Annotated in this window: 164 protein-coding genes and 2 riboswitches (2 of these 166 only partly in view); of the genes, 34 read left to right on the plus strand and 130 right to left on the minus strand. The window is 46.7% G+C overall.

The genetic code is table 11. The features are described 5' to 3' along the window. From MKY95_RS28330 to MKY95_RS28340, 3 genes are all read right to left on the minus strand, one after another. Nucleotides 1–729 carry the 5' portion of a cytochrome d ubiquinol oxidase subunit II gene (locus MKY95_RS28330; protein WP_036606967.1) on the minus strand. The gene continues 306 nt to the left of window position 1, outside the view, so 729 of the gene's 1,035 nt are visible here — the first part of the coding sequence; its start codon is at nt 727–729; its stop codon lies beyond the left edge, outside the window. Further along, entirely contained in the window at nt 726–2,072 is a 1,347-nt protein-coding gene (locus tag MKY95_RS28335; RefSeq protein ID WP_036606964.1) for a cytochrome ubiquinol oxidase subunit I, read from the minus strand. Before MKY95_RS28335 ends, MKY95_RS28330 begins: the two co-directional genes overlap by 4 nt. A gap of 385 nt (nt 2,073–2,457) precedes the next feature. Next, on the minus strand, nt 2,458–5,304 hold the full coding sequence (locus MKY95_RS28340; protein WP_051447018.1) for an ATP-binding protein: 2,847 nt from the start codon (nt 5,302–5,304) through the stop codon (nt 2,458–2,460). A gap of 344 nt (nt 5,305–5,648) precedes the next feature. Between MKY95_RS28340 and MKY95_RS28345 the strand changes: the two genes are divergently transcribed. Then, nucleotides 5,649–6,347 carry a response regulator transcription factor gene (locus MKY95_RS28345; RefSeq protein ID WP_017692253.1) on the plus strand — a complete coding sequence of 233 codons (699 nt, stop codon included), beginning with the start codon at nt 5,649–5,651 and terminating at the stop codon, nt 6,345–6,347. Nucleotides 6,348–6,396: 49 nt separating this feature from the next. Here MKY95_RS28345 and MKY95_RS28350 read toward each other — a convergent pair whose 3' ends face one another. Beyond that, nucleotides 6,397–6,816, minus strand: a complete 420-nt coding sequence (locus MKY95_RS28350) for a hypothetical protein (RefSeq protein WP_036606962.1) — start codon at nt 6,814–6,816, stop codon at nt 6,397–6,399. Nucleotides 6,817–7,057: 241 nt separating this feature from the next. Between MKY95_RS28350 and MKY95_RS28355 the strand changes: the two genes are divergently transcribed. The 3 genes from MKY95_RS28355 to MKY95_RS28365 all read left to right on the plus strand — a co-directional run bounded on the left by MKY95_RS28355 (nt 7,058) and on the right by MKY95_RS28365 (nt 11,197). Then, nucleotides 7,058–8,200: a virulence factor gene (locus MKY95_RS28355; protein ID WP_036606960.1), complete on the plus strand. Its 1,143-nt coding sequence runs from the start codon at nt 7,058–7,060 to the stop codon at nt 8,198–8,200. A 147-nt stretch (nt 8,201–8,347) separates the two neighbouring features. After that, nucleotides 8,348–8,563: riboswitch (Lysine riboswitch) on the plus strand. Between the two features lie 119 nt (nt 8,564–8,682). Beyond that, nucleotides 8,683–10,164: an amino acid permease gene (locus MKY95_RS28360; RefSeq protein WP_339185714.1), complete on the plus strand. Its 1,482-nt coding sequence runs from the start codon at nt 8,683–8,685 to the stop codon at nt 10,162–10,164. A gap of 391 nt (nt 10,165–10,555) precedes the next feature. Next, nucleotides 10,556–11,197: a class D sortase gene (locus MKY95_RS28365; protein ID WP_339195529.1), complete on the plus strand. Its 642-nt coding sequence runs from the start codon at nt 10,556–10,558 to the stop codon at nt 11,195–11,197. Nucleotides 11,198–11,323: 126 nt separating this feature from the next. Here the strand turns inward: MKY95_RS28365 and MKY95_RS28370 are convergent, their stop codons facing one another. From MKY95_RS28370 to xylA, 9 genes are all read right to left on the minus strand, one after another. Then, complete coding sequence (locus tag MKY95_RS28370; RefSeq protein WP_339195532.1) at nt 11,324–15,835, minus strand: collagen binding domain-containing protein; 4,512 nt, start codon at nt 15,833–15,835, stop codon at nt 11,324–11,326. Between the two features lie 162 nt (nt 15,836–15,997). Further along, nucleotides 15,998–17,125, minus strand: coding sequence for a transglutaminase domain-containing protein (locus tag MKY95_RS28375; RefSeq protein ID WP_339195535.1), 1,128 nt, complete (start codon nt 17,123–17,125; stop codon nt 15,998–16,000). Between the two features lie 265 nt (nt 17,126–17,390). Beyond that, nucleotides 17,391–19,784 carry an S-layer homology domain-containing protein gene (locus MKY95_RS28380; protein ID WP_339195539.1) on the minus strand — a complete coding sequence of 798 codons (2,394 nt, stop codon included), beginning with the start codon at nt 19,782–19,784 and terminating at the stop codon, nt 17,391–17,393. Nucleotides 19,785–20,010: 226 nt separating this feature from the next. Beyond that, on the minus strand, nt 20,011–20,937 hold the full coding sequence (locus MKY95_RS28385; RefSeq protein WP_339195541.1) for an alpha/beta fold hydrolase: 927 nt from the start codon (nt 20,935–20,937) through the stop codon (nt 20,011–20,013). A gap of 168 nt (nt 20,938–21,105) precedes the next feature. After that, complete coding sequence (locus MKY95_RS28390) at nt 21,106–21,732, minus strand: bifunctional 4-hydroxy-2-oxoglutarate aldolase/2-dehydro-3-deoxy-phosphogluconate aldolase (RefSeq protein ID WP_339195544.1); 627 nt, start codon at nt 21,730–21,732, stop codon at nt 21,106–21,108. Between the two features lie 247 nt (nt 21,733–21,979). Continuing rightward, on the minus strand, nt 21,980–24,121 hold the full coding sequence (locus tag MKY95_RS28395) for a glycosyltransferase (RefSeq protein WP_339195547.1): 2,142 nt from the start codon (nt 24,119–24,121) through the stop codon (nt 21,980–21,982). Between the two features lie 11 nt (nt 24,122–24,132). Continuing rightward, nucleotides 24,133–24,981 (minus strand): glycosyltransferase family 2 protein, encoded by an 849-nt coding sequence (locus MKY95_RS28400; RefSeq protein WP_339195549.1) that lies wholly within the window; start codon nt 24,979–24,981, stop codon nt 24,133–24,135. Between the two features lie 90 nt (nt 24,982–25,071). Further along, nucleotides 25,072–26,565 carry a xylulokinase gene (gene xylB / locus MKY95_RS28405; protein WP_339195551.1) on the minus strand — a complete coding sequence of 498 codons (1,494 nt, stop codon included), beginning with the start codon at nt 26,563–26,565 and terminating at the stop codon, nt 25,072–25,074. 678 nt (nt 26,566–27,243) lie between these two features. Then, complete coding sequence (gene xylA, locus MKY95_RS28410) at nt 27,244–28,560, minus strand: xylose isomerase (RefSeq protein ID WP_036606941.1); 1,317 nt, start codon at nt 28,558–28,560, stop codon at nt 27,244–27,246. A 199-nt stretch (nt 28,561–28,759) separates the two neighbouring features. On the opposite strand from xylA, the gene MKY95_RS28415 reads away from it, so the two are divergent. Both MKY95_RS28415 and MKY95_RS28420 read left to right on the plus strand, forming a co-directional pair. Then, on the plus strand, nt 28,760–29,926 hold the full coding sequence (locus tag MKY95_RS28415) for an ROK family protein (RefSeq protein ID WP_339195553.1): 1,167 nt from the start codon (nt 28,760–28,762) through the stop codon (nt 29,924–29,926). A 147-nt stretch (nt 29,927–30,073) separates the two neighbouring features. Next, on the plus strand, nt 30,074–30,271 hold the full coding sequence (locus tag MKY95_RS28420; RefSeq protein WP_017692236.1) for a hypothetical protein: 198 nt from the start codon (nt 30,074–30,076) through the stop codon (nt 30,269–30,271). A gap of 1,023 nt (nt 30,272–31,294) precedes the next feature. Here the strand turns inward: MKY95_RS28420 and MKY95_RS28425 are convergent. Both MKY95_RS28425 and trxB read right to left on the minus strand, forming a co-directional pair. Further along, nucleotides 31,295–31,525, minus strand: a complete 231-nt coding sequence (locus MKY95_RS28425) for a glutaredoxin family protein (RefSeq protein WP_339195556.1) — start codon at nt 31,523–31,525, stop codon at nt 31,295–31,297. A gap of 62 nt (nt 31,526–31,587) precedes the next feature. Further along, a complete protein-coding gene (gene trxB / locus MKY95_RS28430) occupies nt 31,588–32,529 on the minus strand; it encodes a thioredoxin-disulfide reductase (RefSeq protein WP_036606934.1) in 942 nt (313 codons plus the stop codon). A 256-nt stretch (nt 32,530–32,785) separates the two neighbouring features. Here trxB and MKY95_RS28435 point away from each other — a divergent pair, with 256 nt between their 5' ends. After that, nucleotides 32,786–33,517, plus strand: coding sequence for a ZIP family metal transporter (locus MKY95_RS28435; RefSeq protein WP_036606933.1), 732 nt, complete (start codon nt 32,786–32,788; stop codon nt 33,515–33,517). A gap of 122 nt (nt 33,518–33,639) precedes the next feature. On the opposite strand, the gene MKY95_RS28440 is transcribed toward MKY95_RS28435, so the two are convergent. From MKY95_RS28440 to kduI, 7 genes are all read right to left on the minus strand, one after another. After that, a complete protein-coding gene (locus MKY95_RS28440) occupies nt 33,640–34,449 on the minus strand; it encodes an alpha/beta hydrolase (RefSeq protein ID WP_339195559.1) in 810 nt (269 codons plus the stop codon). A 131-nt stretch (nt 34,450–34,580) separates the two neighbouring features. Continuing rightward, nucleotides 34,581–36,596, minus strand: a complete 2,016-nt coding sequence (locus tag MKY95_RS28445) for a heavy metal translocating P-type ATPase (protein ID WP_339195562.1) — start codon at nt 36,594–36,596, stop codon at nt 34,581–34,583. Between the two features lie 422 nt (nt 36,597–37,018). After that, a complete protein-coding gene (locus MKY95_RS28450) occupies nt 37,019–38,326 on the minus strand; it encodes a homocysteine synthase (protein WP_036606925.1) in 1,308 nt (435 codons plus the stop codon). 239 nt (nt 38,327–38,565) lie between these two features. Beyond that, the gene (locus tag MKY95_RS28455; protein ID WP_074096473.1) at nt 38,566–39,411 is read right to left on the minus strand and encodes a sugar phosphate isomerase/epimerase; all 846 of its coding nucleotides are present in this window, start codon (nt 39,409–39,411) and stop codon (nt 38,566–38,568) included. A 37-nt stretch (nt 39,412–39,448) separates the two neighbouring features. Beyond that, nucleotides 39,449–40,201 carry a 2-dehydro-3-deoxy-D-gluconate 5-dehydrogenase KduD gene (kduD, locus tag MKY95_RS28460; protein WP_036606921.1) on the minus strand — a complete coding sequence of 251 codons (753 nt, stop codon included), beginning with the start codon at nt 40,199–40,201 and terminating at the stop codon, nt 39,449–39,451. A 77-nt stretch (nt 40,202–40,278) separates the two neighbouring features. Then, nucleotides 40,279–41,037: a DeoR/GlpR family DNA-binding transcription regulator gene (locus MKY95_RS28465; RefSeq protein ID WP_339200067.1), complete on the minus strand. Its 759-nt coding sequence runs from the start codon at nt 41,035–41,037 to the stop codon at nt 40,279–40,281. 87 nt (nt 41,038–41,124) lie between these two features. Further along, nucleotides 41,125–41,964, minus strand: coding sequence for a 5-dehydro-4-deoxy-D-glucuronate isomerase (gene kduI, locus MKY95_RS28470; protein ID WP_036668043.1), 840 nt, complete (start codon nt 41,962–41,964; stop codon nt 41,125–41,127). A 196-nt stretch (nt 41,965–42,160) separates the two neighbouring features. On the opposite strand from kduI, the gene MKY95_RS28475 reads away from it, so the two are divergent. Then, complete coding sequence (locus tag MKY95_RS28475; RefSeq protein ID WP_339195568.1) at nt 42,161–43,054, plus strand: MaoC/PaaZ C-terminal domain-containing protein; 894 nt, start codon at nt 42,161–42,163, stop codon at nt 43,052–43,054. Here MKY95_RS28475 and MKY95_RS28480 read toward each other — a convergent pair. The 33 genes from MKY95_RS28480 to MKY95_RS28640 all read right to left on the minus strand — a co-directional run bounded on the left by MKY95_RS28480 (nt 43,051) and on the right by MKY95_RS28640 (nt 85,038). Then, entirely contained in the window at nt 43,051–44,220 is a 1,170-nt protein-coding gene (locus tag MKY95_RS28480) for an acyl-CoA dehydrogenase family protein (RefSeq protein WP_339195570.1), read from the minus strand. The genes MKY95_RS28475 and MKY95_RS28480 overlap by 4 nt on opposite strands. 54 nt (nt 44,221–44,274) lie before the next feature. After that, complete coding sequence (locus tag MKY95_RS28485; RefSeq protein WP_339195573.1) at nt 44,275–45,411, minus strand: glycosyltransferase; 1,137 nt, start codon at nt 45,409–45,411, stop codon at nt 44,275–44,277. Next, nucleotides 45,401–46,633, minus strand: a complete 1,233-nt coding sequence (locus MKY95_RS28490) for a sugar efflux transporter (RefSeq protein WP_339195574.1) — start codon at nt 46,631–46,633, stop codon at nt 45,401–45,403. The genes MKY95_RS28485 and MKY95_RS28490 overlap by 11 nt, the downstream gene beginning before the upstream one ends. Before the next feature lie 18 nt (nt 46,634–46,651). Beyond that, nucleotides 46,652–47,860, minus strand: a complete 1,209-nt coding sequence (locus tag MKY95_RS28495) for a nucleotide disphospho-sugar-binding domain-containing protein (protein WP_339195578.1) — start codon at nt 47,858–47,860, stop codon at nt 46,652–46,654. Nucleotides 47,861–47,900: 40 nt separating this feature from the next. Then, nucleotides 47,901–48,758, minus strand: a complete 858-nt coding sequence (locus MKY95_RS28500; protein WP_339195581.1) for an SDR family NAD(P)-dependent oxidoreductase — start codon at nt 48,756–48,758, stop codon at nt 47,901–47,903. 13 nt (nt 48,759–48,771) lie between these two features. Next, nucleotides 48,772–49,950, minus strand: a complete 1,179-nt coding sequence (locus MKY95_RS28505) for a thiolase family protein (RefSeq protein ID WP_339195583.1) — start codon at nt 49,948–49,950, stop codon at nt 48,772–48,774. Further along, entirely contained in the window at nt 49,947–51,452 is a 1,506-nt protein-coding gene (locus MKY95_RS28510) for an AMP-binding protein (protein WP_339195585.1), read from the minus strand. The genes MKY95_RS28505 and MKY95_RS28510 overlap by 4 nt, the downstream gene beginning before the upstream one ends. Continuing rightward, a complete protein-coding gene (locus MKY95_RS28515) occupies nt 51,449–53,113 on the minus strand; it encodes an adenine deaminase C-terminal domain-containing protein (RefSeq protein WP_339195587.1) in 1,665 nt (554 codons plus the stop codon). The genes MKY95_RS28510 and MKY95_RS28515 overlap by 4 nt, the downstream gene beginning before the upstream one ends. An 83-nt stretch (nt 53,114–53,196) precedes the next feature. Beyond that, complete coding sequence (locus MKY95_RS28520; RefSeq protein ID WP_339195590.1) at nt 53,197–54,000, minus strand: energy-coupling factor transporter transmembrane component T; 804 nt, start codon at nt 53,998–54,000, stop codon at nt 53,197–53,199. 2 nt (nt 54,001–54,002) lie between these two features. Then, a complete protein-coding gene (locus MKY95_RS28525; RefSeq protein WP_076319664.1) occupies nt 54,003–54,866 on the minus strand; it encodes an energy-coupling factor transporter ATPase in 864 nt (287 codons plus the stop codon). Beyond that, the gene (locus MKY95_RS28530; protein WP_339195594.1) at nt 54,851–55,660 is read right to left on the minus strand and encodes an energy-coupling factor transporter ATPase; all 810 of its coding nucleotides are present in this window, start codon (nt 55,658–55,660) and stop codon (nt 54,851–54,853) included. The genes MKY95_RS28525 and MKY95_RS28530 overlap by 16 nt, the downstream gene beginning before the upstream one ends. 78 nt (nt 55,661–55,738) lie before the next feature. Next, nucleotides 55,739–56,311 (minus strand): biotin transporter BioY, encoded by a 573-nt coding sequence (locus MKY95_RS28535; RefSeq protein WP_036668056.1) that lies wholly within the window; start codon nt 56,309–56,311, stop codon nt 55,739–55,741. A 71-nt stretch (nt 56,312–56,382) separates the two neighbouring features. After that, entirely contained in the window at nt 56,383–57,366 is a 984-nt protein-coding gene (locus tag MKY95_RS28540; RefSeq protein ID WP_076319666.1) for a zinc-dependent alcohol dehydrogenase family protein, read from the minus strand. Nucleotides 57,367–57,591: 225 nt separating this feature from the next. Then, nucleotides 57,592–57,921 (minus strand): cytochrome o ubiquinol oxidase subunit IV, encoded by a 330-nt coding sequence (gene cyoD, locus MKY95_RS28545; protein WP_036606914.1) that lies wholly within the window; start codon nt 57,919–57,921, stop codon nt 57,592–57,594. Beyond that, the gene (gene cyoC / locus MKY95_RS28550) at nt 57,922–58,542 is read right to left on the minus strand and encodes a cytochrome o ubiquinol oxidase subunit III (protein WP_036606911.1); all 621 of its coding nucleotides are present in this window, start codon (nt 58,540–58,542) and stop codon (nt 57,922–57,924) included. Next, nucleotides 58,543–60,513, minus strand: coding sequence for a cbb3-type cytochrome c oxidase subunit I (locus tag MKY95_RS28555; protein WP_036606909.1), 1,971 nt, complete (start codon nt 60,511–60,513; stop codon nt 58,543–58,545). 21 nt (nt 60,514–60,534) lie between these two features. Continuing rightward, nucleotides 60,535–61,509, minus strand: coding sequence for a ubiquinol oxidase subunit II (gene cyoA / locus MKY95_RS28560; RefSeq protein WP_076253565.1), 975 nt, complete (start codon nt 61,507–61,509; stop codon nt 60,535–60,537). Between the two features lie 318 nt (nt 61,510–61,827). Continuing rightward, on the minus strand, nt 61,828–62,091 hold the full coding sequence (locus tag MKY95_RS28565; protein ID WP_036606904.1) for a hypothetical protein: 264 nt from the start codon (nt 62,089–62,091) through the stop codon (nt 61,828–61,830). A gap of 361 nt (nt 62,092–62,452) precedes the next feature. Further along, the gene (locus MKY95_RS28570; RefSeq protein WP_036606902.1) at nt 62,453–63,814 is read right to left on the minus strand and encodes a GH1 family beta-glucosidase; all 1,362 of its coding nucleotides are present in this window, start codon (nt 63,812–63,814) and stop codon (nt 62,453–62,455) included. Nucleotides 63,815–63,830: 16 nt separating this feature from the next. Next, a complete protein-coding gene (locus MKY95_RS28575) occupies nt 63,831–66,212 on the minus strand; it encodes a glycoside hydrolase N-terminal domain-containing protein (protein WP_339195598.1) in 2,382 nt (793 codons plus the stop codon). A gap of 189 nt (nt 66,213–66,401) precedes the next feature. Then, entirely contained in the window at nt 66,402–68,087 is a 1,686-nt protein-coding gene (locus tag MKY95_RS28580) for an ABC transporter substrate-binding protein (RefSeq protein ID WP_036607083.1), read from the minus strand. A 332-nt stretch (nt 68,088–68,419) separates the two neighbouring features. Beyond that, the gene (locus MKY95_RS28585) at nt 68,420–70,123 is read right to left on the minus strand and encodes an ABC transporter substrate-binding protein (RefSeq protein ID WP_036606898.1); all 1,704 of its coding nucleotides are present in this window, start codon (nt 70,121–70,123) and stop codon (nt 68,420–68,422) included. A gap of 375 nt (nt 70,124–70,498) precedes the next feature. Continuing rightward, nucleotides 70,499–72,187 carry an ABC transporter substrate-binding protein gene (locus tag MKY95_RS28590; protein WP_036606896.1) on the minus strand — a complete coding sequence of 563 codons (1,689 nt, stop codon included), beginning with the start codon at nt 72,185–72,187 and terminating at the stop codon, nt 70,499–70,501. A 187-nt stretch (nt 72,188–72,374) separates the two neighbouring features. Next, a complete protein-coding gene (locus MKY95_RS28595) occupies nt 72,375–73,277 on the minus strand; it encodes a carbohydrate ABC transporter permease (protein ID WP_036606894.1) in 903 nt (300 codons plus the stop codon). A gap of 15 nt (nt 73,278–73,292) precedes the next feature. Beyond that, the gene (locus MKY95_RS28600; RefSeq protein WP_036606891.1) at nt 73,293–74,276 is read right to left on the minus strand and encodes a sugar ABC transporter permease; all 984 of its coding nucleotides are present in this window, start codon (nt 74,274–74,276) and stop codon (nt 73,293–73,295) included. A gap of 278 nt (nt 74,277–74,554) precedes the next feature. Next, nucleotides 74,555–77,464 carry a glycoside hydrolase family 2 gene (locus MKY95_RS28605; protein ID WP_036606889.1) on the minus strand — a complete coding sequence of 970 codons (2,910 nt, stop codon included), beginning with the start codon at nt 77,462–77,464 and terminating at the stop codon, nt 74,555–74,557. Between the two features lie 175 nt (nt 77,465–77,639). Beyond that, a complete protein-coding gene (locus tag MKY95_RS28610; RefSeq protein WP_036606887.1) occupies nt 77,640–79,238 on the minus strand; it encodes a response regulator transcription factor in 1,599 nt (532 codons plus the stop codon). Further along, the gene (locus tag MKY95_RS28615) at nt 79,231–81,021 is read right to left on the minus strand and encodes a histidine kinase (protein ID WP_076328874.1); all 1,791 of its coding nucleotides are present in this window, start codon (nt 81,019–81,021) and stop codon (nt 79,231–79,233) included. The genes MKY95_RS28610 and MKY95_RS28615 overlap by 8 nt, the downstream gene beginning before the upstream one ends. A gap of 325 nt (nt 81,022–81,346) precedes the next feature. After that, complete coding sequence (locus MKY95_RS28620; protein ID WP_036606882.1) at nt 81,347–81,769, minus strand: OsmC family protein; 423 nt, start codon at nt 81,767–81,769, stop codon at nt 81,347–81,349. A 230-nt stretch (nt 81,770–81,999) separates the two neighbouring features. After that, nucleotides 82,000–82,746 carry an amino acid ABC transporter ATP-binding protein gene (locus MKY95_RS28625; RefSeq protein WP_036606880.1) on the minus strand — a complete coding sequence of 249 codons (747 nt, stop codon included), beginning with the start codon at nt 82,744–82,746 and terminating at the stop codon, nt 82,000–82,002. 16 nt (nt 82,747–82,762) lie between these two features. Beyond that, a complete protein-coding gene (locus MKY95_RS28630; RefSeq protein ID WP_017692207.1) occupies nt 82,763–83,407 on the minus strand; it encodes an amino acid ABC transporter permease in 645 nt (214 codons plus the stop codon). 32 nt (nt 83,408–83,439) lie between these two features. Then, nucleotides 83,440–84,291, minus strand: a complete 852-nt coding sequence (locus tag MKY95_RS28635) for a transporter substrate-binding domain-containing protein (RefSeq protein ID WP_036606877.1) — start codon at nt 84,289–84,291, stop codon at nt 83,440–83,442. Between the two features lie 114 nt (nt 84,292–84,405). Continuing rightward, entirely contained in the window at nt 84,406–85,038 is a 633-nt protein-coding gene (locus MKY95_RS28640; protein WP_036606875.1) for a TetR/AcrR family transcriptional regulator, read from the minus strand. A gap of 238 nt (nt 85,039–85,276) precedes the next feature. On the opposite strand from MKY95_RS28640, the gene MKY95_RS28645 reads away from it, so the two are divergent. Next, on the plus strand, nt 85,277–86,062 hold the full coding sequence (locus tag MKY95_RS28645) for an undecaprenyl-diphosphate phosphatase (RefSeq protein ID WP_047841678.1): 786 nt from the start codon (nt 85,277–85,279) through the stop codon (nt 86,060–86,062). A 281-nt stretch (nt 86,063–86,343) separates the two neighbouring features. On the opposite strand, the gene MKY95_RS28650 is transcribed toward MKY95_RS28645, so the two are convergent. The 6 genes from MKY95_RS28650 to MKY95_RS28675 all read right to left on the minus strand — a co-directional run bounded on the left by MKY95_RS28650 (nt 86,344) and on the right by MKY95_RS28675 (nt 90,025). Continuing rightward, nucleotides 86,344–86,526: a hypothetical protein gene (locus MKY95_RS28650; protein WP_036606873.1), complete on the minus strand. Its 183-nt coding sequence runs from the start codon at nt 86,524–86,526 to the stop codon at nt 86,344–86,346. A gap of 222 nt (nt 86,527–86,748) precedes the next feature. Beyond that, entirely contained in the window at nt 86,749–87,075 is a 327-nt protein-coding gene (locus MKY95_RS28655; protein ID WP_017692202.1) for a thioredoxin family protein, read from the minus strand. Between the two features lie 85 nt (nt 87,076–87,160). After that, nucleotides 87,161–88,069, minus strand: coding sequence for an aldo/keto reductase (locus tag MKY95_RS28660; protein WP_036668075.1), 909 nt, complete (start codon nt 88,067–88,069; stop codon nt 87,161–87,163). A 180-nt stretch (nt 88,070–88,249) separates the two neighbouring features. Further along, nucleotides 88,250–88,420: a hypothetical protein gene (locus MKY95_RS28665; RefSeq protein ID WP_338707038.1), complete on the minus strand. Its 171-nt coding sequence runs from the start codon at nt 88,418–88,420 to the stop codon at nt 88,250–88,252. A 215-nt stretch (nt 88,421–88,635) separates the two neighbouring features. Beyond that, a complete protein-coding gene (gene gpmA, locus MKY95_RS28670) occupies nt 88,636–89,379 on the minus strand; it encodes a 2,3-diphosphoglycerate-dependent phosphoglycerate mutase (RefSeq protein WP_339195605.1) in 744 nt (247 codons plus the stop codon). 73 nt (nt 89,380–89,452) lie between these two features. Further along, nucleotides 89,453–90,025, minus strand: a complete 573-nt coding sequence (locus MKY95_RS28675; RefSeq protein ID WP_017692198.1) for a DUF420 domain-containing protein — start codon at nt 90,023–90,025, stop codon at nt 89,453–89,455. Between the two features lie 375 nt (nt 90,026–90,400). Here MKY95_RS28675 and MKY95_RS28680 point away from each other — a divergent pair, with 375 nt between their 5' ends. Together MKY95_RS28680 and MKY95_RS28685 are read left to right on the plus strand one after the other, a co-directional pair. Next, nucleotides 90,401–91,591, plus strand: coding sequence for a cation:proton antiporter (locus MKY95_RS28680; RefSeq protein ID WP_339195608.1), 1,191 nt, complete (start codon nt 90,401–90,403; stop codon nt 91,589–91,591). A gap of 914 nt (nt 91,592–92,505) precedes the next feature. Next, nucleotides 92,506–93,159 (plus strand): transcriptional regulator, encoded by a 654-nt coding sequence (locus MKY95_RS28685; RefSeq protein ID WP_339195611.1) that lies wholly within the window; start codon nt 92,506–92,508, stop codon nt 93,157–93,159. A gap of 495 nt (nt 93,160–93,654) precedes the next feature. Here the strand turns inward: MKY95_RS28685 and MKY95_RS28690 are convergent, their stop codons facing one another. The 10 genes from MKY95_RS28690 to MKY95_RS28735 form a co-directional block, all read right to left on the minus strand. Beyond that, nucleotides 93,655–94,140 (minus strand): DedA family protein, encoded by a 486-nt coding sequence (locus MKY95_RS28690; protein WP_036606861.1) that lies wholly within the window; start codon nt 94,138–94,140, stop codon nt 93,655–93,657. Nucleotides 94,141–94,153: 13 nt separating this feature from the next. After that, nucleotides 94,154–94,699, minus strand: coding sequence for a CDP-diacylglycerol--serine O-phosphatidyltransferase (gene pssA / locus MKY95_RS28695; protein WP_036606859.1), 546 nt, complete (start codon nt 94,697–94,699; stop codon nt 94,154–94,156). Nucleotides 94,700–94,720: 21 nt separating this feature from the next. Next, complete coding sequence (locus MKY95_RS28700) at nt 94,721–96,469, minus strand: HAMP domain-containing sensor histidine kinase (RefSeq protein ID WP_339195613.1); 1,749 nt, start codon at nt 96,467–96,469, stop codon at nt 94,721–94,723. Further along, complete coding sequence (locus MKY95_RS28705; protein WP_036606855.1) at nt 96,466–97,146, minus strand: response regulator transcription factor; 681 nt, start codon at nt 97,144–97,146, stop codon at nt 96,466–96,468. Before MKY95_RS28705 ends, MKY95_RS28700 begins: the two co-directional genes overlap by 4 nt. A gap of 249 nt (nt 97,147–97,395) precedes the next feature. Continuing rightward, nucleotides 97,396–98,208, minus strand: coding sequence for a bifunctional hydroxymethylpyrimidine kinase/phosphomethylpyrimidine kinase (gene thiD, locus MKY95_RS28710; RefSeq protein WP_017692191.1), 813 nt, complete (start codon nt 98,206–98,208; stop codon nt 97,396–97,398). A gap of 105 nt (nt 98,209–98,313) precedes the next feature. Further along, nucleotides 98,314–99,012: an ABC transporter permease gene (locus MKY95_RS28715; RefSeq protein WP_076319681.1), complete on the minus strand. Its 699-nt coding sequence runs from the start codon at nt 99,010–99,012 to the stop codon at nt 98,314–98,316. Next, the gene (locus MKY95_RS28720) at nt 99,005–99,928 is read right to left on the minus strand and encodes an ABC transporter ATP-binding protein (protein ID WP_076319682.1); all 924 of its coding nucleotides are present in this window, start codon (nt 99,926–99,928) and stop codon (nt 99,005–99,007) included. The genes MKY95_RS28715 and MKY95_RS28720 overlap by 8 nt, the downstream gene beginning before the upstream one ends. Nucleotides 99,929–100,055: 127 nt before the next feature. After that, nucleotides 100,056–100,988 (minus strand): sensor histidine kinase, encoded by a 933-nt coding sequence (locus MKY95_RS28725; RefSeq protein ID WP_076319683.1) that lies wholly within the window; start codon nt 100,986–100,988, stop codon nt 100,056–100,058. Beyond that, nucleotides 100,985–101,701, minus strand: a complete 717-nt coding sequence (locus MKY95_RS28730; RefSeq protein ID WP_076319684.1) for a response regulator transcription factor — start codon at nt 101,699–101,701, stop codon at nt 100,985–100,987. Before MKY95_RS28730 ends, MKY95_RS28725 begins: the two co-directional genes overlap by 4 nt. A 152-nt stretch (nt 101,702–101,853) precedes the next feature. Beyond that, nucleotides 101,854–102,705, minus strand: coding sequence for a DegV family protein (locus tag MKY95_RS28735; RefSeq protein WP_076319685.1), 852 nt, complete (start codon nt 102,703–102,705; stop codon nt 101,854–101,856). Between the two features lie 305 nt (nt 102,706–103,010). Between MKY95_RS28735 and MKY95_RS28740 the strand changes: the two genes are divergently transcribed. From MKY95_RS28740 to MKY95_RS28755, 4 genes are all read left to right on the plus strand, one after another. After that, on the plus strand, nt 103,011–103,787 hold the full coding sequence (locus MKY95_RS28740) for an ABC-2 family transporter protein (RefSeq protein WP_036606839.1): 777 nt from the start codon (nt 103,011–103,013) through the stop codon (nt 103,785–103,787). Beyond that, nucleotides 103,784–104,584: an ABC-2 family transporter protein gene (locus MKY95_RS28745; protein WP_047841615.1), complete on the plus strand. Its 801-nt coding sequence runs from the start codon at nt 103,784–103,786 to the stop codon at nt 104,582–104,584. Before MKY95_RS28740 ends, MKY95_RS28745 begins: the two co-directional genes overlap by 4 nt. Before the next feature lie 22 nt (nt 104,585–104,606). Next, nucleotides 104,607–105,575 (plus strand): ATP-binding cassette domain-containing protein, encoded by a 969-nt coding sequence (locus MKY95_RS28750; protein ID WP_076319723.1) that lies wholly within the window; start codon nt 104,607–104,609, stop codon nt 105,573–105,575. 96 nt (nt 105,576–105,671) lie between these two features. Continuing rightward, nucleotides 105,672–106,349 carry a succinylglutamate desuccinylase/aspartoacylase family protein gene (locus MKY95_RS28755; protein WP_076319686.1) on the plus strand — a complete coding sequence of 226 codons (678 nt, stop codon included), beginning with the start codon at nt 105,672–105,674 and terminating at the stop codon, nt 106,347–106,349. An 88-nt stretch (nt 106,350–106,437) separates the two neighbouring features. On the opposite strand, the gene MKY95_RS28760 is transcribed toward MKY95_RS28755, so the two are convergent. The 11 genes from MKY95_RS28760 to MKY95_RS28810 all read right to left on the minus strand — a co-directional run bounded on the left by MKY95_RS28760 (nt 106,438) and on the right by MKY95_RS28810 (nt 118,411). After that, a complete protein-coding gene (locus MKY95_RS28760) occupies nt 106,438–107,493 on the minus strand; it encodes a serine hydrolase domain-containing protein (RefSeq protein ID WP_076319687.1) in 1,056 nt (351 codons plus the stop codon). Nucleotides 107,494–107,659: 166 nt separating this feature from the next. After that, nucleotides 107,660–108,061 carry a MerR family transcriptional regulator gene (locus MKY95_RS28765; protein ID WP_339195620.1) on the minus strand — a complete coding sequence of 134 codons (402 nt, stop codon included), beginning with the start codon at nt 108,059–108,061 and terminating at the stop codon, nt 107,660–107,662. 25 nt (nt 108,062–108,086) lie between these two features. Next, the gene (locus MKY95_RS28770) at nt 108,087–109,574 is read right to left on the minus strand and encodes a prolyl oligopeptidase family serine peptidase (protein ID WP_076319688.1); all 1,488 of its coding nucleotides are present in this window, start codon (nt 109,572–109,574) and stop codon (nt 108,087–108,089) included. Between the two features lie 84 nt (nt 109,575–109,658). Continuing rightward, nucleotides 109,659–111,221, minus strand: a complete 1,563-nt coding sequence (locus MKY95_RS28775; RefSeq protein WP_083669905.1) for a glycoside hydrolase family 32 protein — start codon at nt 111,219–111,221, stop codon at nt 109,659–109,661. A gap of 42 nt (nt 111,222–111,263) precedes the next feature. Beyond that, nucleotides 111,264–112,091, minus strand: coding sequence for a carbohydrate ABC transporter permease (locus tag MKY95_RS28780; protein ID WP_036607075.1), 828 nt, complete (start codon nt 112,089–112,091; stop codon nt 111,264–111,266). Next, nucleotides 112,091–112,975 carry a sugar ABC transporter permease gene (locus MKY95_RS28785; RefSeq protein WP_076319689.1) on the minus strand — a complete coding sequence of 295 codons (885 nt, stop codon included), beginning with the start codon at nt 112,973–112,975 and terminating at the stop codon, nt 112,091–112,093. Before MKY95_RS28785 ends, MKY95_RS28780 begins: the two co-directional genes overlap by 1 nt. Before the next feature lie 146 nt (nt 112,976–113,121). Further along, nucleotides 113,122–114,447 (minus strand): ABC transporter substrate-binding protein, encoded by a 1,326-nt coding sequence (locus MKY95_RS28790; RefSeq protein WP_083669906.1) that lies wholly within the window; start codon nt 114,445–114,447, stop codon nt 113,122–113,124. Nucleotides 114,448–114,608: 161 nt separating this feature from the next. Next, nucleotides 114,609–115,589 (minus strand): LacI family DNA-binding transcriptional regulator, encoded by a 981-nt coding sequence (locus tag MKY95_RS28795; RefSeq protein WP_076319690.1) that lies wholly within the window; start codon nt 115,587–115,589, stop codon nt 114,609–114,611. A gap of 92 nt (nt 115,590–115,681) precedes the next feature. Beyond that, entirely contained in the window at nt 115,682–116,125 is a 444-nt protein-coding gene (locus tag MKY95_RS28800) for a FixH family protein (RefSeq protein WP_036668090.1), read from the minus strand. Nucleotides 116,126–116,144: 19 nt separating this feature from the next. After that, nucleotides 116,145–116,594: a disulfide oxidoreductase gene (locus MKY95_RS28805; RefSeq protein ID WP_047841622.1), complete on the minus strand. Its 450-nt coding sequence runs from the start codon at nt 116,592–116,594 to the stop codon at nt 116,145–116,147. A gap of 188 nt (nt 116,595–116,782) precedes the next feature. Then, nucleotides 116,783–118,411, minus strand: a complete 1,629-nt coding sequence (locus MKY95_RS28810; protein ID WP_305955694.1) for a copper amine oxidase N-terminal domain-containing protein — start codon at nt 118,409–118,411, stop codon at nt 116,783–116,785. A 330-nt stretch (nt 118,412–118,741) separates the two neighbouring features. On the opposite strand from MKY95_RS28810, the gene MKY95_RS28815 reads away from it, so the two are divergent. Beyond that, entirely contained in the window at nt 118,742–118,948 is a 207-nt protein-coding gene (locus tag MKY95_RS28815) for a hypothetical protein (protein WP_017692174.1), read from the plus strand. Nucleotides 118,949–119,149: 201 nt separating this feature from the next. Next, nucleotides 119,150–120,256, plus strand: coding sequence for a stalk domain-containing protein (locus MKY95_RS28820; protein WP_036668091.1), 1,107 nt, complete (start codon nt 119,150–119,152; stop codon nt 120,254–120,256). Nucleotides 120,257–120,329: 73 nt separating this feature from the next. Here the strand turns inward: MKY95_RS28820 and MKY95_RS28825 are convergent, their stop codons facing one another. The 3 genes from MKY95_RS28825 to MKY95_RS28835 all read right to left on the minus strand — a co-directional run bounded on the left by MKY95_RS28825 (nt 120,330) and on the right by MKY95_RS28835 (nt 125,370). After that, nucleotides 120,330–122,231, minus strand: a complete 1,902-nt coding sequence (locus tag MKY95_RS28825) for a hypothetical protein (RefSeq protein WP_339195629.1) — start codon at nt 122,229–122,231, stop codon at nt 120,330–120,332. A 278-nt stretch (nt 122,232–122,509) separates the two neighbouring features. After that, entirely contained in the window at nt 122,510–123,562 is a 1,053-nt protein-coding gene (locus MKY95_RS28830; RefSeq protein WP_076319692.1) for a hypothetical protein, read from the minus strand. An 89-nt stretch (nt 123,563–123,651) separates the two neighbouring features. Next, entirely contained in the window at nt 123,652–125,370 is a 1,719-nt protein-coding gene (locus MKY95_RS28835; RefSeq protein ID WP_076319727.1) for a DUF6138 family protein, read from the minus strand. A gap of 298 nt (nt 125,371–125,668) precedes the next feature. On the opposite strand from MKY95_RS28835, the gene MKY95_RS28840 reads away from it, so the two are divergent. Beyond that, complete coding sequence (locus MKY95_RS28840) at nt 125,669–125,911, plus strand: hypothetical protein (protein ID WP_036606815.1); 243 nt, start codon at nt 125,669–125,671, stop codon at nt 125,909–125,911. A 123-nt stretch (nt 125,912–126,034) separates the two neighbouring features. Here the strand turns inward: MKY95_RS28840 and MKY95_RS28845 are convergent, their stop codons facing one another. The 3 genes from MKY95_RS28845 to MKY95_RS28855 all read right to left on the minus strand — a co-directional run bounded on the left by MKY95_RS28845 (nt 126,035) and on the right by MKY95_RS28855 (nt 131,254). Continuing rightward, nucleotides 126,035–127,687 (minus strand): extracellular solute-binding protein, encoded by a 1,653-nt coding sequence (locus MKY95_RS28845; protein ID WP_076319693.1) that lies wholly within the window; start codon nt 127,685–127,687, stop codon nt 126,035–126,037. 239 nt (nt 127,688–127,926) lie between these two features. Then, nucleotides 127,927–129,519 (minus strand): response regulator, encoded by a 1,593-nt coding sequence (locus tag MKY95_RS28850; RefSeq protein WP_076319694.1) that lies wholly within the window; start codon nt 129,517–129,519, stop codon nt 127,927–127,929. Then, entirely contained in the window at nt 129,494–131,254 is a 1,761-nt protein-coding gene (locus tag MKY95_RS28855; RefSeq protein WP_076319695.1) for a histidine kinase, read from the minus strand. The genes MKY95_RS28850 and MKY95_RS28855 overlap by 26 nt, the downstream gene beginning before the upstream one ends. Nucleotides 131,255–131,569: 315 nt before the next feature. On the opposite strand from MKY95_RS28855, the gene MKY95_RS28860 reads away from it, so the two are divergent. Together MKY95_RS28860 and MKY95_RS28865 are read left to right on the plus strand one after the other, a co-directional pair. Then, nucleotides 131,570–132,490, plus strand: coding sequence for an ABC transporter permease subunit (locus MKY95_RS28860; RefSeq protein ID WP_036668173.1), 921 nt, complete (start codon nt 131,570–131,572; stop codon nt 132,488–132,490). A gap of 132 nt (nt 132,491–132,622) precedes the next feature. Next, on the plus strand, nt 132,623–133,501 hold the full coding sequence (locus MKY95_RS28865; RefSeq protein WP_017692164.1) for a carbohydrate ABC transporter permease: 879 nt from the start codon (nt 132,623–132,625) through the stop codon (nt 133,499–133,501). Nucleotides 133,502–133,546: 45 nt separating this feature from the next. On the opposite strand, the gene MKY95_RS28870 is transcribed toward MKY95_RS28865, so the two are convergent. The 6 genes from MKY95_RS28870 to MKY95_RS28895 form a co-directional block, all read right to left on the minus strand. After that, nucleotides 133,547–133,738: an aspartyl-phosphate phosphatase Spo0E family protein gene (locus tag MKY95_RS28870; RefSeq protein ID WP_036606805.1), complete on the minus strand. Its 192-nt coding sequence runs from the start codon at nt 133,736–133,738 to the stop codon at nt 133,547–133,549. A gap of 247 nt (nt 133,739–133,985) precedes the next feature. Beyond that, entirely contained in the window at nt 133,986–135,008 is a 1,023-nt protein-coding gene (locus tag MKY95_RS28875; protein ID WP_179088696.1) for a hypothetical protein, read from the minus strand. Between the two features lie 24 nt (nt 135,009–135,032). Beyond that, nucleotides 135,033–136,031 (minus strand): C39 family peptidase, encoded by a 999-nt coding sequence (locus MKY95_RS28880; protein WP_256721333.1) that lies wholly within the window; start codon nt 136,029–136,031, stop codon nt 135,033–135,035. Nucleotides 136,032–136,059: 28 nt separating this feature from the next. Next, nucleotides 136,060–136,980 carry a WYL domain-containing protein gene (locus tag MKY95_RS28885; protein WP_076319697.1) on the minus strand — a complete coding sequence of 307 codons (921 nt, stop codon included), beginning with the start codon at nt 136,978–136,980 and terminating at the stop codon, nt 136,060–136,062. A gap of 83 nt (nt 136,981–137,063) precedes the next feature. Then, nucleotides 137,064–137,252 (minus strand): hypothetical protein, encoded by a 189-nt coding sequence (locus tag MKY95_RS28890; RefSeq protein ID WP_076253532.1) that lies wholly within the window; start codon nt 137,250–137,252, stop codon nt 137,064–137,066. 142 nt (nt 137,253–137,394) lie between these two features. Then, nucleotides 137,395–137,718 (minus strand): helix-turn-helix transcriptional regulator, encoded by a 324-nt coding sequence (locus MKY95_RS28895; protein ID WP_036606795.1) that lies wholly within the window; start codon nt 137,716–137,718, stop codon nt 137,395–137,397. Nucleotides 137,719–137,924: 206 nt separating this feature from the next. On the opposite strand from MKY95_RS28895, the gene MKY95_RS28900 reads away from it, so the two are divergent. Further along, a complete protein-coding gene (locus tag MKY95_RS28900; RefSeq protein WP_076319698.1) occupies nt 137,925–139,292 on the plus strand; it encodes an MFS transporter in 1,368 nt (455 codons plus the stop codon). An 85-nt stretch (nt 139,293–139,377) separates the two neighbouring features. On the opposite strand, the gene MKY95_RS28905 is transcribed toward MKY95_RS28900, so the two are convergent. The 23 genes from MKY95_RS28905 to MKY95_RS29015 all read right to left on the minus strand — a co-directional run bounded on the left by MKY95_RS28905 (nt 139,378) and on the right by MKY95_RS29015 (nt 184,210). Further along, nucleotides 139,378–140,400, minus strand: coding sequence for a BtrH N-terminal domain-containing protein (locus MKY95_RS28905; protein ID WP_076319699.1), 1,023 nt, complete (start codon nt 140,398–140,400; stop codon nt 139,378–139,380). Continuing rightward, nucleotides 140,397–140,960: a hypothetical protein gene (locus MKY95_RS28910; RefSeq protein ID WP_036668110.1), complete on the minus strand. Its 564-nt coding sequence runs from the start codon at nt 140,958–140,960 to the stop codon at nt 140,397–140,399. Before MKY95_RS28910 ends, MKY95_RS28905 begins: the two co-directional genes overlap by 4 nt. 32 nt (nt 140,961–140,992) lie before the next feature. Beyond that, nucleotides 140,993–142,759 carry an ABC transporter ATP-binding protein gene (locus tag MKY95_RS28915; protein WP_076319700.1) on the minus strand — a complete coding sequence of 589 codons (1,767 nt, stop codon included), beginning with the start codon at nt 142,757–142,759 and terminating at the stop codon, nt 140,993–140,995. Beyond that, entirely contained in the window at nt 142,756–144,501 is a 1,746-nt protein-coding gene (locus MKY95_RS28920; protein WP_076319701.1) for an ABC transporter ATP-binding protein, read from the minus strand. Before MKY95_RS28920 ends, MKY95_RS28915 begins: the two co-directional genes overlap by 4 nt. A gap of 11 nt (nt 144,502–144,512) precedes the next feature. Beyond that, entirely contained in the window at nt 144,513–144,986 is a 474-nt protein-coding gene (locus MKY95_RS28925; protein WP_036668112.1) for a hypothetical protein, read from the minus strand. Beyond that, nucleotides 144,973–145,242: a phosphopantetheine-binding protein gene (locus MKY95_RS28930; protein ID WP_051449549.1), complete on the minus strand. Its 270-nt coding sequence runs from the start codon at nt 145,240–145,242 to the stop codon at nt 144,973–144,975. The genes MKY95_RS28925 and MKY95_RS28930 overlap by 14 nt, the downstream gene beginning before the upstream one ends. Next, the gene (locus MKY95_RS28935) at nt 145,243–148,878 is read right to left on the minus strand and encodes an amino acid adenylation domain-containing protein (protein ID WP_338707061.1); all 3,636 of its coding nucleotides are present in this window, start codon (nt 148,876–148,878) and stop codon (nt 145,243–145,245) included. It lies immediately after the preceding gene. 108 nt (nt 148,879–148,986) lie between these two features. Then, nucleotides 148,987–150,246 (minus strand): ACP S-malonyltransferase, encoded by a 1,260-nt coding sequence (fabD, locus tag MKY95_RS28940; RefSeq protein ID WP_339195640.1) that lies wholly within the window; start codon nt 150,244–150,246, stop codon nt 148,987–148,989. A gap of 30 nt (nt 150,247–150,276) precedes the next feature. Beyond that, nucleotides 150,277–151,302 carry an HAD-IIIC family phosphatase gene (locus tag MKY95_RS28945; protein ID WP_339195642.1) on the minus strand — a complete coding sequence of 342 codons (1,026 nt, stop codon included), beginning with the start codon at nt 151,300–151,302 and terminating at the stop codon, nt 150,277–150,279. Then, nucleotides 151,299–152,456: an acyl-CoA dehydrogenase family protein gene (locus MKY95_RS28950; RefSeq protein ID WP_256721335.1), complete on the minus strand. Its 1,158-nt coding sequence runs from the start codon at nt 152,454–152,456 to the stop codon at nt 151,299–151,301. Before MKY95_RS28950 ends, MKY95_RS28945 begins: the two co-directional genes overlap by 4 nt. Nucleotides 152,457–152,533: 77 nt before the next feature. Continuing rightward, nucleotides 152,534–152,776 (minus strand): acyl carrier protein, encoded by a 243-nt coding sequence (locus MKY95_RS28955; protein ID WP_036668118.1) that lies wholly within the window; start codon nt 152,774–152,776, stop codon nt 152,534–152,536. A gap of 84 nt (nt 152,777–152,860) precedes the next feature. Next, on the minus strand, nt 152,861–153,706 hold the full coding sequence (locus MKY95_RS28960; protein ID WP_076319706.1) for a 3-hydroxyacyl-CoA dehydrogenase NAD-binding domain-containing protein: 846 nt from the start codon (nt 153,704–153,706) through the stop codon (nt 152,861–152,863). 47 nt (nt 153,707–153,753) lie between these two features. After that, on the minus strand, nt 153,754–162,852 hold the full coding sequence (locus MKY95_RS28965; protein ID WP_339195646.1) for an SDR family NAD(P)-dependent oxidoreductase: 9,099 nt from the start codon (nt 162,850–162,852) through the stop codon (nt 153,754–153,756). A gap of 32 nt (nt 162,853–162,884) precedes the next feature. Then, nucleotides 162,885–166,916 carry an SDR family NAD(P)-dependent oxidoreductase gene (locus MKY95_RS28970; protein ID WP_339195649.1) on the minus strand — a complete coding sequence of 1,344 codons (4,032 nt, stop codon included), beginning with the start codon at nt 166,914–166,916 and terminating at the stop codon, nt 162,885–162,887. A gap of 13 nt (nt 166,917–166,929) precedes the next feature. Further along, complete coding sequence (locus MKY95_RS28975) at nt 166,930–174,636, minus strand: SDR family NAD(P)-dependent oxidoreductase (RefSeq protein ID WP_076319709.1); 7,707 nt, start codon at nt 174,634–174,636, stop codon at nt 166,930–166,932. A 19-nt stretch (nt 174,637–174,655) separates the two neighbouring features. Further along, nucleotides 174,656–178,444, minus strand: a complete 3,789-nt coding sequence (locus MKY95_RS28980; protein ID WP_076319710.1) for an SDR family NAD(P)-dependent oxidoreductase — start codon at nt 178,442–178,444, stop codon at nt 174,656–174,658. Nucleotides 178,445–178,447: 3 nt separating this feature from the next. After that, nucleotides 178,448–179,317, minus strand: a complete 870-nt coding sequence (locus tag MKY95_RS28985; RefSeq protein ID WP_036668121.1) for an acyl carrier protein — start codon at nt 179,315–179,317, stop codon at nt 178,448–178,450. 25 nt (nt 179,318–179,342) lie between these two features. Then, a complete protein-coding gene (locus MKY95_RS28990; protein WP_051449553.1) occupies nt 179,343–180,059 on the minus strand; it encodes a thioesterase domain-containing protein in 717 nt (238 codons plus the stop codon). A 16-nt stretch (nt 180,060–180,075) separates the two neighbouring features. Next, on the minus strand, nt 180,076–181,071 hold the full coding sequence (locus MKY95_RS28995; protein WP_036668122.1) for a ketoacyl-ACP synthase III: 996 nt from the start codon (nt 181,069–181,071) through the stop codon (nt 180,076–180,078). A gap of 301 nt (nt 181,072–181,372) precedes the next feature. Beyond that, on the minus strand, nt 181,373–181,891 hold the full coding sequence (gene loaP / locus MKY95_RS29000) for an antiterminator LoaP (RefSeq protein WP_036668123.1): 519 nt from the start codon (nt 181,889–181,891) through the stop codon (nt 181,373–181,375). A gap of 302 nt (nt 181,892–182,193) precedes the next feature. Continuing rightward, entirely contained in the window at nt 182,194–182,643 is a 450-nt protein-coding gene (locus MKY95_RS29005) for a nuclear transport factor 2 family protein (protein ID WP_074096526.1), read from the minus strand. A 213-nt stretch (nt 182,644–182,856) separates the two neighbouring features. Then, nucleotides 182,857–183,264, minus strand: coding sequence for an Rrf2 family transcriptional regulator (locus MKY95_RS29010; RefSeq protein ID WP_017692155.1), 408 nt, complete (start codon nt 183,262–183,264; stop codon nt 182,857–182,859). 106 nt (nt 183,265–183,370) lie between these two features. Further along, nucleotides 183,371–184,210, minus strand: a complete 840-nt coding sequence (locus tag MKY95_RS29015; protein ID WP_339195655.1) for a helix-turn-helix domain-containing protein — start codon at nt 184,208–184,210, stop codon at nt 183,371–183,373. A 118-nt stretch (nt 184,211–184,328) separates the two neighbouring features. On the opposite strand from MKY95_RS29015, the gene MKY95_RS29020 reads away from it, so the two are divergent. Next, a complete protein-coding gene (locus MKY95_RS29020; RefSeq protein WP_339195658.1) occupies nt 184,329–185,333 on the plus strand; it encodes a Gfo/Idh/MocA family oxidoreductase in 1,005 nt (334 codons plus the stop codon). A 20-nt stretch (nt 185,334–185,353) separates the two neighbouring features. Next, nucleotides 185,354–186,301 carry an aldo/keto reductase gene (locus MKY95_RS29025; protein WP_127546671.1) on the plus strand — a complete coding sequence of 316 codons (948 nt, stop codon included), beginning with the start codon at nt 185,354–185,356 and terminating at the stop codon, nt 186,299–186,301. 127 nt (nt 186,302–186,428) lie between these two features. Here MKY95_RS29025 and MKY95_RS29030 read toward each other — a convergent pair whose 3' ends face one another. Further along, nucleotides 186,429–187,448, minus strand: coding sequence for a Gfo/Idh/MocA family oxidoreductase (locus MKY95_RS29030; protein WP_036668128.1), 1,020 nt, complete (start codon nt 187,446–187,448; stop codon nt 186,429–186,431). Nucleotides 187,449–187,503: 55 nt separating this feature from the next. Next, nucleotides 187,504–188,280, minus strand: a complete 777-nt coding sequence (locus MKY95_RS29035) for a sugar phosphate isomerase/epimerase (RefSeq protein WP_047841639.1) — start codon at nt 188,278–188,280, stop codon at nt 187,504–187,506. A 375-nt stretch (nt 188,281–188,655) separates the two neighbouring features. Here MKY95_RS29035 and MKY95_RS29040 point away from each other — a divergent pair, with 375 nt between their 5' ends. The 7 genes from MKY95_RS29040 to MKY95_RS29070 all read left to right on the plus strand — a co-directional run bounded on the left by MKY95_RS29040 (nt 188,656) and on the right by MKY95_RS29070 (nt 199,255). Then, on the plus strand, nt 188,656–189,483 hold the full coding sequence (locus MKY95_RS29040; RefSeq protein ID WP_036606779.1) for an AraC family transcriptional regulator: 828 nt from the start codon (nt 188,656–188,658) through the stop codon (nt 189,481–189,483). Nucleotides 189,484–189,679: 196 nt separating this feature from the next. Next, nucleotides 189,680–190,276, plus strand: coding sequence for a hypothetical protein (locus MKY95_RS29045; RefSeq protein WP_339195663.1), 597 nt, complete (start codon nt 189,680–189,682; stop codon nt 190,274–190,276). Beyond that, on the plus strand, nt 190,246–193,590 hold the full coding sequence (locus MKY95_RS29050) for a reverse transcriptase domain-containing protein (RefSeq protein ID WP_339195666.1): 3,345 nt from the start codon (nt 190,246–190,248) through the stop codon (nt 193,588–193,590). The genes MKY95_RS29045 and MKY95_RS29050 overlap by 31 nt, the downstream gene beginning before the upstream one ends. Before the next feature lie 233 nt (nt 193,591–193,823). Further along, on the plus strand, nt 193,824–194,525 hold the full coding sequence (locus tag MKY95_RS29055) for a response regulator transcription factor (RefSeq protein ID WP_339195669.1): 702 nt from the start codon (nt 193,824–193,826) through the stop codon (nt 194,523–194,525). 20 nt (nt 194,526–194,545) lie between these two features. Beyond that, nucleotides 194,546–195,988 (plus strand): ATP-binding protein, encoded by a 1,443-nt coding sequence (locus MKY95_RS29060; RefSeq protein WP_338707073.1) that lies wholly within the window; start codon nt 194,546–194,548, stop codon nt 195,986–195,988. A gap of 103 nt (nt 195,989–196,091) precedes the next feature. Then, nucleotides 196,092–196,850, plus strand: a complete 759-nt coding sequence (locus MKY95_RS29065; RefSeq protein ID WP_101314572.1) for an ABC transporter ATP-binding protein — start codon at nt 196,092–196,094, stop codon at nt 196,848–196,850. Nucleotides 196,851–196,852: 2 nt separating this feature from the next. Next, a complete protein-coding gene (locus MKY95_RS29070) occupies nt 196,853–199,255 on the plus strand; it encodes an ABC transporter permease (RefSeq protein ID WP_339195672.1) in 2,403 nt (800 codons plus the stop codon). Between the two features lie 83 nt (nt 199,256–199,338). On the opposite strand, the gene mmuM is transcribed toward MKY95_RS29070, so the two are convergent. The 8 genes from mmuM to MKY95_RS29110 all read right to left on the minus strand — a co-directional run bounded on the left by mmuM (nt 199,339) and on the right by MKY95_RS29110 (nt 208,849). Further along, nucleotides 199,339–200,406: a homocysteine S-methyltransferase gene (mmuM, locus tag MKY95_RS29075; protein ID WP_339195675.1), complete on the minus strand. Its 1,068-nt coding sequence runs from the start codon at nt 200,404–200,406 to the stop codon at nt 199,339–199,341. Then, a complete protein-coding gene (gene mmuP / locus MKY95_RS29080; RefSeq protein ID WP_076253521.1) occupies nt 200,384–201,796 on the minus strand; it encodes an S-methylmethionine permease in 1,413 nt (470 codons plus the stop codon). Before mmuP ends, mmuM begins: the two co-directional genes overlap by 23 nt. A gap of 92 nt (nt 201,797–201,888) precedes the next feature. Continuing rightward, nucleotides 201,889–201,990: riboswitch (SAM riboswitch) on the minus strand. A gap of 70 nt (nt 201,991–202,060) precedes the next feature. Next, nucleotides 202,061–203,263 (minus strand): Ger(x)C family spore germination protein, encoded by a 1,203-nt coding sequence (locus MKY95_RS29085; RefSeq protein WP_076253520.1) that lies wholly within the window; start codon nt 203,261–203,263, stop codon nt 202,061–202,063. Beyond that, the gene (locus tag MKY95_RS29090) at nt 203,260–204,360 is read right to left on the minus strand and encodes a spore germination protein (RefSeq protein WP_076253519.1); all 1,101 of its coding nucleotides are present in this window, start codon (nt 204,358–204,360) and stop codon (nt 203,260–203,262) included. The genes MKY95_RS29085 and MKY95_RS29090 overlap by 4 nt, the downstream gene beginning before the upstream one ends. A 38-nt stretch (nt 204,361–204,398) precedes the next feature. Continuing rightward, nucleotides 204,399–206,111: a spore germination protein gene (locus MKY95_RS29095; RefSeq protein ID WP_036668138.1), complete on the minus strand. Its 1,713-nt coding sequence runs from the start codon at nt 206,109–206,111 to the stop codon at nt 204,399–204,401. 148 nt (nt 206,112–206,259) lie between these two features. After that, nucleotides 206,260–207,165, minus strand: a complete 906-nt coding sequence (locus tag MKY95_RS29100; RefSeq protein ID WP_036607056.1) for a PAS domain-containing methyl-accepting chemotaxis protein — start codon at nt 207,163–207,165, stop codon at nt 206,260–206,262. Nucleotides 207,166–207,652: 487 nt separating this feature from the next. Further along, nucleotides 207,653–208,177 (minus strand): VOC family protein, encoded by a 525-nt coding sequence (locus MKY95_RS29105; protein WP_339195680.1) that lies wholly within the window; start codon nt 208,175–208,177, stop codon nt 207,653–207,655. Nucleotides 208,178–208,405: 228 nt separating this feature from the next. Then, nucleotides 208,406–208,849, minus strand: coding sequence for a VOC family protein (locus MKY95_RS29110; protein WP_036606754.1), 444 nt, complete (start codon nt 208,847–208,849; stop codon nt 208,406–208,408). An 87-nt stretch (nt 208,850–208,936) separates the two neighbouring features. Between MKY95_RS29110 and MKY95_RS29115 the strand changes: the two genes are divergently transcribed. Further along, the gene (locus MKY95_RS29115; protein WP_339195683.1) at nt 208,937–209,905 is read left to right on the plus strand and encodes a YafY family protein; all 969 of its coding nucleotides are present in this window, start codon (nt 208,937–208,939) and stop codon (nt 209,903–209,905) included. Between the two features lie 38 nt (nt 209,906–209,943). Here the strand turns inward: MKY95_RS29115 and MKY95_RS29120 are convergent, their stop codons facing one another. Further along, nucleotides 209,944–211,125 carry an MFS transporter gene (locus tag MKY95_RS29120; RefSeq protein WP_339195686.1) on the minus strand — a complete coding sequence of 394 codons (1,182 nt, stop codon included), beginning with the start codon at nt 211,123–211,125 and terminating at the stop codon, nt 209,944–209,946. Between the two features lie 169 nt (nt 211,126–211,294). Between MKY95_RS29120 and MKY95_RS29125 the strand changes: the two genes are divergently transcribed. Both MKY95_RS29125 and MKY95_RS29130 read left to right on the plus strand, forming a co-directional pair. Further along, entirely contained in the window at nt 211,295–212,176 is an 882-nt protein-coding gene (locus MKY95_RS29125; protein WP_339195689.1) for a LysR family transcriptional regulator, read from the plus strand. A gap of 21 nt (nt 212,177–212,197) precedes the next feature. Next, nucleotides 212,198–212,872: a hypothetical protein gene (locus MKY95_RS29130; RefSeq protein WP_339195692.1), complete on the plus strand. Its 675-nt coding sequence runs from the start codon at nt 212,198–212,200 to the stop codon at nt 212,870–212,872. A 43-nt stretch (nt 212,873–212,915) separates the two neighbouring features. Here MKY95_RS29130 and MKY95_RS29135 read toward each other — a convergent pair whose 3' ends face one another. Beyond that, nucleotides 212,916–213,281 carry a MerR family transcriptional regulator gene (locus MKY95_RS29135; RefSeq protein ID WP_339195694.1) on the minus strand — a complete coding sequence of 122 codons (366 nt, stop codon included), beginning with the start codon at nt 213,279–213,281 and terminating at the stop codon, nt 212,916–212,918. A gap of 129 nt (nt 213,282–213,410) precedes the next feature. Here MKY95_RS29135 and MKY95_RS29140 point away from each other — a divergent pair, with 129 nt between their 5' ends. Continuing rightward, nucleotides 213,411–214,061, plus strand: a complete 651-nt coding sequence (locus MKY95_RS29140) for a nitroreductase family protein (protein WP_339195696.1) — start codon at nt 213,411–213,413, stop codon at nt 214,059–214,061. Between the two features lie 242 nt (nt 214,062–214,303). On the opposite strand, the gene MKY95_RS29145 is transcribed toward MKY95_RS29140, so the two are convergent. Continuing rightward, nucleotides 214,304–230,686 carry the 3' portion of a non-ribosomal peptide synthase/polyketide synthase gene (locus MKY95_RS29145; RefSeq protein ID WP_339195699.1) on the minus strand. 2,511 nt of this gene lie beyond the right edge of the window, so only the last 16,383 of its 18,894 coding nucleotides appear in the window; its start codon lies off the right edge, out of view; its stop codon occupies nt 214,304–214,306.

Raw genomic sequence — 230,686 nt, forward strand, 5'->3', positions numbered from 1 at the left:
CGAAGCGATGAACATCCACGAAATATTTACCATCTGCTCAAAGTGTTCGGGATTCTGTTTGTTAATCTGCAGAAAAGCCAGAAAGCTTGCAAAAATGGTAGGCAAACTCCAGAGCAGCGCGTACTCTCGAAGCACCTCATATGCCGGCTCATCCCCCGCCCGTTTTGCATAATAGGAAAGAAACATCGCCGAGATGTACAGCACACTAACCAGTGCAAGCAAAACAACCGACCAGGTATAGGGATTCGTCAAAAATTCACGCCAGCGAAAAAACACCTGATCGCCCACCTCTTCAATGATCCCGCCTTCGGATATCGCCAAAATGGTGGAAAATACCGCCGGAATCAGCAATCCCGTCGCCCCGTACAATGCCATATAGATCCGGCTGTTCTGCCCATGATTGCCATAGGTATTGTAGGCGTAATACACGCCCCGGATCGCAAGCAGTACAATGGCCAAGGAACCTGGAACCAGCAAAGCCGTCCCGTAATAAAAGGCGCTGTCCGGATAAAACCCGACCAGTCCGACCACAAAAAAGATCAAAAATACATTCGTCACTTCCCACACAGGAGACAGGTAGCGCTGAATGATGTTATGAATTTTGTTCTCATGCCCGGTCAAAATGCTATAAAAGCTGAAGAACCCGGCGCCAAAATCAATCGACGCAACGATCAAGTAACCGAACAAAAACGTCCACAATATTGCGATGCCTGCAATTTCGAAACTCAATGCACGATCCCTCCTTCAAGCCCCAGAGACTCTAGTTCCTTCTCTGCTTCCTTGTTACGGAACAGCTTGCTGAGTACCCGAATGCACGAGAAACACAGGATCAGATACAGCAATATGAACAACACTAACATCCATCCTACCGAAGTTGACGTCGTGGCCGCTTCCGCCACCTTCATATATCCGCGTAAGATCCAAGGCTGCCTGCCAACTTCAGCGAACATCCACCCCAACTCGATCGCAATCATGGCCAGAGGCCCCAGCAAGACGATGCCAAGCAACAGCCATTTGGGGTATGGCTTACGCCCTGGCAACCAGCGCCGCAATACATATAACACAGGAATCATCAGGATGATTACTCCCGTTGTGACCTTCAGGTCGAACATATAATGAATGGACAGTGGTGGCCTCAGATCCGCCGGAAATTCTTCGAGACCTTTCACTTCCGTATCGGGACGATTCCCCGCCAAAATGCTAAGTGCATAAGGAATCTCAATCGCGTATTTCACTTCATTGTTCTCATCCAAAATCCCCCCATAAACGAGCGGTGCCTCTTTCATCGTCTTGAAATGCCATTCTGCGGCAGCCAGCTTCTCCGGCTGATATTTCGCAAGAAATTTACCGGAGGAATCGCCGATCATGACGGTACTGATGGCAAATACGAGCGCAGATACCGTCGTGAGTTTCAGTGCTTTTTTGTAATACACATGATCCCGTCCCCGAAGCAAACTGAAGGCGGCTATCCCCGCCAGGATACCTGCACTCAAGGTGTAGGATGAAGCGAGTACATGGGACACTTTGGTTGGCGTTGCCGGATTCAACATGGCAGCAATCGGATGAATGTCCTTCATGATGCCATTAATCAGGGTAAATCCCTGAGGCTGGTTCATGAAGGAGTTCACCGTTGTAATAAAAATCGCAGATGCAGATGAGCCGAGAGCTACCGGAATCAACAGCAGCATATGCGTATATTTCTTTTTGAAACGATCCCACGTATAGAGGTAAATTCCAAGAAAGATCGCCTCTATAAAAAAGGCAAACGTCTCCATGAACAGCGGCAGGGCGATTGCCTGCCCCGCTACCCGCATAAACATCGGCCACAGCAGACTGAGCTGTAATCCGATCGAGGTGCCTGTAACAACGCCCACGGCAACGGTGATGACAAAACCTCGTGCCCACCGGCGTGCCAGCAAGGTGTAATGCATATCATTGGTTCGGAGTCCTCGCCACTCGGCCAAGGCAATCATAAGTGGAACACCTACACCGATAGAGGCAAAAATAATGTGTACAAACAGGGTAAGGCCGGTTAGTATCCGGCTGAGCAAAACAGGGTCCAGGGATGACATGGTTACACTCCTCTTTCACATAATCGTTATGTACGACAGCAGTTCCTCTGCTTGAACATGTATCTCAATAACTCATGATTCGGATGATGCTCTTCACAACGGCATACAGCACAACCACAGCTGCAACCAGACAGACGATAATGAGTGTTTTCTCTTGTTTACGGAACATATACCTGCCGTCCTCCTTTTGCATGGGATGCAAATTATGGCTCTATAGACAGTTTGCAAAAGAAGTTGTTTTTTTATCCGGGGAAATTGAAAAACAAAAAAAGCCTTTCCCCTTATCACGCTCACGCGCTGAAGGGCAAAGGCTCTATCCGTAGGTCTCGTACATAAACATTATTCATAAAAAAAGTGGAATACATTTCTTCATTCTTCATTAAATTCAGACCAATACGTCCTGCTTGGGCAGTCGAACCTTGAAGGTACTTCCTTTGTGCGGTGCAGATATAAAAGTCAGCGTACCCTTGTGATCCTCTACAATTTTACGGGAAATGTACAAGCCAATTCCTGTTCCACCAATCTGCCGATGATCCGAATTATCGACCCGATAGAATTTATTAAACAGCATGTCCTTCTCTTGCTCCGCAATACCTATTCCGTAATCACGCACATCAAGACATAACCATTCCTCTTCTTCCCATAACGTAATATCAATACGATCGGCTCCCGGAGAATACTTGACTGCATTGCCCACCAGATTATGTAGAACCTGAACCATCCTGTTCTGGTCAGCATAAGCAAAAAAGTCTCCATTAAACGTATGCACGTAGATACGTTGGGCAGACTTCATATTCCACTGTTCGGCAACCCCTTCTACCAACTCAACCAGCGGTACATACGTCATGTGGTAAGTCATACCTTCGTTGTCGAGACGTTGAATATCCAGTACATCATCGAGCAAACTGCTCAGCCGCTTGCCCTCCGAAGAGATGGTCTGCATGAATTCCCGCTGTTGAGCTGCCGGAAGGTCATACATCATCATAAGTTCCACATATCCCATAATGGTGGCTACAGGCGTTCGAAGCTCATGAGATACCACACTGATCAGCTCATTTTTCATCCGATCCAGCCGTTCTTCTCCTGTTCGGTCACGGAACACCAGCAGAAACCCATGGTTTTTACCGGGGACATCCATCTGCTTCATGTACAAGGAAAATACACTTTTATCCACATTATTGAATATAAATTCGGTCTCGATAAACGCCGTTTCTCCATTCAGGAATGCTCTCGTCTGTTCCATCAGATTGAAGTTGTCCGTTAATACCATCGTATCAATCGCCTGCGCCAAATCCTCAATGGATCTGCCCATAAAATCACCCAAACCAAACATCTCTTCTATCCTTCGATTGACGATGGTTATGGTACCTGATCGATCAGACATCACGAGCCCTTCTCGTACGGATTCAATAAATTGCTCACTGATATCTCGCTGTTCCTGGATGGCAATCTTCTCATTGAACAACTCCGAGTTCAGCTTCTCCAGCGCAAGGGCATGACGTACACGATCTTCTTCTGCTCTGGTCCGCTCCGTAATATCCTTAATAAACAGGTTATATAATGTCTCATTTTTGCCCAACTGGATCTCAACAATTTTGTACTCAATCGGAAATACGGAACCATCCCGTCGGATACCTGAAATTTCTTCAACGATGGTGTATCTTTTACCTTCAACATATTCAAATCGCTCAAGCAAATTCTTGATCTCCTTGCAGCTGGCCCCTTGAAAAAGAGATGGCGCTTCCTTGTGCAGGATCACTTCTTCCCGACGCAATCCAAACATTCTTTCAGCCTCCGGATTAAACTCAACGATCAGCCCATTGGAGTCCACAGCGATAATCGCATCAATAGAGGATTCAATAATGGCACGTTTGACCTCTTCACTATTCTTGAGTTCCTTGGTACGCTCGATAACCCTGTCCTCCAGCGTTAACTTGTCGTGACGAATCTGTTCGAATTGTTCCAGCAGCACATCGGCCATTTTGCGTAAATTGCCAATCAGGATCTGTACTTCGGTTACATGGCTGGTTGGCCACTCCATCTTCCCATTTCGAAACAGCAGTCTCGGAAGAGAGCCTGTCATTCGGGTCAGTCTTAACAGCGGGCTAACAACCTTACTGCTGAGAGGAGCCGCTACGATCATGGAAGCCACGATGATGATGAACAGGGATTGCAGCGTGGTCAGATAAATGGATTCGATTCGGGGGTAATACTCGGACGAGTCAGTCACAATGAATACCCGATAAGGTGTTAACCTTGTCATTTCTGCTTCATAGATAAAAGAGGCTTGTTTCCAATGATTCAATACATCGCTGTAATGGATATTTGCGGAACTTAACAGAATGAGGTTATCCCTCGACTTCAGAAGACGGAATCTGTCCATGTCCAGATACTCGCCCACCTGTAGTGTATTCAAACCAGAAGCGACGACTGTATCATTGCGATTCAGCAGAATCACATTCACACCCAGTAGATGATGATAACGCGCCATATTCTGATCCATATTCTCAGAGGTAACGTACTCTTCATCAAGATCCTGAACAACCGCAGTTGCTGCATATTTCATATCACGTAATATGGCATCATTCATTTGACCCAATTGTCTGCGGCTATCTGCGGATAACAGTACGAGAGAAACAAATACCACAAAGGCGACTACGTATTTAAACGCAATTCTTGTTAATGGAATGGTTCCCATGCGTTTTGACTTGTGTTCACCCGTGGTGATCCAAAAATCAACTACAATTCCCGCAATCAGCGCATTCACCATACCAATCACAGCAATATACATATACTCATACTTCAAATCGTCTATATTTAAACCCAACATAAAATGCCCGGCATAGATAACAGGAAGTAACATGACTACCCAAAAGACAGCATTAGCCTTGATTAAGCTGCCATTCTTCCAGCGGATCTGCCAAACGAGCATCCAGATTAATTCCATGAAGTGGGCAAGCATGACAGTTAAATTGTGCGGCACAAAGCCGACAAAGACGGTATTCAGGAGATGGATAACTGTAAGGGTGACAAATCCATAGATGGCCCCATGCAAACGAAGAGCAATGAGTGCTGCGGCGCTACCAATCATAAACTGTACACCATAGAATAAAGTAAACGGAAAAATAGTGCTTAGTGTGCCCAGAATGATCAGAATGCTGGTCCCAATCCAGGGTATTCTCAGTTTCAACACGACCCAATCCAGCATTTGTCTTGCCTTTATACGATCCATAGGCAATTGCCCTCATGGATCATTTTTTCTTCTGTTTTCAACAACAACGTTGGTTCCCCCTATAAACTTAAGCGGATACAATATTACTTTTTTCCCCTTAACTCGTTCTGATCCATTATACTGTAATTAATACTTGGTGTAGCTTTGGGAAATTCTGATTGATCGGCAACCAAACTGCATTCATGCTAGAATATTGAAGTTCATTCAAAAAGCGTATTCTTTCTCTACATATACATCCTATATTTTGGGATAGAAACATTAAAAAATTTGCGGCATTTATTCGCAATTCACCTTGTTTTTTTAGCATTTTCTTAACATATTATTTTCACCAGGAGTGTGACCCTATGACTATCAAAGTACTTCTTATAGAAGATGAGAAAAATCTAGCCGACATGATTGCTTTCTTTCTTGAGGAGGAAGGATACATCACTGAACGGGTTCATCATGCCCGCGAGGCACTTCAACTGTTTCCACAATTCCAGCCGGATATTGTTGTAACGGATCTCATGCTTCCTGAAATGGATGGAAATGATCTCGTAGAAGCCTTTCGCCAGCACTCCACTGTGCCCATTCTGATGATCTCGGCAAGCACCATGCTGAATGATCGACTTCGTGCATTGCATAATGGTGCGGATGACTTTCTGTGCAAACCATTTAGTTTGAAAGAGTTGGATGCCCGGATTAAAGCACTGCTGCGAAGATCAATCATTTCCTATCAGGATAAACCGGTAAAAGAAGACAAGCAGGCAGAGGTTACTGGACATGTGAATGTGAATGAGTACAGAAGAACCCTGTTTGTGGATGGCGTTGAAATCGAGGTCACTCATATTGAGTTTGAGATTATGAAGGAATTGTACCGCAATCCGGGTAAAGTGTTCACCCGCAATGAACTGATGGATCGGATCAAAGGCTCCGAACGCGCCTATCTGGATCGTACCATTGATGTTCATATCTCAAGTCTACGTAAAAAAATTGAGCCTGACCCCAAGAACCCACGTTATATTAAAACGGTTTGGGGAACAGGCTATAAATATGTGATCTAATACGATCGTAACGATTAAAAAGTTAAACATCTTTGGCCATATCTCTCTTTTATCTCATGGATAAGATGGGTGGTATGGCTATTTTTGAGTTATGGATAGACGAAGAATGAAACCAATTTTCCATATCCTTGATTAGTTGATTCGGGTCTTGCTCGTTCCAGAGAATCATCTTCATCTCACCCGTACCTGTAATTTCTTGCAGGTGACGCTTCCGAATAAGGGATTGGAAATCCGTAATGACTAGTAACGGAAGTTGTGGCATAAAAGCCCGAATGGCATTTGCTGCTGACACCGCTTCTTCGGCAACCTGATAATCAACAATACAATAACGGGCATTTTCCCAACTTCCCCGATGTGTTTCTATCGCAGAACCAGATGTTGAGTCCTCAATCCAGTTCGTGAACAATTGAATAATATTCTCATATGCAATACGACGTTTTCCATCCGAGAGCACGGTAATGGGTTCCATAGGTATACCTCCAGTTGATTCTTATCTTTATTGTGCCAATTTTCGTTTAAAAATGTTTGTGCGTGAACATGAAAGAAGTGTTAACAAATTTCGCACTTCTTCACATTAAGTGTTAGACACGTCCACTTCACTTCTGGATGATTTCGCAGATTCCACACATTGATGTAAAATAGAGAAATACCCGTGTGATTTAATTTACGGGAAGTTAAAGATGAATCTGGTACTATAGGAGGTTACATTGATGAATATTGTTTCCATTGAACCAACACCGAGTCCAAATACGATGATGTTACATCTCGATGAACGTCTGGAGGACGGAATTCGCAAAACATATACACTGGACAACGAACGATCTGCTCCGGCGTTCATTCGCCAGATGCTTCATATTCCCGGTGTAAAGAGTGTGTTCCACACAACAGACTTTGTCGCACTTGATCGTAAAGGGAATGCCGACTGGTCCGTTATCTTGGGCGAAGTCCAAAATCGCCTTGGACAGCACGGCATCGATCTGGACTGGATTGAATCCGAAGATGGTTCAGGCGAGCACTTCGGAGAAGCACAGGTATTTGTACAATTCTTCCGAGGTGTACCGATGCAAATTAGGGTCAAGGCCGGGGTCAAGGAAGAACGAATCTCGTTGTCAGACCGTTTTGTCAAAGCCGTGACAGAAGTCGCCAGTGCAACAATGATCAAAGAACGTAAACTGAGTGATTACGGTGTTCGATATGGTGAGTTACCGGACATCGCACGTGAAGTCGAGCAGGAACTGGAAGCCGCTTACCCGCCGGAACGATTGGAGCAGGTCATCCAACAGGCCATTGAACATGGTACCAAATCCGAAGAGTTCGTCGAGCGCCGCCGTGAATTGGATGGAGCCGAACTTGAAGAGGCTCTGCGAAACGAAGACTGGAATGTTCGCTATGCGGCATTTGACAGCATGGAGCCTACGGCAGAAAGACTGCCTCTCGTAGCCCATGCCTTGCATGACAACAAAATGCAGATACGTCGCTTGGCTGTCGTATACCTGGGTGACATTCGTACATCGGAAGCGATGGAACTGCTGTATGAAGCACTTCAGGACAGTTCTCCTGCGGTACGCCGGACTGCCGGGGATACCTTGTCGGATATCGGTGATCCTGCCGCCACTCCAGCCATGACAGCTACGTTATCCGATAAAAGTAAACTTGTACGCTGGCGTGCAGCACGTTTTCTCTATGAGGTCGGAACTGAAGAAGCAGAGCAAGCGTTGCGCGTTGCAGCTGAAGATCCTGAATTTGAAGTCAGCCTGCAGGCCAAGATGGCTCTGGAGCGGATCGAATCAGGCGAACAGGCTGCTGGAACGGTATGGCAGCAGATGGCTGGCCGTAATAAAAAAGAGGAATAGTCGTCTCTCAGACCTCACATCCAACAATTGTTATTGCACTGGAAAACCATGCGCGTTATACTGATTGTCTGTTTACTAAACAGGACACACGGTGTTAAGTTGTGTTGTTCATAATTTCATAGACAATAGATACACCTCATCCATTGATGGTGAGGTAGAGGTCGCGGGTGCGATCAGTACGCTGATGGAGGCGCTAAGGAGCCGCTTATGAGATCAGCCGAAAGGTGTACCCGCCGAAGCTCGCTGGACGTTCCTTATACGGTCCGGTGAGCTGGGGCTGCTGTCGAAAGGCGCAGAACTGTCACGGAAGTACATTTCCTTTATATAAAGGTATGAATTCTTCTGTGTTGAGCTATCTTAATCATCTGGGACATGGTGCGGACATTGAAATATTAAAGACCGCAGGCTGATGCCTGTGGTCTTTTTGTTTTTATGAATTCAAGTATCGCAAACATCAGTATATCGAATGAAGGAGTGTTTCCATGCAAGACCGCAGTAACCCAACAACAACTGGACCTTCCCTGAAAAAAGGATTACGCGCACGCCATATGACGATGATCGCCCTCGGTGGCTCAATTGGTACCGGGCTGTTTCTCGCAAGTGGTACCGCCATCTCAACCGCAGGCCCTGGTGGAGCATTAATTGCCTATGTGGCCGTTGGCATCATGGTTTATTTCCTAATGACCAGCCTTGGTGAGCTTGCTACCTTTATGCCGGACTCCGGTTCATTTAATACGTATGCCGCACGTTTTGTCGATCCTGCTCTCGGGTTCGCCATGGGCTGGAACTTTTGGTACAACTGGGCGGTAACCATTGCAGCAGAGCTTGCTGCCGCTACTGTACTCATTAAATACTGGTTCCCCGACAGTTCATCCATGTTATGGAGCTTATTGTTCCTCGTGCTGATCTTTTCCTTGAACGTGTTGTCTGTTAAAGGTTATGGAGAGTCCGAGTACTGGTTCGCCATTATCAAAGTCGCTACTGTGATCATCTTCCTGGCCGTTGGTGTGCTCATGATCTTTGGTATTATGGGCGGAGAAGCCGTTGGTTTCAGCAACTTCACCATCGGTGATGCTCCCATCCATGGCGGATTCTTCGCTGTGCTTGGTGTGTTCATGGCTGCTGGATTCTCATTTCAAGGTACCGAGCTTATCGGGGTAGCCGCCGGTGAAAGTGAAAACCCGCGCGAGAATGTCCCTCGTGCAATTCGTCAGGTATTCTGGCGCATTCTGATTTTTTACATTTTGGCGATTACCGTGATCAGTCTGATCATCCCGTATACGCATCCGAATCTGCTCAAAGGTGACCTGGAAAATATCGGTGTCAGCCCGTTCACACTGGTGTTTGAGAAAGCTGGCCTCGCCATTGCGGCTTCCGTCATGAATGCCGTTATTCTGACTTCTGTACTCTCTGCCGGTAACTCAGGCATGTATGCTTCAAGCCGGGTTCTCTATGCCCTTGCCCGTGACGGTAAAGCCCCTCGTTTCTTGGGCAAGTTGAACAAAAAGGGTATTCCAATGAATGCACTTTTGCTTACAACAGCCGTTGGTATGTTGGCATTCCTTGCCTCGCTTTTCGGTGATGGGATTGTGTACACGTGGTTGCTGAATGCATCCGGTATGTGTGGTTTTATCACTTGGCTGGGTATCGCTATCAGTCATTATCGCTTCCGTCGTGCATACGTTGCACAAGGCAGGGATCTGAGCGATCTGCCTTACCGTGCACGCTGGTTCCCGTTTGGGCCGATCTTTGCTTTTGTCCTGTGTATCATCGTGATCATCGGACAGAACTATCAGGCATTCACGGGTGATCAGATCGACTGGAGTGGAGCCGTCGTTGCCTACTTGAGCGTACCCCTGTTCCTGGTGTTGTGGCTCGGTTACAAATGGATCAAAAAGACCAAAGTGGTGCCGCTGCAGGAATGTGATTTCACACCTACCGATTCACCAACTGGTAAGCACTAACGAAGCAATATTTACACTTGCCACTTCGATGACAGAATAACCTTCCGATCGCTGTTATCCCCAGATTTTTTGATTCACTTTTACAAAGGTGAAAAGTTGGTGATAAAGGCGAACGCTTCGCTTCTTCACGTTATTTCTGTCCTCTACGTTCTCATGTAAATGGTTAGTTCAGCTTATACAACTGATACGATTTAACTTCATATTAAAAAAAACTCCCCTTGGCGTTGCAGTCTTCCTACTGTAGCGAAACGGGGAGGTTTTGTTTTGGTTCGATTCTCCCCCTTCGAACATTTCTGTACATCCTTTCGTCCCTGTCCATATTTTGTATAGGTCGGTAAGTAAAATAGAGAAAGGTATACTATTTTTCTTGGACAACGGGAGTTGATGTATAATGAAAAAATTCTCTATTCTGCTCGTTCTACTGGGCATCCTGATCATCAGCTTTCCTTTCCTGCGGGAAAAGTATTATGACTGGCAGCAAACCCGTGTCATGAACGATCTGGAGCAATTGCAAAACGGCTTGTCTAAGCTTAATCACTCCTTCGAACAAGGCATTCAGGACGCAGCTTCCGCCGAGCCGACTACTGACAATACAGCTACAGTGCAAGAGCTCTCTTCGGATACGTTAGGGATACTATCAATTGACAAGATTGATGTCCGCTTACCGATTCTGGAGGGTGCAACGGAGGCTAACATGAAGGTAGCTGCAACCCATCTTGTTGAAACCACTAGTATCGGGAACAAAGGTAATGCTGCCATAGCCGCTCATCGCGCCCACAAAAAAGGACGACTATTCAATCGTCTGGGAGAACTCCAGATTGGTGATTCAATGGAAGTCACCCTGGCAGATCGAACGATTATCCAATACAAGGTAGATCAGATATCCGTTGTGGAGCCAACTGACTTATCTGTGCTGGAGGATCCCGGGCTTGGACAGGTCCTTACCTTGATTACCTGTGATCCACTCGTCAATCCAACACATCGCCTAATTGTAAGAGCTATTGCAGTGAAACCAAATGTTACGGGGACCTGATCCTCCCTAAATATCACCAAAAAATACCCTCTAGCATATTCACACGTCGACGCTAAGTCTTCGTAGTGATTGCTAGAGGGTATTTCTATCTACACACGATGAATTTTAGATACTGCGTGTTTCGATCTAGCGATGAAGCTGTTGTCTGCGGCGGAAGTATATGAATCCCGCGCTACCTAGCGCCATCAGCATCATGCCCACAGCAGTGTAAGCCATTGTGCTCTCTTCACCTGTTTGTGGCAGCATTCCCTGAGATCCAGAATTTCCGTTTGGCTGTGATGCAGAATTTCCATTGCCCTTTGATCCATCTGTATCCGTTCCAGCAGGAGGTGCAAGTGCACCATCCCCATCCGGTGCATCTGTATCCCCAACTGGAGGTGCAGTGTCGTCACCGTTGGAATCGCCTGGTGTCGGTGTCACTCCCCCGGAATCTTCATCTGTCGGACTTTCGGTTCCTCCCCCAGACTCTGTAGGTTCAGTTACAACCGTGCCTGGAACCGACGGATTTGGTTTTCCTGGTTCCGGAGTTACTGGTTTCTCTGGATCTGGTGTTACACCCGTAGTAGGTGTTCCCGGATTATAAGGTCCACTAGACCCACCACCCGATACCGGGATAGCCTGATTCGTTTTTTCCACAACTACAGCTTCGGTTTGTATGTTCGTAATTTCAAATGGTACTGGTGTTGTTTCCAACATGTATCCGTTAGGCGCTTTTATTTCAACCAACTGATATTTATTGATATCCAAACCTTCAAGTACAATTTCACCTTGTTGATTAGTTGTCAATGTAGCTTCATCTAGACCTGTTACCTTGTGGAACTCCCAATTCCCATTTGCATCCATCAATGCAGTTTGAGCCCGTAATTCAAATACAGCTCCTTGAAGGTGCTGAGTTCGACCCGCATTGGTTTTAATCAATTTCACAGAACGATCATTTTTTTTATTTTCAATGGTTATTTGAGTTTCCGGTTTGATAATAGATACAAGGGTCTCCGGCTCTTCAATAACAAAGCCTTCTGCCTTGGTCTCTACCAATGTATATGAACCATAATCCAAACCATCGAATTCAATGACCCCATTTAGGTCGGTTACTTTTGTATCGATGACAATGTTGGAACGATCACGCAATTCGAATTCAATTCCGCTTAATACGGACTTATCCTTGGCATTTACTTTGGTAACGACAAGTTTACCACCTGCACCCATTGCATTAGACTTCGTCAAGGTAATACTCTCCGTCTGATTCTCTACAATCGTAAACGGAATTGGTGTAGCATCCAATTGATAAAACTCAGGTGCCACGACTTCTACCAGCTCATAATCCCCTGGCAACAGTCCACCTTTGGCGATCTTTCCATCTTCCCCTGTCGTTAACTCATCGATTTTCTCTCGCGTTGCGCTGTCCTTGGAGTACAATTCGAAAGTTGCACCCTTAAGTGTCTTCGAGGAGTCCACCGCATCTACCTTGGTTAATTCGAAGCCTTGACGAATCTTTTTATTTTCAATTTCAAAAGCGATATCCGCATCCTTAAATTCAATCGTTTTACCTGATGCAGAGCCATATTCAGGATCAACCAAGTATCCTGCCGGTGCAGATAATTCTTTTAACTTATAAGGTACACCGTTGGTTAGATTGTTTAATCGATAGTTTCTGGAGCTTTCAACCACACCATTCTCGTCCGTTGGTTTCAATGTTTCCAGAAGCGTATTTCCAGACGCATTATAGATTGCAAATATTGCACCCTCCAGCGGAACTCCTGTATCACTGACTTTGTGAATTCTGATTTTGCCCAGACCTGTAGAGGCTCCTCCACCTGCTCCAGCCAAGGAAACTTTGATTCCCGACTGATTACCTTCTCCGATTACCGAGGAAGATTGGCCTGCAAATTCAACCTTATTCTCAATTCGGGCGCCATGATCGGCATTAATATAAGACTGATATTCCAAAATGAATGCGGTATGGATATCTTTCTTGAAGGTGAAGGTAAATGTATTGCCCTCCACGTCCAATTCATAATCAGCTGGATCAACAAGTCCAGCTTTGGTGGATACATTGCCTGAATTGTTGGCAGGTAAATTGGTTGCATATAATTTCAATGAATCAGCCAATAAAATCTGGTTCTCTGACAAGGTATCTGTTAATTGGTTACCCGCAGGAATGAAAGATTGACTTGGATTGATATTTACCGTCCATGATGCTTTATCCGTTGTACCTTCTTGCTTGCCTGCTTTGCGCACGTATACACCACCGTTGGCAGGTGTAACACTGGCTGATCTATTAAATCGTATTGCACCACCCTCACCATCCGTCAGAACAGCCTGGTTGGCATATGCGCCTACGACAGAATATGGTCCATCCAGACTTGTTTGGTACTGAATGCGATAAGCCATTTTGCCCATGTTACCCAGATCCAACACAAAACCTTTACCGTCCGGGTTCAGCTGGAATTGACCAGGTGTGAGCGGAACCTCGCTACCTACAGCAGTAACATTATTGGCTCCCTGCAACTCTAACTCATGAACCTTCAATGAGCCGTCTACAAAAGATTGGTCTCCAGTGTAAGCATCCTTAAGGATTGCATCCTTAATATCAAACAAATTGTAGTTTACATCGATTGTCCAGGTGATCTTTTTATCTTTGGCGCTATATTCACCCTTTTTGTTACCATTTTGAATCGTGTAGTCCTGCGGTTTGACCGCAGCAGATTTTGTAATCGAAGTCTGTTTTACATCAGACTCTTCCCAATCGATCTTGGCTGAGTTGCGATATTCATCATTCGTTGGCATACCCGCTGTGGGATCAAAGCTTGTCTTATAAGTAATAACATGCTCCGTACTGAGCGTTACGCCGTCTTTCAAGCGAAGTGAGAATCCTTTTTCATACGTTGGATCAGCCGGGTCTGGAGTCAGTTCAAAGTCCTCTTTGTTAACACCACTCACTTGAAGACTACCCGGAATCAGTTTCATATGTCTGCCTTCGTAATTGTCGGTGATGACGATATCCGTCATGTCCTGCAAATCACGGTTCAAAACAATCTGCCATTCGATTTCTTTTGTGTTGAAGTTTTCACTTTTTACACTCTTTGCAAAAATGACTTCCTGAATGTCTCTTCGGCCTGTTTTGGAAGTACCATCATACATGTTCACTGTGTTCGTAATGGTGTCGTTTGTATAAACACGATGAATGGATTGTGTATCATATTCGATCTCATAGGCCTTTGTAATATCGTTCTTAAAATGTAATCTGAAGCCATCATCGAACCCTGTACCCATCGCTTCGAGTGTGTATTCATTCGGATTGATCAGTGTTCTGTTCGAAGCCGCTCCACTTGCATTAATGTCCACTTGATACACTTTGACGGAATTGTTGATCAGTTGCTGTTTTGCCGTATCAAAGCGGTCTTCAATCCATGCATTCGTTTGCATGATTTCTTGCTGATTGTAGTTATATTGCACTTTCCATGTGATCGTCTGTGTCACCGGATCATACGCACTATCTTGCCCTGACTTGTTCAAAGGCTCATTAAAACTCACACGAACTCGGCCAATATCTGTTTCGTTGTGCTCACTCTGATCCGTTGTAAGCGCAACCTGGTTTTGATACTCCACGTTGGTGAACGGAGCAGTGGTTGGTGCTTTAACACTCGTTGTGTAAATCACACGATAGGCCTTATCTGTATTTCCCAATTGAATTGGAAACTGTGGTTCCATTTTAATTACTGGGCCTTCTTTTACAGATCCATTCAATTGCACTTCCAATTCGCGAATTTCGATGTTGCCCTTGAGCTCTAGCTCTGCTGGGAACGTGTCTGCAAGAACAGCATTTTTCATAGCCTTCTCGCCTTGGTTAAAATCTACGGTCCATTTAATTTCATCCGAGTTGAAGTTCTCTTTGTTTGCGCTTCCCGATTTCTTCAACTTATCTACGGCTGTGTTGGCAAAATGCACATCAATGATGCCCTGCCCTACGGAACTAAAGTCTATCTGTTGTTTCAAACCATCTTCCATCTTGCTCTCATCAAACTTGATCCATACGTAGAAGTTACCTTCCAGCTTCGCATGCTCGATCAGTTCATTAAAGGTAAAGATGATTGTGCCATCTGGATTCACCACATACTCCCCAACACCGCCATCCAGATTACCCTTAAGCTGCGATCCGATGATGAATTTATCGGGCAAGTTAAAGGTGAACGTAGAGCCATCGCTGTAGTTGTGGTTGTCATCTGCAAGTCCCCATGTAAAGACTACAGCCACCTCATCCTGAATGAGTGGTCGAATATCCTCGATTTTATCTCCTTTGACTTCAATCGTGCCATTCCCGTTGTCTTCTGGTTCCTGATTGTACATCTGCACACTGGTAATCAATTGATCTGTAATTACCGGACCTGCAGCTGCCATTGCTAAACTGCTCTGGTTGAGGTTTCCCTCCCCCTCTTCTTCCGGAGTGGCAGCAACGTCAACGTTGTTGACCTCTTCCGAACCTGCCAAACCTTCTTCTGATGCTGTATCACTGATTGCACTGGCTGGCAAATTAGTTAATTCATCCTGAGCATGCGTTGTTGGTGTAAATATCCAACCCTGCATCATTTGCGTGACCAGTAACAGAGCAATGATCACTATGCTCACTTTTTTCCTCATTGTTTGCATATCCTCCTCGTACGTAGTGTTGGCATACGCCGAAGATTAGAATAGCAAAGCGACATATACAAAAAATAGACAACACTAAAATCCTCGTTTTTGAACACAAATTGAACACAAAAAAGGATACTCCTCAAGCGGAGCATCCTTTTCAAACGATTGTTATAGTGTCCAGTTAATTTTGACGCGCAGATCCGTAGTACCTTCCATTTTGGACACATAATAAGATATCGATTTCATGCCAAGTTGGTACAAATCCTGCAAATCTTCAATCAGTCCAGCCTCCGTACCCTTGTACCTGAATGTCAGCGAGGTTCCGCCTTCCTTCAGTGTACTTTGAACCTTGGTCTTCAGCGCAGCATGGCCTTTGACGGCATCCTGTTCATCATACAGGGAATAGTCCAGAGCATGGTACAGCTTCTGATAAGCGGCTTTTTTGCTATCTCCGGCCTTCACCAGCTTTAATAAAGCTTCTCGATATGGGGCTGGCGCAGCGGGGTACTTGCTTTTGCCTGTCCAGATATGGTCACGTGCCATCTCATCATCACTCAGCAAATAGTAGCTGTGGCTAACCTTACCTTTGCGGTCAGGGGTAGGATCATCCCAGGTGGTGTCCATGTGATACCACTTGCCGTCCAGGTTCACGATATTCCAGGCATGAAGCTGCCCGCCCGCTGTACCTTCCACAATCCGGTTATCGATACCTACTCGCTCCAGCATCCGATATGCCAACAGTGAATATCCCTGACAGACGGTACTGCCTGTAACAAGCCCGTCGTAGGCCGTATATTTCTTCAACGAAGTATCGTAGGAAAGGTTAAGCACAATCCAGTCGTGGATGACCTTGACCTTCTCATGATCCGTCATGCCTGGTTTGATGATTTCTTTCAACACGTTTGTGACTTTACGATTCACATAATCGGTCTGCTCCTTGGTCTCCCGATAGGAGAGAGTCACATGCACCTCGGCCGACACATTGGAGCCTTTATAATTAAATGCATAACTTTTAACGGTATATTGGATATAGGGGTCACTCTTCATTGCCTCATCGATGGAGGTTTGTAATTGTTTTTTGAGGCCCTTCACATTGCCTTTGTATGTAAAAACAAGTTCCTCCGTTCGCTGTGACATTGCGGTAAGCAAGGTCTGGCGCAAATCTGTTGCCGTGGATATATCTGATGTCCCTGATGCAGCATACAGTTGATCCAGATCAATCGTACGTGGTAACGCTACAGCAATCAGACAGCCTGCCAGCAGTATGGTGATAATTCGTTTCCCGTTCTTACCCATGAAAGGAACCCACCCTTCTTTGCAAAGTTCTCACGCCCTATTGTATCACAAAAGGCTCTGTCGTCATTCTTCTATATCATTTCAACTAAAGAATATTTACAAGAACACTCGTGTAAATGTTAGTTGAAATGATTTAATTTTTGTAAAAATTAAATCAAAAGAGACCTTCTATGGAAGGTCCCTTTGATCTTTAGTTCATTGAATCACGATTACCCGTTATCTTCATCCTATGTTTCGTTTGGTCACGATATGAGTGATTCCTCGTCTAATACAGGCGATTACCACTCATAAACGTATCTGTTTTACCTTGAAGCTTCGCCAGCCGTTCCAATACCTGTGACGCTTCAGCTACCGTCACTTTACGTGCAGGCATGAATCGTCCTTCAATCGAAGGAAGCAATCCCAGCTTCAGACTCAGGGAGACCGCTCCCTTACTCGTAATGGCACTGGCATCCGCAATGTTGGGAAGATCCGATGGCAACGTATAGAATCCGGCCAGCTTCTCATAGCGTAAAATACGTACAAGCAGCACTGCCAATTCTTCACGTGTCATCTCTTCCTGCGGATTCAAATTCTGTTCAGGGTCCGCTCCGGCAAGCCAGCGCTGATCAATTAATGCCCGAACTGCCTTATAATACGGGCTGTCAGGTGTCACATCAGCGTATAACTTGTCATCTCCGTCCCCACTGTAGTACAGATCCATATTTGGATTAATCGCTCTTGCCAGATAGTTAAACCAATCTCCTCGGGTGATCACACGATCCGGGAATACGCGTCCCTGCTCATCAGCAAGCAATACGCCATGCTGTGTCATATTGCGTAGAGCTGCTTCGGCCACATGACCCAAGATATCCGTAGGTTCAGCCTTGGTTGCAGAGCTTGTGTCCCCGTATAAAAGCTTCCACTCCCCTGTGTTCGCATCCAGCGCTTCATAGTTGCCATAGATCGAATTCTCATCACGTGTAGGCATATAAGCAAGGTTCACCCCCGCCGGGATGACTTGACCACCGTTCATACCATATCCGCCATAACGGGAATATGCGAGGATCAGCTTGAATTCCTCCAGATAGAGTGCCTTGGCCTCTTCATAACTGATGGCTGGCTTAACATCTGCTGGCAGTTGTTCAGGCGTTGCCGCAATACGTGTATAGAACTCGTTAATCGTCCCGTTGTTTAACACCTGTACTTGTGCCGTATCTTCCTTAACCGGAATTCCGTTCAGATAACGCTGGAACAAAAATGTGCGAGCATCATCCACCTCAATCACGTTAGCCAGTCGGAACTGCTCCGTTGCGTCTGGAACTAGCGCAATCACCGTGTCCATCGCCAGTTTCTCAGCCTGCTTCCGGGTTACCAATTTGCCTGCCTTCTCCTCAGCCGGCTTCTCCTGTTCCATCTCCGGTCCCATTCGTTGCATCATCGTATAACTGTAGATCTGCCCGGTAACTGCATCTACCTGTGCTGAGATATCCCGCATGAACATATAGGACATATTGGCACTTCGATCGCTCCAGCTCAGACTCCACACCTGATTGTTCGGACTTGAGTAATATCCCTTGCCCAACTGGTTATGCTCCAGCTTATAACCCTTGGGTATATCAAAGTTTGTTGCGACCCGATTGGCGGCCTGCTGTACATTTAACCTCGTACCATTGGCCGGGACAAAAGGCGTTACATCACCTTTCAACTTCGTATCCTGCTGCAAGGAATCTTCATCTACAGCTTTACCTGTTAATGTATTAATCCGTTCCAACGTATTGGCTTCAATCGGAATGATACTGATATTTTTTGGTGTATATGCAAGGTAATACTGCTGACCCTGTTTGGAAGATAGACGATCTTTGGCGATATAAGCCAGTTCCACATCGAACTGTTCTTCAAACTGCTGTCTGGCCTTCTCTTCTGAAGCTGCCGGTTTCGATGAGGGATACTTGGCTTCGATAGTACCTCGTGAGTAACCTGTCACCAAACCACTTTCATCCACATTAATGTAGACTGTCTCTGCGTCAGTTAACAATCCATCATGTTTTAACTGGTACCCGTATCGATACTCTGTTCTGCCAAACAATGACTCTTGTTCAATAGAAGAATACAGATCTCCAAGCGGAGCATATTCACTTTCCTTAAGTCCTGGAATCGCTTGGTACAACAATGCCACGGCCTTTTCTTCAGCTTGAGCTTTGGTTAACTTCACATCTGATTCCGAGACATGTTTATCCAGGATATCCGACGGCAAATGTACACTTAACACTTCCCCTGTGCCTGCATGTACAGTTCCACTGAATCCGGACGTATGATTACCTTGTGTAATCTGGAACCCGATCTCCCATGCCTTGTATTCTGGCGGTGGATAGGAATTAGGTGAATCGAATCGTGCAGATGAGATCGTTGCTTTTTTTAATAATGGAAATAATTTCAGTATATTTTCACTGGCTTGCCTGGATGAGATTTTCGCTCCCTCAGGCACGTCATTGCTCGTTGCGTCTAGTTGTTCATTTTCCCCCGTTGTCGCTGCGGTCAACTGCTCTGCTTGCGCGGCTGATGCACTGCCTGCAAAACCTGGTGTTTGCGAAGCAAGCAGCAGTGTTGCCATCGCTGCGGTTGTTGCTTTCGCTGCGAACATTTTCAAACGTAAATTAAACTTCCAATTCAAACTCAAATCTGGACCTCTCCCTTCAATTTCATACAAAGAAGCATAACAAATAACCTCGCATGAATATTGCCAGTCTATTCTATGATACCATAAGCTTCCTTTTTAAACGTCGTTTTCGGGGCAATTTTACAAATGTGAATTTCTGCATATTGCTAATAACAGCAAAAAAACGCCAACCACGTTGGCGTTTTATCTGTTAGCCTGCACTCTTATGTAGGCTGAATCTACCTTGTCAACTACTCGCTATAGACGAATCGTTCGACTTCTTCTGACCTTGAACATGGGTTTTCAAAAAGGGAATAACGGTATCCCAGAAGGCGGGATCTTCCTCGGAACAACTGTGTCCTCCGCTGTTGACCCATAGATGTTCAACAGGCGGATCGGCCTTGGACATAAAATATTCAAGCTCACTCGGGGGAATGAAATTATCTCCCTTGGAGTGCACCATAAGCATCGGCAGTTGCATCCCCCTGCGCCGTTCATTCAGCATGATCACCGGATCACGTTGACGATAAGATTTCAGAGATTCACCCAGTCGCCAGAACCAGATTCTCGGGATTAACTGGGCCAGTGGAAACAAGGGCAGACGCCGGCGTCTCAGCTCTGAACTGACGATTACCTCAAATTGCGATGGCATCGAGTCCGTAATCACTGCTGATACAGGAATTCCCTCCGTCACTGCAAGAATCGTACCCAGTCCACCCAAAGAATGTCCAAGCACTCCGATGGCATCCGCATCAATCTCTGGTCGTGCAGTCGTATACTGCAACGCCGCGAGCAGATCATCCCGGAACAGGTAGGCAGATGCAGCACGAACCGGATCACTGGCCCCATGACTGCGGACATCATACATAAACAGGGCATATCCGGCTTCCCAGATCGGACGTGCGTAGCGAAGAACACGGGAGCGATTGGAGCCCCAGCCATGTGCAATAATAACGAGCGGCCATGGTTTTGGAATGTCGGCTCTGGCCGGGATGAACCAGCCATGCACCCGACCTCCCCCACTATCAAAGGTCACATCCTCAAATGGCATTGGGGGTGTCAGTGTGATTGGAATCTTCTTGGGTGTCTGGCTCTTCACCGCCGCCTTCCATAATCCACCTGCCGTTACTGCGGCCACGGCGAGCATGCCGCCTATCATTGTTTTAGCTTTCACAGGGCATCTCTCCTCTCCGAATTCTGGCATACATCCATCATAGAACAATAGAATGAACGGTACGTTAAAGGACATCGATTTTTATGATAAAGATTGATCCAACAATTAATTTAAAGGCGCCTTTATATATATACCCAAATATACATATCCCTCATATGACACTGGAGCCTAGGCTTCGGCTGCTTCCACAAATCTCCGTGCACATGCTGCAATCTGCTCATGATCTCCTGAGGCAAGGGCTTCTCGTGGCAAAAGTGCACTTCCCAGACCCACTGCAGCAGCGCCTGCTGCATAATAATCAGCAATATTCTCCAGTGTGGCACCACCTGTTGCCAGCAGTGGAATATGATTCAGTGGAGCTTTGATCTCCCGCAGATACGGTATACCCAGACTCGCCATCGGAAACAACTTCACAACTCGTGCTCCCGCTTCATGGGCAGCGACAATCTCCGTGGGTGTCATGGCTCCAGGCCAGATCTCGACACCATGTTCTACAGCATATTCAATGACAGACAGATCGACATTGGGAGACACCAGAAATTGTGCTCCTGCAGCGACCGCTTCCTTCGCCATCTGCACATTCAGTACCGTACCCGCTCCAACATAAGCCTTTCCTTCATGCCGCTCACGCCAGTCTGCAATAATATCATGTGCTCCAGGTGTGTTCAGTGTGACTTCCATCAATCGGATGCCACCATTCGTCATACCTTGTCCAGCTGTTACTGCCGCTTCACGGCTTATACCACGTACAATCGCGACCAGCCTCGACTCCAATAGTACTTCCGTCAAATTCATATCCAGTTCCCCTTGCTTCATCAATTCGGCAGCCGAAGACAGGCAATCATGGTCACCGCTTTTCCGTTATTCATTATTGTAAAGCATATCCTCCCCTGGATGAAATACATTAATCCATTTCTGAAGTGAATGCGTCTGTCACCAACTCTATGATGTACTTTTATCACAATGCAAAAAACCTCTCTATGGAACATAGGCTGATTCACCCATTCAATTCCACGAAAGAGGCATCATTGCGACCGTAATGCTAAGCATTTTCCAATACGTTATCCTTCTCCAAATCTTTAAAGTATCGATCGTTATATAACATGCTCGGATGTGTTGGATGATAGGCGAGTGCGATATCATTATGTTCCCGGGCCTTGGCACGGTTACCCATCCGGTCATAACACACACATAGTTGCAGATGCGGCATCCAGGTCCAGGCTGCTTCATTCAGCACTACCATAGGATCATCAGGACGTACAGCACGAGTCGCCTGTTCGTACCAGAACAGGGCCTTGCGATAATCTTCACGGTCGGCAAAATAACCACCCAATCGACAGCATATCTCGGCTCTTGGCAAATCATAGGCAAATGATCGGAACAACGCCGTGACTTCCTGTTCCGAATGTTCAAGTGCAGCTTCACAATCCGCAATTTTCTGGCAAGCAGCGATCTGATCTTCCACCCAGCCCAGCCCGGTATCCAGAAACTTCTCATAGTACTTCACTGCATCCTCATGCTGTCCATGGTCCTTCAGTTCGTTACCGAAGTAGTACAAGTCACGCGGCCCGAATTCCTCTCCGGCCTGTTCCCTTTTGCGATAGATCCGCAGATTCCGATCGGTATACTCCTTATCTTTCTTGTGAGTAACCGCTATATCACTATGCAGCAGATTGCCCGCTACAGCCAGGTATTCATGCACCGCACCAATCCAGCGAAATTGCCGATCCCGACGCACCAGACGATTCCGGCGCAGACTGTAGGCTACCTTGCCATCTGCTGTGAATGACAGATTATAATCCATCGTGACACTATCAACATCCGGGTCCAGCGAACGTTTCAAGGCGATCAGTTTCGCCCGATCTTCCGGTTCGAACACATCATCGGCATCCAGCCAAAGAATATATTCACTCTTTGCCTGATCGAAGGCAAAATTGCGTGCTGCTGCAAAGTCATCCACCCATTCAAAATCAACGATACGATCCGTATATCTGGAAGCGATCTGACGGGTACGATCCGTTGATCCGGTATCCACGATCACAATCTCATCGGTAATCCCGTTGACCGAGTCCAGACATCTGGCGAGGGAAGCTTCTTCATTTTTTACAATCATACACAGGGTAATACTGATCGTCTCCTCACCTCTTCTCGCCCTGCGGTTAAAGGCAGATACCCCCGGCAGTTCGGACAATCGATAGATGTGGTACGCGGGGAGATGAGTATCGACGAACAAACGAAAACCCAGTGCCTGAGCACGGATGCAGAAATGACGATCTTCACCCCAGAAGGATACATTGGGAATCTGGTCATATGAAACTCCAGCTGCCAAAACATTTTTGCGAATAAGGGTACACGCCCCTAGTCCTCCAACTTCATAACAACCCGGGATCCGGAGTTGCGTTAGAAAAGCAGTCGTTTGCGTGCCCTCGTCCTCCGCCTCGGTTCCGTCTACTGTTTTGCCACCGCGGCGATACAAAGCATACTCATCTTGCAACCATACCTGAGGCATTTCCCTGGCATCCGGTTGCCAGCGGGTCCAAAAGATATTGGATACAATGTCTTTGCCACTCGATACAAGTTGCTCCAGCGTCCGCGGATGCAGCACCAAGTCAGAATCAATCAGGAAAACCGCATCGTAGTGATTGTCGCGTGCATATTGCAATATGCGATTTTTCAAACCGGCTACACGCCAAATCTGCTCATCCTGCCAATAATGTCCTCCCTCATCCTTGCTGTACACCCCTTTGTTGTCAGGACTACCGTTACCGTGTTCATCTGCTTGAATAACCGTCCCTTCATGCTGAAGCACAAATTCATGCAATATATTCGATGCGGCTTCTTCCACGTTATCGTCAACAAACAGATAATCCGTCTTCACTGTTGTTCGTTCCAGTGCATGTAGAGAATCCAGAAATTCACGGAGCACCGGCGTTGTCTGGCGAACCGGGCTGGCGATCAGTATTCTTTCCTGGCCAGGCGCTTCAAGCGTTTCCGCTTGGCGGGTTTCCAGCGATTTATCAGAATGTCTGGACGGTCGATGATTACTCTGGCTCTCTTTCTGATTCTCATTTGCGCTCTCATGTTGCTTCTCATTCTGATTCTCTTTCTCTTGGGAATTCGGCTCTACTTGAGATTTGAATTCTTCTTGCGATTTACGTAACAGGTCTTTCTTCAATGTGCTCACTCCCCCTCTCCTTATTCGAACCATGCCAACAGTCGTGGCTCTTGATCCAATATCGATTCGTACTGTTCCTTCCAACCGTATCTTGCTTCAGGGTCCAGTGCTTGATAGCGTTCATATTTGCGGATGCGGTCTTCTTCCCGCGCCCAACCATAGTGCTTCACCCGGGGAGCATGACATCCATAGGACCAATGCTGGATCGTTAACGGAAAACGACCACAATGCTGGGGTGTTTCCTTCCATTCATAGCTCATCCCCGGGTGATAACGAATCAGAAATGGCCGATAATAGGCATGCGCCTGCCAGAACTCATCTTCCCTGTAATGCGTCTCACTCCACATATCAAACAATCTGAAATAGATCGCATCTTCATTGCCACTGAGCAACAGATTCCGTACCACCCCAAAGTCACTGGTTAGAATCTCATCCGCATCCAGATTCAAAATCCACTCCGGATTGGTCGCCACCGTCTCTTCCCATTGTTGTTTTCTCAAGCTTACCTCGTCTGCAAAACGTGAAGCAGCGTTCTCCACTAATACGAGTGGAATACCGTCCAGAAGTTCCCTGCACAGTGCGACCGTTCCATCCGTGCTTCCGTCATCAATGATTACTGCGCGATCAATCCAGGGACGATGTCTCTCCAGTGCCTGCCTGAGATACCGATTCTCTTCATTACGAACGATCATCGACAAGGTAATATGTGGTCTTCCATGTTCCTCATGTCCATCCAAAGCTTCACCCCCGATGCTCAAGCTTCTACCTATTAAAATGTCAGACACACGATGCCTGGACGAATCACAATCCTCTATTTCCAATCTATGCAGAGGCGGAATACGGATATGCAGGCCAAATAAACCTTTCATGGGGTTAATCTTGATGAACGACAAAAAAGCACCCGCCTTCGCGGATGCTTTTAAATGTAATCACAAGATTAATGTAGTGAAATAAATGAATTAACGGTATTCAGCCAAACGATCATTGAGACTACGTGTCTGTCCATAGACTTCCTGGTACAGTGCAAACAATCCATCATAGACGGCAACCGTTTCCGGGTTCGGCTCATAGGACTTCGCTGGACGAATAAACGCTGTTGCGCATTCTTGCAAGGATGGGAACCAGCCACAGCCATAGGCAGCCAGCATCGCTGCACCCATCGCAGGACCCTGTTCGCTCTCCAACTTCACAATCGTGGCGTTAAAGACATCCGCCTGCATTTGCAACCATGCTTCATTTTTGGCACCGCCACCAATGGAGATGACTTCATTGACTGTTTTGCCTGCGCCACGCAGAATATCAATCGATTCCCGCAGCGAGAAGGTAATGCCCTCCATCACCGCACGTCCAAAGTGCTCCAGCTTGTGTCCCGCATCCATACCGATGAAGCTGCCACGGATATTCGCATCCGGATGAGGTGTACGCTCCCCAACGATATATGGTGTGAACAACAATCCGTTGCTGCCCGCCGGAATCTGATCGATGCCCTGCAAGAGCACATCAAACGATTTGTCGGCTGCAAACGTATCCTTGAACCAGGACAGGCTGTATCCTGCGGCAAGCGTTACACCCATAATATAGAAGGCATCTTTCTCTCCATGGTTAAAAAAGTGTACTTTGCCTTCGAAGTCGAGATCTTTACGCTCTTCGTAGGAAAGCACAACCCCGGACGTTCCGATGCTGCACATCGTCTGTCCTTCACTCAGAATGCCTGCGCCAATGGCACCGCATGCATTGTCCGCGCCACCTGCGTATACTTTCGTCGCAGTCGCCAGACCCGTTTTGTCCGCAATCTCAGGCAGCAACGTGCCCACTTCCTCAAACGATTCCACAAGACGTGGACAAAGGGAGATTGGTAGCTCGAATGCTTCTGCAATCTCTTTGCTCCACTGTTTGCCTGCAACGTCCAGCAGCAAAGTTCCCGCTGCATCGGAATAATCCATAGCGTAATCCCCGGTCAGGCGATAACGCACGTAGTCTTTCGGCAATAGGAACAAGGATGCTTGCTGTAACAATTCAGGCTCGTTCTCCTGAACCCACAAAATTTTTGGCAAGGTAAAGCCTTCCAGTGCACGGTTCCGGGCAATGCTTAACAGCTTGCCATCCAGTACTTTTTCGATCCGGCGGCACTGAGCCGTTGTGCGTGTATCGTTCCACAGGATTGCATTCCGCAGCGGTTTGCCTTCAGCATCCACCAAGACCAGCCCATGCATCTGGCCCGAGAAGCTCAATCCTTCGATTTCCGAAGGCTGCACGCCAGACACTTCGAGCAATTTACGCAAGGAAACAATTGTTTGCTCTACCCAATCTTCGGGATTTTGTTCACTGTATCCAGCCTTGGGCTGGTACAACGGATATGCCTCGGATGCTTCAAATGCCACTTTTCCTTCACGATTGACCAACACGGTTTTAACCGCGCTGGTTCCAAGATCGACACCAATTACGTAACTCATAGGTTAACTCCTCTCGTTTGTAACAGGATTGTATAAGTGAAACCCTAATGCTCATGTGGTCACTCCGTGATCAGAAAACCCTCAGATCGCCGTTACCCCCAGATTTCCTTTATACCCCTTAGCAAGGGTGAAATCCGGGGATAATGCGACCGCTTTGCTTCCTCGGGTCCTTTCTGCTCACTTCGTTCTGCATGTACCATCTTAGACAAACATTTATATCAAAACAGTAAAAACATACTCGTTTTTGTAGCGAAAAGATTGATCCAATGACCTTGATTCGTCATTGGTTATAAATGAAACCTTGATGCTCATGTGGTCAATCCGTGATCAGAAAACCCTTGGATCGCCGTTACCCCCGGATTTCCTTTAATCCCTTTGACAAGGGAGAAATCCGGGAATAAATGCGACCGCTTTGCTTCCTCGGGTCCTTTCTGCTCACTTCGTTTAGCATGCAAATTATTCATTTATATCAAAAATTTAAAAATCGCGTTATTTAATCAAAAAACCGCCCCCGTCTTCCCAAGGGAAAGTCGGGGACGGTCCGAATGTCATGCTTGTTCAGGCGTTCCATGGTACAAGCTAATCTTGTGCATAGGCTAGTTTGGATACTAATGTCCAACACATATGAGTTGAATAACCATTGGTGGTCGACGTGCACCAACCCTACCTAATGCGCTATTAGTCAGCCAAGATGTACTGGTTGAGTTGTGCTCTCAGCAATTCCTGACGTCCGGATTGGTTTTTACGTGGGCTTTCGTTGTTGAGTGCATACTCAGCAAGGGAAGCCAGTGTTGCTTTACCTGCAACCACATCTGCACCAATACCTTCGCTGAAGCTGCTGTAACGTTTTTCGATGAAGTCATCGAATACGCGATCTTCAATCAACTTCGCTGCTACTTTCAGACCTTTTGCATACGTGTCCATACCTGCGATGTGTGCCAGGAACAGATCGTCAGCTTCGAAGGAACCACGACGTACTTTCGCGTCAAAGTTCACACCACCACGGCCGATACCGCCGTTTTTCAATACTTCATACATTGTCAACGTAGCATCGTACATATCAACCGGGAACTCATCCGTATCCCAACCGATCAACATGTCGCCTTGGTTCGCATCGAGGGAACCGAGCATGCCGTTTGTACGAGCAACGCGGATTTCGTGATCAAATGTATGACCAGCCAGTGTAGCGTGGTTTGCTTCCAGGTTGAGTTTGAAGTGTTTGTCCAAACCGTATTTTTGCAAGAAAGCAATGGAAGTTGCTGCATCATAATCATATTGGTGTTTCGTTGGCTCTTTTGGTTTAGGCTCGATCAGGAATTGTGCATCAAAGCCAATTTCTTTCGCGTAGTCTACAGCCATGTGGAACATGCGAGCAATGTTGTCTTGCTCCAGTTGCATGTCTGTGTTCAGCAATGTGTCGTAACCTTCACGACCGCCCCAGAAGACATAGTTTTCAGCGCCCAGACGTTTACCCACTTCCAGACCTTTTTTGATCTGTGCTGCAGCATGAGCATACACGTCTGCGTTGCAAGTGGATGCTGCACCAAACATGAAGCGTGGGTTCGAGAACATGTTCGCCGTGTTCCAGAGCAGTTTTTTGCCGCTGGATTTCATATGATCTTCAATCAGATCAACAATGGTATCAATGTTGCTGTAGAACTCGCGCAGGTTGTTGCCTTCTGGTGCAATGTCCACATCGTGGAAACAGAAGAACGGGAGATTCATTTTTTCCAAAAATTCAAATGCCGCTTCCACGCGTACTTTCGCGAGGTCCAGACCTGAGTATTTATCCCACGAACGAACAGCTGTCTCCGCACCGAACGGGTCACTGCCGCCTGCAGTTAATGTATGCCAGTAAGCCATGCCAAAACGGAAATGTTCTTCCATCGATTTGCCGGCTACCACTTCTTCCGGATTATAATGTTTAAAAGCAAAAGGATTCTTGGAATCTTTACCTTCAAATGCAATTTTATTAACGGATTCAAAATAGGCCATGTGTAAAATGCCTCCTCAATAGTTTTAAGAAATCGTTTACACCGTTATCCTATCACATCGAATTTACTTTGTCTATTGGTTAAACAAAGTAAAAATAAAAATGTTTTTTGCACGGTTGTTTACGCTATAATAGTCGAATAACTTGTTTCGGATGTGGGTCAGAACCCTTTTATCAGAAGAATAGGAGTGCCTTAACGATATGAAAATTACCGGAGACCAGATGCTGGTCAAAAAAATAAACAAGTCGATCGTTCTGGATACGATCCGGCGCCATGCCCCTCTTTCTCGCGCACGAGTGTCCGAGGTTACGGGGCTGAACAAAGCAACGGTATCCAACCTGGTTGCTGATCTGATCAGTGATGACCTGGTGCAGGAGATTGGCCCTGGGGAATCCAGCGGCGGTCGTAAACCACTCATGCTGCTGTTTCGAGGGACATCAGGCTATGCAGTCGGTCTGGAACTCAGTGTGACCCATTTGAAAGGCGTGCTTACAGATCTGGAAGGACACATCATTACAGAGTACGCAGTGACCTTGGAACATCACGACGTGTCCTCTGTTCTGGAGCAATTGAAATTGGCAGCAAAACAGCTCATTGATGCAGCTCCTCCTTCCCCTCACGGTGTCATTGGGATTGGTATCGGCGTGCCCGGCATGGTGGATGAGGCCGGAACGGTCCTGTTTGCACCCAACCTGGGTTGGGAGAAGGTAGCTCTGCGCTCCATGCTTGAAGAAGAATTTGAACTGCCTGTAACGATCGATAATGAAGCCAATGCTGGTGCTCATGGAGAGTTGAATTTTGGGGCAGGTATCGGTGTCCGTCACATGATCTACATCAGTGCAGGTATGGGGATTGGTTCAGGCATCATGGTAGATGGTGAATTATACAAAGGTGCGTGGGGCTACGCAGGGGAAACAGGCCATATGTCCATTGAAGCGGAAGGTCTGCCCTGCTCCTGTGGTAATCGTGGTTGCTGGGAGTTATATGCATCGGAAAAAGCCTACGAGCACCCGGACCATCAGCTAAAATTACCTGCTCATACTACACGCGAGCTTATTCATTATGCGGAGCAAGGTCACGATGCTGTTCAAGAATTATACAACACGATTGGGCGCAAACTGGGGATTGGCATTACCAATATCGTTAACAGCTTCAACCCGGAACGTATTATCATTGGCGGTCCGCTCTCTGAAGCAGGTCCCTGGATTGAAACAGCGTTAAAACAAGTTGTCGAGGAACGTACATTACCTTATCACCGCCGCAGTTTGCAGATTGAATGGGCAGCTCTGGGCAGCCGTTCCACCCGCGTTGGTGCTGCTTACTCTGCAATATCCCAGTTTTTAGGAAAAATCAGGGTGTCTGTCTAATAACAGATGAAAATTGACATCATTTCGCCCCATTTCCTCCCTTTTTGTTAAAGAAATCCAGATGTATAATGGGGTTATGTGATTTTTGTCATGGCTGTGTGAATCAAGCTGTGTTAATTCCGATAACGAAACGGAGTGAAAAAAAGCGTGACCTACGTGGATACTTCAGATATCTCGGCGCAAATGTTTGTCACCGTCCTCCTGTTCCTGATTGTGCTTGCGCCCCTGTTCAGCCTTGGCATACTCCGATTGTTCCAGAGCAAAAAGAAGGCTGGTTTCATGTACATGCTGTCAGGATTGCTGGTGTATGTTGTATTTCAGACTTTCATGAGTATTTTTTTCTAGATGTAATTATTTGTTTTCATGCAAAATCCCCTTTCGCAGTCATTCATGGGTACACGTTATCATGCACTCTGAATTACGGACGCAAGGGGATTTTTCTGCATATTTTTGCCCATTCTTAACATCGATGCTGAATTATGGACAACTCGAACTTTCTTTAAATCGTTCTTCAATCATATAAACGATATTCTGGATTGAGTACCTATATATTTAATACGTTTACGTTGTTTTGAGATCTGACCTCTGCAGAAGATAAGCAATGGAGTTTTTTGACTTACTCTTTAATCCTAGTTAACGGAACAAAAGTAGTCAAACCAGTATGTTTTTTTTACTTTTTCAATGTAAAATGATTGTTGGTTGGAAATTAATATTGGATTTACCACTAGATTAGAGAGGAGCTTTAATATGCTTAAAAAGACATCTGGTTTCCTGTTTGATTTTATACTTTGTTCTATTCTTTATTTTATTGGTATAACCCTACTATGGGGTATAGAACTGCAAGTTTATCCTATGATGAGTGTTAATCCAAAAGATTATATTTTGATATTCTTTGTAATTAATTCTTTGATAACTTTTCTTATTCATTCTAGATTTTATAATTTTGGAAATTGGTATACCTCACGAAAACTAATGATCAAATCCCGAACTAATAAAAAAGTAATGTCAGTTATTATTATAATGGCCTTAATTCCAGTTGTTTTAACTAGTATGTGAGCATGGATATCTCGTATATTCGCCTGCTCCCAGAAGCGAAAATGCTCCTCCTGATCTATAATCATGCTGCTTGTTCACCTCAATTATGCTCTGTGACTTAAGAAAATGATATCGCACTTCTGTACATCGGACAATTGCGAATGATGTTTGTGACCAGATACCAATCTATCCGATTCACTCATAGAAAACGCACAAAAAACCGTACCCTTCCGGGTACGGTTCTTTCTATATCCTAACGGCTCGCGAAAACCGGAATTACATATGAATCGAAAATTTCTTTCAACACATGATGATTCAGATAATCAGCCTGATTTAAGCGTCCAATGCTTTGGCAAATTGAGTTTTGTTCATACCCAGAATGCGGTGTTCACCAATGACAGTCAATGGCACGGCACGTACACCCATGTCCCATACTTGTTGTGCAAATTCATCGCTAATTTCGATGTTGCGCTCTTCGTATGAAATACCTTTGTCAGCCAGGAACGTTTTTACGGATTTGCAGTTCGGGCAGTTCGTTGATGTATATACAATTACGTTTTCCATGTTTAATTCACCTCATATGGTTTTGTATTAATCTATAGTTTGGTTGGAATCAGCTCATTCTATTACAGAACAACTGCGCTGTGCTCCAAGCTCTCAATGTATTTCTCTGTGTCCATGGCAGCCATACATCCGCTACCTGCAGCTGTGATCGCTTGTTTGTAACGAGTATCTTGAACGTCACCACATGCGAATACGCCTGGGATGTTTGTCTCGGATGTGCCTGGTGTAGTCAGGATATAACCATGTTCGTCCGTAGTGATCTGTCCGCCAAGGAAACCAGTGTTTGGTGTGTGACCGATCGCTACGAATACGCCGCTTGCTGGAATCACTTCTTCTTCACCTGTTTCGTTGTTCAACACTTTCAATCCGGTTACGCCGTTGTCGCCAGCAAGTACTTCGAGTGGTGTACGGTTCAAAGCCATTTCTACTTTTTCGTTGCTACGTGCACGATCCTGCATGATTTTGGAGCCACGCAGTTCTTCACGACGGTGTACCAGCGTTACTTTGGAACCGAAACGGGACAGGAAGCTTGCTTCCTCAAGAGCAGAGTCACCACCGCCGATGACGATGATTTCTTTGTTACGGAAGAAGAATCCATCACATGTTGCACATGTGCTGACACCGCGGCCTATATTCGTTTCTTCGCCAGGGATACCCAGGTATTTAGCAGTTGCGCCTGTGGACAGGATCAATGTTTCCGATACGAGTTCACCCATACCTTCAACTTGAATCTTGAATGGACGCTCGCTCATATCGATGTTGTTTACCCAGCCTGTGCGGAATTCAGCACCGAAGCGCTCAGCTTGTTTACGCATGTTGTCCATCAGTTCAGGACCCATAATACCATCAGGGAAACCTGGGAAGTTCTCCACTTCAGTCGTTGTTGTCAGTTGGCCACCAGGTTGTGGTCCTTCAATAACGAGTGGGTTCATGTTGGCACGTGCCAGATAGATTGCTGCTGTCAGCCCTGCAGGGCCTGTTCCAATAATAATTGATTTATACATGTATAGTTCCTCCCCCGGGTTCTGCAAAAAGGTTAGACCCTCCGGCATCAAAAGCTTAGGCTTTTGCATACACTAGAACGAAAAGCCCACATCATGTCCACAAGACCTGCCTGTGATATGACAATGGCCCTATGCAGAAACGGAATTCTAATTTATAATCATTCTAATCTGTTGTTCATTATGATCTCTTTTATGTACGGTGTCAATGCTCGGCAGCGATTATGAAGAAGTCTTCATCAGGAGGGAAAATGGAAGCATGAACGATGCACTCATTGGCAGTTTTATATCAGCCATGTCTACCGGCCTAGGGGCCGTACCGATTCTATTTATGCGTAAAATATCACACCGTCTGCGTGATATCTTGCTGGCATACGCCGCAGGTATTATGACCTCAGCCTCGGTGTATAATCTCATTCCGGAAGCGCTTGGCCAATCGAATCTCTTTGTACTTGCATTTGGTATTATGCTTGGTAGCCTGGTTCTACTGGTGCTGGAGATGAAGATTCCACACGTCGATCTGGAGAATCCCGAGAAAATGCCTTTTAAAATTGAAACCAAAGCCTTCATGATTATTGCAGCCATCACCATGCATAATCTGCCGGAAGGGTTATCCGTTGGAGTCAGCTATGCAAGCTCGGATGAGAACCTTGGCAATCTCATTGCCTTTTCCATTGGATTGCAGAATGCGCCGGAAGGATTTCTGGTGGCCCTTTTCCTAGTAAACCAGAACATTGGCCGCTTCAAAGCGCTGGGTATTGCCACCCTGACCGGAGCGGTAGAGATTATTACAGCTATGATTGGTTACACCTTGAGCAGTCTCGTAGCTGGTCTTGTGCCTTATGGTCTGGCCTTTGCAGCCGGTGCGATGATGTTCATTGTTTATAAGGAACTTATTCCCGAGAGTCACGGCGATGGCAATGCACGTGTGGCGACGATGTCCTTTTTACTCGGGCTCATCACGATGATTGGTCTGACCGAACTGTTTTAATTGAAGACTAAAGAACCCGGCGAACAGTCCAAGACTGTCGACCGGGTTCTTTGTTTAGCCACAAATGAAGATTCCATGAAATTACTAGGATCGTCTGTCAGAGGTATTATGCCCTCTCCTGATCAGGATTGGATGAAACGAATCAATTCCGAATTGAATTTTTCCAATTCATCATAGAATGCACCATGACCACTCTCTTCAAAAGCAATCAGTTGAGACGAAGCGATGCCCTTGTGCATCTGCTCCGCGAATTCGAACGGACAGATCTCATCTTTTTTCCCGTGCAAAATGGCTGTTGGCACCTGAATGGAACTCAGGTCACCTCGCAAGTCCTCGTCCCGCAACGCAATTGCACTGCGAATGGTACCATAAGATGAAGCTTCCATGCCGAGAGCGTGGAACCAATCCATGAATGCCTGGCTGTGTTTCTTCGCGAAGAACATGCCGCCAAACGTCTCCAGTAACTTCGGACGATCTGCAAAGATTGGCTCAATGATCTGCTCGTTCAGCTGCTCTGGAGTCAATCCATACGGATAACCTTCACGCTGTGTGAACACAGGTGCTGCCGCAGATAACAAGGTCAGCTTGGAGACGCCATGTCCCTTATGGCGAGCCATGTAATGTACTGCGATCGCTCCACCCATAGAGAATCCTGCGAGTACCGCGTCTTTCAGCTCCAGATCATCAATAACGGCACGAACATCGTCTGCCATGCGATCATAATCATATCCTGTGGAAGGCTTATCCGATAAGCCATATCCTCTAAAATCTATCGCGATGGCACGAATGCCATGGTTCGGCAGTACGTTCAATTGGTATTCAAACATTTTATAATTAACAGGCCAGCCGTGCAAAAAGACAACCGGGGTTCCTTCGCCAATATCTTCAACATATACTTTTACATTCGGTTCCACTTGTACATAACGTCCCATATTCACAGCTCCCTTATTATCGAATCGTCTCTTCGAATCATTACCCGCTGACCCAAGGTTCAAACGTAAGCTGTTCCACCAGCCGCATACTACCAGCGAAACCAATTACTCATTTTCCTCTTCAAATCTTATTACCGTAGCAGTCTAAGCCCATTTAGAATAACCAGAATTGTACTGCCTTCATGACCTACCACACCCAGAGGCAATGCAACGTCTTGGAGGAAGTTACCAACAATTAAAGCCAGAATAACGGTGATGGCAAAAAACATATTCTGCTTCACCGTGCGCTGTGCTCGACGAGCCTGCCCAATCACCCAAGCGATCTCTTCAATGTTATCGTTCATAAGTACCGCATCAGCGACCTCCAGTGCAGTCCCGCTGCCGGACAATCCCATCCCCATACCCACAGTAGCTGCTGCAAGTGCCGGTGCATCATTGACACCATCCCCTACCATCAGCACAGGACCATACTGTTTGCGGAGTGCTTGTACCTGCTTCACCTTATCTCCAGGCAGCAAGTCTGCATAGACCATGCTTACTCCAGTTTCACGCGCAATTACAGAAGCTGATCTGGCTCGATCTCCTGTTAACATGGCAACTTTTACACCCATCGCTTCAAGCTTTTTCACTGCAGCTGCTGCCTGTGGCCGTACCGTGTCCCGCATCGCGATCAGCCCGACTAATTCACCATCAGCCATAACAGCGGATACGGTTTTTCCCTCCCCTTCAAGACGAGAGCATACATCACCCCACTCAGAAGATACTTTCACAGGGTTAACATCATGTTCATCTGAATCATCAACGTTAGCGTCCTTTATCTTCTCTAACTGCAACGATTCCATTACATTTGTTTTGCCAATGCTCCAGACCACATCGGTTACCGTTCCTTCGATGCCCCAGCCTGTTAGAGCCTGTACGTGCTCTGCTTCCTGAAGTGTAATGTTTTCCTTGTTCGCCTGATCTACGATGGCACGAGCCAAGGGGTGCATGGAGAGGTTCTCAATCGCCGCTACCGCAGCTAACAGCTGGGTACGATCTACATGTTCAGCCGTAATAATATCGGTGACTTGCGGGGTGCCCATGGTCAATGTACCTGTTTTGTCAAAAGCCACGACCCGCGTGCGAGCCATATTCTCCATATGGGCACCTCCCTTAAAGAGAATGCCACGGCGCGCACTGCTGGACATCGCGGACAACATGACAGGCATGATGGCAGACACCAATGCACAAGGTGAAGCAACAACCAGAAACACCATGGCTTTATAAAATGCCTCATTCCATGTCCAGCCAAACACTAGTGGAGTTCCTGCAATGACAAGTAAGGTCACTATTACAACAATACGTGCGTAAATTCCTTCAAACCGCTCCATAAAACGCTGGGAATCCGGCACTTCTGCCTGCGCTTCTTCCACCATTTTAATGATTTTGCCAAACAGTGACCCTTCAGCCGATTTTGTAACCTCTACGTATAAAGCACCCTCCCCGTTTACCGTACCTGCATAGACTTCATCCCCCGCAACTTTGTCCACAGGCAGGGATTCTCCGGTGATGGACGACTGATTGATAAAAGAACTCCCACGGTACACGACACCATCTGCTGGGATGAGTTCTCCCGGTTTGACCAATAGCAGATCACCAGGTTGCAGATCATCAATAGCCACGAGGTTCATCTGTCCATCCTCAATACGCAGTGCAGTCTCTGGCTTCAGCGCCAGTAAAGATGAGATATCCTTATGACTGCGCTCTGTCGCATAACTTTCCAACGCACCACTGAGTGCAAAAATAAAGATCAGCATCGCACCTTCATTCCAGTAACCGATGGCTGCTGCCCCGAGGGATGCTGCAATCATCAGCAGGTTTACATCCAGATCACGTTCCTTGACCAGTGTCTCGATGCCTTCCTTCGCTTTGGTCCAACCGCCAACGGCATACGCTACAATGTAGAGCATGATGGATAAGGTACCAAAATAAGGTGCAGTTCCCCAGGCAATCAGCATCAACAGCCCGCTGCCCAATGCAGATTGCATCTCTTTATTCTGCAACATGGCTCGGAAATCAGGCTTCTTGCTCCCATTGGAGCCGGGTGTTTGGGATGAGCGCTGTCCCGCTTGTTTCTGTCTGTGTAGTGGTTGATGTATCGCTTGCATATGAATCACGTTCCTTTCGAATGGTAGGTTTGCGGATGAAGAGTCTGCTAAATTCCGCTCCCAAAAATGAAGTTGTATTGAGAATGAGAGCCATTGTTAATGCCCTAAAAATGACACATGCTGCTGCGGGAATCCCGCAGCAGCATGGTTTTGTGAATGATTTTGACATAATCTCGAATGAGAATGATAATCATTTTTGCACTTATGCAATTGTGTTTACTCAATACAACTTTTAATCAGTATATGCCTGCGATCCACATTTGTAAATGGGCTTTTTTCGATGGATAGTCATACATGCGTGTTCAAAAAGACAAAAAGCCGCTGTCCCGGAGGACAACGGCTTTAACCATCTATTGATACTCATATGACCTGTTTATGGCATATCACTTAAGTGATTGTTTACACATCCACCCAAATGCCATTTACGCGCCTACACTTGCTCCCTGACTTGCTTTGATGGCTTGCTCCAGATCATAGATAATGTCTTGAATGTTCTCCGTACCCACAGAAAGACGAATCAACTCCGGATTAACGCCTGCTGCAGTTTGTTCATCTTCGGTCAACTGCGCGTGAGTTGTACTTGCCGGGTGAATAATCAGTGACTTGGAATCGCCCACGTTTGCAAGGTGAGAGAACAGTTTGACACTTTCAATCAACTTGCGACCCGCGTCCGCACCACCTTTGATGCCAAAGGTCAGAATCGCACCCTGCCCTCTTGGCAGATACTTCTGTGCAAGCTCATAAGAACCGTGGCTCGGTAGACCTGCATAACTTACCCAAGACACATCCTCATGTTTCTCAAGGAATTCTGCAACCGCAAGGGCGTTGCTACTATGACGCTCTACGCGCAGATGTAATGTCTCGAGTCCTTGCAGCAACAACCAGGAGTTGAATGGAGAGATCGTTGCACCCAGGTCACGCAGAAGTTGTACACGAGCTTTGATAATATAAGCAATCGGTCCAACCGCTTCCGTATATACAACACCGTTATAACTGGAGTCCGGCTCCGTCAATCCAGGGAACTTGCCACTTGCTTTCCAGTCAAATTTCCCGCTGTCCACGATAACGCCACCAATGGATGTACCATGACCGCCAATAAATTTCGTTGCAGAGTGAACGACAATATCTGCTCCATGTTCGATTGGACGAAGCAGGTACGGACTTGGGAATGTGTTATCCACAATCAAAGGAATTCCATGTTCATGAGCGATGGCTGCCACCGCTTCAATATCCAGTACATTCCCCTTTGGATTACCAATCGTTTCGGCATACAATGCTTTCGTTTTCTCCGTAATCGCTGCCCGGAAATTCTCAGGATCACTGGAATCCACAAATTTTACGTCCAGACCCAGTTTCGGCAAAGTCGTCGAGAACAGATTGTATGTACCTCCATACAAACTCGCCGAAGATACGATCTCATCACCTGCACCAGCAATATTCAGAAGTGAAAACGTTATGGCTGCCTGACCAGAAGCTGTAGCCAGCGCTCCAGCTCCGCCTTCCAACGCCGCAATCCGTTGCTCAAACACGTCGGTTGTTGGATTCATCAGACGGGTATAAATGTTGCCAAACTCTTTCAAACCAAACAAGTTAGCTGCATGCTCGGTGTCCTTGAATCCATACGATGTTGTCTGATACAAGGGCACAGCTCGTGCGTTGGTGGTTGGATCAATCTCCTGGCCTGCATGAATTGCCAATGTTTCAAATGAAAGCTCACGTTCGTTTGACATAAATCTGAATCCTCCCTCAATATATACGTTCTTTAAGTTCCTGATGTCTTCGCATGGTGGCGTATGTTTTCCATATTCTCTCACAAGATGTCGCATTTGAAAAGACTTATTTCCGATTGTTCCGATAAGAAAAATTAAATATGTACATTATCGATTTCTGTACCAAAAAAAACCTTTGCACTCGCAAAGGTTTTTCAGCTACTTTGGCTTCGGTATGCAATACCTCATCCTGGGTTTGGTTAGACCCGAACTGCACTCCATACTTCACGCAAATGTTTGGCCGCAGGTACAGCTTCCTCGGCAGTTACGCCTTCAAGTGAAATATCGATATGTGGCTTATACGTTTTTAACAATTCAAAAAATAACGGGTAATCCAGTATTCCTGCCCCAGGTACCGGATTAAACTTCTCTCCCTGTGCATCAAAGGCTACATCTTTGGCATGGATCACAATCATGCGCTGATACAGCGATTCCATCACCTCGCGCAAGAAAGCCCCTTGATCTGCTGCATGTGGTTGCTTGATCAGATTACACGGGTCGAACAGCATCCCCAGATTTGATGAAGGAATCTCTTCAAACAAACGTGTCATATGTTCATGGGTATGAAGAGTATGTGTCGACACAGGCTCAATCGCCGCATGCACGCCCCATTTCTCCGCTTCCTCAGCCAACTCCTCAACCGTTTCTTTCAGCACACTCCACGCCTTCTCTTCATATCCATCCGGATGTGTATCCTGATAGGTGTCCAAGCCGCCGGTCTCCGTTGCTACCATGCTGCAACCAAAATCCCGGGCATAACGCAGATGCTCCTTGAATCGATCAATGTCCGCACGTCGTCTTACCGGATCAGGGTCAATCGGATTAATATAACAGCCCAGTACCGCAATCTTCACCCCGCGCTGTGCAAATTGATCTCCGATCTCATTCGCTAGCCCTGGGCTCAGCTTGCCATTCGATGAGTCCACATCTGATAATGCTTTGGCCAGTGCCAGCTGTACGGAATTAAATCCGTTATCCGCAATCGTCTGCGCAAGCTGTGCTGTAGGCTGTTTGCCAAATGTATGCGCCAGAATACCAAGTTTCATCTCACTGCCTCCTTATGCTAATCCGATTATCAAACGATTAACGTGCCATCCAGCCGCCATCGACATTCAGCACATGACCATTCAGATAATCCGAAGCGGCAGATGCCAGAAAGACAACCGGGCCTTTCAGATCTTCAGGTGTTCCCCAACGCCCCGCAGGAATACGGGCTGTAATATCCCGGTAACGATTCTCGTCCGCACGGATCTGGGTAGTATTATCGGTTTCCATATAACCAGGTGCGATACCATTAATCTGGATTCCTTTACCTGCCCATTCATTGGCGAGTGCTTTGGTTAAACCGGCAACGCCATGTTTACTGGCTGTATACCCTGGCACATTGATCCCACCTTGATAGGACAACATGGATGCAATATTAATGATTTTGCCACTTCCACGTTCAATCATATGTCTGCCTGCCAATTGGCTTAGGAAAAATACAGTGTTCAGGTTCAGACCAATTACATCATGCCAGTCCTGAACTGCATGATCAGCCGCAGGTGTGCGACGAATGATTCCGGCATTGTTGACGAGAATGTCAATTCTGCCCTGGAACGCAAGCGCCTGTTCGAACACAGCCGACAACTCATCTTCACGACTTAAATCCGCTTCAATCACATAAGCTTTGCGTCCGAGTGCTTCAATGGCACTTGCCGTTGCCGCAGGCTTGGAATAAGAGACCAGCACCACATCAGCACCTGCTTCTGCCAAACCAATGGCCATCCCTTGTCCAAGTCCTCCCGAGGTACCTGTCACCAATGCAACTTGTCCGCTTAAATCAAATGGGTTCATGAATGATTCCTCCGCATGGTTTTGATATGCAATCCTTAGATCCGTCCGTTCTTTAATGCCATGAATAATGAATGAGGTTAACTTTGATAATCCACTGTGACACCGCTCTGCTTGTATAAGGCAGCCGTCTCTTCATCCAAACGACTATCGCTGATAATATAGTCCAGTTCCGAACACTGGGCGAAAGTTCGCAGTGCAAATTGTCCGAATTTATAATGATCCACAACGCCGTATACTTGCTGCGAGGCAGATATCATTGCTTTTTTCAAAGGAACCAGATCTCCCGTGTATATGGATAATCCAAATTCTGGATGAAGGGCTGTCGTGGATATAAAGGCTTTATGAATGTTAAGACTTGATATAAACGCAGCCGTATCATCCCCAACCAACATATTCCGTACACGAGCCCCGCCAGGCACAACCAGTCGCACTTGCTCCTTTTTGGTCAACTCCGCAATGATGAATAGATCATTAGTCACCACCGTCAGCGGTTGATTATCGAGACGTTTGGCCATCTCTAGCGTAGTGCTGCCACCATCGAGGGCAACGATATCTCCAGGTCGAATGTAAGCAAGGGCACGTTCAGCAATCTCCGTCTTCTCCGTATGATGCTTCTCGGTAACTCCGCGGCTATTCAAGATGCCATACTGGTCATTCTGAGCCAGCATAGCACCACCATGGACACGTACGAGCAGTCCCATACTCTCCAACTTGTCGAGATCCTCTCGCACAGTCTTCCCCGTCACCTGCAACAACTCACTCAGATCACTGACGGTTACTTCCTGGCGTTCCAGCAGAGCCTCCATAATTTTTTCATGTCTTTTCAATGGATTCATCATAATCAACTTCCTATACCACCTGAGTCAAATGAATGAGTGTTCTAGTGTCTACCCTGTCAATTTAACTCAGACATCTGTAATTTATTATTTCAGGTCTTTCATCGCTACGCCGTCCATATCTTCGAACGTCTGGTTCTCACCAGCCATCGCCCAACAGAAGGTGTAATTGCTTGTACCCACACCACTGTGAATGGACCAGCTTGGGGAAATGATCGCCTGACGGTCGCGTACAACCAGATGGCGTGTTTCGTTCGGCTCGCCCATCATGTGGAATACAACGCCGTCTTCAGGAAGATTCCAGTACAAGTATACTTCGGAACGGCGATTATGGGTATGTGCAGGCATCGTGTTCCACATGTTACCCTTGTTGAGTTCGGTAATGCCCATCACCAACTGACAACTCTGAATTCCACCTTCTCCTTGGTGAATGTAACGATAGATCGTACGCTCATTGGATGTTTCGATGCTACCCAGATGATTCGGCTGAGCTTGTTCTTGCGTTGCTTTAACTGTTGGATAGGTGTGATGAGCCGGTGTGGATACAAAATAGAATTGGGCAGGTTGAGCCTTGTCACTGCTCGTGAACACAACTTCCTTCACCCCTCTACCGATGTAGAGACATTCCTTCGCTCCAATCTCATAACCTTGTCCGTCCGCTGTCACTGTTCCGTGACCACCGACATTAATGATACCGATTTCACGACGCTCCAGGAAAAAGTTCGTTCCGATATCTTTCAGGTTCACTTCAAGGGTAATGTCCTTGCTCTCAGGTACAGCCGTTCCCACAATATAACGATCCACATGAGAATACACCGTTACCAATTCATCGGTTGCAAACAGTTGCTCCATCAAAAATTCCTCACGCAGGCGAGATGTATCATACGTTTTCACTTCATTGGGATGTGCAGCATAACGATTTTCCATTATTAATCCATTCCTTTCGTCATTTAAATTAGTTGGGATTGAGTTTGATAATGTTCATATAAGTTCATTTTAGTTCATTATGTATCTTTTGTGTACCTTTATTTTCGAAAAAGTAATTTATGTGATAAAACATTTATGATTCTAACTGCCTTCGATATAATACAAGACATGGTCAGTCAAAGGAGAGATGCAAGTTATGGATTACCAATCGTGGATCGGAGTACCTACTCCTCCCAAGAAAATGGTTAGTACCACAGATCAGATTGTTCAGTTCACACAAGGCTTTCCAGAAGAATTTCGTCCCGACGCAAGATCCATTCCTCTCACCTTTCCGATGATATGGTGGCAACAGACACACTTACCCTGGATGGAGCTTCCTGGGAAAATTATGATCCATGGCCAACAATCGTTTACATACGAACGTAAATTGAAGTATGATGCAGCTTTATTTTACAGGATTGAACTTACAAACGTACGCGAAACAACTGGATCTTTGGGGAAGATCCAGCTCCTTGATTGTACAATGAAGGTTACGAACGTCATGAAACAACCCGTAATCGTTGCTAACACCACATTAATACTTCTAGACTCTCCAGCGTTGCAGCCTTCGTACTCCGAACTCGAGCCTGTGTATCCGCAATATCCCTCGGAGATTTATTATCAATGGGATGGAAAACACCGTCTCTCATCTGGTGAACTCCTGTTCGACGCTTGTCTTGGAACCATAACCAGTGCTATGCTCATCGCCTATGCAGCCGCATCGAACGATAACAACCCAATTCATCTGGATGTTCTCAAAGCACATGAAGCAGGTGCACCTCGCCGAATTGCACAAGGTATGCTTATCGGTGGCATGATTGGAAACCGACTACAAATGCTGGGGTTGGATAACTGGATTCTATGCGATATAAAATACCGATTTCGCTCACCCGTGATGGAAGGGGACGTCGTCCGTGTCCTCGTGAGTGTCATCAACACGGATAACCTCTCCCATCTGGCATGCAATATCACAGTCTATATTGAACATCGAGCGGGTGTTCCTTCTAACTTGCTAGCCTATGAAGGATCCGTTCGTTACACGGCCCGTTAATCCCACTCTCCAATTCGGACATGACCCTTAAGCAGATTGCGGGAAATAATCATACGTTGAATCTCGTCTGTGCCCTCGAAGATTCTCCATACTCGCATTTCCCGATACCAACGCTCGATCGGCAAGTCCTTCGAATATCCGATTCCACCAAAAATCTGAAGGACCCGATCCACAATATCGTTTGCTCTACCTGCACCGTACAACTTGGACATCGTTGCATGATGTCTTGCATCCAGCCCCTGATCCACCCTCCAAGCAGTATATAATACCAGCCATTTCAGAGCCTCCAGCTCAACCGCAGAGTCGGCAATCATCCATTGGATGCTCTGCCGACTTGCCAACTGCTCTCCAAATGTCGACCTTTCTTTAACGTAATCAATGGCCATATGGATCAGCCTGCCAGATGCACCCACAGCAATAGCCGGAATCACCCAACGCCCTCGACTGATCCACTGCATCGCTGTTGTTAACCCCTGCCCCTCTTCACCGAGCACATTTCCGTTTGGCACGAACACTTGGTTAAACGTAAGTACAGAAGGGCTTTTATCCCCACCCATCGTAGGAATCGGCTCTGACGTCCACCCCATGTCCCGGTCCACCAGAAAGCAAGTGATCCCTTTGCCCGGCTCTGCCTGGACATCAGTCACTGCAAAAACAATTGCAAAATCCGCCTCGTTTCCGTTTGTGATAAATACTTTCTCTCCATCGAGTACCCAACCATCCGCTACACGCTCAGCACTCATCTGAATTCGACTTGCATCGGAACCTGCCGAACGCTCCGTTATTGCAAAACAGGACTGTCTCTCGCCCGCAATAACGGGAAGCAAATACTTGTTCTGTTGTGCCTTGTTGCAAAGGTACAGAATATTGTCCGCTTCCCCCCCGAAGACAAACGGAATACACGTGCGTCCTAGCTCCATTTTCAGGAGTGCACTAATGACCGTCCCAAGATTTGCTCCCCCATACTCTTCTGGTGTCTCAATACCCCATAGGCCCTGTTTTTTCGCCTTTTGTTGAAGCTCTCTAATCTGTCTAAGTTCGATTCCGGGTCTTCCCTCACGCTCGTTACGCAATAATTCAGGTTCCAACGGAATCAGTAGCTCGTCCACAAAATGGCGTGCGGCGGATTGAATCTGCTTCTGTTGCTCTGTCAATTCAAAATTCATGTCAACCTCCCGTATAAAATGTCATCATTTGGGGCCAGAACAGCTGATCCATGATCACTTGAAAATTTCATGTTTCACAATTCCCCTTACTGCATACTGATGGTACAAGTCGATTAACTGATCTTCCGAAGGATGCTTGTAATACAAAACATCAAATTTCTCGTTAATACATTGGCACAAGATATCCAGGTCCGATGATGGTGTCTTATCTATAACCAACACTTCTCTATGGGCAGCTTCTGCCGAAATGGTCTGGATCAGTTCTGGGCCCTCGGCATAGACAACAATGATGCTGACAGGTAATCGATCCCCCTCGTAACCCTGATGTGCTCTTACAACCTTCTCAAAGCGAATATAACAATCCCACCATGATTTTCTAATCTCTGGGTCAAAAAATTCCTTTAAGATGTTTTGCGCCTGTACTTCAAACATCGGATGACATTCGAGGAAATAATCTAGATTCGTTTTCCAACCATCATAACGATTCTCATCAAACTCGGAAGGGTGAAAGATATGGAAGGTTAACGCTTTTTTGTTCAATACGAACGTTCCTCCAGCCTGTTGCAGACGATAGCCAAGCTCACTGTCTTCCAACCCCCATCCCTTGAACCCTTCGTCAAACATACCCGATCGGATCAGTACTTCTCTTGTTACCGAGAAATTGCAGCTGAAAGACAGATGCCACGCTGTACGGAATACGCTTCCATTTTCCGAAAAACGTTCCATGAGCTGAAATCGTTCATCTGCTTCTGATGATGTAATAGCAGCATGCACCCATCCCGAATTTAACGATGTTATATCGATGCTCTCTTCACCCAAATATCTTCGAAACCCTATGACAAGTTTCCCCTCGGCTAGCTTGTGCACTCTCAAATGCTCATAGATAAAGTCCGGTCCGGCGAGTTGATCTCCGTCAAGGAACACGATCACATCTCCATTCGAGATAGTAATCCCCTTGTTTCGTGCCGCTGCCCGACTTGATTGCTCCGTAGAAGGAATGTAATTATATCGTATAGGAAAATCATACGTAAGCCTGCCGATCATCTCGCCCGTGCCGTCTATAGACCCGTTATCGATAACTACAACTTCGTATTGATCGCCTTCACACAAACGCTGTCTCGATAAGGAAGACAAACAGGCCTGAATCACTTCTTTCTGATTATGCGATAGAATAATTACACTAGCTTTCATACGTATCTCCTCCCACATGCCGGACTACCTTTTTATTTGCGTTTGGCACCAATAATAGTACAAATCCCAGGAAGGCAAGTGCTGCCGAACAGGCAATCACTATTTTAAAACCAAAATAATTTCCGACTGCTCCGGCTAGTAATCCACCACCCATGGAACCAATGATGTTTGCATTGTTGTACAACGTTGTGGCCGTACCTGTCATTTTAGGAACCAAATCCTGAAAAAAAGTCATTCCAACTCCAAGTACAATCGCGATAAAAATGGCACTGAATATCTGGATAGCAATGATCTGCCATCCCGATTGGGTAAACAGAAATAGTGAAAAATAGGCGACTCCAAACAATCCCGCGCATTTCATAACTGTGATACTACCAAACCTTTTGGCCAGTATTCCCAAAATGATCATGGTGGGAACCTGCAAGGCTGCGTTAACTCCCGAGATCATGCCAACGTCCAACTTCCCGCCTTGCAACTCTTGCGTAACATATAAGGGAGTTACAATGCCCCCCATCGTATTAGCCAACTCAAATGCCATGAAAGCAAGTAATGAAAATACAATCTGCGGTGCCATCAGCAGGCGCTTGAAGCTACGTACTGAGTCAGATGATAATTCCGTTCCGCCCCCCGGTTCCCGACTCTCGTCTGCTCGAATCATCAGTACAAATACGGCAACGAGCATGTACATCAACGAAACAACCATAAACAGGCCTGTGTACGAGAACTGGTAGATTATAAAAGACGCCATTACAGGACCAAGAATCCAGGCCAGAGACACCAGAGCTCGCAATACAGCCATAACAACGGTGACATCTTCACTCGCCTCCCTCTCGACTACTTCTCTCGCAAGAGCAAATAATTGCGGAAAGGCCGAGAAAGACAAGGCCATGAAAGTACAGGAAACCAGCATTAACACAATGTAACTGTCCGTATTTGCATAGAATACATAGCCTACAGAAGCAGATACACATGATCCAACAATGATCCACTTGCGCACAGGCTTTTTATCGGACAATCGACTAAACAGCGTACTAATGATAATGCCGCTTAACGATCCACACGCCATAAAGATCCCTAATGATAAGGGGCTCATTCCAGCCCGTTCTACTCCGAATAATGGCATGAATGGTAGCGTTAATCCGTATCCCAAACCAATAAAAAAAATACATACGGATAATAAAAGTAAGGCCGGGCTTCTCAGGACAACCAAAAGACTTTTCAATAGAACCTTGCCCCCTCTTTACAACAACCGACGAATGAGTTCAGCTGCACGCCCGGCTCCTCCGTACTGCGAAGTACAGACGTTTTCCTTCAGCGCCACAGCCTTATCCATGTCTCCATTAGTCATCATCGCGTTAACGGTCTCAGCTAGAGTGGATCCCGTAACCTCATCTGGGGACATTACTCTGCCACCGCCAACGTCCTGTAACTGCTTGGCGTTAAACTCACGTTCTGCCCAGGTCGGAATGACCAACGACGGCGTGCCTGTTAAGATCGTCGTCATGCAACTTCCATGTCCGCCATGGTGAATCATGACATCGCTATGCTCGGCTGCCATAACTCCCGATACATATGAGGTGAAGTGTACATTAGGGGGAACTTCCACGCTGTCCCCTTCCAATGGATTAAAGCCAGTAGCAATCAAAAGCTCCGTCGAAGTGTTACCGAGTGCTCTAACGGCTTCCCTGAAAATATGACCACCACTCTCCACACCCCATTCCACGAGACGACTTGTGTACACAAATACACGTGGCCTCCTGTCGTTGTCTGATTTCTTCAACCAGTTCGCAGGCATTCCTGTCTCATTTGTATCTCTCCATACCACGGGACCGATATATTCAATTGGAACGGGCAGCTTCCCGATCTGTACCGGATCAAAATCCGGTATGCTCGGAAGAAGGGCAAGATTACCAGCCAGAAATGTGAGAAGGTTGTCCGTTTCAGGCAGACCATACTCAACCAACGCTCCGTTCAACACATTCGTGACATCTGGTATGTCTCCATATAATCCATAATTCGTTGTAAAAGGAAGACCACCTGGAAGTGTGCTGGACTGATTCATAGAAACGAGAGGAATGTCCAGCTTACAGGCAATGAACGCTGCGGGGACACTCGAATCGGAAATAACAAGGTCCGGTTTAAAACCGATGGTTACCCGCAGACGAGCTTCAAGCTCATTTCGCATGTAAACAGGGTCCGAGTACCCCATCATGGACAAAAAGTGATTCATATCCTTGAAGTTTGGGTGGAAAACCTGTCCCTTGGGAGCAGGAATAACTGGAATCCGAATATAGGTAAAACCCATCTGTTCCATCGCGACCCCGGCATTTCCCCAGATTGTGAACGCCACCTCATGTCCCATCTCTCGTAACTTTAGTGCTATGGGAAGACAACGATTCACTCTCCCCATCCCGGCCATCATCCCAATAAAAATGCGTTTTTTCTTCAACAAAATTTCCTCCATCAATTCGTATATTTCGGAAATAGTTCTACACTTTCACGTAGGCTGACAACACTTGCTCAAAGAGTTCGCCTGCTTCCCAACCGTTCTCCCTACTGGATTGGGTGGCAACTATACGGTGCTCTGGAGGGGACCACACACCGATCTTTCCACCATTAACAGAGAAGATCTGACCGGTAACCCTACGGCAACGCGGCAGACATAAGGAAAGCATCAATTCGGCCACATCTTCCGTTGAACCTACTTTCCAGTACTCGGGAAACGACTCACCTTTCATTTCAGCGGTCTGCTTCGCCCGTTCGATATAGGGCATTGTCATGTCAGTACGCGCTGCGGGAGAAACTGCATTCACATTAATGCCATAAGATTCAAGTTCCAGCGAAAGTGTCCACGTCATGCCTATCAATCCGGCTTTGGCAGCACTGTAATTTAATTGTCCGATCATTCCGGTCAAGCCCGCCACGGAGATCATATTAATAATGCTGCCTTCCCTTCGTTCCCTCATGCTCGGCAGAGCGGACCGGATACAAGCAAAGGCTCCCTTAAGATGCGAATTCAATACAAGATCCCACTCGGTTTCACTCATTTTATGGGCCATCTTATCGTGAACAACTCCGGCGTTGTTCACCAGGATATCAATCTTGCCGAATTCGCGAAGACCCTCCGATATGATGCGTTCACCACCGGCCATGCTTGCAACGGATTCAACGACCCCAATAGCGGTCCCACCCTGATCCCGAATCAACTGGACAACGTCCCATACCCCACCTTCTTGTACACCGTTGACTACTACCTTGGCTCCTTCTTGTGCCATACGTATTGCGGTTGCACGCCCAATTCCGCGGCTGGAACCCGTAATGACTGCTACCTGTCCCTCTAACAACAAAGACTGTTTCCTCCTATTCGCACTTCTCCCACAATGATGCAAGCCCGATCCCGCCACCAATACCCAGTGTTGTGATTCCCCGAGCCCCCTTTATATGCCTCATCTCGTTGAATAGGCGTGTAACCAGGATGGCTCCCGATGCACCGAACGGGTGTCCAAGCGCCAGTGCCCCGCCTCCCACATTAACAATGTGAGTTGGAATATGCAGTTCTCTTAAAGAGGCCAGAACTTGTGAAGCGAACGCTTCATTGAATTCCACAAGATCAATGTCTTCCATTGCCAAGCGATTTCGGCTGAGCAACTTGGTAACGGCAGGGACCGGACCGATACCCAAGTAGTTCGGGTCAACCCCCACTGCCACACTGTCGATAAATTTCATTAGGGGTGTAAGTCCTAACGATAATGCTTTTCCCATTGACATGATTAAAACGATAGCGGCTCCATCATTCAATGGACATGCATTACCAGCCGTCACTGTACCATCCTGTTCGAAAACAGATGGCAATGCTGCAAGCTTCGTAAGTGTTGTATTCGCCCGAGGACATTCGTCTGTATGAATGATTCTGAATTGCTTACCCTCCGGGATAGACAATGGAACGATTTCGTTGTCGAAACGCCCGCTTTGTATTGAAGCAATCGCTTTCCTATGACTGGAAAGCGCATATTCGTCCTGGTCCATTCGAGTCACACCGTACTTCTTAGCAACGTTGTTAGCCGCCTTCCCCATATCCGGATCTCCGATCCATTCCGGAGAGAATCGTGTGCGAGTGATTACTTGAGGTACTACACTCCCGTACAGAGACAAGGGTTTCTCCAATCTCCAGGGTGCACGACTTGTGCTTTCGACACCACCAGCCAGATACACTTCCCCGGCACCTGATTGAATCAGCCTCGCTGCTAAATGAATTGCTTCAAGACCAGATCCGCATTGACGATCAATCGTCACGCCAGGGACCTCTACTGGGAGTTTGGCTTGTAACGCGGATAACCTGGCGATGTTACCTCCCCCGCCTACTGCATTCCCCAATAGAACATCATCAATGTCACCGGGAGGGATGGGAATTTCGCTTAAAATGGCCTGAATGACTTCTGCAGCCAGTATCTCCGGCGGTGTCTCCTTAAACATCCCCCCGTATTTGCCGATTGCAGTTCGCTTCGCGGAAAGAATAACAGGAATCAACATATTGTTCATATCTTTATTTTCAGTAACTCGTTCAGTTTTGTTCGCGAAATCTTTCCACTCGTTGTATAGGGGAAGGCATCCACCCGTATAATTTCCTTTGGACACTTGTAGGTAGCAAGCTCACGACGGCACAATGATACAATCTCATCATCACTAACCTCGCTACCCATTCTGAGCTTGATAAGTGCAGTCACCTTTTGGCCCCAGTATACATCGGGTACACCTACAACGATGACCTCCTCAATGCCTTCCAATGTTAACAACAGCTTCTCGATTTCCTCCGGATATATATTAAGCCCTCCGCTAATAATCATGTTTTTCTTTCGACCAACCAGATATAAATAGCCTTCGGAATCTCGTGTTGCAAGGTCTCCCACAGTTGCCCATTCACCATGTACAACTTGGCTGGTTTCTTCCTCGGAACCATAATATCCGGCAAAGATCATCGGGCTCTTCACAAACAATTGTCCTACTGCGCCTTCGGTTACTTCCGTACTATCCGCTTCACGAATGGATACCTGCACACCGGCAAACGGTTTACCGATTGAATCAGGTTTATACCGATTTCCTTCCGGATCAAGTACTGTGACAAAGCTTAGCTCGGAGGCACCATAAAATTCATACAAACCTGCATTTTCAAATACCTCTGTCACCTTCCGTTTTGATTCTGGCGACCATTTATCACCTGACGTAATGAGAGATCTGACAGATGGCAGCGCAATAACTGAATCAGAAGCCATGAACGCTTTGTAGAGTGCTTCAAACATCGTAGGTACAAGATAAAGATGTGTAACCGCATGTGTTGCTAACGTCTCCAATACATATTCCGCTCGGAATTTGCTTGTTAGATGGAATGTCCCGCCAATATACAAAGTTTGAATGCACGCATATAACGTAAGTGAATAGACCATAGAACCCGGCGCCAATACATGGTCTCCTGCATCATGCACGAATGTTTCACGCGCATATGCAAAGCTCTCGATCCATGAACGCTGAGAACGGAGATAGCCTTTCGGTCGTCCGGTCGTCCCGGAGGTATATCCCATGTAGAACAGGCTATCTTCAGTTGAGGATCGCTGTGGTTCGGCCTCTTCCCTTCTGAGAGAACGAGGTTCACCTGTATCCACAGTAATCACCCTTGTTGACGATGGAATATGAGGTATTCTGGCTTTGAACTCCACATCTATGACAAGCACACGAGGCTCACATTCATTAATAACCTCCGTCAGATTTGCATCGCTCCACTTGGGATCAAATACAGCAGCACACATTCCAATTTTGGTGGCTGCAAGAAAGTATTCGATCATCACGGCACTATTGTTCATCAGCAGGCCGACAAGAGGAAGTTCATCGGCTTCGAAATCTTCCTCAGTAGCCAGAATTGTATTTGCTGCCAGCTTTATTCCATGGTATAGCTCGGCGTACGAAATCTGCCGGGCATCATCAAAGATGGCAGTTTTCTCTGGATTCTGGAAAGCATGTATGTGTATCGCATCAGCCAGTAACATCATTTCACCTTCCTTACTGTATTAACTAAGGGGGTAGCCGGGAGCACTATCTCACCTGTTTTAACCAGATACAACCCTTTGTCCGATACACGAATATGCGGCAAATGTGAAGCTGTCAGAAATAAAAGAGAATACAGAGGATCACCAAATCGGTAACCGTGGACACGCATTTTCTCATTGAAATGATCCACACTAGCGCCGATTGATGCAACGCTCTCCAAGCTCATAGCTCCACTGAGAGGAAGAGGAATGTACAGTTGCTCCCTATCCACGAAATATACTAATATTCCTTCCCCGCGAAGTTCCAACTCCTGAGATGCTTCGCGCATGGCAGACAGAGATCGCCCAAGCAAAAGTGTATCGTTCGAAGCGTTGTACGTACTTGCTAATGCCTTGATCCCACACGCTAAACCTTTGATTCGGGTGTTAATCACCCAACTTCCGTTAACATCCAGCAATGTCATCCAGTTCTCATCCGTTTCCAATTCCGCTCGGGGATCAAAATGGTACGATTGGGTGATGACATCGTTCACCAGTTCAATACCGATGTCGGTTCGAGTTTCCATCTGGTCCAGCCTCAGGTTAACGATCGTTCGACGAGACCGAAAAGTGGAGCGCAACCAAGTGTGTATCTCTGCTTCATCTGGCTCTACTACTCGCCTTTGATTTTGGACCACCCACTCACCTCGTTGCAGGACATGCAGTGGATCAGGTTCATTTATGGAGGTTAAGACGTTCAAACAAGCCAGTCTGCCTGGTGCAATCCCGCCTAAGTCTTCATCCAGACCGTAATATACTGCCGGATTTAAGGTAGCAAGACGATAGGCATCCGCTACAGATATTCCCGTCTCCATACAGATCTTGATCATGCTGGCACAGCTCGTCCTCTCCACATAGTTTGGTGACGGGCCATCGCTAGTAAGCATCATTCGGTTCATATTGAACCGGGAATCACCTTTCATCCCTTTAAGGAGGTGTGGCAAATCAGGACGAATAGATGAGTATCGAAGAGAGGCGTATAGCCCCGCTTTTAATCGTCTAAGTACATCTTCGGCATGGAGAGCTTCGTGGTCAGCTGTGATGCCCGCTGCAGCCATAGTACTTATTTTTTCATAAGATACGCCCGGCAAATGTCCTTCCGCCCTCATCCCATGATGAGCCTTCGTTAGATAAAGTTGCTCTACCAATACTTCGTCGTTCGCCAGCAGTTTGGGCCATTCGGTCAGCTCCCCGCTCTGTATCACAAGGTTATGTTGTAGCCACTTGTCCATAGTCATTGGATCAGCTCGATCAGGACGGTCAATGTTACACCACCATAGGAACATATGGTGACTTGTCTCCTCCAGCTTCTCAATGAATGACAAAGCTTCAGTTCCTAGAAACGTTAACAAAGACAGATTATCATTAATGGACAAGACCGTACCCTTCTGTAACAGAGCTTCTCCCCATGTATAAGGATTGTACATTTGGCATGGGTGTGCATGAGGTTCAATATATCCTGGAACAACAACATGATCTTTCTCCAATTCAATGACCTGGGTCTGGTCTGAAGTGGGTAGTTCCTTGGCTCCAACGTAGGCAATACGACTTCCGGACAGATAGATATTCGCTTGTTCAACTTCCCCTGTGTATACGTTCAAGTAAGATGCCTGTCTAAACCACATTGTCGCAGGCTGATCACCTTTAGATACTGATATGAGTTTGTGATATTCATGTAGATTTGTCGGGTAAATCCTCATAGCTTACCTCACTTTCGTAATGCCAACAAAAGTGCGAAACAAAAAATGGATATGATCAGCACTTGATAGTCGAGCTTTTTGAAAGCTAACGTTCTCAGTTGCGTTCGATTCATGCCTGGGCTATATCCGCGTGCCTCAACGGCCAGTGAAGCGCTTTCGGCTTTCTGGAAAGCTAACAGAAGGATAGGGACTACAATTGGGATAAAACTTTGCAGACGACGAACGATATTACCGGAATTAAAAGAAACACCTCTTGCCCGCTGTGCCTTCATCACGTTGTCGGTTTCATTCAACAGGATTGGAATAAAGCGGATCGTCCACGAGATCATCAACGCAAATTCCTGTGTAGGAACACCCAACCGCTTGGCAGGCTTCAACAGATCTTCAATAGCCTGTGCGAGATCACCCAGCTTTGTCGTAAGTGTCAACAATGAAGCGATGACGAGAAGAAGAATGATGCGAATGGCTATATTACCTGCTTTAATGACACCCTCCTTGTAGATCGAAAACACTCCCGCTTCAAGCCATAGCTCCCCCCCTTGTGTCAGAAAAATGTGAAACACAGATGTGACAATGACTATTAGCCAAACAGGTTTCAATCCTCTAACAATATAGGAGGGTGGTATTTGCGATATAGTGACTACACACACCACAAACACCGCAGACAATACGTATGAAAGCCATGAGTTCAACAGCATGACAGACAACATGAACAGGAACGCGATGACGAGTTTAGCTCTTGGATCAAGCCGGTGAATGATGGAGTTTCTGTGGACATACTGACCAATGATAAAGGATTGAGATAAGGACATAACTACAATTCCTTCCTCTGAAAAAAATCAGCAATATATGACAAAATCCATTCTTTCTTTACCGACTCCAGCTGCAATTCAACGTTCAATTTTACATTTATGGCTTCCACGAGCTGGAGCGCTTTAGGCAGCTTTAATCCCATATCTTTCAACTCAACTTGATATTCAGTGAACAATTGGAGCGGAGTCGTATGTCTTTGCACTTGACCACGTTCAAATATAATCACTTCTTCGGCGTACTCGGCAACAGTCTCCATATCGTGCGTCACCATAATGATCGTACTCCCCTGTTCCTGCTGCCAGGAACAAAAGAGTTCCATCAGCTGCTCTTTCCCTTCCGAATCCAACCCTACGGTTGGCTCGTCGAGAATAAGTACCTCCGGGTTCATCGCTAACACACTTGCAATTGCCACTCTCCGCTTCTCTCCGCCACTTAATTCAAACGGTGATCTATTGCAGAAAGATTCGTCCAGACCTACCATGTGTAATGCATCCAAGCATGTACTACGAACTTTTTCAGCTGACCAGCCCAAGTTCTTGGGACCAAAGGAAATGTCTTTTATTACCGTATCCTCGAATAATTGATGCTCCGGAAATTGGAATACAATACCCACTTTATCGTAGAGAACGTGCGTTTTCTTTCGATCGGTTGTCATTCGAAAATCCCCTATATCAACTGTTCCATTTGTAGGTTGCAGAAGCCCATTGAGCAGCTGTACAAAAGTTGACTTGCCAGATCCCGTTTTTCCCACAACAGCAAAAATGCGATTATCGCCCATGGTGAGTGTAATGTTGCTCAATACGTTGTTCTCCAGTGGTGTTCCAACATGATACGAGAAGTCCACTTCTTTTAGTGTAATTTGCATAAATCATCCACCAAATCTTCCAGAGTGAGTGCCGAAGAAGAGTGTAGCCCCTTCCGGTTCAGTGCCTCTCTTGCCTCGACAATAAAAGGAGCCGTTATCCCGGGAAAACGCCAGTATTCGCCCTGAAACAAGGCCTCGGGCGATCCATCATAACAAATGTCACCCTGATCAAGTACAATAACCCTCGAAGATGCTGCAATCTCCTCTAAGTCATGCGTAATTGTTACAATCGTAATTCCTTGTTTATGCAACTCTCCCATCAGCAATGCAATCTGATCTTTGCCTTCCGGGTCGAGCATTGAGGTAGATTCATCAAAAACAATAACTTCTGGTCCCATAGCGAGAACTCCCGCAATAGCGATACGCTGTTTTTGCCCTCCTGATAACGAATATACATCAGAATTATAATAATCCAGCATCCCCACTTGCCTCAATGCCTCTGTTACATGACGCTCGATATCTTCAGTAGGGACACAAACGTTTTGCAGGCCGAAGGCGATATCTTCAAACACTGTAGATGCTACAATTTGATTCTCTGGATTTTGAAAGATCATTCCAATTCTCTGACGAATGATACTTAAATCATTTTCATTGGATGTCACATAATCATTAAAAGTTACTTGGCCTGTGGTTGGAAGGAGTAACCCGTTCATTAACCTAGCTATGGTGGATTTCCCTGCTCCATTCCTTCCAGCAAACGCCACATATTCACCAGAACCAATATGAAGGTTAATATCGTTTAACATTGTTGCTCGGTTTGCATAACCAAACGTTACATTGGAAAAATGAATCACTGTAGTACCTCCATCACTTGGGCGCGATTTACTTGTACAGAAGTGTTTAAGAATGTGCAGTCTCTGATTATCATAATGTTAGACCCCCGGAGTCTGCCTTTTCGTATCCTGGATCATTGTAGGACTTACCTTGAGGATTCTAACAGCAATAAGTGAAGCAAGCACTGCTTTGAGCAAGTCGCCTGGAATGAAAACAAGGTTGCCTATGATAGCCTGTGTAATTGGTACATCCGTTATAAAGGACAGGAATGGAATACCCACTGCATACACAACAAGGATTCCGCCCACGATGTTGCTCAGTAGAAAGTTCCAAAATTTAATGCCTGCAACGGATGTACGTTGAACTAACAACCCAATCACAAAAGCAGCAATCGGATAACTAAGAACATACCCGCCTGTAGGTCCAACCAGAACACCCAAGCCCCCTCTGCCACCGGACAACAATGGAGCTCCTAAACCGATCAGAACAACAAAGAGCAAGAGACTTACCCCTCCCAATCGAGCACCAAGGATACTGCCTGCCAGCATCACGCCCAGCGTTTGGACTGTAATTGGCACAGGTATAAATGGTAGTGGAATCGGAGGTAACAGTCCAAGTACTGCAATAACAGCTGCCATAATCGCAGTAAACATCATATCTTTAATCTTCACAACAAGGCCCCCAATATGAATTAGTTATTAATTACGCATCCTTTATGTTGAGTTTTTCCAAGTCTTATGTACTACTGTATTAAGAGAACCTTCCCCTCGATACCCGATTCAGCCGCTGCAATAGCCTGTTGTACATTCGTTAGTTCATACGTCGCCCCAATGTTTGTCATGACAAGCCTCCCTGCTCTGACCAACTCCATTACCTCATGAAATACCTGTTCCCAGCGTTCTTGCGTACAGCGTTCCACCCAATGTTTTAACCAGAAAAGTTTCACATGAACTTGTGTTCCCCGGGTAACTTCATGCCATAACGGTGTGATCCCCGAAAGCAGTCCTACACTGATGACCGTACCATTTGGCTTAAGGCAACTCACCAACTGTTCCCCATCTGTCCCTCCAATACAATCCACGGCTGCATCAGCACCGCACCCCTCTGTTAATTCGGTGATTCTAGCCTGGAGCAACTCTTTCGTTGTATTGATAACAGAAACTGCTCCAAGACGATACAGTTCAGCAGTATGACGATCATCTCTCGTAAGCGCAATCAATTTAAATCCATAGATTTTTGAGATCTGTGCAAAGATTCGCCCGATTGCAGATCCCCCTGCATTCACAATCAGGGTATCACCATACGTAAGCTTAAGCACCTCTGTACAGATCAACCAAGCCGTAACCGGATTAATATAGAGCTGACTTGCTGAGTGATCATCGATATCATTCGGCACAATAATCGTATGTTGCTCCAAAGTCTTCACGACGTCCTGCCAAGTATTCTCACCTTTTAGTGGCAAGACACGGCGACCCAACATTTGATTGGAAACTCCCGGCCCTACTGCTTCTACCACCCCCACACCCTCAAACCCGGGAACAGCTGGTAATCGGGTACGATGCGGGTAAGCTCCTCGAACAGGAATAATATCGGAGGGATTAATAGGTCGAGCATACATCCTCACTGCTAATTCACCGGGGCCAGGGGGTATCACATCTTTTTCTTCCATACATAACACTTCACTTGGTTCGCCAAAACGATAATAACGGATTACCCTTGCTTTCATTGGTGCATCTCCTAAAATAATTTTGCTAAAATTGCTCTAACTAAAATATTGAATATATTTCCAGAGTGTATAACAATAGTATCACTGGTAAATTATTTCATCAACGACTTATTATGATATAATACAACTTTTTTTTCATTAAAATATGCGATAACTTCTGCTTAGAAAAAAAAAGAGCCCCACAACCTTGAATTCCAAGGTCGTGAAGCTCTTTCATCATATCAATTAATGTGCAACAGCATTGTTAAGCATAATCCAGATCGAACCAATTACGATGGTCATCATAATCAGCAAACCGAAGATAAGAGCCATCACATTCCAGCGTGGTTTCTCTGTTTCACGAATATGCATGAAGAAGAAGAGTTGAACCACAAACTGAAGTGCTGCCGTGCCAAGAACAACAATGAGTGTTCCTGTTCTTTCCATCATATCATTGAGAACCACCACAAGTGGAATGATTGTCAGAACGACGGACAGAATGAAGCCGATGACATAAGACTTCAGTGAACCATGTTGCTCATGACCGTGGGAATCATGTGAGTTGTGCTCTGACATCTACATCACCCCCATGAGATAGACGATCGACAGGAGGAAAATCCATACGACGTCCAAGAAGTGCCAGTACAAGCTGATGACGTTAATTTTACCGCGAGTAACATCGGTAATACCACGTTTTTTCAGTTGTAACATAAGTCCAATCATCCAGATCAGACCAAGCGATACGTGAAGTCCGTGAGTTCCCACAAGGGTGAAGAATGCGCCAGAAGCAGCACTCGTTGTAAAGCTAAACCCTTCGTGAATCAACTCAATAAACTCATATACTTCCAGTGCGATAAAGCTTGCACCCAGAACGGCTGTAACTGCCAGCCAACTAATTAATTGTTTTACTTTGCCTTGATTCATCGCCAGTACGGCTAGTCCGCTCGTGAATGAACTTGTGAGCAAGATAAACGTTTCGGCAATAACACCAGGCATTTTGATCAATTCAGACAAAATCGGTCCGCCCGCCGTATTGTCACGCAACACAATGAAGGTTGCGAACAATACGGAGAACAGGATAACGTCGGAAATCAGGAAGAACCAGAAACCGAGAATTTTCATTTCCTGTGGATCATGATGTCCATGGTCGTGACCATGTGCATGATTCTCACCGTGCTTAGCGGCTGCTTGAGCCATCTATACCGACCCCCTTAACGACGCTTCGGTACGTTTAATTTCGTCGACCGGAATGTAATAATCCGTATCATATGAGAATGAACGGGCGATCATACAGATCCCTACGCCAGCGAGTCCGAGAATTGCCATCCACAACCATCCGAAGACAAAGCCGAAACCGGCGATGAACCAGAAGACAGACATGATGAACGGAATTCCAGAGTTCTTCGGCATATGAATCGGCTCAAGCGGTTGCTCTGGCGGATAGATGCCTTTGGCACGACGTTCTTTCTCTTCCCACCACTCATCAATATCATCTCCGCGCGGTGTAACGGCGAAGTTGTATTCAGGAGCTGGTGAAGGAATTGACCACTCCAGCGTACGGCCATCCCATGGATCGGCGGAAGCTTTGAGTGATTTGTATTTGCGAATACCGTCTGCGATTTGTGCAACTTGGAACAGGAATCCGACACCCATCAGGAATGCCCCGATTGTGGATACGAAGTTCAGTTCCCACCAGCCAGTATCCCAGCCGTATGTGCTCAGACGACGTGTCATACCCATTAGACCAACAGCGTACTGCGGCATGAAGCAGACATAGAAACCAATATTCCAAGTCCAGAATGCCCATTTGCCCAGTTTTTCTTCGAGTTGGAAACCGAACATTTTAGGCCACCAGTAGTACAGACCTGCGAAGTATCCGAAGACAACGCCACCGATCAATACTTGGTGGAAGTGGGCAATCAGGAAGTAACTGTTGTGGAACTGGAAGTCAGCAGGAGCAACGGATAACAGAACGCCTGTCATACCCCCGACAATAAAGCACGGGATAAAGGCAAGTGTCCACATCATCGGAGTCGCCATGCGAATCCTTCCTCGATACATGGTAAACAGCCAGTTGAATATCTTAACCCCTGTTGGAATAGCAATCAACATCGTAGTTACGGCGAAGAATGCATTCACGTCTGCTCCGGAACCCATCGTGAAGAAGTGATGCGCCCATGTGAAGAAGGACAGGAAGCTGATGATCAACATCGCGAACACCATCGATTTGTAACCAAACAGTTTTTTCCGAGAGAAGGTACTCACAATCTCGGAGAAAACACCGAATGCCGGCAAGACGACAATGTATACCTCAGGGTGACCCCACATCCAGATCAAGTTGATATACATCATTGGGTTACCGCCCAGATCAAGTGTGAAGAAATGCGCCCCGGCAAACCTGTCGAGGAATAACAATGCAAGTGTCACGGTCAAGATCGGGAAAGCAAACAAGATAATGATACAAGTGGAGAATACCGACCATGTGAACATCGGCATTTTCATCCATCTCATGCCTGGCGCACGCATTTTAATAATGGTAACCAGGAAGTTGATACCGGTAGCCAAGGAACCGATACCCGATATCTGTATACCCCATATATAGAAGTTCTGTCCTACCCCGGGACTGTGTGACAGCTCCGATAGAGGCGGATAACTCAGCCATCCTGCATCCGGTGAACCACCGATAACGAATGACAGGTTAAACAGCATTGCTCCCAGGAAGAATAACCAGAAGCTCAGTGCATTCAGGAACGGGAACGCAACGTCCCTTGCTCCGATCTGTAATGGCACGATAACGTTAAATAGACCAAACATAAATGGCATCGCCATGAACAAGATCATGATCGTACCGTGAGTTGTAAAGACCTGATTATAATGCTCAGGATTCAGAAATTCATTGTTAGGCATAGCTAGCTGAAGGCGCATCATTAGCGCATCCACACCACCACGGAACAACATGATAATGGAAGCAATGATATACATGATACCGATCTTTTTGTGATCGACAGTCGTTAACCAGTTACGCCAGAGCCAGCCCCATTTTTTGAAATAAGTTAGCACCGCTACAATAGTAATCATGGTAATTCCGATAGCTACCATCGCACCATAAATGAGCGGATCACCGGTTACGAAAAACTCCGATGCAAACTCTTTAAGTCCCTCTAACATTGGGGGCCTCCTTTCGAATCTTTAGTTAGCACTCTCGTCCTCGTCTTGATTGGACGTATCAGTTGCATTTTGAATGGCTCCAGAAGCTTCTTTTGAAGTTCCATGCTTACTGTGAGCACTTTGACCATCTACTACATACTTGGTCACAATATTTTGGAACAATCCTTCTGGGAAGGCAGAATAATAAGCAACGTTGCTTGTGCCTGGCTCAGCCAGTGCTTTGTAACCTTCTGTAGTCAACGCCTGAGAACTCTGTTTCACTTCAGCTACCCAATTGTCAAAATCTTCGTCCGATGTAGCATTCACATCAAAACGCATTTCTCCAAAATGCTCACCTGTGAAGTTAGCGCCTGAACCCCAGTACTTGCCTTCATGATCTGCCTGCAGATACAAGGTCATCGCCATACCCGACATCGTATAAATCTGTCCTCCAAGTTGCGGAATCCAGAATGAGTTCATCGGTGAATCCGCAGTGAGTTCAAATTTCACGGGCCGGTCTGCCGGAATATTCAACGTATTAACCGTTGCAATTCCTTGTTCTGGATACATAAACAGCCATTTCCAGTCCAGTGAAGACACTTGGATGGTAATTGGTGCTTTCTCGTGAGCCAACGGCTTCGAAGGTTCCAGAACATACGTGTAACGAATCGTTACAATTGCAAGTATTCCAATAATAATAATTGGAATGGTCCACCATACAACCTCCGCTTTGGTGCTATGAGCCCAGTTAGGTTCATATGCTGCTTTGTTGTCCGGTTTCTCACGGTAACGCCATACGATTACGGCAGCCAAAATGAGTACTGGCACAATAATGACAGCACACAAAATTGTCGAGATGACAATCAAATCTCTCTGCGAAGCGCCAATTGGCCCCTTCGGATCCAGAACAACGTACTGTCCGCCTGCCAGCATTGGCCAGACAATCAATGCAATTGTAACCAACGTCAGGACAACCGGAATGATAATCCGGATTAGCGACCTAGGTTTCTTGTTCATTTTGATCCCCTCTCCTTAAATTCGCTCATACTGAAAAATCAGTATACTACTCTCTTCCTACTAAAGATATCAGAAATGAACAACTTTTTTGTTCTTGTTAACAAATTTGTCGATTTTACACCTTAAATGTGTGAATTTTTTCTCACAAATCGCTTGCATGCTTGATATTTGTACTTCGTAATCTTTACACATCAAGTCACAAAATAAAACCCTTTGCAGTCCCGTTGAACAGTGTCAACGAATCCGCAAAGGGCTTTATTGACTGGATTCCGGGAACTTATCCAGTCTTATTATGAACGAATTAACGCAGGATTATAATCAATCGGCGCCTTCGTCTTCCCGGCGTGTATGAACAAGGCCAATCGCTTTGGCAATAACGTAAATAAACACACTACCTACAAGGAATCCAATACCAACCATCAAGCCAAGATTACGATCATTAAATTCGTTCAGATTGATCAGACACATGATCACTCCCGTAATGAGTGCGACCCATGCCAGAACTGTCATCGTCAAGACGGCGCGCCGCATATTTTTGTCTTTGCGCTCCAATTGGCTGACCATTGCTGTCTTCGATGCCATAGTAAACACTTCCTTTTCCCTTTTTGTAAGTGCTTTCCTTATACCAATATACCACATCAGTATGATTTTTAGTCAACAAATGTTCAAATTTTATTCGCAATTTGGACACTTTATTTTCATTTCGACCATTGACAAAACATTATTAAATTCTTTCATACTTCTTATAACCCAAAAAACGTCTCTTCATAACAGGAACTGCACTTGACCTTATGAAACCTTTATGAACTACTCATTTCCAACGGTAAAAACAAAAAAAAAAGACGGCACATTGGAATACTCCAATGTTACCGTCGTTCTCAGCTTTAATAAGGGAACCATATATAATGTGGACCTGCTCTACCCTTAAAACCTGCCACCCAAACTATTGGGGATTATGTTCGTTCCGTGTCTCCAACCAATTATTCTTGATGACGCTCTGATACCAGTAATAACTCTCCTTCGGTGTTCTCACGAGTGAACGATAGTCCATATGAACAAGACCAAAACGCATTCGGTAGCCTTCTGCCCACTCGAAATTATCCATCAGTGACCATGCCATGTACCCTTTCAGGTTAATCCCGTCATTAATGATGCGGTGAATTTGGGCCAAATGCTGCTCATAATATGAAATCCGGCGATCATCGTTAATCTTCCCGTTCTCCAGGTCATCATTGATGCAGGCACCATTCTCTGTGATATATACATCCACATTGCCGTACTTTTGCAAGTAATGCATAAATTCATACAAACCACGTGATTCCACAGGCCAGCCAATATCAGTTTTGGTGAGGCCCATATCAACTTCTTCCGATTGCAGAGCACCTGCCTCCGGATTGAAGCGATTGATGCCCATCGTGTAATAGTTAATGCCGAGCAGATCGATCGGTTGCGAGATAATCTCCATATCGCCTTCCTGAATTGGCACAGTAGCCCCCGCTTCTGCGAACCAATCCACCATAAACTGCGGATATGAACCTTTGTAGATTGGATCAAGGAACCAATCGGTATTAAGCGCAATTGATCGGTCACACGCAGCTTGGTCCTCGGGGGATTTGCTGTACGGCTCAGCCCAGCACACGTTCGGAGCAATACCAATCTGACCGGTTGTTCCCAAGCGACGGAAAGATTGAACAGCTTTACCATGAGCAACCAGCAATCCATGAGCAACATTGATTGAAGTTTGCAGGTCTTTGTTTCCTGGCGCATGAATCCCGAGAAGGTTCGACAGGAACGCGATACACCATGGTTCGTTGAATGTCAGCCAGAAGTTGATTTTGCCAGAGAATTCTTTGAAGATCACTTCGGCATATTTCACAAAAGCATCCACAGTTCTGCGGTTACCCCAGCCCCCGTCATCCTCCAGCGTTTGCGGAAGATCCCAGTGATACAGTGTGAGGAACGGTTCAATTCCAGCCTCGATCAATGCATCCACGAAGCGGTGGTAGAAGTCCAGTCCTTCCCGATTGATCTCTCCATCTCCGTCAGGAATAATGCGCGGCCACGCAATGGAGAACCGGTACGTATTAATCCCGAGTTTCTTCATCAGTTCGATGTCTTCCTCGTAACGGTGGTAACTGTCACATGCGACATCCCCATTGTCTCCGTTATATACCTTGCCAGGTGTGCGCGCAAACGTATCCCAGATGGATACCCCGCGTCCACCTTCCTGTGCCGCTCCTTCTATTTGATAGGAAGCTGTTGCTGTACCCCAGCGAAAATCTTGCGGAAATTTAAAAATCGTCATGGTTTACTCCTCCGTCTCATGATGACACGCGGATCGTCTGTCCTGCGGTCATGGTTAAAATAATTACATAATCGCCCTGAGGCGTAAGCTCTGCCTTGGCTTGTTCATGTCCTTCCACTCGCAGCGGATAAGCACTGCGAAGGGTCAACGACTCATTTCGATCTGCCTTAATAACCGCTGACACAAGCTTGTTGTCCGTCCACGTTATTGCTACCGTATAACCACCTCTTGCACGAAGCCCTTCAACACGACCTTGAGTCCAGAGGTCAGGCAATGCCGGAAGTAAATGTAACTCGTTCAAGTGGCTCTGCAACAACATCTCGGCCATGCCAGCCGTGCCTCCAAAGTTACCATCGATCTGGAACGGCGGATGGTCATCAAACAGATTCGGATGTGTGGACCGGGCCAGCAACGTGCGCACAAACTGATGTGCCTGGCTGCTATCCAGTAGTCGTGCATACAGATTGATCAACCATGCACAGCTCCATCCTGTATGCCCGCCACCTTGTGAGATACGACGTTCAAGTGATACCCGTGCTGCTTCTACCAATTCCGGTGTGTGTACTCGATTGATCTGCTCTCCCGGATACAGTCCATACAGATGGGAGACGTGACGATGCCCTGGCTCGGATTCGGCAAAATCCTTAAACCACTCCAGCAATTGTCCTTCGCTTCCAATTCGGAATGGATAGAGTTTCTCCAGAGCCTCACTCCACTCGCTTGCCAACGACTCATCTATATTTAGTTGCTTCGCGGCCTCAATACAGCGGCTGAACAGTTCACGACTTAACGTCATATCCATCGTTGAAGCCATGGATATACTGCGTGCCTCCCCAGCATCTGTGAGAAACTTATTCTCTGGTGAAGTGGATGGAATCGTAACCAGATAACCATCGGGCCCTTCCACCAGCCAATCGAGACAGAACAGCGCCGCCTCTTTCATGATGGGATACGCACGTTCCTCAAGAAAACGCTGATCCCCGGTAAATTGGTAATGCTCCCATAGATGCGAGGTCAGCCACACGCCACCCATCGGCCAGAAAGCCCAGCTTGCATCTCCACCTGTCGGTGTAGAGGTTCTCCAGATATCCACGTTATGATGGGCAGTCCATCCACGGGCTCCATACAGAATCCGCGCCGTTCTTCGTCCTGTATCACTGAGATCGGTCAGCATATCAAACAGCGGCTCATGACATTCACTGAGATTGCAGACTTCCGCTGGCCAGTAATTCATCTCCGTGTTGATGTTGATCGTGTAGTCACTGTGCCATGGCGGCTCTACCTGATGATTCCAGATTCCCTGCAGATTGGCAGGCTGGCTGCCCGGACGCGAACTAGCCATTAACAGATATCTTCCATATTGAAAATAAAGTGCCTCCAGTCCAGGGTCTTGTTGCCCTGTCTGATAAGCCTGCAGCCGCTCATCTGTAGGTAATTCGCCGTTAGCCGATACCCCTAAATCAATAGAGACTCTGTTAAACAACGCGCTATGATCTTGAACATGTCGGCCACGAAGCGCTTCCGCGCCATGTGTGGTCGCTTTGGAGATCATCTCCTTGCATTCCTCTTCCAATACAAGATGATCCTTAACAGGTAACACATCGTAACTCTCAAAGGAGGTAGCCGCTGCCAGATAAAACACAACCTGATCAGCACCCTGAATATGTAACTTGCCTTCCAGATTGGAGACCTTCACCTGATCGCCAGATGCCGTAAACGCTACACGAACAGCATAAGCCGTCCCCCGATCCTCTTCATAGAGAACGGATTCCGGGTGATCTCTGAAGTAATTGGACTCCACATGACTTGGGCACCGACTGAACATGGTTAGAGCATCTCCCGAAGTCTCAACGCGATAAGGATGGGGACTGTCTAGCGTAATACTTACACTCACAGCGCCCTTCTGATCAGCAGTTAATGTGCAGACCATTAGATCATCCGTAGCACTGGAATACACTTCACGTACGTATTGAGTTCCTTCCAATGAGTAGGTTGTGGTTGCAATACCTGATTCCAGATCAAGCTCCCGTTCAAATGCATCATATGAAAGATCATCCAGACCCTCATGGTGCAATAGAAAATGACCCATCGGCTGGTAGGCCTCTACATCACGACCAAGCATTTCACGGTTCAATAAATCCTCAGCTTCACCATACTGCCCAGACATGATCAACTCTCGCGTCTGTTTCAAATACCGCTGACTGCTGTATTGAATCGTATCCCGTGGAAACCCTGACCATAATGTATCTTCATTGAGCTGAATTCGTTCATCTGCTGCGCCTCCGTACACCATGCCTCCAAGACGGCCGTTTCCGATGGGCAATGCTTCTTCCCAGCGTTTTGCCGGTTGTTGATACCATAGACGATTGATTTTAGGTTCGTTATTGTGTTGGGACATGTTTAGCTCCTGTTCCTAAATAAGCAGTATATTTCTTATGTCATAAAACGTTTTCGGTAAGTGCTTACAATAATAAAATTATATGTGATTTCAAAATTTGCGTCAATGCAAATCATCACATCATTCCACAAAAAAAGGCCCCATATAGGGCCCTTTCCTTGTGTAACCATGGATCGCAGACAATCCATATTATTTTACGTCTTTTCCTGTCCACAGAGAGACACGTTCCTTAACCCAAACCGTAAATTGTTTCTCCATTTCAACTGCACCCGCTTTGTCCAAATCAGCCAGTAAAGCATCATAGGTTGCATCAAAGTTTGCTGGTGTAGTCAGAACAGCTTCCGGAATCCGTTTACGGATGATATCCTGCGTTTTCTGGAACGTTACCTCATAGTCTGTACCGGAAGGTACGGACATGTTATACGCTGCGCCCCAATCCTTAACTGGCAGATCTTCTTCAGCCGGATAGAACTCTTTCCAAGTCGTGATACCATAAGCTTTCAGCGTTTCTTTCTCTGCAGCCGTGTAACCAGCTACAATCTGCTCAGGGAAGTTTGTTGTGTAGTAGTTATCCGTAGAATCTTTTACACCATCACCGTATCTTGCGCTAAATATGTTATACATCCCAATTCCTGTTTCCTTACTGAAATTGGAGTTGTCATTCGTTTTGCGGTCTTGAACGTCTTCTGGAATCACGCGTTTACCATCTTCTACGTTGTAATGTTCACCTTCGATACCCCAGTTTCTCAGAACTTGTCCTTCATCGGAAGCAAGCCAATCCATGAATTTGATGATACGCACTGGATCTTTGGCCGAAGTTGTAATCCCGATGCCATAACCGTCAAATCCGGCTGGTTGGAACGTGTGATCCACAATCTCATCGTTAAGTGATACAGAGAAGTGAGCGTATGTGGCATCATCCTTACCCGATGATTTAAGCGCGTTCTCTGCTTCTTGATAGTTCCACTCTTGGTCAATCAGACCGAGGACACGGCCGCTGGCAATTTTGGACTTGTATTGGTCATCCTTTTGAACAAAGGCATCTTTGTCCAGTAGGCCTTCATTGTACATTTTATTCAACCAGCGGAAATATTCTCTTTCCTCTGGACGTTTGTAGTGCAATTTTGCTTCATACGTTTCAGGATCAATGTAATATTCACCATCATCCGGTGCACCTGTTGCCTGGAAAGCCGGATTCGTTACCGTGATCATGATTTTCCAATCATCTGCATTCAATGTTAATGGAATGGTTGGTTGACCATCAATGGTTGGATGTTTTTCATAATAAGCTCTGAGTACATTTTCGTAATCCTCAAGTGTCTTCACTTCAGGGTATCCAAGCTCTTTCAATACTCTTTGCTGAATTTCAAATCCACCTGTAGCGTCAAACGTAACATTATCAACACCCATATTGGTTGGAATGGTATAGATCGCTTGATCTTCCAAACTGTATTTCAAACGGTTCATCTGTTCCCCATAGATTTTTTTCAGATTGGGAGCATGCTCCTCAATCAGATCCGTGAGATCCAGCATCGCGCCTGCATCCACAAGCTTAGATAAGTTACCTTTAGGGTAGATCATATCAGGAAAGTCACCACTGGCAGCCATTAGTGCAATCTTCTGGTTACCACCATCGTTTACATCATACTCTGCTTCAATGGTAACGCCTGTTTGCTCCGTAATCTTTTTACCAACAGCATCTTGCATCTTGTTCCAGGTCGGACTAGCATCCGCCCCGAAGAATGTAACTGTGATCGGTTCGGTTCCGCTGGACTCCGAAGTCTCTTTGGTTCCCGAATTCCCACAACCAGCTGTAACCAACATTGCACTTGCGAGCATCAACATTGCAAACGTCTTGGGTGTATTGCCTTTCATTTTGCCTCTCATTGTCTAGTTCCCCCTATTATTTATGAAGGTTTTATCTGTATAACAGGCTTTATGCCTGAGGATACCACTTTTTTGAATGCGCTTTCGGTATCGTTCATTCCGACGTATTTACTGAAGCTGACGTTTCGATTCTGCCAAAAGAAAGATTCTTCTTCTAACGGACGTAAAACGTTTTCGTAAATGGAATAAACCGCTTACTGAAAGTGCTTACATGATAGATTATAGGCTATCCATCTCCTCACGTCAACAATAAAAAAAGCCCTTTCTCAAGGGCTTTTTTTGCTATGAAAATCCTTAACTTTAATGCTTGGTTTTCAAGCTTATTTCACATCTTTTCCAGTCCAAAGAGCTACACGTTCTTTGATCCAAACCGTGTATTGTTTCTCCATCTCCACTGCACCCGCTTTATCGAGTTCAGCCAGAAGACTATCATATACGCTGTCGAAGTTCTCAGGTTTGGCAAGGATCGCTTCTGGAATACGTTTACGTACAATATCCTGTGTTTTCTGGAACGTTACGTTGTAATCCGTGTCAGATGGTACAGGCATGTTGTATGCTGCACCCCAATCTTTCAGCTTCAGATCATCGTCGGAAGGATAGAAATCTTTCCATGTTGTAATACCATAGGCTTTCAACGTTTCCTTCTCAGCGGCAGTGTAACCAGCTTGAATCTGTTCAGGGAAGTTCGTTGTATAGTAGTTATCCGTGGCATCTTTCACACCATCACCGTATCTGGCGCTAAATATGTTATACATGCCTACGCCTGATTCTTTGGTAAAAGCAGAGTTATCATTGGTTTTGCGATCCTGTACGTCAGCCGGAATGATGCGTTTCCCATTCTCGACTTGGTAATGTTGGCCTTCAACGCCCCAGTTTCTCAGGACCTGACCTTCATCGGAAGCAAGCCAATCCATGAATTTGATAATACGTACCGGATCTTTGGCCGAAGTTGTGATTCCGATACCATAACCGTCAAATCCTGTCGGTTGGAACGTATGATCCACAATATCCTTGTTCAGGGATACGGAGAAGTGGGCATATGTTTTGTCTCCACCGTTAGATGATTTCAAAGCATTCTCCGCCTCACCATAGTTCCACTCTTGGTCAATTAGACCAAGTACACGGCCACTGGCAATTTTGGATTTGTATTGGTCATCCTTTTGAACAAATGTATCTTTGTCAAGCAGACCCTCATTGTACATTTTGTTCAACCAACGGAAATATTCCTTTTCTTCAGGGCGTTTGTAGTGTAGAACGGCTTCATAGGTCTCAGGATTAATATAATACTCACCATCATCCGGTCCACCCGTAGCTTGGAATGCAGGGTTCGTTACCGTAATCATAATTTTCCAGTCATCTGCATTCAATGTTAACGGAATCGTCGGTTGACCATCAATCGTTGGATGTTTTTCATAATACGTTCTCAGTACGTTCTCGTAGTCCTCAAGCGTTTTTACTTCAGGGTAGCCAAGCTCTTTCAATACTCTTTGTTGAATTTCGAATCCGCCCCTAGCGTCAAACTCAACGTTATCTACACCCATATTCGTCGGGATCGTGTAAATGGCTTGATCTTCCAAACTGTATTTCAGACGGTTCATCTGATCACCATAGATTTTTTTCAAGTTGGGAGCATGCTCCTCAATTAGATCGGTCAGGTCCAGCATCGCGCCTGCATCCACAAGCTTAGACAAGTTGCCTTTAGGATAGATAATATCAGGGTAATCACCACTGGCAGCCATCAAAGGAATCTTTTGGTCACCGCCATTATTCACATCATACTCAGCTTCAATTGTAACTCCCGTTGCCTTAGTAATTTCTTGACCGACAGCATCCTTCATGTTATTCCAGTTCGGACTCGCGTCTGCACCAAAGAATGTAAAGGTCACTGGACTGGTTGTATCTCCGGAATCAACCGGTTTCTCTGAAGCGTTAGTTCCTCCTCCACTGCCGCTGCATCCTGCTGTAATTGCAAGAGCACTGGCTAACAGAAGCATTGCGAATGTTTTTGGTGTTTTGCCCTTCATGTGTAATCCCCCTTATGGATATTAATGAAGCTGTATATTTGTATAACAGGTTGACCTGCAAATACCGTAACCAGATGAAACAAATGTAATTTTCTTGTTTTTATAACATTAGAAGCGTTTTCTTAAAAATAAAAAAATGTTCTTCTTGCCTTATTTCCTCTTCATTCTGCAAATGTTTACTTTGAGATTCAGGTGTATGCCACGTGTTGTACAAGCAAATGTAAGTGCTTTCATAATTGAATAATAATCGCTCCTATATCCCTTGTCAATAGTGAATTTATAAAATTGAAAACGTTTTTTAGAAAACGTTTTAGATAAAAAAAGAACCCAAATATTCTGGGTTCTTTTTCGTTTTAGATCTGAATTGCTAATCGTTTATTTAGCCTCTTCACCGCTCCACAATTGAACACGGTTTTGAACGAGTTCTGTATATTGTTTCTCCATATCCTCTGCTCCTGCTTGGTTCACTTCTGCAATCATGCCGTCATAGATCGCATCGAACTGTTCAGGAGTACTCAGAATGGCTTCCGGGATACGTTTCCGAATGATATCCTGTGTTTTCTTGAAGATGACGTTGTAGTTGGAATCACCTGGTGTTGGCAGATTGTATGCTGCTCCCCATGGTTTGATTGGGAACTCATCTTCACTCGGGAACAGATCTTTCCACGTCGTAGCACCGTAAGCTTTGAGTGTTTCTTTCTCTGCATCGGAATATGCTGCCACGATCTGTTCAGGGAAATTCGTAGTGTAGTAGTTATCCGTTGAATCCTTCACACCGTCTCCATAGTGACCAGACATATTGGTGTACAGACCGATACCCGTTTCTTTCTGGAATACAGCTGCATTATTGGTTTTCTGATCCAGAATGTCGGCAGGAATGACACGTTTGCCGTCCTTCACTTCATACTGTTTGCCCTCAATTCCCCAGTTCATCAGCACTTGCCCTTCTTCAGAAGCCAGGTAATCGAAAAATTTGATCGTACGAACCGGGTCAGGATTCGATGTTGTAATCCCTACACCCCAACCGGATACAAAACCAGGGTCTTGGTAGGCATGATCCTTGATATCCTCGGACAGGGTTACCGGGAAGTGTGAATACGTTGCTTCAGTCTTACCAGCGGATTTCAATGCATTTTCTGCATCGGAATAACCCCAATCCTGGTCAATGACACCCAGAACACGTCCACTTGCAATTTTGGATTTGTATTGGTCTGTTTTCTGGATAAAGCTGTCCTGATCCAGCAATCCAGTGTTGTACATATGGTTCAACCAGCGGAAGTACTCTTTTTCCTCTGGACGTTTGTAATGCAGACTTGCTTCATACGTCTCTGGATCGATATAGTATTCACCATCATCCGGAGCTCCTGTTGCCTGGAAGGCAGGGTTCGTTACAGTAATCATGATTCTCCAATCATCCGCGTCCAGTGTTAACGGGATCGTTGGCTGACCATCAATCGTTGGGTGTTTCTCTTTGTACGCCTTCAATACATTCTCGTAATCCTGAAGTGTACGTACTTCCGGGTATCCGAGTTCTTTCAGTACACGGTGCTGAATGCCAAATCCACCACCTGCATCAAAGTACTTTTGGTCTACCGCATAATACGTTGGCAGCACATAAATAGCCTGATCTTCATTACTGTATTTCAACCGGTCCATGTAATTACCATACAGCTTCTTCAGATTGGGAGCATATTGGTCGATCAGATCTGTCAGATCGAGCATTGCTCCGGCATCCACCAGTTTGCTGAGTTCTCCTTTGGGGGAGACAATATCCGGATAGTCTCCGCTCGCCGCCATTAAGGATATTTTATCTTGACCACCACTAACGGCAAATTCACCGTTAAGGGTTATCCCTGTTTTTTCCGTAAGGACTTTACCTACTTCATCCTTCATGCCATTCCAGTTCGGACTGGGGTCAACGCTGAAGAAATCAAAAGTAAGTGGAGTTGTCTCTGCGCTTGTATCCTTGAACGACGTATCACTGCCGCTTCCTCCACCGCAACCTGCGAGTAAAGACATTGCAAGCACTGGTGCCAGTGCAATCTTCATTTTGGAACTTGCCATAATGGTAATCCTCCCTGTTTCATATGTCTGTCTTATCCGGGACTTTTTTGTCCCTGTCTATAGCTTCATGAATACCACACCGCAGCCCTATACGGTGAAGCGCAGACCACATGGCTGCGCTTCGGGTATCCTGATGCTTCATTTGTAGATGTACGGCCGCTCTATGTGGCAGCCTGTACCCAATTGTTTAACCTTTTACTGCGCCCAGTGTCATACCACCAACAAAGTACTTCTGAAGGAATGGATATACAATGAGGATTGGAACCGTTACAACGATCGTAATCGCCATTTTGATCGATTCCGGTGAAATCTGTGTCATTTGCTGCGCCATATCATTGGCATTTCGTCCAGCACCTGAGCCCTGCTGTGTACTTTGCAATACTTTCATCAGCTCATATTGGAGCGTGGTCAAATGTGCCTTTGAACCATTATACAGGTACGTATCGAACCACGCATTCCATTGACCTACAGCCAGGAACAATGCGATGGTAGCAAGCACTGGTTTACACAGTGGCAAGATGATTCTGTAATAGATTGTAAAGTCATTCGCTCCGTCCAGCTTCGCGGATTCCTGCAATGAGTATGGCAGGCCATCAATGAATGAACGGATAATGAACACGTTAAATGCACTGATCATGCCAGGCAATACATATACCCAGAATGTACCGATCAGGTTCAAGTCACGCATCAGAATGTACACCGGAATCAGACCACCGGAGAAATACATCGTGAGCGCGAGCGTTGTGGAAACAAATTTTCTAAGTCCAAAATCAGGTCTGCTCAGTGTAAAGGCGATCATGGATGAACTGATCAATCCGAGCACGGTACCTACAAGTGTACGCAGAATGGAGATCTGCAAACCTTGTAACAATCCATCATATTGGAAAATCGTTTTGTAGTTCTGTAATGTGAATTCGCGAGGCCACAAGTAAATTCCGCCACGTACTGTATCTGTCGAGTTATTGAGTGAGATGGCTAGTACGTTAAGGAATGGATAAAGTGTTACAACCAGCACCATGGTCATCGCGAGGATGTTGAATATATCGAACAGTTTATCGCCCCGAGTAGCATTGAATGCTTTGTTCGCCATAATGTCGTCCCCTCCCTACATGATGCTTTCTTTTGTGAATTTTTTGAACAAGCCGTTCGCAGTAAACAGAAGGATGATACTGACAACGGAGTTGAATATACCTATGGCTGTACCATACGAGAATCGTCCCATATTCAAACCATAATTGAGCGCGTATAGATCAAGTACTTCCGAGTAGTCTGTGACCAGACTGTTGCCAAGCAAGAACTGCTTCTCGAAACCGATACTGATAAGATGTCCAATCGACATGATGAAAAGTACAGAAATCGTGGTCCGTATGCCAGGCAGCGTAATATGCCACATCTGTCTCCAGCGGTTGGCTCCATCTACACGGGAAGCTTCATACAACTCATTGTCGATACCTGTAATCGCCGCCAGATAGATGATGGCATTCCAACCGGTTTCCTTCCACATATCTGAAGCGGTTACAATGTACCAGAACAAGTTCCCCTTGGCCATGAATTGGATTGGCTGATCGATAATGTTCAGTCCTACCAATAGATCATTGATAATCCCTCCATCGGTGGAGAGCATCTTCGTAATGATCCCGGCTACAACAACCCAGGATACAAAGTGAGGCAGATATGATACCGTTTGCACGGCACGTTTGAAGAACATGCCTCTCATTTCATTCAGGAGAATAGCGAAGAATATCGGTACGATAAAACCGACAACTAGTCCCATCAAGCTCATTGCAAGCGTATTACGAAGTACCAGATAGAAACGATCATCACTGAACAGCTCTACAAAGTGTTTAAAACCAACCCACTCTTGATCACCAAATGATCTGGCAGGTTTATAATTTTGGAAAGCCATCGTCCATCCCCATAGTGGCAGATAGTTAAATACGAAAACCCAAGCTACGAATGGCAATGACATGAGATAGAGATATTTCTGCTGTTTCATTCTGTCCCAAATTCCGTTCCGCCGATTCTTTAAAGGCGGTTTGGGGTCACTGCTTCTGTTCGCGGAAGCGGATTTTTTTGTTAGCGTTTCCATCTCCGTTCCCCCTCCTCTGTTTTATAAAATAATCATACTCGATAGAGCGTTTTCAAAATACCATCTGGATTTTAGAGAAAATCATATAAAAATTAGATATAGACATATATAATCAGACATTAATTCGTTAAAATCAGTGATAAATTATACTTTTAAATGATATAAAAGTAATATTAAGGTAAAATACTATTGGAAGTGGTAAATATCGAAAACGTTTTATAGTAATCGTTTACTTCAACTACATGTCATGCAAAAAGGACCCTTTCGGGTCCCTATGATTACAATGTAAATTGAATGGTTTGCAGTTTAACGATGCCGAGTAGTTGCGCTACGGATATGGAGGTTGCTGGACGGAATTGATCTCCATTCAGATAGGCAAGTATCTCCTTAAATAAGTAGGCGGCTTCCGGACGCTTCATTACAGCCAGATTGGCAAACGGAAGTGAGGATACCAAAATCTTGCCCTTCCCTACTTTTGCCTCAAAGGCATAAGCGAGTCGTTTGGCCCGATGGAAATGGTCCAGCACTTCGATCAGCGGCTCAACCCCGGGCAACGTATCCAAACATATCGCTGGTGTACCGTTCACCAAGTGATACCAATGCCAGTCCGAAGCCCCATCATGCGGGAAGGTGCCTAGTAGTGCTAGCCGATCTCTCAGATACATGCCCATCGTTGCACCAGGCTGCGTAGCAAACATCAGGTAATTCCAGAATACAGGCAGATACTTGGTCTCCACTGAATCATATAACCCTTCTGCGGTTGGCTGTAGCCAAACACTTCCCCCGTTGACCACATAATCAACGACATTGGGTGTTAACGACTGAACGATAACCAAGTCAATCTCCCGATTTTTCAACAACTGGAATCCATCGATGCGATCTACGCAATCATCATGCGCTTCACCTAGGAATGGCTTCAACTCTGCCACGGTATTCCAGAACCGATTCGAACTCGGATGAGACTGATAAAAAGGAAACGACCAGCCATGCCATACATTCGCTACAGTTCTTTCCAAATCGCCTGATATCAGCTCCGCCTCGATCCGAAAAGCTGCTGCCCCTTCATGAGGAGCGGTAGCGACGATACTTCCCAGTGATATGACAGACCCACATTGGATATTTCCGGTCTTCCATTCCCCTTCATTAAGTATCACATCATTGCTTATTAACCTCCACTGAATGACCGCGTCCTCAAGCGGCTCCTTACCGTAGTGAGAGATGCGTACATCGACATGAATGGATTCTCCGGCGTAAAATGTACGCTCTTTGCAGCTTAACAACAGCACCACATCTGCGTTGAAACACATGAATTCTTCTGGTGTTGTAATGCCTTTGTCATCCCAAAACACATCCAGAATGCCCGTCGTAGCATGTCCCTGTCCTGGAAAATCGCGAATGTCCAGAAGTTGTACGCCCGCAGCGTCCGGTGTTCGCCGAATCCGCTCCATGGCTTCTTTTAAGGAACGTACCAGATGGGTACCACTGACCTGTTGAAAATGCTCCAGATCCTCGATCATGCCTTTGTTTGTTAACGATTCTTCGATCGGTCGTAACCAGCTAGGACGCAATACGCCAGTATACTTCGCTCGCTCTTGGGGCCGCACATACATGGTGTACTGTGCATGTTCGTGCCCAATGACGGGATGCTCCGCGAGCCGAGTGACTGCATGATAGTCCAGCGTGGTATCCGGCACAGCAGAATATGCGGATTCCAACGGGGGATGCCAGTTCAACGACTGAATATAATAATCACCTTCCCGCCCTTGCGCCGGAAGCTGTCCAAAACCTGTATTGTCCGTATATAACCGGGTCGGGTCCATATCCCTTGCCCTTGAGACCAATGCATTGAGTTCTGGGTGGCCATTCGGACCAATAAGTTCATTCCCCATGGAGAACATGACGAATGAAGGATGTCTATGCAGCGACTGAAGCAACCCGTCCAGTTCTTGTGTCAGATAGGACAATACTTCAACTGGCGCAGACTGATCCGATTGCTCAAAGAAACGAGACCAATGGGGAAGTTCAGCCTGCACCAGCATGCCCGCTTCATCAGCAGCATCCCAGAAAGGCTCCGGCGCGCTCCACCCATGCAGTCGGACATGATTGAAGCCATACGATCTGGCGATTCGAAATTGCTGAAGATAATGCTCCTTGTCCCAGACGGGATAACCCGTCAGTGGAAAGATACAGCAATCGACGTATCCACGCAAATATACTGGTATCCCATTCAGTTCAAGCTGCTTCCCGTTTGTTGCAAAGGAACGTACACCAAACGATTGCTCCAGCCGATCCAGTTCCCGTTCACCGTCATAGAGACGGATCATAGCCTTGTATAATTCAGGAGATTCATCCGACCATCTTGCGATAGACTTTTCTGTTCCAAGTTCCAATCGCCACTGAGTTATTACAGCGTTACTTTCAGTTAAACCTGGTGAGCTTATATCCACATGTGATGGATCACTCAGATTCACATTACAACTATATCGATCAAGCCAGGTGCCGTCCGGTTGCTGGATATCCACATGTAATTGCATCGATCTAGCGGAATCATCTGCGGGAGCGCTTACAGTACAATCAATCAGAAGAGTTCCAGTTTCAGCATCTGGTTGAATACGTAACGTCTGTAATCGGCATGGGGGCAGACTGTCCAGATAAACACCACCCGTGATGCCACCCCAGGCTGTGGCCGTATGCAATGAATGAATATGGCTACCCGCCAGCGGAAGTTTCATCGTATTGTCCACGCGGATCTCCACACGATTCACTTCTCCCTGCTTCACCAGAGAGGTAACATCCCACTTCTGTTGATTCACCAGACTATCCTGCTGCCCGGCATACTGTCCATTGATCCAGAGATACGTTGTCCATCGGACACCTTCCAATCTGAATACATAGTGGCATCCAGGATCGTCTGATGGAACATGAACATCCTGAGCATACCAGGCTGAGCCTTCAAATTCGCGTACCTTGGTCCAAGTATCGAGCCTTTCGTATTCAGGCTCATCTCCGTATCCTTGCTCTTCCCATGAACCGGGAATCTGAATGGTCTCCCATGATGTATTTTTACACTGTGAAGGCGGTAATATCTCTTGTTCAACGAGTATATCGGACTCCAGATCCAAACAAAACTGCCATGTTCCATTTAAGTTCAATGTATGACGTACAGCGCCTATATCAGACAAATTCATATCGTATAGCCATCCCTTCATCTGGATTCTTGTAAATCCAGTCTAAAATGTGAAACATTCGGTGACCATTGCTTATCATGGGAAGTGCATGGACAATATGATGAATCTGGAAATTTCTCAGGAGTATCGAAAACGTTTTACACAATAGGCAGGGGCAAAGCCCAGCACTCCGTACTTATTCCTCGTTTATATCTGTAGCCGTTCCTTTAATTGATGATTGGGTTCTGGCCTGTTTGTAAGCGGAAGGGCTCTCCCCTACATACTTCTTGAATTTGCCGTGGAAGTAGTCCACATTAGCATATCCCACTCTCGCCGCGACCTGATGAACCTTCAGTCCTTCGTCCAGCAATTCCTTGGCCTTTTCCATACGAACCTTGTCCAGAAATGCATTGAAATACTCTCCAGTATGATTCTTGAACAACTTACCCAAGTAACTGCTGTTATAGTTAAACACTTCTGCTAGTACTTCAAGCTTGAGATTCTCGCCAGGGTTACGCTGGATAAATTCAATCATCTGTTTCAATACAGTATCCTTGCTTCCCCCACCCATACGTTGAATAAGTCGATTCAAATGTTCCGATGCCATGACTTTGAGATCAGACATCGTAAATTGATGATAGACTTCATTAATCAGAACCGAATGTTCCTGCATAATGGAGTGCATATGTTGATTCGTCGCCGCAAGTTTGTTGAACGCCAGGGAAAATACCTGTGAGAACGCCGTCTTGATCGCTTGCTCTGTTCGGTGATATGGAACCAGGCGCTCTTCCATCTCACCCAGCACCCGCATAACGGACTCACTACTGCGGATGTCTAACGCATAATACAGTTTGTCCGCGAGTTCGTCCTCAACTGGCTCATGTGCTCCGTCCACAGCTTCAACTTCTGGTCTAACAACGCCTTCGCCTTCGCTACCTTCAGTCCACAGAATGATGCGTTGCTCCGTGAACAAGAAGCGTTCCCCGAGTAAACGATTCGCCTGCGTGTATGACCGCGCAATTTCAGAAGTGGAATGTACAGGTTCTCCCGCAGCACCGTACATGTGAACCTCCCATTCTCCTAGCAGTCCTTCCAGCTCATCATACAGATTTCTTGCTGATGACTCGGATGTGATTATTTCCTTACTTAACAGCCCCAGACCAGAATGGAACGAGAATACAATGCCTCGGTCTTTATGGTCAAATGCTTCAATCAGTTTGCGTTTCATAACACTTCCCCGTTGCAGATCAGGGGTTACATGCATCTCAAGCAGCACAATCTGATAGTGAGGCCAGTGCAGCCCCAGGCTATCTTCTTCCATGCTACCCGCACCCTCCAGACTGTCAAAGAGCAAAGCCTCGATCTGATGCTCCCTAAAGACGGTATCTTCACCAGCATGACGTGCCATTGTCTCCCGTTCACGGGTCAGGATTGTAGCAATACGCTCCAGTTCACCAATAATCTCTTCTTCATCCACCGGTTTGAGCAGATAACCATCCACACCAAAACTGATGGCTTTTTTGGCATAATCAAAATCTGCATAACCACTTAATATCAAAAAGTGCGAATCCGGATGATTCCGGCGCACTTCTTCAATCACATCCAGCCCGGTCATACCGGGCATGCGAATATCAATAATCGTCAGATCAGGCTCCAATTCCTCAAACCGGGAGATGGCCTCACGCCCGCTGGCAGCTGTAGCGATGACCTGGAATCCGTATTTTTCCCACTCAATAATGGTTGTCAGTCCCTCACGTATGCTCGGTTCGTCATCCACCAAAAACACTTTATACATGTTGGTCCCCTCCTGCTGGCAAAGTGAAAGAAACCTCTGTTCCTTCCCCATATACACTCTTAATCTGTATTCCATATGGCTCGCCGTACGTCAATGTTAAGCGTTGATGTACATTACGCATGCCGATCCGACTCTTCTCCTGTTCCTCCGGTCCACAGATAAACTGCATCACCTCAGCCAGTCGTTCTGGCGTTATACCTGCACCATTGTCATCCACACGGATCTGCACGATGTTCTCTACTAAACGAATACTTATATGAACACGGACTGTGCCCTCTTTGTTCTCCAGACCATGGACAATCGCATTCTCAACCAAAGGTTGAATAATCAAAGGCGGAATGTACATCTTCTCCACCTCGGGATCGATATGGATCTGGAATGCAAGGCGGTCGCCGTAACGAAATTTCTGAATTTCCAAATAAGAACGTACCATTTCAAGTTCAGCCCGGAAGGTTGTTTTTCCACTGCCAATCTCCAGACTCTTGCGCATCAGCTTGCCCAACAGCCTGACGATGTTAGCAATCTCTGCTTCTCCCTTAATATGCGCTTTCATCCGAATGGACTCCAGTGCATTAAACAAGAAATGTGGATTGATCTGGCTCGCCATCATTTTCAGTTTAATCTCTTTTTGGGCGATTTCCAATTGATTGTTCTGTTCGGTCGCTTCTACCACCTGCGTCATGAGTTCATTGATACTTTTCACCATATAGTTGAACTGTCGTGATAGTTGCCCAATCTCATCGTTTCCATCAATTCGTGAAGTCACGTTCAGGTCTCCTAATGCAAGCTTGTTGAGGTGTTTACTCAGCCGGAGCAATCGATTGGAAGTGAGGAACGAGATGATATATACGAATAGTAGGGCGATCACCAGCACCAGTATAATAAAAATCATGCCGATCAAGCTGACCGTGTTGGCGTCTTTGACGATATTTTTGGTGGCAAAAACCGAAATCACCTTCAGGCTGTTCATACTCGATCCAGGGCCCAGCTCATCAATAACAATATTAGATGGTTCCCCCCGGAAATCACCCTCTATGGTGCCTTTCGCCTGATTCTGCAGATCAACGCCAAAATCAAGCTCGTCCAGCGTTTTTCCTACCAGTTCGGTATTCTTGGCTGCAACCACATACCCCTGCTCGTCCGTAATCATCGTCTCAAACTGTTCCTGACGCAATAATCCATTCAGCTCATCCTGATTGATCACAATCATCAACACGCCCTCGGTCCGATACTCGGCAAAAGGTACTTTGCGCACCAGGCTGAGCTTGTGTACAGGATTATCTTCCTTGTCTGGGATGTAGAACCACCCGATGCTGGTTGTTTTCAGTGCCTGTTGGTACCAGTAGCTCTCTTCCGTCTGCTTGTCTACCGGGATGAATTCGAGGTTGTTGATCAATGTTGGGTTAGTCGAGTAAAAACGAATGCCTGCTATCTCACGGTACAAACGCCTGTACTCCTGAAAGTCTTTGTATGCAAGATACGCTGAGGTTAACTCCACAACGCTCTTGTACCGTTTATTTACGATCTCCTTAAGATCCGCATTAAACATTAAAAGATTGGATATATCGGTTGGTACACGAAGCATGGTTGCCGTCTGGCTCTTGATCTTGTCCACATTGATGATCGTCTGTCCTATCGCATTGTCCAGGGCTTGCTGGCGAAAATAACTGGTCACAGCAAGACCAACAATCAGGACCGGAATCATGACAACCAGTACATAGGAAATGAGCAATTTATGCTTTAATTTGAGATTATTAGTGGTTCGTATCAACCTTTTCAACATGTCTGCACCTTCCGTCATCTGTATAAGCGCTTACATATAAACAGCAGGATCAGGATGTTCTGTCCTCAGAATTAATCATACCACAGAACCGTCAGAATTCGGATTGTCATTGCAATGGGTACTATATTGCCAGGCTGCAAGCCAACCTACCTCTAGTAGAAGAAGCCGCCATTAACATGGCGACCGGGCTTACCGAATTATTTTCTACTGACAGAAGTTTAGTGACTCCTAGATGGGCGAAATCCCTGTTGAAGTGTTGGAAAAGCAAAAAAAGGCACTCCCACGATTGGAAGTGCCTCTCAGTATCAGATTTACTCATATGTTATTAAGGACGAGGTGTACTTACCCCATTGAGGATCAGTTTAGGATGAATATCGGCGCTCAGCGAAGCGGAAACTGCACAATATTTTTCCTCAGCCATCTGGATGGCTTTCCAGATGCGATAATCCGGGATATCGCCATCGACTTTGAAGATCAGATCAATGGATGTGAAGCCTTTGGGCATCTCTTCACTGCGTGTGCCTTGCGCTTCAATCTCAATCGACTCAATTTTGTCCAGGAAAGCGTCCAGAATCATCGTAATATCGATTCCCATACAGCCCCCGAGACCCGCCAGCAACAATTCCATCGGGGTCGCACCCTTGCTGTCACCACCATAAGCAGCAGTGGCATCCATGCCAACGGCGTAGCCAGAGGGTCCTTCGGAAGTAAACGCGCGTTTGCCTTTCCATACGGTTGTTACATTCATGATGTTATCCTTCTTTCTTACAATAGTTTACGATTTGCAGAAATCCGTTCCGGGTACGGCTCGTTCTTCCGATCGCTGTTGTCTCCAAATATTTTTGATTTTTATTCACAAAGGACAATATTCGGAGACAAAGGCGAGCGCTACGCTTCTTCAGAATCGATTCCGTCCCCTTCACTCAGCAGCTTATCGCTATAATCGATCGTATCAATCAGTAAATTGTAGTAATGTAATTAGAATTCAGTAATCTGTTGCAAGAAACGACGGGTGCGTTCTTGCGTTGGATGTTCAAAAAAGGCTTGTGGACTTGCCTCTTCCACAATTGACCCGTCCGCCATAAAGACGATTTTGTTCGCCACATTACGGGCAAACTTCAATTCATGTGTCACAACCAGCATCGTCATGCCTTCCTCTGCCAGTTCCTTCATAACGGAAAGCACTTCTCCGACCAATTCAGGATCAAGAGCTGAAGTTGGCTCATCAAACAGCATCACTTCCGGCTCCATCGCAAGTGCACGCGCAATGGCGACCCGCTGCTGTTGTCCACCGGACAATCGGGATGGATACGCATCCTGCTTGTCCGACAAGCCGACCCGATCCAGAAGAATCCGGCCGCGTTCAGCCGCCTCGTCCCTTTTGATTTTTTTCACCGTAACAAGGCCTTCTATCACATTACCCAGCACTGTCTTGTGCGGATACAGATTAAATTGCTGGAATACCATGCCGGTCTGGCGACGAATCTCCAGTACCCGGGCACGTTGGACTCGCAGCGGATCTGCGCTGTTGACCACAATGCCGTTCACTTCGATCTGTCCTCCGGACAGCTCTTCCAGCCCATTCAGACAGCGCAGCAAGGTACTTTTGCCTGAACCACTTGGGCCAAGCAATACAACAATATCTTTGGCATCGACATGCAGATCGATGTTCGTAAGTACTTCATTTTTCTGAAAACGTTTGGTAAGTCCAGTTGTTGTAATCATCGGTTCTCTCCTCCCATCAGTAAGCCCGGGCCAACCGGCGCTCCACTTGTTCCAGAATGGCCGAGAAGCCGATACTCATAATCCAGTAGATCACACCGATGGCCAGATAAAAAGGCATATTCAATGCATATTGGGATACCAGCAGTTGTGCTGAACGCAACAACTCGGTAACACCAATCGCCGCCACAAGTGATGTTTCCTTCAACATGCCAATAAACGTGTTCCCCATCGGCGGAATCGCAATGCGCACAGCCTGCGGGAAGATAATCCGTCTCATCGCTTGAGCCGGGGTCATTCCCGTTGCATATGCAGCTTCAGTCTGTCCTTTAGGCACAGCCTGAATGGCTCCACGGAACGTCTCCGATAGAAACGCACCTGCATTCAGACTCAGTCCCAGACATGCTGCGGTGAGTGATCCCAAGGTCACTCCATAATCGACCAATCCGTAATAAATAACGAATAATTGCACCAGCAGCGGGGTTCCCCGCATGATGGATACATAAAACCTTGCGATCAACCTAAGCCACATCGGTCCCTTCAGACGAGCAATCGCAACAAGCACCCCGATGATGAACGCAAAAAACATGGAGATCACAGTTACATACAGCGTATAATAAGCCCCCTTCAGAAAGAAGGGGATATTCTCAAATACCAGTTCCATGGGTCAAATCTTCCCTTCGCCTTGCAGGTTCATTATTGCGCAGGCTCTTCACCAAACCATTTTTTGAAAATGGTATTGTACGTGCCATCATCTTTCATGCCTTTGAGAGCATCATTTAATGCTGCTACAAGTTCCGGATTGTCTTTGCGAACAGCAATACCTGCCTGGTCACTCTTAATAGCTTCACCTACAGCTTTGATTTTCAATCCGTTGGCATCCACAATCGGTTTCAGAGCGTACATATTGTTGATTGTTGCATCAATCCGCCCAGCATTCAGATCTTTGAGTGAAGAGATGACATCGTCATAGGTTTTAATCGTGAAGTCTCCCACTTTTGGCAACACTTCATTACGCAGATATGATTCATCATTTGTACCCAGACCTACGCCAATCGTCTTACCTTTGAAGTCTTCCAGCTTGGTAATATCGTTATTGTCTTCTTTTACAATAATTTTAACTTGGTTCGTAATATACGGATCACTGAAATCCAGTACTTTCTTACGATCATCGGTAATCGTCATCTGGCTGATAATGGCATCAAGCTTCTTCGCTTGCAGACTTGGTGTCAGACCGGAGAACTCTTGGGATACAAATTCAACCTCTACACCCAGACGCTTCGCAACTTCACGTGCGATATCGGCATCATAGCCGTCCATTTCTTTCTTATCGTTCAGGAAGTTGTACGGTGCGTATGTGCCCATCATGCCCACTTTGATAACGCCAGCAGACTTGATTTGCTCCAGTTCATTGCTTGCCTGTGCACCATTTGTACTTCCATTGTCTGCTGCTTTACTTCCACAAGCACTAAGTACCAGCACGGTCATCAGCAGAATTGCTGTCAAAGACCAGCCTTTACGAGTTTTCGATCCATATGTGTTGTTCATTACGTTAACTTCCTCTCAGTCGTGTATTAATCTGGATGTACATTGGGTTACTTTATTGTGACTAAACCGCAGTTGTACCCATTATTCCCTGCTATTTGTTTAATCATGTGAATCTTATGTGCCTAGCAGTCCGTAAAACTCAAAGCTTGCTGCTTCAGTTGCCAGCGATGAAGCTGTCATGGCTGAAAATTTGCTGTGTAACTCATCGGAACCGAACAACCAGCGTGATATCATGCCTTCAATCATGCTTACCAATAGGGCTGCTCGAAGTGGAACATCCATGCCCTTAGGCAACATGCCGAGTTCGATGGCACGTTCCATATTGTGACGAAACGCAGTTTCCACGGCATTACGTGTCTCCTCGACCAGGCGTTGTACGGACTCTTCCGTCACGATGCCTTTGAGCAACAGTTCCATAAAATAACGATTCTGCGCGGCAAACAAAAACAAGTCAGTGAACAGCCTTTCTGATGCTTTCACCATATCCTCTACTGATCCGGCATCCTTGCGGTACCCTTGTCCAATCGACTCAAGTAACTTCTCCTTGCCCGTTAAGACAATCTCCGAAGCAATGGCTTCTTTACTCTTGAAGTGCCAGTAGAATGTCCCTTGCGCCACACCAGCCTCGCGGACGATATCGGAAATTTTCGTCTGATGGTAACCTTGGGTTGCAAAACGTTCCATCGCTATGCGTATTATTTGGTCCCGGCGTTCTTCACCGGGTTCCAAACCGTTAATTTTGGTCATTCATGTAACCCTCCCGATTGATCAGTCAGTCAGTTAAGTTATATCCTATGGGATAACTAGGTTTTTGTCAATATAGTTTTAAACAAATGGTTACAAGCATAAGTTGAAGTTGAGTGCATTTGTGATCATAATAGGTGATAGCCTTGTTCAAATGAACAGGCATGGTCAAGCAGGACAGCCTGTGCTGTCACCTGCATTTCAAGGAGGAAGAGAATTGGACATTATATCATCCATTATTATGGGCATCATCGAAGGTTTGACTGAGTTTTTGCCCGTGTCCTCTACTGGACACATGATTCTGACTGCCCATTTGCTGGGTTTATCGGAGGACAACGAGTCAGTCAAAACGTTTGAGGTGGTTGTTCAACTCGGAGCTGTACTTGCTGTTGTTGTACTGTATTGGAACAAATTCATTGATATGTTCCGCTTCACCGGAGGGAGCAGGCCTTACTCCCGCCGCCTCAATCTGGGACATATTTTCCTGGCGATGGTTCCTGCCGTAGTCATCGGACTTGTATTCCGCGACTGGATCAAAGCACATTTGTTTGGTCCGGAAACAGTGCTGTACAGCCTCGTTATAGGTGGTATATTGATGATCGTAGCCGAACGCTGGAGCCGGAAGAGTGGGCGGATTACTACCCATGATGTCGATGATATTTCCTACAAACAGGCATTCGCGGTGGGTATATTTCAGATCTTGGCGTTGTGGCCAGGCTTCTCCCGTTCCGGGTCAACGATCTCAGGCGGTCTCTTTGCAGGGGTAAGCCGTGTAGCCGCTGCGGAGTTCACATTCCTCGTGTCTGTGCCAATTATGATTGGTGCTACGGGATATGACCTGTACAAAAGTATCGATCACCTGAACGGCAGTGATTTCCCAATCTTCGCGATTGGATTCATCGCTGCTTTCATCGTCGCCATGCTTGCGATCAAGACGTTCCTGTCCATTTTGAAAAAATTGAGCCTGACCGTCTTTGCTGTGTATCGCTTTGTCTTGGCAGCCGTGTTCTTTATTATTTTGATGTAAGCATTACAATTCAAGTAATTAGACAGGCAAAATCAATGGCGGCCTCACGTTCCCTTGGGAAGCGAGGCCGCCATATTTTATATTGCTATACTTCCTTTACTTCATGTTTCTGTTGCTTCACGATTCTGTTACTGCTCCAGAGACAGGAACATCCGTAATTAGAAGAAGTCTGATTCTTCATTACTTCCTTCTTTAGTGGGTTGGATCATTGGTGATGCCGACTAGGTTTACTATGTATCATGGACAACCATATTTATGTTCACTTCTGAAAAGCAGTCTGGCTAGTACCACTCTTTTACTTGAAAGTTCCGGTGTTTCTTTCGACTCTTCAATCTCTCACGCAGATTATATCTATTCTCCTTTTGTTCCTGCAGCAATTGCTTCACCCCGATCATCAACAATCGGTATCTTCGGTCATCATTGTGACTTAATTGGTGCATTTCTTCAAAAATTTCATTCTTCATACGGATCTTGTTCACTCCAAATATTCAGTTTGTTCTCACAGTATACATGGGAGCACTGAACAAATTCTAAACAAGCGCTGTTTCTCAACTTCAGTTATTCAAATGCACATTTGAATGCACATCATGCGGGCTGGAATGAAACAGAAAAACCCCTTCCTGTCGCAGGACAAGAAGAGGTCTCCTTAGCTAAATTAATTAGACAAGCTGCTGAGTCTCGTACACTTAAACTTTGGATTCAAGCGTCTCCAGATACTCGGAGATTTGAGCAGGTGTTTTAGCCCATTTGCTATGCAGATGTGCGATTTTCTTGCCGTTCTGGAAGACGAGCAGGCTTGGAATGCCGCGTACACCATTCTCTTCGGCAAACGGCTGGAACTTTTCTGCATCCAGGGCATAGAAGGTTTTGTCCGTATGTTGGTCGATAACATCCCCGATAAAACGATCCAGGTTTTTGCAATCCGGACACCAGGTTGTATCAAATTTAATGACGGTAAAACCATCAGAGTTAATTGTATCCAAATATTGCTGTTCACTTTGAATTCTTTCCATATGTCTTCTCTCCCTTATATGTTCCTTTTTTGGCTGATCTTCATTGTACCTCGTATAGTTACAATTGAAAATAGGCTTAATGGAGTTAACGATGCTGCTTGTACAGATTAGCGGGACTGAGTTCTCGTATTTCCTGAATTTCCGCAGGGGTGAGTTCAGGCGAATTCGAAGCAGCAATATTATGCAACAACTGTTCTCTTGAACTGGCACCAGGGACAACAGCTGCTACGGCAGGATGGGATAACGCGTAGCGAATAGCCGTCTGAGCCATACTGCGTTGGTCTGTAACAAGACGACTTAGCCCTTGCCGAATGGTATATAGTTGCTCTGGCGTATAGTCCAGATAACCTTTGTCTGCCTTGGCAGATCCGGAATCGGCAAGCACACCGCTAGCTACTGGTCCACGGGCAATTACGCTGATCCCCTTTTGTTCCAATAAAGGCAGCACTTCTTCTTCCGCTCTGCGGTCAGCAATGCTGTACTGGTTCATCACACTGACGATGGCTGCCCTCTTTACATACTCCCGAATCACATTGGGACGAATGGAGGAAATTCCGTAATATCGGATAAGTCCTTCCTTCTTCAGTTCCTCAAACGCTTCGATCGTCTCTTCGATGGGGTCGTCCAAGGTCCCGCCATGTAGCTGATACAGATCGATGTAATCGGTCTGCAGACGCTTCAGACTTTCATGTACAGCCTGCTTAATGTAGGCTTTGGACGGGTCCCATGACCAGCCCTCTTTGCCAGGCAGACGACGATTACCTACTTTGGTCGCCACAATGACTTGGTCCCGACGCCCTTTAATAGCTTGTCCTACAATCTCTTCATTACGCCCTTCGTCATACAGATCGGCTGTATCCAACAGATTGACCCCATGATCCAGAGCCTCATGAACCAGGCCCACAGCGTGCTCCATTTCAGTTCCAAGTGACATACATCCCAGCCCAATCTCAGACACCATCAGTTCGGATGTACCCAGACGATTTTTCTTCATATGTGCATCTCCCTCCATACGTTCTGCAAGTATCCATTGTATCATTCTTGCTGGCAAAAATCGCATGCCTCACCGAAACAAAGGGTAGTTTTCAACTGCACAAAAAAACCTGGAACGACTTCATCTCCAGGTTTCCCGTGATCATCATTTAAATTCAATCGATAAACGAACTATCGCAATCTATTTCACTTCCACACGTGGTCTGGTTTTACTTGTTCCATTGGACGAATTGGGGTTTTTCATCATACCCGAGACAGTGCTAAACAGCTTATCTCTTGCTTGTTTGTTCCTCATCAGATAAGTCACACCTGCGCCGATAGCCGTCATGAGTATTCCTCTTCTTTTAGACATGTGCTTCTCCTCCTTCAGGATAAATGTACATCGTGTCTTGTTTGACAATTACCCTGTGGGAGCAAAACGAAACGAAGTACAGGCTTGATCGCAGAAAAAAAGATGACCTCCGAATTCAATTCAGCGGTCATCTTTCAATCGTCCTGTTGAAACATCAACCGAACGAGATAAATCATACAAGCTTTCGTACAATCAAGACATACGTCCATGTCCAATTAATCAGATGGCGTTGCCACATGGGTCATTTCTTCATGTTTGTAGGTCGAACCATCGGCGGTCAGATAAAAGTGTCCGATGGGATGCAGATCTTCATCCAATTCGTAGACAAGCGGAATGCCTGTCGGGATATTGAGCGCCATCACGTCTGCTTCGGACAATTGGTCCAGATGCATGACGAGTGAACGAAGCGTGTTCCCATGCGCAGAGATCAGCACTCTTTTGCCAGCAGACACCATCGGTTTAATCTCCGCATTCCAGTACTCCAGAACACGCTTCGAGGTATCCATCAGGTTCTCCGTAAAAGGGATGGTGCATCCGAGCCGCTTGTACTTGTCCAGATCCTGCACATATCGGTCATCGGTTTCGTCCAGTGCCGGGGGAGATACGTTCACGGATCGTCTCCATTCCTTTACTTGGTCTTCCCCATACTTCAGAGCAGTCTGCTGTTTATTCAGTCCTTGCAGCGCACCATAATGGCGTTCATTCAGCTTCCAAGTCTTCGCAATGGGAATCCACATGAGGTCCATTTCATCCAGCGCAATATCGAGTGTTCGGATAGAACGTTTCAGCACGGATGCATAGGCGTAATCAAAATCAAATCCCTGTTCCTTCATGATCTTCCCTGCTTTACGTGCTTCTGCGTAACCATCCGTCGTCAGATCCACATCAGTCCATCCGGTAAAACGATTCTCTACATTCCACATGCTCTGTCCATGGCGAATCAAAACAACTCTGTACATAAACGTGAACCCTCCTTCCATGGAAACATTACCCACAAGTCAAACTAATTAGCACAGTGAAACGTTCATCACATTAATAATATGGTGCCATCATCAGGTATACTACGACACCTGTAGAACTGACGTACAGCCAGATTGGCATCGTCCAACGTGCAATTTTGCGGTGTTTCTTCAATTGATTTGTCCAACCCCACACAAGTGTGAACAACGCCAATGGAACAATCAGGGCTGCCAGTATACTATGGGTAATCAGAATGAAGAAATAAATGGAACGAATGATGCCCTCGCCGCCGTATTTGGACGTCTCTGGTGAGAGGTAATGAAACGTCAGATAGGTCACGAGGAATAACAGTGTTGTTGAGAATGCAGCAAGAATAAATCGTTTGTGCAGCTTCACATTTCGCTTAATAATCGCAATAAGCGCTGCGAGCAGGAAGATAAAGGTAAAGCTGTTAAACACGGCATTAAACCGCGGCAACACCGTAATATCAAAGGTTACATCACCTTTGTAACCAATCGACGGTGCGAAGAACAATAATAAAATAATGACATTAGCGAGAATGGAAATCGTGATAATGATGCCTGCGAAATTTTTATTACTCGTCGGGGATGGAATGTTCGGCTCCCCTTTGTTATTTTTGCCCAATGCAAAATCCTCCTCATATCCTAACTTCTATGTTCTATATCATTATATCTCGCCAATTCCGGGCTGTTAAGTGACAACACTCTGAACAAAAGCCGCTACACTTCCCTATAAAATGCCCCTTTATGGCCTTTTTCAATCAAATCCAAACCGGCTCCCATTTACCCGAGTCTACATTTGTGGTATAATTAATGCAATTAATCACATACGCGTTGAAACTGGAGGAGCCTGTCACCAAGGGCCCCTCTTTGTCTTTTTCAGGCACAGAACGGCACTCTGCTAATGCCGTTCTGTGCCTTTTTGTCTGTTTGAAGCGGAGGATGGATCGCCCTTGGGTTGGTTAACCTATTGACGCTACTACTGGAGGGAAGAACACCTATGGAATTTATTTTGGTTCTTGCACTTATTTTAATCTTTACCAAACTTGCTGGTGATCTATCCGTAAGATTGGGTCAACCATCGGTTCTGGGGAAACTGATTGTGGGTGTCATCCTCGGGCCTGCAATTCTCGGTTGGGTTCAGCAAAGTGATTTCGTACATTATATGGCTGAGATCGGGGTATTGCTGTTAATGTTCATTGCGGGACTGGAAACCGATCTGGAACAGTTAAAGAAAAACTGGAAGGCGGCCTTTGCCGTAGCGGTCGGCGGTATTATTTTGCCTTTTATCGGCGGGTACGGTTCGGCCATAGCATTTGGTATGTCACAGACACACGCGCTGTTCTTTGGACTTTTATTCTGTGCTACTTCCGTCAGTATATCGGTTCAGACGTTGAAGGATATGGATCAACTCAGCTCTCGTGAGGGTACAACCATCCTTGGAGCAGCTGTCGTTGATGATGTCCTGGTCGTTGTCATTCTTGCCGTTATGATGAGCTTGCTGGGTACTGGTGGAGGAGACACTTCGATTTCTCTGCTTATCGGCAAGAAGCTGTTATTCTTTGTGATCATCATCGCTGCCAGCTGGTTCCTTGTTCCACGCATCATGAAGTGGATGGCACCACTGAAAGTAACCGAAACCGTCATTACTGCGGGACTAATTATTTGTTTTGGCTTCTCCTACTTTGCAGAGTGGATGGGTGTTGCTGGAATCATTGGAGCATTTGCTGCTGGTATCGCCATCTCCCAAACCAACTTCAAACATGAGGTTGAAACTAAAATCGAGCCGATTGCTTACGGAATATTTGTCCCGGTTTTCTTTGTCAGTATCGGCTTAAATGTCACTTTTGATGGTGTGGGTTCACAGATTTGGTTTATTGTTGTTATAAGCCTTATCGCTATTGTTACCAAACTTATCGGTGGTGGAGCTGGTGCCCGGCTGACCGGGTTCGACCGTTCCTCTTCTATTGCTATTGGTGCAGGCATGATCTCCAGAGGGGAAGTTGCTCTAATTATTGCTTCGACCGGACTTGCTTCGGGCTTGCTTGATTCGGAGTACTTTACCAGCGTTGTGATCATGGTTATTGTGACTACACTGGTTACTCCGCCACTCCTCAAAATCACCTTTGCACGTAAAAAAGGGGAGCAGCGGGTTGAAAAAGGAATTGAAGACTCTCATTTGAACGGGTGAGGTATGTCTCAGTTCAAAACTTAACAATAAAGATTCCATTGTGGCACTCTGAACTCTAGACTTCAGTTGTGTCCCTAGAATTACTATGAGTGTCTTGCGACTCAGGTAAGCTGTGTCTTGATGATATGCTGCACTTTTAGCTTTTCGCATTTGGCACACCCAAGGCATCCAGTCGTCACACATACTAACACGGTCTTGAAGCATCAACGGGCGTAAAATTCCTGAAATGTAGGCCGGCTGCGCCTTAAGAATAACCCTTCATTTTTTCTAAGGAACCCAGTACATCTTATTTGGTCCTCTGGCTCTCTTTTTCAATTGTAAGAAACATCAGACACCTTATTTCCCAAATTTTCATAACAAAACGCTGAAAATGGCTGTACATTCCGAAATAACGTTTCTCAGGTTCCTTACATTTCTGCGAGTGCTTCAACGCCCTGAATAAGACGTCTCAGATTCCTTAGCTCTTATTGCCCGCTCTACGCTTCTTTCCAAGCATGAGCAAGAGAAGACGCATACCCCGCGGTACGAAGAACTTAATTTAAATGTAAACAGCCTTGAAGGCGAGAATAATCTACTTTTACAGCGTCTATATCGCTTACTCGCACATTAAGGGACCCGTTCTCACACATTTAAAGTGTAGCACCTACTAGCTCGGAATACGTCCAGTCTCGTTCTGGCATTCAGACCTTGGCTTGAGATATCCTCTATTGGAAAAGGTATTGAAATCATTCCATATTTAAAGCTATACTTGATCTAGAAATGTAACATATTGGTCGTGAAGCACACGCCGCTTTGATCCATTCTCCCCTTCAACGCGAAGGTTGGAAATGGTCAGAGCGGCTTTTTGTATTTTGACATGACGAACTGAAGCCTGTTCACGTTCGTTTATTTTATTTTTAGAGGAGATGAAGACGATGAGCATTGATTTTGAGGAGGCTTACGAAGTTTGGATGCACTCCCTTCTGGAGAAGGAAACGAACCCCAGAGTGCTGTCCAGACTAGAAAATGGACTTGAACATGGCACGTTGGAATTTTTGCGTTCAGTCTGGTTTCCGGTGATGAAAAACTTTAACCATTTGCAACCCGAATGGGAAGTTCGAGACTTTCATAACGGCTATCGGTATTTGGATCTTGCATACATGCCAGGTAACGGCGTTAAGGGAGGTATTGAGATTCAGGGATACGGGCCACATGCCCGTGATCTGGATGTACGGCGTTTTAAAGATTTATGCTGGCGGCATTGTCTGCTAACGCTTGATGATTGGATTTTTCTGCCGATCGCGTATCTCTCCATTAAAGACGAACCGAAACGGTGCCAACAACTTGTGCTCTCTTTTATGGGAAAATTCATTGCTACGGACGTTCCGACATCCTTAAATTGGCTAGAAGCCGAGACTGTTCGTTATGCCAGACGCATCATCCGTCCATTTGCCCCCTCGGAACTAGCAACACACCTGCGAATCACGGATCAACATGCTCGAAGAGTTCTTCACAGCCTGATTGATCAACAAGTATTACATGTCGCTAGTGGCGCTCAACGATATCGAACGTATATCTTACGAACATGAGACACTCTATTTCGCCGATATCGTACATATCCATTTTTTAACGAACTCAGGACATCTTATTGTGATGATATGGAGTAGATCAGGGCACTTTTTCGGGCCTTTTCGTGAAATAAGTTTGCTGAGATTCGTTAGAATTCCAACATGCCTCTTATCTCGATAATAAGCTCACCTGAGTTCGTTAGAATTTTGGCGATGACTTTGAAACGTTTGGAGTTACTACTATTAAACCTAATTGCGAACCACTTTAGCTACTGGAGTGTCAGATACTTGCGTCAATAACGAGTTACATGGAGATTTACACGGAGGAATAGCTCTGAGCTTGAATTTACTTGAAGTAGCTTGCGGGCTAGCCTACAGCTCCAAGGATAAATTACTTGTAGTCGATTAAATCACTTAAAATGAGGTCTCCGACCATATATAGAAAAACAAAAAAAGACCACCTTACACTCAAGAGGTCTTCGATCTTTGCCTGTTGTTACAACAGGCTGTCCCATTTTAAGTTAACACGCCAACATAAAAACCAATCGAGATAAAGACAACACACCAGACGAATGCACCAATGCCAGATACAACTACGTACCTGCCAATTGCCATCTTGCTAATCCCGGAGAAACAGCACATCAGATGACGAATGCCTGGAATGAAGTAACCCAGGATGATGGACCAATACCCATATTTGAGGAACCACGACTCCACCCTGCTGAATCGTTTGGCATTAACGCCGACCCACTTGCCGTATTTTTCAACCAGCGGCCTGCCCGCTTTTTTGCCAATCATGTAGCTAAGCAGCCCTCCGGTAAATGCGCCACCAAAACTGACGGCGATGGATACGGAGTAATTCAATACCGAGATGGAGGCGAGATAACCGACAAAAGTCATCATCACCTCATCCGGAATCGGCATGCCAATAACGCCAAGAGCCAGTAGTCCGTATATTGCGAAATAACCATATTGACCAATAAATTCTTTTGCAAATTCCATACTGACTCGCTCCTTATTTCGGTTCCACAATATCCTTCTCATGTGAGGCTAACACTTGTTTTAGAGACGGGAATCGGATTTGGCTCACCATGAGACCGGATAATACAATAATGACAAGATAGGCTACACCATGTGTGAAATAAGGACTCCAGAGTGCGAAAAAGGACATCAGACCTCCCGCAAATGTAATCGGCATTCCGACAAAACCACTGCTTGCTGTCTTCTGACAGTTATAACGGGCCAGACGCAAAGCACCGCAAATCGGAAACAATGCAGTCAGTGCCATCCCCAGCACACTCACTTCAATCATGGAATTCAGGTACAGAATCAGCACGGGCGCTGTTCCGAATGAAACTACATCCGCAAGCGAGTCCAGGGACTTGCCGAACTCACCCTCACAATGCAATTTACGAGCCGCATACCCGTCAAACAGATCAAAGAACATCGCTACCCATATCATCATTACAGCCAGGGCAAATTCACCATGAATAGCCATAATGACTGCCAGCATGCCTGAACTCAGATTCCCCAAGGTTAAAATCGATGGTAAAGATTTCATAAGATTTGACTCCCTTTCGTACTAGGCTTTAGGAAAAATAATATAAAAACGGACTCCATCCGGTGTATTCTCCACTCCATAACTGCACCCATGCAGATCAAGAATCTGCTTCGCAATGGCCAGACCAAGCCCGGTCCCCCCCATTTTACGATTACGTGAGCGCTCTACCCGATAGAACCTCTCCCATATATACTGCCGCTCAGCTTCAGCTATCTGCTCGCCCTTATTCTCAATGGAAATATGGACAAAACCTTCACGCCTGCTAATCTCAATAGTTATATCGGTATGTGGTATCGCATGACGTATAGCATTCATCATGATATTGAAAATAACTTGCTCCAGCTTGCTTCGGTCACCCTCAACCGTCTGTTCTGTTGTGGATATAAGCACCACATCCAATCCTTTGTCCTTCAGTTGCGGACCCAGACGGCCGGCGATATCTTCAATCATGTCAGCCAGTGCAACAGCATCCGTATTCAATTGAACCGCTGAGGATTCCAGTCGCACCAGATCCAGCATCTCTTCAACCATCGTTTCCATTTTGATCGTCTCATCGGCAATGATCTCAATGTAACGCTCACGTTTGCTCTCACTGACGCCATCCTTCAACCCTTCAGAATATCCCTTAATAATGCTGATTGGTGTCTTAAGTTCATGTGATGCATCGGCAAAAAACTTGCGCTGACGCTGTTCAATCTCCTGCTTCATTTCCATATCTGTACGCATCTGCGTGTTGGCCTGCCTCAGCTCTTCCAGTGTCTGACCCAAGGTTCCCGATAAGGCATTGAGGCTGTTAGACAGACTCCCGATCTCATCATTACGCCGGATGGGTGATTTCACCGTGAAATCCAGCGTAGACATTTTCTTGGCGACATGGTTCAAGGCCAAAAGCGGCTTCGTTATAATTCGGGACAGGAGCAACGCCAGCAACAGAATCAATATAAATGCCCCTATGCCAAAATACGCATAGAACAAACGTGTTGCCTCATTCGCTTCCCTCATCTCCTGTAGAGAGGTGAGCGAAAAGATCAGTTGTTGCTCGGGTCCGGAACGATGCACTGGAGCAATGGTGATGACATTGCGAACACCGCTCCAGCTATCCATCCATTCTTCATTGAGCATTTTGCCATTCGCCAAGGCAAGTTGGTCTTCGGTGGATAATGGGAACCGGCTATCCAGTGCTTGCACCAGCAGTCCCTGCCTTTGACTCCACGTTGCCAGATTGGGAAGAACGACCTCGGTCAATACGCCTGACCATTCCTTTACCGGTTCAATTGATTCCTGAAAGCTTTCTGTTCCCCATGCGGCAGAAGTGGCATCCTGGATTTTGAATGGATAGACCATGGATTCGCTGGCCGGACCTTTCACCGTCAGTTCTTGCCCATATTTCAGATGGGATGTAATCCAGCCAGCATTCTCACTATTGATAAACAAGGACAAGGACACCTTCACGTGACTTCCATCCTCTTGAAGCAACGTAATGTGGAACGGGTCATTAACCAGTCTTCCTTTATTCGTCAGAATGACCAGATGTGACTGATTCTGACGCATGAATTTCCCGGTCTCCTTGGCTAGCTGTAAATCACTCCAATGTCCATTGGAATATTGCTGTTCGAACTTGGACAGCTTTTTCTTCATACTGCTAACCTTTTGATGCTGATAGAAGTCGGGGAACCAGACCAACTGAGCAAAAACCGTCGTCCCATATAGAAGTACCAGACATCCTGCCATGACCAGGAAAAGCTTCATCGTTACGCCATTTCTTCTCATGCTTCTGCCTCGAAACGATATCCAGTACCAATCACCGTCCGGATACACTTGGCTTCATCACCCAATTTGCTGCGCAACTTCTTGATGTGGGTATCTACAACACGTGAGTCCCCTTCAAAATCAAATCCCCAGATCCGATTCAAAATGGCATCCCGGGACAACACAATGCCTGCATTACGTACCAAATAAAGCAACAGATCATATTCCTTTGGTGCAAGTTCCACTTCAATTCCGTCCTTCTCCAGACGTCTGGCCCATGGATCAAGGGTTACCTGTCCGAAGCGAATCACACCCTGCTCTCGTCCAAATGCACCTTCAACACGCTTCATTAATGTCTCTGCACGTGCAACCAGCACACGTGGACTAAACGGCTTGGTAACGTAATCGTCTACGCCCAGCTGAAATCCATGAATTTTATCGTCATCCTCGGACCGTGCAGTCAGCATGATAATAGGTACGGTGGATTGGGATCGAATATGCCCACATAACGTCCATCCATCCATTTCAGGCATCAAAACATCCAGAATAACCAGATCTACCTCATGCAGAGCCAACAGTTCCAGTGCCTGTACTCCATGTTCAGCTTCTATGACGTTCCATTGTTCTTTTATGAAATAATCGGCCACAATCTCACGAATGCGGCTTTCATCTTCCACCAGAAGCACTGTTCTGATCATGGCCGACTCTCCTTTTAGATTTCTGATGATAACATACCTATTCCATGTGTCGTTCATGTGTCCACACATGTTTTGGAATGCTCCCATGATATATACGATTAATATAAGCCAAAAGTTACTAATTTTTATAAAAATTCGCATAAAAAAGAAGCCATCAACGAGCAAGCTCCTGCTCATTGACAGCTACTTGAATGAAATCGAAGTGTGTTATCCAGAATTGATGCGCTACTGCGCGCTCCCTGGCAACACTTAACGTTGTTGCTCCAGACGGTGTGCCACATGCAGTGTCGGGCCAACAAAACGGTTCAGCGGGAATCCGCCGGCAATCGCTTTGGTCACGAAGGCTTTACCTTCACGAACAGCCTCTTTCACTGAAAGACCACGAGCCAATCCTGCGGTAATCGCCGCAGACGTTGTGCAGCCCGCACCATGAGTATATCCGGAGCCGACAACATCGGCTTCAAACCATTCGTAGTTGGTTCCATCATAGAGTAGATCCATTGCTTTACCCGGGCTAATGACACCTCTGTCCTTGATCAGAACATGTTTCGAGCCATGGGCATGAATTGCTGCTGCCGCTGCTTCCATTTGTTCCTTGGAGCGAATAGGTCCGCTCTTCGCCAGTTGGGATGCTTCGAACAGATTAGGTGTAACCAGATCAGCACCTGGCAACAGGAATTCGATCATCGCTTCCGTATTTTCCGGTTGCAGTACTTCGTCTGTACCTTTGCAGACCATTACCGGATCGATAACGATCTGTGGCAGACCGCTGCGGCGAATATGTTTTGCTACCAGTTCAATAATATCTACAGAACCGAGCATACCTGTCTTCATTGCATCGAAACCGATGCCGTCCAGAACCGTGCGAAGCTGCGCTTCAACCACATTTAATTCAACAGGAAAGACCTGGTGATCCCATGTTTCGGGCTCCATTGCCACAACCGTAGTCAGTACGGTCATGCCATACACACCCAGCTCCTGAAAAGTTTTCAAATCAGCTTGAATACCTGCACCGCCGCTCGTGTCCGAACCAGCTATTGTTAATGTTTTTGGAATCGTCATGGTAGTTGCATTCTCCTTCGTGTCTCAGTTGACATTATCCTATCCCTTGTACGAGCGGATGTCAATGGCATCTGAAGCCATACAGAGCATGGTTTTCCGAATGATTCAGTTCACATCTTTTGTCTCCAGACGAACCATGGACATCGAAGCAATCCATATCCCTATTGCTCCAAGGGTCAGAGGGATAATAATAAGCGAATGAATGGAAACTTCCGACCCGTTGAATCCGGAGCAGACAATCGAAACCAGCAAAATGGACGAGACCATTGTAGTTGTAACAGAATGCTTACGCATACCGAAGAATAGGGGAATGAGTGCCATACACGCAGCCGATAAAGAACTTATACTGTACTTCACCAGAAGTCCCAATATATCCCGATTCGTCAGTGATTCAGGAATGAAGGAGTAGAATTGATTAACAATCAACAATAGTGAGCCCATGAACAGATCGTTAACCATAATCATCACAAATGTAAAACCAAACACGATAATCAATTTGGCAGCGATGATTTTATGACGCTGGATGGGATAGGTGAACATGACGTTCATCGTTTTATTTCTATACTCACTGATCACCAGCTTGGATAATAAAGCTCCTGCAAATATGATAAAGGTCGCTCTCACAAACGTATCAATAATCATAAAGGCGGTCTGGTAATCGGCATAGGCATAATCTTCTGCTCCCACATCCACGAATCCAATCATGATCAGGAAAAGAAGAATGGCTATGCTGGCAATACCTGCACCTGCAAAATTACGTGCAAAACGGTGCTTCCGCATCTCAAGTCTGATTAGTTTAAGCAACGTCTTCATCCCCTTTCACAAGCTTCATGAAGTGTTCTTCCAGGGAATGAGCCCGTTTGGATATCGATTCGATCTCAATGCCATGCTGAATCAGCTTGGTGTTCAGTTCCGATGGAATGATTCCCGGATCATAGATGCGTAACGTTTGGTTATCAACCAGTTTATAATTACTCAAACCAAGCTGGTGTTCAATGACATAGGTCGCTTTGCGGATATCCACCGCCTGTAACTCGATGTACTCATTTTGACTTCCACGAATGCTCTCCATCGATACTTCCTCCACCAAGCGACCGCCGCGAATGACACCAACTGTGTCCGCAATCTGCTCTATCTCGCCAAGAATGTGACTGGAGACCAGCAGGGTAATGCGATACTCATTGCTAAGGCGCTTGAACAAATCTCGCATCTCCCGAATCCCTACAGGATCCAATCCGTTGATCGGTTCATCCAGAATGAGCAGTTCAGGTGTGGTTATTAGTGCACGAGCCAGTCCGAGCCTTTGCTTCATGCCCAAGGAGAAGTCTTTGACCGGTTTCTTGCCCGTATCCTTCAGCCCTACCATTTCCATCGTGTTGTCGATGATCTTTTTGTTGTAGAATCCCATGTATTCACAGTGAAGTTCCAGATTCTCGCGAGCAGACAGTCTATCGTAGAAAAAAGGATATTCAATAATGCTGCCCATTCGCTTCAGCACTTCATACGAGGTCGGCGTAAGCTTCTCCCCAAACAGTTCTATCTCCCCTGTGGTTGGTTTGACGAGATTGGTGAGCATCTTCATGATGGTTGTTTTACCAGCACCATTTGGACCGAGGAATCCATAGATCTCACCTTGCTTAATATTCATATTGACGTTGGATACAACCTCCACCCCTTCATATACTTTGGTCACATCTATTGTTCGTGCGATATAATTCATCGTCCTTGTTCTCCTTTACGTCCCCTGTCCGGGTTCCTATATCTATATTGTAAAGAGAAAAGTCTTCTTTTTTATTAATCAAATCTTACAAATACCTTAAGTCTGACCGGACACGCCAACGCAGGGTCTAACATGCCTTTAAGGTAACCGAGAATACAGTCCGTTGATGTGGCACACTATGCAAGTGAATACTTCCACCCATCCGCTCAACTAGCCGTTTCGTAATAGTCAGACCAAGGCCACTGCCTTGATAGAGTCGATTGCGGGAATCCTCCAGTGTATACATTCGTTCAAACACACGACTATGCTCGCTCTCAGGAATCCCTTTTCCCTGGTCCCAGATCTGTAGCGTCACAGGTGCACCTATCGAATGATCCAGTGAAAGCCCCAGTACCTTACCATCTGCCCCGTATTTCATTCCATTGGTAATGAGATTATCCAGCACACGGTCCAATGCTTCTTCATTCGCTTGCACGAAGAGATCACCATCAGGTATCTCCAGCTCCACGTGCAACCCCAGATTCGTCAACATTTCATAAAAGGAAAGCATCTTCAACCGGCATAATTCGCTTATATTCACTCGACTAAGCACTAGCTCCGTGTCTCCAGATTCCAGCTTTGCCAGATCAAAAAAGGAATGGATCAAACGCAGCACTTCCTGCGCCTTATCTTGTATTTTCTCCGTCATAATCTTACGTTCCTGATCGGTCAGTGATGAACTGTGCAGCAAGGTCTCACTATAACCCATCACAACCGTGAGTGGCGTTTTCAGATCATGAGAAATGTTGGAGAGCATATTACGCATCTCCTTCTCCTGGTTCGTATAACCAGCCTTCGCGCGGTGCGCATAGTCCAGCAGCTGGTTCATATCTTTCAGAAGCTGGCTAACTTGATCATCACTGTTGAATACGAGTAAGCGCTCAAAGGTGCCTTGATCCAGGATATCGGATATTTTGTGATGAATATAGGACAGGTGTTGACTGCGTTTCCGCAATCTCATCCACAACCCAATGACTACAATGGCCAGAATAGCTGTTGTACTGGCAAAAATCAGTGTCATCCCTGCTCCGCCTCCAGCTTATATCCGATGCCCCAGAGTGTCTTGATATACTGGGGAGCCGAAGGGTCTGCCTCCAGTTTCTCACGCAGACGACGCATATGTACGTTAATGATATTTTCGTCTCCATAATAATGATCGTTCCAGACGGAAGCGTAGATCTGGGCCTTGGTGAACACTTTGCCAGGATGGGTAACCAATAGCTTCAGAATTCCAAATTCCTTGGATGTCAGCTTGACGGGTGTACCTTCACGTTCCACCTCGTACGTCTCCATGTCAACTACGAGTCCTCCAATGTGAATACGTTGATCTTTAGCCACTTCAGCCACAGGCTGAGTAGTATAATTGGCGCGGCGAATCGCAGCTTTGATGCGGGCAGTCAGTTCTATTAACGAGAAAGGTTTGCTCAAGTAATCATCTGCACCGAAGCCCAGACCTAATGCTTTGTCCACCTCCCCATCCTTCGCAGACAGAATGAGCACAGGGACCAGACTGACTGCCCGAATGGTTTGAAGCACATCCATCCCACTTTTGCGGGGCAGCATCAGATCCAGAATAACCAGATCATACACGGGTTGTGACTGGCTGAACTGACGTTCTGCCTCTAAGCCGTCATATGCATAAGTGACGTCGTAGCCCTCTTTTTCCAAGTACGGCCCGACCATCTCACTAATTGAACGATCATCTTCAACAAGCAACAAGCGGTGACTTAACACATGCTTCCCTCCAACATGAACAGTTTTCTTTATTACCTCACAGTTTGTTTGAATTGGCAATGACATACGAAAAAACCTGACAGGAGCACCACTTTGGTATAAGTGTGTTTCCTGCCAGGTCTATGAGTGTCTGTAGATCAATGCTGGTGCTTCTAGTCTCTATATCCGTTCTCACTGTGGATCCAGCACAGTCCAATGGTTCCTGCACCTGCATGAATACTCACCACAGGGATAAACGGCATGATTTCGGTCTTTAATCTAGGCAGCAGAGCTGCAATCTGTTTTTTGATTGTAACGGCTTCTTCCTGATTGTTCGCATGCATAATGCACACATGTTTTACTTTCTCCATATCCAGCTTGAGCATATCCAGCATACGATCTTTTGTCCGCTTGAACGTGCGAATCTTCTCATTCACAACCACTTTTCCCTCTTCGAATCGAAGCAACAGGTGGATCTTGAGCAGTTGACTGATGATCAGCTGTGTGCCGGACACCCGTCCACTGCGATGAAGATGCTGCAGACTGGCCGGTATGAGGTAAAAGGACATGTTATCAATCATCTGTTCAATGTTTACTTTGATCTCGGCAGCGGAACATCCCTGCTTCTGCCATTCCAGTCCTTGCATAATCATCTCACGGTGAGGATAGGCACCTGCCTTCGAATCAATTGCGGTCACCGTCACTCCTGCAATCTCTGCAGCCTGCATGGACGTATGCAGCGTTCCGCTAAGCTCTGTAGAGCAATGAATCGTAATAATCTCATCGTACTTGTCTTTGAGCGACTCATACAGTTCAATGAATTCGCCAATGGGTGGCTGCGAACTGCTCGCACGTGAAGCCTCCGCAAGTTTCTCATAGAACATTTCAGATGTAATGTCATCGGTTTCCCGGTAACATTCCTCTCCAAATACGATGCGCAGCGGTACGATGTAGATATGATTTTGCTCCGCAAAAACGGGATCCAGTGTACTGGTACTATCGGTGACCCATGCAATTTTCTTCATGACATCCTTCTCTCTTGCCGGATTGTTCGTTCTGTATCCTCAATCGTCAAGCACAAGCCCGGCGGTTTATTTAAAATTTGAATATTTCACATTGTAAACGTTTGCGATACTACCTCTCAATTATAAATGAACGGACAGACCGTTGTCTTGTGGCGCAATCATGAACACCCCTGTTAATACCATTATTAGCTAAAAAAATGTCTTGCCTGTGAAGGAATAAATTGGTATGCTGTTGTCCTTCTCTCTTTTTCGCCTTGACTGAAGTGAACGGAAACGCCGTTCAATCCACTTATCGGAGGTGTCACATGCTTTATTTCACTCTGGCTTCCAAAGCCTACTCCCGGAATCTGCAATACCGCGGGGCACACATGGTACATAACTTGGCAAGCGCCATGTTTGGTTACATGTATGCCTGCCTCTGGATCGGCATCGGGGCCGACCATACTCTCGGAGAATATGGGACACAGGGAATGATCAGTTATATTGCGTTCACGCAATCCTCTCTCTGGATCTCGGGTTTTCTCACGAACGGATTGGGTATTCCCTTATCCGTCAGGACAGGGCAGATCGCACTGGATCTGATGAGGCCTGTTCATCTGTTCACCCACCTGATGGCACGCGAATGGGGGCAGATTGCCTACCAGTTCGTGTACAAAAGTATTCCGATCTACCTGCTCTTCTCCATTGTCTTTTCCCTGCATTGGCCCTCAGACGTTTCAACACTATTCTATGCCGCACTTGGTCTTGCCGGCGCCGCATACTTGTCCATCTGTATGAACTACATCATTGGTGCCACGTCGATGTGGACCACGGAGTCCTCTTGGCTTCACTGGGGAAATCACGCGATGATGAATCTGCTGGCTGGTTTTTTCATTCCGCTGGAATGGCTACCGAACTGGCTTGAACAACTTGCCTGGATATCACCCTACCCTTTCCTGCTCTATGTACCTACCCGAATCTATCTTGGTTTCGAAGATGGCTCCTTGTTATGGGGAACCTTGCTTTGGTGTGTCTTTATGACGTTGATCTGTCTTGCAATCACCCAAGTGTTACGTCGTAAAGTGGAGGTACAAGGCGGATGAAGCGAACTTCCTGGTTCAATTTATATAAAATGCTCATTCGAACAAGCATCCGCAGTCGGATGCAATACAAGTTCAATTTCATCATGGCGTCCGTACTGGCCGCTTTAATTCAGATCTCCGAGTTTCTGATGGTTGCTCTCGTGTTGCACAAATTCGGAGCAATTAAAGGCTGGTCCCTCCATGAGATCGGTTATCTCTTCGCCATCATGACGTTATCCAAAACACTGTATCGAACATTCGGAAACGAAGTTCATCATCTGGAAAAATATCTGGTTAATGGTGAGCTTGATCAACTGTTAACACGTCCCATGCCCGTATTGCTGGCACTGCTGCCGCAAAACTTCCGCATCATGGCTGGGGAAGTCCTGCAAGGCGGGTTCATTCTCTGCTGGTCAGTGGCAGGCATGATGCATAGCGGACAGATTGGCTGGATCGCCATTCCCTTCTCACTGCTCATTATCCTGACGGGCGCAGTCATTCTCTTTTCCATCGGACTTGCTACCGCCACACTGGGATTCTGGACCACACGTATCGAGGAATTACAGACGATCACTGAGGATGCAGCACGAACAGCTGCCCAATATCCGCTAACGTTATATCCCAAATGGATGTCTGGCATTCTGCTAACGGTGATTCCGGTGGGATTCGTCAACTACATTCCGTCACTGTACCTGCTACGGGGTGAAGGAGGAGCGTGGATTCTTGTTGCTGTTGCGGCGGTTGCCGTACTGAGTTTGGCTGCAAGTCTGCGTTTCTGGCAATTCGGCATGACCAAATATCAAAGTACAGGTAGCTAAGGAGGCATAACGAATCATGAACATGATCACAGCACGGCATCTGCAAAAGGAATTCAAAACTCCTGTTATTCGCGAAGGACGTTTCTCCGGTCTACGTACGTTATTTTCACGTGAGTATGTGTCCAAGGAAGCGGTACGCGATATCAGTTTTGATATCGGTCCAGGGGAGTTTGTGGGTTACATCGGTCCGAACGGGGCTGGCAAGTCTACCACGATCAAAATGCTGACAGGTATTCTGCACCCAACCTCGGGTGAGGTAAGGCTTGACGGTATGAACCCGCATCAGGACAGGCGCAGGACCGTTGGTCGACTGGGCGTTGTGTTTGGACAGCGCAGTCAGCTCTGGTGGGATCTGCCCGTGAAAGATTCATATGATATTCTGGCCGAGATGTACGGCGTTCGTGCCGAGGACAAAAAGAGACGGCTGTCCCAGTTCGCCGAGCTGCTGGACCTCGAATCGTTCTGGGCCACGCCTGTCCGCAAGCTCTCGCTTGGACAGCGCATGCGTGCGGATCTCGCAGCTTCCATGCTGCATGATCCCGAACTGCTTTTTCTCGATGAACCAACGATTGGACTGGATGTGAACGCAAAGCGGAACATTCGTCAATTTCTACGTACATTAAATGAATCGTTTGGCAAAACGATTTTGCTTACCACACATGACATGGACGACATTGAGCAGTTATGCAGCCGGGTCATGGTGATTAACCATGGTCAACTGACATATGACGGTACGATTTCGTCACTTCGCGAAACCATCGGACTACCTACGCTGATTCGGGTAACGTTCCGAGGAGAGTTCCACATCCCGGATGTTGTGTCGTCCGCGATACATATTACTGGACTGGAAGGACAGATTGTCACCGTCGAAGTGAACCGGAAGGAATGGAGCACAATGGACATTCTGAAACAGTTGGAGCACTGGGGTGAGATTGAAGATGTAGAGATGAAAGAACCCGATTTTGAAGATATCATTCATCGGGTGTATTAGTCGGCCCATTTTGTGAGGAAATAGGATGAAGACCTGTTCTTACGCCGTTACATGAAAGAGGGACATGGCGTACTGTAATAACGGAGGTGAAGCGTCATGCTTGTGACCAAACATGTCCTTCTAGCATCCACCGTACACGCTACTCCCTACTTCATTGTACGTGGCATGATGCCGGGACCCGTGATGTTCATTACATCCGGGGTTCACGGGAATGAAACGGCGAGTATGGCCGCTGCTCAAAAACTCGTAGATGATATTGCGACAGGTCGTCACGCCATTCAGCGAGGGCTGTTAATTATCGTGCCACGTGTGAACCAGCAAGCCTACGCAAAGAAAATCAGAGGCAAGCCAGATCTGAATCGTACGTTTCCACGCCGTATGTCAGGCAAGGCCAAGCATCCGCTCGCTGCGGCAGTTTTTCAGCTGGCGCGTGAACATTGGGCCGACTGGTGGCTCGATCTGCATGAAGCCAACGGCCTGTCACAGCTTAGTTCACGGGTGCTTGGACAGACGTTGATCACCAATCCCGGCAGTGGGACGATTCCAGCTTGCAGAAGAGTTATCGAACGGATGAATCGGTCGATTGCCATTCGTGATCGTCATTTTAACCTCAAGCAGCATGAATTGCCGGGATCTGCCCGTACAGCGGCTTCAAGACTATTACAAGCCCGTTCCGTCACAGTGGAGACCTGTTGGAGTCTGAAACGCTCGACCCGTATCAAGTATCAGACGAAGATTGTGCACCATTTTCTGCGTGAAGCGGGTATGTCATGAGCAAGACTATTAAGACAGAACTAAAAGAAACCTCGAACAGAGACCGCCCGAAGTACATCCTCAGGTGCTCTCTGTTCGAGGTGTTTTTTTATCTCTGCATCATGGCTTCCAGTATTTCATTACCCACAGGGTCCAGCGGCATAAGTGGATAAAGGTCTTTTTTAGTTATAAACTTGAATATCGTATCCAGATACTCATCCACAATAGAGGCTGATCCAAAACAATAATTGGACAATAATACAACGCCTATACTCTGTTCCTTATTTATAGCCAAATAACTGGAGAAACCAAATGTACCACCGTTATGCCAGAGTATATTCTGATCCGAGATGTTATCACTAAACCAGGCGTAATGATGGGTTGAATCTCCAATCATTATAGGCATGTGACTTTGTTGTATTGCAGAGGCTGGCGGATGATCTTCATTCAGGTTGGCCTGTACAAATAAACACATATCGTGAAGAGATGACTTGATCGCCCCCGCGCCTTCATGTACACCCGTATCCCAGTGAGGCATCTTTTTCCCCGTTGACGTATGTCCGTCCACAAATCTGCCATTCTGTTCTGCATTCAGCATAGCTGCCGTCTCCGTCATGTTTAATGGACCTGTGATATATTTTCTCAGCAGATCGTCATATGTACTTCCTGATACTTTACATAGGATATAACCCAGTAAGCCCACGCCGGTATTGGAATACTCAAATGAACCCATCTGATCCGTAAAGTCAGCATCCGATAAAAAAGCAAGTAAATCATCCTCCGTATAATTTGAATACGGATTGTATCGATTTTTCTTCGAGGACAGGTTTGTGGCAACTCCGGGTAATCCGGAGGTATGCGTCGCAAGACTTTTTAAGGTTACCTTATTCAAATAATCGTTTTTACCGTTGTGTATGTACTTGCCAACCGTGTCATCCGCGGAAAGTTGCTGTTCACGTTCCAATTCTAACAGAAGGATCGATGTAAAAAGTTTGGTTACAGAGCCGATTTCGAACAATCTGTGTTCGGGAGCAGCCACGCTCTTCTTTTTGGGATTGCCCAATGAATGATATTCGACATCTCCCTTTGTAATAACGCCAATCTCAAGATGCAGATGTTTCTTTCCTTTGATGTAATCGGATACAAAACCTTGCAAATCCCTCATAGAAAATGTTACTCCTTTTGTGGTGTGAGTTTCATTATTGAAATTATTGAAATCACGTTAAACACCATTATGTATTGGCAAACTACACTATGTATTCTTTCTAAATCTCCGATTCCCTGCTCGTTAGTCAACTCCTGTTTTCTGCTAAACAGGAAAAGAGCCGCGATTACGGCTCTTTCTTTTGCACCCTGAACGATTGAATATAATTGTCGATATCGTCCTCCGGTGTATGCAACAGTCGTGCCAGATTAATCTGCAGCTGTTCCAGATGGTCAATATGTGTCTGAATGTCAGTGATGCGTTCGCGTACAAGGGTTTTTAACGTTTCCTTTTCCATGTCTTCCTGACTGAGTAACTGTAACGTATCCTGTATTTCCTTTAGAGAGTAACCCAGCGACTGGGCATCCTTAATAAATTTAATCTTCACCAAATAATCCTCAGTATACACCCGGTATCCGTTGGAGGAACGACCGGGAGCGGGCAGAATCCCGCTGTCCTCATAATAACGGAGGGTTGCCATACTTACACCGGTACGCTTAGCCAGCTCTCCTCTTGTCATGGTTTCCATAGATACTCTCCATCCTTCTGCTGGGTTATTCCGCTTTTTGGTGACGTAGCTTGGTATACTTGGTATCATAAGTGGCCTCAGGGAATTTAGATGAAGGGCCTTGCAACAACGGCTGCTCCTCCCCCTTCAAATAATGATCAAAGAAGGCCAGCGTATAGGATCTGGTAATATCCACATTATGTTCTGGCGTCATACCTCTGGCAAACATTTTTGGTGAAATTAACGAAATATCCGTAAAGCTTTGATGAAATAAATTCTCCACTGTCAGATAATAGGTATCATTAAGACTGTTTGACATCACCCGATCCAAATCAGGCTCAAACTCGGGATAAAATACTTTATCCTTGGCAGTGGCGTCCGGGTCCAGACTTTTGGCTGTCCCACCCGACATGATATACATAAACGGCTGTTTCAAGGCTGTTATGGATACTTTACCCCAGAAACCGCCTTCCAAACTAAGTCCTGCTTTGAAACGGTCATCCTGAGCCAGCGCTTCCGCCGTGGTTGCACCGCCGTAGGAGTGACCAAAGATACCGACAGAATCCAGATCAAGCTTGCCTTCGAGCAATTGATTCGGATCATGTGAATTCCACTGTGTGAGAGTGTCCAGTACTAAGCTTGCATCCTCTGCACGAATACCTATACCTTTTATATTATATTGATATAGTTCTCCTGACGTTGCAAATTCAGGGTCAGCCTGATAGGAGACTGCACGTCCATCGGGGAATGTCACTTGTGCTGACGTATAAGGGTGATCTATCCCCACCACAATGTAACCGTGGCTAACCAGCTCCTCAATCATCGTCATGCTCTGAAAACGGGCTGAGCGGATACCCGGCGAGAATAGCAAAACCGGATACTTGCTTTGGACGGCGGACATCTCAGCTCCTTGCACCACATGTGTTGGAATGGTATCCAGATAACTGAACACCTGAGACGGAATGCCAAACACCAGACTGATCGCTTCTCCCAGTTCACTAGGGTAATGCTCCAGCGGCAGCCCTTGGGCGGTTTTCTGATCCACCGGATACCACACATTAATCATAAGTTCCCGCTTATCTCCTGCCTCGGGTGTTTTGGTCTCTTCGCGAGATTCATCCACCAGGTGTTGAGAGAATGTGCCAATGGCATATGTGCCGGTTGGTTCAGGCATCGTAAAAGCAGGTAAGAGCCAGGTCAGTATGATTGAACCTGCACTGAAGGCCAGAACCAGGATCGATACCAGCGTCATTTTTATTCTTGAAAGACGGTTGGGTCTCCGCACGCTCTGGACATAACGATCACCGCGGTATGATTTCATGACTTGAATGATTAATGTAATGAATAATACAAGTGTGACGATATAGGTTGGTATCATCTGCACGCGAAATGAATTGATTAAGCCATGCAGAAGCACTGTCAGAACCAGAGCTGTGAGCGTCCCCATTGTCATTGCCCGGCGCTTCGGAAACACCAGTATGAGTACCGTAGCAGCTATGGTTACCAATACCAAAATCCATTCTAAAATTCTCATTATTCAGCCTCCAATATTTCTTGATAAAAAAAGAATAAACCTTGAAGTATACTTCAAGGTCAAGGCTGAATTATAGATAGAATTTTATCGTGGAATTCGTAAATCCCATTTGCGAAGTTCGGTCAACGTACACGTTCCGGATGAGAAAGCCTTAATACCTGTTGAGCTCGGCCCAGGATAGATCCGCCCTGTCATTACCTGCTCTCCCTGCTGAATGAACACCTCAACGGAGCTGACATCCATAAAAATATGAAGTTCCAGTTTCCCGTCAAGCAGTTCCACTGTTGCAGCTCGTTCTCCGCCTGGCCCTTGTCCGGCCTGCTCGCGATTCAAGCATAAACGACGCTGCTCTACATCATAGGAAATCACGGTTTCTTCATCCTCACCCGTACGCAGTTTCAACCCAAAGTGTCGTGCTTGTTCCGCTTCAAATACAGCATATAGTTCGTAGCGGTCTCCACTGATTCCAAGATCAAAATCATGTTCATCACCATTTAAATGTATACCATACTGCTCGGTGCCTTCCGACCTGTACTGTATAAGTTCGGGAAGTGGCTGGAATATCAATCGTTCTCCCCTACGAATTAGTTGTCTCGGCAAAGTCATTGCTCCAGCCCACGCATGGGACTGTTGTGTCGGGATTTCCGTTTCCCACGTATCCATCCAGGCCACCATGATTCGTCTTCCCTGTACATCAACCATCGTCTGAGGTGCGTAAAAGTCGAAGCCACAGTCCAGCGGAACGTACTGCTCGTACTTCAACACACCCCGGTCTTCATCCAGCGATCCCATCATATAAACGGTCGAATGTAAGTTGTGATAGTTATCTCCCTGTGCAGGCATGCGCTGCGGAGACAAGATCAGCACATCTTGGCCATCCAGTGTGAATAGATCTGGACATTCCCAATTGTCGCCAAGCGTCCCGTCACTCTGGGCCATAATGTTGACATAACTCCAATCCAGCAAGTCCGTTGAGCGGTATAACAGAATGACACCTTTGCCCGTAGCATCATTCGATCCAAGGACGCAATAGTAAACACCGTTTCGTTCAAACACTTTTGGATCACGGAAGTCCTTGGGACTGGTATGCTCTGGGATTTGATCCAGCCGAATGACCGGATTCATCGCGCTTTTGACAAAATCAATCCCATTGTCCGAGACAGCGATATTCTGTGTCTGCAAGTAATCGTTATCCTTGTCAGGTCCAGTCACGACATGTCCCGTGTACATCAGCACCAACTTGCCATCCTGCACGATTGCACTGCCGGAGAAACAGCCTCCACTGTCGTAGCTCTGATCAGGTGCCAGTGCAACAGGCAGATAAGACCATGTAACCAAATCACGGCTCACCGCATGGCCCCAGTGCATCGGCCCCCATACCGGTTCGTAGGGATAATGCTGATAGAACATATGATACATCCCACCGAAGTATATGAAGCCGTTGGGATCATTCATCCAGCCCACCTCTGGCATCAAATGATAGGCCATTCGATAGGTTGGATCAACCTGATGTCGATGCTCCTTGATATATGCGTTGGCCCGGGCGAGTGTATAACTCTCCTTTGTTTGAGCCGAAGAACTCGTCAGTCCAAGGTCTGTCTCTTGCCTTGTGTCTATTTCCTGCTTCTCGCATCGTTCCTGGTTCATATGTCCTTCACTCCTGTCTCTCTCTATATCACCCAACTGAACTTATTTGATTGCCCCTTGCATGACCCCCTGAATAATGTACTTCTGCGCAAACAGATAAACGATCAGGACAGGTAGCAGGGTCAACACCAGACCAGCCATCAACGGACCGTAATCCACTGTATATGTCCCATAAAAATAAAACGTGGACAACGGCAGCGTACGCTGCTCAGATGAAGTCAGTACCAGAGAAGGAAGCAAAAAATCATTCCATATCCACAATACATTCAGCACGCTAATCGTTACGGTTGTTGGCAGTAACACTGGCAGTACGATACGGAAAAAGGTCTGCACTCTGCCGCAGCCATCCATTAGAGCCGCTTCTTCAAGCTCCAGAGGAATACTTTTGATAAAGCCATGGTAGATAAATACGGCGAGCGGACTGCCAAAGCCAATATACATGTAGATCAGCGACCACTTGTTATCCAGCAGGCTGAGCGAGCCGTATATTTTAACCAATGGAATCATAATGGCCTGGAACGGAATAATCATCGCAGCTACCATCAGGAAAAAGAGATACTGATTCACCTTGCTTTTGTGACGAACAAAGTAATGGGCTGTCATCGCCGCAAAAAGAGCAATCAGTAATACACCTGCAATGGTAATGAGCAACGAATTGCTGAATGCGGATACATATCCCATTTTGTCAAACGCATTGACGTAATTATCGAATTGAAAGGAGCTTGGCAAGCCCAGCGGATCGGAGGTAATTGCCTGGTTAGCCTTGAACGAATTGACGATTAGAAGCACAAACGGAAATACAAACAAAATCATCACAATGATTAATGCAATAAACTTCATCCAGTTGAGAATGCGCGATTGTCCAGCCATCATGCCTCGACCTCCAGTTTTTTGCTGAAATAGACCTGGAGCAATGTAATGGCGGCTACAAGGATAAACAGAACAAAGGCTTCTGCCTGACCCAATCCGTAGTCACGAGCAAGAAAGGCCTGCTCATAAACATGCATGGATACCATCTCTGTGCTCTTGAAGGGCCCGCCACTGGTCAGGGAGACGTTCAGATCATACACCATGAATCCCCGTTGCAGTGACAAAAAGATGCATACAATAAACGAAGGAACCATCAGTGGCAATACAATGCGCGCCAACATTTTGCGATTACTTGCCCCATCAATGCTGGCTGCTTCCATAACATCCTTCGGCACATTCATTAGTCCTGCAATGTAGATAACCATCATATAACCGGCATACTGCCAAACGGTCACCACAATGAGTGCCCAGAACGCTTTATCCGGGTCAGCCAGCCAGGAGGTGGAAAACAGAGTAAGGTTCATTTTTTGTCCTGCAAAAACGAGTACCTGATTAAAAATAAACTGCCAGATGAAACCAAGCACGATTCCGCCCACCAGATTCGGCAGGAAAAATCCGGCCCGAAACCAGCCCTGTGCCTTCATTCCCCGAGTTACAGCGTAAGCGAGCAGGAAGGCAACCGCATTGGTCAGCACAACGGTAATAAATACGTACTCCAGCGTCATCCCGAATGATTTCCAGAACACGGTGTCCTTGAACACACTGATATAATTATCCCAGCCAACAAAGCTTTGATCGATGGCAATGCCATCCCAGTTCGTAAACGTCAAATAAATACCATACAAAAATGGAATAATCATCACTGTAGCAAACGCAAATAATGTCGGGCCAGTAAAGATCAGGCGGGTGCGCAGACGTGTCCATAATCCTTTTTCGGTCAGCATTGTCAACCTCCACTCTATCCAAATGATTAGCCTAACGGTTATGCCGGAAACAAGTTGAACAGACCTCATGTGGAAGCTGTACATTCATCATCTCCGGCTACCGCAAGTCTCTCTCTATGTGCTGCGCAGGGCTAAGATTAATTCCTTTATTTCACGTTGCTCCAGTATGCCTGAATTTCGCTGGCAAGCCCGGCACGGTCAATGACGTCAGCCAAGTATTTCTGCATGGATGCACCCAGTTTGGACCAGTGATCCGCAGGAAGTGTGCTCATTGATTCCTCGATTTTGCCTGCCTTGATGTATTCACTAATGGATTTGCCAAGTGGATCGGTTGGCTCCAATGTAATGTTGCTGAATGCCGGAATAATACTGGCTTGATTCACCAGGAAATCCTGACCTTTTTCGTTATAAACGATCCAGTCCAAAAATTTCTTCGCTGCTTCCTGCTGCGCTGGTGTGCTCTTCTCCTTATCCAGCAATATGCGTTTGGATACAGCAGCAGAGATTTGCGTATTACCGAAATCATCCGGATTATTGCTCACAGGTACCGGGAGGAAGCCATATTTTCCATCTGCTGTATCAAAGCTTGAAATTTGTGGCCATGCCCAGTTGCCCTGGAACCAGATGCCTACCTCACCCTTGCCAAGGACCTCAGGTCCACGCTCATAGGTTCCGGACAGTGGAGAAGCCTTGTCGATATTGTAGGTTTTCATCAGGTCAAATGTATCTAACAAGCCATTAAACACGGCATTGGACGCAAGGTCCACTTGACCTGCCTTCAGGTCCGTAATGAATTGATCCACCTTCGCACGGTCCGCCGACTGCCCACCATATGCAAGCCCCAGATAATGCGCACCAAGCGACCAATCCATCGGAGATACAATCAAAGGTGATTTTCCAGTAGCTGCGATCTTTTGGAAGAGCTCATCGAGCTGTGCAGTGGTCTGTACAGACTTCGGATCGAATGTCCCACCTACTGCCTGATCCAATACATTCTGGTTATAGATGAATCCATATCCTTCAATAGAGAACGGGAAGGCATAATTTTTGCCATCAAACGTTGTAGCCGCTGTACTGTTCTCCACAGCATCCTTCATCCAAGACTCGGATGTGAGATCCAGAACACGATCCTTGAATTTCTCAACATCTCCTGTATCCAGCATCATCATCGTTGTAGGGCTGCCGGAGGCATACAGAGCAGACGCTTTTTCAAACGGAGACTGTCCACTGCCTACGGGTACAATTTCGAGTGTGATATTTGGATTTTCGGCATGGAAGTCTTTAGCTGCTTGTTCCAACTGACTGTTAATTTCCGACTTGGAATTAAGCAAGGTGATTTTGACACTCTCACTGTTGCTACCCTCTGAGGAGGAGTTGGACTCCGTCGCTGCTTTACTTCCACATGCCGACAATACAAGCATCATAATCAATGACAATACCGATAATTTCATCCATCTCTGTTCTCTTTTCATCTTGTTATGGCCCCCGATCAATAGTTTAAAAGGAAACGCTTACAAATCGAATTATAATGTCAAAGGTTTGACATGTCAATCGTTTGACATACCATTCAAAAAAAATTTTCTCGACTTCATTTCTTCGTGGCAAAAGGACGAATAGGAAAAAACGACCCGTATCAGGTCGTCTCTCTCTCCACGATGTTAACTGGCAAAATATGCTCCATTCCGATCTTCTCTTCCGCGAGCTGGCGCCGAATCAGATCAATCGCCAGCTTAGCCATGGCCTCCACCGGCTGCCTGATCGTTGTAATGCCAGGCACCGTATACGCTGCCGCACGACTGTCATCATAACCTATAATAGCAATATCGTCGGGTACCTTGCGCCCACCTAACACGATCTGCTTCAGCGCATGCACCGCCATCAGATCACTCGTTACAAAGAGCCCATCCACCTCGGGGTGTTGTGCAAGCAGCTTATCCACCAATTCCGTATACTGATGCTGATCAAACACATTCAGATCGGTTTCATGAATCATGACCGGTTTGACTCCATGAGCCTGCAATGTATCAACGAAACCTGTCGTCCGGCGATTGGACAGCATTTGCAATTCCAAATTACCGCAGATATGTGCCAAATGTCGTCTGTTCTTCGAGAGCAACAATTCAGCAGCCATAACCCCTCCCTGATAGTTATCAGATGAGATAAACGGGATGTCTTCACCGATCTTACGATCAAAGGTCACGATTGGGGAATGCAGATTCATATACTCATCAACTTCCAGTGTATGACTTCCCATAATAATGCCATCCACGCGATTACCCTTGAGCATTTCCACATATTCACGCTCTTTGGAAGGGTCCATGTGGGAATTGCATAACATAATTTTAAATCCATTCTGGTAAGCATGATACTCAACATAGCTAGCCAGTTCTCCAAAAAACGGATGGGATACATCGGGGATAATCAAGCCTATCACATTGGATTGCTTACGCAGAAGAGAACGGGCAATTTCGTTGGGTCGATAGTTCAGTTCGTCCATGGTTTGATACACTTTGTCCCGAGTCTTCTGACTGATATATCCCCGGTTGTTTAATACACGCGAGACGGTAGTTACAGAAACTCCTGCCCTGAGTGCAACATCATGAATAGTTGCCATAACAGCCTCTTTTCCTACAACATTCTTCATACCTTTAACATTATAAACCTATTGTTAAACCTGAACCAAAGCCTTGGTACCCGCCTGCTGCTTCATTCCGCTACAATTCTCGCTCTCGGCATGCTATGCATAGCTCCGTGCGTAACATGGACCTGTACCACATACGTACCTGGTTCTTCAAAGGTATGCTGGATTTCATAATGCCCTTCCTCTGCCTCCTTGGCAGTTATAGCCCCCTGATTCTCCAGTTCGTCCGCTGTCATCATACCTTGTTCCGGAGATACAGAAGGCGGATCATCAAGCTCATTCCAGATCTGGAATTGCACATGGTCAGCATGACTTAACGGTGCATCTCCCTGTGTAAGCTTCACCTGCAACCGTGTTGGTTCATGAAGAGAAGCTTTCTCTGGAACGTCAAGTTTCACTTTGATCATCTCCGGCATCTCGCCCGATTGTGACTGTTCTTCATAAGAGCATCCCACCGTCAGGAGGAGCAGAATAACGAAGGGCATGAACCACCGAGCTTGTCCGCTCATCACCATCTATCCTTTCTTATTAAGAAGATTTTGGTGTTTTGCCGATACCCCACAGCATCACGATGATGATAATAAAGGCGATCAGTGCCAGTAATGGAATTGTGATGAAACCAAACCAGTTCAAATAGTCGGTATAACATGGAACCTTACCGCACGCGACGGCATTACCTGTAGCCGAAAAAATACGCTGGATCGTTACATGATATAACGAAATGCCGCCACCGACGAAACTCAGTGGGAGTACGTATTTCGTGATGCCCACGTCATCCTTAAAGTAAGCAATGCCCAGCAAAATCGTTAGTGGATACATGAATATGCGCTGGTACCAGCACAGATCACATGGAAGAAAGCCCTTGATCTCACTGAAATAGAGACTCCCCCCTGTTGCGATAACGGAAACGGCCCAAGCGACAAATAACCGGGTATCCACATTTCTCGCTGGGCGCTCCGATTTTGATGATGTACTCATTCCTCTGTCCCCCTCTTCATTTTGCTTATACCAAATTATCATACATCATTCTAGACTCCATCGGCTATTCAAGCTGTTATGTAGGTCATTACTCGATGATTATACCAAATATTTGAACTTTTGGGTGAATACAAAAAAGCTGCCGTATGGGGCAGCTCTTTTTGTTTGATTCGTATATAAACGTTGGATTACATCGATTTAGTCAGCGTAATGGAACCATCTTTTTGTGCCCATTTCACGTCCCAGTTCAGAAGTTCAGCAATGAAGCGCAGAGGAACTTGCGTACGTCCATCTTTGTTTACAAATACAGTTGCACCCACATTTTTCTTCACGCCGTTTACTTCCATAACGTTGTTGTTCACCCAGAATTCAAGGGTATCATCGCCAGCCATCACCGTTACTTGTTGTGCTTTTTTGTCCCATTTCACCGTTGCGCCAATACCTTCACTCAGGAAACGCAATGGAATGTATGTTGTGTTTTTCCAAAGCACTGGTGTGGTATCCATGTTGGTTGTTTTATCGTTAATTTTCAGCATTTTACTGTTCAGTTGCATCCACACCGTTGTCATATCTGGCGCTGGTGCTGGTGTTGCTGGCTCTTGGAATTTGTCGTTGAATTGAGTCACGATGGCGTTACCCAGGGCTTGACCTACACCAAACATCACTTTGAAGCCTTCACGATTCGTTGTGTAAGAAGCATCATAGTTACCTGTTGCATATTGATTCAATACGTTTTGTACTTGATTTTCATGCGTTGTCAGCGCTTGTTGTCCTGCTGCTTTTGGCAGATTGCCAGCTGTTGCTGAATCCAGGAATGTAGCAAATTCTGTTGTAAATCCATCAATACGTTTCTCTACTGCTGCACGAGCCGCAGCATCGTTGTTTTTAACAGCTTTTACATAGTCGCTTTGTGCGTTAACGTGGTTCGTTACCCAAATTTTCTCGAAAGCATTGGCACCATCGTTACCATAAACGGAAGCAATCGCTGCTTTGAAGTCAGCTGTGTTTCCAGCTTCAGCTGTAACCAGTGCGTTGGAAGCTGCTGTGCGTCCATCGAATTCCTCTTGCATTTGCAGAGCCGAAAGTGCAAAGTGTTCGGAAGCCAAGTGGTTGAGTGCAGATCTCAGATCAGCTGCTTTTGTATCCGCTTTGGTATTTTCGAATTTCTCAGGCATTTGTGTCGTAATTGCTGTGGAGAGTGCCTTACTTACGTCGAACATTTCCTTGAAACCTTCACGGTAAGCCTTGTATGCATCAACGTAATCTCCAGCTACATACTCATCAAATACTTTTTGCACGAGATCTTCATGTACTTTCAGCGCCTGTTTGGCTGCTGCTTTTGGCAACTTGCCTTCGGTAGCTGTGCTCAGGAATGTGGAGAACTCATCCACGAAACCGTTGATGTTTGCCTGTGCTTGTTTGATTCCAGCCTGGTTGCCCATTTTGGTTGCTTTCACCAGATCATCTGTGTATTTGTTATGAGCGCGGAAGATGCGTTCGAATTCTTTGGCACCTGCGTCACCGTATAGGGAAGCAATTGCTGGTTGCATATCCAGTGCATTCTGGTCGAGTGCTTTGTAGGCTGCATCTGCATCTTTTGCTCCGTCATATGCTTTGGCCATTGCCGTTACTGCGAGTGCAAAGTGCTCGGACAACAGGTGGTCCAGGTTTGCTCTCAGGTCAGCCGCAGGTGTGTTCACGGATGCTTTCATCATGGTCATTGGTGTCTGTGGTGCGGCAGCTGCTCCAGCGATCCCCGGCATCAACAGTGTCAAGCTAAGTACAGGCGCGATAAACTTCTTCATCTTCATTTTCATTACGTGTTCACTCCTCGATTATGTTGTGTGTATAATTTCTTTCCTCGTCGTCGTCTTCATAGGGTGTAACGCAGGGTTCTCTATTCTGGATCACTCTGTGGGCAAAAAAAGTTCACAGCTTTCAGTGAAGAAAGCTGCGAACTCCTGTTGTATCAAGGTTTTTTTGAATTAAAAAAATATAAAATTGTAGTGATCTTTCCGATCCAAGACCACATACATACTGTAATATAGATACTTCATTTTCCTTTATTTCTCAACTAAAGCTTACATCAAAGGTTATCCTGAAGTACAATAAAGACATATCATATTATTCGCGAAGGAGGTCCATTCATGACCTGGTTGCCTTATGTTTTAATTGTGGGTATCGCCTTGTTTGGAGGTATTGCTACCATGATCATCGGAAATTCCAAAGCCAATCAGACCAGCAACCCCGAATATGACCGCCGCACAAAGCAAAACCTTAGCAAACTTTCCTATGTATACGTTGGTGCGATTGTACTTGGTTTTGGCGGACTAATCCTCTATCTTTTTAACTAAAATGTTTCGATTCGGCAAAGAATACGTTCAACACACCAAGCAGCTTCCGTTTTCGTTCTACATTCTCCGTTTATATACACATGTTTACAAGTTGGAGATAATTCAGAATTATTCTGGATATGTTCGGGGTTTAATATAAAGCCATAAGGGACAGCGAGCCCATTAAACAAACCAAACCCCAACTTGAAGGAGAGATATAGGATGAAAAAAAACATGAAGAAATCCGTAGCAACAATGATGGTGCTGGGCATGACATTAACAGGAGCAACGGGTGTATTCGCCGGAACGCAGTTGGAGAAAATCTCCGCATACCTTAATCATGGAATCAGCTTTAATGTCGATGGCGCGGCTTACTCGCCAACGGATGGCAATGGCAACAAACTTGCGCCAATTACTTATAACAACTCTACTTATCTGCCCGTACGAGCGCTTGCCGATGCACTGCATGTGCCTGTATCCTATGACGGCAAAAAAGGACAGGTCATTATCGGCCAAGCAACAAGCAATCCATCAGCTTTGACAAATGTAACGTATAGCGCAGCACAAAAAGAGGCGATTCAAAAAGCTTTTGCACAATTCGATGGGTTCGAGACCGCTTATGCCCCTCAGCAGATGATCGCAGGTGACACGTTCAAAAGTGTAGGTGCGGGTGGCGACGGCGTCAGTTTTGTTTTCAACCATATGAAAGTGGATGTGTCTCCAAGAGATTATTCGGACGGTTATACGAGCAAAGACGTGAAACTGTCCAATAGTGTTGTCGCCAAATGGTATACACCAGATCAAACGGGCATGCTCACGTTCCAACTGGATGATCGCTACGTTACGCTTAGCTCCCCGGATCATAAGCTGAGCCAAGCTCAGTTGCAACAAGTCGCTGTCTCTGTTCAGAAGGCAACTGACAACAACGATCAAGGGATCACTGCATTTGCAGATGTGAACTATAGCAAACAACAATTGGATAACATTCGCAAAGCATTTGCGAAGTTTGACGGGTTCACCACAGCCTATGCTCCACAACATATGGTTGCTGGAGATACGTTCAAAAGCGTAGGTGCAGGCGGTGATGGTGTAAACTTTGTTTTTAATCGTATGAATGTAACGGTATCCCCTAAAGATTACTCGTTCAGCTATGATGGTAAAACGGTAAAACTGCCTAATGGCGTATCAGCCAAATGGTACACACCAGACCAAACGGATATGCTCACGTTCAAACTGGATGATCGTTATGTAACCATCAGCTCACCGAATAACCAATTGACTCACACTCAACTGGAGCAAATGGCGGTATCTGTACAAAAAGTGAAATAAACAAAAATAAACACATCATTTCGGTCCCACTCTATGAGTTGGGGCTGATTTGATGTGTGTTTTTTTTGAATCTTTAGAATTTATTTTTATCAAATGGTTCTGGAAGCTTTAAGGAGTACACCATCGTTGATTTTCCTTCTTTCACGGGAACAATCACGTTAAGCACACCATCTTGTAACATGTTTTCTGGAATCTTGGCTGTGCTAAATCCCCACTTCCTCTCAGGTATGTCCGTTAAAGATACTTTCCCGAGCACCGAAGTGTAGTCTGGATTGATGAACAGCAACTCTGTAATTGAATCTTTAGAGGAGGAAATGGTCAATGTTCGATCAAAATTAAGCACCACACCATCAATTCGGTCTGGCACAGCTGATTCCATCGGCCTTGTATTTACCGGATCTAATTGGTAACTCTCCCCTACCCGATCCATCCATCGTGCTCTTGCATGAAAAGGAAGAATTTTGGAATCCATGGCTAGATCAGTTCCCTTTTCTTCATCGCTCATGCTTAATTGTTTGTTGTAACCAGTTGCTTTTGTTTCCGACACTTTGAGCCCCAAGTCCTTACTCCACTGACCTAAAGGAATAAAGGTCTGATTGTATAGCGTCAACAATTGTTTTGAAGGTTGATTCACACTGGAAGAACGCTGACCACGAGTGAAGGTGAGCCGATCCTTCCCGAGATTATATTGAATATGAAATGCTTTAGTGAATTCTTCTAAAGGAACATAATGCTGACCTTCCATATAGAAGGTGGGCTGCCCTTTATACTCCAATACACCCTGATCAGACTTAATAGCTACAGGTTCCATCGGGAAAAACACATTAGAGAACTGAAAAGAATTCCAATATTTTTTCCAGTCACTGTACGTACCATAATTCAATTTAAGATGTTTATTTTCTGAAATAACATATAAGGATGGCGGGTAAGAGCCTGGATTGGAAAAATACTGTTCAATAATATACTCATCCTCAGTAATCCACTGGATACTTTCGGTACGAGCGCGATAAGGAGAATCATAGGAACGAATCCGCTTAAGGGTCTTCAAATCATAGACTTGTACCTTGGACGACTCCATTTTACTATCCAGACCGTTCTCTGTGACCAGAACCAATGTTTTTCTTTCGGGTGAGATAAATGATTGCACATAGCCCACTCGCTCTTTAATCAGTGTAGTTTTTTTGCCATTTTTGGTTACAACCACAGTCCAGTCTGATTTCCGATCCCTCGTGTTGCCTTGAGAAACATTTAGATGAACATCTGCACTTACCTGAAAAGCTTTAGTAGACAAGCCCGTCTTCTGGTCGGGCTTCATCCACAAGTCGCTTACTTTGGCCTTCTTCCCCTTTATACCGCCATATTCAAGATAGTGACAATCTAAAGTATCTGTGCAATAAACCCCAAAATTACGGGTTTGTGGAATCGGTGATACCACATATTTGGTATCTGTAAAATCCCTTTCCAGCAAAAGCTTTCCGCGAGTGTATACTTTTTTTCCTGTGACCATGGAATAGTAGTTGGATTTAGGTACGTTTTTCTCATAGATCGTATAATATATTCCGATTTGAGGTTCCAAGTGGATACGGTTTTCGCCCTCATGGACCTTGCGAAGTGTGTTCGAGCTATAGTCATACTCGTACAAAACGTAATAATGCTGCTTATCATCCGTGGCATAATAAGTTATGTATCCTTTTAACCCTGCTGGTGTGTCACTAACGATAGGATCATACTGATGGGAAGTTGTCGTCAGACCGGTATGTATTCTAGGGAGAATAGCTGGATCGGTAAAATGGTACTCATTTTCTTTGAGTTCACCAGTATCAAAACTCGTTCGAAGCGTAGTCACGGTCACCTCCGTGCCTCTGATTGCAAAACGAATGTTATGTTGCACCCGATCTGTGGATGAAATGGATCGCTCTGCGTTCTGAGCCGTTTGAGTTATTGAAGTGGACGCTGAGACTGTGAATTGCGACATGCTGAGTATAAAAATTGAAACTAAACTGACGATGAGCCATTTGGATCCTCTGGACATACTTAACTCCTTCTCTGTGTAATGGATTTGGTTGAGACTCGTTAAGTATAGAACTTTTGATCTAAATATTCATTACTTTTTCTTCCATCTTCTGGCCCTAATGGAACATTCCAAAGGACAGCGACAGATCTATTCATTTATCTGTCAACTGCCCTTTAGAATTCACTAAATCTCTTTCTACGTATGGATGCTACCGCTTAATAGCTGTTTCGGTTAACCCATCAAACCTTTAGTTCAGCCAAACGAATAACCCTGCGATACATCATCGCATCCATCAAATCCTCCCAGTCGAGTTCACTGGCATTAACGTCTCGATAATAGACCGCAGCAGCAGGCAAGAAACCAACTAGCGGCCCTGTACCACCACATATCAGGCTCCCACCGTCTCCGCCTTTGGGCATCACATCCCCAGCCGAATCCAGTGTAAGCTCATACTTGTAGGGATCACCGGCAAATTGCATTCCGAAGAAATTTGGCATTTCCAGATCATAAGGACGATCATCCTTTTCTTCAACACGTGAAGAGGCCGTCTCTGCTGATCCATCCACAATTTCATCCACGCCTTCCAGACTTCCAAAGTGCTTCAATCTCATCGTATAGTCGAAGCTGTCACCCCAGGGAAATAACGTGCGACAACCGCCGCCATAGATATACTCCCATTCGTCTTCAGTCAGCAAACCAAAACCCGCCGCAGCTTCCTCCCTCACAACGTCTTCCAACTCTATTCCTTCGTTGAACCACAGGATTCGGACTTCATTCTCACTTTGGCGAATCAGACGAAACTGTTGATGCAGTTCATATTCACGGATCTCCGACTGCTTAAACTGCTCCAGTGCTGAAGGGAAATCAGGATTTTCCTGTGCAAATGCTTCCTCCTTGGACACTTCAATCCAGCCAAGTGAGATCAGTTCGCATTCAACAAGCATCGGCGCAATGTTGACCGTTCTTACAGGCGACATTTGACTCGCCAGAAAAGAATCCACGTCCTCCACACCATACTCACTGACCGTTTCATGCAGGTCGGCTGATGTCTCTTCGTTCATACCATGCTGCCAACGATCCCAGCCGAGTGTTACTTGATCCCCAGGCACAAACACAAATCTCAGCCCATCCTCCGTAAATACACCTGTCTCTATTCGCTGACCAAACCGTTCAAATGTCTCGAGACCCTCATATACCATACCGTCCGGTAACTGACGAACAAGCTTACGCATCCAAGCCTCTTTGTCCTGAGCATTCAACCCCTGCCAGATGTCTCGTCTCAATGCTTCCATAACTTTCTCCACCCTCCTTATGCACATTCACTTTTCTAAAATGCTTTACTGGCTGGCACAGCACAATCTTACTTGTGTTGTTTACATTTTTATTTCTCTGCGGCCTGCAAAAGTTCCATCAATAATTCCTTCCGTCTTCCCTCGGCCTTGCGAGCAAGCGTTGAGAGCTTCTCCACTTTGCCAAAGATCGGATAGAGTACACGTTCCGCTTCATAATACTCAAGTTCTTGAATTTGTCTAACCAGCAGTTCGAGTATTTCCTCATTCTCCAGTTCGGGCTGAATCTTCAGCTTCAGACTATCGGTCGAACGACGCAAGCTGGCGACTAACGCAGGTATGGCTTGAGCCGTGACACCCTGTTGTTCTACAAATGCCGCAATGAACTTATCCTGAATCAACTGATGCTCATCATCCACTTCACCCATGTAATATTCAACCAACGGGAAATACTGCTCATCCACAAGCCCCAGTCCAAAGGTTGCATAACTGCCCGGCATACAGCTTTTCTCTCCCTCGGTATCCTCGTAGAACTCAAACTCTTGGATAGCCTCACGCGCATACTCTTCCAGAAGTGGATGCAATTCCGGGTACTCCAGTGCATTGGCAAAGAATCGGTGGGTATCCGACTTCGCGAGCCCTTTGATCGGCAAATACTGCTTTACGCTGGACTTGAGCTTGATCTTATAACTTTTCGGAAAGCCCTGTTTCAATAAATGAGTGATAAAGGTAAGTGCCTGCTGATAGGCACCCGGCTCTTCCTTACGAATGTGAATGGTCATCAGAGCAAATACATCATTTGCTTTGCATTCTACTTCTTCCGTTTTCACATGAATATCGTCCTTCGCATACGTCCCGCTACCTTCTGTCATCATGCTTGCTGCACGTTTGCTACCGAGTTGCTTCGCGAGCTCCAGAAAAGTCACACCTTTGGGTTTACTATAACTCGGCTCAAAACGTAGAATCATGACCGCCGCGTATAATAGCAGATCGTTTGGTTGAGTTTCGGATGTTTGCGCCTTCCCAGGCTCGTCCAAATGTTGGCCTGCCTGTGTCTCAACGTTCGACTCCAGCGTTGCTCCGGGCTTTAGTGAATACTCATTGGTACGATAAGGCGAAGACTGAACATCATAATACTGTGGCAAAAACTGATTCTCCACCCATGCCGTCACTGCATGAGTAATCTCACGACGATGTTCCGCAAGTGCCTCCGGACGACTCTGATTCAACTCTTGAATCCGGTCATACTGCCTGATAGTCCATGCCACATCCAACTCCGGGAACAGCTTTGGATCGAGCAGATGACTTGTCAAAAAGAAGGATTCCAATGGCTTCGTTGGATATGTACTGTTCTCCAGATTCTTGTCTACATAGGTATGAATACGATCAAGGAGCAGCTTTCTTTTCTCTTCGTTGATCCATTCCAATAAAGTCAGTTGCAGCTTGCCTTCGGTTGTTGGGAATTTCCCTCGCAAGGTGAAGCGGTAGTCAATCAACGGAGTATCTGCCAGCTTGTCCAATCTTCCCTGAACAACCTCTACAAGCTTAGGCCTGATCTCGTTCCGTACCTGTTCCTCGGTAAAGACTCCTCCCTGCTTTGATATCACATCATCATCATCCAAACCCAGATCCAGGCTGTCTATCGTGGTCCGTCCAGGTCTGTAATCCAGCACAATATCATTAAAAATACCCATTTGCAGCGTGGTTCGCTTCACAACACTTTCCAAGTCATCCCGCTTTTCCTGTTCATCAAACCATTCATGGATCGTCGTCATCATCTCTTCCATCGCCTGATCATAAAGTGTACTCATCTGATCTCCTGCCTTCCCATGCATCTTATGATGTTCATCAACCACACTTGAACCTCTATGAATCCCGGATTAATCCGGGGCATCTATGTTATAAATACGTATTGATGTTCGTATATTACCTATTATTTTACTCTCTCAAGTACACCCGGAACAATAAGGCTTATGCACGGTTGTTTGCTGGTCAAAGAGATCTACGGATTCCTTTTTTTTCATAACTATGTACGCTCTCGGTATGCCCTCGCTATCATCATCCCCACGTTGTATAATCATTGTATTCCTTTTCAGGAGGTCTGACTAAATGAGCTACAGCAAATACTTCCCCTTGGAAAACTATTTGAATCAAGTTTCAATCACCCTTACATATGCAGAGCTTGAGGAGATTCTTGGATTTACGTTACCCCCTACAGCGTATAATCGCGAACAATGGTGGGTGAATAATTCCAATAATCATACACAGGCACTATCCTGGTTAAATGCCGGATGGAAGGTTGAGAATGTGATTCTAGGAAAACAAGTAACTTTTGTCCGCTGCGAGTCATAATCGATCTGTACGATATAGATTAATAGTTATAACTCCAAAGGTTCTATTTTTCCATAAATGTTATTCGAGACAAAAAAAGCAGGGTAGACTGATGAATTCATCAGTTCTCCCCTGCTTTGTAAATTAATTAACTGTCTTATACCACTCGTTCACTTCGGCAGTGATATCATCCCCGCCCATGGATTTCCACTTCGTCACAAACGCATCAAATTCCTCAATGCCTACCTGACCATAGATGATCTTGCTGAACGTATCTTTCTCCAACTTGTCGATTGCGTCCTTCTTCATTTTCATCGTCTCGGTTGGTGCCCCGGTGAACTTATTCTTAATGGCGTTATCTTTATTCGCAACGACCACCTCAGCGGCTACAAACACTTCCGGTTTGTTGGCAATCTTCGTATTTTTCTCAAAAGGAGTCTCCGGGTCCTTGCCCTTCGCAAGTTCCGCCAGCGTATCCATCATGAGATTCGGAATCCGTGCACCGTCATACGTAATTGTATATTTGAGTGGTGATACGCCGTCCTTCACTTCAGCTTCACCAACGACTTTGCCATCCACGATGTCATAATCATATCCTTGTGCGAAGCCATGTTCGAACTCGCTGCCCACTTCCGGATTAGCAAAGTTGTCGAACAGATAATTTTGGTACGTGAAGAAAATCTCCGGGTTCGCCATGTCTTTGTTAATCAGTACAACGCCGTTACTTGCACCAGAACCATGCTGGTGGCTCTCACCTGTTGGTCCTGTAGGTAAAGCAATGGCCTTGTACGTGGCACCGTCCACATTTTTCTTCACATCATCAATCGGCCAGTTTGGCATCCAGTGTGGTCCCACGATAATGCCAGCTTTACCTGCGGTGAACAATTCTGCTGCCTTGATCTCGTCATAGACGCCTGCTTCTTTGGGCAGGTAACCTTTGGACAACCAATCTTTCATCGTTGCAAGCCCATCCTTCACACCTGGCTGAATAGAGCCATATTGCAGTGTTCCGTCTCCGGCATCATTCCACTGTCCAGGCATCGTGTTGTACATGCCGAAGATCCAGCCGGATTCCGTCATCCAGGTATTGAGCGCATTTTTCATGCCCACGGTCAGACCATACGTATCTTTCTTACCATTCCCATCCGGGTCCAGATTTGTAAAAGCATCCATGACCGTAACCAGCTCATCCATGGTTTTTGGTTCTTCCAGTCCCAGCTTCTTCAGCCAGTCTTCCCGGATAAACATGACCGAATCGCCGTTGTAAGCATAATCGAAGATTGGAATGCCATAACGCTCGCCCTCATACATGTATGGATACCATTCCTCGGATGCTGATTCGGATGCCTGTTTCCATGTGTCCGAAGCATATTTGTCAAACAACTCGCCTGCATTGGCAAATTTGCCGGACTCAATTAATTCCCGGACCAGATTGTAGTCTCCCCGAATGGAGACGATATCCGGCAGTTCTTCGTTAGCGGACAGGGACAAGCGTAATTTCGTGTAAAATGCATCATTGGTCACCGATACAGCCCATGGCGTAGTCAGATCGATGCCAAGTCGTTCCTTGGCCCATTTGGTATGCACATTGTTCTGAGCCGTTTCCCCGTTCTTGAATTTCGTATCATCATTCCAGGCCCGCAGATAACTCATCTGTACCGCCGGTTCATACTTCCCATCTTGCAGAGCAAGTGGTGCAGCGGCTTCCTTCGCCGGTTCTTCCTTGGCCCCCGAACTACATGCCGTTACAGCAACCATCGTGATTGCGAGCAATGCCGTCATCATTTTTCTATACATGAACTAACCCCTCCTCAGGTAACTTGGATACCCTTATGTGCCAAATGCACCTCTGCATTTGCCATCATTCGATTTCAACCGCTCACGGGTACAAAATATGGACGAACAACACCATTTCGATCCTTATTTTGCTGATGCAAGTCGCTGATTGGATTGATGCCAAATGCACCTTACATGAAAAGGATAGTGCAGCCGGGGAGGCAAACATATATCACAATTTCAATGTTCATATCGATTTGTTAACCGTTCCGAAAATCTTGCGGGGTCAGTCCATAATGTTTGCGGAACACCTGAATGAAATAAGGCGTGTTGTTGTACCCCACTTCCTGACCGACTTCATAGATCTTCATCGCCGTATGTTTCAGCAAATGAACCGCACGTTCCATTCTGGAACGGATAATATAATCACTAATGCCTTCACCTGTGGATTGTTTGTACATTTTCGACAGATATACCGGGTGCAGATGCACCTCTCCGGCAATGACCTGCAACGATAGATCCTCACCCAGATGATGGTCAATCCATTGCTGCACCTGCCGAATCAGCGTTGATCCGGCATCCTGTCCCGCATCGCTTGTGCTCTCTTCCCACTGCTTCATCACACATCTGGTCCACGTTTCCAGACTACGCAGCGAGATACCATATCCATCCTTGAGCAGCTGCTGGTATTGCTCGCCAAGCACTTCGGTTAACTGCCTTCCTTCCCGATGAGCCATATAGGAGAATGCTGCCGCCAGATAATGAAAAGCCACATACACATGCTCCGGGAACACACTGTTCGACAGTTCGGTAAAGATCTGATCAATCTTACGGTGTGCATCTTCCATGCGCCCCGCTTCCAGTAACGTCGTTAGACCCGGTGGTTCATACAGCGCTGCAAGAGACTTCAACGTGGCCCCATTGGTTCCCGCCGCCGCATTCAGATGTAATCCTTTGCCCGCCTCGGCCTGCTTGCGAAGTGCACTCACAGCTTGATGATATAGCTGCGGCACCTGATCTGGGAAACGCCCCATACGACTAACGGACAGGGAAATGGTCGCGTTCAGATACTGCCTCACACTGTGGATCAACCGCTCTCCAAGTCGGCCCATTAACATTTCTGGTTCGGCCTGAGTTTGTTTGGGACTGGCCATGAAGACCAGATCATCATAGGCATCATCCGTATGGCAGAGATGATAGGTACTGCCGTAGATCTCTTCCACTACATTCGAGATGGCGTACTTCATCAATCGAAACGCTTTATGTGTAGGTTGATGGTCATCATACCGGATGAGCAACAGTTGCATTTTATCCTGTGGACGGAACCCGATCTCCAGTTGCTCCAGCTTGCCTTCGAGTTCAGCATCCGCAAATTTATGCCCTAACAATACATCCTTCATCAGCTCCGCCCGCTTCTCGGGTAGATGTTCCCTCACTGAATACATGGCCCGCTGATGCAGCATTTGTTTCTCACCCTCAAGGCGAATCTGCACGGCGGCCTGCTGCACGGATTCGATCAGTTCCTCATCCCTGACCGGTTTGAGCAGGTAACTGACTGTCCCATGTTTGAGCGCCTGCTTCGCATAATCGAAGGAGGCATGCCCCGATAAAATAATACATTTGGTCTGTTCCCACTTTTGCCTGATGTGACTGACCAGATCCAGACCGGACAGACCCGGCATACGGATATCCGTGATAATAATATGGACCTGATGTGATGCCATATGTTCCAGAGCTTCTTTGACTGAATAGGCTTTGAATACCTGCCCAATCCCGTGTTCTCTCCACGGTATCGAGACAGCGATCGACTCTACTGCCGAATGTTCATCATCCACGACCATCAGATTCATCATGCGGTTGTTCCTCCTCAAACCATCGAATTTCTACACTAAGTCCACCATAAGGAATCGCTCCAAAATGAAGCCCGGACGACAGCCCATATCGCGTAACGAGACGCTGGTGCACATTCCATGTGCCTGTTCCAATCTCCTCACCCATCGGTTCATTGATCTCCCGTTCCAATTCGGCAATCTCTTCCGCTGTCAGCGTGACACCATCATTGTCAACAAACAGGCTATATCTTGTATATGTCCGACCCTCAATATGTTCGGGTACCGCCATCCCTGTTACGACGACATGCCCACTGCCCTCCATCGGCTCAATGCCATGGATCACCGCATTCTCTACGATGGGTTGAATGAGCAGTCGCGGAATGTGAAGTAACATCAGTTGCTGCGGTACGGCAATCTCGTAGGTCAGCCGGTTGGTCCGCATCTGTTGAATGGACAAATAATGGTCCAGCAGCCGGATTTCTTCCTCTACTGTCGTCATATCATTCTCGCCCCGCGTAATGTAGCGATAGTAGTCTCCCAGACTTAGCGACATGGCAATAACGGCTTCACGGTTGCCGAGCTGGGTCATATTTTTGATATAAAACAGGCAATTGTACAGGAAATGCGGATTGATCTGTGATTGCAGATGTTTCAATGTCGCTTCCCGTGAGCGGATACGTTCCTCGTATACCTTCTCGATTAGTTCCTGAATCTGCTCTGCCATATGGTTGAAGCTCTGGGTGAGATACGCGAATTCATCACGAGAGTGATCGACCGGAATCCGTGTGGACAGCTGCCCTTTGCGAATCTGTTGTAGCCCTCTCATCAAGCGATGGATGGGCACCTGAACTTTTCGATACAAAAGCAGTGCGGCCCCGATACTCAGCACGAGCAGTAACAGAATGGAGGTAATAAACATATTTCGGCTCTTGTCCATTGGGGTCAGCAAATCATCCAATACCACAGGGTTCACGTATACCGCTTGCAGTTGTTTGGAGTGCACGTAACTGACCAGATATTGTTTACCGCCCACCTCCAATTGATGATTGCCTTCCCTCTCCGGCCCGTTAAAAGGCATATCACGCATGATCGCTTCGACCAGTTCGGGGTCCGCCGTACGGTTCAGCAACGGATCGTTACCTGGTACCAGCAAGAAGGGATCTCCTCCCTGCGTTTCTTTAAAATCATCCAACATGGCAACCACGTTCATCGGGTCAAAATTAATCTCCATCACCGTTCGCACGCCTGTATTCATCGGTTTTTCATTCCACTCGTAGTTATCCGTGAAAAAGTAGGTGAAACTCCCCTTCTCCAGCTGCCATTGGCCAGGTTGCGGGAACGTCAACATCTTCTCATCGTAGACCGTCCGGCTGGACATGGTGGATAACACAAGTTCCGCTTGTGGCAGGACAATGGTAATATCGTTCTTCCAGCGGCTGGTGGACTGGTACAACGATAATTTGTCGAGAATATCCAGATAGATACTGTTCTTCTCATATTGGCTGGTGGAGTCCGTCATGTAACGGTAATGCAGGATACTCGGATCTCGCAGCAATGTCAGGCCATACAGCGAGAGCTGCTCGATATTTTTATCCACCTGGGAACTGAAATAATTGAACTGGTTCAGACTCGACTGTTGTTTCTCTTCAACGACCATGTCCACATTTGCCTGGTTCGCGTATGTATACAGCAGCAGAATAGGTACGAGCAGGCAGATTAAGAGAATGACCGTCTTCGCAAATACTGTGAATTTCATCGTTTCACCCTGTCCCTAAATTTGGAGTCGTTCTACACCGAAGTCCTATTTTATATTGAAAGCCCTTACAATTCTATATGATTTTTTGTTCTCCCGTTTTCCTGTGACTTGAAGACCTCTGTTTCCTCAACAAGTTAATATTTCAACATCCGCATTGAAATGTTGTTCTATAGTCGACCTTTCTCCGTTGCTATAATTCAGTTGCTCCACTCTGTACAGAGGCTTATTCGCCTCACTTTCAGGGCTGGACGAGATAAAGGAGGGACCCTGATGGCTATAGAACAACCGTTAACAACCAATACGCCGGTGCGAAAAATGACACCCCATCCACGCAAACGTACCCGCTGGAATTTCAAACGCACATGGCCGCTGCATCTAATGCTGTTGCCTGCTGTACTGCTCACTTTACTGTTCGCCTATGTGCCCATGGGCGGCATTATTATTGCTTTTCAAGATTTCAAACCGTGGCTGGGATTCACTGGCTCCAAATGGGTGGGCTGGGACAACTTCCGGTTCATGTTCGAATATCCCGACAGCGTTCAGGTCATCTGGAACACGGTGCTGATTGCTTCGATGAAAATTGTGGCCGGACTTGTGGCCCCCGTGGTGTTCGCCATTTTGCTAAATGAGGTTCGGAACTCTACGTTCAAACGTTTCTCACAGACCTTGGTGTATCTGCCCCATTTCCTGTCCTGGGTTGTCCTGGGCGGCATTCTGCTCGATATGTTATCACCGGAAGGTGGGCTGGTAAACCAGGTTTTAGCCGCGGCTGGTGTTGAACCGATCTTTTTTCTGGGAGATGGCGACTGGTTCCGTGTAACGGTGGTTGTCAGTGATGTGTGGAAGGAGTTTGGATTCGGAACGATTGTATTTCTGGCAGCACTGGCGGGTATTAACCCGGCATTGTATGAGGCTTCGGAGGTGGATGGGGCAACACGGCTTAGACAGACATTACATATTACCCTGCCTGCACTCGTACCGATGATTATCGTGGTAGGTACGTTATCGCTGGGCAACATCCTGAATGCAGGTTTTGACCAGATCTTTAACCTGTACAATCCGCTGGTATATGAAAAAGGCGATATTATCGATACCTTTGTTTACCGGATGGGGATTCTAAATGGCAAAATGAGCTTTGCCACCGCTGTTGGACTATTCAAATCATTTGTCGCGATGTTCCTAGTCATCTCTGCGTACCGGATGGCGTACAAAATCGCCAATTACCGTATTTTTTGAGGGGCATTTTGCATAAATCCAGACAGCGACTTTCAATAAGCAAGATAGAGATCGAAATGGTTCAGTTCGTCTATATCTTATACACGCGAGCGATTCAAATCGAATTATGCAAAATGCAAAGGAGGAATCAAGGTGTATCACAAAACAACCGGGTACCGTATATTCAATGGCTTTAACCTGATATTCATCGCGGCCGTCTCGATCCTGTGCATCCTGCCGCTGGTCCATATTCTAGCGGTTTCCTTCAGTGGTAAAGCGGCAGCATCCGCCAATCTGGTGACACTTTGGCCCATTGATTTTACGGTGGATGCCTACACCAAAACATTTGGTAACAGTAACTTTCTCAGTGCACTCTGGATTTCAGTCCAGCGTACTGTTCTGGGAACACTGCTCAGTATGACACTTGTCTTCCTGACGGCTTATCCGTTATCTAAGGAAAGTCTGCATTTCAAGGGACGTTCATTATATGCGTGGTTTTTCATCTTCACGATGCTGTTTAGCGGGGGATTGATTCCATCCTATATTTTGATCCAGAAGCTTGGGCTGATTAATACGATGTGGGCTCTCATTTTGCCAGGCGCGGTGGCTGTCTGGAACCTGATTCTCATGATGAACTTTTTCCGCAACGTGCCAAAAGAGCTGGAAGAAGCCGCATTTATCGATGGAGCCAACCATATCACAACTCTGTTCAAAATCTATCTGCCTGTTTCCATGCCCGCCATTGCGACGATTTCTTTATTCACGATGGTAGGTCAGTGGAATTCCTGGTTCGACGGGCTGATCTATATGAATGATGCTTCCAAATATCCACTCGCCACGTTAATGCAGACCATAATCGTACAGCAAGATTTCTCCAACATGAACGTGGATGCAACTCAGCTCCAGAACATGTCTCAACGTACGGTGAACGCGGCTCAGATCTTTATTGGCGCTCTGCCGATTCTGCTCGTATATCCGTTCTTGCAGCGTTTCTTCGTCAAGGGGATTGTGCTCGGGGCGGTAAAAGAGTAAGGCAAACACACGGAATCCCTTCTTGGAATTCTTTGTTCAGAAAGATCATGATTTCAGTTGATTCGAGATCGTTCTCCCGCGAGTTGCATTGTTATATTCATTAATTAACTCATCCAGCACCATGGATTGGCGAATAACCTCCGGATGCCATAGTTCCGGGTATTGAGCTGCAATCTGGTAGAGCCTTTGCCGTGCATGTTCGATACATTCCTGAATGGTTTCCGGATTATGTACCATACTCCCGCCCCCTGTTGTCCTTGAATATCATCATCCAAAAAAGACCATCTAATATAATATTCGGAACAAGAGGGGATTTGGATTACCCCAAAATTAAAATTTTGGTTATTTTTTCTTGTAAAAGTTATGATTAGCGTGGATCACATGAGTTGATGTGCATATATGTTCAATACAAATAAACCGGATCGGCTGCGCCTGTCCGGTTTTATTCCTGCTGAGTTTTTCAATTTTCTCTATCATGCTCCATTCATCTTAATCCAACATCCTTAAAACGATTGCCTATCGTCTCTGGAAAGGCACGTTTAATGGCATCAATGGCACGTTGTTCCGTAGCCCCTGCCTTCTGGATAAGCTCAATCACGCTTTGCACACATTCCGGTTCTCTCGAATCCCAAGAGATAGAGTTGTCTATTTCCTCAATGATCATTGTATACAGGTTTGCGAGTAGCTCATACTCGTCTATGACCTGGTCCATTTGAATGGACAGATGCTTAAGTCCTGCAACATAAGAGGCAATATCCAATCTTGATTTGGCATAATAGCGAAGTACAGTTGCCGCTTGTTCTGCGTCATATGTTCCTGACTGCAAAGCAGCAGCAATAGCGGCATACGCAGCCGCCCCACAGGCATAATCTTGGGGCGGCAGCATATAGTCATGAGTTTCCCATTTGTACACGGCCTGGATTAACGATTCCTTGCAGACTTCCCATAAATCGATAGGTCCACAGGCTTCCAGAACCTGATAATACCAGTAGGGTGTACTGTTCCTCCCAAACGAATCATAGGGCAGACAAATGATTTCATTACCTTTACTTTCACAGATGAATAACACCCGTTCCGCATCATCATATCCAGTAACAATGACAAATTGATCGTGCCAGAGAATCGCACCTACGCCCCGGTCAATGGAAGCTTTAATGTCCAGCAGAGCCTGCTTCTGATAGAGCGGAAAAGTCGGTTCAAATGAAAATCCACCATGTTGTCCCGTTGTCACACCAATGAAGTCTGCTGCGACAAAGTTCTCTGCCATCCAATTGTATGCGGAGATTGACTCTGACGTCAGACGCCGATCCACCACTAATCGGAATGCACTTGCTGTCATGCCTGCAATCATGTGGTGTGGCAAAACTGTCCACTGTTTATGTAATAAAATGCGAAACAACGCATCTGTATATGCGCTCACACCGCTCCATGATCTATATTCATCAGCAAAACTCGCAGCTTGCGGGGATTGAATCCAGTCCTGCAATACTACTTTTGTCGCCATCATCCTTCACTCCCTTCCCCTCTCATCCTATCGTGCGGAATGTGCTCCCCACCGTGGTATAGTGGACCTTTTACGGTCAGGATACTTCCTGGATATCACTCGAAAATAATCAATAGCCTGCTCTTCCAGTGCTTTCGCCTTCACGAGTACTTGTGCTAAATCTTCTGTGGTGTCTGGTCGCAAGACACGTCTATTCTCCTGCTGAACCATATATCCTTTCATTTGGTCAATTAACGTCCCAAGCTGTTCATAACATGCACAAGCCTGGTCCAGTTCGTTCCATATCCCTCGAACACCCTGCAAATACATCCTTATTTCGGTTCGCGAATGGCAGAAGGATTCCAAAATATAACCTGCACCGGTTTCATCGAAATCCCCACTCCGCAGGGCCTCCACCCACACATCATATGCCTTTCTACCTGAAGTAATATTCTGATCAGGTAACAGACGATAGGGAATATCCCAATCCTCAATTGCCAGTCGCAGGGATTCCAGCAGCATCTGCTGTTCAGGGATGCGGACCTGATCACCAAACACCTGACAATACCAAAATCCGGAAAAGTTCAAGCCGAAATTATCATACAACAAAATCTGCGGTTCCTTGCTCCATCCGTCTTGCACATAAAAGATGCGGTCACTGTCATCATATCCATGAATAACACCAAACTCAGGAATCCAGTAAATCACACCATTGCCTTCATCAATACTCCGTCTCACCCAATTCACTGCATCCTGCTGATAATAACCGAACGTGGAATGACGTGTACGTCCCCCATCCCAGATCGTGAATATCCCCAGGTTATCGACTCCAGGACGATGTGCTTCCCCCCATTGTCCATATGCTGTAACCGACATGGGAAGTAGTCTGCGATGCACCGACAGCTTGAAAGCCATGCCCGTATATCCGGCAAGTACAACCTTGGAACCTTGAAACTGGCCTGTATGGGTTAGTATCGCATGCAGACTATCCACGTACGATTTGGACTCCCGCTTCATGATGAGGTTATCTAAAATATTCTCAGCCAAGGACGGATCTTCTCCTCTCTATGCTGCTTTATTCCACGTTTTGCTTACGTTTTATCGCGAGCCTGTCAATTAATCCTTCTGCGCTTTGCTGAAGCTTGCGTCTAAGCCACCCAGGAGACAAAAGTTCCTCCCATTCGCTAACAAACAAATGCTGTAAGAAAGCATCCGTGTCATAAAATTCAATTGAATAAATCTGATCGTGCCTAGCCTGGATACGATACCCTTGCCATAGGTCCATTTGCTGCAATTCCTTCAAGCGAACCTCAGCTACAAACGGTTTACGCACAGGCAGTGGTTCTTCCCATCCACCTAGGAGGGTATCTGACCTGTACTCAAATCTCTCATCCAAGATCGATACATGAACAATGCCCTCCAAGCGAATCGCCACTTGCTGCACAGGATCTGCTTCATAACCCACCACGTAATCGGCGTTAAACTGGGATATCATCTTTAATGGACACAAGGAAAACTGCCGTTCTCCATCGTGATCCCTGTAATGAATATGTACTCTACGCAAGTCAGTTATGGCATGGGACAATAATTCAAAGAATTGCAGTTGCTTCGGTTGCGCCGAAAACACTGGGAGCTCACTACTTCCCATCTGTTGTTCCTCCAACGTAAAACGCTCCAGCAAATGCGCTACACGTTTCACCGCGTCCGATTGATCATAATCGTAATGCCGGTAACGATGCGCCAGATATTTCAGCACACGCTGCTCTTCTTCGGTCATATACAAATGGGGCAATCGAAAAGTCTGATCCTCATAACAATAGCCCCGATATTTTGCCATATACACCAAAGGGGCTCGCAAGGAACTTGCCATATATTCAATATCACGCTGAGCCTGACGACGGGAGATTTCAAATTCACGGGCAAGCCAGCTGCTATTCGGAAAACGTCCACCCCGAATCTGTTCGTCAAACCAGTGAATCCGATGCATGTTACTCATCTTCCCGCCCCCATCTCATCCATTCCTAATATATTCGATTATATCAAAAGACATGGCCCGTTCCGAAGAACAGGCCAGTTATGTTATACATGCGCCTTATCCACTCTGGATTGCACGGCTTTGGAGCATTTCTTGCATACTTTCAGACTTGTACCGTCTGTTTTTGTTTGCGTATACAACAATTTAATTCGGGTACTGCTACACACCGGGCATGTTCCCCGGCCCCTGGAAGGAAGACTCCACAAAACGCGTCCTCTTTTAGTTTTTGCCAATGGTTGTGAACCTCTTTTCGATATGGTTTGTGTGTTCACCGTTATTATATAGGGCATGGTACGACACAGAATGTCGCATCAGTATTAGAAGTATTTCAAAAAATAAAAATGTCCCCTCTTCGACCTGAAGAAAGGACAACATTTAGGAAGGATCTGTGCTCGACTGAGCTGCGGCCTGCAATAACGGTTGCAGGAGTCCTGGAAAGCGCGTTTCCAAATCATCGGATCGCAGGGTGAGAAAATGCTGTGTGCCCTGCACTCTGACCCGAATGACTCCAGCTTCTCGCAGGGTCCGAATGTGATGCGACATCGTTGACTTCACAACAGGTGCATGAAAATGACTGCACGGTTGCTCCCCACTTCTGGCAGCTTCGGCAACAATCCCAAGACGGGTCGGGTCGCTTAACGCATACAATACGGAGGAAAGTTCAATATCTGACACCTGTGGATGATGTAAAATCTTCATACTGTAGTCCCCTTTTCTCAGACTATCCATTGTATTTTAACACAGATCCATGATATATTTCTAATGTTCGACACCAATCGAACTTTAATGATTTCGTTATGTAACCCCTGCCTGTTTGGCACGGGATTGACATCATACTACATTTTGCAAATGTTACACACCGTTTCTGAAATGTTGCGAAATACACATCACTCTAGGAGGTTTTTATGAACAACACCGCAACCGCATCATCAGGGGAACGGACCGGAATACAGGAAGGATTAATCGTAAGCTTGCTTGGCTTCACCGTTGTACTCGTTGTTATGAATACAATGATGTTTAATCTGGCCCTGCCCAAAATTGCAGCCGAATTTATGCTTACATCCGTCGCTTCCTCATGGATTGTTACAGGGTATTCCATTGTATTCGCCATTTCTTCGATTACGTTCTCACGTCTATCGGATTTCATACCTATTCGTACATTATTCACGACCGGGCTTACGTTACTTGGTGCGGCATCGGTTCTCGGGTTCTTCAGTAATCATTTCATCATTTTGCTCATTGCACGTCTGATCCAGGCTGCGGGTGCTGCTTCGGTTCCGGGGCTTGCCATTGTGCTGATTACCCGATACATTCCACATGATCGCCGGGGTAAATCGATGGCTGTCATCATGTCCGCCAGTTCGCTGGGGCTTGGACTTGGTCCCGTCATCGGCGGAAGTATCACACAATTTCTGGGTTGGCATGATCTGTTTATCGTTACAGGATTAACGTTATTCTTGATTCCTGTATTTTTCAAACTGCTTCCTCGGGAAACACCGCAAAAAGGTTCATTTGACCTGCTGGGTGCCGTGCTTCTCGCCATCGGTACTACGGGTGTGCTGTTATTCCTGACTTCCCGTCAGTGGTTCACTCTTGTTATCGGTGCTGCGGCACTGCTTCTGTTCTGGCTCCGAATTCGGCGCGCGGCAGATCCATTTGTTCAACCTGCTTTGTTCAAAGACAAAAAATATATGATGCTCAGCTCGCTGGGGATTGTATCGTACATTAATAACTTCTCAACGTTGTTCCTGTTACCTCAAATTTTGGCGCATCTATATGGACTGACACCTGCTCAATCGGGACTCGTCATCTTCCCGGGTGCAGTCGTGTCCATGTTGCTGTCCAACCGGATCGGCCGCATGATTGACCGACATGGCAATACGTTGCTGCTGAAGTTTGCACCATGGCTACTACTGGCAGCTGCCGGACTATTCGCCTTATTTGCAGACAATAACATCTACGCCATTATGGCTGTCTATGTCTTGCTCAGCGTAGGCTTCTCTTCCCTAACCACCAGCGTGTCCAATGAATTATCTGGAAATCTGACCATGGATCAGGTGGGCGCAGGTATGGGGCTGTTCCAACTCAGTCAGTTCTTCAGCGGTGCTTTCAGTGTTGCTGTTACTGGCGTAGCATTAACGGCGATGCAAAACATGCCACTGTCCTCAGCGTACACCAATATTTTCTGGGGCATGACTGTGGTCGCACTGGCATCCGTTATTTTCTCTCAGGTGTATCTGAGAATGCAGTCACGGAAACAAGCTGCTGCTTAATATGAAGCAAGTCATAAAAAAGGCCCATAAAGCGATGTTCGCTTTATGGGCCTTTTTTATAATTTTTGTAAGATTTATTGACACCTTAACTCGCAACAAGATGTTTTACCATGTCATGTGCCTCTTGTTCTACAACTATAATTTCTCCAATTTTACTCAACACTCGGTTCAACATGTGATAACGACTATCCATATCCAGGTACTGACTTTTCAATGTCATATTAGCGGCGAGATTCCATCGTTGCGCAGCATATTCGTATGCCTCCACCAGTTGATGAATATCCGGATTATATGGTATTCCCTCTCTCAGGAAGTGGCCATACAAATATCTGTTATTACTTATGCCAGCCAAGTCGCCATACATATTGTCCAGATATTCTTCGGTCAACACTGATGAATCTTGCATATGCTGACGTGTAGAGTCTATATATCTTTCAATTGCAGGCAGGCCTACATGCGGATTAACTAATTCATACCACTCAACCTGATTCACCAGTTGCCCGGATTTTCCATTCATTATTTCATGATTTTGATGAAGCATATCGTAGAATTCTCTCTCTTTTACCTGTTGGACGGCACTCCCAACATCTAATATAGCATAACGATAACGCGTTCCCTCACGAATCAACGATGTCTGACCTAGATCAAGAGCTTCAAATAACGTCTGTTCATCCATATTGCCTTTCAAATGATAAAAATCATCAATAAACTCAAACTGTCCATCTGTATAGTCGGACAATACAATACAATGCGACGAATGAAGTAATTGATACAGTGAATTATACTGCATATAAAATACATCAACCCATACAATAACTGCTTCTTTTTGCTGAAGCAACGTCATGATTTCCTTTATAACCTCGGCCCGATCATTTTTTCTGACGATATTCAAATCAATATGATGAATATGTTGAAACTCATTTTCAACCGACATATACGTGGGAACAAGCTTCGGGGTGCCCCTCTCCGGGTCTTCATGGTACATCATCCCGCATTGTTTCCACACTGCAAGAAAATTCGTAATTTGTTTATAGTTGAGAATGCTGCTTACACATAAGGTAAAGCAATCTTCACCTTCTTCATGTGCTTCTCTGGGCTGAATATTCATATACTCCACTCCTTCCCCAAGGTTAGTGCAAAGATATGCATGCATGGATTGTCCGGCAATAGGATCTTGTCAAATGAAATGGGTTCTTCGAGTGTAATCTTCTGAAACCAGATAATAGGCTGTTTGGATGTCAGTAAGGCCCCCTTTTGGGTACACACCCCACTACATTGAAACATCATTTCCTCATTATAATGTGGAACCGTCTCGGTCCAGTTGGTCAGGTCCAATGATGCTCTCCCCATCCGCTCTCCATTTCGTTCAAAATAAATGAATTCATGGTATGAACCATTATCTGCTGCACCCAGAATGTATAGTGTCGAATATAGATCGATAGGTACCGGAATGTGCTGGCTATCCAGTTCTATATTATTAAACGCCTGTCTGTGTAGAGGAAAATGAAACGGAACATCCTGCCATTGTACCTTCTCCTGATCAGGCAGTTCGTCTCCAGGGTACGAGGAACCAAAGGTCGTGAAATTACCAATTTGGTTTGCAGCAAGATAACTGAATCCATTGTTGTTATAGTGTTCTTCCAAATGTAGTGGACAATAGATGGTCATGTCATAAACCTCCTAGGATCGTTCTACTTATTTCAGGTGACCACTGACCCGATACCTTGACGCTGATCCTTGAATAACGTGTCATACACCTCATGTCGTCCAGCCAGCTCCAGATGAGTGCCCGTAGCAACGATCTCTCCCTGATCGAGCACAATAACTTGCTCGGCATCCTGAATAGCTGAATAACGGTGTGCGATTACAAGCACGGTCATATCTTCTGCGATCCCGCGGATCACCTCATTTATTTTCCGTTCCGAGTCATTATCCAGTGCAGATGTTGCTTCATCCAGAATCAGCATTCGGGGTCTTGTTAACAGCACCCTGGCAAGAGCCAAGCGTTGCTTCTGCCCTCCCGATAGCTTAATACTTGACTCACCCAGGATGGTATTATACTGGTCGGGCAACCCTTCAATGAAATCATCCAGTAAAGCCATACGACATACCTCTCGTACCTCTTCTTCTGTTGCCAGAGGCTGTACGAGTCTGAGATTATCCATGATGGACATACTGAACAAGGCATTCTCCTGCATAACGACCCCAATATGTTGATAAAGATATTCTGATCCCAAGTCACCAATGGGCTGTCCGTCAACAAGAATGGCCCCTTGCTGTGTTTCGTTCTGCCCCAGAATAAGTTTGATTAACGTGCTCTTCCCCGAACCACTTCTGCCTACGATAGCCGTATAATCACCGGGCTGGATGTTCAGATTAATCTCATGCAAGACATTACTTTGATTCTCCTGATAACGAAAGGAGACATCCCTGAATTCGAGATGCCCTTGGAACTCTGGCTGTAATGCGAGCTTTCTCTGTGGTGTAACCGGAAGTTCCAGCAATTCAACGATCCGTTCAATGGAAGGTGTCACATCATGGAGTTGAACATTGGAGGCATTAATTTCATTAATGTTGTTAATCATCTGTTGATAGTAGGTCAGAAAGACAAGCAATCCCCCGATCGTTAATTCCCCCTGAAAAATTAGCAAACCACCGATAAAATAAAGATTCATCTTATTAATAAAGTCATCCTGGAAGGTATAATACAGCTCATTGGCGTAGGTGTACGCCAGATGCCGGAACTTGATTTTTCCAAATCTCTTCCAATATCCCACAAACTTAATGGATTCTTTGCGCTGCATATTCAGTGCCTTGATTTCCTTCCAGTGTCTGAAGCTGTTCGATATCCATGTCTCATATTCTCCGGTAGTCTGACGGAATTCGGAGACCAGCGCCTTGGCCTTTTTGCCCAATCGGGAACTAATGACGAAGGAAATAGGTAGCATGATAAAACCCAGCAAAGCCATCTTCCAATTCAGCGACAACAGAATAACCGCATATGCCCCTACGCTGATCCATTTGAACGTATAATCAATCAAATGCAAAAAGATAAAGTCTTTGACCAGTGTGACGTCTCCATCCAGCCTGTTCTTCAGATCTCCCGCACTATAGCGCTCATATAAAGTCGGCTTCATGCGCACTAATCTTTTCCACATATTCAGTTGTAAATCCAACTTGGTCCGACCTAATAACCGGTTACTGAACAGGGTTTGCAGCCCCAGAGCGGTTGTCTCCAACGCAAATAAGCCCAGGTATCCGGAAAGGATATAGGGCAACATTCCAAGCTCCCGTCCAACCATGACATGATCAATGAGCAGCTTGTACAGATAAGGAATCATGAGGGCAATAGCGGTCAGGGCCAATTTCAGTGCACCCAGAATAAAGATTTGACGGTTCGCATTTTTGATAAACGGCTTAATCTGTTTAAACAGTGCATACCGGGAAGTTGACGGTGCCTTGGTCACGACATCAGTCCCTCCTTCCGGATGAAATCTTCTGCAAATAACTCACGGTAGTGCTCACTATTCTCCAGCAGATATCCATGTGTGCCTGTAGCTACAATGCGTCCCTCATGCACAACAGCAACCCGATCAGCATTCAGGATAGAGGATAAGCGATGGGCGATGACAATCGAAGCCCGATCCTTGCTCAATTGCTGCCAGGAACGCTGGACCGCTTGTTCAGCTTCATAGTCCAAAGCGGAAGTGGCTTCGTCGAATATAATCAATTTGGGTTGCTTTAGAAAAATTCGTGCAATAGACAGACGTTGCTTTTGTCCTCCAGAGAACTCCATTCCCCCTGCGCCAATAACGGTGTCCAGACCCTGAGGAAGCGAACGGATAAAGTCTCCAATAAAGGCCTGATCACATGCCTCCAACAAGTGGTCGTCATCCGCATGAGCGCTGCCAAGCATCAGGTTGTAACGAATGGTTTCGTTGAACAGTATGGCTTCCTGCTGCACGATCCCTACTCTCTTACGCAGTCGAGACAGAGCATAGTCATCTATATGCCTGCCGCCAATGCGAATCTGCCCTTCTTCCGGGGCATAGAAACCGAGCAGCATGTTCACAATCGTTGTTTTGCCCGAGCCACTTTTTCCTACAAGCGCAACGGATTCATGGGCACCGATCTCCAAGGTGAGACCGTTCAGCACATAGGGACCCTGTTCCTCATACCGAAACCTTACTTGCTCGAATGACGTCTCCCCATCTTCCATATCCACTTCCGAGTGACCACCGCTTCTTTCCGTCTCTTCATCCAGAAGTTCAAAGACTTTGCGTGACTGTACCGTCAGCTTGGGCAGATTCACAACCGCCGCGTAGATCATCATCATGGATTGATTATTCTTGGTCAGATACGACATAATGGCAACAAAGGCTCCTGCCGTAAGCTGTCCCTGAACAATAAGCACACCAGCAATGGCGTAGATAGACAGATCCGATAGCAAAAAAATAAATGCATTAGAGCGGGTCGACATCCATTTCATGACTTCTGTCTGATTGTCGAGACGAATCACATCTGCACTCTGTCCCGTAAACAGTGTAGTGACCCGTTTACCACTCCCCAACAAACGAATATCTCTCATGCCTTGAAGCATCTCCAGCATCCAGCTGACAAAATGCCCGTATTTCTCACGCAAAATCGTCTGCTGCTTGGTCATCTTACGATTAAAATACTGTGATACCCAGACCGAAACCGGAACTAACACCATCATGGCTAAGGCGATATACGGATTTAGATAAAACAAAAAAACAAACGATACCAGCAATTTCGTGAACGGAGCAGCCATCTGAAAAATGATTAACTCTATTAACTGCATGACAGAATCCGTGTCTCTTGTTAGACGTGTGACCAGATCACCGGTCTGGACTTTTTGAAAATAAGACGCTTTAAAATGAAGAATGCGATCAAATAAACTTTTTCGAATATCAAACAGAAATTTAACATTCAAATAAATCCAGATGGATTTAATGATCCAACTCAGAGCCCTTACACCTACATACAAAGCAATATAAGTCAAAATAACATAGCCGAAGAAATGAAGATTACGGTGATAGAACACTTCGTCGATCAAAATGGCAAAAATAAGCGGTCCAATCAGATCCACCACCACCATGATCAGCTCGCAAAACAGCATGGTAATCAAGCTGATCCGGTAAGGTTTGGCGAATGTACGGATTCGTTTGCTCAGTGAAATATTCTCCATGCCATCCTCCTCTAGGATATCCAGCTCTCAAGTACGGTCTGGCTCTGGGACTGTACCTCCGTAACAATCGAGATCTCGGTTGTATGGGAGGACTTCATCCGCTCCCCCAGCTCTTCATTCCATACACCTTCGGCTGTAATACGAGTGGTAGCTGATGTGGGGTCTTGATTAACCTCAAGAATCTGCGCAGCATAACGTTTACCCTGTTCTTCTGTGTACCAGATCAAGGAGTCGCCTTTCTTAAATCCCGAATCAGGCTTTTCTGTAAATTCAGCTATAATGTGTACTTTGGTGTTCTCCCCTTGCAGAGATTCAGCCACTGCACTTGCACTGGCGGTCTCACTGCGCAGATAGGAGGTCGTATGGAATTGCATGGCTAGTGTCACTAATGCGGTTACGGTTAATCCAATAATAACAAGTGCCGCCACGGGTAATTGAATAGAAAGCCTGAACCAGATCTGTCCTATTCGTCTAGTCCGGCTCATGTTCCGAATCTCCTTCAATGAGACTGACCAGATAATCCCTGAAATCGGCAATCGTATCGGTTTGCACAAAGGTCAATCGGTCGTCGTCTATTTCAATGTCGAATTCTTTCTCCATCTCAACCACAATTTTAATGTAATCGAGCGAATTCGTCCCCAGTTCGCCCCAGGCTTGATCCATCTGAGTATCCGTTCCACACGCCATAACCTTGTCGATGACCTGTATTATTCGGGTCTCCAATGTCATGATTTCACTCATTCAGATCCTCCCCATCATGTGAGATTTAGCCAACTCATCGTAATACTCCCGTTCAAGCAAGCTTATATTCCTGTATATCTCCGGGAGTTTATGAAACGATGTTGGTTTATATGAAGAAGTAAGCACGTACTTGGCCAGAACTGCGCGAATATCACTCCACTCCATGACAATACGCTCACGAATATGTGTCAATCTGGAATCCGCACCCGTTAGATTGGCACAACGATACACCTCTGCCTTTTTGGCACTAATCAATTTATGAAGCGAAATGACCCAATCCTCAGCCATTGAAGACACCAGTTGTTGATCATGAACAACGGCCTCGAACTGCGGCACACTCTCCACCAGCCTTGCCAAACTGCTCTCCACCCGCTCCTGTTGCTCTTCCATGTGACTCACATAGATCTGCCAGTATGCCTCCAACTGCTCCTGACTGGAATCTCTTCGATGTATCACCGGATTATGCTTGTTGTAGAACGTATAGAAGGTGTTTACTTCCATATTAAAATGATCGATATAACCATGATAACTGTCCATCAGATCCTGGTAACTGACGGTTCGTTCTTCATATGACAAGTTATCATGATGCTTATGCTCCATCACGGTAAACGTCTGGTTGATCGGATCAACACCGTATACAAGCCAGGTATGTGGAATATGCTTTTTGAGATAGGTATCATTGCGTATGGATGTGTAATAGACGTCAACCCAGACAATAACCGGTCTGGCATTCAGTACAGCTCGACTGACATCCTGTATAATGTCCTCGCTGATTTTCACCATTTCATAGCCAATGCCCAGATCGTCCAGAATGTCCGTATCTTTGCGGCAGGAGAAGAAACCATTCACAAGAAATTGCTCATTGTCAGACCATAGATACTCGTCCACATGATGGATGAAGAACGGATGTATGCTTTTTTTCTGCTGCAATACAATCGGGAATAAAGAGTTATAGAAACATAATTTGAAGAAGACATCGTTAAAAGGATGGTATCCATCGGAATGGGCTCCCCATGAATGCTCCATGCCTATAGATGATGATAACGTCTTGTTAACCTGTACAACGTCAGATGCCTGCCCGTTATTTTCACTTTCATCTGAATCTGCAAGCCCGGGATTATCTTTCAGAACCGTTGCAAGCATCCTTATGGTCGGATTGTCATACAAAATGGAAGGCAGTACCCGAATACCGAGATTCTCCAGTTCGACCTCCATTCGAATCACAAGCAGGGAGTGCCCTCCAAGCTGAAAGAAGTCGTCGTCGATACCGATCCGTTCCATTTCCAGTAATGTACACCAGACATGTACCAGTTGGTGCTCCAGCTCACTCTCAGGCGGTGCATAGTTCATTCCAAAATGTAAAGACTGCTTCTGGTTCAATAACTCTCGTGTATCTATCTTCCCGTGGATCGTCCGCGGCATATGTGATATTTGAATGTATTTTGAAGGCAGCATATATTCGGGCAACAATGACATCAGATATTGGCGAACATCCATGACATACAGCTCCGTATCTGCCACGATATAAGCGGTTAGCACCTTTTCACCTTCGACTCCGATCGTCAGTACAACACATTCGCCAATCGGACCGTAACGGTTCAGATGTCGCTCAACTTCTGCCAATTCAATCCGATGACCTCTGATTTTAACCTGCTTGTCCATCCTTCCCAGAAACAACACGCGGCCTTCCGCTGTCCACATCCCCGTATCGCCTGTGCGGAACATCCGCTCTCCTTCAACAAACGGTGACTCGGCAAACTTCTGATCCGTCAATTCCGGCAATCCTACATATCCTCGGGATACCCCTTTGCCTGAAATACATATTTCTCCGGGTACGCCCACGGGTAACATTCGTCCATGCCAATCTCCAATATGTACGAAATAACCCTGAATGGGGCGACCTACCGGAATCGGATCAACAGTCTCTGATGACAGCTTCTCATAGAGCGCACATACCGTCGTCTCCGTGGGACCATACGTATTGTATACATTGGTATAGGTGAGCAGATGTCCAATGTCCGCCATCTTCAACACATCCCCACCGCTGATAAAGGTGCGAACACTCGCAAGATTGGGCATCCGGTTAAGCTCCCTCAGAATATGAGGTGTAGTACTGACAAGGGTGACCTTGTGTCGGTCCAGTAACTGCACCAGTCCGTGAATATCTAACAGTTGTTCCCGCTGAACCACAACAAGTGTTGCCCCCGCAGTTAATGCAGGAAACACTTCCTCCATATAAGTATCAAAGGTACTGGCGGCTTGTTGAAGCACCTTGTCTGTTGAATTTAGTTGAAACTCGGCTTGAAAAGCGTTCACGTATGCACTCAGATTTCGTTGCTCTACTCCGACCCCTTTGGGCTGACCCGTTGATCCGGAGGTGTATAGAATGTATGCTAGACCACTCATATCAGGTAAGGTACTTAAACCACTTCCATCTTCTGCTCTCCATGGGGCATCATCCAGCTTAATCATTTCTATGCCTGAGCCTGAGGGCATAGCCAATGTCATCTCCTCTAGAGCCTGTTGTACCTCCGTTTCCAACTTTCCCGTCAGGAAAATACGTGCATCCGATTCCATTAAAATATGACGTATACGCTCCAGGGGATATTCAGGATGAAGAGGAATATAGGTTCCGCCTGCCTTGAACACTGCCAGGATCGTAATGATTAATTCCACGGAACCTGCCATCATGACAAGCACTGGACTTTCGGCAGTCACTCCAGAGGCAAGCAAGAGACGGGCCAGTTGATTGGATTGCTCCTCCAGGGACTGATACGAAATTTGGCGATCTCCCTCTATAACCGCAGTCTGGTTGGGTATTCTGTTCACTTGTTCAAGAAATAAAGTACAGACAGAACGTTCCTCTGGCAGGGAAGAACGTGGACTTTTGTTCCAGCTTTCCATGATTTCATTCTCCTCTTCCGAAGAAAGGAGCCAACTTATGGATAAGGGTTGGTCTGGTAAGGCTGTTGTCTGTTCCAGCAATCGTATGTAGTGGGAACATAAACGCTCGGGTTGACTGGGTTCAAGAGGTATTGCACCATAACGGAGGGTCATGTGAAGTCGTTGGTCTACGCGATCAAACTCCAGTGAACAATGGGTTCCTTCATCCAGAACAGGCTCCTCATGAATTCCTTTCATATACAAAACCGTCTTCAACTCGCACTCCTCGGGAAGTCGTCCCAGCTTCTCTGCCATCTTATCGTAAGGAAAATGCCAGTACGTTCGGGCCGACATGACTTCAGCCTTGGTATCCAATACCAGTTGTCTGAACGATGCTGCCTCGTCTACTTTTCCACGAATCGCAAGCAAGTGAGAACTGCGAAAATCCTCGACTTGTTCTGGAGTTAGAGGCATACCCAACAACACATTCTGGTGTCCGTAATAACGATACAACAGATGTTGAAATCCCGATAAAAGCAATATATACAACGCCAGATTCGATCCCCCGCTCATGCGGATCAATCTTGCGGACAGTTCATCTGGAAAGGAAAAGGAAAGAACCTGTACGTTTGGTTCCCCAGTCTGGATCGAAGGTTGCAGAATTCCGTCAAACAAAGTTCCTATATGAATATCGCCATCTAGTTGTTCCTGCCAGTACGTTCGTTCTTCCTTAAATTTATCACTCGACATCATAACATTGAGTAGATGGATATCCATGATCTCACCCCGAATACATAGTAAACCGGCACAACAAGTGTTGATCTCACCTGTCATGCCGGTTGATTGGTGTACACGTACTTGTTATGCCGTAGGAACTTTATCGTCACTCCACAAATAATACTGTCCCGTCTCGTCCAGGATCTGGTGGAACCAGTCATCCCGCTCTTCCTGCTCTACTTGTTTGGTTTCGAATATGGTACCCAGCCATTCCAGAGACAGTTTCATCTGCTCCGTAGTCGGTGCCCGATCCGCTGCCTCAAGTTCTTCTTGAAGCTGCTGGATTCGTTTATAAGGCTCAACGACTCCTTTTTGATATTGCTCCTGATCCCAATTCCGGTTCGGTGTGGCTACCGCCGCGGCCATACATTTGGTCACTACCGTTGGTCTCGGTCTGGATACAACAGCCTGATCCAGCAACTCCTTCAATGCTTTGCGGTCCTCTTTCTGTCCATAGGCAAAAGACTTCATGCCCAGCTTGTCCAGATCCACCAGTCCGCTCAGGACATTCTTTGGTCCAAGTTCAATCGTCAGCGTGACACCATGCTTTTTGAGATATTGCATCGTCTGTGTCCACTTCACCGGCTGGGATAATTGCCTTTGGAGCAGTCCCTTAATTCGCTCAGCTTCGGTATACGGAGTAGCGGTCACATTAGATACGACGGGCCACTTGAATGGATGGAAACGATAATTGGCAAGTTCTACCCCAAGCTGTTCACCGGCCGGCTCCATTAAACGGCTATGAAACGGCGCACTCATCATCAACGGGGTCGTCTGGGCATCTTGATCCAGCAAGAGGGATTCAACTTGTTCAATCGAATCCTGATGACCGGATATGGCATACTGACCTGAAGCATTGTAACAGGAGATCGCAGACCAGGCCGTATCGGTTGACACTTGCTCACAGGCTCTGCGGATCATATCCTCATCTGCACCATCAATGATGGTCATTGCCCCATCTGCTTCATCTGCGATAAGTTCGGTCAATTCGCCACGCCGCTTGGTGATCCGCACAGCATCACCAAATGTCATGGCACCGGAGCATGTTAGTGCTGCATATTCACCCAGGCTGTGACCCGCGCAGAACTGCGGGTTGATCCCGATCTCCTCCATGTAGACACGATAGGCAACAACACTTGCTGTCAGCAATGCCGGCTGCATATTGGAAGGTTTGTTCAGATCAAACAGGCTGCCTTCAAAACTCATTTTGGCCAGATCAAAGCCCAGAATATGATTAGCTTCTTCATACGTTTGTCTTGCAATCTCGTACTGATCATAGAAGTTTTTCATCATACCTATATATTGGGAACCTTGACCTGGAAACAGATATGCTATTTTTTCCATTGATTGAACACCTCGCCTCTTAGATTGGGTTTACGCGATAACTTCCATGGACACATACGCAGGCTGATCCTGAATCATGCTTAGATCACTCTCAAACAAATAAAAATCTCCGTTCTGCTCAATCTCACAGAATCCAGCAAATTTGTAAGTGATCATCATTGTACGATTGCGATCTGTTGATACAAACTCGGCCTGCAAACGGACATTCGCTTCCTTAGCCATACGCATCACATGATGCAGCAGCAACGTACCTGCTCCTCTAGACATGACGCGACAGGAGACCAGTAGTAGTTTAAGCGTCCAAACTTCGTCATTTAATTCGAGCAGAGCCAGTCCGATTTTTCCATATGTGCCGTACTTGTCCTCCAATCCTGCAATCAGCAGTTTGTGACGTGGAGAGTACCGGAATTGATCGAGTTCCTCGTAAGAGTAGGTATAACCTGTGGCATTCAGTTGATGTGTTCTCACCGTCAGTTCTTCTGCACGCTGTAGATCCCCTTCCTTCACCTCGGAGATCGTGAAGATCATGCCAAGAGAGGCCAGGAATTCATCTTGAGTACCTTCAAATTCCTCCTCCTTCTCATTGCGGGCAATATCATTCATGTACATCTTTCTGCGTAAGGCAGAATCCTCGGTAATGAAACGTGGGTTCATCTCATCCATATCCGTTAATTCAAGGTAGGCCAGCGCATCGATACAGAGCACGTCGGGGTGAGTGAATAATACTTCCTCCCGTTCGAAAGGCTGATCATCGATAAAGGCAATCGTGTCCATTCCGATATTGATGGACTCCACAATCGTTTTTACAGATCGGGATTTGGCATTCCAATTGATTTGTGGATAGATGAAATATTCACGCAATCCGAATTCTTCCAATTTGGCCATTGCCAGTTCATGATCGTTACGGCTGGCGACCGATTGCAGAATGCCCCGTTCATCCAATGTACGGATGACTTCTACAATATTTTCTTTCAGCGTGACCTCTTCATCCTCCAGCAAAATTCCGTTCCAAATGGTATGGTCCAAATCCCAGATCACACATTTAATTTTTTTCATGACAAAACAGCCTCCTCTTGTACGGATTCATGGGTACTCGCAGCGTATGAAGCAATAACCATCTCATGCATTTGTGTGGTGCCCTCAATAATCTCATTCACGCGGGCATCCCGATAGAAGCGCTCCACTGGATACTCCGCACTACAGCCCTTGGCTCCATGAATCTGTACCGCGCGGTGCGCTACCTTGTTGACCATATCAGCTGCATAATATTTAGCCGTCCAGGTCTCCATAATGGAATCCGGGTCCATTACTTCTTTCAGATAACCGGATTGATAACATAAGAGCCGCGCTGCTCTCACATCCACAATGATTTCTGTCAGCATTTTCTGAATTAACTGATTTTCCTGCAAAAGAGTTCCGAATTGACGGCGGCTGCCTGCATAACTCAGTGAAGCATCCAGACAGGCTTGTCCCAGTCCAATACAGCCCCAAGCAACGGTGTAGCGACCATAATCCAAACAATGCAAGGCTACCATGGAAACACCGATACCTGGGCTCCCTACCATACGATCCGGGCCAACATAACAATGCTCCAGATGCAGTTCCGCGAGCATCGAGCCTTTAACCCCCAGCATTCCGTTGATCGGCTGCGTCTTCAATCCCGGATTATTCCGTTCCACCAGGAATGCGGTTGGTTTATCATTTACCTGGGCAAAGATGAGAAACAGGTCAGCAAGCTGGCCCATCGTGATCCACTTTTTCTTCCCGTTCAGCTGATACCCTTCTCCATCCAATTCGGCATTAGTCTCGATGCTTTTGGCATCACTGCCCACTCCCGGTTCGCTCAGTCCAAAGGCTCCAATGACTTCACCCGAGGCCAGTCGTGGCAACCAATAGGACCGCATATCTTCGGAACCAAACTTCTGAATGGCTATGGCTACCATACCGTGAACAGTAAGCAGACTCCGTACGGATGAACATCCTCTTCCGATCTCCTCATTCAGCACCCCAACCGATATCGGATCAAGCCCCATGCCTCCATACTCCCTAGGAATCATGGAACCCAGATAACCGGAGGATTTCAGCGAATCGATAACCTCTGGATGAAGCCGTTCCTCTCTATCGTGCAAGCCTGCGTATGGGACGATATATTGATTGGTAAATGATGCAGCATCCTGCTTGCATTGGAGCTGCTGTTCGCTCAATTCCATTTTCAACACGTTAACCTCCTTAGAATGGGACTGGATGAATGCAAACGGTACACTGGACTGTGGACAGAATCGGCTTCCTAAGAACTGACCATCTTGCTCTCAATAAGCTCTACGATGGCGTTAATGGACTTGAAGTTCTGCAAATCCAGATCTTTATTGTCGACACGAATGGAGAATTCCTTCTCCAGAAACATAACTAGTTGCATCGCAAACAACGAATTCACAAAACCAAGGGCAAAAATATCCTCGTCGTCCTGAAGCTCGTGCTTTTTGAAAAAACGACCCAGAAACTTGCGAACTCTACCTTTAACTTCTTCCATGTGTATAACTCCCTTTCCCTCATTAAAATGGTGTTTTGAATACGCAATAAAGCTTTTCATGCCATGAACGATTCATGCAGTTGATTAATAACTATAGAACCCTTCCCCCGACTTTCTTCCAGTCTGTCCGGCGTGCACCATCTTTCTCAGTAAAGGACAGCAACGGAATTTCGGGTCCTGATAGCTCTCATACAGCACATCCAGCGAATCCACAACAGTATCCAAGCCGATTAAATCTGCTGTCTCCAGCGGTCCCATCGTGTGTCCATAACATTTCACAAAAATATCATCCACCTCACGTGCTGTAGCCACCTGATCCTGTAGAACAAAAGCAGCTTCATTCATAAACAGATGGGAAATCCGGTTCGAGACAAATCCGGGAAAGTCATTAACCAGAATCGTCTCTTTACCGATGGATGACAATAGTTCAGTTACTTCTTCAATGGTACGATCCGAGGTGTGCATACCCTTGATCACTTCAACTGCTGATTTCAGGGGAACCGGATTCATAAAATGAGTACCAATGACCCGATCAGGCCGCTTGGTTAGTGCTGCAATTTTGGTAATGGAGATACACGAAGTGTTCACCAGAAATATGCATGCCTCATGACAGATCGGATCGATCAGGCTGTACACTTCCTTTTTGATGTCCCACTGTTCATTCACATTTTCAACGATAATATCAGCTTCACGAAGCATCTCCAGTTCCGTCGTCATATGGATGCGCTCCATGATGATCTCCGGGTCTTCCAGTCCCTCTACTTTCTTGAATAACTTCAGCATCCGGATATTGTTATAGATCTCTTCTCCAGCGCCCTCCAGCACTTCATCCTTGATATCCACCAAGACAACCTCATGACCTGTCTGTGCAAAACTCTGGGCTACACCGCGGCCCATCACGCCTGCTCCAATTACCCCGATCTTCTTCATTGTCCCTGTTCCTCCTGTTTGTGGGGGAGAGGCTATGCTCTCCCTGATCAGAAATTAAAATCAAGATCTTCTGAGGCCGTATCGTAAGAAACCAGCATATGCTTGCTGCTTTCCAGTTCAATCTCGCCAAGTTTTTGTTCCGGATGAAGTAATAACTGTTGCAGCAGCTCTACATAATCGTGAAGCATTTTCTCCGCCGTTTCCCGCTTGAAGAGCTTGGTACGATACTCCAGATTAAATCGCAGCTTGTCATGCTTCTCGATGATTTCGAGATACACGTCATAACGGCTTTCCGCAGCTCCAAACTCATATGGAGTCGTAGTGAATTTGCCCACAGTAACGTCCACTGTACCTACATTCTGAAGGGCAAACATCGCATCGAATAAAGGATTACGGTGTCTGTCTCTGTTCAAGTTAAGCTTCCGCACCAGGTCTTCAAACTGAAATTGTTGATTCTCATAAGACCTCAAGGCGCCTTCCCTAACTTCAGCCAGCAGCTCCAGGAACGTTTTCCCGGATTGTGGCTTGGTACGAATCGTGATGATGTTAATAAAAACACCAACGACATCCTCCAGATCGGCGTGAGATCTGCCCGCAATGGGAGAGCCCACAACGATATCCTCCTGATCTGCATATTTGGCCAGTAAAACGTTATATGCTGCAAGCAGCAGCATAAACAAGGTTGTTCCTGTCTTCGCAGCCATACGTTCCAGATCCATAGTCAAGGTTTCATTGCCGATAAACACGACCTGATCTCCTTCGAATTCATTAGCCAAAGGACGAGGATAATCGGTAGGCAATTTGAGCTGTGGAATGGAATCCTGATACAGGTTCAACCAATACTCTTCCTGTTTGAGCAGAGCACCAGAGGAGAGCAAGGCATTATGCCACACGGCATAATCTTTGTACTGAATGGTGAGTGGTTGCAGTTCACGCCCTTCGTACAGATCAATGATTTCCTGCATAATGATGTCCATGGACATGCCATCTGTGATGATATGATGCATATCAAAAAATACGGCGTGTACACGATCTGCAAGCTTAACCACTTCAAAACGGAATAATGGTGCCTGATCCAACTCAAAAGGTTTCACAAAACCAAGGAGCTTCTCGGTCAGTTGTTCCTGGGTACACTCTGAATAACCCACGTTGAAATCGACCTGATCCCATACCTTCTGATAAGGAATACCGTCCAGAATCTCAAACGAAGTCCGGAAGGATTCATGACGTTGAATCAGCTTGCGAATGATCTGTTCAAATGCCCCATGCTCAAAGTCCCCCTCCATGATGGAGGCTCTTGGTATGTTTGCATTGGTGTTTTGACCCTCCAGCCGGTCCAGAACGACGAATCTCTTCTGTGCAGAAGAGACTGGGTAATACGGTTGGGTCTCCACGCGAGTCAGAGCAGGCAGCGCTCCCACGGAATCTTCACCTATGGAAAGACCGTAAGACTCCTCCAGATAGGCAGCCGATTCCGCAATGGTTGGATACATCAGGATCTCTGCTGTGTTCACAAGAATCGACAACTCTTTTGTGAGACCATTGGCGATCTTGAGACCCAGAATGGAGTCTCCACCCAATTCATAGAAATCATCATAAATACTGAGTTCATTGACCCCAAGCGATTTACTCCATAGTCGGCCTAAGGCGCTCTCAATGACGGAATAAACTTCATCCATCCTGCCCAGCAACTTCATCTCGCCTGATGATTCATGTGAACGACTTGAATCTCCCTTACGTCCTGTCTCAATGGCCTCGCTAATATCGGAAGAAAACAGCATGAGCGGCATATCATCAGAAACATGCTGATAAATCCCTTCCCGGTTGAGTTCCCCGATCAGAACCTGGGTTATATCCTTGCGCATGGCTTCTTGCAGCCCTTGGATGCCCCGGGCTGTTGTGATCGCCTTGAATCCTCCATCTGAATTGGCATGAAAATCCCGGGCCATGCCGGTCTCTTTCCATGCTGTCCAGTTCACGGCAAGAGTGGACAAACCTGATTGCCTGCGATGAGCCGCGAACGAATCCATATAGGCATTAGCAGCGGTATAATCCCCCTGTCCAGGTTCACTAAAGAACGTGGTAGCCGTGGAGAACATGACAAAGAAGTCTGGCTGATCCGCACGTGTCAGCTGATCCAGACTCCATGTCCCCAGCACCTTAGGCCGCATAACGCGTTCAAAGGCTTCACGGTCTTTATTCATCAGGAAACCTTCGCCAGCCACACCAGCGCCGTGGATAATACCAGACACCAGACCATGTTGCTGTCTGATTTTGCTGAGCACCGAAGCAAGCTGAATGGGGTCAGCAATATCTACGCTGTATAGATGTACTTCTGTGCCCTGAGCTTCCATCTCTTTGATCCGTTGAATCTGAGCGGTTAACTTCGTTTCCTCACCTGAGGACAGCACCTCTTCCCATGTTGCCCGTTCTGGAAACGGTGAGCGGTTCATCAATACAAGTTTGATTTTCTCCGGCGCTAAAGATAGTGCACTCGCCGTCTCCATTCCAATTCCGCCTGTCCCTCCAGTAATGAGATACACACCGCCTTCACGCATGTGTATCGGTCGTTCCGGCAGCAAGGACATCGGGATTTCGCCCAACTCCTGAACATATCGCCGCCCCTTCCGGTACGCAGCAAGATATAACGTGTCCGGGTCGCGAATTTCCTGTAGCCATTGCTCCATCGGTGTCTCGGCATCAATATCAATGCTTCGGCAACGGAATTGATTCATCTCATGACAGATGGTCTTGCCAAGCCCAACCATGGGTGCGTGTTCTGGACGAATGTACAGCTCACTGCCCGTAACGCTTTGTGTACAAGATGTCACCAGTACCAAGTCGACCGGGCGTTTGAAATGAACCCTGGACATCGCTTTGGACAAATAAAACAGACTGTACACGCCACGATCAAGCGATTCTTCCAATTCCCCTACAGTACCTTCATCCGCATCCTGATCCAGTGCAAAGAAATGAAGAAGCTGCGAGATTTTATAAGGCTCTACCGCTCGGATTAACCGTTCATAATCTTCTTCACATGATCGAATGGTAAATTCGGCATTGGCTTGATTGGTGTAGGACTCTCCGCGGTAAACCTTGATCACAAGCCGGCCTTCCGCTTCCAGTTTCCCAGCTACGGATGTGGCTGTGCCATTTCTATCCATTAACATTACAACCGGTTCTGTACTGCCACCCTGTTGACCAATCGATATTCGATTCATTTCTTTCCACATAGCGGCATAGTGCAGAGGAGCCGGGACCTCTTCTATCGAGACCTCACGCAGCTGTGGACGTTCGGGAATGTTAATCCAGCAGCGCTTCCGTTCCAGCGGATACGCGGGCAAGCTGACTTTACGAGGGTGTTCACCTGCGTACAGTTCTTCCCAGTCCGCATCTGCTCCCTGTACATACAGATGGGCGATCTGCTTTAACAAATACTCCGACTCGCGTCCATCCTGTACAAAGCTCTGGATCGCTGAACGCATTAATTGGCTCAGACCCATTTTTTCCGATTCGGTCATTTCACCAGCAGCCTTATCCTTCTTGCTCTTGGGAACAGTCCGATGTTCACCGAACTCTACACCTAGTTGTGCAATGGATTGAAACGGTTTGTTCTCCAACTGTCTAAGCGTGTTCAGCAGCCCTTCCGTATCCCGCCCCATAAGTGACAACCGGAACGGGTAATGCCCTCGTCCCGTGCTTGCTGTACTGCAAATATCTGCGAGTGCATATTGCTCGTTCCGTTCAAGCAGGCGAACATAGTCGGCAACCAGCCGCTGAAGTGCCTCTTCGGATCGGGCAGACAATACCAGCAAATGAGGACGTGCTGTTACTGGTGCAGATACGGGTATTGTCACCGGGGGTTCTTCCAGAATGACATGGCAATTCGTACCACTAATACCGAACGCACTGACACCACAGCGACGCGGTCCGTCCTTCACTTTCCACGGTCGTAATCGTGTATTCACATATACAGGCGATGCATGAAAATCAATATTCCGGTTCGGACGATTGAAATGAAGATTCGGCGGAATCACACCATGTCTGACAGCCAGTGCAGCTTTGATCAGACTGATCATGCCTGCTGCCTCAGAGGTATGACCCAGATTGGTTTTAATGGAACCGACCGCGCAGAATTGGCGTCTGTCCGTGAATTGTCGGAACGCATTTTGGATGCCTTTGATTTCAATCGGGTCACCCAGTTCGGTTCCCGTGCCATGCGTTTCCATGTAAGTAATGGTCTCGGGATGAATACCCGCCTGTTTCCAGGCCTTGGTGATGACTTCCTGTTGAGCCGCTGGATTGGGAGCCGTAATACCGGCTGAACTGCCATCCTGATTCATCGCAGTGCCTTTGAGAACGGCGTATACCTGATCCCCATCCCTCAAGGCATGATCCAGCCTTTTTAGCATCACTACCCCGATGCCCTCACCAAGTCCAGCACCATCGGAATCATCATCGAATGCCCGGGTCTTTCCATCACCGGACTCCAGTCCCTGGAGCATGTTTTCATTCTTTTTGGTGATCGGCATGGTTGAGATTTTGATTCCACCGACTGCGGCCATGCTACACTCTCCACTTAACAGGGCACGCGAAGCAATGTGCACCGCTGTGAGAGACGAAGAACAGGCCGTATCTACCAACATGCTTGGCCCTTTCAAATTCAACAAATACGATATGCGGGCCGGAATGATCGATGGTGTGTTACCCACCACAGCATCCGGCAGAGCACCCAAATCCGTCTCATATATGAATCGTGAATACATATCGACTGTGTTGGTTGAATAACCCAAATAGACACCGGTATCTGACCCGGCCAATTTCCCGCCGCCATAACCCGAATCTTCAATGGCCCTCCACACCGTCTCTAGGAAGAGACGTTGATTCGGATCTGTCAGACTGGCTTCCTTAGGTGATAATTTGAAAAATGAATAATCGAATAAGTCAATGTCTTCAATAAAAGCTCCCGCTTTGGAATCCAGTTCCGGGAGATCCAGCCTTGTATTTTGCAAATACCAGTCCAGATCCTGTTGTCTTCGTTCCGGGAGAGGACGGATATGATCTACCTTGCCTTGAATATGCTCCCAGAATTCGGATACATCAGTTGTGGAAGCTACATTCAGAGCCATCCCTACGATGGCTAAATCTCCTGACAAAGGTCCAGGCACAGTTTGTCCTGGACGCTGCTGATCTTGGGAACCTGCCTCTGCTTGCTCCGCAACATGCGTGGATTCCTGTTTTTCGCTGGTCGCATATGCATCATCTATATCACTCAATACAGGATTAGCGTCTTCTTCCGATTCACCATGTTCTTTGAAAATATATTCAGCCAGCTTATGGATCGTAGAAAATTCAAACAAATCCGTCACGGCAAGAACACCAGAGTACCTCTTGGAGAGCCCCGCGTGAATTTTCAGCAGCAGAATGGAATCCGCACCCAACTCAAAGAAATTCTCATAGATATCGATTTCATCAAATCCAAGAACTTCTTTGCATACGCTGGCGACATGGCGTTCGGTAGCCGTATATCCGCCCCCGCTCTTGCCTGATAATTTCACTTCACCATTTGAAGTGCTGCCAGCCTTCTTGGTCGACCTCGTTTTGGAAGCAGCGCTTTGCAGATATTCGGCCACTTTGCCGCTGAGTTCTGTTGACAACCGAACCTGCATTTTATCCAGCAAGCGAACGCCGCCTCCACTGAAGTTCAGTTGCCCGATCAGCACCCTGCGGATCGAAGAGTTCATCGCCTGTGCCAAACCCTGTATTGCCTCTGCCGTAAGGACCGTTTTGAAGATGGTGTCTGCGGTAAAACCGGCATCCACCGACATGCCCGTCTCTTTCCATGTGGTCCAATTCACGGTGAGCGTGCGTTTTCCTCTTAAGGTACGCTCATCAGCAAAGGCATCTAGGTAGGCATTGGCTGCCACATAGTCTGCTTGCGTTACACCACTGAACATCGTGGCTACAGAAGAGTACATCACAAAGAAATCCAGATCATCACTGCGGGTCAGTTCATCCAGATTCCAGGTACCATATATTTTGGATGCCAGCACTTCGCTGAATCGTTCTTCACTCCGATCCAACAGAAGTTGATCTCCTCCGACACCCGCCCCATGAATAATTCCATGAATGGCCCCATAACGTGTACGCATATCCCGAATCACCATATCCATGGCTTCCCAGTCAGCTACATCCGCACTGTACCAAGACACTTCTGAACCTTTAGCCTCCAGCTCCGTAACGGCTGTAATGAATCGCCGAAGCTTGGCTTGACCGGGCTGGTTCATCAAGTTCTCCCAATGTATACGATCCGGTATCGGGGTCCGATTGATCAGAGCCAGGCGCACAGGTGCTTTGGAAGCCAGAAAACGCGCAGTTTCCAGACCAATACCACCGCCACCCCCAGTAATCAGATATACGCCCTGATGGCGTACAGATAATGGGGTATCCTCAGCAACCTGCACACGCGTAAATTCTTCAACGTAACGTTGTCCACCACGGTACGCGACCAGATAATCCCCCTGACCTTCTGTATCCAGCGCTTCCTCCATCCAGTCATCTGTGGCGGTGTCTGCATCTACGTCTATGGAGCGGAAAGAGATGGATGGATGCTCACGGCTCAATACCTTGCTTAGACTCAGGAATGGCGCATGTTCCGGCCGCTGAGCGGATTCGTCTCCCGTAATATTGTGGGCGTTCAATGCAATCAGTGTAATACCAGCAATCTCGGCAAAATCACTTCTCATCAGAGCACGCACTAAATAATACACACTGTACACACCTTGGCGCTGGCTGTTCTGCAATTCATTCAGACTGTGAATACCCGATTGCGGGGTATCCAAAGAACAGCCAACATGAATGATGTGATCCACCGACTTGTCCCGAAGGCTTGCGAAGAGACGGTCGTAATCCGCTTCCTCGTCACCAAGCGTATACCGATTGTCGCTCACATGTGCATAAGCAGAGCCCACTACAGCCCGGATTATATTCACGCCCGTGCGCTCAAGCACACGAGCTACAGAATCATCTGCACCAGGCTTGCCTTCAATCAGTAATACCGTTCCCGGTAAAACGGAGATCCCGCTGCCTGAACGTTTCCGTTCAGCAACTCTCCATTGCATCGTATAATGAAAATCTTCTGTCTGTTGAACAGGCACTGCTGCACCTCTATCGATACGACTCGAAACCAGATCCTCGGGCAGATCAATCCAGCAGCGATGGGATTCAAAAGGGTATACGGGCAGGCTGACCCGATGCACACCGGTACCTTTGTACAGTTCCACCCAGTTCACGTCTGCACCTTGTACGTATAACGAACCAAGTTCGGACACGCCAGCCTCATCAGTCCACTCGGAGAGGGTAACCTCTTGCGTAAGCTCCTGTACCCGTCGATCAAGCTTCTTCCGTGACGCTTCCGTCATATCACCTGGCTCAAGCTGTGATTTACTGGCAGGAACGATTTTATGCTCCCCGAAGCTAAACCAGGACTCAGGCTCATTCCACGTTTCCGCCAAAGATAGGACTTGCAGCTTCAGTCCCAGATCCGCGAGACTTTCTGCTACTACAGCCAATCGGAAGTTGTAGTGTCCTCTGCCAACACTCGCGGTATAACACAGATCCTGCAGATGACATGCAGGCGGTTTTTCCTGCATTAATCGGCTATATGTGGCGACCAGTTCCCGCAGAGCTGGCTCAGACTTGGCGGACAACACGACCAGCCCTTCCTTCGCATAAGAAGAGTCAACATCTGTAGCAACCGGGGCTTCTTCCAGCACCAGATGACAGTTCGTTCCGCTAAAACCGAAACTGCTTACTGCACAGCGCATCGGAGATCCTTTTGCTTCCCATTTGCGAAGTCTTGTGTTTACATACACGGGTGATGTCTTGAAGTCGATCTGTGCATTGGGTCTGTCAAAATGAAGAGATGGCGGGATTTCACGGTTTTTGATAACCAGTGCCGCCTTGATCAGACTGACCAGACCTGCCGCTTCATAGGGGTGACCAATATTCGATTTCACGGTACCGATCGGACAAAATTGCTTTTTATCCGTATACTTCTGGAAAGCAAGCTCTAAGCCTTCAAGTTCCAACGGATCTCCCAGCTTCGTACCCGTTCCGTGTGTCTCAATGTAAGACAGGGTCTCCGGGTGAATTCCGGCCTGATCCCACGCTCTTGATATCACATCGGCCTGGGCCTCCGGGTTGGGAGCGGTGATCCCAATAGAAGCTCCGTCCTGATTGATGGCGCTGCCTTTAATAACCGCATAGATCTGGTCCTTGTCCCTGAGCGCTTTGCTCAACGGTTTCAGTAATACCGTAGCAACCCCTTCGCTGATTCCAGCCCCATCCGATGAATGGTCAAAGGCTCTTGTTCGTCCATCCGATGCTTCAAGCCCCCCACGGTAATATTCCGTATCCAGTGGCATCAGGTTCACACGTAATCCACCGGCAAGTGCCATATCACAATCGCCATTCCGAATGGATTGGCAGGCGAGATGCACGGCAACCAATGAGGATGAACAGGCCGTGTCCACCACCATTGAAGGCCCCTTCAGATCCAGAAGGTACGAAATTCGTGCAGGCATCATGGCGGCAATATTGCCGACGGCTGCATCGGAAGTTAATTGAATATCGATGTCCTGAATCATTCGCAGATAGCTGTCCTTAATGTTGCTGGCGAATCCCAGATATACGCCTGTACGGCTGCCAGCCAGACTTTTCCCACCATATCCTGCATCTTCGAGGGCACTCCAGGCTGTTCGTAGAAACAGTCTTTGAAAAGGGTCCATCAGCGCCGCATCCCGCGGCGGAATCCGAAATAATTTGTAATCAAATTGGTCAATGTCTTTCAGATAAGAACCATCACTGTATTTGATGTCCTCTCCATATCCTGCATATTGGAGATATGCATCAATATTTTGACGACGAGAGTCCGGAAAATTAGCAATGGAATCACAGCGATCACGGATGTTGTCCCAAAACTCGCCAATATTGTCCGCGGACGGAAGCATGGCCGATATGCCAACAATGGCGATTCCCTCAGAGTCGTTCCGCCTACCCCCCGATTTCAATCCTTTGAGCAGCTGGCCAGCAACCTGCTTGTCAATTTTGCCCGCGGCTGCATTCTCAATAATCATTCTCAGCATTTGGCTTGTTTGGTTCATCGGGTTCTCCTTCCTCAACGATCCTCGACGCTCTTGACTGCATCGTCAATGCTCAGACTACCGGCTTCAATATCTTTAAACAGCTGTTCAAAATCATCCACCGGTTGGACTGGCTCAGCAGCCGGTTTTATTTCCAGCTTGGTCATTACAAATTGGGATAGCGCATGTACACTGGTGTACGAAAATAGATGGATCAGTTTCATCTTGCCTGGATAGGCATCTTCGAGCAAAGAAAATAAACGGTTTAACAGGATGGAATCTCCGCCCAGATCAAAAAAGCTGTCGTGGATATCCAGTTCTTCAAAACCAAGTACTTCGTTATACATGCCTGCAATCTGCCGTTCGATGCTGTTGTAATCCTCGCCGTCTTTCCCTTTGAGCTCAACATGTACATTCGCCGATTTGTTTCGTTTGGCTGCAACAGGAGCCACCTGCCGCGACTCTTCCAACTTCTCGGCTTCCTTCAGCCTGTTCGTCATCTCTTCCGAGAATCGGAATGGAAACTTGGTCAATAGCGCTTTGGCAAACCGTGGATGGTATGTAAATTCCCCGATTAACACACGCGGCACCTCTTTGTTCAATGCTGCCAAGAATCCGGCCGTTGCCTGTTCGGTCGGAAGGGCTTTCGTAATGGCGTCCACATTAAAACCGTAATCAACAGACATACCCGCTTCTTTCCAAGAAGACCAGTTGATAGACAAGGTCTTCAGACCACTTTTGCTGCGTGAGTAAGACAAAGCATCCAGATAGGCATTTGCCGCTGAATAATCCCCTTGTCCAACTTCACTTGACAGAGACAGACCGGAAGAGAAAAAGACCATAAAATCAAGCTCATCCTGCCGAGTCAGTTGGTCCAGTATCCAGGCCCCTTGCACTTTTGGATGAAGGACTTCGTCAAACGTTTCCTGGGTTTTGCGGATCAAATATCCAACCGCCGGTACCCCTGCACCGTGAATCACACCCGTGATGGACCCGTGCTTCTCCCTGACATCGGCCAGTACATCCTGCATCGCTGCATAATCCGACACATCGGCTGCATAACAGGATACTTCCGAGCCCTGTTGTTCAATCGCCAGGAAATTATGGAGACGAGCCGCCATCTTGGGTTCAAGTTCGGGGTCCTTAAGAAGAGTCTCCCATTCCGATCTTACTGGAACTGGGGTGCGACCAATCAGTACAAGCTTAACGTCTGCTTGGGCAGCAAAGAATTTTGCCATTTCCTGACCAATCCCGCCTGTACCTCCAGTAATGACGTACACGCCATCTCTTTGGATATGGACAGGAGAATCCTTTAACTCATTGGCTGGGACTTCACCCAATTCCTCGATATATCGAACCCCATTGCGGTATGCAGAGGTATAACTCTGATTTTGGGAACCCATTTCCTGAAGCAGTTCAGCTACTCCTGTACTCTCGTCCAAATCAATGCTTCGACACGTAATATGCGGATATTCCAGGGCGAGTACTTTGCCCAGACCGTATAACGAGGCCGCTTCGGGAGAAAGCCGACTCTCTCCGGTTGTGACTTCGTAGACCTGTTCGGAGACCAGCATCATATTCAGCGCGCTGTCACTTCCGTGCTCAATCAAGGCACGAATCAGATAAAACAGGCTATATACCCCTTTTTGCTGACTTTGTTCCAAAGCCTGAAGTGTACGAATTTCCGTGGAAGCCGGGACTGCAAAGAGATGCACAATGTCACTGATGGACGTTTCTCCCAACGCTACAAACAACTCCCCAAAGTTGCCTTCCGAACCATTTACCGTAAATGATCCATCCGGTTCCTGATTGAAAGATTCTCCATAACAGACCTCAATCACTTGGCGCCCTGACTGCTTAAGGCGTTCAATCAATTCACTTCCCCGGTTACCCTCATCCTTCAAAACCAGCACTGCACCTGTTCCTTGAATCGGCTCCGGCTCTGTTAGATCTGCTCTCCTCCAGTTCATCCGATAGAATCGGGCTGGCGTCGGTTCTTCCGAGTCCGCATTGCTGTAATTCGCGATAGCGGCGGTACGAGCTGCCTCAGGAACTTCAAACCAGCAGCGAGTCCGGGTAAATGGATAGGTCGGCAGACTTGTTTTGCGTAGCCCGTCCCCTGTATATAGAAGCTCCCAGTTCAGTTCTGCACCCTTCACATAATGCAGGCCAATCCGGTCCAGAATATCCTGTTCGACCTGCTGACCTTTGCCTATCTTCGCCAGTTCCGGATTCAGACTCATAGACCGATGGCCCGTATGCCCTTCTTCTCCACCTATGGCTGGTGAATCTGGACGGTTTTGATCGTTGCTGACCTTGTGATAACCGTAATAAATCCCTGGACTTCGATGTACATTGGGTCCTACACTTTTGCTTAAATTCTCATCCGCCGATCCGATCATTCGTCCAGCCTCAATTAAGCGAAGCTGAAGCTCCTCCGCATCCTGCCCGGTGACCAGTAAACGGTATGAATAGTGGCCCCTTCCCGTGTTGGCGGTATAACATACAGAAGGTACATGCTGAGATTCAACTTGAGAGAGCACGTTAGCATATTCCGTAATCAGGGTCTGGAGAGCTGCCTCCGTTTTGGCCGATACGGTTAGAAGATGTCCTCCCTGCACTTCCTGCACTTTAACCGTAGTGGTCGGTGCCTCTTCCAGAACGATGTGGCAATTGGTTCCACTGATACCAAATGCACTAACACCGCTACGTCGTGGTGTTGCATCGGTATCCCATTCCCGCAACCGGGCATTCACATAGACCGGGGAAGCCGCAAAGTCGATGGCCCGATTCGGTCTGTGAAAATGTTTGGAGGCAGGAATCTGTTTGTGTTGCAGTGACAGAGCAGATTTGATCAAACCCACGACCCCAGCCGCCTCCGACAGGTGGCCGATATTGGTTTTGACCGAGCCGATCCCGCAAAATTGACTTTTACCGGTGTGACGCCGGAATGCCTGCTCAATCCCTTGTACCTCTAGGGGATCACCCAGCATGGTGCCACTGCCATGCGTCTCAATATAAGAGACCGTCTCGGGATCGATACCCGCATCTGCCCAGGCTTGAAGAATCGCTTCGGTCTGCGCCTCTGGGTTCGGGGCGGCGATACTAATGGATTTACCATCCTGGTTTACGCCATAACCTTTAATGACAGCGTAGATCTGGTCACGATCTTCCAACGCTTTATCCAGCGGTTTGAGCATCACTACTCCTGCGCCTTCACCAATGCCCGATCCGTCCGAATCGTCATCAAAAGCTTTGGTTCTCCAATCTGTCGACTCAATCCCGATTTTGATATGATCACTCTTTAAAGGAACCAGATTAATCTTGATTCCCCCAACGAGTGCCTGATCACATTGCCCCTCCTTGATCGCCTGACAGGCCAGTGTAATGGCCACCAGAGAGGATGAACAAGAGGTATCCACCACCATGCTCGGCCCTTTCAAATCCAGTAAGAAGGATAACCGACCAGCCGCTACAGAAGCCAGATTACCCACAAGCGAGTACGCAAAGGATTCCGGTTCCGCATCGTAGATAAAACGTGAGTACAAATCCCGAATATTGTTGGACAGGCCCAGATATACACCGGTACGACTGCCCGTCAGTTTTCCGCCTCCATACCCTGCATCCTCGATCGCCTTCCATGCCGTTTCCAGAAACAGTCTGTGGTTGGGGTCTGTAAGACTAGCTTCTTTGGGTGACATTTTAAAATAGGCGTAATCAAATTTATCAATCTCATCCAGATAGGCATTTTCATTAAATTGAATTTCGTCTGGCGACATGCCCAAATATTGCAGATACGACTGGATGTCCGGCACTCTGGATTCGGGAAAGGAACGAATGCTGTCCGTGCCACTGACGATGTTATCCCAGAATTCGACAGGAGATTCAGCCTGCGGCAGCTTCAAAGCCATGCCCACAATGGCAATATCTTTGGCAGCATTGGTTGACCCGGACGCCGTATAAGCGTCCTCTTCCGCTTTGAGCTTTTTGAGTAGCTGCACGGCCACGGTTTTATCCAAGCTTCCGTCTTGCAGATGTTCCATGACAAACTTGTATACACTCTCCACCACAGTTCCTCCTTTACAGGTTAATCAGGTTATTCAATGCCTGCTGCAGCGTAACGTCGCCGCTTTCCATCTGGTCGATTACACGCTTCAAATCCTGCTCCATGTCTTGTGGCTTCGAAGTAGACTTCTCATCCATAAAACGAGCCAACCTAGTAATATTGGAGTTCGCAAACAAATCCGTGACTTTGGTCAGACCAGGAAACTGCTGATCGATCCGGGACTGTACCTGTATAAGGACGATGGAATCGGCACCCATTTCGAAGAAACTATCCCCTACATTAATTTCATGAAAACCAAGCATCGTTTTACAGATGGTGGCGAGTGCCTTTTCAGTCGGTGTATAGGATGCATCTGATTTACCTGTCAAAACGACTTCTCCGTCACGATTCTCTGACGAGGATGCTGGAAGACGCTTGCTTGCCAGCTGCTTCATCCGTTGGTCCAGTTGAACGCGAATAGAGGAAGAGAGATCAAACGGACTTTTGGCCAGTGCGGATATCAATTGACCCTCATAATGAATCTGGCCAATAAGTACTCGGCGAACCGAGGATTTCCGCATCACCAGAGACAATTGATTCATCGCCTGCTCTGTCGGCATGGCTTTGAACAACGTATCTACAGCAAACCCGTGCTCGGCTGACATGCCGGTCTCCTTCCAGGTAGACCATTGCACAGTCAGTGTGCGCTTGCCCATCATCGATCTGTAGTCAGCATACGCATCCAAGTAGGCATTCGCCGCAATGTAATCCGCCTGTCCCGGGGCGCTGAAGACCGAAGCAATCGATGAATAGAGCACCATGAAATCGAGATGATCCTGTTCAGTAAGTCGATCCAATACCCAGGTGCCATGCACTTTGGGAGAGAAGACCTCGGTGAATCCTGCCTGAGAACGGCTTGTGATCATTTCAGAGCTTCCGACCCCTGCACCATGGACAATCCCTTTGATTTTCCCGAACGTAACCCGAAGCTGATCCAGAAGTACACGCATGGCATCTAGATCCGACACATCTGCAGCATGGCAACTAACCTGATGTCCCCGGCTCTCCAGTTCACGAATAACTGTGATTTGATGAATCACTTTGAGTTTGGATTGTTCTGCAACAATGGCATCCCAATGCTCACGTGCAGGCATCGGTGTACGGCTGATTAATGCAAGATTTACTGGAGCATCGGAAGCCAAATACCGCGCGGTTTCCAGTCCAATTCCACCTGTACCGCCTGTAATGATGTATACACCATCGTTGTCAAAAACAAGTTCGTCTTCAGGAGGTGCTGATTCATTCAACGCTCTGAACTCCTGAACATACCGAGTTCCATTTCGATAGGCTACCTCATAATAGGAAGATGAAGTGCCGATCTCTTTCAGCAACAGATCCAGAGACGAACCTTCATCGATATCAATACAACGGCAATGAATCTGTATGTTTTCCTTGCCTACCACTCTGCCCATTCCAAAGGCAGAAGCCAGATGAGGTTTCATCCGCTCCGTACCCGTAATGGAATTGACCTCACGGGAAATCAGAACTAACTCGATGGGTTGACTCAGAGAACTGGACAACAACGCTCGAATAAACCGGAAGAACCCATACACACGTTCATTTAGAACAGACTCTAATGATTCCATGTCACTGGATTTACTTGCTGAATGTTCCTCACTACCAACACCGTTCAGATACACAATTCTTGAAAGTTGGTCTAGGCCCACCTGTTGCAGCACACGCTCATAGGCTTCCACTTGTTCCACATTTCGACTGTCCGGGTCAGATCGCAGAACATCCGTCTGAAGTACGGAATATACCTGCATCCCCGACTGCTCCATACGTGCCGCTATCTCAGCTGCATAATCGGACCCATCCAGAAGTACCAGTGTTGTGCCGTCGCTCACTTCGATCTGCTGATCGGAATCCCCTTTCGCTATCCCCTTCTGTTGCCATACCAGCTCGTAGGCTTCCGGTACCGCTCTGGTGCTCACTTGCGTGTATACCGAAGACTGCTCGGGAAGATCCACCCAGCAGCGTGTATTATCGTATGGATACAATGGAAGACTGATTTTACGAATTTCTTCTTCCCTGTACATCAGGCTCCAATCCACGTCACTGCCTGTGGTGTACAATTTGCATAATTCATGTAGTACTCCCGGATCTGAAGATTCCATGTATCGGGATAGGCACTCTCTACCCTCCTGCTTCAAAATGGACTTCTCCTGGCCCGTCAATTCGTAGTTCTTCCCTTCGTTCTTCTCTGTTACGACCTTATGCATTCCGTAATAGAGCTGATGCTCACCTACGGATTCGAGATCTGATGTAGCGAGTCGTCTCAGCTTCACGAGCAGATCGGACGTGTCCGTCACGCCAAAGGCGACACGATAAACATGATGCCAGCGCCCCGTATTCGCGGTATAACAGATGTTTTTGAGCGGAAGTTCCTGGTGACGTTCCGAGATAAAACGAATATAGTTATCAACCAGCGCAAGTAACGACTTGCAGCTCTTGGCACTTAGCGTGAATACTTCCACTTCTCTCGAAATCTTCCGCTCCTGAATAATAGGCGGCTCTTCCAGTACCAGATGGCAGTTGGTTCCGCTAAACCCAAAGGCACTGACTCCGCAGCGAAGCGGCTCGCCGTTTCCATCCCATGGTCTCGATTTCGTATTGACATACAACGGTGAATCCTGAAACGAAATGGATGAGTTGGGCTTATCAAAATGAAGCGTGGGTGGCAATATCCGATGTTTCAAGGCCATAGCCGCTTTAACCAGACTGCCCACACCAGCTGCTTCAAACAAATGGCCTATATTGGACTTGACCGAACCTATAGCAACAAACTGATTCTTGTCTGTATATCGGCGCAGGGCCGTAGTAAGTCCATCCATTTCAATTGGATCACCAAGTTTCGTCGCTGTACCATGCGTTTCCACGTAACCAATGGTAGATGGATCAATACCGGCATCCTGCCATGCCTTCACAATAACATCCGTTTGCGCTTCAGGATTCGGAGCCGTAATGCCAATCGAAGCTCCATCCTGATTAATGGCACTTCCTTTGATGACTGCATAAATATTGTCTTTATCTGCAATCGCTTTGCTTAGTGACTTCAATACCACGGCGGCTCCGCCTTCACCAAGCCCCGAACCATCTGCTTCCTGATCAAATGGCTTGGTTAATCCATCCGAAGACTCAATGCCGACTTTCAAATAATCATGATCCAACGGACTGAGGCTGATCCGTGCACCAGCAACAATCGCCATCTCGCAATCACCATTACGAATGGCCCGGCAGGCCAGATGGGTAGCGACAAGTGATGCAGAACATGCCGTGTCGATGACCATCGTAGGCCCCTTGAGATCCAGTGGATAGGCAATACGGGTCGGCATCATGGCTGTGATATTCCCTACAATGGACATCGGATATTGATAAGGATCAAGATCACAGATCATTTTGAGATAAGAATCGTTCAGGCTACTGGCAAAACCCATATAGACACCCGTATTTGTTCCTTCGATGCGTCCCCCGTAACCTGCATCCTCTACCGCATGCCATGACGTCTTCATGAATAACCGCTGAATCGGGTCCGTTAATCCGGCCTCCTTCGGAGACAAGCGGAAATATTTATAATCGAATTGATCAATATCATCCAGAAATGCACCCTGAAGGTACTGTACTTCTTTGTCCGAACCCAGTCTTGCATTCATCCATTGATGATAGGCATCCATGTCTTTTTTGCGTCCCTCTGGAAAATCCGTTGTACAGTCCACACCGTTCAGGATGTTGTCCCAATACTGCTCTGCCGTATCTGCCATTGGCATTTCAGCAGCAATCCCAATAATGGCGATGGCCTCATCCTCTTCAACAGTTGGTTTCTTTTGCTCCAGAGGAGCAGCAGCTTTTGCTTTTACAGCGGCGCCGTTACCCTGATTCACATGTAGTGCCAGCTTATGAATGGATGTATGTGCAAATAAATGAGCTATCTTCACTTTCCCGGGAAACTCCTCGTTAAGCCTCTCATGCATACGGATCAGCATGATGGAGTTGCCCCCGAGATCGAAGAAATTATCGTAGATATTGATCTCCTGATAGCCCAGTATCTCACTGTATATGCGCGCAACCTGCTGCTCGGTTTCCGAATAGCGACCTTCCTCATTCCCGGAAAGATCTACGGGCCCCGTATGTTTCTCCTGTGGTATGGTTCGGTTCGGACGATGTTGCGCTCCTTGGTCAGCGATTTCCTTGCTGCGCTTCACTCCGGCTTCCAGCTTATCAGACAACCGGAACGGGAACTGCCCAAGTGCAGCAAGATGTTTGCTTCCATAATTCATTGCACCGATAAACACTCGGGAGAGCCGTCTGCTCATGGCCGCTTCCATCGCTGCAATCCCATCCGTTGTCGGAATGGTCTTGAACATGCCATCCACATTGATCCCAAATTCCACGGACATTCCAGTTTCCTTCCACGATACCCAATCAATGGAAAGTGTTCTACGTCCCTGTCCCGTCCTCCATGCCGCGAAGGAGTCCAAATAACAATTGGCAGCCGTATAATCGCCTTGTCCAATTTCACCGATGACAGATATACCGGAGGAGAACAATACCATAAAGTCCATGTCTTGATCTCGCGTCAGTTTCTCCAGAATCCAGGTTCCCTTCACCTTGGGTCCAAGAATGGTCTGGAACTCATCATCGCTTTTGCGATATAAAAATCCGTCTCCGGGAATACCTGCTCCATGAATAACACCATTTATATTTCCATAGCGGTGAGTGATATCCTGAATCACTTCCATCATGCCCACAACATCGGCCAGATCCGCACTGTAATAATGAACGGTTGCACCCAATGCTTCCAGTTCAAGGATGCCTTGCATTTTGGTACAGCGGGAGTCTTGGCCTGTTTGCAGTATGCCTTCCCATTCTTCCTTTGCTGGAAGAAGTGTCCGACCAACAAGCGCCAGCTTCACTGGCTTCGAAGAAGCCAGAAACCGTGCTGCTTCCAGACCAATACCGCTTGTACCACCCGTCACAAGATATACACCATCTGGACGCACCTCGAAAGGCACGCTCTCACTTTCATTAAGGTCTATCTCTGTGAACGTCTCCGTATAACGCTGTCCTTCACGATACGAAACAGCATAAGCTTCACCGTTTATATGTCTTTCCCTGAGGATGTCCTCCGCACATATGGACTGATCCACATCTACAAATTTGCTCCGAATATGTCCATACTCCTGCTGGATCACCTTACCCAGTCCCATCAAGAGTGCATTATGAGGGGTGATCCTCTCTTCTCTGCCTGTGACGTGTCCGGCGTATTCAGCAATCAGGTTCAGATGAATCTCTTCGGCGAAGCCTTTGCTCATCAGTGCCTGAACCAGATAGACAGGTGAGTAGAAAGCCTCCTTTTGCCTGGCTTCAATAGATGCCAAATCTTCGGGATAGAATGAACTCCCCATCATGGACATATAGATGATTTCAGTAATTTCACCGTCTGTGTACATGTTTAATAGCTGCGAATAAGCTCCCGGCATATCTCCGCCAACTTCGTATTGGTCCTCCGATATTTGCTGGAACTGGTCACCCGGTCTCACATGGACTACCCGGCTGCCTTCGCCTTTCAGCCCAGCCGACAATTCCTGTTCCAGTTCGGTTCCGTTACCGATAATCATTACTGTGCCTGAAGAGGAAGGTGCCGAGGTATCCGAAGTCGCATCCCCACGATCCTCTACCCAGCGAACGGTATGAAAGTAGTCTTTTAACGAAACAGCTGACGGGTCCTGAATATCAATCCAGCATCTGCTGGGCTCAAACGGATACGTAGGTAAACTCAGCTTCTGGACCTGTCGCCCTTGATATAGCTGTCCCCAATCCATCGTTGCACCCTCAGCATAGAGTACAGCCAAATCCCCGAGTGCTGTTTCATCCCACGAAAGTAGACTGGCAGCCAGTTCTTTGATCCTCTCTTGTGCCTGAGATGATTGACGTCTGGTGCGCTCACGTTCTTCCGAATCCATTCGCTCGGCTCCCGTAGGCTTAGGAGCAGGAGCACCGGCATAGACTCCTTCTTGTGTCTTCAATTGTGCCCAAGGTTGTTCCAACAAGTGGATCAGTTGAGTTGTATCCTCCACAAGCAGGGACAAGCGATGTTCATAATGTCCACGTCCTGTAGCTGCCGTATAACACACACTCGCAACAGGAGCTTCACGATTCTCCTTCAAGAAACGTTCATACCGCTGGAGCAATCGAACCAGTGCTTCTTCCGTCTGAGCCGAACACACAAACAGATGCTTGCCTGAACCCAGATCATCTCCCGGGTCTTGTACAGTAACAGCCGGAGCTTCCTCAAGCACGACATGGCAATTGGTTCCGCTGAATCCAAAAGCACTGACACCACATCTGCGCGGAATTCCTTCTTCCGCCTCCCAGGGTCTGAGTTGTGTATTCACATACACTGGCGTTTGTTCAAATCGGATGTTGCGGTTGGGTTTGGCAAAATGAAGGGACGGCGGCAGCTTCTGATGTTTCAAGGCCATCACTGCTTTGAGCAGCCCTGTTACGCCTGCACATTCATATAAGTGACCGATATTGGATTTCACAGAGCCAATCGCGCAAAATTGTTTTTTGGATGTAAACTGTTCGAAAGCGTTGGTAATCCCTTTAATCTCAATCGGATCTCCCAATTCTGTTGCTGTACCATGGGCCTCAATATAACGGATCGTCTCGGGGTCAATCCCCGCTTCTTCCCAAGCCTTCACAATCGCTTCAGATTGGGCCCGTGGATTCGGTGCGGTCAGCCCAATGGAGGTTCCGTCCTGATTGGCAGCAGTACCCTTAATGATGGCATAGATATGATCCCCATCTTCAATGGCCCGACTTAACGGTTTTAGAAGAATGGCGGCCACACCTTCACCAACACCTGCCCCATCTGAGGCATCATCAAATGTCCGCGTCTCCCCGTCCGAGGACTCAATGCCAAATTGCTCATATTTATTAAAAACAGGGAGCGTATTCACCTTCACCCCACCCGCTATCGCTGCATCACATTCACCACTTCGGATCGACTGACAGGCCATATGGACGGCAACAAGGGATGAGGAGCATGCGGTATCCACCACCATGCTGGGGCCTTTCAAATTCAGCAAATAGGATATTCTTCCTGCCAGTACCGCCGTCACATTGCCCGTTACCGAGATGGAGATGGATTCCGGTTCTACATCGGCGATAATATTGGCATAATTATCTCGGGTGCTGCTGTAATATCCTACATACAATCCGGTATTGCTGCCGGATAACCTCGCACCTCCATAACCTGCATCTTCCACAGCTTCCCATGCTGTCTGGAGAAAAATTCTCTGGTCAGGACTCATCAGGGCTGCTTCTTTGGGTGTCAGCTTAAAATAGCGATAATCAAACTTGTCCACTTCATCCAGATAAGAGCCTTTAATAAAGCTCAACCCGTCTTCATCCTGCTGTTTGAAACGTACATATTTCAGAACATCCTCTTGTCTCGCTTCAGGGAACTCCACAATGGAATTCACTTTGTTCTCGATATTGCTCCAGAACTCCTCCACATGATCAGCCATGGGCATATGCGCAGAGATACCGATGATGGCAATATCTTCACGAGTGTTCTTTTTCTGCTGTTTCAACAGTGTGATCATATCAATCGCCGTTTTTTTGTCGATTTTGCCACCAGACGTATTCTCAATAATATATTTAAGCAACTGTTCCAATGTATCGTCCCCTTACATATCAGATATGTTTTAATCCTTTGAGCATATCCTCCATGCTGATCTTGCCATCTTCCAACTGATCAAAAAGAGAATGGACTTCCTCATCCAGTGCAATTGCACCACTTGAGGACACCTCTACCTGCTTGCTCTCCCGTTTATTGCCTGTTTTATCAGCCAGATATCCACCCAGTCTGTGCACAGACGGATGTTCGAACAGATCTGCAACGACGAGTACACCCGGGTACTGTCGGTCAAGTTGTGCATACATTTGTTTCACCAGAATGGAGTCAGCTCCAAGTTCGAAGAAACTGTCATGAATATGAATTTCATTAAAGCCCAGTACGGCTTGGCACACATCCGCAACCTGCTTCTCCCATGGAGTGTATTCTCCGTCATCCGCACCATTCAGTACGGCATCCTGTCGGGCTACACTTTGCGGGGTAACTGGAGCCTTCGGTGATGATGCCCGCTGTAAACGTGAATCAATCCAGCTCTCCAGTTCAGGAGAAAGTCTGAATGGATAGTTTCGGATCATCTTCAACATGCCACGGTCTGTTGACATCTGTCCTATCAATACACGTTCAATCTGACGCCCTTCCACCTGATCCAGCCACGCCAGAGCCTCTTTATTGGTCATGGCTTTGAATAAGGTGTCCACTCCGTACCCGGTTGCAGCAGCTGCGCCTGTTTCTTTCCAGGTAGACCAGTTGACGGTCATCGTTCCGTCCAACTCCCGGTTGCGGTAGGCTGCGTAGGCATCCTGATACGCATTGGCAGCGACATAATCCGCCTGTCCCGGCCCGCTGAATAACGTTGCAATGGATGAGAACATCACAAAAAAGTCTGGATTGTCCTCTCTGGTGAGTTGATCCACAACCTGGGTTCCTTGCACTTTAGGGCGTAATACGCATTCAGCTTCTTCTATCGTTCTGTCCTTAAGCGGATGATCTCCACCTACAGCGACCCCAGCCCCATGAATGACACCTGCAATGCGGCCGTATTGCTGACGCAGTTCACTCAGAATGACTCGCATGGATGCTTCATCTGAAATATCTGCTTGGTAAGAGAGAACCGTGGCCCCAGCAGCCTCCATTTGTTGCACAGATCGGATTTTCTGAACTAACGCATCGTTGGAATCTGCTGCTACAATGCTGTCCCACTCCCCTCGAGTAGGAAGCGCAGTTCTATTCACCAGCGCAAGTGTGATTCCCGGGTATCGCTCCGCAAGTTGTAATCCAATCTCCAGCCCAATACCGCCCAGTCCGCCAGTAATGAGATACAATCCGTCATTGCGAATCTTGTAGTCCCGCTTAGGATATTGACTAGGGTCCATCGCTTCAAACTGCTGAATGTAACGAGTGCCCGCACGATAAGCTACACCATAATCATCACTTTCATGATCCAGTTCGGCCAGAATATCCTGGAGCGAAGTTTCCGCATCCACTTGGATGGAACGGCATTGCAGACGTGAGTCTTCTTTGCGCCCAGCCAAACCCAGACCAAACATCAGGGCAGCCTGAGGAAATACATTTTCTTCGGTTCCGGTAATGGAATGGATTGGATTCGTCAACAACACCACATCAACAGGCTCCGACGATTTCGTACGGATCATTTCCTGAAGAAGATAGAAAAATGGATGAAAGGACTGTTGCTGTTGAATATAGATGATCTGGGTGATCATCAATTCTCCCAAGTGAGCCCATAATTGCTCCATGCTCTCACGCTGGTGTGAAATGACGTACTCCCCGGAAGATACTTGAAGGAATGAAGGTCCATCAAACACTTCAATGAGCTGACGACCCTGCTTCTGTAGTGCCTTACGCAGAGAGCGGTCCTCTCTTTTTTCATCCATAAAAATAACGACATGACCTTCCGATAACTTCCGATCTGAATTGCGTTCCGGTTCACAGACCCAGCCCAACTCATAATGGTGTATGTTCTCCATAGTGATGGCACTTGTCTTGGTTTGGGTATAAGGAGCAGATAGCTCAATCCAGCACCGATGAGCTTCAAATGGATACGTTGGAATGCTGATTCGGCGAACATCCTCACCCGAATACAGACTTGGCCAACTTACCTCCCCACCACCAAGATAGGTTTCACAATGATCCGTTAAATGCAGTTGATTCGACTCCGGGACTGGCTGCTCTCGAATGGAGTGCAACCCGTCTTCTTCAAGTGCAACCAGTTGGGCGAGCAACTCCTCTTTGCTTGAAGCAATCCGTACCAGACGGTGTTCATAATGGGTTCGGGATGTGCCTGCCGTGTAACATATATCTGCTAACGTGTGATCGGTTGTTTTCAGATACTTCGTATATTTGGATATATATTGTTGCAGTGATTGAAGCGTCTTCGCTGAAAGGGGGAACAGATACTCCCGCATCTCAGTTTCGCTGGTGGTTTCCACTGCACCCGCCTGCTCCAGTATGAGATGACAATTGGTTCCGCTGAAACCAAATGCACTGACACCCATACGCGCAGGTGCACCCTCAGCAGGCCAGATCCGGTTACGTGTATTCACATACACAGGCGTTCCACTAAAATCAATATTGCGATTGGGGCGATCAAAATGCTGAACCGCTGGTAAAATCCCTTTTTTTAAGGACAATACAGATTTAACAAGCCCTGTAATGCCAGCGCTTTCATACAAATGTCCGATATTGGACTTTACTGAACCGATAGCACAAAATTGCCTCTTATCGGTGTATTGCTCAAACGCCCCCTTAATGCCGTCGATTTCAATCGGATCCCCCAAGACAGTCCCTGTTCCATGGGTTTCAATATACGAAATACTTTCAGGGTCGACCCCCGCAGCTTTCCACGCCTTCACAATGACCTCACTCTGGGCTCTGGCATTCGGCGCTGTAATCCCCATGGAGTTCCCGTCCTGATTAATGGCACTGCCCTTAATGACCGCATATACCTGATCCTTGTCCTTGATGGCATCCTGAAGTGGTTTTAGCATAATAACCGCCGCACCTTCACCTATTCCGGAACCATCTGAGCTATCATCAAAGGGACGTGTCATGCCATTGGACGATTCGATGCCCATTCGGTAGTAATCCTTGTCCAGAGGAAGCACATTCAGTTTTACGCCTCCTGCCAGCGCCATGTCACACTCACCCAAACGAATGGCATTACAGGCATGATGGACTGCAACCAGAGATGAAGAACAGGCCGTGTCCACCACCATACTCGGTCCTCTCAAATCAAGAAGGTATGATAGACGGCTGGGTAAAATGCAAGACAAATTGCCTGTGACCGAGATCGGCAAAGACTGTGGTTCCACATCATGAATCATTTCTTTATACCGATAACCTTCCAGATCCGAGACCAATCCCACATATACTCCTGTGTTGCTGCCCGCCAGCTTCTCACTGGTATATCCTCCATCTTCAAAAGCGGCCCAAGCCGTCTCCATAAAGATACGTTGGGCCGGATTCATCAAACTGGCTTCTTTCGGTGTAAATCGAAAAAAAGGATAATCAAAGGTATCGATATGTTCCAGATAAGAACCGTCCAAGTATTGGGCATCTTCACCAGTGTTCATTTTACGAGAGATATAATTATCGGCATCCTGGCGTCGCTGCTCCGGCAGATCCCTCGTACAATCCAGACCATGTAACAAGTTATCCCAGAATTGTTCCGCATCATCTGCCAAGGGCATACGAACACTGAGTCCAACGATGGCGATATCACCCGGACGGATGGCAGTTGTAGTTGGGGCTGGAGGCGTCTGACCAGACGACTCCGTCTGATTGGTGTCACGAATACCCAGTTCACTGAAATCCATCAGTTTGTTTTTCATTATTTATCCCCTTTCAGCCGCTGGGCGGAGACTTTCAAACACTTTGGCAAGCATTTGATCATAGGTTCTGAAAAAAAGATTCCATTGAATGGTGTTCATTCGGGGTTTGCAATACATCGTTACCAGCATATTTCGTTTTTCATTTTGAATTTCACAGATGACATCAAACAGCTCCTCCAGCGCCACCCTGCCTCCACTGACATAATCAGCCTCATAGAATAGCGGACGAATGGCGACATGTTGTGATTTCATACCTGTTCTAACCAGATCCTGGATATGGTGACCAGGCTGTTCGTCTGCTGTATGTAAAGCTTGTTTCGCTATAACAAACAACTCATTAAAATCCTGTACCTCTTGCACATCCAGCGAAATGGAACTGATATGGTTCATTCGATAAATCAGTGTATAGACCGTAAGTTGTGGCTGATTGCCAATCTCCGTCAACAGATATGCGAACAAAGACCACAACCATTCCACAGGCGTGCAACCTGCAATTCTGGATAAGTCTCTGATTTCATTAAAGCGATCCTTCTCGATCCTGAATTCATATCGATGGTCTTGAAGGACCTGTCCTGTATTCTGCATGTAATCCAACGGAACAGGATAGGCTTCCAGTTCCATGCCTTCCTGATCTGCGATGAATTTCGCAAGTCTGGAGATCGTAGGATAGGCAAACATATTGGTTAACGTAATTTGAGCTGGATATAATTTTTCAAGTTGATTATAGATCTGAGCAAGAAGCAGCGAATCACTCCCCAAGTCAAAAAAGTTAATCGTGGTGGTGACTCCCGCATCGGCTCCCAGCACCACATGAAATACGTCCAGAATGGTTGCCTCCAGCTGTTCTATTGGTGTAATTTGCCGTTGATTCATTGGACACCTCACCTCCGTATAGGATCTACTCCATATAACTTGTTAATGTCTGATTGATCATGCTGGTAACCCGATGCATACTGCCTTCGAATAAATAAAAATGCCCCCCTTTGTATATCCGGGCGGCACTTCCTTGTTCCGTATAACCTCTCCAATGTTCTGCACAATCCAGAATGTAGCCCTCATCCTCTGCTCCGTTCAGTATCGTGATATCACATTGCAGTTTATAAGGCTTCTCTTCGTAAGTATACGTCTCATTCATCTCCAAATCCTTACGTAATATGGGGATGAACATATCCATAAGTTGCTGGTTCTCAAAGAACTCATCCGGGGTACCGCCCATTTCCTTAATGCGGTCTATGAACTGTCCTTCGGGCAAATGGTAATAGACCTGGTCTTTTTTATAATCCGGTGTCTCTCGCCCCGAGAAAAACATGTGTATGGGTTTCCTGAACTGCTCTTCATGCATTTTGTTATACAGTTCATAGATAATCAGACTTCCGAGACTATGTCCAAATAGAGCATATGGCTCCTCATCTGGCAAATCGCGAGATATATAATCAAATACATCATCTACACTTTGCTGAATACTCTCATAGAGCGGCTTAGAGAATTTCAATCCACGTCCTGCAAGTTCAACAGGGTTCAGCACAATGGACTCGGATAACCCCTTTTTCCATTTGTTATATATTGATGCTGACCCTCCTGCATAAGGGACACAATATAATCGCATCTTGGCCATATAATCTCCTCTCCACTTACACGACTTCTCCCCATCTGATTGCTGTAGCGCAATAATACGTTCCAGCCCCAGCCCCAACCAACACGACACGGTCACCCGTTTTCAGTGCCCCTTGATTCACAGCCTCGGTCACCGCAATTGGCAAGCAAGCATTAGAGGTATACCCGTATTTTTCCATCGTCATATAGGCCTTTTCTTGTGGGATACCCAAGGCAACGGCCAGTTCTCTAATCAGATTACTGTTTGTTTGTGGGAAAATAAACAAATCTACTTCCCCCATATTCCATTTTACTTTGCGCAAAAGACGGTTCACGAGCCGCGGAATACCTCTGACCAATTGTTCATATAAATATCGACCATTGGACGTATAGACGGAAGCAGATCCATCAGAAATGTGTCCATAATGAACAGGCAGTGTTCCATAACTGATATCTTCCATATTCTCGTGATGCATAATTCCGTTCAGAAAAACGCTGTGATAGGAATCATTCTCATCTAATTCCTGTAAGACAAATGCCCCTGCTCCGTCTCCTACACTGGAACACGCTGCTCGATCCTGCCAATCAGTTACTTTCGAGTAGGTATCTGCGCCGATGACTAGAATATTGCTTATATCTTCTTCAGCCTGGAACGTATAATACGCATTCAATAATCCATAGCTGAACCCGGCACAACCCGCGCGGAGATCCAGACAAATGGCTTGGTCCGCTCCGAGCTTTTCCTTCACGAGAGCCGACGGATGAGGTATTAAACGATCCGGTGTGAACGTCGCCATAATGATCATATCAATATCCTCGACATCAATCGAAGCCTGTTCTATAGCTTGTCTCGCAGCTTCCAATGCCAAATCGCTGGTGTACTCATGCTCATGCGAAATTCTTCGTTCACGGATTCCGAGATTATGGTAAATCCAGTCCGCATTTGCGTTAATGTTCATAGCCTCCAGCCCCTGATTCGTTAACACGGATTCCGGCACATACATGCCAATACCCCGAATGGTCATTTTTCTCATGCATCACGTCTTCCTTTCCTGAATCTAAGGTGAGTAGCCCTCTCTGAAAACTATAAAAAATTTTTGAAGACAACAAAAAAACAGTTCAGCAGCTTACTCGCGCTGTACTGTCTCAGGAATACCTTTTTCAACAAAATGTAGTCAGGACCACTCCTAACTACACAGCTTCGCCCTGTTGATACACGTTGTGTATTTCAGAGTTTATGCATATGACTCCTTTGGTTGCATAATGTGCCTAAGCTTCATTCTGCTCCTCCGGTTTTGGTTGTCGTATGTGACCATAGCATATCTGAGTACATTATCATTTTTCTTGTTTTGCATATAAAATTTCAACACCCAAATCAACTAATCTGGGTTTATCATTACCTGTTAGGTGAAGCCATATCTTTGCTCTGCGCGTATGTCTGTCAATCTTCTTAATGATGCCTTCGTGTCCCATCAACGGGCCATCTAACACCACAACTTTGGTATTTTCCATATATACGGTTGAATAATCGATAATATCTTCCGGATTGATGAGGTTTAGCAATGTGGTCATTTCATGATCCGGGATTGGCGTGCAGCTTGCGTTAGTTCCCAGCATTTTAATGATATGAGGAATAGAACAGATTAAGTGGTAAGTTTCGGCGGTCATGTTGACTTGAATTAATACATAGCCAGGAAAGACCTTTTTGGTGCAGGCTTCAAAAATACCTGATTTCTTCTCCGGAACTTTTCTCTTGGGGACTAAAACTCGAATGGAGGTTCCTAGATACATATGTAGGTATTTCCTAATGACTTCTTCGCTTCCTGTGTGTACAAACAATGCGTACCAGTTCATGGCATCATCCTCTGATTAACAAATTAGCCAAGCGGAAATATACATATACATAAGAAAGAACAAAGACCCCAATTTTCAATTTGTGTAATAAAATGTATTTTATTTGTTGTAAGTATCTTAACTCATGACTTTTGGAACGTCAATGCTATTAATTCAATTTTATGTAAAATAACCTTACAATTCACATAAAACACTCACATTTTGTCTGATATCCAACTCAGGGACGTTACTCGTCTCCATTGTAACCAAAAAATCACTTACAGCATCAAGCATCTGTAAGTGATTATTATTCCATCCTTATACTATTCAAACAGGTCCAAACGAAGACGTTTCAAACTTGTATGTTTGATGTACCACTGGCCGTCGATTTTGACAAAAGTTTCGTGGTAATGCCCAAATCCGTGGAATGATTTGTTCTCATTGCCCTCCGGGAACGTGACCCAATCTTCCATTGGGGAGATGACCTTTGCTTCGTTCTCAGATACAAATTCAACTTCGGCGCTATGAACATGATGCACGGTTACGGCAACATCCACCAGATCACGGAATACTTGTACGATCGTATCACGGCCTGTTAATACCGGAATTGGATTGCCCTCTGTACTGAAATCGGCCACTGCATCCGGAGCAAACACATCGCCCAAAGTATCCCACTGCTTCGTATCAATATAGCGGCAATAACGCGCCTTGGTGTTCCTAATGTTTTCAAGCGCGAGCAATTGTTCCAGTCCTGTAATCGTTGATTGGCTCATGTGTTGTCCCTCCAGAGATGTAAAATGTGATGTAAGATTAGGATCATGTATGTATGCATACTATACCTTCCTTATTGTACCATTCGCCTTCTATTAGGTACAACGATACAAAAAAATCTTTCCTTACCTCTCGCGAGGTTGGGGAAAGATCTGGATATACCTATGTGCCAGACGAGTTAACCACGTCGATTGAAGTTCACTTCTATCTGCAAGTTACAGGGAATGTGCACCCTTCATCTGGGAAGCCAGTTCTGACATTTTTTTATTGTTCAAAAAACTTTCCATCTCTTCTTCCGCCTGCACCATCACCTGCTGGATCAAACAGCCTGCGTTATGATTCTGGGAACATTCGAACAGGGACGCCTGACCTTCAATCGCATGAATGATCTCCAAGAAAGAAGGATCCGGATTTTTACGACTAAGCCGGTAGCCACCATTGGCGCCAGAAGTTGATTCGATCATGCCCGCCTTAACCAATTTGGTCAAAATTTTGGACAGATACGTTGGTGATACCTTCTGCAATTCTGCAAGTTGGTGTACACTAACCAGCTGTTCGGGGGCAGTACTTACAAGATGAAGCATCGTATGCAAAGCATAATTTGTCGCTTTTGAATATTTCATGAGGGCACCTCATTATACACGGATTTAATTTATCCATAATAGACTTGATTGAGCTCTGTGTCAAACCAATATACCTCAAGCACTGGCAACATCGAAAAGATACGAGTTAATTGTGATACAATCCGCGGTAATCCGTAGGTGTCATCCCCTCATGGGCCATGAACTGGCGGTTAAAATAACTGGCATTGGGATACCCCGCTTCCTCCGCGATTTGTCCAATGTTGGCCGTAGGCCGTTCGAGTAACCATTGCTTCGCCATCTGTAGTCGTGAACGAGTGATAAATTCCATGGGCGTCATCTCCACAGCACTCTTGAACATTTTGCAAAAGTAATACGAACTCACACCTGCAAGATCCGCCCAGTCCTGCAACAGGAAAGGTTGACAGGCTTCCTGCTGCATCTGTGGAAGAAGTGCAAGAACCCGACTCTCCGCCTTACTTGTGGTACGTGTGCTCTTTAAAGGTACTGCATGCTGCACGAACTCGGCGAGTACGGCATAGGTCAGTGTGGATAGCTGAGCCGGACGAAGCATCGTGTTCTGTTCGGCTTCAGTGAGCAAGGCCAGATGAGCCTCTTCCCAAGAGCTGCGTTGCCGCAGTGTCCACAATAGATTGCGATGTAACCCCCGCTCGATCATATAATCATGCAGACGTTCACCGTAAAAATGAACCCATCGTACATCCCATGGATCATCTTCACTACTATAATAATGCTGCCGCTGCTGCGGGAAATAGAGAAACGCCTGACCTGCGCGAAGCTCATGCACCACCCCGTCCACTTCTACATATCCCTTGCCCGAAGCGACGTAGTGAATATTAAAGTTGTTCAGTGCGCCGGCCTCACGCAACACGGCATGCTGGACGTGGTCCATATAATGTCCAACGGACTCGGGATAACAAAAATATGGAATATCCTGCAGGGTAAGCAATACGGTTTGTCTCATCATAGCCGGTTCTCCTTGATCAACAATATTGTGTTAACTAACTTCAATATATTATCATTTTAATTCATTGATCTATTCTTTATAATCACAATATACATTCATAAACGGGAGGATACAACACATGAATTCAGTTCAAAAATTGCGTTGGGGCATTCTTGGTAGCGCTAGCATTGCTGTGGAATCCGTCATTCCAGGCCTGCAGCAATCCGAGTTAAATGAAGTAACCGCGATTGCCAGTCGAGACGAAGATAAAGCCAAACAGACGGCCGAGAAACTTGGGATCGACAAGGCTTATGGCAGTTATGAAGCTTTGCTCGCTGATGATTCCATTGATGCCGTATATATCCCACTGCCGAATCATCTTCATCGGGAATGGACGATCCGGGCTGCTGAAGCAGGCAAACATATTTTGTGCGAAAAACCACTGGCTCTGACAGAACAGGAAGCTCAGGAGATGGTTCAAGCTTGTGCAGATGCAGGTGTGCATCTGGCTGAAGCATTCATGTACCGCCATCATCCACGATATGAACAGATCCGGGATATCATTGCCAGCGGTGAGATTGGTGAGATTCGTGGCATGCACAGCACATTTTCATTTAATAACTCCAATGCATCCGGCAATGTCCGCTTTCGGCGGGATTGGGGCGGAGGTGCACTGTATGATATCGGATGTTATTCCATCAGCGTAGCACGTCTGCTGCTTGGTCAAGAACCAAGTGCAGTTACCGTTATTGGCATGTTCTCCCCACAGCATGATCAAGTCGATATGATGGCCTCTGGACTGCTAGAATTCGATAATCACGTTGGTGTGACCTTTGACAGCAGCATGTGGGCAGCCTTCCGCAACACGCTGGAGGTATTGGGATCCGACGGGATTATTGAAGTCCCTTCGGCATTTATCAGCGGACAGGACCGCAGTTCCAACTTCTATGTAACGGCTGGTGGTGAACGCAGAGAGATTGAAGTCCCGCAAGTGAACCACTACTCTCTACAGGGAGATGATATGGCACGTGCTGTACTTCAGGGCAAGGATTTGCGCTTCGCCCCTTCCGATGCGGTAGCTAATATGAAAGTACTGGAAGCTTGCCTTCGTTCAGCGGAAGAGCGTACACGAATTACACTATAATTGAGAGGATGAACTGACTTATGGAATATATCGAAATTGCTGGTGCAGGTAAACGTGTCTCCCGATTGATTAAAGGAACCGATTATTTCGTGCATAATGCCTACGATAAAGCAGCTACGAACATGGATGCTTTTCTGTCGATTGGCGGTAACACTGTAGATACAGCACATATCTATTGTGGTGGACAGAGTGAAGAAGTCCTTGGTCGTTACATGAAGGAACGTGGTAACCGCGACCAGATCGTCATTCTCACCAAAGGCGCGCATCATGACCAGAATGGGCCACGTGTGAATGCTGATGCCATCCGCAGTGACTTGATGGAAAGTCTGGAGCGTCTTCAGACAGATCACGTAGAGATGTATGCCTTGCACCGCGATGATCCCAATACCCCTGTCAGTGTTATTCTTGAAGCACTGAACGAACATATTGAATCCGGCAAAATCGGCGCAATTGGCGCATCCAACTGGACCTGGCAGCGGCTCGAGGAAGCCAATGCATACGCTGCGGCAAATGGCCTGAAGGGCTTCACATTCAGCAGTCCAAATCTCAGTCTCGCCAAAGCAAACGAACCGTTCTGGGAAGGCTGTGTGTCAGCAGATGCAGAGACGCTGGCATGGCATGAGCAAACCAAACTACCATTGCTATCCTGGTCGTCCCAAGCACGTGGTTTCTTCACTGGAAGATTCACACCTGAAGTTCGGGATAACGAAGATCTGGTGCGTGTATTCTACAGTGATGATAACTGGGAACGGTTGCATCGGGCTGAACAATTGGCTAATTCCAAGAAAACAACACCAATCCAGATTGCACTTGCTTATGTATTGAATCAGACGTTCCCAACCTGTGCGCTGATCGGAGCCCAGAATCAGGCAGAACTGCTCTCCTGTGACGAAGGATCACGCATCACGCTTACTCCTGCTGAAATCGCATGGTTGGATCTGGGCAGTGATGTACCGGCTGGCATCTAAAGAAAATTAATCATTCCATCAACAAATACAGAAGGACTTACCCCAGAGCACATCTCTGAAGGTAAGTCCTTTATATCGCAGATTAAGCCATATAGAATGTTAGAAATTGCAATGTCATTCGGTTGGATTACAGTTTAACGATCTGACCTGTTTTCTCGGATTCGAATGCTGCCAGGATCACTTGCAGGGAACGCAAGCCCTCTTCCCCGGAGATCGCTGGAGGTGTTTGGGTTACAATCGACTCTACAAATGCGTCAATGACACCACTCGGCACTTGTTTCTCGTTGGTAGCCATGGCACCAACTTTGTACGTCTCAACTGTACCATTGGTGAGCTCAACGATAACTTCATCGCCTTCCACTGTTCCGATCTTCATAACACCATTCTCGCACCACAGCACTGTACTGTTGTCTCCAGCTCTGTATTGTGTCCAGCTTGCTACGAGCGTTCCGATCGCTCCGCTCTTCATACGCAGCAAACAAGTTGCGTTATCGTCAACCTTAGTGCCTTCTTTGTGCAGTGTGCTGATGAAACCAGCCACTTCAGATACCTCATCATTCAGCAGATAACGGATGAAGTCGGATTTGTGCACGCCCAGATCGCCCATTGCGCCCATAATCGCTTCTTCTTTACGGAAGAACCAGCTTTCAGCTCCGTCCACACTCCATCCTTCCGGACCCGGGTGACCAAACGATGTACGGAAATTCAAGACTTTACCGAGTTTGCCGGATTCGAGAATTTCTTTTGCTTTTACGTGAGGAGGCATCAAACGTTGGTTGTGTCCAACCATCAAATACACGCCATTTTTCTTGGCAGCTTCGATCATTTGCTCGCCTTCTTCAGTGGATACTGCCATTGGTTTCTCAACCAATACATGCTTGCCTGCATTTGCAGCAGCAATCGCCATTGGCGCATGCAGATAGTTTGGTGTACACACACTAACGGCATCCACTGTTTCGTTTGCAAGCAATTCTTCGTAACTGGAATACGCTTTACCGCCGTAAGTCTCGGCCATCTTCTCCGCACGCTCCACAACCGGATCGGCAAAAGCGACAAGTTCTACGTTCTCATTGGCAGCGTACTCTGGAATATGTCTGCGCTCGGCAATGGCTCCACAGCCGAATACAGCAACTTTAATTTTACTCATGTACATAAGTCTCCTTTGACAAATAGATTAGCATTTTTCATGGTTCGATGATCCATTAGAATTGGTTCAGGTAGTTTTCTTTCAACCAGTTGTAGCTGTTGGATACGCTCTCAAGCGGAGGATTCTGACATACGTCTTGTTCCACGATCAGCCATTCCACGCCTGCATTCGTAGCGCCTTCAATAACAGCTGGCAGGTCAACCGAACCTTGTCCCAATTCCAGTGTTTTCATCTGGCCCTGTTCGTCTTTGCTGAAGTCCTTCAGATGAAGCAGCGGCAAGCGACCCGCATATTGTTTAATATACTCGATCGGATTTTGTCCCGCAAATTGTACCCAACATACGTCCATTTCCACTTTTACCGCTTCCGGTGATGTTTGAGCGAACATGGCATCAAAGGCATTGGCATCGCCAACCTGGCCATGGAATTCAAAGTCATGGTTATGGTATCCGAAGATCAACCCTTGTTTCGCTGCTTCAGCTCCATATTGTTGTAACTCAGCGAATAGCTTGGTCCAACCTTCTGCATTCTCAGGACGATCTTCTGGCATCAAGTAAGGGCAAATGATATATTGTGCGCCAATTGTTTTCAGGTAATCGATTTGTTTTTGCAAGTCTTCGCGCATTGCATGTAGTGAAACGTGGCTGCTGAATCCTTTCAGTCCAAGTTCATCTAGTAGCGCTTTCATTTCCTCAGCTGGAATATCGCCATATCCGGCAAACTCCACACCTTCATATCCAAGGGCCGCTACCTTACGCAACGTACCACGAAAATCTGCTGCAGTTTCATCACGGAGTGTAAACAATTGCAAACCAATATTAAGTTTTTTCATGTAGGATACACCTCTGTTCTCAAATTTGCTTTCATTGCTCTATCTGGTATCATCCTAACGCAAAACAGGCTAGAATGAACATATACAATATAGTCAGAACATGAACTATCTGATCAAATTTTATTTCCATCATTTTGCATCAATTGAATGTACCTAATTTCAACTGAAGATATTTACACTGGCACTCCGATGACAGAACAACCTTCCGATCGCTGTTATCCCCAGATTTTTTTAATTTCCTTTTCAAAAGGATAAAATCCGGTGATAAAGGCGAACACTCCGTTTCTTCAGGTTCTTTCTGTCCTCTCCGTTTTCGTTTAAATGTTAAGTTAAACTTATGATGTAAAAGGATGTACATATTGGGGGATTTTATCTTTGGATACGTTAGAGACATCTGTACTGATCTGTGACTACTCATACCACTATAAAGCGTTCACTCATAATATGAAGGGCGAGCTGCAAACCTATCTGTTCCGTCTGCAGACCGAAGGCTCGTGCAAAGTGTATGTACAGGATGAGGAATTCAGGATGACGAGCGGGGACTTGCTGCTCTTAAAGCCTGGTGACGACTACCATCTCGTTGTCGATGAACCACATAAGGAAGGACGTTTGTCCAGCGGAGATTATTATCTGTTCTGCGAGGGCAGCTGGATCGAGAACTGGTGGAAACGGCAGCATCGATCTACCGTGAGCCGAATTGGACTGGATGACAAACTCATCAGCCTGTGGAGAAATATGTTACTTGAGAAACGTCGCGGGCCTCTTGAGGAAAATGCGGAGCTAAAGGATGCGTTACTACGCGGATTATGTCTGTATATCGACCGGGCAATTAAAGAGAATATACAGACCGATCGGGCAGTTTCCTCTGCGCTGAAGTTAAAACGTTTCATTGAGGAGCATGCCACTGTTACGTTCAAGCTTGATGAAGCGGCTCGTTATGCGGGCCTCAGCCTGTCACGTGCAGTCCGTTTATTTAAGGAGCACTACAATAAGACCATGATTCAATATGCGATTGAGATCCGTTTGAATGCGGCATTGGAACGAATGAAATACAGTGAAATGACACTGGAGCATATTGCCGAATCCTGTGGTTTTGCAAGTTACTCCTATTTCCACCGGGTATTCCGGGCGCACTTCGGTGTGTCTCCGGCGGAGTATCGGGAAAGGGAACCTGAACCCATTGATGATTTGGAACATGTATAGTTGTGTTTATAATTTTTGATTATGTGCTTTTCAATCACTTTATTAATTTCTAACTACCTTCTCTTTCTTAAACCATTTTTATAGACTATTTTTCAATATAGTATAATGAAAATCAATCTGCATCTTTTTACAAATAAATAATTAATGTATATGAACAAATTTGTCTGCCTTTAACAAATAAACATGGAGGAATTATATGACAATCATTAATGAAAAGTACCTGGCCTTATCTCCACGGAAAGAATATTTAGTGGATCCTGTTATCTTAGCGCAAGCTTGGAAAAAATCTCACAGCTATATCAGGCGGCATAACTGGTATGCAGATGTGTTAGAACTTGATCTATCAACTATTACTTTGGAAAAAAATCTTAATCTTTGGGCAGAGCAACTAAAAACGGATGTGTACAAACCCGATAATTTAATGCTGGTACCTGCGCCCAAAACCTCTACTTGGGAGTTTCCTAAAGAAGGGAATGTTTACTGGAAACCTACAGATAAGACTTCAGATATAGATACTGAAGAGGACTTTAGTCTACGCCCGTTAGCACACATAGGAATTCGGGACCAATCCATTGCTACGGCAGCAATGTTGTGCTTGGCTGATGCAATTGAAACTCTACAGGGACCTACCGACGGTGATAATTTCGTCGAAGCACAAGAACAAAGCGTTTTTAGTTATGGAAATCGACTGCACTGTCACTGGGATTCTATGGACGGAAAAAACAAGGCAACATTTGGCTGGGGAAATTCTAAAGTTATCGAATGTACTATGAAGACTATCAACAATTCTTAAAAAGGCCAAAATTTATGTGCCAATACTATAATTCAATAGCACAACCTAGTATGAAGCAGTATGTAATTACGCTTGATCTTAAGAAATTCTATGATCGAATAGACAGAACAGCCTTGATTAACGAAACAAAGCGGTTATACGAGGATTACGTTTCTAAATACCAAATTACTGATCTTTCTTTAAAAGATGACAATTCATTCTGGAAAAGTCTCAAGAACATATTCTCATGGAAATGGGATCCTGATGATAAAATGAAATCAATGGAAATATTTGAGATTGAGGATTTACCAGAAGGCTTGCCTCAGGGTCTTGTAGCTGGAGGATTTTTCTCAAATATATATATGATGAGATTCGATAAAAAAGTTGGTGAACTTTTACATAAAGAAATTAAAACTGAAAACTTATCAAACAAGATTAGAATCCGGGATTATTGTAGATATGTAGATGACATGCGTTTAGTTATTGAAGCAAGCGATGATATATTGCCTCAAGAACTCATAAGCGTAATTACTAAGGAAGTCGGCTTATGTCTACACACACATCTCAGTTCAATGAAAGTTACTAAACATAGTGATCCCCTGTGCATCAATGAAGACAAAACAAAAATTCAAAGCTATCAGGAGATATCTAGCCAAAATGAGTTGTCAGCTCGTATGAATATGCTTCAAAATGTAATCAGTGGTACTCCTGATATAGACTCAATTAGACAGATCATAAGTGATTTAGATAGTCTATTGCAACTTTCGGAACACCTTGATGAGAAGCAAAAAAACAATTTCAATAGTCTCGCTCTATCGAGAATCTCTGTATTAAACGTAGATGTCAACTCAGATACACTTAAACGTTTCGCTGCAAAGCGACTAGTTGATGCTCTGAGAACACAGAAAGGAATTAACATTCCTGAAGAAGATTTTGTGAATACATCGCAACAGACAAGTGGAAATGTTGCAAGTATTGATCATGATCTTGAGCTATATTCACGCAAATTGATTTCCATTTGGTCAAGGAATCCAGCTCTTTCCTCTTTACTTAAATTCGGACTAGATCTCTATCCCGATCCGTCTCTTTTAAGTTTAGTTATTGATGCTCTAGAATCTAAAATATTTATTCTTCCTTTTTCTTTTTTAATTAATATCAATGAAAAAAAACATAAATTTGCAATGGAATATGTAGCAGCGGATCTCCTCTGTTCAAGTGCAGTTTGGATAGGATATCGCCATAAACAGGACTATCCGCAAAATATAGATGTTCAAGCATTTCGCGAGACACTCGCTCTCTTTGCTCGAAAAATATTAAAAAATGCAACTCAATGCTCATGGTACCTAAACCAGCAGGCTGCACTATATCTAGCTTCCCTGGATCAACCATATGCATTTAAAAACTGGGAAAGCCTAAAAGCAATGGATCATTATGTTGTTCTTCATCAGTCTTTGCTCTATGAAACTATTGAACCTGTAGATATACAGAAAATTGAAGATCGACTTGTGACAAGTCTAGTCGTGCAACAACTCAAACCAAATGTGACTAGATTTGCACTTTGGATGTCTGAATTCTACAACTTATTGAGCGTAGATTTAAAAATCACAACATTAAAGTTGCTATCCATAAATCGACCAGATTTGGTGCGTGAAGTTTTCAAACATATTAAAATAGAAAAAGAGGTACTGTACGAAGCACCAGAGCTTTCTTCTATCGCTTACAGAGACAATATCAAAAAAGTACTGTCACAAAAATCAACAAATAAAACTAGTTATAACCTAGCAACTATTATCAGTAGTCCCGATAATCCTTTCCAACAGGAGAATGCACTACTAATTTTAATTGAAAAATTATTAGATCCTAGCTTCTACAATAGATTGAATTCTAAAAGCGGACTTTCACTTGAAGATGTACAAATTAAGTTCAAGCAATTTGATTCTATACAAAATCCGAGTATAAAGGATTCTTTTACTCTCACACTTTCCAGTAGTAGTAATTCTACACTTTCATTAGATCGTTTATATGATAAGCCTTGGGTAAAAGAAGAGTACTTTTGGCTCTATAATCTAGGAAGCATTATACGCTCTTGTATTACTGGAGAATATGACTTTACAACACACTCATATTTGATTAGACAAGATCATTCGATCTCCTACGGCTACAAAGGATTGAAATCAACATGGTTTACCCGACGTTTTGGTATGTCTGTGTTCGCTCAAGGTGTTTTCACAGAACCCTTACCCCTATCACCTTGGCTAAGTGAGCTCCTTCTTCGCATGCTTCAGTGGCCTGGCATTCATTATTTCGATAGACACCTTAAAAATTTTAGTGAAGCACCCACACGCGTTGAATTAATGAAGATTATAAAAGGTCGAAAAAAGACACAACAGCAGCTTTACGGTAAGCTATCAAATACTCCAGTTTATGTGTTACCAGTTATCAACAAAAAAAGAGAAGAAGATAATCAATTTAGGGCTGTTATTGTTCAATCTCTACTTCCTAACATGTCAGATTTCAATTTGAAAAACCCCATTTACTGGACACCTGAATTTAGAAGGAAACACCGTGGGCATATCGCTGATGTTTGCCATCTAGTAAATAAACATTTAGCTGCATGGCAAGCTGCATCATCAAATTCTGTCGTTAATAAACGAGAAGCTGCAAATGCTGTTGATCTCATTGTTTTTCCAGAACTTTCGGTTCACGCAGATGATATCGATTATCTAAAAAGATTATCAAGACAGACTAAAGCTAGTATATTCGCAGGTGTTTGCTTTCAAGAAAGAACTACAGATAAAGTATTGGTTAACCAAGCTATATGGATTCTATACTCTGACGATGACCCTGATGTTACCGTATGGCAAGGTAAAAAAAATATGACTGTTTATGAAGAGTCCATGGAGATTCAAGGACACCGCCCTTATCAGTTATTAGTAGAGTTTCAAAAATCAGGAAACAGAAGAATTCGAGTAGCAGGTGCCATCTGTTATGATTCTACTGACCTTGAGCAAGCCGCGGATCTTCGAGATATTTCTGATATGTATGTTATTTCTGCACTAAATCAAGATGTAGATACTTTTGATAACATGATTACAGCTTTAAACTATCATATGTACCAACCTGTCATTTTGGCTAATACAGGTGAGTTCGGTGGTTCCGCAGCTTATGCTCCTTTTAAAGGGCATGACAAGTTAATCGCACACGTTCATGGTGGTAATCAACTTGCAATTAGTATGTTTGATATTGATCCTACAATGTTTAAAAACAAATCAAAAGTCAAAGCAACAAGTGGAAAAAAAGTTAAAACTTCACCTGCGGGATTCGAAGGAAGATAGATTGACTGATTGATAATACTGGAGGGCCTCTCTTTCAACTATTTGGCTTAGTTCATCAGCCGCGAGTAGAAAGAGAAGGCTCTTGAGTTTTATTCTCTACGCATTAAAGTAACTTACTCACTTCCCTCATGACTCATCCACATCAAACCTGTATAGTTAAAATCATAGGTTTTTCTTACAGTTTCAACCAACTAAACATCTTATATAGATACTCTAATAATGGAGCGATACATATGCTAACCCACCAGCGCAAAGTCCTCATCATTGAGGATGAATCAGATATTTCGCGCATTCTGCGAGATTATTTAACCAAAAATCAATATGAAGCCGCCGTGGCAGCCACTGGACAAGATGGACTTCAGATTATGGAGCTTATTCAACCAGACTATATCATTCTGGACATTATGCTTCCGGACATGGACGGGATCGAGATCTGTCGAGAGATCAGAAGGCGCAACAATATCCCCATCCTCATTCTAAGTGCCAGAGGCAGTGATACCGATAAGGTACTTGGTCTTGGCTTTGGAGCAGACGACTATATGACCAAGCCCTTCTCGCTGAGCGAATTGTTAGCACGAATTAATGCCCACTTCAGGCGTTATGACAGTATGACATCCGTTGGAGACAGAACAGATCTGTTGCATCTTGGAAACCTGGTGATTGATAAAAAAGCCTATAAAGTTACATTAAACGGATCGGAAGTTTCTCTGTCTGCCAAGGAATTCGAATTACTTCATTACTTGGCAAGCCATAAGAATCAGGTATTCTCCAAAGCCCAGTTGCTCGACGCCATCTGGGGATATGCAACCTACGGTGATGAAAATACCGTAACCGTATACATTCGCAGACTACGTGAAAAGATTGAGGCAGATGCCTCGCATCCGACCGTTCTGAAGACGGTATGGGGTGTCGGTTACAAATTCAATTACGAATAAGTGAGATTGGAGGCACCCACATGTCATTGAACAGCTGGTCCAAACGCTGGTTGTTAACAACACTTGGGCTTCTCATTATTATCGTTTTAAGTATCCTTGCACTGTCGATGATGCTGTTACAAGATCGAAATTCAGGCGAATCCAATCTGTCCCTGAATCAGGTTCGACTCAAGGTCAATCCAATCTTACTCGCTTTGGAGCAAAATTATCAGCATCTTAATGAACAAAATATTCGTGAAGACATACGTTCCACCGCAAGAGAGACCGGGGTTCTGCTTACCTATCTAAACTTGGATGGAAAAGCCATTCTGTCCTCCGACCCCACCTCTGAAGGGACGCAAGTTAATCTGCGTACAGCTCTTCATTATGATCTGCATCATGCCACTCAGGCCGCGGATGGTAACGATTGGCTTGATATGGCGTTTCCTGTGATGGACGGACCCACGGGAAGTCAGATCGGCAATGCCATCTTTTCCATCCCCCAAGCCATGGTTACGGTTCAGCAATCGATGACTTTTCCGGTTATATTGATTAGCGCACTCCTGCTCCTGTCACTGATTCTGAGCTTATTTCTATTCTGGATGAAACGAAAACTGGACAAACACCTGCTCTCTCCCATCCATCAATTGAAGCAACATGCGGAATCCATGCTTAAAGGCAATTATGAAGAAAAAATCCAGTACAACCGGAACGATGAATTGCTCGAAGTATATGCCATGTTTGATCTAATGCGCACGGAGATTAAACATATGAGCGAGCAGCGTATTCAGCAGGAACAAGCACAAAAAGAACTCATCACCAATATATCTCATGACATTAAAACACCAATTACCACGATAAAAGCATACATAGAAGCTATTGAGGAAGGACTATGCAACGATCAGGAGACGCTGATGGAATATATGGGAGTGATGCGAACCCATACGGATAAAACAGCCCGCCTTGTGGAGGATCTGCTAGTTCATGCACTTCAGGAATTGGGGCAAATTTCGGTGGAAACCCGTGAGTTGTACAGTGGGCCTATACTGGAGACGATGTTGAAACCTATTGAACATGTTGTCCTAACAAAGGGGCTTATCTATAAAGGACCCAACTACATCCCCAATGTGTTAATCGCTATCGACCCCACTCGAATTGAACAGGTGATCTCCAATCTTGCCGCCAATGCCCTCAAGCATACAGCTCCAGGAGACACGATACGTATAGATATGGAACTGGAATCTGAGCATTTGAATGTGACGATTGCCGATTCGGGTCAGGGAATACGTGTACAGGACATGCCGTTTGTTTTTCAGCGTTACTTCAGAGGCCAGGCGAGTCATGCAGAACAACGTGTTCAGGAAGGTACAGGGCTGGGCCTTTCTATCTGCCAAAGCATTATTGAAGCACATGGAGGCCATATTTCCTTTACTAGTAAAGAAGGACAAGGTACAACCTTCCGGTTCTATCTGCCGATCTGCTGAGCCCACACTCAACAGCTGTAATACTTTATTCATAATTTGATAAGGCTTCCTCAACATCCCTCCTCTAGAATAAATCCTATATTGCACTCGGGAGTGATTCGAATTGTCCAAAAAGGTGATTATCCGTGCACAGAATCTGTGCAAAACGTACAACAGCGGAAGTGAACAACATCATGCCATCCGTAATGTTGATCTCGACATCTATGAAGGGGAATTCACGGTCATCATGGGTAACTCTGGCTCTGGCAAATCAACCCTCTTATATCTGCTAAGCGGACTGGATCAGATTACAGCAGGTGAGGTCTATTTTCGCGACCAGCGGATTGACGCTTACAGTGAACGTCAAATGTCCGATTTCCGCACCCGCCGGATCGGTTATATCTATCAAAGTATCAATCTGGTCCCAGACCTTTCCATCAAAGAGAACATTGCTTTACCGGGATATATTGCAGGAAACAAAAAGAAGGACATCCTATCCCGCGCTGCTGAGCTGATGAATGCCATGGATATTGATGGACAGCGTAACCGCCTCCCATCCCAAACTTCCGGAGGACAGCAGCAACGAGCTGCGATTGCACGGGCTTTGATCAATTCGCCGGATATCATTTTTGCGGATGAACCGACCGGAAGCTTAAATATGGAACATGGCACAGCCGTTCTCGATATCCTTACAGATATTCATCGAAAAGGACAGTCTGTTGTTATGGTGACGCATGATATCAAGGCCGCCTGTCGGGCAGATCGCCTGATCTATATTCAAGACGGCAAGATTGGCGGAATCCTTGAGTTTGACACCTATGACGAACATCAAATTCAGGATCGTGAAGCGATTATCTTCGCTTTGGTTACGGGGAAGGAATAACGATGGCAGTCATGTTTAAACTTAGCTTGTCGTATCTGAGTAGGAACAAAATACAAAATGCGCTGATTGCGCTGCTCCTGCTACTCTCGACAGTTCTTGTATCTACAGCTATTGTCATTCTGGCGAACACAGGCAATCAGTTTTATGAAATGCATACCCGAACCCATGGATCTCATCAGATCCTGACGTTTGAAAAAGGACTGAATGACCCTGACGCTGTGCACAACTGGTGGGCTTCTCAGGATGGAGTTCAGGTGTCTCCTTTGCTAACGTATCGTACATTGTCAGGCATCATTTTAAATGAAACTCACATCCCTAACATCTACCTGTACATGTTTAATACGCCTCCGCCGCCTTGGGGTGTGGATGAACTAATTTTCTCAAGCGGGACGCCCGACACAGTTCCCGAACAAGGCTCCGTCTGGATTCCAACGTCCATGGCGAATGCTTATCATATTTCCGTAGGTGATACCATCGGCTTCAAAACTGGCTCAAGCACACTCGAATTGAATGTATCGGGTATTGTGATCGATGTACCATACGGGGCACCCTTCTCCAATACAGCACGGGTCTGGATGAATCCTACCGATTATCAACATGATCTCGCTACACTTACTGGCAACGAGAATCGTATGATGGGCATCCATTTTAACGATTACAGCATGAATTCGGTGTACTGGGAACGATACAATCGTGAGACAGGTATTCCGTTTCTGGAATCCAAAATGGAGTTCGAGGCGATTGCCTCTTTCTATCTGATCATCAATCAGGTTATTGGATTTATCATGATATTCATGGGTGTTGTCATGCTCTCCATCGCTTTGATGACCATCGGGTTTACGATTGCAGATGCCATCCTGGCCAATTACAGAACGATAGGAATCTTCAAATCACTAGGTCTGACTTCCCGAAAAACGATAGGCACCTATGTTATTCAATATGCATTGATATCCATCGTAGCCATTATCCCAGGACTTGCACTCAGTATATGGATATCCAAATGGATCATTAATATTTCTGTATCCTCTCTTCGAGTGGGGAATCAGAACATTCCAGTCCATGGATTGGATGCGGCCATACTGTCCGGCGTACTACTATTTGCTCTAGTGATTCTGTTCACTGTGTTATATGCCAAAAAGGCACGCAGCATACAGCCCGTGCAAGCTATTCGTTATGGTATGTCGGAGACAGATCACGGCCGGATGGCTGGCAAAATGAATTCGCCATGGGCACACTGGATCGGATTTACACGACTGCCTGTCACCGCCGTACTTGGATTCAGACATGTGTTCAAAAACACCAAAAGCTCTGTTCTAACACTCCTGCTAGCCACCATGGCTTCCTCCGTACTTGTTCTGGGTTATGTTCTGCTGACCAGTATAACCGGAATTGAACAGACCGCAGCTAAATGGGGGTATGACAATGCCAATATCGCAGCAGTAGTCGTGAACAAAGGTAACTTTCCAAAGACTGTATTGAAACACACGTTAGAAGAGGATACAAGGATTAGCAATGCAGGCTGGCAAGGGAACACAACGGGTGTAATTAGCCCGGAGTCTTCTGCAACAGTGAAGGGCCAATCCCTCAGTCTCAACTTGAGTGTACTGGACGGGAGTTATCAGGAACTTGGATTCGAAACGTTAAAAGGGGGTAACCCACAACATGCGAATGAAATTGCCATTGGTGTAAGTGTAGCCAAAACATCAAATAAAGATCTCGGTGATCTTATCGATATCTATATTGAAGGAGAAAAGCGTACATTCCTCATCACAGGCATCTATCAGGCGATCGCCAACATGTCTGTTTCAGGCAGAATCACCATTGATGCCATGAGAAGTGTGAACCCGGGTTATAGTGAATTTGATGTTATATTCATCAATGTGAACGATATGGCAAAAGCGGGTATGGTTGCCTCGGAATTAAATGAGCAATTTAAAGATTTTGCTTCGGTAGTCACTCAGAAGACATTGCTTGATTCGGTTTACGCGGAAGCCGCTAACATCCTTATCTATCCGATGAGTCTGATCGGATTGCTGTTTATCATTGTGACGTTCATCATTATTTTCAGTACCTGTAGAATCACTATCCGTAAAGAAAGCAGAACGTACGGGATATACAAATCGCTGGGAATGACATCTCGTCAAATCCGGTTGTCGCTCACCATGGGAATGTTCATACTGTCCTCCGTGGGAGCCATACTGGGTATTTTCGTCGGCGTATACCTGCTGCCTCTTCTACTCGAAATGGTCCTTTCCGGTTATGGTATCGTACAGCTTCCACTGATCCTGCATTGGGGTGGAATGGTACTGTTCACCTGTCTAAGCATCATTGCAGCCAGTCTTGGCTCGTGGTTCTCTTCGAGAATCATTCGGGAAGCATCGCCACGTATACTGGTTATCGAATAATGTAATCAGAATGCCTTAACACAATAAAACAAGCCCTTCCATACCTCTATAGGATGTGGAAGGGCTTGTTATCATGATATGAACTAATTCCGCCATTTCTTCGCAAGTGCACCAATCTGATGTGGCGTTGTTCGGCAGCAGCCGCCAATAATTTTCGCGCCCGCAGCAACCCACTGCTCCGAAGCATCACTCATGCTGCCACAGGTACCCTGTCCGCTCCACGTCTTCGTTGCTGCATCATATACTTCTCCCGAGTTCGGATACACAATAACAGGTTTATCGCTGGTACGGCTCAAAATACCCACTGCTTCCGTCACCACTTCCATCGGAGCACAGTTCAGGCCAATCGCCGCAACCTGCGGCTCGGAGCCAAACTTCTGTGCACATACCTCAAGCGGTGTGCCCTCGCTGATGCTTGTCCCGTCTTTTAAAGAAAAAGATAACCAAGCATACGCATGAGGGAACTCCTTCAGTACATCAACCAGCACCTGTGCTTCCTGCAACGAAGGAATTGTCTCAAACGCCAAAATGTCAGCACCCGCTTCAATCAGCGCCGCCATACGCGGACGGTGAAATGCGGCCAGCGTCTCATCCGACACGCCGTAATGTCCCACATACTCTGAACCATCCGCCAGATAGGCGCCGTACGGACCAACGGACCCGGCAATAATTGGACGTGGACGAAAACTGTCTCCTTCGCGATCTACTGTACGATCTGTTATATGCTCCTCATTCTCTACGTTCTCGGAACGTACCGAAGGAGCTTCTACAAGCTGACCTGTCGAGCTTTCTCTCCCTACTAAACTACTCTGAACTTCTGCCCACACGTCATCTCTCGCCTGTACAGCCAGTTCCACCGTCTTGCGGATCAGCTCCAGTGCAGCCTGTTCATCAATCCTTCTCTTGCGGAAACCATCCACCGTCGCCTGATAACTGGATGTAATCGCACAGTCGGCTCCTGCTCGAAAATAATCTGCATGGACCTGAACAATAACATCCGGATTCTCAAGCAACACACGAGCAGACCATAGTGGATCATCGAGATCACATCCATGCTGTTCGAGTTCCGTAGCCAACGCTCCATCCAGAATCATGACCGGATGTTCACGAAGGATCTGTTCCATGGGGTTAGTCTGTTGTTCTTGCGTCATGTACTTGTCCTCTTTTCTTATTCACACGTTCTGTCAGATAATAAGCAGCGTAACATACTGCGATAAACGGAACCCCACAATACAGCGCAATTCGCTGTGTCGGGTCAAAGGCAATACCTATGCATGAAGCCAGGCATAATATAAATGAAACAATTGGTACCACCGGATACAGTGGTGTGCGGTAGACCAGATCTTTGACCGCATGTCCTTCCCGGATATATTGTCTGCGGAACATGTATTGGGAAGCGCTGATGCTCATCCATACCGCAACGACAGCCAGACCTGAAATGGAAACCAGCGTAATATACACCGTACCTGGCGCAATGATGCTGGACAGCAAGGCCAGCGCACCACCCACCATACTAATCAGAAGTGCATTCAGCGGTACTCCGCTTTTGGTCAATTTGGCAAACCACGGAGAGATCGTTCTTTTGTCAGCCAGAGACCAGAGCATACGTGAAGATGCATACAGGCCTGAATTGGCAGCAGAGAGAATCGCCGTCAGAATAACAAAGTTCATAATGTCTGCTGCATAGGGTACACCCACCCGCTCCATTACCGCTACAAACGGACTTTCCAGTACACTGGCATCCGACATGGGCAGCAAGGCCGACAAGATAATAATCGTTCCGATGAAGAAAATAACCAAACGCCACAGCGTTGTATGAATAGCCTTTGGTATCGTCTTTTCCGGGTTCTCCGTCTCACCGGCGGCAATGCCGATTAACTCGGTGCCTGAGAAGGCAAAGTTTACAGCAAGCATGGTCATCAATATCGCTGTAGCCCCATGAGGGAACCACCCGGATGCGGTAATATTCGATAGAAATGGAGCCGGTTCAGAATCCGCCATGGGAATGAACCCAAACATGGCTGCGCCACCGATAATAATGAAGATTACGATAGTCACTACTTTTACAGATGAGAACCAGAACTCGGATTCCGCAAAAAATTTCACCGTTAGAGCGTTAAACAGAAAGATCATCAGTGCAAAAACCGCGCTCCATATCCATACGTTTACCGATGGGAACCAGCGCTGCATAAGCAATCCGGCGGCTGTGAATTCGGAGCCAAGCGCAACAGTCCAGGTTAACCAGTATAACCAAGCCACCGTGTAACCTGTTGCCGGTCCGATATATTTGGCTGCATAACTATGAAATGCTCCCGTCTCTGGCATATGAACAGACAGTTCACCAAGACAGAGCATCACCAGATATACAACGATGGCTCCGATCAGATAGGACAGAATGGTTCCCAGTGGTCCCGCCTGCTGAATCGTGTAACCTGAGCTGAGGAATAATCCCGTTCCAATGACTCCTCCGAGAGAGAGCATGACCACATGCCGTGCCTGCATTTTCCGCTGAAAATGCCCTTTGTCGTTGTTGTTCTCCATACCTGCTGCTCCCCTACTTCTTCATCCAGAAAAAACAAAAAAGACCCACTCTGCCTAAAGAGTGCGCCGTTACTGACAAATAAAAACAAACGCTCCTATCTATCAGGCTTTCACCCGCTGGAATTAGCACAGTATCCTTCAGATCTGTTGCTGAGGTTTCTAAGGGCCAGTCCCTCCACCTCTCTGGATAAGAAAATGATTTTTTACTAATATAGCGATCTATCATGAATGTGTCAACAATTAAATAATATATGGCACACCTCGCTATTCGGTGGAAGACCCCGGATTCGTGATGGTGGTCTTTACCTCATAGGTGATCGGCACGGTGCTAAAAATTTTATCCCAATCGTCTTTGACTTTTTTCCATGTTTTAGGTTCTTTAATACGCAAGCTATCCCGAAAATCCGCAACATCTACTTTATAGGTATGCTGCAGTTTGTATAACAACTGTCGAATCTGTTGTTTGGCAAGTTCAGCAAATTCTTTTTCCAATTCACTGAGATACGCACCTTTTTCCTCTTCCTCGGGAGCACGCCAATCCTCCATCAACCAGCCTTCGGATTCAGTTTTCACATGGAATGAAATATCATCGCCAACCACTTTTGGAATTATTGTTGTTTTTTTCTTCTTCATTTCATATACAACAGTGAACCCCTCTTTATTGTATGTCTTCAAGATACCTCCTTTTTCTTTAGGTCTGAGCCAAGATAGCCCTTCTAGATCCGTTTGGCTGAGTTCCCCGATGAATTTTGTTGTTTTCCCATCAAAGATACTGGCACCGGAGAACTTGTCCTCTCCATTGAAGTTCAGTACATTCTGGAGCAAAAAGCTGGAACCGGATTGCATTTGTGCATCTAATTTGGAGAGTAGAACGGGGTCCAGGATTTTATTGGACAAGTATGAATTACCGGTAATACCTGTAAGATAAAATGCTGGAATCCGGGAAGGATCATCTGAAGTCAGAACATCAACAGCGCGATGATGGCTAATCAACACCAGACAGTTAGGACGAATATCGTTATCCCGAAGTACAAAATCCAGCAGCTGGTCCAGACCATACTTTTTGGCGATATCCTTGGACACAACGATAACCTTCAGATGATGTCCGATGAGCGGATGATCTCGTCTCAGTGCAAACTGACGAAAGATTTGCAGCAAGGAATCTCCGGTAAGCTGTTCATTGGAATAGGACGTTTTACCAGAAGCAGGCGAACCGGATTGTTGGCTCTTCTGACTGCTGGAATTACCCGGAGCAATCTGTACCGTGGCTGTCACATTGTTCTGCTTGGAATACCCTCCTCCCTGATTGGCGATGTTCTCCTCAAATTCCGTCTCTTTGCCGATATCGATCCCGAGACCAACGTAGACACTTAGATCCTCTATCTCTCGACTGCTCCAACATCCGGATATCGTTAAGAGAATGCATAATACAGTGGCTAAGCGTAACAACATGCGGAATGTAATCATGCATGCTTGCCTCCTTTTTTGCGAATCAGACTTAACAACAGTAGTACCAGAGGTAAAATGCCAAACAAAAATACGGACACATTGCCTAGCATATCTCCTAGTACGAAGGTATCATCCACTGTTTTGGGTATCATTGCTGTCAGATAAATGAACGGCAGCAGGCCGTACATGATGCCTTTGATTTTTTTGGAACGAAACAAATCACGAATACCCACCGAAGCGCAGTAATGTGTAATTGCTGTAGTCGAAAAGATTTGCATAATCCAGATGACCAGCAATAAGGATTCAAAACGCTCGAATATCAGACCCTGGATTTCGAAGCTTCTTACCAAATCCAGCGTTGGCCAGGTTCGAGTTTTGATGCCATCGAGCGATAAACTGCCTATAACCATCACCACCGTGATCAAGTAGATAATAGTGGATATGAGTATCCCCCAGGTCATCGCTTTATTGCTCTTCTTCGGATTTTTCATATAGGCAGTCATGATTAACATCACCTCATAGCCCGTATAAGATAATAGTGAAGGCTTCAACCCTTGGAAAACGGGCATAATCCCATCACCGAGGACGGGTCTCAGATTGCCAATCTCGAATAGCTGATTACTAAGCAAAATTTCAATCACAAATATAATAATCGTAATCGGAAGGATGATCTCAAACACACGTACGATAACGCCAAGCCCGCCTGAAATCATATATACACCGATCCACATGAAGACCATCACAATCGCCCAGGTGGGGGTGCGTTCGAGCAGATACATCCCAGTCACTTCAGCCATAACTCTGATTTCGAATGCGGCAATAACTATGAAATACATAATCATAGACAATCCCAGTATGTAAGCAATCCAGCTGCCCGTAATCTCACGGGTGAACTGGAAGACGGTTTTCTCCGGAAATCTGCGACACAGGGTAACCAGAATTATTCCCACACCTATGATAATGAATCCAGATAGGATAATGGAAATCCAGACATCCGGTGTTCCGACAGCTTTGCTGGTCGTTCGAGGTAGTGTCAATATCCCGGCACCAAGCATGTAATTGACAATAATTACAACGGCCTGTGTCGTGGTTAGCTTTCCTTGGGAGCCATTCACTTAGTTCACCTCCAGACCTTCAGTAGATGGAATTCCATTTATTTTTTCCGATCATCATCGATCGGATTAGTCATTTTGGGACGCATTCTCATCATATTTAGCGGTGCACGGATAACAAAATCCTTCCATTCATTCATGTGATAGGGAACGGCTGGTGCAACATAAGGTACGCCAAAGCTTGAGAGTCGTGCCAGATGTGTACACACAAGTAGAAAGAACATAACCACGCCAAACAATCCGAGTACGGCTGCGCTGAACATAGCGGCAAATCGTAGAATCCTTAGCGTTAATCCCGCACTATAGACCGGAATCGTAAAGGAAGAGATGGCTGTTACCGCAACGACAATAACCAGAAATTGGCTTATTATTCCCGCTTGCACGGCTGCTTGGCCAATAATCAGACCTCCTACGATACCCATCGCTGGCGCAATCGGTTTGGGCAAGCGTATCCCGGCCTCCCTCAAGATTTCAATTGAAAGCTCCATGATGAGTACCTCAATAATTGAGGGGAATGGCACTCCGGTACGCGTTTCAATAATCGTCAATACCAGCTTGGTTGGAATAAGACCCGGATGGAACGAGATAAACGAGATATAGAGCGCAGGAGCAAGCAATGCCAGCATCGCGGCCATAAAACGCAGCACTCGCAAAAATGTTCCAGGAATCCAGCGTTCATAATAGTCCTCTGGAGACTGAAGCAACATGCTAAAGGTCACCGGTACAATTAATACAAATGGCGTTCCATCCAACAAAATTGCCACTCGGCCTTCCAGAAGGGCACCCATCACTCGGTCAGGTCTTTCCGTATTCAGTACCTGCTGAAAAGGACTCAGCGTATTATCTTCGATGAGTTGTTCCACATAACCTGATTCGAGCATTGAATCCATATCCATCTCTTCGATTCGCTTGCATACTTCTGCAACGAGATTTGGATCGGCAATATCCTGAATATAGGCTATCGCCAAATCTTTTTTGATCCGTGAACCCACTTCATACTTCTTAATAAACAGGCTCTGATCACTTCCATAACGACGTAAAATGCCTGTATTATCGCTTAATTGCTCTGTAAAACCAATACGAGGCCCACGAAGCAGTCCCTCTGACAAGGGTTCATTCATACCTCTTGTTTTGATCTTATGAGCTCCAATTAATAAAGCACCTGGCAAACCATCAACCAGCAGTGCATTTTTCCCAAACAACACACCAACTGCGAGTTCTTGGAGGGACTTCGTCTCCTCAACCAGACTGACAGGAAGTAATTGATCTTGCAGATATGCCGACAGTAAGTGTGCGTTGTCTGGATGAAGGAAACCCTCCTGCTTAAGTAGAGGAACACCTTCGAACATCAACGGTGTAATCAAGTGATCATCAACTAAGTCTTGATCTACCAGGCCTTCGGTATAAATGACCGCAGCCCGTGTATTCGTTCCCCTAATAATAAATTCCCGAATATGCACGTCTGCATTGAGTCCAAAGCTTTCTTTCACACTCGTCAGATTTATGCTGTACTTTTCGGTTAATTTAATATTGGCATAGTGGCCTGTTTCGGTCCCTTCACCCTGCCCTTTGGCTGCTGGCGAGATATCCTTCGAGGATATGGACGATGGCTTCGAACGAGAGAAGCTTCCGCGCTTAATGGCAGCATTGATCCAGCGCATGCTCAATGTAATACCAATTGGAATGATGAAGACCAAGAATGCCTGAATCCATATGGACCAATCCGGCACGTAGGATACAATTGTTGACCACATGTTCCCACCCCAACATTTCTCTGCATGACATAGCTGCAGGTATTCCCAAGTATTGTGTCCCCGTTTGATCACAATAATTCCCGTTTTTTTGAGTACTGAACGACAAAAAAACGGTTCCTGTGAAAGGAACCGCTATTACTATATATTGTTATACGATTCTGGTCACATGCTCCGCTTTGGCATCCAACAAGTGAGCTGAAGCAGCAATTGCTGTAAAATCATTCAATGCGATCTCAATCTGCTTCTGGCTCTGCTCCACATATTCTTCTACTTTTTTGGTGCCACCTGTGATATTGCCAATTTCCTTGGTTATTCCAGTCACGCTATCTCGAATCTCATTAATCGAACTCTCCACCATTGCGGATAGTTTCTTAACTTCCTTGGCCACGATATCGAATCCTCGTCCGTATTCTCCTGCATGTGCAGCCTCAATGGCAGCATTCAACGCGAGCAGTTGCGTCTGAGACGAAATCTCGCGTATCGTTCGTACCACGCCCTGAATCGATCCGGCCTGTTCCTGCAAATGAGTCAGCGTTGCACGGTTAGAAGTTGACACCTCTGAGATATAGGAGATACTGGACATCAATTCCTGACTGCGTTCAATACCTACATCTGCCTGCCCATTCAGTTCATGAGACATCGTTTTCAGCTCATTCACTACGACAGAAATGTTGTTCTGACGGTTGGTAATGTTGGTGGCGATTTTGGAGACACCCAGTATCTTCTGATTCGTCTCATCGTACACCGGCATATATGTCGCTTCAAGCCATACAGAATTCCCCTTTGCATCCTTGCGTTCAACCTTGTCCTGGAAGCTGACACCATTAAATATGCTATTCCAAAAAGCATCATATTCCGGAGTATTTGCAAATTGACCGAAGCACAGTTGCTGATGCTTCATGCCGTACATCTCATCTACCGTATATCCCATCGTCTGGGCAAAGACTTCATTCACGTAGGTTACCCGGCGATCCAGATCGAATCGAATGATAGCAAGACTTTTCTCCATCGCCTTGATGACCATTGCATCGGTGACAACATCTTTCTTTTCCATATCTAATATAGACACTTGATAACCCCCACAGTTCATTCCATAATAGACAGCCTTTAACTAGCAAAAAACAATCATAACAACATATGTATCCATCAGGTTCTAGATGGCTCTACTATGGATACCCGATTTGCAGCATTTTGGATCACCTGTTGTTATTTATTTTTATTGCAACCCTGTGAAGTCAAAATATATAGTTGTTCCTTCGTTTCAATGCTTCTTCAATATCCTGGATAAAAGGGTTCCATCAACATACTTTCGGAGCATATTCATCGTCCAGAAAAGAGACGTTATAACTTATCTTATCCGTAAAATATCTCTGTATCTACTAGTACGTATCGTAACATAAGGCAAAGAGGTATACACTTCTGTATTTGTAACGTATTTGTAACATAATTTCTGTTTTTTAATAACCGTTTAACCCCTATATACAAGAAAAACAGAACGATTTATCATGCGTCGTTCTGTTTCTTATCCAGTCTCATCTTTATTATTTTTTTCGTGGTGTCCAGCGCTTCGTTTCACTGTGATTTGGATACTGAATGCCCGCAGGATAAGAGATCAGCTCGATCAGCATCCCCCAAGGTGCTCTTCCATACACAAACTGATTGCCTTTCCCACCTTCAATATGACCGGTCAACGCCCCAGGCTCTGTTAGCAACACCCCGCCCGCTTCCTTGAAGTGTCGTGTAGCTTCTTGCATATCGTCCACATACAATGCCATATGCTGCAAACCATAATCCGATGCCCTAACTGGCTCTGATTGCGCTGTATTCGCGTACTGAAATAACTCTATACTAGCGCTCTCCCCGAGCGATAACATCCGAATATGAATAACCTTTGCTCCTGAACGCAGTCCTAATTTAAGCTCTGCCTCGGGTCCTTCCTGTGGGGGATCATCCGGCGTTATATGGTCATAGGCAAGTTGAGCTCCAAACGCCTGTTGTAGAAATAGTGTCGCCTGCTCCATGTCCGGTACAGTTATTCCAATATGGTCAATTCCTCTCGTAATCATGTTATCCCTTCTTTCCTTTATCCATTGAACTTGCTTGTACACAGCGACATCCGTACTTATATGATTTACACGAAAAGGGGTCCGCTTTAACATTGGTTGCTCGAACGACCTGTGTATAGAAACCGAAAAAAGAAGAGCGCATGATATCCATGGCTCTTCTTTTTTTGATGTTTTTAAGTTAGTTACAGGTTTACATACCGAGTGCTTAACCGGGGGCCTGAACTCATTTTAAAAATCGTGCACAGTGACACACAGCTGAATCGCAATGCCAAATGGGTCCCTTACAATACCGTATCCTGGGCTGAATTCATTTTGTTCATACGGTACCAGTATCTTCACGCCCTCATGTTGCATCAGAGAATGATACAGTTGATCGATGGTATCTTTATCCTTGGATTGAATACATAGTGACGTGCTGTTCCCCAGCTGCCATGCTCTCTCCGTGTCCATTGCTTCTTCCGCAATCATGACTTTGTTAACCCCAATCTCCAGCACCGAATGTGTAATATACTCATCTTGACCGGCAGGGTACTCGAAACCTGGGTTCATCTCCTTCATCTCTTTATAACTTTTCTTGAATATCACCTTGGCGCCCAGAAACTCCTCATAAAAAGCAATGGCTGCCGCCGCATCCCCGTTCATCGACAAAAATGGTATCACTTCAAAATTCATTATATTGCCTCCTTGTTCCTATTGGATTACACTTATCACTATAACAACGAAAGGTGCCAATCTATGGCACCATTAAGAGGGTTTGATATGAAAAAATCAGAACGTATGAACCAGATGCTACGCTTTATTAATCAAAAACAACAGTTCACCCTGCAAGATCTCATGCAGGAGTTCCAGATATCCAAACGAACCGCGTTAAGAGATATCGCTTCATTGGAAGAGTTAGGTGCGCCCATCTATGTCGAATATGGACGCTACGGCGGATATCGACTGCTGCAACAGATGCAGCTGCCTCCCATTTCGTTTAATACGGGGGAGCTTCATGCCCTTTATTTTGCGATGCAGGCTCTCCGCAGCTTCTCCAGCTTACCCTTTCAAGTCTCTTTCCGGACCATTCATGAGAAATTTATGAGCGCGTTATCCGACAAGCAACGACAGGATATTGAGAACATTCAACACCGGGTTTACTTCCAACATACCGAGCAGATCCGCGACAGTGCACATTTGGAGTTTCTGTTGATGGCTGCTGTTCAGAATATAGTGATCCAGATTACGTACGCTAATCAGCGTAGATCCTCTGATCAAAGGCCATCTTCTGCAAACACCAATATCCGCACCATTCAACCCATCGCGCTCTATGCCAGGAAAGGTTATTGGTATTGCCAGGCCTATGATCTGCAAAAACAAGCTTATCGTGTATTCCGCTGCGACCGCATCATTTCAGCCGAAACAACGGAGATTGAACCTTTAACTCATGTAAAGGAACTCTATTCACAGGATGCCCAATCCCTATGGAAACCATCGGAACAAGCAATTCCATTCAAATGCCTGATTGACGAAGCCGGGATGGAGCTATTCCAGCAAGAACATTTCCCATCTATGCAGATCATCGAGAAGATGGGACACATGTATCTTGTCGGTTCGTACGAACCTCACGAGCTTGATTTCATAGTGAGATATCTTGCAGGCTATGGTAAATCGATTAAGATTATGGAGCCCATCATCTTACAGAGAGCATTAAGGCAGTACTATCTGGACTTGTTGGATCATGTATAAAGATCATAATTCTATAGCCATTTTACTTTACATGCCTTTTAGCTCTGCTCCTGGCTAACTTTTAAACTTTTTTTATTGCCAATAGCAACTTGAACGATAATCTGCAACACGATGATGATAGCCAAACCATAAAATGCTTGCACAAAGCTGCCTGTTAGATCGCGGAGCCAACCAATCGCCAGCGGCCCAAGTGCTCCAAGAATGTAACCCCCAGATTGAGTCATAGCGGACCAGCTACTCGCTTCCTGAGCATTGTTTGTCTCATCAATCGGCAACATGAGTGCAATTGGGAACAGTCCACCTGCACCAATACCGAGCGGGATCGCCGCGAGCCACGGACTGACAGAGAGATTCAGCATCAGGACACCTGTTAACTCCAACATCGCACATCCAACAAGCCAGAAGACACGCCTTTGGTATCGGTGTACAAGCATGGGAATGAATAACGTTGAGGGCAGTGATATCAATGTAAATAACGTTTGGATGTTGCCAGCAGTCTCTTGGCTATATCCATGGCTCTGAATGGCTGGCGCAAGCCAGGCGGTTAATGAATAGAAGATCGCGGCCATCAGTCCGAAGAACAGTGTCAGCACCCATGCACGCCTGTTCTTCACCGGAAGTGGTGCATGAATGACAGCCGAAGTTTGTCCGGATTGTCTCTCTGTACGCGCAGACCAAGCTAATTTTAACCAGATCGGCAATGCAATGGCTGCGAGTAATGCCCATGTAGCCAAAGAACCTCTCCAAGATCCACCCAACGTCTGCTGAAGCGGAACCGATAATCCCACACTAATGCTTGCCCCCATCACCATTGCTGTAGAGTAGATGCCGACCATGGCTGCCACTCGGTTAGGAAAATACTGCTTTATGAAGCTTGACAACAGTGGCCCTGCCAATGCAATCCCTACACCTGACAGAAAAGAAGTGAACATCATCAACGGAGTTGCGCCTACGAACAATCGTAAACCCGTACCTATCCCGATGAGGATTAAAGCCAGCACAATGGCTCCTTCATTCCCCCACCTTCTACTTAGTCTTACAGAGAATGGAGCGAATATGCCCATACATAATACCGGTAGTGTAGTTAACAGACTGGCGGTCATGCCGCTCAAACCCAGATCATTCTGTATGGTACTCATCAGAGGAGAAATGGAAGTAATCGGTGGTCTTAAGTTCAGTGAAGCCAGAATAAGCGCCAATACAATATAAAAAAGTTTCATTATGAATCACCTCATGGGAGTAGTCTCGTTGCCTTCACCAAAGATCCTATTCTTTAATGACAAGATCTTCGGGTGGTGCACGAATTAAGTATAGGATCATTATAATGATTGAACAATACTATTGTTTCTATTAAAATGATTACTAAAACCAATGATTAGAGGTGAATTCATGGAGATTCGTCAAATGGAAAACTTTATTACGGTGTGTGAGGAGCTTCATTTTACACGGGCAGCTGAGAAACTTGGCATATCTCAACCTACGTTGAGTCAACAAATACGTGGGTTGGAAGATGAACTTGGTGTTCCTTTGTTTGACCGCGTCGGCAAAAAGATTGTGATGACCCAGGCAGGCACTCTGTTTCTGGAGCACTGTGTACAGATGATCCGGCATTTACAGAATACCCAGGATGCGCTTGCTGAATTTCGGAATGATCAGCGGGGACGATTGGTTATTGGTGTTCTTCCATCCGATTTGGATTACCGTATCACTCCGCTGCTCGTTGATTTTCATGCCCGATTCCCCAAGGTGCAATTGAAGGTTATCTCGTCGATCTATGTCGTAAATCAAGTGTTGGAAAATGAAGTCGACATCGGCATCGAGATCACGTCTGCCCCTGATAGCCGACTTATGCGCATTCCTTTGTGCAGTGAAGAATATGTACTCGTCGTATCCGAGAATCATGATTGGGCTGAACGAAGCACAATTGAAATTCAGGAGTTACGTGATATCCAAACGGTGATGTTCCCCGAAGGATTTACAGGCAGAGAATTGGTCGATGGCTATTGCCGTAAATATGGATTTAGCCTAAATACCATCATGGAGACCAGTTCGGCAACCTCCATCATTAGCCTGGTCAAAGCCAACGTCGGAGGAACACTGCTGCCTTACCCTCTGATCAAAGCCATGAATGAGCCCACGCTACGTTGCATCCGAATTACAGACGATCCGCCATACCGGCACTTTGAGATCATCCATCGGTCCGACCGTTACCTGACGCAATCGGCCAAGGCATTTATTGAGAAAACAATCGAGTATTTCAATCAAAGGTGAGATTAAAAGGAGGATGTTGAAATGATAATAAGAGAAGTTGGTTTGTTGACACATCAGGTCGAGGCCATAAAAGAGTTTTACGGTACACTAATGGAATTGAATCTTGTGGAGGATAATGCAACATGCGTTTCATTCCGTGCGGGGAACTCGGTCCTATCTTTCAAGAAGGCACCAGAACAAGAGAAGCCCTACTATCATGTAGCATTTACGATTCCAACGAATAAACTTGCTGATGCAAAAAGATGGGCTCAAGACCGTAACATTTCATTGCTATCCAAAGATGGACAAGATGAATTTTATTTCCCCTACTGGGATGCAACAGCCTTCTATTTTTATGATCCAAGCGGCAACTTGATGGAATTTATCGCTCACCATTCACTCGATAACGCAGTCGATGAAGCTTTTGAAGTGAAGCATCTGTTATGTATTAGTGAAATCGGTCTGCCCGTCGATGATGTTCCTGAGATGATGAACACATTGAATAAGCATTATCAACTTGAACCATTTGCCGGAGACGGAAAACAATTCTCCCCCACGGGTGATGCAGAAGGCATGTTTATTGTCATTGATAAACAGAAGCCTTGGTTCCCAGACGGGCGTATGCCTGGTGTATTTGCCACGGAGGTAAAAGTTGAAACTGGGCAGCCCGGTAGTCTGCGTATACAGGACGATATGTACTCGATTGAATCGATATGATGTAAGAACGTACTGAATGAAAACCTATAGAGGGACTTCCGGCTTAATACTTACCAAAACCATCCTCACACGTGATATTCGATTTAAGAATTTCGTACAGATTTTGTTTGGAATTCTCTAATTTATTTTGTATTTCTTCAATTTCTGATATTTTCGCTTGGATAATGCTTGCTTGATCATTACTTGAAAACCCATGTTTAGAGATCATAGATTGGATCTCATGGATCGTAAAACCAACAGCTAAACATTGTTTGACCACTTCCAGATGCTGAATAATGCTCTGCGCATATATTCGATAGTTATTATGATCTCTCAGCATATGTTCATCCGGGATAATACCTATTTTCTCGTAGTAACGAATCGTGGATATCGGAAGGTTTACATGGTTCGCTACTTCACTAATCTTCATATGTATTTCCCCCGTTTCTTCTTCTTGCTATAAAGTATACTTCATAGTTTACAATCCTCATAGTGAGACAGATGGAGATATAATTTATACCCTACTCTCACCAATATAGATATGAGGAGAGATTTCAATATGAACACAATTACTGGTCAATTCAACAAAACAAATGATTTTGATAACATCGTTTTGGAGCGCCATTCCGTTAAAGCCTACGACCCTGAAGTGAAGATCAGCCGCGAGGAGATGACCGAAATACTGGCGAAAGCTTCACGTGCCCCTTCGGCCATTAACATGCAACCTTGGCGTTTTCTTGTTATCGACAGTGCTGAAGGCAAAGAGAAGCTTGCACCACTGGCCTCTTTTAACCAGACACAGGCACTAACGTCTTCCGCTGTCATTGCCGTGTTTTACGATGCCAACAACGTTGAATACATGGAAGAGATTTTCAGCAAATCAGTGGAACTTGGGTACATGCCCCAAGACATCATGGATATGCAGATGCAGCAGGTAAAACCTTATTATGCGAACATAAACGCATCCGAATTGCGTGACATGAACCTCATTGACTCAGGCCTCATATCCATGCAACTCATGCTCGTTGCCCGTGCCCATGGTTATGATACCAACCCTATGGCCGGTTATGACAAAGGTCAAATCGCCGAAGCGTTCGGCATGGATAAAGAACGGTTCCAGCCCGTGATGTTGATCTCCATAGGTAAAGCAGCCAAAGATGGCTATCCTTCCTATCGTCTCCCGGTTGAAACGATTACAACTTGGGCATAATCAACAGCTACTCTCAAGACTAAAATGACTATGGATGATGCTAACATTAATTATACGTTCATAAACAAAGGGTCCTGATGACAACTGTCATCAGGACCCTTTGTTACATAACTTAAATACTTTTGTCAGGTGATAAAAAAGTCGTGAAACCACCACAAATTTTCATTACCACTTCCTCAATATACCGAATGTCGCATATAACGTGCTTAAATGATCCATTTTCACCCAAGCCGTGTAAAGGATTAGAAAATAATATCAATAGCCTCTAGCTCATCTTGCTCCTGTTCGGATTGCCCGTTCAGGGAAATATCCTTGAGCAGCACCGAAGGCTGTTCGCCAATTTGGGTGATGATCACGAGCAGGTCCTGAGCGAAATTGTCGATCAGATTGCGCGTAAACAACTTCGTTGCATATTCAAACTGCCCGTTCATTCCCTCATCCAGCAACGAAATGACCAAGGTAAGGTCAAATTGGGAAACCGCATGCGTTTCCGGATAAGATTCGATCTGGATATCCCCGAAGTTTTGAACGTTATCTTCCTTCGTTTCCAGCGCAAACATGACATCAAATACAGGATTGCGGCTTTGATCTCGCGGCACCTGCAGCTTTTTCACAAGCTCTTCAAACGGATAATCCTGGTGGTCGTAGGCCCCCAGCATCGTTTCTTTGACTTCGTTCAAGTAAACAAGGAACGTCTTCTCCCCGGATGGATAATGACGAATCGCCAACGTGTTGACAAACATTCCGATGAGCGGCTCCAGGTCGGCATGTGTGCGGCCTGAAACCGGTGTGCCTACAATGAAGTCTTCTTGTCCCGAGTACTTGCTGAGCAGGATTGAATAGGCCGCCGATAACACCATATATAGGGTAGCACCGTTCTCATCGGCAATGCGCTGCAAGTTGTCAGTCATCTGCTTGTCGATACTGAAAGGCAGCACATCTCCCTCAAAGCTGCGAGCGGCAGGTCTGACAAAGTCCGTAGGTAGCTCAAGCGTTGGCAGTTCACCTTCCAGCATGTCCAGCCAGTAGGCTTCCTGGCGTTTCAGCCGTTCTTTTACAGGTTCTGACTGCTGCCAAGTGGCAAATTCCTTGTATTGAATCCGAAGCGGTTCCAGCGTCTCACCGTTATACAGGCGTAGCAGCTCTTCGATGAAGATACCCATCGACATGCCATCCGTGACGATATGATGAATGTCCAGCATAAGCAGATGACGTTCCGCTTCCCATTCAACTAAGCCCACACGCAGCAGCGGCGGCTGCTCCAAATCAAAGACACGTACAAAGGCATCCGCAATGCTTTTCGTTTCACTTTCCGTCGCCTTTGTATACTCGACGGCAAACTCCAAGTCCGAATAAATCCGTTGTACCGGTTCGCCGTCGACCATTTCGAAGCCGGTTCGCAAAACTTCGTGACGAGCGATTAATCCTTTGAGCGCCGCCTCGAATTGATTCCGCTCCAAGCGCCCGACCAGAACCGTCATGCCGGACATGTTGTAACTAAGCTCGGCCCCTTCCATCTGCTGCTGGATATACAGCCGCTTTTGCACAGAGGAAAGCGGATAATACTCCCTTTTATCCAGAACCGGAATGGAAAGAAACTCCTGCTGCTCCAATCGGCTAATCACTTCAGCCATCGCTTCAATAGTCGAGTACCGGAATACATCGCGCAGTGGCAGGTCCACGTGCAGCTCCTTGTGCACCTTGCTGACCAGCGTCGTCGCACGCAGCGAGTGACCGCCGAGGTCGAAGAAGTTGTCCGTCACACCAATCGTAACTGACCCAAGCACGTCCTGCCAGATGGAGACCAGTTTCGTCTCCAGATCGGTGCGCGGCGCCACGTATTCGCGCCCTGCACTTGCTCCCTCTTCCGGCGCCGGCAGCGCTTTCCGGTCGATTTTCCCGTTTGGTGTCAGAGGTAAATGCTCCAGCTCCACAAAGTACGACGGGATCATGTAACCTGGCAGCTCGCTGGAGATCGCTCGTTTCAGGTCGGCCGCCGTCAGTTCGATATCCGTTGTGTAGTAGGCGCACAGCGCCTTTTGACCGTTCCCATCACTTCGAACCAGCACCACCGCTTCGCGTATACCTACCACCCGCAGCAGCTGCGACTCTATCTCACCCGTTTCGATCCGGTAGCCCCGGATTTTGGCTTGATTGTCGATCCGGCCGATGAAATCCACGTTTCCGTCCTCCATCCACCTCGCCAAATCTCCCGTGCGATATAACCGCTCACCCGCGGTGAAAGGGCTGTCTACAAACTTCTCTTCCGTCAGCTCTGGACGGTTCAAGTACCCACGTGCTACGCCAACGCCGCCGATGACCAGCTCGCCCAGCACACCGACGGGTACGGGATTCAGATGTGCATCCACGATGTAAAACTTCGCATTCAACCACGCTTTGCCAATCGGCACATGGCCTGTCTGCGGCAGTTTCGCCAATTCTTCGTCATAGAAACTGGAGTCGATTGCCGCTTCCGTCACACCATAGGCGTTAATGATGCGGAACGACGAGCCAAACCGCTCCTGCAAGGTACGGTAATCCGCTACACTGCAGCTGTCCGAGCTTGTGATCAACAGCTCCATACCGCTTAACTTTAGCCCCTGCTCATGCACGTATTCCATAAACGGCACGATCAGTGCTGGTGTTGATTCAAAGATCGTCACTTGCTCCTGCTCTATCCAGTGGTGCAGACGAGACGGATCAATCCGGTCGTCCTTCGGTACAATGACCATGGTGCCTCCGTTATACAACGTGCGTGCGATATCGCCCACGAAAACATCAAATGAGAAGCTTGCGAGTTGCAGCAGTCGCACCGGGAACTGATCCAACCGGTATTCCCGTCGGTAGCCCGCTGCCGTGTTCACTAGGCTGCGATGCTCGATCATCACGCCTTTTGGCTTGCCCGTCGTTCCCGACGTGTAGATGACGTACGCCAGATCCTCCGGACGGGCTTCATGGAAGCTGTCCATACCGACAACATCAACATCATTTGGATGACTCTCGCCATCACCGTTCACAGCCCCCGTTAGCTTGCCGTTGACTCGATCGGGAGCACTGTTGGAGCCTTGGCCAAAGTCCATTGGCACATTGCTTCGTTCCTCGCTGTATGACGTTTCGTCGTCAAGATACAGCACCGTCGCCAGTGCCAGTTCCTCTTCACCGAGCCAGGCTTCGGCACGCTCTCGCAGCGGCGTTTGCGTCAGCAGCACCTTCGCTCCGCTGTCTTCGAGCATAAACCGCACACGGTCTGCCGGATAATCCGGGTCAAGCGGCACATACGCCCCTCCCGCTTTCCAGACGGCCATCACGGCCACCAGCAAATCGACCGAACGCTCGGCGAGAATGCCAACAATCTCCTCCCGACCGATGCCGCTTGCGCGCAGCGTGGCCGACAGACGGTTCGCCCGCTCGTTCAGCTCCACATACGTCAGCCGATCGTTTTCGTAAACGACAGCTTCAGCTTCGGGCGTGTGTTCCGCCTGTTCCTCGAACAGTCGATGGAACGCTGCCATAGGAGCCTGTTCCGGTTGCGCAGGGTTAAACGCGCCGACAATCTGCTCTTTTTCCTCTGCCGTTAACAAGTTCAGCTCGGCAATAGTCGCCGACGGGTTGCAGAGAATGGATTCAAGCAGCTGCAAGTAGTGAACAGCCAATTTCTCCACCGTTTCGGTTTTGTATAGAGCTGTGGCGTATTCAAACAGATATTCCAAGCCGTCCTCAATCTCGGTGACGTCCAAGCTGAGATCGAATTTGGAAACAATTTCTTCGCTGGCATACGTCGACAGATGCAGTCCCGGAAGCTGAATTTCCACATTTTCTGTATTCTGCAAAGCAAACATCGTATCAAACAGTGGATGACGGCGTAGATCACGAGCCACGTTTACCTTATCCACCAGTTCCTCAAACGGATAATTCTGATGTTCAAAAGCACCAAGCGTTGTCTCCTTGATTTCCTTCAAGTAGTCAAGGAACGTTTTACCGGCAGCCGGGTAACTGCGGATGGCCAATGTATTAACGAACATCCCGATCAGCGGTTGAACGTCACTGTGATTTCTGCCCGCAATCGGCGTACCAACCACCACGTCTTCCTGACCTGAATATTTATGCAGAAGCACGTTATACGCCGCAAGCAGAACCATGTAAAGCGTTGCGCCGTTTTCAGCTGCAAGCCGTTTCAGACCTTCGCTTTTCTCAATATTCATAAACAATTGCAGCGTGCGGCCCTCATAGCTCTGCATAGCAGGGCGCGGATAGTCCGTCGGCATTTCCAGAACTGGCAGTTCTCCGCGGAACATGTCAATCCAGTAGGCTTCCTGCTTGGCAAGCTGCGTTTTCTGCTCGTCCGATTGCTGCCATACTGCATAATCTTTGTACTGAATGCGGAGTGGCTTGAGCGGCTCCCCGCTGTACAAGTGCACAAACTCTTCGATCAGTACGTCCATTGAAACGCCGTCCGATACGATATGATGTGTATCGAACATCAGGATGTGCCGGTCCGGCGCGAGTTCGGCAATGCCCACCCGCAGAAGTGGCGGCTTCGCTAGATCAAACGCACGAACAAATTGGCGCACCGTTTCTTCCGCCTGCTCCCCGCTGATCTGCACATATTCCACCTGGAAGGTGACTTCTTCGTAAATCCGCTGAACCGCTTCGCCTTCAACCATCTCAAAGCTGGTACGCAGCGTTTCATGACGAGCTACAAGCCCGCGGAACGCTTCTTCAAACCGCTGCCGGTTGAGTTGCCCTTCGAGCAGCATAGCTCCCGGTATATTGTAGCTCAGCTCGCCTCCTTCCAGCTGGTTCAAGATATAGAGACGTTTCTGCGCAGAAGAGAGCGGATAATACTCGCTAGGTTCCGCAGCCGGAATAGCCATAAACGAGCCGATCTCCAAATGCTCCATAGCCACAGCCATTTCCTCAACTGTCGAGTAGCGGAATACGTCGCGAAGCGGGAATTGGGCGCCCAGCTCCTTATGCATTTTGCTGACAAGTGTTGTCGCCCGCAGGGAGTGTCCTCCGAGGTCGAAGAAGTTGTCCGTTACGCCTACCGCCTTATCCCGAACTAGTACCTCCTGCCAAATGGCGGCCAGCTTCGCCTCCATTTCGGTGCGCGGCGCCACGTATTCGCGGCCTCCGCCTGCTCCCCCTTCCGGCGCTGGCAGCGCCTTCCGGTCAATTTTCCCATTTGGCGTTAGAGGCAATTGCTCCAGTTCGACGAAATACGATGGAATCATGTATCCCGGTAGCTCGCTGGAGATCGCCCGTTTCAAATCTGCCGCCGTCAAGCCTTCTTCCACTGTATAATAAGCGCACAACGCTTTCTGCCCTTCTTGATCTTCCCTGACAACAACGACCGCTTCCTTCACGCTATCTACACTCAGCAGCTTTGCTTCGACTTCGCCCGTCTCGATCCGGTAACCCCGGATTTTTGCCTGGTTATCGATCCGGCCGATGAAGTCCACGTTGCCGTCCTCCATCCACCGCGCCAAGTCTCCTGTGCGATACAGTCGCTCACCCGCGGTGAAAGGACTGTCTACAAACTTCTCTTCCGTCAGCTCTGGACGGTTCAAGTACCCGCGCGCCACACTGACTCCGCCGATAACCAATTCGCCCAGCACGCCGACTGGCACCGGGTTCAGATGTGCATCCACGATGTAAAACTTCGCATTCAACCACGCTTTGCCAATCGGCACATGGCCTGTCTGCGGCAGTTTCGCCAACTGCTCGTCATAGAAACTGGAGTCAATTGCCGCTTCCGTCACACCGTAGGCGTTGATGATGCGGAACAACGAGCCAAACCGTTCCTGTAAGGTTCGGTATTCCGCCACACTGCAACTGTCTGAGCTTGTAATCAACAGCTCCATACTGCTTAACTCTAGCCCCTGCTCATGCACGTATTCCATGAACGGCACGATCAGTGCTGGTGTTGATTCAAAGATCGTCACTTGCTCCCGCTCTAACCAGTAGTGCAGACGAGACGGATCAATCCGATCGTCCTTCGGTACAATGACCATCGTGCCGCCGTTGTACAACGTCCGCGCGATATCGCCCACGAATACGTCGAACGAGAAGCTGGCGAGCTGCAACAGCCTTACCGGAAACTGATCCATCCGGTATTCCCGTCGGTAACCCGCTGCCGTGTTCACTAGACTGCGGTGCTCGATCATCACGCCTTTTGGCTTGCCCGTCGTTCCCGACGTGTAGATGACATACGCCAAGTCCTCAGGACGGGCTTCATGGAAGCTGCCCATACCGACAACATCAACATCATTTGGATGGCTCTCATTACGGTCGTTCACAGCACCCGTCAGCTCGCTGGAGATCAGACCTGAAACCATGCTGGAGCCTTGGCCGAAGTCCATTGGTGCATTCGCTCGGTCTTCGCTGTATGACGTTTCGTCATCGAGATACATCACCTTCTCCAGTGCTAGTTCCTCTTCGCCGAGCCAGGATTCGGCACGCTCTCGCAGCAGCGTTTGTGTCAGCAGTACCTTCGCTCCGCTGTCTTCCAGCATGAACCGCACGCGGTCCGCCGGATAATCCGGGTCAAGCGGTACATACGCCCCGCCCGCTTTCCAGACGGCCATCACGGCCACCAGCAAATCGACCGAACGCTCGGCGAGAATGCCAACGATGGTCTCCCGGCCTATTCCGCTTGCACGTAGCGTGGTCGACAGGCGGTTCGCCCGCTCGTTCAGCTCCGCATACGTCAGCCGATCCTTCTCGTATACGATGGCCTCCGCTTCCGGCGTGCGTTCCGCCTGTTCCTCGAACAGTCGATGGAACGCTGCCACAGGAGCCACTTCCGGCTGCACCGGATTAAACACGCCGATAATTTCTTCTTTTTCCGCCGCCGTCAAAAGCTCTAACTCATGTACACGAACATTCGGATTAGCCGCAACCTGCTCCAATGCACGGGCAAAATGACCGTGGATCTGCCTGATGTCTTGCTCTCTGAATGTCAGTGCATTGTACGTAAACCGCAGCAAAATATGCTCTTCCGGAATGACGGTAATGTCCAGATCGTAGTTCGTTTGTTCCGGCGATTGGATATTAGCGATTTTCAGCGCTTCTTGTCCTCCGCCGACAACCTGCTCAATCTGTTCTTCCATCGGATAATTTTCAAAGACCATAATATGGTTGATCAAGTCGCGCTTTTGCTCGCTCAGCGACTGAATTTCGAAGAGCGGGAACGTTTCGTAAGCTCCCGATGTCAGCGCTTGATCCTGGGTTTTTCTCAAAATATCGGCTACCGTCTCCTCGGCTTTGCCTTGAATACGGACGGGGATCGTATTAATAAACAGACCGATCATGCTTTCGATACCCGGAATCTCCGCTGGACGCCCGGATACGACGGAGCCAAATACAACATCATCGCTGTTGTTGTATACCTGCAGAACCAGTCCCCATACGGTCTGCATGAATGTATTAAGCGTCACCTGATGCTGGCGCGCCACCCGCTCGATTTGCCCAGTCAGTTCCTTGCTGAGTTCCACATCGATTTCAGCCATTTCAAAAGTATGCTGTTTCAGCTGCGTTCTCTCCTGCGGCAGCTTGGTCTGCTGATCGTAACCCGCCAAATACTCCGACCAGTAACCCGAAGCTTTCGCTACATCTTGAGCTTCCAGCCATTCGATATATCGGGAGTACGAGGTAACCGGAGGAAGCTCCAGCGTCCGCTGCTCCTGGAACGCGAAGTAGGTGTCGAACACTTCCTTGATCATTAAGGACATGCACCAGCCGTCCAACAAAATGTGATGGTGACTCCAGATCACTTGGTAGGACTCGTCGCCCGTACGCAAAACTGTAACGCGCATCAGAGAGCCTTGAGCCAAATCGAACTTGTTCGCTTTATCCGCGCTGACAAAATCGGCTATCGTCTTCTCCGGGTCTTCATCGCTTACTAAGCGAATATCTTCGAAGTATACTTCACATTTCCGCTCGCGGAATACCACTTGAATCGGCTCGTCTCTCCAGCCGGTAATAAAGTTCGTCCGCAGCGCCTCATTTCGCTGTACCAGCGTATCCAATCCGCGGGTGAAGGCTTCCACATTCAGGCTTCCATACAGATCGAAGGTCACCTGTTCGAAGTAGGCTTCCGAATCGGCATCCAGCAAGCTGTGGAACAACATCCCTTTTTGCAGCGGGGTCAGGGTGTATACATTCTCCAGTTCGCCGAGTGCCGCCGTATGTTCGGACAGTCGCTCCAGTTCCTCCACCGTCACATCTGGAAGCAGTACGTCACTAGGCGTAAGTTCCGGCCGCTCTTTCGATACGCAATGGCTGATGACTTCACGCAAACTCGATTGAAGCAGGGTGCCCAAGTGTTCAACCGTCTCCCGTTGATACTGGGTTTCCCCATAACGGATCGTGAGTTCCAACATGCCTTCCGACACCATACCGTTGATATCGAGGACATAATTCATCACAGCATTCGGGCTTGAATCGGAGCCCGAACTGAACGGAGACGGCTGCGAGCCGCTGCTTTCGTAATCCTGGTCAAACTGACCCAGATAGTTAAAACTGATCTCCGGCTCCAAAACGAAGCGCTCTCCGTCACGCGGCGCCGACAAATAACGCTGAATGCCGTAGCCGATTCCTTTGTTCGGAATGCGGCGCAAGTTTTCTTTCACCTGTTTCACCTGATGACCGAGTGCCTGAGCGTGACCCGGCTCCAGAACAACAGGGAATTGGCTTGTGAACCAGCCTACCGTGCGTGTAATGTCCACATCTGGCAAAAGTTCTTCCCGGCCGTGGCCTTCAAGATTCACCAGCACGCGTTCTTGACCGCTCCAAGCTTGTACTGAGAGGCCCAGCGCAGCAAGCAGCAAATCGTTCATTTCTGTATGGTAAGCACGGTGTGCCTGCTTCAGCAGCTGTTCGGTTTCCTCCGCCGTCCAGCGGACAGTCACGATCCCGCTGTCCTTCAGCTTGGATCTGCCTTGTTCAAAATCTTTCGGAAGCGGCTCATAGGTCAATTGCTCGATATGCTGCCAATACGCTCTCTCACTTTCCATCGCCGGACCGTTCGCATAATCAGCGAGCTGTTTCGCCCACGTTTGGAATGAATCCGTTTTGAGCGGCAGACGGATCAGCTGCCCTTGTAGCGCCTGCTCATAGCCGGCAGCAAAATCCTCAAGCAGAATCCGCCAGGATACGCCGTCTACGACCAAGTGGTGGATCGCGATCAGCAGATGATCTCCATCCGCACAGCGGAACAAGCCGAGCTTCAGCAAAGGCCCTACCTGCAGGTCAATGCTGCGCTGAAGCTCGTTCGCCTTGGCTTCGATCGCCTGCGCGCAGTCCGTCATTCCGCGGAAATCGATCACTTCTAGGCTGTAGAGCTCGCCGTCACTTTCCTCGATGGCCCGGTTCCATGCCGCATACCCGCTCTCGGTCCGGCTGAAGACGAGGCGCAGCGCATCGTGATGCTCGGCCAGCTTCCGCACGGCCTGACGAAGCGCCGCTTCGTCATAGCCTTCCTCCCGGTACAGCATCACCGCCTGGTTAAAGTGGTGCAGCTCGGCGAACGACTGCTCGAAGAACCAGCGCTGAATCGGCGTCAGCCCCGTCTCTCCCGTAGCTGCCCCCTGATCGGCGCGTCTTAAGACCGACTGGAGATACGGGCTTAATTCCGCTACGGTCGGATATTTGAACAAATGCTTAATTTCCAGCTTGTACCCGGCCTGATGTAGCCTGGACGACACCTGGATCGATTTAATTGAATCCCCGCCGAGTTCGAAGAAATTGTCCATCACGCCGATCGGACGACCCGTTCCCAGCACCTTTTGCCACACCGCAACCAACGTCTGCTCCGCCGCCGTCCGGGGCGCCACGTATTCCGTTCCAACGAGCATACTGCTTTCCGGTGCGGGCAGCGCCTTGCGGTCAAGCTTCCCGCTGTGTGTGAGGGGCATCCGCTCCAGCTGCACGAAGTAGGACGGAATCATGTACGCAGGCAGATCCTCCGCCAGCGCGCTTCGCAGCTCGCTCGCCGCAAGCGGCTTGTCCGCCACAAAGTACGCGCAGAGCTGCTTCTGACCGGCTTCGTCCTCTCTGGCGATGACAACCCCCTCTTGTACGGACGCCGCTTTCAGGACCTGCGCCTCCACCTCGCCGAGTTCGATCCGGTACCCGCGGATTTTCACCTGATGGTCGATCCGGCCCATATACTCGATGTTGCCGTCCGGCAGCCATCTGGCCAGATCGCCCGTCCGGTACATCCGCCCGCCCGGCGCGAACGGACACTCTACGAATTTCTCCGCGGTCAGCTCGGGACGGTTCAAGTAGCCTCTAGCCAGACCTTCGCCCGCGATGCACAACTCGCCCGGCACGCCGATCGGCTGCAGCGCTGTCGTCCCTTCCTTGACAATATGCAGCCGGATGTTCGAGATCGGCTTGCCGATCGGCACCGATACATACGCCTCTTCCGGTCCGCAATCGTAGTACGAGACATCAACCGTCGCTTCCGTAGGCCCATAAAGGTTGATCAGCTGCGCTTGATTCACGGATGACGAAATCCACTGCCAGAACCGACTCACATGCGATGTCGCCAGCGCTTCCCCGCTTGCAAACACCCGTTTCAGCGAAGACAGCTTGTTACCCAGATCTTCGCTCGGCTGACGCTCGACATATTCGAGGAAGGCGTGCAGCATCGACGGCACAAAGTGCATCGTCGTGACGGCTTGCCGTTCGATCGTGTCCAGAATCGTCTCGGGATTCTTCTCTCCGCCCGGCGGCAGCAAGCAAACTTTGGCCCCCGTCCAAGCCCACCAAAACAGCTCCCACACGGAAACGTCGAAGGTAATCGCCGTCTTTTGCAGAATCGTATCCCTGGAGTCAATCGGATAAGCATTCTGCATCCACAGCAGCCGGTTGATCACCGGACGGTGCTCCACCATGACGCCTTTGGGCTTGCCTGTCGAGCCCGATGTGTAAATGACGTAGGCCAAGTGCTCCGGTCCGCTCGCCGGCTCCAAGTTCGAGCCGTCTTCATCATACGCGGATGGATCGTTCAGATCGACGAGCGATAGACCGCCAAGTGGCTCTGTCCCGGCAAATGACGCGCTTTCCCGCAAATGGCTCTGAATCAGCAGCAGCCTAGCGCCCGAATCTTCGAGCATGTAGCGGATGCGCTCCTGCGGGAATTGCGGGTCAATCGGCACGTAGGCGCCCCCGGCCTTCAAGATTGCATAGATGCCGACAATCATCTCTAGCGAGCGCTCGGCAATGATCGCGATCGGCTGATCGGCCTGCGCGCCAGAGGCACGCAAGAATCGCGCCAGCCGGTTCGCCCGCTCGTTCAACTCCCGGTAAGTCAGGCTGCTGTCCTCATAGACAACGGCCACTTGCTCCGGCGTTCGCTCTGCTTGCTCCTCGAACAGCTCGTGGATCGTTCTCTCTCTCCACGACTCATCCGCTTCCAAGCCTGGACCCTCTGAGGCGGATTGTTTCGCCAGAGCCGAAGACGACACGGCAAACCCAACCAGCAAATCATGCTTTTCGCTGTCCTTCAAAATATTCAAATCCGAGATCCTCGCACCCGGCTGAGTCAGGATCGATGCCAAAAGCTGCTCGTAATGACCCGCCAGCCGTACCATCGTTTCCTGTCTAAACAACGAGGTAGCGTACTCGATCTTGCAAACCAGCTCGTTACCCTCTTCCACGATATCCAGGCTAAGATCAAACTTTGCTCTCTTTTCCTCGATGTCAAACAGCGACCATTGCAAGCCTTCCAGGGCTAAATCCAGGCTTTCGTGCTTTTGCAAAGAAAACATGGTGTCAAACAGCGGATTCCGGCTTAAATTCCGGCTCACCTGAAGAGCTTCTACCAGCTCCTCGAACGGATAGTCCTGGTGCTCGTAGGCTCCAAGCGTCGTTTCCTTCACATCCTGCAAGTAATCCAGGAACGTCTGCTCTGCCGTCGGACCCAAGCGAAGGGCCAGCGTATTTACAAACATGCCGATAATCGGTTGTAGGTCGGCGTGAGAACGAGCGGCAATCGGAGTGCCGACTACGATATCTTCCTGTCCCGCGTATTTATGAAGCAATACGGAGTAAGCAGCCAGCAGAAGCATGTACAGCGTTGCCCCCGAATCTCCGGCAAGCCGTTTTAGAGCTTCGCTTTTCTCCGCATCCAGCGCAAACGTGAGCGTTTGACCGTCAAACTGCCGGACGGCTGGGCGGGAAAAGTCAAGAGGCAGCTCAAGAACCGGAAGCTCAGAGCTGAATACCCCGCGCCAGTATTCCTCCTGCCGTTTGATACGCTGACATTGCTCGTCGGATTGCTGCCAAACGGCGTAATCCTTATATTGAATCCGCAACTCCGGCAATTCTTCCCCATTGTAAAGCCCCACAAATTCGCGTAGCAGCACGTCCATGGAAAGACCGTCGGAACCAATATGATGCATATCCAGCGCAAGCAGGAATTTCTCTTTCTCAAGTGTGATCAGCAGGGCGCGCAGCAAAGGCGGCTGGGTCAAGTCAAAAGGCTGAATGAATCCTTCCAGAATGGCCGCGACCTGATCTTTGCTTGCTTGAAACTTCTCGACCTTGAAATCTACGAACGGATGAATACGCTGAACCGGCTCTCCATTCACGATTTCAAAACCGGTGCGCAGCATATCGTGCCGGGCCACCAAAGTAGTCAGCGCCTTTTCCACTTTGGCCTCGTTCAAATTCCCTTTCAATTGCAAGGCGCTCGGGATGTTGTAATTCAGCTCCGAGCTATCTAGCTGGTGCAGGACATACAGCCTTTTTTGCGCAGAGGAAACTGGATAGTACGCTTTCTCTTCCGCTTTTGGAATCGAGCTGTGCTGCGATTCTTTCAAGCTGGCAATAGCCTCTGCCATAGATTCTACCGTCATATAGCGGAACACATCGCGCAGCGGAAGTTCAACGTTCATTTCCTTCCGAATCTTGCTGACAAGGTTTGTCGCCCGCAAGGAATGCCCTCCGAGCTCAAAGAAATTGTCCAGGACTCCAATGCCGGAGTTGCCCAGCACTTCCTCCCAGATCTTCACAAGCTGGGACTCCGTAAGGTTACGAGGGGCTACGTATTCGACGCCCGTTTGCAGGCTACCTTGCGGCTCCGGCAGCGCTTTGCGGTCCACTTTGCCGTTAGACGTCAGCGGCATGCGCTCCAGCTGCACGAAATACGACGGGATCATGTATCCCGGCATTCCCTGTGCCAGCGAGGTTCTCATTTCGCTGACTGTCAGCGTCCGGTCCGCCACAAAGTAGGCAACAAGCGCCTTTTCGCCCCCGCTGTCCTGACTGGCGAGCACCACCGCTTCTTCCACGCCCTCCACGTTCAAAAGCTGCGTCTCAATTTCGTCCAGCTCGATCCGGTACCCGCGGATTTTGACCTGATGGTCGATCCGGCCGAGGTATTCAATGTTGCCGTCCGGCAGCCAGGCCGCCAAGTCGCCTGAGCGATACAGTTTTTCCCCCTCCGCAAACGGGGAATCAACGAACTTTTCCGCCGTCAAATCCGGGCGATTCAGGTATCCTCTCGCCAGGCCTTCTCCAGCTACGTACATTTCGCCTGCTACGCCGATCGGAACAGGACGACGGTTTTCATCCAGAACATACACGCTCAGCGTTGGGATCGGCTTGCCGATATTACTCTTTGCTGCTTCCATCTCGATCCATGTAATTTCCTTATACGTCACGTGAACCGTCGTCTCGGTAATACCGTACATATTGATCAGCTTTGTCTCCGGGTACTTCGTCTTGAAACCCTTGAGCAACAGCGGGCTGAGTGCTTCGCCGCCAAAGATGACGTTGCGAATCCGCAGATTGTACGGATGGTCCGCTAAAACCTCACGCAGCAGTTGGTAGAAATATGTTGGCGTCTGGTTCAAAATCGTGACCCGTTCGCGGCTCAGCAGTGCCAGGAACTCGGCTGGACTTTTCGCCGTAAGTGGCGGTACGATAACCAGCTTTCCTCCATTCAGAAGTGCTCCGTACATCTCCCAGACGGAGAAATCGAAGCAGAACGAGTGGAATAACGTCCACGTGTCGGACGGCCCAAAGTCGAACAAGTTCTTGTCGTTGAACAAAAGGCGCACGACGTTTTTATGCTCAATCAACGTTCCTTTGGGTTTGCCGGTCGTTCCCGATGTGTAGATGACATAAGCCAGGTTACCCGGGCCAGAAATTGGTTCCAGATTCGAAGCGTCCAGTGCATCACCGGAGTCCGCCCCTTTGTCGCCCCAAACGAAATCGTCCAATTCAAGGCGCGTTCCTGCGAAGTCGGTCTTCTCATGCAAATGATTTTGAATCAGCAATAACGGTGCGCCCGAATCCTCAATCATGAAGCGGATGCGTTCCTCCGGGTAGTCGGGATCGATAGGCACGTAGGCTCCGCCCGCTTTGAGAATCGCCAGAATGCCGACGACCATATCAAGTGAACGTTCGGCCAGAATCGCTACCAACTGATCCGCTTCGACTCCTGTCTCCCGCAGCTTACGCGCAAGGCGGTTGGATCGCTCGTTCAGTTCGTGGTAGCTCAACAGCCGCTCATTCATGACGACGGCCACGTTATCCGGGTAAAGCTTCGCCTGCTCTTCGAACAAGCCATGAATCGTCTGCTGCCGTGGGTAGTCTGCCTCCGAATCATTAAAACCGCGCACCAGTTCACGGATTTCCTGCTCGGTTAGCATTTCCAGCGAAGCAATATCCCCTTCCGGCGCTGTTGCGATAGTTTCGAGTAGCTTGTCATAATGTCTGGCGAACCGCTCCGCGGTCTCCTGTTTATACAAAGCCGTAGCGTACTCCAACCGGCATTCGAGCTGACCATCCAGCTCCGAAATATCCAGAAGCAGCTCGAACTTGGACGTTCGGTTTTCCAACGGATAAAACGATTGCTCCAGCCCCTCGATGACAATTTGCTCATTCTCCGTATTTTGCAGAGAGAAGAACGTATCAAAGAGCGGATTCCGGCCGGTCGCGCGCGGAATATGAAGACTTTCCACCAAATCTTCGAACAAATAATTTTGGTGTTCAAAAGCCCCGAGTGTGATTTCCTTCATTTCTTCCAGGTACTTAAGGTACGGCTTGGAACGCTCCGGATGGCTGCGAATGGCAAGCGTGTTGATAAACATACCTACGATTGGCTGCACTTCTTCCTGCGTTCTTCCGGCAATCGGGGTTCCCACGATCAGATCTTCCTGACCCGAATATTTATGCATAAGGATCGAGTAAGCAGACAACAGCACCATGTACAGGGTCGTGCCCGTCCGTGCGGCCAGTTCTTTCAGCTTTTCCGTCCGTTCTTTCCCAATCTCAAACTTCACGGTCCGGCCGTCAAAACTTTGCACCGCAGGCCGCGGGAAGTCCGTCGGCAGTTCCAACACAGGCAGCTCGCCCGACAGCTGTTCCAGCCAGTACTCCTTCTGCGGCTGGATCAACTGCCCGTAGGCTTCGGAATGCTGCCAAACGGCATAATCTTTGTATTGAATACGCAACGGAGCCAGCTCCTCACCCCGATACAGGCGGCTGAACTCGTCGAAAAGCAATGCTGTCGAGATGCCATCCGAGACGATGTGATGCATATCAAACAACAGGATGTGGCGATCCTCGGCGACTTCGATCAGGCCGATGCGAAGAAGTGGCGGCTTAGTCAGATCAAACGGGTGATAGTATGTTTCCACCACATGGTCCACTTCTAGCTCGCTCGCCTGGAAATAGTCTACAGCAAACTCCACCTCGTCATAGATGCGCTGCACAAGCTCGCCTTGAACCTGCTCGATCCCGGTACGCAGCGTCTCATGGCGCTGAATCAACGCCCGGAATGCGTACTCTACGCGCGTGCGGTCCAGCTTGCCTTCGAGAAGAAGCGCCGCCGACATATTGTAGCTACGCTCGGCCGCGTCAAGCTGGCGCAGGACGTACAGACGCTTTTGCTCGGATGAAACCGGATAGTACTCGGTCTCTGCCGCCTTTGTAATCTCATAGGTTTCCTGCTGCTTTAAACCGCTAATTCTTTGGGCAAGCTGTTCGATCGTGGTGTAGCGGAAAACGTCCCGCAGCGGAACCTCGACTTGTAGCTCTTTTCGAATCTTGGAAACAAGCGCGGAAGCCCGCAAGGAATGACCACCCAGGTCAAAGAAATCGTCTTGGACTCCAACTCGCGCAATACCCAGCACCTGCTGCCAAATAAGAGCAAGTCTTGTTTCCAGCGTTGTGCGAGGAGCCACATACTCACGGCCGGCTTCTATCTCTCCGGTCGGCTCAGGTAGCGCTTTACGGTCAATCTTGCCGTTCGGTGTGAGCGGAAGCTGATCAAGAGACACCAACCGGGCCGGAACCATATGCGCAGGCAGCTCTTGTTTCAATTGGGACAGCAGATCGCTCAGTTGCAAGGAAACATCCCCCGCCACGTAACCGCACAAATACTTTTGCCCCTGCTCATCCGTACGGTCAGTCACCACAGCCTGCTTGACCCCCGGGAAACTGAGCAGGGCCGTTTCAATTTCGCCGAGTTCGATCCGGAACCCGCGAATTTTCACCTGATAGTCAATCCGGCCGATGAAGTCAACGTTGCCGTCTTCCAGCCAGCGGGCCAAATCTCCTGTTCGATACAGACGTTCGCCAGACATAAACGGGCTGTCTGCAAACTT

Source organism: Paenibacillus sp. FSL P4-0176, assembly GCF_037975265.1.
In the GTDB taxonomy this organism is placed as follows: Bacteria; Bacillota; Bacilli; order Paenibacillales; family Paenibacillaceae; genus Paenibacillus; species Paenibacillus amylolyticus.

Coding starts and splice junctions, on each gene's coding strand:
- MKY95_RS28335 (WP_036606964.1), bottom strand. CDS start 2,072: ATGTCATCCCTGGACCCTGTTTTGCTCAGCCGGATACTAACCGGCCTT.
- MKY95_RS28340 (WP_051447018.1), bottom strand. CDS start 5,304: ATGGATCGTATAAAGGCAAGACAAATGCTGGATTGGGTCGTGTTGAAA.
- MKY95_RS28345 (WP_017692253.1), top strand. CDS start 5,649: ATGACTATCAAAGTACTTCTTATAGAAGATGAGAAAAATCTAGCCGAC.
- MKY95_RS28350 (WP_036606962.1), bottom strand. CDS start 6,816: ATGGAACCCATTACCGTGCTCTCGGATGGAAAACGTCGTATTGCATAT.
- MKY95_RS28355 (WP_036606960.1), top strand. CDS start 7,058: ATGAATATTGTTTCCATTGAACCAACACCGAGTCCAAATACGATGATG.
- MKY95_RS28360 (WP_339185714.1), top strand. CDS start 8,683: ATGCAAGACCGCAGTAACCCAACAACAACTGGACCTTCCCTGAAAAAA.
- MKY95_RS28365 (WP_339195529.1), top strand. CDS start 10,556: ATGAAAAAATTCTCTATTCTGCTCGTTCTACTGGGCATCCTGATCATC.
- MKY95_RS28370 (WP_339195532.1), bottom strand. CDS start 15,835: ATGAGGAAAAAAGTGAGCATAGTGATCATTGCTCTGTTACTGGTCACG.
- MKY95_RS28375 (WP_339195535.1), bottom strand. CDS start 17,125: ATGGGTAAGAACGGGAAACGAATTATCACCATACTGCTGGCAGGCTGT.
- MKY95_RS28390 (WP_339195544.1), bottom strand. CDS start 21,732: ATGAATTTGACGGAAGTACTATTGGAGTCGAGGCTGGTCGCGATTGTA.
- MKY95_RS28400 (WP_339195549.1), bottom strand. CDS start 24,981: ATGAAAGGTTTATTTGGCCTGCATATCCGTATTCCGCCTCTGCATAGA.
- xylB (WP_339195551.1), bottom strand. CDS start 26,565: ATGAGTTACGTAATTGGTGTCGATCTTGGAACCAGCGCGGTTAAAACC.
- xylA (WP_036606941.1), bottom strand. CDS start 28,560: ATGGCCTATTTTGAATCCGTTAATAAAATTGCATTTGAAGGTAAAGAT.
- MKY95_RS28415 (WP_339195553.1), top strand. CDS start 28,760: ATGAAAATTACCGGAGACCAGATGCTGGTCAAAAAAATAAACAAGTCG.
- MKY95_RS28425 (WP_339195556.1), bottom strand. CDS start 31,525: ATGGAAAACGTAATTGTATATACATCAACGAACTGCCCGAACTGCAAA.
- trxB (WP_036606934.1), bottom strand. CDS start 32,529: ATGTATAAATCAATTATTATTGGAACAGGCCCTGCAGGGCTGACAGCA.
- MKY95_RS28435 (WP_036606933.1), top strand. CDS start 32,786: ATGAACGATGCACTCATTGGCAGTTTTATATCAGCCATGTCTACCGGC.
- MKY95_RS28440 (WP_339195559.1), bottom strand. CDS start 34,449: ATGGGACGTTATGTACAAGTGGAACCGAATGTAAAAGTATATGTTGAA.
- MKY95_RS28445 (WP_339195562.1), bottom strand. CDS start 36,596: ATGCAAGCGATACATCAACCACTACACAGACAGAAACAAGCGGGACAG.
- MKY95_RS28450 (WP_036606925.1), bottom strand. CDS start 38,326: ATGTCAAACGAACGTGAGCTTTCATTTGAAACATTGGCAATTCATGCA.
- MKY95_RS28455 (WP_074096473.1), bottom strand. CDS start 39,411: ATGAAACTTGGTATTCTGGCGCATACATTTGGCAAACAGCCTACAGCA.
- kduD (WP_036606921.1), bottom strand. CDS start 40,201: ATGAACCCATTTGATTTAAGCGGACAAGTTGCATTGGTGACAGGTACC.
- MKY95_RS28465 (WP_339200067.1), bottom strand. CDS start 41,037: ATGAATCCATTGAAAAGACATGAAAAAATTATGGAGGCTCTGCTGGAA.
- kduI (WP_036668043.1), bottom strand. CDS start 41,964: ATGGAAAATCGTTATGCTGCACATCCCAATGAAGTGAAAACGTATGAT.
- MKY95_RS28475 (WP_339195568.1), top strand. CDS start 42,161: ATGGATTACCAATCGTGGATCGGAGTACCTACTCCTCCCAAGAAAATG.
- MKY95_RS28480 (WP_339195570.1), bottom strand. CDS start 44,220: ATGAATTTTGAATTGACAGAGCAACAGAAGCAGATTCAATCCGCCGCA.
- MKY95_RS28485 (WP_339195573.1), bottom strand. CDS start 45,411: ATGAAAGCTAGTGTAATTATTCTATCGCATAATCAGAAAGAAGTGATT.
- MKY95_RS28505 (WP_339195583.1), bottom strand. CDS start 49,950: ATGAACAATATGTTGATTCCTGTTATTCTTTCCGCGAAGCGAACTGCA.
- MKY95_RS28510 (WP_339195585.1), bottom strand. CDS start 51,452: ATGATGTTACTGGCTGATGCGATACACATACATGCTTTCCAGAATCCA.
- MKY95_RS28515 (WP_339195587.1), bottom strand. CDS start 53,113: ATGTGGTTTAGACAGGCATCTTACTTGAACGTATACACAGGGGAAGTT.
- MKY95_RS28520 (WP_339195590.1), bottom strand. CDS start 54,000: ATGTCCTTATCTCAATCCTTTATCATTGGTCAGTATGTCCACAGAAAC.
- MKY95_RS28525 (WP_076319664.1), bottom strand. CDS start 54,866: ATGCAAATTACACTAAAAGAAGTGGACTTCTCGTATCATGTTGGAACA.
- MKY95_RS28540 (WP_076319666.1), bottom strand. CDS start 57,366: ATGAAAGCAAGGGTAATCCGTTATTATCGTTTTGGCGAACCAAGTGAA.
- cyoD (WP_036606914.1), bottom strand. CDS start 57,921: ATGTCAGAGCACAACTCACATGATTCCCACGGTCATGAGCAACATGGT.
- cyoC (WP_036606911.1), bottom strand. CDS start 58,542: ATGGCTCAAGCAGCCGCTAAGCACGGTGAGAATCATGCACATGGTCAC.
- MKY95_RS28555 (WP_036606909.1), bottom strand. CDS start 60,513: ATGTTAGAGGGACTTAAAGAGTTTGCATCGGAGTTTTTCGTAACCGGT.
- cyoA (WP_076253565.1), bottom strand. CDS start 61,509: ATGAACAAGAAACCTAGGTCGCTAATCCGGATTATCATTCCGGTTGTC.
- MKY95_RS28565 (WP_036606904.1), bottom strand. CDS start 62,091: ATGGCATCGAAGACAGCAATGGTCAGCCAATTGGAGCGCAAAGACAAA.
- MKY95_RS28570 (WP_036606902.1), bottom strand. CDS start 63,814: ATGACGATTTTTAAATTTCCGCAAGATTTTCGCTGGGGTACAGCAACA.
- MKY95_RS28575 (WP_339195598.1), bottom strand. CDS start 66,212: ATGTCCCAACACAATAACGAACCTAAAATCAATCGTCTATGGTATCAA.
- MKY95_RS28580 (WP_036607083.1), bottom strand. CDS start 68,087: ATGAAAGGCAATACACCCAAGACGTTTGCAATGTTGATGCTCGCAAGT.
- MKY95_RS28585 (WP_036606898.1), bottom strand. CDS start 70,123: ATGAAGGGCAAAACACCAAAAACATTCGCAATGCTTCTGTTAGCCAGT.
- MKY95_RS28590 (WP_036606896.1), bottom strand. CDS start 72,187: ATGGCAAGTTCCAAAATGAAGATTGCACTGGCACCAGTGCTTGCAATG.
- MKY95_RS28595 (WP_036606894.1), bottom strand. CDS start 73,277: ATGGCGAACAAAGCATTCAATGCTACTCGGGGCGATAAACTGTTCGAT.
- MKY95_RS28600 (WP_036606891.1), bottom strand. CDS start 74,276: ATGGAAACGCTAACAAAAAAATCCGCTTCCGCGAACAGAAGCAGTGAC.
- MKY95_RS28605 (WP_036606889.1), bottom strand. CDS start 77,464: ATGAATTTGTCTGATATAGGCGCTGTACGTCATACATTGAACTTAAAT.
- MKY95_RS28610 (WP_036606887.1), bottom strand. CDS start 79,238: ATGTATAAAGTGTTTTTGGTGGATGACGAACCGAGCATACGTGAGGGA.
- MKY95_RS28615 (WP_076328874.1), bottom strand. CDS start 81,021: ATGTTGAAAAGGTTGATACGAACCACTAATAATCTCAAATTAAAGCAT.
- MKY95_RS28620 (WP_036606882.1), bottom strand. CDS start 81,769: ATGAATGTAACAACCGTATGGAAAGGCAAACGCGCGTTTACTTCCGAA.
- MKY95_RS28625 (WP_036606880.1), bottom strand. CDS start 82,746: ATGATTACAACAACTGGACTTACCAAACGTTTTCAGAAAAATGAAGTA.
- MKY95_RS28630 (WP_017692207.1), bottom strand. CDS start 83,407: ATGGAACTGGTATTTGAGAATATCCCCTTCTTTCTGAAGGGGGCTTAT.
- MKY95_RS28635 (WP_036606877.1), bottom strand. CDS start 84,291: ATGAACAACACATATGGATCGAAAACTCGTAAAGGCTGGTCTTTGACA.
- MKY95_RS28640 (WP_036606875.1), bottom strand. CDS start 85,038: ATGACCAAAATTAACGGTTTGGAACCCGGTGAAGAACGCCGGGACCAA.
- MKY95_RS28645 (WP_047841678.1), top strand. CDS start 85,277: ATGGGCATCATCGAAGGTTTGACTGAGTTTTTGCCCGTGTCCTCTACT.
- MKY95_RS28650 (WP_036606873.1), bottom strand. CDS start 86,526: ATGAAGAATGAAATTTTTGAAGAAATGCACCAATTAAGTCACAATGAT.
- MKY95_RS28655 (WP_017692202.1), bottom strand. CDS start 87,075: ATGGAAAGAATTCAAAGTGAACAGCAATATTTGGATACAATTAACTCT.
- MKY95_RS28660 (WP_036668075.1), bottom strand. CDS start 88,069: ATGAAGAAAAATCGTCTGGGTACATCCGAACTGATGGTGTCTGAGATT.
- MKY95_RS28665 (WP_338707038.1), bottom strand. CDS start 88,420: ATGTCTAAAAGAAGAGGAATACTCATGACGGCTATCGGCGCAGGTGTG.
- gpmA (WP_339195605.1), bottom strand. CDS start 89,379: ATGTACAGAGTTGTTTTGATTCGCCATGGACAGAGCATGTGGAATGTA.
- MKY95_RS28680 (WP_339195608.1), top strand. CDS start 90,401: ATGGAATTTATTTTGGTTCTTGCACTTATTTTAATCTTTACCAAACTT.
- MKY95_RS28685 (WP_339195611.1), top strand. CDS start 92,506: ATGAGCATTGATTTTGAGGAGGCTTACGAAGTTTGGATGCACTCCCTT.
- MKY95_RS28690 (WP_036606861.1), bottom strand. CDS start 94,140: ATGGAATTTGCAAAAGAATTTATTGGTCAATATGGTTATTTCGCAATA.
- pssA (WP_036606859.1), bottom strand. CDS start 94,699: ATGAAATCTTTACCATCGATTTTAACCTTGGGGAATCTGAGTTCAGGC.
- MKY95_RS28700 (WP_339195613.1), bottom strand. CDS start 96,469: ATGAGAAGAAATGGCGTAACGATGAAGCTTTTCCTGGTCATGGCAGGA.
- MKY95_RS28705 (WP_036606855.1), bottom strand. CDS start 97,146: ATGATCAGAACAGTGCTTCTGGTGGAAGATGAAAGCCGCATTCGTGAG.
- thiD (WP_017692191.1), bottom strand. CDS start 98,208: ATGACGATTCCAAAAACATTAACAATAGCTGGTTCGGACACGAGCGGC.
- MKY95_RS28720 (WP_076319682.1), bottom strand. CDS start 99,928: ATGAATTATATCGCACGAACAATAGATGTGACCAAAGTATATGAAGGG.
- MKY95_RS28725 (WP_076319683.1), bottom strand. CDS start 100,988: ATGACACTGATTTTTGCCAGTACAACAGCTATTCTGGCCATTGTAGTC.
- MKY95_RS28735 (WP_076319685.1), bottom strand. CDS start 102,705: ATGAAGAAAATTGCATGGGTCACCGATAGTACCAGTACACTGGATCCC.
- MKY95_RS28740 (WP_036606839.1), top strand. CDS start 103,011: ATGCTTTATTTCACTCTGGCTTCCAAAGCCTACTCCCGGAATCTGCAA.
- MKY95_RS28745 (WP_047841615.1), top strand. CDS start 103,784: ATGAAGCGAACTTCCTGGTTCAATTTATATAAAATGCTCATTCGAACA.
- MKY95_RS28750 (WP_076319723.1), top strand. CDS start 104,607: ATGATCACAGCACGGCATCTGCAAAAGGAATTCAAAACTCCTGTTATT.
- MKY95_RS28755 (WP_076319686.1), top strand. CDS start 105,672: ATGCTTGTGACCAAACATGTCCTTCTAGCATCCACCGTACACGCTACT.
- MKY95_RS28760 (WP_076319687.1), bottom strand. CDS start 107,493: ATGAGGGATTTGCAAGGTTTTGTATCCGATTACATCAAAGGAAAGAAA.
- MKY95_RS28765 (WP_339195620.1), bottom strand. CDS start 108,061: ATGGAAACCATGACAAGAGGAGAGCTGGCTAAGCGTACCGGTGTAAGT.
- MKY95_RS28770 (WP_076319688.1), bottom strand. CDS start 109,574: ATGAGAATTTTAGAATGGATTTTGGTATTGGTAACCATAGCTGCTACG.
- MKY95_RS28775 (WP_083669905.1), bottom strand. CDS start 111,221: ATGAACCAGGAACGATGCGAGAAGCAGGAAATAGACACAAGGCAAGAG.
- MKY95_RS28780 (WP_036607075.1), bottom strand. CDS start 112,091: ATGGCTGGACAATCGCGCATTCTCAACTGGATGAAGTTTATTGCATTA.
- MKY95_RS28785 (WP_076319689.1), bottom strand. CDS start 112,975: ATGCTGACCGAAAAAGGATTATGGACACGTCTGCGCACCCGCCTGATC.
- MKY95_RS28790 (WP_083669906.1), bottom strand. CDS start 114,447: ATGAAAAGAGAACAGAGATGGATGAAATTATCGGTATTGTCATTGATT.
- MKY95_RS28795 (WP_076319690.1), bottom strand. CDS start 115,589: ATGGCAACTATTCATGATGTTGCACTCAGGGCAGGAGTTTCTGTAACT.
- MKY95_RS28800 (WP_036668090.1), bottom strand. CDS start 116,125: ATGAGCGGACAAGCTCGGTGGTTCATGCCCTTCGTTATTCTGCTCCTC.
- MKY95_RS28805 (WP_047841622.1), bottom strand. CDS start 116,594: ATGAGTACATCATCAAAATCGGAGCGCCCAGCGAGAAATGTGGATACC.
- MKY95_RS28810 (WP_305955694.1), bottom strand. CDS start 118,411: ATGAAAATGAAGATGAAGAAGTTTATCGCGCCTGTACTTAGCTTGACA.
- MKY95_RS28815 (WP_017692174.1), top strand. CDS start 118,742: ATGACCTGGTTGCCTTATGTTTTAATTGTGGGTATCGCCTTGTTTGGA.
- MKY95_RS28820 (WP_036668091.1), top strand. CDS start 119,150: ATGAAAAAAAACATGAAGAAATCCGTAGCAACAATGATGGTGCTGGGC.
- MKY95_RS28825 (WP_339195629.1), bottom strand. CDS start 122,231: ATGTCGCAATTCACAGTCTCAGCGTCCACTTCAATAACTCAAACGGCT.
- MKY95_RS28830 (WP_076319692.1), bottom strand. CDS start 123,562: ATGGAAGCATTGAGACGAGACATCTGGCAGGGGTTGAATGCTCAGGAC.
- MKY95_RS28835 (WP_076319727.1), bottom strand. CDS start 125,370: ATGAGTACACTTTATGATCAGGCGATGGAAGAGATGATGACGACGATC.
- MKY95_RS28840 (WP_036606815.1), top strand. CDS start 125,669: ATGAGCTACAGCAAATACTTCCCCTTGGAAAACTATTTGAATCAAGTT.
- MKY95_RS28845 (WP_076319693.1), bottom strand. CDS start 127,687: ATGTATAGAAAAATGATGACGGCATTGCTCGCAATCACGATGGTTGCT.
- MKY95_RS28850 (WP_076319694.1), bottom strand. CDS start 129,519: ATGATGAATCTGATGGTCGTGGATGATGAACATTCGGCAGTAGAGTCG.
- MKY95_RS28855 (WP_076319695.1), bottom strand. CDS start 131,254: ATGAAATTCACAGTATTTGCGAAGACGGTCATTCTCTTAATCTGCCTG.
- MKY95_RS28860 (WP_036668173.1), top strand. CDS start 131,570: ATGACACCCCATCCACGCAAACGTACCCGCTGGAATTTCAAACGCACA.
- MKY95_RS28870 (WP_036606805.1), bottom strand. CDS start 133,738: ATGGTACATAATCCGGAAACCATTCAGGAATGTATCGAACATGCACGG.
- MKY95_RS28875 (WP_179088696.1), bottom strand. CDS start 135,008: ATGATGGCGACAAAAGTAGTATTGCAGGACTGGATTCAATCCCCGCAA.
- MKY95_RS28885 (WP_076319697.1), bottom strand. CDS start 136,980: ATGAGTAACATGCATCGGATTCACTGGTTTGACGAACAGATTCGGGGT.
- MKY95_RS28895 (WP_036606795.1), bottom strand. CDS start 137,718: ATGAAGATTTTACATCATCCACAGGTGTCAGATATTGAACTTTCCTCC.
- MKY95_RS28900 (WP_076319698.1), top strand. CDS start 137,925: ATGAACAACACCGCAACCGCATCATCAGGGGAACGGACCGGAATACAG.
- MKY95_RS28905 (WP_076319699.1), bottom strand. CDS start 140,400: ATGAATATTCAGCCCAGAGAAGCACATGAAGAAGGTGAAGATTGCTTT.
- MKY95_RS28910 (WP_036668110.1), bottom strand. CDS start 140,960: ATGACCATCTATTGTCCACTACATTTGGAAGAACACTATAACAACAAT.
- MKY95_RS28920 (WP_076319701.1), bottom strand. CDS start 144,501: ATGGAGAATATTTCACTGAGCAAACGAATCCGTACATTCGCCAAACCT.
- MKY95_RS28925 (WP_036668112.1), bottom strand. CDS start 144,986: ATGAGCCGGACTAGACGAATAGGACAGATCTGGTTCAGGCTTTCTATT.
- MKY95_RS28930 (WP_051449549.1), bottom strand. CDS start 145,242: ATGAGTGAAATCATGACATTGGAGACCCGAATAATACAGGTCATCGAC.
- MKY95_RS28935 (WP_338707061.1), bottom strand. CDS start 148,878: ATGATGTCGAGTGATAAATTTAAGGAAGAACGAACGTACTGGCAGGAA.
- fabD (WP_339195640.1), bottom strand. CDS start 150,246: ATGGAAAAAATAGCATATCTGTTTCCAGGTCAAGGTTCCCAATATATA.
- MKY95_RS28945 (WP_339195642.1), bottom strand. CDS start 151,302: ATGAAAAAAATTAAATGTGTGATCTGGGATTTGGACCATACCATTTGG.
- MKY95_RS28950 (WP_256721335.1), bottom strand. CDS start 152,456: ATGGAATTGAGCGAACAGCAGCTCCAATGCAAGCAGGATGCTGCATCA.
- MKY95_RS28955 (WP_036668118.1), bottom strand. CDS start 152,776: ATGGAAGAAGTTAAAGGTAGAGTTCGCAAGTTTCTGGGTCGTTTTTTC.
- MKY95_RS28960 (WP_076319706.1), bottom strand. CDS start 153,706: ATGAAGAAGATCGGGGTAATTGGAGCAGGCGTGATGGGCCGCGGTGTA.
- MKY95_RS28965 (WP_339195646.1), bottom strand. CDS start 162,852: ATGCTGAGAATGATTATTGAGAATGCAGCCGCGGGCAAAATTGACAAG.
- MKY95_RS28980 (WP_076319710.1), bottom strand. CDS start 178,444: ATGAAAAACAAACTGATGGATTTCAGTGAACTGGGTATTCGTGACACC.
- MKY95_RS28985 (WP_036668121.1), bottom strand. CDS start 179,317: ATGAATCAACGGCAAATTACACCAATAGAACAGCTGGAGGCAACCATT.
- MKY95_RS28990 (WP_051449553.1), bottom strand. CDS start 180,059: ATGGCCAAGATGCGATTATATTGTGTCCCTTATGCAGGAGGGTCAGCA.
- MKY95_RS28995 (WP_036668122.1), bottom strand. CDS start 181,071: ATGAGAAAAATGACCATTCGGGGTATTGGCATGTATGTGCCGGAATCC.
- loaP (WP_036668123.1), bottom strand. CDS start 181,891: ATGAACTGGTACGCATTGTTTGTACACACAGGAAGCGAAGAAGTCATT.
- MKY95_RS29005 (WP_074096526.1), bottom strand. CDS start 182,643: ATGAGCCAATCAACGATTACAGGACTGGAACAATTGCTCGCGCTTGAA.
- MKY95_RS29010 (WP_017692155.1), bottom strand. CDS start 183,264: ATGAAATATTCAAAAGCGACAAATTATGCTTTGCATACGATGCTTCAT.
- MKY95_RS29015 (WP_339195655.1), bottom strand. CDS start 184,210: ATGATGAGACAAACCGTATTGCTTACCCTGCAGGATATTCCATATTTT.
- MKY95_RS29020 (WP_339195658.1), top strand. CDS start 184,329: ATGAATTCAGTTCAAAAATTGCGTTGGGGCATTCTTGGTAGCGCTAGC.
- MKY95_RS29025 (WP_127546671.1), top strand. CDS start 185,354: ATGGAATATATCGAAATTGCTGGTGCAGGTAAACGTGTCTCCCGATTG.
- MKY95_RS29030 (WP_036668128.1), bottom strand. CDS start 187,448: ATGAGTAAAATTAAAGTTGCTGTATTCGGCTGTGGAGCCATTGCCGAG.
- MKY95_RS29035 (WP_047841639.1), bottom strand. CDS start 188,280: ATGAAAAAACTTAATATTGGTTTGCAATTGTTTACACTCCGTGATGAA.
- MKY95_RS29045 (WP_339195663.1), top strand. CDS start 189,680: ATGACAATCATTAATGAAAAGTACCTGGCCTTATCTCCACGGAAAGAA.
- MKY95_RS29050 (WP_339195666.1), top strand. CDS start 190,246: ATGTACTATGAAGACTATCAACAATTCTTAAAAAGGCCAAAATTTATG.
- MKY95_RS29055 (WP_339195669.1), top strand. CDS start 193,824: ATGCTAACCCACCAGCGCAAAGTCCTCATCATTGAGGATGAATCAGAT.
- MKY95_RS29060 (WP_338707073.1), top strand. CDS start 194,546: ATGTCATTGAACAGCTGGTCCAAACGCTGGTTGTTAACAACACTTGGG.
- MKY95_RS29070 (WP_339195672.1), top strand. CDS start 196,853: ATGGCAGTCATGTTTAAACTTAGCTTGTCGTATCTGAGTAGGAACAAA.
- mmuM (WP_339195675.1), bottom strand. CDS start 200,406: ATGACGCAAGAACAACAGACTAACCCCATGGAACAGATCCTTCGTGAA.
- mmuP (WP_076253521.1), bottom strand. CDS start 201,796: ATGGAGAACAACAACGACAAAGGGCATTTTCAGCGGAAAATGCAGGCA.
- MKY95_RS29085 (WP_076253520.1), bottom strand. CDS start 203,263: ATGATTACATTCCGCATGTTGTTACGCTTAGCCACTGTATTATGCATT.
- MKY95_RS29095 (WP_036668138.1), bottom strand. CDS start 206,111: ATGTGGTCAACAATTGTATCCTACGTGCCGGATTGGTCCATATGGATT.
- MKY95_RS29100 (WP_036607056.1), bottom strand. CDS start 207,165: ATGGAAAAGAAAGATGTTGTCACCGATGCAATGGTCATCAAGGCGATG.
- MKY95_RS29105 (WP_339195680.1), bottom strand. CDS start 208,177: ATGATTACGAGAGGAATTGACCATATTGGAATAACTGTACCGGACATG.
- MKY95_RS29110 (WP_036606754.1), bottom strand. CDS start 208,849: ATGAATTTTGAAGTGATACCATTTTTGTCGATGAACGGGGATGCGGCG.
- MKY95_RS29115 (WP_339195683.1), top strand. CDS start 208,937: ATGAAAAAATCAGAACGTATGAACCAGATGCTACGCTTTATTAATCAA.
- MKY95_RS29120 (WP_339195686.1), bottom strand. CDS start 211,125: ATGAAACTTTTTTATATTGTATTGGCGCTTATTCTGGCTTCACTGAAC.
- MKY95_RS29125 (WP_339195689.1), top strand. CDS start 211,295: ATGGAGATTCGTCAAATGGAAAACTTTATTACGGTGTGTGAGGAGCTT.
- MKY95_RS29130 (WP_339195692.1), top strand. CDS start 212,198: ATGATAATAAGAGAAGTTGGTTTGTTGACACATCAGGTCGAGGCCATA.
- MKY95_RS29135 (WP_339195694.1), bottom strand. CDS start 213,281: ATGAAGATTAGTGAAGTAGCGAACCATGTAAACCTTCCGATATCCACG.
- MKY95_RS29140 (WP_339195696.1), top strand. CDS start 213,411: ATGAACACAATTACTGGTCAATTCAACAAAACAAATGATTTTGATAAC.